The sequence below is a fragment of the Paenibacillus sp. J22TS3 genome, from assembly GCF_018403205.1.
Classification (GTDB): Bacteria; Bacillota; Bacilli; order Paenibacillales; family Paenibacillaceae; genus Fontibacillus; species Fontibacillus tuaregi.
Window position 1 is genome coordinate 806,242 of the sequence record NZ_BOSF01000001.1, and the last position, 230,686, is coordinate 1,036,927.

164 protein-coding genes, 1 other RNA gene, 2 pseudogenes and 1 other annotated feature (2 of these 168 running past the window's edge) are annotated in these 230,686 nt (G+C 47.9%); of the genes and pseudogenes, 19 read left to right on the plus strand and 148 right to left on the minus strand.

The genetic code is table 11. The features are described 5' to 3' along the window. The 5 genes from KJS63_RS03875 to KJS63_RS03895 all read right to left on the minus strand — a co-directional run. Positions 1 to 127, minus strand: the 5' end (the start) of a protein-coding gene (locus KJS63_RS03875) for a YlaH-like family protein (protein ID WP_213617997.1). 170 nt of this gene lie to the left of the window's left edge; 127 of the gene's 297 nt are visible here — the first part of the coding sequence; its start codon is at positions 125 to 127; its stop codon lies off the left edge, out of view. A gap of 36 nt (positions 128 to 163) precedes the next feature. After that, the gene (gene typA, locus KJS63_RS03880; protein ID WP_068616299.1) at positions 164 to 2,005 is read right to left on the minus strand and encodes a translational GTPase TypA; all 1,842 of its coding nucleotides are present in this window, start codon (positions 2,003 to 2,005) and stop codon (positions 164 to 166) included. Positions 2,006 to 2,164: 159 nt separating this feature from the next. Then, complete coding sequence (locus tag KJS63_RS03885; RefSeq protein ID WP_213617998.1) at positions 2,165 to 2,659, minus strand: hypothetical protein; 495 nt, start codon at positions 2,657 to 2,659, stop codon at positions 2,165 to 2,167. 185 nt (positions 2,660 to 2,844) lie between these two features. Next, positions 2,845 to 3,504 carry a TerC family protein gene (locus KJS63_RS03890; RefSeq protein ID WP_068616295.1) on the minus strand — a complete coding sequence of 220 codons (660 nt, stop codon included), beginning with the start codon at positions 3,502 to 3,504 and terminating at the stop codon, positions 2,845 to 2,847. Between the two features lie 175 nt (positions 3,505 to 3,679). Next, positions 3,680 to 8,851: a glycosyl hydrolase family 8 gene (locus KJS63_RS03895; RefSeq protein ID WP_244862478.1), complete on the minus strand. Its 5,172-nt coding sequence runs from the start codon at positions 8,849 to 8,851 to the stop codon at positions 3,680 to 3,682. 499 nt (positions 8,852 to 9,350) lie between these two features. On the opposite strand from KJS63_RS03895, the gene KJS63_RS03900 reads away from it, so the two are divergent. Beyond that, entirely contained in the window at positions 9,351 to 10,058 is a 708-nt protein-coding gene (locus tag KJS63_RS03900) for a TerC family protein (protein WP_068616291.1), read from the plus strand. 101 nt (positions 10,059 to 10,159) lie between these two features. On the opposite strand, the gene thiI is transcribed toward KJS63_RS03900, so the two are convergent. From thiI to KJS63_RS03930, 6 genes and pseudogenes are all read right to left on the minus strand, one after another. Beyond that, positions 10,160 to 11,386, minus strand: a complete 1,227-nt coding sequence (thiI, locus tag KJS63_RS03905; protein ID WP_213618327.1) for a tRNA uracil 4-sulfurtransferase ThiI — start codon at positions 11,384 to 11,386, stop codon at positions 10,160 to 10,162. Between the two features lie 9 nt (positions 11,387 to 11,395). Next, on the minus strand, positions 11,396 to 12,547 hold the full coding sequence (locus tag KJS63_RS03910) for a cysteine desulfurase family protein (protein ID WP_213617999.1): 1,152 nt from the start codon (positions 12,545 to 12,547) through the stop codon (positions 11,396 to 11,398). A gap of 104 nt (positions 12,548 to 12,651) precedes the next feature. Further along, positions 12,652 to 13,431, minus strand: coding sequence for a lytic transglycosylase domain-containing protein (locus tag KJS63_RS03915; RefSeq protein WP_213618000.1), 780 nt, complete (start codon positions 13,429 to 13,431; stop codon positions 12,652 to 12,654). Between the two features lie 156 nt (positions 13,432 to 13,587). Then, positions 13,588 to 13,794: pseudogene (locus tag KJS63_RS26555) on the minus strand (hypothetical protein); the annotation flags it as partial. A 375-nt stretch (positions 13,795 to 14,169) separates the two neighbouring features. Further along, a complete protein-coding gene (locus KJS63_RS03925; protein WP_082927092.1) occupies positions 14,170 to 14,403 on the minus strand; it encodes a DUF1540 domain-containing protein in 234 nt (77 codons plus the stop codon). A 129-nt stretch (positions 14,404 to 14,532) separates the two neighbouring features. Beyond that, complete coding sequence (locus KJS63_RS03930) at positions 14,533 to 15,033, minus strand: DUF3907 family protein (RefSeq protein ID WP_068616284.1); 501 nt, start codon at positions 15,031 to 15,033, stop codon at positions 14,533 to 14,535. A gap of 253 nt (positions 15,034 to 15,286) precedes the next feature. On the opposite strand from KJS63_RS03930, the gene KJS63_RS03935 reads away from it, so the two are divergent. Continuing rightward, positions 15,287 to 17,173: a S8 family peptidase gene (locus tag KJS63_RS03935; RefSeq protein ID WP_213618001.1), complete on the plus strand. Its 1,887-nt coding sequence runs from the start codon at positions 15,287 to 15,289 to the stop codon at positions 17,171 to 17,173. 84 nt (positions 17,174 to 17,257) lie between these two features. Here KJS63_RS03935 and rnpB read toward each other — a convergent pair. From rnpB to era, 12 genes are all read right to left on the minus strand, one after another. Next, positions 17,258 to 17,672: RNase P RNA component class A (gene rnpB, locus KJS63_RS03940), an RNA gene on the minus strand. Positions 17,673 to 17,771: 99 nt separating this feature from the next. Then, positions 17,772 to 18,887, minus strand: coding sequence for a Nif3-like dinuclear metal center hexameric protein (locus tag KJS63_RS03945; protein WP_213618002.1), 1,116 nt, complete (start codon positions 18,885 to 18,887; stop codon positions 17,772 to 17,774). Then, positions 18,863 to 19,624, minus strand: a complete 762-nt coding sequence (locus KJS63_RS03950) for a tRNA (adenine(22)-N(1))-methyltransferase (protein WP_213618003.1) — start codon at positions 19,622 to 19,624, stop codon at positions 18,863 to 18,865. The genes KJS63_RS03945 and KJS63_RS03950 overlap by 25 nt, the downstream gene beginning before the upstream one ends. Then, on the minus strand, positions 19,621 to 20,445 hold the full coding sequence (locus tag KJS63_RS03955) for a hypothetical protein (RefSeq protein ID WP_213618004.1): 825 nt from the start codon (positions 20,443 to 20,445) through the stop codon (positions 19,621 to 19,623). The genes KJS63_RS03950 and KJS63_RS03955 overlap by 4 nt, the downstream gene beginning before the upstream one ends. 114 nt (positions 20,446 to 20,559) lie before the next feature. Further along, positions 20,560 to 21,696, minus strand: a complete 1,137-nt coding sequence (gene rpoD, locus KJS63_RS03960; protein WP_068616271.1) for an RNA polymerase sigma factor RpoD — start codon at positions 21,694 to 21,696, stop codon at positions 20,560 to 20,562. Between the two features lie 34 nt (positions 21,697 to 21,730). Beyond that, the gene (gene dnaG / locus KJS63_RS03965; RefSeq protein ID WP_213618005.1) at positions 21,731 to 23,569 is read right to left on the minus strand and encodes a DNA primase; all 1,839 of its coding nucleotides are present in this window, start codon (positions 23,567 to 23,569) and stop codon (positions 21,731 to 21,733) included. 51 nt (positions 23,570 to 23,620) lie between these two features. Further along, on the minus strand, positions 23,621 to 24,076 hold the full coding sequence (locus KJS63_RS03970; RefSeq protein ID WP_213618006.1) for a YaiI/YqxD family protein: 456 nt from the start codon (positions 24,074 to 24,076) through the stop codon (positions 23,621 to 23,623). Positions 24,077 to 24,220: 144 nt separating this feature from the next. Continuing rightward, a complete protein-coding gene (glyS, locus tag KJS63_RS03975; protein ID WP_213618007.1) occupies positions 24,221 to 26,299 on the minus strand; it encodes a glycine--tRNA ligase subunit beta in 2,079 nt (692 codons plus the stop codon). Further along, positions 26,292 to 27,179, minus strand: a complete 888-nt coding sequence (gene glyQ, locus KJS63_RS03980; RefSeq protein ID WP_213618008.1) for a glycine--tRNA ligase subunit alpha — start codon at positions 27,177 to 27,179, stop codon at positions 26,292 to 26,294. Before glyQ ends, glyS begins: the two co-directional genes overlap by 8 nt. A 419-nt stretch (positions 27,180 to 27,598) precedes the next feature. Continuing rightward, positions 27,599 to 28,348, minus strand: coding sequence for a DNA repair protein RecO (gene recO, locus KJS63_RS03985; RefSeq protein WP_213618009.1), 750 nt, complete (start codon positions 28,346 to 28,348; stop codon positions 27,599 to 27,601). A 41-nt stretch (positions 28,349 to 28,389) separates the two neighbouring features. Beyond that, positions 28,390 to 28,527, minus strand: a complete 138-nt coding sequence (locus KJS63_RS03990; protein ID WP_213618010.1) for a YqzL family protein — start codon at positions 28,525 to 28,527, stop codon at positions 28,390 to 28,392. Between the two features lie 116 nt (positions 28,528 to 28,643). After that, positions 28,644 to 29,540 carry a GTPase Era gene (era, locus tag KJS63_RS03995; RefSeq protein ID WP_213618011.1) on the minus strand — a complete coding sequence of 299 codons (897 nt, stop codon included), beginning with the start codon at positions 29,538 to 29,540 and terminating at the stop codon, positions 28,644 to 28,646. Positions 29,541 to 29,906: 366 nt separating this feature from the next. On the opposite strand from era, the gene KJS63_RS04000 reads away from it, so the two are divergent. Further along, positions 29,907 to 30,242 carry a hypothetical protein gene (locus tag KJS63_RS04000; protein ID WP_213618012.1) on the plus strand — a complete coding sequence of 112 codons (336 nt, stop codon included), beginning with the start codon at positions 29,907 to 29,909 and terminating at the stop codon, positions 30,240 to 30,242. Between the two features lie 176 nt (positions 30,243 to 30,418). Here the strand turns inward: KJS63_RS04000 and KJS63_RS04005 are convergent, their stop codons facing one another. The 17 genes from KJS63_RS04005 to KJS63_RS04085 form a co-directional block, all read right to left on the minus strand. Further along, entirely contained in the window at positions 30,419 to 30,790 is a 372-nt protein-coding gene (locus KJS63_RS04005; RefSeq protein ID WP_213618013.1) for a diacylglycerol kinase family protein, read from the minus strand. Beyond that, on the minus strand, positions 30,790 to 31,287 hold the full coding sequence (gene ybeY, locus KJS63_RS04010) for an rRNA maturation RNase YbeY (RefSeq protein WP_213618014.1): 498 nt from the start codon (positions 31,285 to 31,287) through the stop codon (positions 30,790 to 30,792). The genes KJS63_RS04005 and ybeY overlap by 1 nt, the downstream gene beginning before the upstream one ends. Then, the gene (locus KJS63_RS04015) at positions 31,262 to 33,550 is read right to left on the minus strand and encodes an HD family phosphohydrolase (protein WP_213618015.1); all 2,289 of its coding nucleotides are present in this window, start codon (positions 33,548 to 33,550) and stop codon (positions 31,262 to 31,264) included. The genes ybeY and KJS63_RS04015 overlap by 26 nt, the downstream gene beginning before the upstream one ends. An 84-nt stretch (positions 33,551 to 33,634) precedes the next feature. After that, positions 33,635 to 34,606 carry a PhoH family protein gene (locus KJS63_RS04020; RefSeq protein WP_068616252.1) on the minus strand — a complete coding sequence of 324 codons (972 nt, stop codon included), beginning with the start codon at positions 34,604 to 34,606 and terminating at the stop codon, positions 33,635 to 33,637. Between the two features lie 6 nt (positions 34,607 to 34,612). Beyond that, on the minus strand, positions 34,613 to 35,794 hold the full coding sequence (yqfD, locus tag KJS63_RS04025) for a sporulation protein YqfD (protein WP_213618016.1): 1,182 nt from the start codon (positions 35,792 to 35,794) through the stop codon (positions 34,613 to 34,615). Then, positions 35,791 to 36,084, minus strand: coding sequence for a sporulation protein YqfC (yqfC, locus tag KJS63_RS04030; RefSeq protein WP_068616247.1), 294 nt, complete (start codon positions 36,082 to 36,084; stop codon positions 35,791 to 35,793). Before yqfC ends, yqfD begins: the two co-directional genes overlap by 4 nt. 109 nt (positions 36,085 to 36,193) lie before the next feature. Continuing rightward, positions 36,194 to 36,787 carry a hypothetical protein gene (locus KJS63_RS04035; protein WP_213618017.1) on the minus strand — a complete coding sequence of 198 codons (594 nt, stop codon included), beginning with the start codon at positions 36,785 to 36,787 and terminating at the stop codon, positions 36,194 to 36,196. Positions 36,788 to 36,800: 13 nt separating this feature from the next. Next, entirely contained in the window at positions 36,801 to 37,793 is a 993-nt protein-coding gene (floA, locus tag KJS63_RS04040; RefSeq protein ID WP_068616242.1) for a flotillin-like protein FloA, read from the minus strand. 321 nt (positions 37,794 to 38,114) lie between these two features. Beyond that, positions 38,115 to 39,431, minus strand: a complete 1,317-nt coding sequence (locus KJS63_RS04045; protein ID WP_213618328.1) for an NfeD family protein — start codon at positions 39,429 to 39,431, stop codon at positions 38,115 to 38,117. Between the two features lie 161 nt (positions 39,432 to 39,592). Next, positions 39,593 to 40,036, minus strand: coding sequence for a GatB/YqeY domain-containing protein (locus tag KJS63_RS04050; protein ID WP_068616237.1), 444 nt, complete (start codon positions 40,034 to 40,036; stop codon positions 39,593 to 39,595). A 16-nt stretch (positions 40,037 to 40,052) separates the two neighbouring features. Then, a complete protein-coding gene (gene rpsU / locus KJS63_RS04055) occupies positions 40,053 to 40,226 on the minus strand; it encodes a 30S ribosomal protein S21 (RefSeq protein WP_005547957.1) in 174 nt (57 codons plus the stop codon). A gap of 136 nt (positions 40,227 to 40,362) precedes the next feature. After that, positions 40,363 to 40,722: a histidine triad nucleotide-binding protein gene (locus KJS63_RS04060; protein WP_068616234.1), complete on the minus strand. Its 360-nt coding sequence runs from the start codon at positions 40,720 to 40,722 to the stop codon at positions 40,363 to 40,365. A 367-nt stretch (positions 40,723 to 41,089) separates the two neighbouring features. Then, on the minus strand, positions 41,090 to 44,548 hold the full coding sequence (locus KJS63_RS04065) for an AAA family ATPase (RefSeq protein ID WP_213618018.1): 3,459 nt from the start codon (positions 44,546 to 44,548) through the stop codon (positions 41,090 to 41,092). Continuing rightward, positions 44,545 to 45,729 carry an exonuclease SbcCD subunit D gene (locus tag KJS63_RS04070; protein ID WP_213618019.1) on the minus strand — a complete coding sequence of 395 codons (1,185 nt, stop codon included), beginning with the start codon at positions 45,727 to 45,729 and terminating at the stop codon, positions 44,545 to 44,547. Before KJS63_RS04070 ends, KJS63_RS04065 begins: the two co-directional genes overlap by 4 nt. Positions 45,730 to 46,153: 424 nt before the next feature. After that, complete coding sequence (gene addA, locus KJS63_RS04075) at positions 46,154 to 50,047, minus strand: helicase-exonuclease AddAB subunit AddA (protein ID WP_213618020.1); 3,894 nt, start codon at positions 50,045 to 50,047, stop codon at positions 46,154 to 46,156. Continuing rightward, on the minus strand, positions 50,044 to 53,607 hold the full coding sequence (addB, locus tag KJS63_RS04080) for a helicase-exonuclease AddAB subunit AddB (RefSeq protein ID WP_213618021.1): 3,564 nt from the start codon (positions 53,605 to 53,607) through the stop codon (positions 50,044 to 50,046). Before addB ends, addA begins: the two co-directional genes overlap by 4 nt. 308 nt (positions 53,608 to 53,915) lie before the next feature. After that, entirely contained in the window at positions 53,916 to 55,292 is a 1,377-nt protein-coding gene (locus tag KJS63_RS04085; RefSeq protein WP_213618022.1) for a class I SAM-dependent rRNA methyltransferase, read from the minus strand. Positions 55,293 to 55,407: 115 nt separating this feature from the next. Here KJS63_RS04085 and KJS63_RS04090 point away from each other — a divergent pair, with 115 nt between their 5' ends. After that, on the plus strand, positions 55,408 to 56,400 hold the full coding sequence (locus KJS63_RS04090; protein ID WP_213618329.1) for a Na/Pi cotransporter family protein: 993 nt from the start codon (positions 55,408 to 55,410) through the stop codon (positions 56,398 to 56,400). A 47-nt stretch (positions 56,401 to 56,447) separates the two neighbouring features. On the opposite strand, the gene KJS63_RS04095 is transcribed toward KJS63_RS04090, so the two are convergent. From KJS63_RS04095 to KJS63_RS04125, 7 genes are all read right to left on the minus strand, one after another. Beyond that, entirely contained in the window at positions 56,448 to 56,879 is a 432-nt protein-coding gene (locus KJS63_RS04095) for an NUDIX hydrolase (protein WP_068616219.1), read from the minus strand. Positions 56,880 to 57,047: 168 nt separating this feature from the next. Further along, positions 57,048 to 58,388: a tRNA (N(6)-L-threonylcarbamoyladenosine(37)-C(2))-methylthiotransferase MtaB gene (gene mtaB, locus KJS63_RS04100; RefSeq protein WP_068616217.1), complete on the minus strand. Its 1,341-nt coding sequence runs from the start codon at positions 58,386 to 58,388 to the stop codon at positions 57,048 to 57,050. A gap of 1 nt (position 58,389) precedes the next feature. Next, positions 58,390 to 59,154: an RsmE family RNA methyltransferase gene (locus tag KJS63_RS04105; protein ID WP_213618023.1), complete on the minus strand. Its 765-nt coding sequence runs from the start codon at positions 59,152 to 59,154 to the stop codon at positions 58,390 to 58,392. Between the two features lie 99 nt (positions 59,155 to 59,253). Beyond that, entirely contained in the window at positions 59,254 to 59,937 is a 684-nt protein-coding gene (locus KJS63_RS04110) for a site-2 protease family protein (RefSeq protein WP_068616213.1), read from the minus strand. Positions 59,938 to 59,940: 3 nt separating this feature from the next. Beyond that, positions 59,941 to 60,906 (minus strand): 50S ribosomal protein L11 methyltransferase, encoded by a 966-nt coding sequence (prmA, locus tag KJS63_RS04115; protein WP_213618024.1) that lies wholly within the window; start codon positions 60,904 to 60,906, stop codon positions 59,941 to 59,943. Positions 60,907 to 61,147: 241 nt separating this feature from the next. Then, positions 61,148 to 61,351, minus strand: a complete 204-nt coding sequence (locus KJS63_RS04120) for a YfhD family protein (RefSeq protein WP_068616208.1) — start codon at positions 61,349 to 61,351, stop codon at positions 61,148 to 61,150. Continuing rightward, positions 61,351 to 61,719, minus strand: a complete 369-nt coding sequence (locus tag KJS63_RS04125) for a hypothetical protein (protein ID WP_213618025.1) — start codon at positions 61,717 to 61,719, stop codon at positions 61,351 to 61,353. The genes KJS63_RS04120 and KJS63_RS04125 overlap by 1 nt, the downstream gene beginning before the upstream one ends. A gap of 225 nt (positions 61,720 to 61,944) precedes the next feature. Here KJS63_RS04125 and KJS63_RS04130 point away from each other — a divergent pair, with 225 nt between their 5' ends. Both KJS63_RS04130 and KJS63_RS04135 read left to right on the plus strand, forming a co-directional pair. Next, on the plus strand, positions 61,945 to 62,355 hold the full coding sequence (locus KJS63_RS04130; RefSeq protein WP_483874612.1) for a hypothetical protein: 411 nt from the start codon (positions 61,945 to 61,947) through the stop codon (positions 62,353 to 62,355). 3 nt (positions 62,356 to 62,358) lie between these two features. Continuing rightward, complete coding sequence (locus tag KJS63_RS04135) at positions 62,359 to 62,637, plus strand: YxcD family protein (RefSeq protein ID WP_068616201.1); 279 nt, start codon at positions 62,359 to 62,361, stop codon at positions 62,635 to 62,637. Positions 62,638 to 62,791: 154 nt separating this feature from the next. Here the strand turns inward: KJS63_RS04135 and dnaJ are convergent, their stop codons facing one another. The 11 genes from dnaJ to gpr form a co-directional block, all read right to left on the minus strand. Continuing rightward, positions 62,792 to 63,916 carry a molecular chaperone DnaJ gene (dnaJ, locus tag KJS63_RS04140; protein ID WP_068616199.1) on the minus strand — a complete coding sequence of 375 codons (1,125 nt, stop codon included), beginning with the start codon at positions 63,914 to 63,916 and terminating at the stop codon, positions 62,792 to 62,794. Between the two features lie 138 nt (positions 63,917 to 64,054). Then, complete coding sequence (gene dnaK / locus KJS63_RS04145) at positions 64,055 to 65,896, minus strand: molecular chaperone DnaK (protein WP_213618027.1); 1,842 nt, start codon at positions 65,894 to 65,896, stop codon at positions 64,055 to 64,057. A 173-nt stretch (positions 65,897 to 66,069) separates the two neighbouring features. Then, positions 66,070 to 66,690 carry a nucleotide exchange factor GrpE gene (gene grpE, locus KJS63_RS04150; protein WP_213618028.1) on the minus strand — a complete coding sequence of 207 codons (621 nt, stop codon included), beginning with the start codon at positions 66,688 to 66,690 and terminating at the stop codon, positions 66,070 to 66,072. A 50-nt stretch (positions 66,691 to 66,740) separates the two neighbouring features. Further along, a complete protein-coding gene (gene hrcA / locus KJS63_RS04155) occupies positions 66,741 to 67,772 on the minus strand; it encodes a heat-inducible transcriptional repressor HrcA (protein ID WP_068616194.1) in 1,032 nt (343 codons plus the stop codon). A 355-nt stretch (positions 67,773 to 68,127) separates the two neighbouring features. Then, positions 68,128 to 69,720 carry a trypsin-like peptidase domain-containing protein gene (locus KJS63_RS04160; RefSeq protein WP_213618029.1) on the minus strand — a complete coding sequence of 531 codons (1,593 nt, stop codon included), beginning with the start codon at positions 69,718 to 69,720 and terminating at the stop codon, positions 68,128 to 68,130. 168 nt (positions 69,721 to 69,888) lie between these two features. Then, positions 69,889 to 70,350, minus strand: coding sequence for an N-acetyltransferase (locus KJS63_RS04165; protein ID WP_213618030.1), 462 nt, complete (start codon positions 70,348 to 70,350; stop codon positions 69,889 to 69,891). A 163-nt stretch (positions 70,351 to 70,513) separates the two neighbouring features. After that, complete coding sequence (hemW, locus tag KJS63_RS04170; protein ID WP_213618031.1) at positions 70,514 to 71,734, minus strand: radical SAM family heme chaperone HemW; 1,221 nt, start codon at positions 71,732 to 71,734, stop codon at positions 70,514 to 70,516. 395 nt (positions 71,735 to 72,129) lie between these two features. Beyond that, positions 72,130 to 73,947 carry a translation elongation factor 4 gene (gene lepA, locus KJS63_RS04175; protein ID WP_068616185.1) on the minus strand — a complete coding sequence of 606 codons (1,818 nt, stop codon included), beginning with the start codon at positions 73,945 to 73,947 and terminating at the stop codon, positions 72,130 to 72,132. Positions 73,948 to 74,069: 122 nt separating this feature from the next. After that, a complete protein-coding gene (locus KJS63_RS04180; protein WP_213618032.1) occupies positions 74,070 to 74,558 on the minus strand; it encodes a hypothetical protein in 489 nt (162 codons plus the stop codon). 36 nt (positions 74,559 to 74,594) lie between these two features. Continuing rightward, entirely contained in the window at positions 74,595 to 75,872 is a 1,278-nt protein-coding gene (locus tag KJS63_RS04185; RefSeq protein WP_213618033.1) for a stage II sporulation protein P, read from the minus strand. A 361-nt stretch (positions 75,873 to 76,233) separates the two neighbouring features. Next, a complete protein-coding gene (gene gpr / locus KJS63_RS04190) occupies positions 76,234 to 77,250 on the minus strand; it encodes a GPR endopeptidase (protein ID WP_213618034.1) in 1,017 nt (338 codons plus the stop codon). Between the two features lie 160 nt (positions 77,251 to 77,410). Between gpr and rpsT the strand changes: the two genes are divergently transcribed. After that, positions 77,411 to 77,683 (plus strand): 30S ribosomal protein S20, encoded by a 273-nt coding sequence (rpsT, locus tag KJS63_RS04195; RefSeq protein ID WP_068616180.1) that lies wholly within the window; start codon positions 77,411 to 77,413, stop codon positions 77,681 to 77,683. 259 nt (positions 77,684 to 77,942) lie between these two features. Here rpsT and holA read toward each other — a convergent pair whose 3' ends face one another. The 4 genes from holA to KJS63_RS04215 all read right to left on the minus strand — a co-directional run bounded on the left by holA (position 77,943) and on the right by KJS63_RS04215 (position 83,864). After that, on the minus strand, positions 77,943 to 78,962 hold the full coding sequence (holA, locus tag KJS63_RS04200) for a DNA polymerase III subunit delta (protein WP_213618035.1): 1,020 nt from the start codon (positions 78,960 to 78,962) through the stop codon (positions 77,943 to 77,945). A gap of 320 nt (positions 78,963 to 79,282) precedes the next feature. Beyond that, positions 79,283 to 80,500 carry an anti-sigma factor gene (locus KJS63_RS04205; protein ID WP_213618036.1) on the minus strand — a complete coding sequence of 406 codons (1,218 nt, stop codon included), beginning with the start codon at positions 80,498 to 80,500 and terminating at the stop codon, positions 79,283 to 79,285. Beyond that, positions 80,497 to 81,045 (minus strand): RNA polymerase sigma factor, encoded by a 549-nt coding sequence (locus KJS63_RS04210; RefSeq protein WP_068616173.1) that lies wholly within the window; start codon positions 81,043 to 81,045, stop codon positions 80,497 to 80,499. The genes KJS63_RS04205 and KJS63_RS04210 overlap by 4 nt, the downstream gene beginning before the upstream one ends. Positions 81,046 to 81,239: 194 nt before the next feature. After that, complete coding sequence (locus KJS63_RS04215) at positions 81,240 to 83,864, minus strand: ComEC/Rec2 family competence protein (RefSeq protein ID WP_213618037.1); 2,625 nt, start codon at positions 83,862 to 83,864, stop codon at positions 81,240 to 81,242. A gap of 102 nt (positions 83,865 to 83,966) precedes the next feature. Between KJS63_RS04215 and KJS63_RS04220 the strand changes: the two genes are divergently transcribed. After that, positions 83,967 to 84,149 (plus strand): hypothetical protein, encoded by a 183-nt coding sequence (locus tag KJS63_RS04220; protein WP_213618038.1) that lies wholly within the window; start codon positions 83,967 to 83,969, stop codon positions 84,147 to 84,149. Here the strand turns inward: KJS63_RS04220 and KJS63_RS04225 are convergent. After that, positions 84,146 to 84,664, minus strand: coding sequence for a deoxycytidylate deaminase (locus KJS63_RS04225; protein WP_213618039.1), 519 nt, complete (start codon positions 84,662 to 84,664; stop codon positions 84,146 to 84,148). The two genes, KJS63_RS04220 and KJS63_RS04225, sit on opposite strands and share 4 nt — an antisense overlap. Positions 84,665 to 84,682: 18 nt before the next feature. Further along, positions 84,683 to 85,216 (minus strand): ComEA family DNA-binding protein, encoded by a 534-nt coding sequence (locus KJS63_RS04230; protein WP_213618040.1) that lies wholly within the window; start codon positions 85,214 to 85,216, stop codon positions 84,683 to 84,685. Positions 85,217 to 85,327: 111 nt separating this feature from the next. Between KJS63_RS04230 and comER the strand changes: the two genes are divergently transcribed. Next, positions 85,328 to 86,167: a late competence protein ComER gene (gene comER / locus KJS63_RS04235; protein WP_213618330.1), complete on the plus strand. Its 840-nt coding sequence runs from the start codon at positions 85,328 to 85,330 to the stop codon at positions 86,165 to 86,167. Here the strand turns inward: comER and leuS are convergent. After that, the gene (leuS, locus tag KJS63_RS04240) at positions 86,164 to 88,605 is read right to left on the minus strand and encodes a leucine--tRNA ligase (RefSeq protein ID WP_213618041.1); all 2,442 of its coding nucleotides are present in this window, start codon (positions 88,603 to 88,605) and stop codon (positions 86,164 to 86,166) included. The two genes, comER and leuS, sit on opposite strands and share 4 nt — an antisense overlap. An 85-nt stretch (positions 88,606 to 88,690) precedes the next feature. Beyond that, positions 88,691 to 88,953 (minus strand) — a binding site (T-box leader). A gap of 101 nt (positions 88,954 to 89,054) precedes the next feature. Then, positions 89,055 to 90,335, minus strand: coding sequence for a methyl-accepting chemotaxis protein (locus tag KJS63_RS04245; protein WP_306432878.1), 1,281 nt, complete (start codon positions 90,333 to 90,335; stop codon positions 89,055 to 89,057). A gap of 253 nt (positions 90,336 to 90,588) precedes the next feature. Between KJS63_RS04245 and KJS63_RS04250 the strand changes: the two genes are divergently transcribed. Beyond that, complete coding sequence (locus KJS63_RS04250) at positions 90,589 to 90,897, plus strand: ArsR/SmtB family transcription factor (RefSeq protein ID WP_213618043.1); 309 nt, start codon at positions 90,589 to 90,591, stop codon at positions 90,895 to 90,897. A gap of 138 nt (positions 90,898 to 91,035) precedes the next feature. Here the strand turns inward: KJS63_RS04250 and KJS63_RS04255 are convergent, their stop codons facing one another. The 14 genes from KJS63_RS04255 to spoVAC form a co-directional block, all read right to left on the minus strand. Next, on the minus strand, positions 91,036 to 91,809 hold the full coding sequence (locus KJS63_RS04255; RefSeq protein ID WP_213618044.1) for a class I SAM-dependent DNA methyltransferase: 774 nt from the start codon (positions 91,807 to 91,809) through the stop codon (positions 91,036 to 91,038). A 29-nt stretch (positions 91,810 to 91,838) separates the two neighbouring features. After that, on the minus strand, positions 91,839 to 92,768 hold the full coding sequence (locus tag KJS63_RS04260) for a CvfB family protein (RefSeq protein ID WP_213618045.1): 930 nt from the start codon (positions 92,766 to 92,768) through the stop codon (positions 91,839 to 91,841). Next, positions 92,765 to 93,112, minus strand: a complete 348-nt coding sequence (gene rsfS, locus KJS63_RS04265) for a ribosome silencing factor (RefSeq protein WP_068616154.1) — start codon at positions 93,110 to 93,112, stop codon at positions 92,765 to 92,767. The genes KJS63_RS04260 and rsfS overlap by 4 nt, the downstream gene beginning before the upstream one ends. Before the next feature lie 48 nt (positions 93,113 to 93,160). Next, positions 93,161 to 93,730 carry a bis(5'-nucleosyl)-tetraphosphatase (symmetrical) YqeK gene (gene yqeK / locus KJS63_RS04270; RefSeq protein WP_213618046.1) on the minus strand — a complete coding sequence of 190 codons (570 nt, stop codon included), beginning with the start codon at positions 93,728 to 93,730 and terminating at the stop codon, positions 93,161 to 93,163. Further along, positions 93,702 to 94,307 carry a nicotinate-nucleotide adenylyltransferase gene (locus KJS63_RS04275; RefSeq protein ID WP_213618047.1) on the minus strand — a complete coding sequence of 202 codons (606 nt, stop codon included), beginning with the start codon at positions 94,305 to 94,307 and terminating at the stop codon, positions 93,702 to 93,704. Before KJS63_RS04275 ends, yqeK begins: the two co-directional genes overlap by 29 nt. Before the next feature lie 20 nt (positions 94,308 to 94,327). Continuing rightward, positions 94,328 to 94,624 carry a ribosome assembly RNA-binding protein YhbY gene (gene yhbY, locus KJS63_RS04280; RefSeq protein WP_068616147.1) on the minus strand — a complete coding sequence of 99 codons (297 nt, stop codon included), beginning with the start codon at positions 94,622 to 94,624 and terminating at the stop codon, positions 94,328 to 94,330. 286 nt (positions 94,625 to 94,910) lie between these two features. Beyond that, complete coding sequence (aroE, locus tag KJS63_RS04285; protein WP_213618048.1) at positions 94,911 to 95,771, minus strand: shikimate dehydrogenase; 861 nt, start codon at positions 95,769 to 95,771, stop codon at positions 94,911 to 94,913. 49 nt (positions 95,772 to 95,820) lie between these two features. Then, a complete protein-coding gene (gene yqeH, locus KJS63_RS04290; protein ID WP_213618049.1) occupies positions 95,821 to 96,948 on the minus strand; it encodes a ribosome biogenesis GTPase YqeH in 1,128 nt (375 codons plus the stop codon). Further along, positions 96,945 to 97,472, minus strand: a complete 528-nt coding sequence (locus KJS63_RS04295; RefSeq protein WP_213618050.1) for a YqeG family HAD IIIA-type phosphatase — start codon at positions 97,470 to 97,472, stop codon at positions 96,945 to 96,947. Before KJS63_RS04295 ends, yqeH begins: the two co-directional genes overlap by 4 nt. A 115-nt stretch (positions 97,473 to 97,587) precedes the next feature. Then, positions 97,588 to 99,804, minus strand: coding sequence for a DUF4129 domain-containing transglutaminase family protein (locus KJS63_RS04300; protein WP_213618051.1), 2,217 nt, complete (start codon positions 99,802 to 99,804; stop codon positions 97,588 to 97,590). Further along, complete coding sequence (locus tag KJS63_RS04305) at positions 99,797 to 100,999, minus strand: DUF58 domain-containing protein (RefSeq protein ID WP_244862480.1); 1,203 nt, start codon at positions 100,997 to 100,999, stop codon at positions 99,797 to 99,799. Before KJS63_RS04305 ends, KJS63_RS04300 begins: the two co-directional genes overlap by 8 nt. A gap of 43 nt (positions 101,000 to 101,042) precedes the next feature. Beyond that, on the minus strand, positions 101,043 to 101,993 hold the full coding sequence (locus KJS63_RS04310) for an AAA family ATPase (protein ID WP_244862481.1): 951 nt from the start codon (positions 101,991 to 101,993) through the stop codon (positions 101,043 to 101,045). 241 nt (positions 101,994 to 102,234) lie between these two features. Next, positions 102,235 to 102,585, minus strand: a complete 351-nt coding sequence (gene spoVAE / locus KJS63_RS04315; RefSeq protein ID WP_068616135.1) for a stage V sporulation protein AE — start codon at positions 102,583 to 102,585, stop codon at positions 102,235 to 102,237. A 23-nt stretch (positions 102,586 to 102,608) separates the two neighbouring features. Further along, positions 102,609 to 103,112: a stage V sporulation protein AC gene (gene spoVAC, locus KJS63_RS04320; protein WP_213618054.1), complete on the minus strand. Its 504-nt coding sequence runs from the start codon at positions 103,110 to 103,112 to the stop codon at positions 102,609 to 102,611. 413 nt (positions 103,113 to 103,525) lie between these two features. Between spoVAC and KJS63_RS04325 the strand changes: the two genes are divergently transcribed. Next, the gene (locus KJS63_RS04325) at positions 103,526 to 104,599 is read left to right on the plus strand and encodes a M42 family metallopeptidase (protein ID WP_213618055.1); all 1,074 of its coding nucleotides are present in this window, start codon (positions 103,526 to 103,528) and stop codon (positions 104,597 to 104,599) included. A gap of 84 nt (positions 104,600 to 104,683) precedes the next feature. Here the strand turns inward: KJS63_RS04325 and KJS63_RS04330 are convergent, their stop codons facing one another. Continuing rightward, the gene (locus KJS63_RS04330) at positions 104,684 to 105,148 is read right to left on the minus strand and encodes a CBS domain-containing protein (RefSeq protein WP_213618056.1); all 465 of its coding nucleotides are present in this window, start codon (positions 105,146 to 105,148) and stop codon (positions 104,684 to 104,686) included. 394 nt (positions 105,149 to 105,542) lie between these two features. Between KJS63_RS04330 and KJS63_RS04335 the strand changes: the two genes are divergently transcribed. Both KJS63_RS04335 and KJS63_RS04340 read left to right on the plus strand, forming a co-directional pair. Continuing rightward, on the plus strand, positions 105,543 to 106,514 hold the full coding sequence (locus KJS63_RS04335; RefSeq protein WP_213618057.1) for a helix-turn-helix transcriptional regulator: 972 nt from the start codon (positions 105,543 to 105,545) through the stop codon (positions 106,512 to 106,514). Between the two features lie 84 nt (positions 106,515 to 106,598). Further along, positions 106,599 to 107,054, plus strand: a complete 456-nt coding sequence (locus KJS63_RS04340; protein ID WP_213618058.1) for an SRPBCC domain-containing protein — start codon at positions 106,599 to 106,601, stop codon at positions 107,052 to 107,054. Positions 107,055 to 107,205: 151 nt separating this feature from the next. Here KJS63_RS04340 and KJS63_RS04345 read toward each other — a convergent pair whose 3' ends face one another. Then, entirely contained in the window at positions 107,206 to 109,077 is a 1,872-nt protein-coding gene (locus KJS63_RS04345; protein ID WP_213618059.1) for an S-layer homology domain-containing protein, read from the minus strand. Between the two features lie 287 nt (positions 109,078 to 109,364). Between KJS63_RS04345 and KJS63_RS26400 the strand changes: the two genes are divergently transcribed. Then, positions 109,365 to 111,989, plus strand: a complete 2,625-nt coding sequence (locus KJS63_RS26400) for an S-layer homology domain-containing protein (protein WP_213618060.1) — start codon at positions 109,365 to 109,367, stop codon at positions 111,987 to 111,989. Positions 111,990 to 112,093: 104 nt separating this feature from the next. On the opposite strand, the gene KJS63_RS04355 is transcribed toward KJS63_RS26400, so the two are convergent. From KJS63_RS04355 to KJS63_RS04365, 3 genes are read right to left on the minus strand one after another with little or no spacing between them, the layout of a single operon-like run. Beyond that, a complete protein-coding gene (locus KJS63_RS04355) occupies positions 112,094 to 113,173 on the minus strand; it encodes a Gfo/Idh/MocA family protein (protein ID WP_213618061.1) in 1,080 nt (359 codons plus the stop codon). Between the two features lie 14 nt (positions 113,174 to 113,187). Continuing rightward, positions 113,188 to 114,174, minus strand: coding sequence for an AraC family transcriptional regulator (locus KJS63_RS04360; RefSeq protein WP_213618062.1), 987 nt, complete (start codon positions 114,172 to 114,174; stop codon positions 113,188 to 113,190). A 37-nt stretch (positions 114,175 to 114,211) separates the two neighbouring features. Then, a complete protein-coding gene (locus KJS63_RS04365; RefSeq protein WP_213618063.1) occupies positions 114,212 to 115,198 on the minus strand; it encodes a Gfo/Idh/MocA family protein in 987 nt (328 codons plus the stop codon). Positions 115,199 to 115,456: 258 nt separating this feature from the next. On the opposite strand from KJS63_RS04365, the gene KJS63_RS04370 reads away from it, so the two are divergent. Beyond that, positions 115,457 to 116,545, plus strand: a complete 1,089-nt coding sequence (locus tag KJS63_RS04370; protein WP_213618064.1) for a Gfo/Idh/MocA family protein — start codon at positions 115,457 to 115,459, stop codon at positions 116,543 to 116,545. Between the two features lie 149 nt (positions 116,546 to 116,694). Here the strand turns inward: KJS63_RS04370 and xylB are convergent, their stop codons facing one another. Continuing rightward, complete coding sequence (xylB, locus tag KJS63_RS04375) at positions 116,695 to 118,191, minus strand: xylulokinase (protein ID WP_213618065.1); 1,497 nt, start codon at positions 118,189 to 118,191, stop codon at positions 116,695 to 116,697. Between the two features lie 59 nt (positions 118,192 to 118,250). After that, the gene (gene xylA / locus KJS63_RS04380; RefSeq protein ID WP_213618066.1) at positions 118,251 to 119,567 is read right to left on the minus strand and encodes a xylose isomerase; all 1,317 of its coding nucleotides are present in this window, start codon (positions 119,565 to 119,567) and stop codon (positions 118,251 to 118,253) included. Positions 119,568 to 119,720: 153 nt separating this feature from the next. Between xylA and KJS63_RS04385 the strand changes: the two genes are divergently transcribed. Both KJS63_RS04385 and KJS63_RS04390 read left to right on the plus strand, forming a co-directional pair. Beyond that, a complete protein-coding gene (locus tag KJS63_RS04385; RefSeq protein WP_213618067.1) occupies positions 119,721 to 120,953 on the plus strand; it encodes an ROK family transcriptional regulator in 1,233 nt (410 codons plus the stop codon). 117 nt (positions 120,954 to 121,070) lie between these two features. Then, positions 121,071 to 121,427, plus strand: a complete 357-nt coding sequence (locus KJS63_RS04390; RefSeq protein WP_213618068.1) for a group I truncated hemoglobin — start codon at positions 121,071 to 121,073, stop codon at positions 121,425 to 121,427. Positions 121,428 to 121,679: 252 nt separating this feature from the next. Here KJS63_RS04390 and KJS63_RS04395 read toward each other — a convergent pair whose 3' ends face one another. The 8 genes from KJS63_RS04395 to KJS63_RS04430 all read right to left on the minus strand — a co-directional run bounded on the left by KJS63_RS04395 (position 121,680) and on the right by KJS63_RS04430 (position 136,324). Beyond that, positions 121,680 to 124,781, minus strand: a complete 3,102-nt coding sequence (locus KJS63_RS04395) for an alpha-mannosidase (RefSeq protein ID WP_213618069.1) — start codon at positions 124,779 to 124,781, stop codon at positions 121,680 to 121,682. Positions 124,782 to 124,786: 5 nt separating this feature from the next. Next, a complete protein-coding gene (locus KJS63_RS04400; RefSeq protein ID WP_244862482.1) occupies positions 124,787 to 127,087 on the minus strand; it encodes a glycoside hydrolase family 3 N-terminal domain-containing protein in 2,301 nt (766 codons plus the stop codon). A 43-nt stretch (positions 127,088 to 127,130) separates the two neighbouring features. After that, on the minus strand, positions 127,131 to 128,048 hold the full coding sequence (locus KJS63_RS04405; RefSeq protein ID WP_068616104.1) for a carbohydrate ABC transporter permease: 918 nt from the start codon (positions 128,046 to 128,048) through the stop codon (positions 127,131 to 127,133). 26 nt (positions 128,049 to 128,074) lie between these two features. Beyond that, the gene (locus tag KJS63_RS04410) at positions 128,075 to 129,004 is read right to left on the minus strand and encodes an ABC transporter permease (RefSeq protein WP_213618070.1); all 930 of its coding nucleotides are present in this window, start codon (positions 129,002 to 129,004) and stop codon (positions 128,075 to 128,077) included. Positions 129,005 to 129,086: 82 nt separating this feature from the next. Continuing rightward, the gene (locus KJS63_RS04415; protein WP_213618071.1) at positions 129,087 to 130,568 is read right to left on the minus strand and encodes an ABC transporter substrate-binding protein; all 1,482 of its coding nucleotides are present in this window, start codon (positions 130,566 to 130,568) and stop codon (positions 129,087 to 129,089) included. Between the two features lie 311 nt (positions 130,569 to 130,879). Then, complete coding sequence (locus KJS63_RS04420) at positions 130,880 to 132,400, minus strand: response regulator transcription factor (protein ID WP_213618072.1); 1,521 nt, start codon at positions 132,398 to 132,400, stop codon at positions 130,880 to 130,882. Next, entirely contained in the window at positions 132,393 to 134,246 is a 1,854-nt protein-coding gene (locus KJS63_RS04425) for a sensor histidine kinase (RefSeq protein ID WP_213618073.1), read from the minus strand. The genes KJS63_RS04420 and KJS63_RS04425 overlap by 8 nt, the downstream gene beginning before the upstream one ends. 305 nt (positions 134,247 to 134,551) lie before the next feature. Next, a complete protein-coding gene (locus tag KJS63_RS04430; RefSeq protein WP_213618074.1) occupies positions 134,552 to 136,324 on the minus strand; it encodes a sensor histidine kinase in 1,773 nt (590 codons plus the stop codon). Positions 136,325 to 136,868: 544 nt separating this feature from the next. Here KJS63_RS04430 and KJS63_RS04435 point away from each other — a divergent pair. Then, positions 136,869 to 137,243, plus strand: a complete 375-nt coding sequence (locus KJS63_RS04435; RefSeq protein WP_244862501.1) for a PadR family transcriptional regulator — start codon at positions 136,869 to 136,871, stop codon at positions 137,241 to 137,243. After that, positions 137,203 to 137,910, plus strand: coding sequence for a hypothetical protein (locus tag KJS63_RS04440; RefSeq protein ID WP_213618076.1), 708 nt, complete (start codon positions 137,203 to 137,205; stop codon positions 137,908 to 137,910). The genes KJS63_RS04435 and KJS63_RS04440 overlap by 41 nt, the downstream gene beginning before the upstream one ends. A gap of 456 nt (positions 137,911 to 138,366) precedes the next feature. Here KJS63_RS04440 and KJS63_RS04445 read toward each other — a convergent pair whose 3' ends face one another. The 53 genes and pseudogenes from KJS63_RS04445 to brxC form a co-directional block, all read right to left on the minus strand. Then, positions 138,367 to 139,080, minus strand: a complete 714-nt coding sequence (locus KJS63_RS04445) for a hypothetical protein (protein ID WP_213618077.1) — start codon at positions 139,078 to 139,080, stop codon at positions 138,367 to 138,369. A gap of 35 nt (positions 139,081 to 139,115) precedes the next feature. Continuing rightward, the gene (locus KJS63_RS04450) at positions 139,116 to 139,505 is read right to left on the minus strand and encodes a DUF5071 domain-containing protein (protein ID WP_213618078.1); all 390 of its coding nucleotides are present in this window, start codon (positions 139,503 to 139,505) and stop codon (positions 139,116 to 139,118) included. 234 nt (positions 139,506 to 139,739) lie between these two features. Next, complete coding sequence (locus KJS63_RS04455; protein ID WP_213618079.1) at positions 139,740 to 140,354, minus strand: hypothetical protein; 615 nt, start codon at positions 140,352 to 140,354, stop codon at positions 139,740 to 139,742. A 316-nt stretch (positions 140,355 to 140,670) separates the two neighbouring features. Next, on the minus strand, positions 140,671 to 142,509 hold the full coding sequence (locus KJS63_RS04460) for a fibronectin type III domain-containing protein (RefSeq protein ID WP_213618080.1): 1,839 nt from the start codon (positions 142,507 to 142,509) through the stop codon (positions 140,671 to 140,673). Positions 142,510 to 142,965: 456 nt separating this feature from the next. Then, positions 142,966 to 147,015 carry an S-layer homology domain-containing protein gene (locus tag KJS63_RS04465; RefSeq protein ID WP_213618081.1) on the minus strand — a complete coding sequence of 1,350 codons (4,050 nt, stop codon included), beginning with the start codon at positions 147,013 to 147,015 and terminating at the stop codon, positions 142,966 to 142,968. 23 nt (positions 147,016 to 147,038) lie between these two features. Continuing rightward, positions 147,039 to 149,921 carry an S-layer homology domain-containing protein gene (locus KJS63_RS04470; RefSeq protein ID WP_213618082.1) on the minus strand — a complete coding sequence of 961 codons (2,883 nt, stop codon included), beginning with the start codon at positions 149,919 to 149,921 and terminating at the stop codon, positions 147,039 to 147,041. A gap of 503 nt (positions 149,922 to 150,424) precedes the next feature. Further along, entirely contained in the window at positions 150,425 to 151,030 is a 606-nt protein-coding gene (locus tag KJS63_RS04475; protein ID WP_213618083.1) for a hypothetical protein, read from the minus strand. A gap of 43 nt (positions 151,031 to 151,073) precedes the next feature. Then, positions 151,074 to 151,883: a fibronectin type III domain-containing protein gene (locus KJS63_RS04480; RefSeq protein ID WP_213618084.1), complete on the minus strand. Its 810-nt coding sequence runs from the start codon at positions 151,881 to 151,883 to the stop codon at positions 151,074 to 151,076. Between the two features lie 44 nt (positions 151,884 to 151,927). Next, positions 151,928 to 154,126, minus strand: a complete 2,199-nt coding sequence (locus tag KJS63_RS04485) for a cellulase family glycosylhydrolase (protein ID WP_213618085.1) — start codon at positions 154,124 to 154,126, stop codon at positions 151,928 to 151,930. Between the two features lie 589 nt (positions 154,127 to 154,715). Then, positions 154,716 to 155,912, minus strand: coding sequence for an Ig-like domain-containing protein (locus KJS63_RS04490; protein ID WP_213618086.1), 1,197 nt, complete (start codon positions 155,910 to 155,912; stop codon positions 154,716 to 154,718). A 98-nt stretch (positions 155,913 to 156,010) separates the two neighbouring features. After that, positions 156,011 to 160,492, minus strand: coding sequence for a beta-L-arabinofuranosidase domain-containing protein (locus KJS63_RS04495; RefSeq protein WP_213618087.1), 4,482 nt, complete (start codon positions 160,490 to 160,492; stop codon positions 156,011 to 156,013). A gap of 420 nt (positions 160,493 to 160,912) precedes the next feature. Continuing rightward, on the minus strand, positions 160,913 to 164,392 hold the full coding sequence (locus KJS63_RS26405) for a carbohydrate-binding protein (protein ID WP_374706254.1): 3,480 nt from the start codon (positions 164,390 to 164,392) through the stop codon (positions 160,913 to 160,915). Positions 164,393 to 164,521: 129 nt separating this feature from the next. Next, complete coding sequence (locus tag KJS63_RS04505) at positions 164,522 to 165,517, minus strand: S-layer homology domain-containing protein (RefSeq protein ID WP_213618089.1); 996 nt, start codon at positions 165,515 to 165,517, stop codon at positions 164,522 to 164,524. A 179-nt stretch (positions 165,518 to 165,696) separates the two neighbouring features. Beyond that, positions 165,697 to 168,945, minus strand: a complete 3,249-nt coding sequence (locus tag KJS63_RS26510) for a family 43 glycosylhydrolase (RefSeq protein ID WP_213618090.1) — start codon at positions 168,943 to 168,945, stop codon at positions 165,697 to 165,699. A 595-nt stretch (positions 168,946 to 169,540) separates the two neighbouring features. After that, a complete protein-coding gene (locus KJS63_RS04515; RefSeq protein WP_213618091.1) occupies positions 169,541 to 170,569 on the minus strand; it encodes an ABC transporter substrate-binding protein in 1,029 nt (342 codons plus the stop codon). Positions 170,570 to 170,608: 39 nt separating this feature from the next. Then, on the minus strand, positions 170,609 to 171,439 hold the full coding sequence (locus KJS63_RS04520) for a substrate-binding domain-containing protein (RefSeq protein WP_213618092.1): 831 nt from the start codon (positions 171,437 to 171,439) through the stop codon (positions 170,609 to 170,611). A 175-nt stretch (positions 171,440 to 171,614) separates the two neighbouring features. Then, positions 171,615 to 173,186, minus strand: coding sequence for a response regulator (locus KJS63_RS04525; RefSeq protein ID WP_213618093.1), 1,572 nt, complete (start codon positions 173,184 to 173,186; stop codon positions 171,615 to 171,617). Then, on the minus strand, positions 173,158 to 174,978 hold the full coding sequence (locus tag KJS63_RS04530) for a cache domain-containing sensor histidine kinase (protein ID WP_213618094.1): 1,821 nt from the start codon (positions 174,976 to 174,978) through the stop codon (positions 173,158 to 173,160). Before KJS63_RS04530 ends, KJS63_RS04525 begins: the two co-directional genes overlap by 29 nt. A 270-nt stretch (positions 174,979 to 175,248) precedes the next feature. Beyond that, positions 175,249 to 175,488: an HPr family phosphocarrier protein gene (locus tag KJS63_RS04535; protein ID WP_213618095.1), complete on the minus strand. Its 240-nt coding sequence runs from the start codon at positions 175,486 to 175,488 to the stop codon at positions 175,249 to 175,251. Positions 175,489 to 175,545: 57 nt separating this feature from the next. Continuing rightward, complete coding sequence (gene yjfF, locus KJS63_RS04540; protein ID WP_213618096.1) at positions 175,546 to 176,529, minus strand: galactofuranose ABC transporter, permease protein YjfF; 984 nt, start codon at positions 176,527 to 176,529, stop codon at positions 175,546 to 175,548. Then, positions 176,526 to 177,542: an ABC transporter permease gene (locus KJS63_RS04545; protein ID WP_213618097.1), complete on the minus strand. Its 1,017-nt coding sequence runs from the start codon at positions 177,540 to 177,542 to the stop codon at positions 176,526 to 176,528. Before KJS63_RS04545 ends, yjfF begins: the two co-directional genes overlap by 4 nt. After that, entirely contained in the window at positions 177,532 to 179,058 is a 1,527-nt protein-coding gene (locus tag KJS63_RS04550) for a sugar ABC transporter ATP-binding protein (protein WP_213618098.1), read from the minus strand. The genes KJS63_RS04545 and KJS63_RS04550 overlap by 11 nt, the downstream gene beginning before the upstream one ends. Positions 179,059 to 179,196: 138 nt before the next feature. Further along, on the minus strand, positions 179,197 to 180,228 hold the full coding sequence (locus KJS63_RS04555; protein ID WP_068616059.1) for an ABC transporter substrate-binding protein: 1,032 nt from the start codon (positions 180,226 to 180,228) through the stop codon (positions 179,197 to 179,199). 336 nt (positions 180,229 to 180,564) lie between these two features. Continuing rightward, on the minus strand, positions 180,565 to 181,254 hold the full coding sequence (locus tag KJS63_RS04560; RefSeq protein WP_213618099.1) for a hypothetical protein: 690 nt from the start codon (positions 181,252 to 181,254) through the stop codon (positions 180,565 to 180,567). 418 nt (positions 181,255 to 181,672) lie between these two features. Then, positions 181,673 to 182,323, minus strand: coding sequence for a HEAT repeat domain-containing protein (locus KJS63_RS04565; RefSeq protein WP_213618100.1), 651 nt, complete (start codon positions 182,321 to 182,323; stop codon positions 181,673 to 181,675). A gap of 18 nt (positions 182,324 to 182,341) precedes the next feature. Beyond that, a complete protein-coding gene (locus KJS63_RS04570) occupies positions 182,342 to 187,594 on the minus strand; it encodes a polymorphic toxin-type HINT domain-containing protein (protein ID WP_213618101.1) in 5,253 nt (1,750 codons plus the stop codon). A 15-nt stretch (positions 187,595 to 187,609) separates the two neighbouring features. Continuing rightward, positions 187,610 to 190,840, minus strand: a complete 3,231-nt coding sequence (locus tag KJS63_RS04575) for an RHS repeat protein (RefSeq protein WP_213618102.1) — start codon at positions 190,838 to 190,840, stop codon at positions 187,610 to 187,612. 302 nt (positions 190,841 to 191,142) lie between these two features. Then, positions 191,143 to 191,517 (minus strand): annotated as a pseudogene (locus KJS63_RS04580) (sigma-70 family RNA polymerase sigma factor); the annotation flags it as partial. A 52-nt stretch (positions 191,518 to 191,569) separates the two neighbouring features. After that, entirely contained in the window at positions 191,570 to 191,827 is a 258-nt protein-coding gene (locus tag KJS63_RS26515) for a hypothetical protein (protein WP_306432879.1), read from the minus strand. A gap of 11 nt (positions 191,828 to 191,838) precedes the next feature. Continuing rightward, the gene (locus KJS63_RS26520) at positions 191,839 to 192,108 is read right to left on the minus strand and encodes a hypothetical protein (protein ID WP_306432880.1); all 270 of its coding nucleotides are present in this window, start codon (positions 192,106 to 192,108) and stop codon (positions 191,839 to 191,841) included. Between the two features lie 486 nt (positions 192,109 to 192,594). Then, positions 192,595 to 192,972 carry a hypothetical protein gene (locus KJS63_RS04590; RefSeq protein WP_047914211.1) on the minus strand — a complete coding sequence of 126 codons (378 nt, stop codon included), beginning with the start codon at positions 192,970 to 192,972 and terminating at the stop codon, positions 192,595 to 192,597. Continuing rightward, complete coding sequence (locus KJS63_RS04595; protein ID WP_213618103.1) at positions 192,972 to 193,580, minus strand: HNH endonuclease; 609 nt, start codon at positions 193,578 to 193,580, stop codon at positions 192,972 to 192,974. Before KJS63_RS04595 ends, KJS63_RS04590 begins: the two co-directional genes overlap by 1 nt. Next, positions 193,577 to 196,900, minus strand: a complete 3,324-nt coding sequence (locus KJS63_RS04600; RefSeq protein WP_213618104.1) for an ATP-binding protein — start codon at positions 196,898 to 196,900, stop codon at positions 193,577 to 193,579. Before KJS63_RS04600 ends, KJS63_RS04595 begins: the two co-directional genes overlap by 4 nt. A 4-nt stretch (positions 196,901 to 196,904) precedes the next feature. After that, positions 196,905 to 197,540: a hypothetical protein gene (locus KJS63_RS04605; protein ID WP_047914210.1), complete on the minus strand. Its 636-nt coding sequence runs from the start codon at positions 197,538 to 197,540 to the stop codon at positions 196,905 to 196,907. A gap of 13 nt (positions 197,541 to 197,553) precedes the next feature. Then, positions 197,554 to 199,875 carry a dynamin family protein gene (locus tag KJS63_RS04610; RefSeq protein WP_213618105.1) on the minus strand — a complete coding sequence of 774 codons (2,322 nt, stop codon included), beginning with the start codon at positions 199,873 to 199,875 and terminating at the stop codon, positions 197,554 to 197,556. Next, positions 199,841 to 201,202 (minus strand): dynamin family protein, encoded by a 1,362-nt coding sequence (locus KJS63_RS04615; protein WP_084136608.1) that lies wholly within the window; start codon positions 201,200 to 201,202, stop codon positions 199,841 to 199,843. The genes KJS63_RS04610 and KJS63_RS04615 overlap by 35 nt, the downstream gene beginning before the upstream one ends. 6 nt (positions 201,203 to 201,208) lie before the next feature. Next, the gene (locus KJS63_RS04620) at positions 201,209 to 202,126 is read right to left on the minus strand and encodes a helix-turn-helix transcriptional regulator (RefSeq protein WP_213618106.1); all 918 of its coding nucleotides are present in this window, start codon (positions 202,124 to 202,126) and stop codon (positions 201,209 to 201,211) included. 695 nt (positions 202,127 to 202,821) lie between these two features. Then, entirely contained in the window at positions 202,822 to 204,327 is a 1,506-nt protein-coding gene (locus tag KJS63_RS04625) for a recombinase family protein (protein ID WP_213618107.1), read from the minus strand. A 220-nt stretch (positions 204,328 to 204,547) separates the two neighbouring features. Then, entirely contained in the window at positions 204,548 to 206,239 is a 1,692-nt protein-coding gene (locus tag KJS63_RS04630; RefSeq protein WP_213618108.1) for an AAA family ATPase, read from the minus strand. Positions 206,240 to 206,284: 45 nt separating this feature from the next. Further along, positions 206,285 to 207,436, minus strand: a complete 1,152-nt coding sequence (locus tag KJS63_RS04635; protein WP_244862503.1) for a DUF4297 domain-containing protein — start codon at positions 207,434 to 207,436, stop codon at positions 206,285 to 206,287. Positions 207,437 to 207,862: 426 nt separating this feature from the next. Next, positions 207,863 to 208,666, minus strand: coding sequence for a hypothetical protein (locus KJS63_RS04640; protein ID WP_213618110.1), 804 nt, complete (start codon positions 208,664 to 208,666; stop codon positions 207,863 to 207,865). A 186-nt stretch (positions 208,667 to 208,852) separates the two neighbouring features. Then, positions 208,853 to 209,143: an HD domain-containing protein gene (locus KJS63_RS04645; protein WP_213618111.1), complete on the minus strand. Its 291-nt coding sequence runs from the start codon at positions 209,141 to 209,143 to the stop codon at positions 208,853 to 208,855. 29 nt (positions 209,144 to 209,172) lie between these two features. Continuing rightward, on the minus strand, positions 209,173 to 209,763 hold the full coding sequence (locus KJS63_RS04650; protein ID WP_213618112.1) for a hypothetical protein: 591 nt from the start codon (positions 209,761 to 209,763) through the stop codon (positions 209,173 to 209,175). After that, a complete protein-coding gene (locus KJS63_RS04655; protein ID WP_213618113.1) occupies positions 209,747 to 210,535 on the minus strand; it encodes a hypothetical protein in 789 nt (262 codons plus the stop codon). Before KJS63_RS04655 ends, KJS63_RS04650 begins: the two co-directional genes overlap by 17 nt. After that, the gene (locus KJS63_RS04660; RefSeq protein WP_213618114.1) at positions 210,532 to 212,025 is read right to left on the minus strand and encodes a DUF2357 domain-containing protein; all 1,494 of its coding nucleotides are present in this window, start codon (positions 212,023 to 212,025) and stop codon (positions 210,532 to 210,534) included. Before KJS63_RS04660 ends, KJS63_RS04655 begins: the two co-directional genes overlap by 4 nt. Further along, positions 212,006 to 214,249: an McrB family protein gene (locus KJS63_RS04665; RefSeq protein WP_213618115.1), complete on the minus strand. Its 2,244-nt coding sequence runs from the start codon at positions 214,247 to 214,249 to the stop codon at positions 212,006 to 212,008. Before KJS63_RS04665 ends, KJS63_RS04660 begins: the two co-directional genes overlap by 20 nt. A gap of 1 nt (position 214,250) precedes the next feature. After that, positions 214,251 to 216,797, minus strand: a complete 2,547-nt coding sequence (locus KJS63_RS04670) for a DEAD/DEAH box helicase (protein ID WP_244862504.1) — start codon at positions 216,795 to 216,797, stop codon at positions 214,251 to 214,253. Positions 216,798 to 217,021: 224 nt separating this feature from the next. Beyond that, a complete protein-coding gene (locus KJS63_RS04675; protein ID WP_213618117.1) occupies positions 217,022 to 219,706 on the minus strand; it encodes a DEAD/DEAH box helicase in 2,685 nt (894 codons plus the stop codon). Between the two features lie 178 nt (positions 219,707 to 219,884). Then, positions 219,885 to 221,207 (minus strand): reverse transcriptase/maturase family protein, encoded by a 1,323-nt coding sequence (locus KJS63_RS04680; protein ID WP_213618118.1) that lies wholly within the window; start codon positions 221,205 to 221,207, stop codon positions 219,885 to 219,887. A gap of 334 nt (positions 221,208 to 221,541) precedes the next feature. Beyond that, a complete protein-coding gene (gene brxL / locus KJS63_RS04685; protein ID WP_213618332.1) occupies positions 221,542 to 223,563 on the minus strand; it encodes a protease Lon-related BREX system protein BrxL in 2,022 nt (673 codons plus the stop codon). Positions 223,564 to 223,616: 53 nt separating this feature from the next. Next, entirely contained in the window at positions 223,617 to 226,139 is a 2,523-nt protein-coding gene (pglZ, locus tag KJS63_RS04690; protein ID WP_213618119.1) for a BREX-1 system phosphatase PglZ type A, read from the minus strand. A gap of 24 nt (positions 226,140 to 226,163) precedes the next feature. Then, complete coding sequence (gene pglX / locus KJS63_RS04695) at positions 226,164 to 229,733, minus strand: BREX-1 system adenine-specific DNA-methyltransferase PglX (protein ID WP_213618120.1); 3,570 nt, start codon at positions 229,731 to 229,733, stop codon at positions 226,164 to 226,166. Between the two features lie 14 nt (positions 229,734 to 229,747). After that, positions 229,748 to 230,686 carry the 3' portion of a BREX system P-loop protein BrxC gene (gene brxC / locus KJS63_RS04700; protein ID WP_213618121.1) on the minus strand. 2,673 nt of this gene lie beyond the right edge of the window, so the window shows 939 of its 3,612 coding nt (coding positions 2,674–3,612); its start codon lies beyond the right edge, outside the window; its stop codon occupies positions 229,748 to 229,750.

The following is a 230,686-nucleotide window of genomic DNA, read 5'->3' on the forward strand; positions in this document are numbered from 1 at the left end:
AGAGTATCGCCTCTTTCCAGAGAGGCAGCTTATGCTGCGCACGGAACACTTTATTGTACACGTAGGCCACAAGTACAAAGATAATCAAATATGAAATGTACCAATGGTGTGAAAACCAGTCCTGCATGAGAACCCTCCTCGCGTGGTTGATCCGGTATCGAAATTACAGGTTAGCTTCAGCGTTCTTGCGGTGTTTCTCCGCACGTTCACGCTCACTCTTGTTCAGAATTTTCTTACGAAGACGAACCGACTTCGGTGTGATCTCACAATATTCATCGTCATTTAGGTACTCCAACGCTTGCTCCAATGACATCAAGCGTGGTGTCTTCATTTTAACTGTCTCTTCTTTGTTAGCGGAACGAATGTTATTAACCGCTTTTTCTTTACAGATGTTCACGACAATGTCGTTATCACGGGTATGTTCACCAACAATCATACCTTCGTAAATTTCCGCACCTGGCTCAACGAACAGAATTCCGCGATCCTCGATCGACAAAATACCATAAAGACTGGAGACCCCGTTCTCACTCGATACAAGTACACCTTCATGACGTCCGCCCACTTGTCCGCCATGAAGCGGTCCGTAGCTGTCAAAGGCATGGTTCATAACCCCGTAGCCACGGGTCAGTGTCAAGAAGTGTGTACGGTAACCAATCAGGCCGCGAGCCGGAATCAGGAATTCCAAGCGGATTTGTCCACTGCCTGTATTGATCATGTTCACCATTTCAGCTTTGCGTGAACCCAAACTCTCCATAACAGCTCCCATGCTCTCTTCAGGCACATCAATCAGCAGACGTTCGATCGGTTCCATTTTGACACCGTCAATTTCTCTGACGATAACCTCAGGCTTGGACACTTGAAGCTCATAACCTTCACGGCGCATATTCTCGATCAGAATACCCAGGTGAAGCTCGCCACGTCCGGATACGATAAATGCATCAGGGCTGTCTGTTTCATCTACACGCAAGCTCACATCGGTCTCCAGCTCTTTGAGCAGGCGTTCACGCAGCTTACGGGAAGTGACCCATTTCCCTTCACGTCCGGCAAATGGACTGTTGTTTACGAGGAACGTCATTTGAAGGGTAGGCTCGTCAATCTTGAGAACCGGCAGAGCTTCCGGATTGTTCGGATCGGCAATTGTCTCTCCGATATTGATATCCTTAATACCAGCAATCGCCACAATATCCCCAGCGCCCGCTTCTTCGATTTCCACACGGCGAAGGCCCTGGAAGCCGAACAGCTTCTCAATCCGCGCGGACTTCTTGCTGCCATCCCGGGTCATGACTGCTACAGGCTGGCCTTGGCGGATAATCCCGCGGTTTACACGGCCGATCGCAATACGGCCAAGATACTCGTTATAATCCATCAGTGTAACTAGGAACTGAAGCGGCTGCTCCACGTTCTCAGTCGGAGACGGAATGTGTTCAATAATCGTTTCATACAGGGCCAGCATGTTGTCGTCCTGTTTCTCCGGATCCAAGCTGGATGTTCCGTTCAGGGCGGAAGCATATACAACCGGGAATTCAAGCTGGTCATCATTGGCTCCAAGCTCAATGAACAAGTCCAGCACTTCATCAATCACTTCAGCAGGACGTGCGGCAGGACGGTCAATCTTGTTCACTACCACAATTGGAGTCAGATTGGACTCGAGTGCTTTGCGGAGAACGAACTTCGTTTGCGGCATGCAGCCTTCATAGGCGTCAACAACCAACAGCACGCCGTCAACCATTTTCATAATACGTTCAACTTCACCACCGAAATCGGCGTGACCCGGAGTATCCACAATGTTAATCAGATAGTCCTTGTACGTAATTGCAGTGTTTTTCGCCAAAATGGTAATTCCGCGTTCTCTCTCTATATCGTTGGAATCCATGGCACGCTCCTGTACAGATTCATGCTCCCGGAATATACCGGACTGCTGCAGCAGCTTATCGACTAGTGTTGTTTTGCCGTGGTCGACGTGGGCAATAATTGCGATATTACGGATCTGATCTCTAGATTGCATGGTTGTTCTCCATATCCCTTCTGGTTCTATTTAATGTTCTTTCCCCTGTGGAGAAAGTTAATCATCATCAAAATAAGCGCCGGATCTATGAAGGCCGACGCTTGACATATCCCTTATATTATACGCGATATCACGGAGAATTCAAGAACTTCCACTCAGTCACCAGCCCCGGCGGCTTCTTCCACGTCCGGCAATCAGCCAGATTCCTCCAATAATCAGAACAAGGGCAAGCAGATAAATCACAGACAGCGACATCAGCGTGATCCCATAAATCACAACCGTAATGGCCGTAAGAATAACGGCAATGAGAAAGACTCCCGCAGGTCTTGGAGATGACAGCAGATCATATTCAAACAGCCCGACAGCAATCCCGAGAATAAACAAAGGCCATACATATGCCACTGTGCTGCCTCCCGAGAAGTTGAGAATGAAGAACAGAATACCGTACACAGTCAATATGCCCCCAGGAACAAGCAGAACGGCGGAGCCTCTTCTTGCGAAGTACAGCAGGTGCAGCAGGATACCCGGGACAAGAATGATTAACGGCCAGAGCGTAAAACCAAGAAAGCTGAAGACTCCCCATTTCCCCAGAAGAATGACGATACCGGCAGCAAGAATGAAAATTCCGGTAACCAGCTTGTTGTTCTCTGACATCCCACCACACACCTTTCCAAAAAAGTCCGAAGTAAGGACAAGCCGCAGCAAAAAGCGACAATGTCTCTACTCTTAGTGTAATAGAATATTGTAAAAAATTCCACTCTCCCCCTCCATGCGGAACATTTCTGCGAACACAGCAAAAAAAGACCGATGTCCACCGGTCCTTCATTGTAATCGTCGGGTCAAGCCCGCTGATGCTTTTGCTTCTTCAGCCATCCGATTCCTATGACCAATAAGGCCATGGCCATCGGCAGCATAGGCATAACGGCTGGCAGTAATGATCCCAGCACTGGTCCCAGCTTGGGATCATGAAGCACCATTTTTCCAGCTGTGTAGGCCAGGATGCCCGCTCCGGCGTACACCAGCAGCGGAAAGCGGTGAAGCCATCCGGCAATAAGGTTGCTGCCCCATACCACAATCGGGATGCTGAGTGCGATACCGATAACGAGGATCGCCAGATCGCCTTCCGCAAGCGCGGCGATCGCCAGCACATTGTCCAGACTCATAATGAAGTCAGCGGCTAGAATCGTCTGAATAGACTTCCACAGTGTCGACGCTCCAGCAACTCTGGATTCATCTTCCTGCTCCAGAAGGAGCTTAAAGGCGATATACAGCAGCAGCAAGCCCCCTGTCGCTTGAAGCAGCGGAATTTGCAGCAGAACAACAGCCACCCAGGTTAAAATAATCCTCAGCACAACGGCTCCCAGTGCGCCGAGCCATACCGCCTGCTTCCTCTGCCGGAGCGGCAGGTTCTTGCTCGCCAATGCAATGACTACGGCATTATCGCCGCTTAATACCAGGTTCACCATCAGAATTTCTCCTAGCAGCACAAGCGGTTCCACACGAACATCCCTCCCTTATTTATGTATGAGGGATAAGCCCAAGCTATTCCTTGATGTTGTCCCTTGTGTGTGGGCCAGTTTTCTTGTTTCCGCTAAAAAAGAAACACATAAAGAAAACAGCACTCCATAAAGAAAACAGCAGGGGACCGGACAAATCCGGCCTCCTGCTGCTATTTTAATCCAATTTATTAATCTGCTTGTAAATCCGGTAGACGATTACTGCTGCTTCAGCCCGCGTAGATGGAGCTGCTGGACGAAGGGTCTTGCCGTCTCCCTGTACAAAGCCTTCCTTAACCAGAGCCGCAATACTGTCCACGGCATAAGCCGCTACGCTTGGAGCATCCTTAAAGCTCTTCAGGTTGGATGCACCGCCAGCTGGAACCTTTAACTCATTCGTGATTTTCAATGCTCTGGCTACTAAAACCATCATATCCTGCCTGGATATCGGCACATTCGGAAGGAACTTCTGATTTCCTGTTCCAGTAGTAATACCAAGCGTCTTGGCTGTTCCCAAAGCTTCATAATAATAAGCACCTTTGCTCACGTCCGTAAAGTTTGATTCAGCCTGCGCCTTTATGCCCAGCATACGGACGAGCAGCAGGACGAAATCAGCCCGGGTAATCCGGCTGTCAGGCTCGAAGGTGGTAGCTGAAGTGCCCTGGATAATCCCTTTGGATGTCAGCTCCTTGATCGCTTCTCTTGCCCATCCATGTCTGCTCCCAACATCGTTAAACTTATTCTGGTTCTGTTCTGACGGCTGTGTAACAACCGGATCTGGAACAGATGGCGTTGGGGTATCCGGCTTCTGTCCCGATGTGCCTCCACTTCCGCTGCTGCCGCTACCGCCTGAACCGCTATCCGTGCCTGAATGCCATGGTGTGTACACAATCTTGACGTTGCTGATTCTGGACGAATTGCCGGCGGCATCATAAGCAATCACGTAATACTTGTAAGTTGCTCCCGCCTGGAGGCCACTATCCCGGAAGTTCGTCTTTGATGTATCGGTAATCACGGTGTCGTTGCGGTATACTTTGTATCCCTTGATTCCAAAGTTATCGGTGGATGGGAGCCATTTCAGCTCAATCTCTGTCTGGGAAATCGCTTCAGCACGTTCCAAAGTAGGAGCGGTAGGAGCCTCCGTGTCCTTGATAGACGGTGTCCACCAGTTTCCTGAGGCCACAATCATGCTCAGCAGACGAAGGTTATTGCCAAAGTAAACATTCTCCTCTGTTGATGCCGCAGCATTGAAATCCCACAGCTTATTCAGCCATGCCTGGTTCGAGGTCGAGGAGTCGGTCATCGCGCTGACCAACAGCGGCGCACTGAAAGTAAGATCAGTCGAGTCATCGACTGGGGTACCATTCAGCTTATACCCCGCCATAATCTTAGCCGGATCATTGTTGGCCTGCCCGCGTATCCAGCTGTTCATCTTGCCAAGCTGGTCCTTGGCCCGTTTGTCTCCTGAAATCAAGTAATCCGTGCCGATACGCCAAGGAGTCCGGGAAGCATTATAACTGTAATCCCCGTCATGCTCCGATTCAAGGAAATACCCGCTTTCGGTATCCCATTTCTTCTCGCTAACCGGCTTGTATTTGCCGTCCACCGTGTCTTTGAAAGCGAAATCCGGCAAAAGTCCAGTTGAAGGACTATATCCCTGATGGAGACTGTTAATCACACTGTAGGTCTTGTCGATGACCTTATCCCAGCGTTCGTCCCCCGTCACGATGCGGAAATCCTTCATATGCTGAAGCATGAAGTCAGACGGGCGTGTGGCATTGCCATAGATCGGATCGTTGTCGTCCACCCAATCGGCCAGCTTCAGTGTCCATTCGGTATGATTTACATCACTTTCCATAATTGCGTTAATTACCTTCTTGGCCTCTTCCAGGTAATTGATCTCTCCCTTACTGCCCCACTGCTCATGGGCAAGCAGCAGCGAATAAGCGATGTCCATGTCCCCATCGGTGGCTGAATCGACCCCTTCGATATCGACAATCTTCTTAGCTGCCTTGTCATCTCCCTGCTTCCAGGCCATCAGGTCCTTGTTAATGCTGCTTGGGTGAGCCCGGAAGTAGCGGTACATTCCGTCAAAATACTTCTTCGCCTCCGGATCATGCCCCGCCATAATGGCAGTTATCAGCATGCCATAACCGTGAGCCTCCGAGACGGTAATGGAGATATCGTCCTCTTCGAACCAATCCCCGTCACTGTACCAAACATAATACTGGCTTGGATCATAAGGATTGGCTTTGACATATTTTTTCTTCCATTCGTCATACAGCCTGGAGACCGTCGCATCCAGCTGTTGCTGAGACTGGTGATTCGGCTTGATTGCACCGCCAGCATAATCCGTATGCTGCGGGAACGCCTTGTTCGGTCCTTGACCAGAAGGAAGCTGTTTGGTTGTAACCTTAACACTGTTGCTTGCCAGCGATTCAATGCCTTCCGCGCTGTAAGCTTTGACCGTATAGGCATATTCCGTATTTGGGCTGAGTCCATAATCATTGAAGGAAGTTGTTTGGGACGAACCCACCTTCTCGCCGTTCCGGTATATATGATAGCCAACTGGCGCATTCACTCCCGCGGATGCCGTCCACTTCAGATCAATCTGGTACGGGGATACCGCAGTGCCGTTCAGATTGGTTGGAGCTGAAGGAGGCTCCTGTTCCACAGGCCCTTCCTTAGTGCTAACCTCAGTAGCATCCGAGTTCATTCTCGTGCCTACCGCTTTGATGATGAAATCATACTTCTTATCCGGGTTAATATCCTTCACCGTCAAAGTATACTCACTCTGCCCGGCAGCAGCAGGAATATATTCGCCCCAGTGCGTCTTGACTTTATCAGACTTCTCATACACCCTAAAGCCTCGTACGGGTTCCTTGCTGTCCGCAGGCATCTTCCAGGTCAGCACGGCCTCATTGCCTTTTACTTGAACCTTGGTTTCCGCTACCCGATCCGGCTTCACATCTGTTCTCTTGACACCATACTTGTCGTAAGCAGACAAGCCGTTACCCACAGTATCCGCCTTGCCTTCGTCCTCTACCGCTGCGGTATAAGCGGTAAATTTGAGCACTTCCGGGGAAATGGACACATCCGTGAACATTTTCTTCTCCGGCTGCTCGTCAATAGCGGCAAAATAGTCGTTATAAGGAATCGGCTTGCCGTCTGGACCCTTAATTTCTTCCGGTTCACCGTCTTCCCCTGGCTTATACTGATTATTCTTATAGTAGAATTTGTTACCGAACGCATTCGACATCAGATAAATGGTTCCCTTAGGGTTAACCGCGTTGCCCTCGTTGTCGAACTCCAACTGGTCTTTAGGAATAACCTGGTCGTTATACATTTGGAACGATCTCATATACATGTGGTCATGGGCTTCAAACACCATATCAATGCCCATCTCATCAAAAGCAGGAATCAGATATTTCTTGTAGAACTGAATCCGGTCGTCTTCCCACTGGGCCGAGTTGTCTCCAGCCGCATAAGGACTCTTATGAAATGCGACAAACTTCCATTTCTTATCACTGCGGGCCACCGTATTCTTCATCCACGCTACCTGGTCCCAGAATTCATTATCGGACCACTTGATGCTTTTGCCGTCCTCATTCAACTGTCCAGCGTATTGGGAATTAAAGACCATATAAAGCGCATCCCCGTATTCAAATGAGTATACGGACCCTTTATGGGTTCCCTTAACAACTTGTTTAGGAACATTGAAGTGATGGTAAAAGTTATCATTTGGCGTCGTCTCATCCCCGTCATAATCCTGGATTTCGTGTCCGCCGAGCACCGGGACAAATGGCACGTTGAGCAGCTCTTTCTGGGCGGCGCCCAGCATCCACTGCCACTGCTCCTCAAGATCCCCGTTGTCCACCAAATCTCCGGCATTAATCAGGAATTTAGGATCGCCGATGAACTCCCTGGCTTTCTTGAACGTATCGCCCCACGGCTGGAAATCCTCTTCACTGGAGGCTTGGGAGTCTGACCCAGCAATGAACCGGTAAGACTGGTTCTCCTGGGTATCTGTCTTGAAGGAGCCAACTTCACTCCATTCTTTCCCGTCGCCAACTCTGAACCGGTAAGAGGTACCCGGTTTCAACTTGTCGGCAACGGCCTTGTGACTGATAAATTTAACTTTCTTATCCTCTTCCCTGTCCTTCTTGGACATGAAGGTTTCAATTTCTTCGGCCGTGCCAGTATAAGATGAAGCCTTCTCAGGGAAGCTTTCCCCCTTCATTTGATCTGCTTCAACGACTTGAACGGTCGTACCTGTCATCTTGTCGGTATACCAGGCAAACGCCATGCTGGTCTTCGGATCGCCGTTCAGAGTCATATTCACCGACTTCGGCATAAGCGGAGAATCCTGAACCTTGAACGTCCAAGTGATATCCTTTTCCAAAGCCACACCATCTGTTCCTTTAACAGCATCTTTAGAAATTTGCACAGTATAGGACCGGCCATAAGCCAATTTCGGCCCGGCACTTTCCAAAGTATGCTGATTGATTACCGACGGCTTGAGTTCTTGGACTGTTTTATCCTGCTCGTCTGTAATTTTAACCTTGGCGTCTTCGCTGACCGCAATAGGTTTATTGAACTTGACCTGAATCGGACCTTGTATACTCGCATGGGTGCTCCCAGCCTTCGGAAGCTGCCACAGATTCAGGGTAGGATGAAAGAGCTCAACATCCGGGATACGTTCACCGCTAATGCGGATATCCTTGATCCGGCTGGAACCTGACCCTCCAATCCCGTCTTCTTCCTCACTGGTGCTTGCATCTGATGCAACAACCCAGCGGATATAGACCAGATTCTGGTCTTCAATACCCGGAAGAGGAAGATTGTTAAGCTTGCATGTGTCATCAGGACAATTAAAACTGGACTTAACCATCTTCAGTGTGCTGTTAGGAACGTCCTGCCAACTCTTCTGATCAGTACTCGTCTGTACCTTGAAGTCCCTTGGACCGGAGCCCGAAGAATTCTGAACGGAGGACAAGGTTAGATTGCGGAAACCTTTGGTTGACAGCACGGCTAACCAATACTTCGTGTCCTTGGAATCCCGCCAGCTCTGGTAACTGAGTGACTTCTCATTCTTATCAAGATACTCGAAGGTACCCCCTACATTGGTGAAGTAAGCTGAAGGTCCATACTCCCCGGAAGTTGCGGGGAACACGCCATGCTCTCCCTCATCCTTGAACTGCCATGCCGCTACAGTTGACTGCTCTCCCGGAGTTGCGGCAACTGCTGTACTCCTGTCTTCTTCAGCGCGTACTACGCCTGCCATGCTCGACATAACCAGCACAAGCGCCATAAGCGCACAGAGCATCCTGTTTCGTTTCCATTTGTTCATAGACCTCATAGCCATCCATTTCCCTCTCTTCTTATACAGATTGTCCCCCATAATGAATGCTGGAATCTTCGTCTTCTTACACCTGCACAGAGACTGAGTCATGTTAGAAATCAAAAGGTGCAAGGCGGTGATCTGGCAGATTAAATAGCTGCTGCCAAGACGCTCAAATTAACAAAAGTTAAAGCGCTTTTACATTTTGTCCACATCACCCCTATAAATTTTACAGTAACTTGACACTGAGTTAACAAAATTAAAGCGCTTACACATTTATACCTTACTTCAGCCTATATCTTTTTGTCAATTTAGAAAATTAAATTTCTTCATTCTTTATCTGCTTCCATTTTGATCAGGTAAACGATAAAATAATTGAGTTAACGGCAAAATAAGCGGGATTCACTTTCCCCCGCCTAGTCATACCAAGATTATTTCGTGTAATCCCCACGTTTTGAATCTTTTTGGTTAAGTATAGCGTATATAACATCGAAGGAAGTGACTTAAGTTGGAATTGTTCAGTGCGGCATTTTTCATCTCATTAATCAATATTATTTTTATCGATTTGATTCTCGCAGGGGATAACGCGATTGTCATTGGAATGGCTGCAAGGAAGCTGCCCCATTCCGTTCAGAAGAAGGCCATCCTGTACGGGACGGCAGGGGCTGTAATTCTGCGGATTGCTGCTACTTTAGTGGTGGTATGGCTGCTTAACATCCCTTGGCTTCTTGCAGTTGGGGGATTGCTGCTAATATATATCTCCTACAAAGTGCTGACGGACGAAGGCGATCACGATTCTGTCAAGGCCCAGACTTCCCTGTGGCCAGCGGTTCGAACCATTGTTATAGCAGATGCGGCCATGGGGCTGGACAATGTTATTGCCGTAGCCGGCGCTTCCGGTCAGCATATGGTTCTTGTGGTTATCGGGCTGCTTATTAGCGTGCCTATCGTGGTTTGGGGCAGCACTCTATTCATTAAGCTGCTCAACTTATTTCCATGGATCGCTTATTTGGGTGCAGCAGTCCTGGCTTATACCGCGGCTCATATGATCACCACCGAGCCTAAGCTGGCCGCAGTATTTGTGGACAAGCCCGTGATCAGCTTCGCATTTATTATCCTCATCGTAGCCGCCGTCCTGGTTATCGGGCATTGGAGGAAGAAACAACAGCGCTCCAGCGGCAAAAAACCGCATTCTGATCCAGCGACCCATTCATAACAGCAGGCCATCAGAAAAGAGGCTGTCCCGGGATCATCTTAGGATGATTTTGGGACAGCCTCTTGTTATTTGCACAGTGCTTAAATAAGACTAATTCTCTGCTAGAACCAATCTTCCTGAATTCCTGTGCCCCCAGTCTGTACCGGCTGTTCCCCCGGATGAAGCACAAGGGTCTTCGTGCCTGAGATTGCGGCTTTGATTTCCCTGTCTAGATCAGGCGAGGATGACTCAATCTTCTCTACGATCCGCAGATTCGGATTGGTGGAGGGAGATTTCGGCACGAACAGGGTGCAGCAGTCCTCGTAAGGCAGAATCGACAAATCGTAGGTGCCAATCTCACGCGACAATTCGATAATCTCTGATTTATCCATCATGATCAGCGGTCTTAACAGAGGGAGCTCTGTAGCCCGGCCGATCACATTCATGCTTGGCAGAGTCTGGCTGGCCACTTGTCCCAGGCTGTCCCCGGTTACAAGCGCCAATGCCCCATTCTGCTCCGCCAGTCCAGTGGCAATCCGCAGCATAGCCCGGCGCATCAAAGTAATCATAAGCCCTTCCTGCTTCGACTTGGCTAGGAGCGTCTGCACCTCTGTGAACGGAACCAGGTGCAGCTTAATCTGGCCCGAGTAAGTCGACAAGACATGTGCCAGCTGGATCACTTTCTCCTCGGCCTGCTTGCTTGTAAAGGGATAGCTGTGGAAATGGACACACTCTATCTCCAGACCCCGGCGCATGGCTGACCATCCCGCTACCGGACTGTCAATGCCTCCTGACAGCAGCAGCATCGCTTTGCCATTTGTACCAAGGGGATATCCTCCAGCCCCAGGAATAATTTCGCTGAAGAGGTACGTCTGATCCTCCCGGACTTCGACCCTAAGCTCAACCTCCGGTTCATGGACATCCACCTTTAAGGTCCCTATCTCCCGCAGAAGCGGCCCGCTGACCAGCTTGTTAATTTCATTGGAGGGATGAGGAAACCCTTTCCACACCCTCCTGGCATTGACCTTAAACGTTGTACCCTCTGGCAGGTTCAAACGGGTGACAAAGTCCTTTGCGGTTTCTATAATTTTATCCAGTTCTGACCCGGTCACCACCACAGGACTGATCGATGCGATCCCAAATACCTTCTTAAGTTCCTTAATCAGGCTTTCCGCCGACTCTCCTCCAAGGGAAATATAGAACCTTCCGAACTCCTGACGCAGTGAAGCGCCCGGATACAATTCAAGCAGTGCCTCAATATGGTTCATGGCCGCTTTCTCAAACCGTCTCCGGTTCTTCCCTTTAATCGCCATCTCACCGAAACGCAGCAGCAATAAATCATAAGTCATCATTAAAAATCAAAATCCACCTTTCACAGCTTTAAGCCGGCTTACGGCTGAGGTTAGTGCATCAATCAGAAGCTGGATGTGATGCGCGGTGTGTTCTTCTCCGAAGCTGATCCGAATTCCACTGGTAGCGGCTGCTTCTCCGGCGCCCATAGCCAGCAATACACGGCTTGGCTCTGCTGACTTGGAAGAGCAGGCTGATTTGGTGGAAACCATGAACCCGGCTTCCTCCAGCATATGCAGCAGGGCCTCGGCCTTCATTCCCGGATAGGAGAAGCTGACAATATGCGGTGCTCCACCTTGAACCGGAGAATTAAGCACCAGCTCCGGGATTTGCTGAATCCCGCTGACCAGCTGCTCCCGCAGATGCCGAAGCTGTTTTGCCCTAGCCTCGATATGTTCCCCGGCCATCCGCACGGCCTTGGCCATGCCCACAATCAGGGGAACATTTTCAGTCCCTGCCCGCAGGCCTCTTTCCTGACCTCCCCCGGACAGAAGCGGGAATAAGGACACGCCGTCTTTTATATATAAGAGCCCTACGCCTTTAGGCCCTCTAATCTTATGAGCAGATAGGCTGTACAGATCAATCCCGCATGATTGCAGGGACAACGGGACCTTGCCGTATCCTTGGACGCCATCGACATGGAACAGCACCTTCGGCCGGGTACTCTGGAGAGCTCTGCCGATCTCCTGAATCGGCTGGATACTTCCGGTTTCATTGTTCACATGCATGACGGATACCAGGATTGTGTCGGGCCGGACAGCCTCCAAAACTTGCTTAGCCGTTACTGTCCCATCATGGCTGACCGGCAGAAAAGTAACGTCAAACCCCAGGGTTTCGAGCTGCTTCGCACTCTCATATACGGACGGATGTTCAATCTCAGTCGTTATGATATGTTTCCCCCGGCTTCTATATTGCAGTGCAGCTCCCTTTAGAGCCAGATTGTTGCTTTCTGTAGCCCCTGAAGTAAAGATGACTTCTCTCGGCTGTACACCAAGAGAGGCCGCGCACACTTCCCTTGCTCTTCTCAGCAGCTTCCCGCCCTCAAGTCCTGGCTGATGCAGGGAGGACGGATTACCGTAATGCGCCTTCATGACTTCGTAAACTGTACGGATTACCTCTTCACTGGGCGGGGTTGCTGCGGCATGATCGAAATAATACATCTGATATCCCCCCTCATCCCTCTATTGTAACAGATTTCGATTCCTGCTGGAAAAGCACAAAAAAGAGCGCTCCGGTCTTGGAACGCCCTGCTTGCTATAAGTCATCATGCCTCATATTTGGCACGAGCCCGTTCTATCTTGGTAATATATTTCTGAGTCTCCGTCGGCAGCAGATGAAGCTTCTCCATAAGCTCCTGATCGTTAGAGATGCCCAGCTTTCTCAGTGTTCCCGGACCCGCATTATAAGCGGCCATCGCTGTGTTGATATTCCCGTTATACCGTTTGAGCTGGTAGGAAATATATTTGGTTCCCCCATCGATATTCTGAGCCGGGTCAAAAGAATTGCTCACCCCAAGCCCCTGGGCAGTTCCATCCATAAGCTGCATCAACCCTTTAGCCCCCGCGGAAGACAACGAGTTCGGATCAAAAGAAGACTCCGTATCAATCACCGCTTTAATTAATGACTCCGGTACACCATAGTCCCGGCTGGCCTTGCTGATCAGCTCATTATAAGCCGTGGGCTTAGAGGTGTGATCCACATTCGGGTTGGATGCGCTTGGACTTACCGGAGATGATCCGGAAGCGGAAGCAGTACCGCTACTGCTTCCCGACTCTTCAGTGGAGAGTCCCTCTGTATTCGTCTTAAGAAGCTGCCACAATTGGCCGTTAACCGAGATGACCGCGCCGGTATCCAGAGCCGAATTGTACTGATCCACAGAAGAACTGATGGAGTCTGTCTGCATTAATTGCTGTAACACTAAATTAAAGGCGGAATCGGTTCCACCTGTGGTAGATGTACTCTGTAACGCGGTTCCTTGCAGATCGATTCCGCTCATCAATTGCAGATCAATCAGCTGTTTGGCGGTACGCGGATCTATTTGCATTGCTTTTTGCTCCTCATCTTGTCCATTAGATATTTATTCCAACTTAATTTTACACGTACTATGGAAACATAACCAGTATTTTGGTAAAAAAAACAGGCTCTGTCCTTTATATCGGACAGGGCCTGCGAATATTTGAGATCAGTTCGGAGATTTCTTTTAACGTGTAAATGGAATCAAGACAAAGTAACTTAGTGTCGCAATGATACCAAGTCCAGCAGCCCAGGCGCCCGCGGTTCTTCTTCCTTGACTGTAAGCATAGAAGCCAAGGATCGCGGCGATCGGCCCCAAAATAATGGACCAAATAAACATGGATGCGATCCCGAGAGCTACTCCAATATAGCCTGCTGTACGTCCAGCCGTATTATCAGCCTGTGCGGATGTTCCTTGGCTGCGGGAAGTGGTGTCCCGCTTGCCATTGGTGCGCGAAGCCGGAATATACGTGGTTCCTGGTGCAATGTCCGCACCATACTCCTCGCGGTGAGCCCGGCGCGGATAATCGGAAGTAGGTCCAGGGGTGTTATATAACTCTGCAAACGTCCCCTTGCTGCGGGGGGTGGTATCTTGCTTGTCCTTGGCGCGCGACGTGGTTCCCGAAGAAATATCCGAACTATACTCCTCCTGGTGTGTCTGGCGCGGATAATCTACGCGGTTCGTACTTGACGTGCTCTTTGACTGCTCATCGTCTTTGATTTGTTTTGGATAATCACTCATGCTATGCACCTCCGTAAGTTTCCTGATTTAGGATGACTTCGATTTCGGTTTAAACGTATGACAGCAGGTGGACGCGGAAGTTCGTGCCGCATCCCGGTGCTCAGAGTCAAACGTCTCGCCTGCATACTCCTCACGGTAATTTGCAGCCGCATGCTGATCAATGTCAATCATAATCAAATCGGCTTTACAAACGTTTTTTTCACCCCAATAATGGCAGTTTGAGACACTGCATTTCACTATGGGCTTTTCGCCATTTGGCATATTGATCACCTCAGACTACATTTTCTCCTGAGCCTGAATGCCCTATACGGCAGGCGTATTGTCAATTCAAAGCAAAAAAAAGATACCTGTGCAGGTATCTTCGGCGGTTCATCTTAAGATTATTTGTCCCTAGGCATTATTGCGCTGCATGCGGCGCTGTGTTAAATAATCACTTTCATAAAACGTGAGGTCATCACGGAGGTCTTCATATACTTTGGTTACATCCAATACGACATCACGTGCTGCGCGGACCGGCTTCTTGCGGAAACGAATAGCGTCTTGTCCGGTGTAGGCATAACGTCCATCTTCAGAGTAACTTTCATTTTTAGGATAGAAGAAGCTGTTCACGCAATCATGATATGCGCTGTATAGCACTTTCTCTGCGGCTTCTTTGTCAAAAGTAGCCCGGCGAAGTACAGTCCCCAATTTCTCATAAACAACTTCCGAGTTAACCAGAAGATGGCGCAAGTCTGTTAAAAATCCTTTGGCAAAACGGATGGATTCTTCATCCTGTTCGGGTGCAAGCTGCGCAAGTGAGTGTTCGTTCAAAAACTGTTCCAGCGTAGGAATGGCAATTTTGAGTTTCTCTTTCGCGGTTTCACAAAGTTGTTGGACATTGGTTTCAGGCATACAAACTGTTCTCCTTCCGTTCTGTCAAGCAAGAGCTTGGGTACAACACAGTAATGGTAATTGTGTCTAAATCATAGTATCACAAAACCAATCAAAACGATATCCTTTCTTGTCCCGAATCTCTTAATTATTCATGGATTCCCAGGCAATTCCTCCTCCCACGATAAGCCCGGAAGAATAAAACATGGTGAGGTTCCTAACGCTATAGGAAGACCCACTTTTTGCCCGAAGAAGAAGGAGGCTTTGTGCCCTTATGTCAAAACGCAAATGGATTGCTGCTGGAGTTACTGGTGCCGCGGCTATTCTCGCTATCTCAATGTTTCCGTCCAGAACAACAGACAAAGCTCCGATTAAACAAGCGGAGATCGCGTCTCCGCATCAGGAGCACCGCCTTAAGCAGCATCTGCTTCAGAGAGATATGACGGCTACAGACCGCATTGTAAGGCATGATGCAAGGCAGCATACCAAGGAGATGAGCAGAAAGTTCGGAAATGCAACCCCTCAGGAAGCCAGGACTTATATCCGCAAGCTTCAGAATGATCACAAGCACTTGCTGTCCGTCGTTTGGATCGGAAAGAATCGGGAGCAGGAGCTTGGGCATTCAGAATTCCCCCGGGGCAGCAAAGAAGAACAACAATTGAAGTCCTACGTCCAGCTGGCCAAATATTCGCTGGATAAAGGCCGCTCTTATGAATCCCCTGCGTTCCCTGCGGATAATCCCAGGTATTTTGTTACCGCGGAGCCTGCACGCGAATCGAAGCAAGGAGTAATTGCGCTATTTAGTCTGGATATCCTAGATAAAGTAAAAAACCATCAGCGAAAGAACATGAGGTTAATCCCGTATCCTAAAGAAGGACGTTATAAGATGGAATCCTTCAATACCGATACGCTGAAAGATACCACGGTTAGAACCGGTCAAGACAACGAAAAAGCCAGCCATTACTACGAGAATGAGGTCGTCGTGACGTTCAGACAGCCTCCAACCCGCGAGGAATTAAGGCAAATCCGTAAGGACCTAAGGAGCATAATTCCTTATCAGAAAATAAACAACACATACATTTTCCATGCAGATGGAAAGAACATGAGTGAGCTCAAGTCGTATTTCATCTCAAAATGGAATCCGCTGTATGTGGAGCCCCACTATCTGTATTTGACAAATACATCACCTGCTGCTCAGGCTGAATCCTTGGAGGATACCCCTGAGGTGCCCAATGATCTATTATACTCGGAGTACCAATGGAACTTGCCTATTATCGAAACAACCCGCGGCTGGAAGCTGACCAAAGGGAAAAGTGACGTGGTGGTCGCCGTAGTGGATACCGGTGTGGACCTCAAGCATCCGGACCTGAAGGGCAGATTACTTCCGGGCTACAATGTGATCTCCCCAAGCAATAAACCTATGGACGACGTCGGTCATGGCACCCATGTGGCAGGCATTATCTCCGCACAGGTGAATAATAACGAGGGAATTGCCGGAATGACCTGGGGGAATAAGGTTCTCCCTGTTAAAGCGCTCGATTCCTCCGGTTCAGGCACCACCTATTCTGTAGCTCAAGGCATCGTCTGGGCAGCGGATCACGGTGCCAAAGTCATCAATCTCAGTCTTGGCAACTATGCGGATGCCCAGTTCCTGCATGAAGCAATCAAATATGCTTTCAACAAAGACGTAGTCGTGATTGCAGCAACCGGAAATGATAATACAGAAAGACCCGGGTATCCCGCAGCATATCCCGAAGTGCTGTCCGTTTCAGCGACGGATGCCAGCATGAACAGGGCATCGTTCTCCAACTATGGGGATTACATTGATGTCATGGCGCCGGGTGAGAGCATTGCAAGCACCTATCCAAACAACCAGTATGCCGCTTTATCCGGAACTTCAATGGCCACGCCGCACGTATCGGCACTGGCTGCGTTAATCCGCTCGATTAATCCGGACCTCCGCAATACGGAAGTCATGGACATCATCCGCAAAAATGTCATTGATCTGGGGAACCCCGGACGTGATAAATACTTTGGCTTTGGGCAAATCGATGTTCTATCGGCGCTTCAGGCGGCGGGCGTTAATTCCTCCCCGCTGCAGCTGTGGCCCCAGTTCATGGAGAACAGGCTGAACACCATCACCGGCCAAAGAGTTCATTAACAAACAAAAGAAGCCTCCGATCCAAAAGCAAATGGGTATCTGCTCATGGATCGGGGCTTCTTATTTGGTGTTACTGTAGTAGTTATGGAAAGTCTTCCGTAAGCCGGGTTCTGTGCTCTTTAGTGGTACAGACGGGAACTACCCTCCCACTACAAGCGACAATCATCTATCTAGGCCGTACATTGCTGCACAGCTCAAGCGACCAACCCAGACGCGCCTCGGGCAAAGGCTGCCTCTTCGCAAGCGAGGAAGCTGCGTCCCATTAGGTCTTGCTCCAGATGGGGTTTACCAGGAACGAAGTCACCAACGCTCCTCGGGGTCTCTTACACCTCGGTTCCATCCTTGCCTGATCCGTTCGTGTAGAACGGCCATCGGCGGTCCATTTCTGTGGCACTATCCTTCGGCTCGCGCCGACTGGACGTTATCCAGCATCCTGCCCTATGGAGCCCGGACTTTCCTCCCGCAAGACAAGCTTGCCGGCGATTGTCTGTCAAACTTTCCAAAGCAACACTTGATAGTATACAAGGATTTCAGGGGCGGCACAACCCCCAAATCGGTCCCTCTTTTAACGGGAAATGGAATTTCAGAGCTTTTATGCCTACATAAATTGAAATGGCTCCGTATTTACGCCAGACACGTGCACCTCAGTCTGATATTTGGCTTCACCCAGCCTATCCTTAAGCCACGCAGCCACCTTATCCTTCATAATTTTCTCGGCATGATGTCCCGGATCAATAAGTGCAATTCCTGCCGCAAGCGCATCCTGGGCAGTATGGAAATCCACGTCTCCTGTCACAAGCACATCCGCCCCGCGGAACTGCGCCTGCTTCCAATATCTCCCCCCAGAACCTCCAAGAACAGCGGCTTTGCGGACAGGACGGTCTAAGTCTCCAACCACGCGGACGTGGTCTACCTTCAAGGCCGCTTTCACCCGATCCACAAACTCTCTAAGCTGAACAGGTTCTGATAACTTGCCGGTTCTCCCAAGACCAAGGGTTCTGCCTTTCAGATCCATCGGGTACAAGTCATAAGCCACTTCCTCATAGGGATGATTCTTAAGCATAGCCTGAATCACTTTGCTGCGGATACTGTTAGGAACCACCGTCTCGATCCGGATTTCTTCAGTACGTTCCATCTTCCCCTGCTCACCTATAAAAGGATCGGTGCCTTCCTGTGGCACAAACGTACCGTATCCCTCAATATTGAAGCTGCAGTGGCTGTAGTTGCCAATCGCACCTGCACCCGCGTTCAAGACCGCGTCCAGAACCTGCTTGTGGTGTGACTTTGGCACAAACACAACCAGTTTATACAGCTTGTCGGTATGTACATTCTCCAGAGAATCGGAAGCTTCGATCCCCAGCGCTTCAGCCATCCAATCGTTCATGCCACCTTCGGTCACATCCAGATTCGTATGGCTGATATATACGGCGATATCGTTCTTGATCAGCTTCTCATACAGCCTGCCTGCCGGTGTATCCGTCTGAAGCTGCGCCAGCGGACGAAAAATAATGGCATGATGCGCAATGATCAAATCCACCTTGAGGGCAATCGCCTCGTCAACTACCGCTTCCGTCACATCCAGAGTGACAAGCACCTTCTTGATCTCTTTCTGAAGTGTCCCGAGCTGCAGGCCGATTTTGTCATCCGGTACCGCAACGTGCTTGGGAGCTAACTGCTCCATCATCTGAACTACAGTTTGTCCTTTTGCATACATGCCAAGATCTCCTTCCACTGTTCAATTTGAAGCCCAAGCTCCTCTGCCTTGATGCGGGAAGCTTCAAGTTCAGACTTAGATATCTGGCGCCGTACTTTTTCAAGCTTCTCGATCTCCGAAGACCATTTGTCGAAAAATACCGCATCAGGCCGCTCGCTAAGCCATGGACCCATAAGCAGCAGCCTTTCTTTCGTAAGCTGCTGACCGCACCCCGGAAGCGGCCTGTCCGTATAAAGCTGCCGGTTCAAGTCCCCCGCCTGCCCGGTTCTGTCAGCTGTAAGCACCTCGTAGATCTTGCCGTCTTCTTCAAGAATAGATTCAGATGACAAATACCAATCCTGTTCCAGCAGCCATCTGCGCACAAGATCCTCGCCGACGTTCGGCTGCAGAATAAGCCGCTCAACCCCATCCAGCTTGGACATTCCCTCGGAGAGAATGGAGACAATAAGAGCCCCGCCCATTCCGGCAATGGTTATGACGTCAACTTCTCCTGGAGTGATAACCTCCAGCCCGTTGCCCTTACGTACCGATATCCGCTCCTGCAACCCAGAAGAATGAACCTGACGCTTTGCAGCCTCAAGAGGTCCATCATTCACTTCACCGGCAACCGCAAACACAGCCTTTCCATTCTTCAGAGCGGCTACAGGAAGCAGCGCATGGTCTGAGCCGATATCTGCGAACCGGCACCCTTCGGGAAGCTGATCGCAAATCTGTTGTAATCTTGCTGATAATTTCATTTAAACACCCACACAATCCATTTTTTTCGCAAAACAAACAGCAATATAAAGGCAACCACAATTTTAAGCAGACATAATAATACCATACCATGCACAGAGCTGTGTCTCATTAGAAGCATATCCGCTTCGGGCATGAACCAAACTGTAATCCCCACCGCAAAGAACACAGGAGCCATCCGCTTGATCCGGTGATGAGCCAACCAGCACAGCCACACCATGACGACACTCAGTGGAAGCCAGAACAACTGCATCATCGGCCACGAGGCATCTGGATGAATTTTTCCAAACATGACACCATACAGAAGAATGAAGCACACAAAACCGCAGTAATTAAGAATGCCTAAATTCAGGAAATATCCGGCAAGCCACCAGATCAAACCGCATACACCGACTAGACCTGCAATGCCGCCAGGGGACAGCCAATCCTGAAGCCACAACGTCCAAGCCCCAAGCACTAACAAGATAACGCTGCCGCCAGACGCTGTTAGAAGGGCAGCCGCTTTCCTACGTGGTCTAAATACGGCCGAGAAACTATAACAAATCGAAGTTACCAGCAAGGCGATCGCCATTTGCAATGGCCAGGGAAAAAGGCTAAAATAAAACCCAATAAAGAAAATCAAGGAAATAATTCCAAATCCAAGCAACCAGGTCTTCAGGCTTCCTTGTTGAATCGAGTTAATGGAGAAGGTCCTGCGCGCGGCCTGAGCGGCCTGCTCTTGGTACAGATTTTCAAGGAAATCACAGTACTGCTCTGGCAGCAGTCGGCTTGTCCGCCAGTACTCGATTTCATTTAATATGATCTCGCGTCTTTCCGAATTCAAAAGTCCCTAACCTCCACATGCACAGCGAATAAGATACTGCCCTAATTATAGTTGACCCTGACCAAGAAAAAAAGACCTGTCTGCTGTTGCAGAAAGGTCTCAGTCTTAAGCCGCTTATTCCAGGAAATCCTTCAGCCGCTTACTCCGGCTTGGATGGCGCAGCTTCCGGAGCGCCTTCGCCTCAATCTGGCGGATTCTCTCCCGGGTTACACCGAACACCTTCCCGACTTCCTCCAGTGTCCGGGTTCGTCCGTCATCAAGCCCAAAGCGGAGACGAAGCACGTTCTCTTCCCGCTCTGTGAGCGTATCCAGCACGTCCTCCAGCTGCTCCTTCAGCAGTTCATACGCAGCTGCGTCAGCAGGAGCCAAGGCTTCCTGATCTTCAATGAAATCCCCCAGATGAGAATCATCCTCTTCCCCGATCGGCGTCTCCAAGGACACAGGTTCTTGGGCAATCTTCATAATCTCCCGAACCTTCTCCACACTAAGCTCCATCTCAGCTGCGATCTCTTCAGGCGAAGGCTCACGTCCAAGCTCCTGCAGCAGCTGCCTGGAGACCCGAATCAGTTTGTTGATGGTCTCAACCATGTGTACCGGGATCCGGATCGTTCTTGCCTGGTCCGCTATTGCCCGGGTAATGGCTTGTCTGATCCACCATGTCGCATACGTGCTGAATTTAAAGCCTTTCTTGAAATCGAACTTCTCGACGGCTTTGATGAGTCCCATGTTTCCCTCCTGGATCAAATCCAGGAAGAGCATTCCGCGCCCCACATAACGTTTGGCTATACTTACCACCAGACGAAGATTGGCCTCGGCCAGCCGGCGTTTAGCCTCCTCATCCCCTTCTTCAATACGCTTGGCAAGCTCAATCTCATCGTCCCCTGACAGAAGAGGAACCCGTCCGATTTCTTTCAGATACATACGGACCGGGTCGTTAATCTTAATGCCTGGAGGCAGGGACAAATCATCATCAAAGTTAAAATCGTCCTTATCTTCACGTTCACGATCATGATCATCACCAGGCCGGGAGATCAATTCCTCATCACTCTCGTTCGTTACATCAATGCCGAGATCTCCTAGCTGTTCGAAGAACTCATCCATTTGCTCAGGGTCTTGATCAAACGGAGATAATTTCTCGACAATCTCCTTATAGGACAAAGATGACCTCTTTTTGCCTTTCTCAATTAGCTGATCCTTTGCCTGATCCAGCGTAAGTTCTGTTTCTAGTTCAGCATGCTGATCCTTTGCCATACCCTTGACTCCCTCCTCCCTAGAAACATGCCTGCTACTTCTCATTCATCTGTCTCTCTAGGGCTATAATCTCACTTGCGATTTGAGCGGCACCCATAAAGTCACCTGCACGTTCAGCAGAGACCATCTGTTCTTTCTTGCGCTCAATGTCCTGCCTAATAGGGTATTTACGAATCTCCCGGATACAGTCATCAAGTTCCTGAACCGTCCACTCCTGCGGTGTCTCCATCATGGCAATGGAGCTGACCGTCTTCTCCAGCCGGTCATCATGCAAAGAAGCGATGAAACGGCTCGCGTCCGGGGTCTTTCCCTGTGCATAATAGGCGTATAGATAAGCAGCAACCGCTGCATGATCATCAATATTAAAGCTGTCACCAAGGTGCTGGTTAACATAAGCGGCAACTTCATCATTCTGAAGCATAAATGACAACAGCCTGCGCTCAGCGGCATGATAAGCCGGAAGCAGTACAGGAGCCTGTACCTGCCCTTTTTTATGCCTACCATTATTCCACGTTTTGGGGTTATTATCCCCGTCCTGCTGCTTTTTTTGCATATCCGTGCGGAGCTGGTTGCATTCCTGCTTCAAGCTATCGAATGAAACCTTGAGTTCAGCAGATAATTCCTTTAAATAAATTTCCCTCTCTGTGGGAGAAGCGATGGGTGCGATCACCTCAAGAGCCTCTTTAATATATGGAACCTTGGCTTCCTCGTCCGCTCCGGGCGTTATATAGTTTTTTTTCAAGTTTATAAGCTTAAATTTAATGGATGAAACACTACCTTCGATAATCTGCCGCATAAATCGTTCAGGCCCATACTTCTGGATGAACTCATCGGGATCCAGCCCCTCGCTGAGCAGCGAGATTCTGACGTGGAAGCCTGCATTCTCCAGAATCGGAATACTCTTGAGCGCTGCTGCTTGTCCGGCGTTATCCCCGTCATAACAGACCACAACTTCATCCGCCAGATTCCGGAGTATGGCCGCATGGCTCTCGGTCAAAGCCGTCCCCATCGTTGCCACACCGTTATGAACCCCCGCTTCGGAAGCACTGATCACATCCCCATAACCTTCAAACAATACAATTTGACCTGTTTTGCGTATGGCTGTCTTGGCTTGATGCAGGTTATATAACGTCCTGCTCTTGCTGAACAGCTTGCTCTCAGGTGAGTTCAGGTATTTCGGCTGGCCTTCCCCAAGGATCCGGCCCGCAAACGCAATAACCTTACCAGTACGGTTATGAATCGGGAATATGACCCTGTCCCGGAATCGGTCGACATAACCTGTCCCGTCTTGTTTTGCGGCCAGCAAACCGCCTTTCTCCATCAGGCTGAGATCAAATGATCTTTTATCCAAAAACTGGACGAGTGTGTCCCAGCGTGCAGGAGCATAACCGATTTGAAATTGGTCAATAACCTTGTCAGTGAAGCCTCTTGCTTTCAAATATTCCATTGCGGGCTTGCCATGCTCCGTATTCTTCAGCAAAAAATGATACAGCTTGGCGCTCCACTCATGAGCCTGGAGCAGCGCTTCAAGCTCAGGATTCCGGGGAGTCGGATCCGTACCCGCCGCATCCTTAAACGGAATATTGGCATCTTCCGCCATAATTCTGACGGCCTCAGGAAACGTCAAACCCTCGATTTCCATTCTGAACTTAATCGCATTTCCGCCTATACCACAGCCATAGCAATGAAAAATCTGCCGTTCGGGTGTTACTGTAAAAGACGGCGTCTTCTCCGAGTGGAAAGGACAGAGTCCCTTCAAGTACTTCCCCTGCTTGGTGAGATGAACATGCTTGCTGACGGTATCAACAATATCATGCTGCTTCAGCACGGATTCAATGATTTCTTCCGGAATGGTTCCCCGTCCGGTACTCATCTTAACCACCTTCATCTCTATATGTGGAGTGAACGCGTAACATATAATTCGCTAAAATAAACCATTCTCCTGCATCCTGGACAAAACTTTTGTCAATTCCTGTAGGAATGACTCCCGGTCCAGATCGGTGAATGGCTTAGGCCCCTTGCTATGCTTGCCGCCCCGTCTGGCCTTGGCGTTAAAGTGGCGGCGTTCAAGAAGATAATCAATATTGCCGCTGTGATAGCTCTCTCCACGGGGAGAAAGCACAGCGCAGGACTTGGCCAGCGCCAATGCGGCGAGGCCATAGTCCTGCGTGATCACAACATCTCCAGAAACAATGATATTAGCGATAAATAAATCCGCACTTTGGGAGCTTCGGTCCACCTGCACCACCGTTACCCCTTCCCCGGGCTGAAGCACATGGTCGTAGGAAGAGACCATGATGACCGGGACTTGAAACTTTCTTCCGGCAAATACAATTTCACTTTTGACAGGACAGGAATCACCGTCAACTACAATTCTCATTGTTCACTGCCCCCGTCCATTCAAGTTCATCCCCATTATTATATGGTTACCGCCTTAGTATTATATACGAGGGGCCTAGGCTTTTTTCCTGCTGCCCCTCCTAATAATCCAATCACGGGTTCCCGGAGAACTCAAACGGTCAAATTATGCCCATACCAGCTTACTGAAATCAGCGAACTGCTTCAGATCGCTATCGATGGAGGCAAGCAGTGCAAGGCGGTTAGCCCGGATCTGCTCATCCTCGGCCATAACCATGACCGAATCGAAGAAGAATGTAACCGGAGCCTTCAAGCTGCCAAGCATATCAAGCGCCTTGGCCGCCTTATTCTCTCCGAGCAGCCCGCGATACTCGCCTGATACGCTCTGCCACGCCGTGTACAAGCTCTTCTCTGCATCCTCTTGCAGCAAATCCGATCTGACCTTCTCGGCTGAAGCTTTCGACGCGAGATTGCTGACCCGGTTGAACGATTCGACTGTTGTTTTGAAATCCGGCTGCTGGTTCAACGTATCCATCAGAGCATTCCCACGGGAAACCACGGAAACCACGTCATCGTAGCCAGCTGCAATGACAGCATCAACCACGTCATAACGCAAGCTGTCAGACAGCGTCTTCTTCACCCGGAGACCGAAGAACTCATACAAGTCCTTGCGGATTTCTTGAGCAGAGCGCTTGAGTGTACCCATGGATTCATGCACCTCAAGGGCAATTCCGAAAATATCCGACAGCAGAAGCGGCAGCTGATGATCAAGAACGATCTGTACAATGCCGGCAGCTTGACGGCGCAGGGCATAAGGGTCCTGCGAACCTGTAGGGATAATTCCGATGGAGAAACAGCCCGCAATCGTATCGATCTTATCGGCAATGCTGACAATCGAGCCAACCATGGAGGCTGGTGCCGAGTCTCCGGCAAATCTAGGCTGGTAATGCTCAAAGATTCCCCGCGCTACCGCCTCAGGCTCCCCAGCCTTACGGGCATAATCCTCACCCATTACCCCTTGAAGCTCAGGGAACTCGTATACCATTTGGGTAACGAGGTCGAACTTACAGATCTCCGCTGTACGGCTGATTTCTTCAGCAGTTGAAGTTCCAAGCTCAAGCTTCTCAGCTAAGCTGTCCGCAATCCGGCGAATGCGTCTTACTTTGTCGCCGACCGTGCCAAGCTCCTCATGGAATACAATCGTCTCCAACTTCGACAAAGCATCCTTGATCTGAAGCTTTTGGTCTTCTTCATAGAAGAATTTAGCATCAGACAAACGTGCTCTAAGCACTTTTTCATTTCCTTTTGCAATCGTATCTAAGGCCACTGATCCCCCGTTGCGAACGGTCACGAAGTATGGAAGCAGTGAGCCTTGGGCATCAAGCACCGGGAAATACCGCTGATGCTCACGCATCGAAGTAATCAAAACTTCCTGCGGGATGTTAAGAAAAGACTCGTCGAAAGTCCCGAACAGAACGGTTGGGACCTCGACAAGAAACAATACCTCTTCCAGCAGATCATCTTTGACCGCGATATTCCAATCCTTCGATTTGGCAAGCTCAGCGATTTGAGTTGAAATCAGCTCTTGACGCTCATTAACGTCCACAATCACATGCTCCGCTCTCAAAGCTTCAACATAAGCCGATGCTTCTGGTATTACGGCATCCTTGCCTAGGAAACGGTGCCCCCTTGAAACATTACCCGATTTAACCCCGGTAATTTCAATATTTACAACCTCACTGCCGAACAAAGCAACAAGCCAGCGGATCGGACGGACGAACTTGAAATCATAGCTCCCCCACCGCATGTTCTTCGGAAAATTCATCGCATGGAGGATTCCTGTGAGCCCTTCAGCCAAGATGGAAGCCGTCTCACCCCCCGTTGTGCTCTTGCTGACATAAATATATTCCGTACCTCCAACCTCTTTGAAGGTGAACTGTGAAGGGTCCGCACCCTGGCTTCTTGCAAAGCCAAGCGCCGCCTTGCTCCATTCGCCGTTCTCACCCAGCGCGATTTTGCGCGAAGGCCCCTTCACTTCCTCATGAACGTCCTCCTGCTTCTCGGCAACGTCCTTAACCAGCACAGCAAGCCGTCTTGGGGTAGCGAAAGCCTGTACCTCACCATGTGCGATAACTGAATCGCTGAGCCACTTCTCAGTTCGTTCCTTAAGCTGGTCCATAGCGGCGCGAAGGAACCTTGCCGGCACTTCCTCCAGACCAATCTCAAACAATAAATCCTTAGCCATGGACTACGCCTCCTTTCTTAAGCAGCGGGAAGCCCAGCTTCTCGCGTTCCTCCAAATACGTCGCAGCCACCTGACGCGCCAGGTTGCGGACACGGGTAATATATCCGGTTCTCTCAGTCACACTGATCGCCCCTCTTGCATCAAGCAGGTTGAATGTGTGCGAGCATTTCAATACATAGTCATAAGCCGGAAACACAAGATGCTGCTCCATGGCTTTATTCGCTTCCTGCTCATACATGTTGAACAGGGTGAACAGCATTTTGGTGTCAGATACTTCAAAAGTATATTTGGAATGCTCATACTCCGGATGGTGGAATACATCCCCGTAAGTGATACCCTCTACCCATTCCAGGTCAAACACATTCTCTTTCTCTTGAATATATGAGGCTAGGCGCTCCATACCGTAAGTGATCTCCACTGCAACCGGATGGGTCTCGATGCCGCCAACCTGCTGGAAATAAGTGAACTGCGTGATTTCCATCCCATCCAGCCATACTTCCCAACCTAGACCAGCGCAGCCCAGGGAAGGGTTCTCCCAGTTATCCTCAACAAAGCGGATGTCATGCTGAAGCGCATCTACACCCAGCGCCTTCAAGCTCTCCAGATAAATCTCCTGAATGTTGTCCGGTGAAGGCTTAATAATCACCTGGAACTGGTGATGCTGATACAGACGGTTCGGGTTCTCCCCATACCGCCCATCAGATGGTCTGCGGGAAGGCTCCACATAAGCCACCTTCCAAGGCTCCGGTCCAAGGGAGCGCAGGAACGTCATCGGATTCATTGTGCCCGCACCTTTTTCCGTGTCATAGGGCTGCACGATGATACAGTTATGTTTAGCCCAGAACTGCTGCAGCGTCAGAATCATTTGCTGGAAATTCATTTGCACACTTCTCCTTTGGTTCATAATGTGGCGCAGTGCCTGGGATCGACTGGCCGGCATGCTTACCGGATACAGCAAAAAACTCCCGCCTCTACGCCTGTTATACAGACGTAGGGACGAGAGTTATTCCCGCGGTTCCACCCTACTTGATCACAGCTCTGCCCCATCTTGAGGTTCTTCGCCGGATCCACTTTTCCGTTCAATCATGCTCCCGGGCGCCTTGTTCATGAACGCGTTCTTCCAGGCTTTCACCATCCCCGGATCGCTTGCCGTACTAGAACAGCCATTCACTACTTTCCCGTTCAACACATGTCTGTTGTTTAACAGAGAATTATTCAATAATAATAAATGATTTGCATGGGATAGTCAAACTCTCAGCAAAAGTGGTCACCTGACGCATGCCTATTAAAGGGGAGTCCTCACAGTTCATATTTGTCCAACTGGTCCAGAAATTTCTGTGATTTCAGATTTAATCCCAATTGAGCGTCCATAAAAGCTCTCATGACCGTTTTCATTTCCTTTTTCGTTGTATCCCTCACATCGATGTTCCCAAGCCGTCTAAGATCTAGCTTGGAGAACAACCTAAGAAGCTTCAGCGTCCCCGGTGTCACGGTCATGGCTGCCGGATCATGATGCTTGCATCTGCGGCAGAGCACACCTCCAAGACGGGGGCTGATCACAGCGGGCTCCTCCTGACTCCCGCAGGAGATACATTCATCCAGCACCGGCCCATACCCGGCTGCCTGGAGGATTTTCATCTCAAACAGATGCACGGTAACCTGTGGATCCTTGCCTGAAGACAGCGCCTGAAGGCAGGCCTTTAATTGGTTAAACCAGAATGCCCCGACTTCCTCATCCTGCAGCGTCCGGTCGAGCAGCTCACAGGCATAAGAAGCATAGGCAGCGAGCGTGAGATCCTCACGCAAAAGATGGTGAGATTCCATAATCTCACCTTGATTCAAAGTTCCAAGACCGCTTCCTTGGCGGTAGAACACATATTCACCATTTGTAAAAGGCTGGGTCAATGCAGCATGCCGGCTTTTCGCTTTTTTCGCCCCCCGCACCAGCACTCCAATTTTGCCATGGCTTGCTGTGCAGATGGTGATGATTTTATTCCCCTCGCCGTAGTCCATGCTGCGGATGACAATCCCCTCCACCCTGTATAGCATGTCTCCTCCCCCAAGCTGGCCTTAAAGGCAGGAAGGCCGCCCTAGGTGGCCTCCTCCTCCAGGTCCGATTCATCTATTGCCTCCGGCTCCTCGTTCGTGTTCATAGTAGCCGCCTTATACAGCAAATAGGCATCGACATCTCCACTGTTCGTAAAATAATTCCATGAGAAATCACGCATACGTTCTCATCCTCTCTTCGAAAATGACGCTGCATCACGAGATTAGGATGTGCTGAAGGGCGCGAACTATGAGTTGCAATAACTGTCAGTATAATTCTAAGGAATTACTTTTAAGATCACTCTTTATGGAATCCCAGATCCCTGAGAACCCGATCCTGGTTGCGCCAGTCCTTCTTAACCTTGACCCACAGTTCCAGGAAAATTTTAGAGCCAAGCAAATTCTCGATATCCTGTCTGGCGAGCCGGCCTACTTCCTTAAGCATAGCCCCTTGTTTCCCGATAATGATCCCCTTCTGGGAATCCCGTTCCACAAAAATCACAGCCGAAATGTGTACAACTCCGTTACTCTCTACCCGCATATCTTCGATTGTGACCGCGATTGAGTGTGGGACCTCCTCACGGGTGTTATGAAGAATCTTCTCGCGAATCAACTCCGCGCACACAAACTGCTCAGGATGGTCTGTCACCTGGTCTTCCGGATAATACTGTGGTCCTTCCGGCAGGTATTTGGAAATCTGCTCAAGCATTGTGGTGACATTGTTCCCCAGCTTGGCTGAGATTGGAATAATCTCGGCAAAATCGTTCAGCTTGCGGTACTCCTCAATCAGCGGAAGCAGCTGCTCGGGCTCAATTTTGTCAATCTTGTTCAAGATCAGAATGACGGGAGTTTTAATGCCCTTCAACCGCTCGATAATAAAGCGGTCTCCGCCGCCGAAGCCTTCGGATGCGTCTGCCAGGAAAAGAACGGCTTCTACCTCGCCAAGCGTATTTAGGGCCGTCTGGTTCATGAAATCCCCCAGCTTGGATTGGCGTTTGTGGATTCCCGGCGTATCCAGGAAAACAATCTGCATGTCCGGCGTGGTATACACCCCATGAATTTTATTACGGGTAGTCTGCGGCTTGTCTGACATGATGGCGATTTTCTGGCCAATCACTTGGTTCATCAGCGTTGATTTTCCTACGTTAGGCCGACCCACGATGGCCACAAAGCCGGATTTGAATTTCGGTTTCATTGGTTTTGCTCCTTTGTTTTTCATACCCACCCAAACCCTCCCTGCTTAGGGAGGGCCCCAAGGGCTTTGCCCTCTGGACACCCGAAATTGGAATAACGAGCGGGGGACTGAGTACGGATCTATGGAATGCGGCGGGGGATCGCTTGCCGTCCCTCCGGGACCCGCTTGATGTTAGTGTTGCTAGATACCTGGTTTTGGTGAAGCTTGGTGTAGAGAGTGGCCTTGGTGCGTTTTCCTGCTGCAGCCTGCTGCGAGGCGCTCTCCCTGCGGGATTCGCTTGGCTTGGGTGCGAGGCGAGGCGACGCTTTCGGCGCGTTTCTCTGCCACTTCCTGCTTGGAGCGCTCTCCCTGCGGGATTCGCTTGGCTTGGGTGCGAGGCGAGGCGACGCTTTCGGCGCGCTTCCCTGCCACTTCCTGCTTGAAGCGCTCTCCCTGGGGGATTCGCTTGGCTTGAGTGCGGTGTGGGCGCGGCTTTGGCGCGCTTCACTGCCACTTCCTGCTTGGAGCGCTCTCCCTGCGGGATTCGCTTGGCTTGGGTGCGGTGTGGGCGCGGCTTTGGCGCGCTTCCCTGCCACTTCCTGCTTGAAGCGCTCTCCCTGCGGGATTCGCTTAGCTTGGGTGCGAGGCGAGGCGACGCTTTCGGCGCGCTTCCCTGCCACTTCCTGCTTGGAGCGCTCTCCCTGCGGGATTCGCTTGGCTTGAGTGCGGTGTGGGCGCGGCTTTGGCGCGCTTCACTCCCACTTCCTGCTTGGAGCGCTCTCCCTGCGGGATTCGCTTGGCTTGAGTGCGGTGTGGGCGCGGCTTTGGGCGCGTTTCCCTGCCGCTTCCTGCTTGGAGCGCTCTCCCTGCGGGATTCGCTTGGCTGGGTGCGGAGCGAGCTACTTGGACAACCAAGCGGTGACGGGATCGTAGAAGAGCACGATCCCGATGATTACCGCGAAGATGGCGCAGACGAGGACGGCGCCGGCGGCGGTGTCCTTCGCTGCTTTGGCCAGCGGGTGCTGTTCCGGGCTGGTCAGATCGACAACGGATTCGACCGCGGTGTTGATCAGCTCGGCGGCGATGACAACCGCAATGGTGAGCAGCAGGATCGCCCATTTGACCGCGGATAAATGGAAAAAGGCGGCCGCACCGGCCGCCAGCACCGCGCAAACCACATGAACGCGAAGGTTGCGCTGTGTTTTGAGCCCGTACGTTATGCCTTGGAACGCATAACGGAAGCTGGAACTCCATCTATAACGCGATCTCATTATCGAACAAGCCCGACCTGAGAGAGAACGGCCTCCTGCTTGCCCATCATTTCAGCTTCACTCGCTTCATCCTGATGATCATAACCCAGCAGGTGAAGGAAGCCGTGAACGAACAGAAACCCGATTTCCCGCTCCAGCGAATGACCGTACTCCTCGCTCTGCTCCTTGGCACGCTCTACTGAAATAATAATATCCCCAAGCACGTCCGGAATATCATTCAGGGACTGCCCTTCCTCAAGCTCATACAGGATCTCCGGTTCTTCGTCTACCGACTCGTTCATTGCGAAGGAAAGAACATCTGTAGGACGGTCGATGCCCCGGTATTCCTTGTTAAGTTCATGAATCGTCTCGTTATTCACAAAAGTCAAGGCAACCTCGCCTTCATGAATGCCCTCCGCTTCCCCAGCCTTCTGGAGAGCGGCTTCAAGCAGTGCGATAAGCGATTCATCAATGTTGAATTCGTCTTGCTCGTTATTCCACGCCAGCTGCAGGCTCACCCGCATCACGCCCCTTGTCATTCTGATCATTTGCTTTAGGTTTCTTTATCTCTTCCGGATACTCTATCCGGGAATGGAAAATGCCCATTACGGTTTCTTTTAACGTCTTGGCGATGATATCCAGCTCACGCATCGTCAGATCACACTCATTGAACTGGTGATCGTCCAGACGGCTTTTGATAATTTTCTCAATCATGGATTCCACCTGCTCTACCGTTGGCTTACGCAGCGATCTCACCGCGGCCTCCACACTATCGGCAATGCCGACAACAGCGGCTTCCTTAGACTGTGCTTTCGGTCCGGGATAACGGAAATCCTGCTCGGTGAAATCCGGCTCCACGCCCTGCTCCTCCGCAAGTTTAAGTGCTTTATGGTAGAAAAAGTGCAGAAAGGTCGTTCCATGATGCTGCTCTGCGATATCACGTATCGGCTTGGGCAGTTTGTAATCCTTCAGCATCTCCACCCCATCCCGGGCATGGGCCACAATGATGGACTTGCTGAGCTTTGGATCTATGAAATCATGCGGATTCTCCATATTGTTCTGATTCTCAATAAAATAGCTTGGCCGCTTCGTCTTGCCTATATCGTGATAGTAGGAGCCTACCCTGCATAACAGGCCGTTCGCCCCAATCGCCTCCGCGGCTGCCTCTGACAAATTGCCAACCATTACACTATGGTGGTAAGTTCCCGGTGTCTCGGTAAGCAGCTTTCTGAGCAGCGGATGATTAGGATTGGACAACTCGACCAGCTTCAGCGCGGACAATATGCCAAACGACACTTCAAAAAACGGCATAAGCCCCACAACCAGAATCGTTGTCAGCAAACCTCCGGCAAACGCAAATGCAATAGCATACAAGGTATTGGACTGCGTAAACGCCTTGTCGTTCAAAAGCACGAGGGTAAGCACGGTGATAGAACCGAACAGGCAAACCATAATTCCAGCTTTGAGTATCGTGGATCTCTGGCTTGCCCGATGAATCGAGAAAATCGACACAAAAGAGACAATGACCGCAAAGAATCCAAAATAAAAATCAAAAATCTGCCCCTGATGACTATTTAATATAATGCTGGCCATGATGCTTAGAATCATTGAGCTGATATAGGCCAGCGGAATGTCGATCAGCAACGTGATCAGCATTGCCCCTGTGGCAATCGGAGCAAGATACCCCATGTATGGATGCTGCGGGGTCTGCAAAATATTAACCACATGGACAGACAGAATCGCAATCAGGAAGATCAGCAGGAGCATGGTCAACTGCACATTGTTGTACTTGAACCTGGCCGCTCCTTCTGACTGGCGCATATACATGATCAGTCCAAAACCAAGAAGCAGGGACATCATCAACAGGCCCAACTGTGGCCAATAATTCACTTCGTCCTTAAGCAGACCGTTCTGGTCCAGCAGGTTGTACATTTCCTCTGTAATTCTCTCGCCCTTGGCGACCAGCACGTCACCCTGCTTGATATAAACAGGTTCAGTACTTTCCCTCGCTTCTACCTTGGCTTCCTTGGTAGCTTCATCATCCTTGAAGTTATTCGGAGTAATACACAGACGCACAAGCTCCTGAACCACTTCACGAGAAATCCGCTTGCTGAGCATACTGGAGTTGACCTGCTCCGCTACTTTGACCCGGACGGCCGGAGCATCAACTACCTGATCACTCATCAGCCGGGCTACAATATCCTTGGCAACCGGCTTCATCTCGTTGATATCCTCCGTGGTCAGACGGGGAATCTTGATGAAAGTCTCCTCCGAGATGTGGTAAGCCTGCTCAGCAATCCTCTTCTTCATCTCACTGAGAAGGGAGTCAGAATAAGTGCTGGATAACTTATTATTGGAAATATAGTTCTGGGTATATTCCTGTACCCGCTTGGGGAGCTCCTCACGATAGATTGAAATTTTATCCTCCCGGGACACCTGATCATCCTGATTGAGATGAAGAATCCGGTCTAAGATCTGGCTGATAAGGACCTCATTTCGGATGGATACAATCTTATAGATATCCTTTTGTCTCTCCGCAGCCTGCTCCTGTGCCTTGAGCGTCGCTTTGTTGTTGGCAATCTGAACCGGTGCGAGAATCTCTTTCTCGCTTGGCTCACCAATAACAATGTTATAACGCTCAGGAAGAAGCTTAGGGGCTAGACTGAGGTAAAATAAAACAACAAACAGCAAAAACAGAACATAGCGTACAGGTACGCTATGTTTCCATCCTGCCGTTTTCGATTGAAACGCTTCTCTTTTCGACACTTCTTTCGAGGTCATAGAACAGCCCTCACTATCTTCTGAAAGTACCTGATTATTAGGGGAAATCTCTCTTTAGATCGACGGTTGCTCTTCTGCGGATTGCTAACCCTGATTCTCAGCAGCCCGGTCGTAAGCAATAATAATTTTCTGTACCAATGAATGACGTACGACATCCGATTCGTCAAAATAGACAAATCCGATCTCATCGATATTCCGGAGAATAGACTTAGCTTCCACCAAGCCCGACTTCTTGCCCTTGGGCAGGTCAATCTGAGTGACATCCCCGGTGATTACCATCTTGGAGCCAAAGCCAAGACGGGTCAAGAACATCTTCATCTGCTCTGGTGTTGTATTCTGGGCCTCGTCCAAAATAATAAAGGAGTCATCCAGCGTTCTGCCGCGCATGTAGGCCAGAGGGGCAATTTCGATCAGCCCTCTCTCCAGTGCTTTAGCCACCTGTTCTGGCCCCATCACATCATAGAGAGCATCATACAGAGGACGAAGGTATGGGTCAACCTTCTCCTGAAGATCTCCCGGCAGGAAGCCCAGGCTTTCACCAGCCTCTACAGCCGGGCGAGTCAAAATAATCCGTTTGACTGAGCCTTCCTTCAAAGCCGAGATGGCTAGAACGACAGCGAGATAGGTTTTCCCCGTTCCCGCAGGCCCCACCCCAAATACAACATCCCTCTTCTTAATCGTTGTAACATAATGCTTCTGCCCGATCGTCTTTACGCGGATCGGCTTGCCTCTGTAGGTGACCGCAACCTCGCCTTTATATAAATCAAGCAGTTGGTCGGCGCGCAAATCAAGCGCAAGATCAATCGCATAGAGCACATCGCGCTCAGTGAGAATGTATCCATTACGAATCAATTGGAGCAGCACTTCAAACAGCTGCTGAACCACATCCACACTTCTTCTATCCCCGCGAATGGTAATCTCGGATTCACGCGAAACCACCTGTACTTCAACTTTCTCTTCAACCAGTTTCAAAAAGGTATCCTGTGGGCCAAATAACGACAGCCCTTCTGCCGCACTTTGCAGTGGTATTTTGGTGCTTACGTTTTGCTCTGACAAATAGCCTCATTCTCCTTGATTGTGAACTATCGGAAACTCTTCCGCTATATTCTGTTCCACTTCAAAAAGCACTTTCATATAAACTTTACCATTGTCTGTGTTCTCATGCAAAATTTTTTGCTGTACAATCCGGGCATCCGCCCCATTCTTCGCCAAAATATCCAGCTTGGCTCGTTCAAGCCCACGCTGGATTGTCATCTCCGGCGACTGCTTCGTCTCAAGCTCCGTCACCTCCATGACATCTTCAGACATCCAGCCAAGTGGAAGCTTCCATTCTCTCCAGGTTAACGGATCAAGTCGGGTAAGTGTTTGGGACTGCTCGTATTTGACTTTGCCGTACCCCCATATCTGAACTGCAGTATCGCCAAAATAAAGATATCCCCGCTCCTTCTTTTCCCCGGTAAAAACCTTCTGTCTGAGCACAAGCGGAGCCTCAATCGTATACTCATGCCAGACCAAGCCTCTGACCTCCCCCTTGGCAGCAACCTGGAAATCTCCTTGAACGCCGGTAATTAGAACGCTCCCCTTCTTTACCCGTTGATTCTTAGACACTTCTGGCTGTCCTCGTTCAGCAAAAATATGGGTAACCACCGCATCCGTCTTGCTGATCAGATGCCTTGGACTCAACAGCTCCGTGTTCTTAGGCTTAGCCGCCTCTACAACTTCAATCGTAACCTTTGTTCCTGACTTTGAAACCCCCACCCAAGAGGTCCCTTTGAGTTTTCTTGTCAGATCCTTGGAAAGCTTGTCCTGTTCAGGCAGGCGGAAGATCCACTGAAAAGGGTAGATCCCCTCTTCTCTCGCGGCAAGTAATATATCCTCCGTAGCAATTTTCTTGTTTCCTTTCACTTCAACATCCCATACCATAGAGGAGAGCGCAAAGATTATCAGGAAGAATAAGGTGAAGCCGGCAAGGAACCATTTTCTTCTAAAGATACGGATCCAGAAAAAGGGCAGTCCCGCCCTCTTGTCAACGTGAACCCGGCAGCTTGTCTTTTTCAAGAGCGGACGAAGCCGGAAATAATCTGAAATGACAATCTCCATCTCCATCCTGTCAGGAGCCAGGGGCCTGAGATTCCAGACCTCAATTCGTTCCTTGGCCAATTCATTAATGAAAATCTCGATCCGTTCTCCCCGAACCGTGACCTTGACCGATCCGCGAAGTTTCGTTAAGCCCGGTGTCTTCATCCTTTCTCCCCCGTTCCAAAATACTGGATTGCTGAGATATAACCCTCAATTAACACTTCTTCGGGCATGATTGCTTTTATTACAAGACCTCTCCCATCCACATCCAGGGAACCGTCCGTAAGAGCCAATTTGAGTTTGTCAGGTGAGAAATGCAGCACTCCGCGATGATTCTCGATCAACAGCTGTTTGTTGCCAACCATCGTGAGCCTGGGCAGATCAAATACAAGATCCTGTGGAAGGTCAAGAAAATCGACCGACCACTTACGTAATTTGCGGCTGAAACGGCCCATCGGCAGTCCTCCTTCCCATACTGTACAAAATATGCGGGGAGACGCCGGTTTATGAAAACATACGCAAAATGAAAGAGGGCTGCTCCTAAATTGGAACAGCCCTCCCGGGTCACTTTTTATACATATACGGTTTCTTTGCACGTGGAGGTCCAAGAATTTCGGACCAAATGATCCCTTCAGCGAGCGGACTTTTCCCATCTTCGAGCTTGCTGCTTGCATGCGCCGCATGTCTCGGGTGGGCAGCATCCTTACGCTTCAGCTCCTGGATGAGCGAGCGGTTCTTCCTCTCCAGCTGCTCAAGCCTGCGCTGCAGGCTGATAATTTCTGCAGCCTCATAACCTTCCTTGTCCTCGTCAGCTCTCTGTCTGAGAGAGTTCTCCTCATGCTCCAGCCAGGAGGAATCGGAGTAAGCCGGGACACTTGAGCCCCTTCCTCCTTCCTGTACCGTCGGGTCCGCAGATGTCTCGTGTGCGGCCTCGGCATCAGGCTGAGAGGTTATCTCCTTGGCAGGCTGATCCTTTCTCTGCCATTCTAAGGGATTCGGCTTCCAATCCGATTGACCGGGGTCCCCGCCAAAGGTCGGCATCCGGTTTCTGCCGGTGCCGGAGGTTTTGCTTTTTTTGCCAAACATGGACAGCAGGGCGAACCCTATGACAATGACCACATACAAATGGCTGAGCACCCAATCCAGCACTTCACTCATTTACAAGCACCGCCTATTCTTCTTTGCTCGAAGAGGAGTCTCCAGGCTTGCCGATGGAGCTTCGCATGTTCGTGTCCGCCTCAATGTTCTTCAGGTTCATATAATCAAGCACACCGATTTGTCCCGCGCGAAGGGCTTCCGCCATAGCAAGCGGAACCTCGGACTCGGATTCCACAACTCTTGCACGCATCTCTACGACGCGAGCCTTCATCTCCTGCTCCTGTGCGACAGCCATCGCGCGGCGTTCTTCCGCTTTGGCCTGGGCGATGCGCTTGTCAGCCTCTGCCTGTTCAGTCTGCAGGAAAGCCCCAATATTTTTGCCTACATCCACATCCGCGATATCGATGGACAGAATTTCAAAAGCCGTACCTGCATCCAGTCCCTTATTCAAAACTGTACGTGAAATCATGTCCGGGTTCTCCAGTACGTCCTTGTGGGAGTTGCTGGAACCTACCGTGGTTACAATCCCTTCCCCAACACGGGCAATGATCGTCTCTTCCCCCGCACCGCCGACAAGGCGGTCAATATTGGCACGGACAGTTACACGGGCTTTGACCTTAACCTCAATCCCGTCTTTGGCAACCGCGGCCACAACCGGGGTCTCAATCACACGAGGGTTAACACTCATCTGTACTGCCTGCAGAACGTCCCGTCCGGCGAGGTCAATCGCTGCCGCACGTTCAAATTCAAGTGGAATATTCGCACGCTGGGCCGCAATCAGTGCGTTGACCACACGGTCGACGTTACCACCGGCAAGATAGTGACTCTCCAGTTGATTGATCGAAAGTCCAAGACCGGCCTTATGGGCCTTGATGAGCGGGTTCACAATCCGGGCAGGAGTTACACGTCTGAGGCGCATCGCCACCAGAGTAAGAATGCTGATCTTAACTCCTGAAGCCAGCGCCGAGATCCAGAGCATAACCGGAAAGAAGCTCAGGAAGATGCTCAGCACTATAATGGCAATGACCACAATGAGCAGTACTCCAATAAATGGGGATTCCAACATACAGCTAATCAGCTCCTAAATAAAATTATTAGACTATATAAAATGAACTTATGAAGGTTACCCTTTAGAGACGCTGCGATGCCGAGTGTTCTTTAAGGCCGCTGTTGTCTCCGAAATGCTTGAACTAAATATCCAAGTAGAGGCATTTCGAAGACAAAGGCGGACGCTCCGCTTCTTCAGAATCACTCGGCCTCTCCGCTGAGATCCGTTAATTCTAAAGTTCATTAGATATATAAGTCGAATTATTGATTTACAAGTAAGGCAGAGCAAAAGGAAACATAGAGTCATGCAGACTACAGATTGCCGAGCGGGCTCCGCAAATCAAGCCTCGGCAACCACAACTCTGGCCCCTTCCACCTTAATCACCTTGACTGGAGAATTGGCAGCAATAAATCCACCCTCGGTTACCACATCGATACGTTCTGTACCGATAACTGCAGTGCCCGCCGGCCGGAGTGCGGTGATGCTTACCCCCTCTAGTCCAAGCAGTTCGGTGCGTTCCTTGACCGAGCTGTAGCCTTTATCCGCAGTCAGCTCGTCTCTCAGGATGAACCGGTTCCATATTCCGCGTTCTTTGAATATCCATACGACGATTGCAATCACCACTACAGCCGCCGCAAAAGCGATCCCAAGCGATCTAAGCGCATCCCCGGTGTCATAGGCGGCGCGGATAACTCCCGCGATCAGGCAGGCCGACCCCAGGATGCCCAGAATCCCAAAGCTTGGAACAAACAGCTCCAAGGCAAGCAGGATTAGACCTATTATAAACAAAATCCCTGTCTCAAGTCCTGCAAATCCTGCAATATAATTTCCGAAGAAATACAGGCCGAACGAGACGATTCCCAGTATTCCAGGGATCCCAAACCCCGGAACAAGCAGCTCAATTACCACTCCTGCGATACCAAGAAACAGCAGTACCGTCATGACGGTCGGATCGGTAAGAAACATGGCCAGATTCTCGGCCCATGTCCGTTCCACTCTTACCGTATCCTGTCCACTGTATCCCATCCAGTGAATGACCTCTTCCGTGCTGCTGGCCACGGTATCCGCATACCCTACCTTAACAGCTTCATTGCTGCTCAGCGAAATAATTTGACCCTTCTCCTTCGTTCTTCCAAGCTCAGGCATCTCCACGGTTATGGAAGGATCAACCATGCCTTCCGCAATCTTCGGATTCCGCATCTGAAGATCAGCTGCAGCGCTCATCTTGCTCTTCCAATAAGCGATTTCCTTAGGGCTGCTAACCGCCTCTCCAGAGGAATCCACAAGGGCGGCAGCGCCTATAGCACTTCCTTGCCTCATAGCAATCTTATCCGCATGCAGTGCAATATAGCTTCCTGCAGATGCAGCGTTTCCCTGGATATAGGCCACAGTGGGAATGCTGCTCCCGGCAATGATGTCGCCGATATGCTCAGCGCTGTCCACCCGCCCACCGGGGGTGTTGACTTCAAGCACAATCAACGCGGCCTTACGATCCTCCGCTTCCTTGAACCCCCGTTTCAGAAACGCCTCAAGCCCTGACTCGATCTTGTGCTCAACCGGAATCACATATACGGTGCCTGATTTCAAATCAGCCGCCTGGGCCTCAGACATTCCCACGGACAGTGTACCGCCAAGCAGTGTCACAAGAAGCAGCATGAGGACTGCATGCAGACTGACCTTCAGCCTCCTCCTCTTCAACAGGTGAAACCTCCTTATGTAAATATTGACTCAGAGTCTATGATGTACTACGGACCAGTATGCCTTTCGTTTCATATAAGAAAAAACACTCTCTATTGCTAGAGAGTGTTTCATACTAGTTATTGCAGCAGCTGTTGTACTGCCTGATTGACAAGCTTGCCATCTGCCCGGCCTTTGACCTTAGGCATCAGCGCACTCATCACTTTCCCGATATCCGCTTTCGAAGAAGCACCGGTTTCCTGGATGGTCTGCTGTACAATGACTTTAATTTCTTCTTCGGAAAGTTGCTCGGGAAGATATACGGCAATAATCTTGATCTCGTCGGCCAAAGGCGCAACCAGATCGTCACGGCCTGCTTTTTGAAATTCTTGGAGGGCATCTTTGCGCTGTTTGATCTCACGACTTAGGATATCAAGCACTTCGTTGTCGTCCAGAGTTCTTTTCAAATCTATTTCAAGATTCTTAATCGTTGCACGAACCATTCGAATGGTGGAGAGCTTGAACTTGTCTTTACTCCTCATCGCTTGCTTCATATCTTCGTTCAATCGCTCGCTAAGATTCATGGTAGTTCAAATCCTCCTAAAACTTTCTCTTACGAGCAGCCTCGGACTTTTTCTTGCGCTTCACGCTTGGCTTCTCATAATGCTTGCGTTTCTTCACCTCAGCCAAGACACCATCTTTTGCAATGGAACGCTTGAAGCGACGAAGTGCAGCATCAATAGTCTCGTTTTTGCGAACTTTAGTTTCAGACACCAGTTTTCCCTCCCTCCGACCAGACCGTCCAAGAGCACAACACGGTTCATCAACTTTCATTATAGGTGAAAAGGAAATAGGGTGTCAACCGTGAGCCGCTTTCTTTTTTATATCCATTGATTAAACAGAGTCAGAACTAGGCATGGGAATCCGATATTCCGGTTAATGCGCCCAGCTTGGCTCCCCCAAGCAGATGGTAGTGAATATGATACACAGCTTGTCCGCTGTCGGGACCACAGTTGTTGATCAGACGGTATCCGCTTTCCGCTACACCAAGCTTCTTAGCTGCTTCCTGAGCTACCTTATGCAGCTCCCCAATCAGAGGAAAATCCTCTTCGGCAGCATCATTCATAGTGGAAATATGCTTTTTCGGAATAATCAGCACATGTGTAGGGGCAGCAGGCTGAATATCATGGAACACTAGAAACTTCTCATCCTCATAGACCTTGTTGGACGGGATTGAACCCTCCGCAATTTTACAGAACAAGCACTCCATAGCTAGAATTCCTCCTTGAACTTAATTCCTATTTGTCCGGCAAAGCGCCGATACCGGTATTGCAACTCGTCTTCTTCCAGTATCATACCGGAAATTTCTTGAAAACAGAAGCTCAAGAAGCTATATAAAATGAACTTACGAAGGCTACCCTTTTCGGGCGCTTTGATGCCGAGTGTTCATACGACCCCTGTTGTCTCCGATATGCTTGAACTAGATATCAGCGGGGCATTTCGGTGACAAAGGCGGACGCTTCGCTTCTTCAGAATCCCTCGTCCTCCTCCGCTGAAATCCGCAAATTTCAAAGTTCATTGTATATAAAGGCAACCAAGATCAACACCGGGAGAAGAAGTGCCCGCGCAGGAAACAGCTATAAGTTCTCGATCATGATCCTTGACCCGCTCCCTGCGTTCTCGGCCGGAATCACCACGAGCTTGCGCGGGAGCCGGGCTCTCAGCTCGGCAACGTGGCTGATCACGCCAACCGACAGATGATCGTGATGAAGCTGCTCAAGCGAGGTGATTACCGTATCCAGCAGCTCGGGATCCAGTGTTCCAAAGCCTTCGTCAAGGAAAAAGAATTGCAGCGGGTATTGGCCCCTCAGCTGAATCTGGGCGGACAAGGCCAGCGCCAGCGCAAGTGAAGTCAGGAAGGTCTCTCCCCCTGACAGAGTGGATACCGGTCGCTTGATGCCTCCATTGGCATCATCACAGATGATAAAGCCCCCACCGGAGTCTGTCTCAAGCGAGTAGCGCTGCTTCGTCAAATCCCGCAGCCGCTGTGAGGCGGCCTGGCTGACATTCATCAGCTGCTCCTCGGCCACATACTCCACAAATGCATTCCCCCGGAGACTGGACTGAAGCTTGCTGAGCAAACCTGACGTATGCTCCAGTCCGGCGCGGTCTTGCTCCAGCTCTTTCCAGCGGATATGGCGGACCTGAATGTCCTCCAAATCCCGCTGGGCCCGGGCCTTGGCTTGAACAGCCAATTCATCGGCCTGTTTGGCAGAGGCAAATCTGTCCCTACAGGTCACCCATTCCTCTTCTGTGACCTGTCTGCCTCCCAGCTTCGCCTGCAGGTCAGTTTGCTGCATAACAAGCTCCTTCTCCCGCTCCCGGTGTTCCAGGATACGCTGCTCCATCTCGCTTCGAACCTCGGAGCTCAGCAGTGCTTCTGCCGTTTCCTCCTCCCGGGTGAACGGGCTGCCCGAAAGCTGCTGCATAAAGCGGCTGCCGAGCTGCTCCTCCTGCTCATGCGCGGCAATGGCTGCCTGCCGGGCGGCTGCACCCGCCTTGGCAGCCTCCTGCTTCGCCTGATCGGCCTCCATGTATCGCTGCTTCCGCACCTCCGCTTCACGGCGGAGAACCTTAAGCCGTTCTCCCGCGCTGCGAAGCAGGTTCTCCACATCTTCTTCGCCTGCAATCGTACGAAGGCGCCCTTCCTTCTCAGTCAGCAGCTCGGATCGGCCAGCCAGCTGTGCCGCAAGCTGAACCTGCTGCTTATCCAGTTCAGCCGCTTCCTGGCCCAAGGTTTGGATCAGGGCGCTTTTCTCTTCGATAAAAGGGCCGCTGACCTCAAGCCGCTTTTTCACATCTTCCGCCGCAGTATCCTTGGCGTGTACGGTTTCAACCAGCTTATCAACATCCTCTGCGGTATATCCTGGCAGCTCGCGGCCTAATTCGTCTGTAAGCCGCAGAAACTCTCCGGACAGCTCTTCAAGCAGCACAGCGGCTTGTTCTACCTGCTGCCTTGCTGCACCGTGTTCTGCCTGCAACCCTGCAAGCTTAGGCTGCAATAAAGCAAGCTGGTCACGTTCCAGCTTCACCTGACGCTTAAGGCCTTCCAGCTCCGTCCGGGCTGCCCCGATTCGCTCCTTAAGCCGCTGAACAGTCTCTGCCATCTGGTCATAAGGCAAGGCTTCCAGTTTCTCCTGCATTTCCAGGGAAGCCGCAGCTTGATGCAAGCCTTCCTCTTCGGGAACACGCCCTGCATTTGTTAAGCCTTCCAGAGGCTGGTCAGGTCCCGTCTCATCAGCATCCCTGAACGTCTGGAGCAGGCTTCGGCAGTTATCCATGTCCCGCGTAATACTGTATTTCAGCTCTCTGAGTACAGGAAGATCAGACAAAATCCGCTCTAGCTCTGTCTCAGACTGGCGTGCTTCCTCCGGCAGATGAACAGCCGGATGAGGATGCTGCTGCGCCCCGCAGACTGGGCAAGGTTCGCCATCAACGAGCTGATGGGCCAGCCTGGCCGACCATAGGCTCATTTCCTGTTCCTTAACTGCCTGCCGAAGAACCTCCTCGCGCTGTTCCAAGCCGCAAAGAGCCTGCTCCGCAGTCTGCGCCAGGCCCATCAGCACTTCAAGAAGATTTGCGGTCCGCTGTGCGGTCTGCTGACTCTGTTCCTGAAGAGCGGCGGCCTGCCGGGAATTCTCCGCCAGGTCTGTCTCCGCCTTGAACAGCCACCCCTTCAATTCAGACAAGGACTTCTCACCCTTCAGGCGGCGCTCCTCCAGCTGTTTCTGTCTGTCCCGAAGTGAGACGGCAATCTGAAGGCTGCGCCGTTCAGATGCAGTTACCTCAACCTCCTTGAGCTGAAGGGCCAGCTGTTCCCGGCGCTGCTTCGCCTTGGCCAGAAGCAGCTCTTCCTTCGCCAGCTGCTCACGGTGTGCGGCGAGCGACTTCACCGCTTCATCAAGCTTGCCCTGAAGCGCTGCCTGCTCAGCCCGGAGCGCATCCCGCTCAGCCTGAAGCGCCTTCGCCTGCTCAAGCTGATCGAGCCGGACCAGCAGCCCCGGCTCTTCCAGCGCAAGCGCCTGCTGCGCGGCTTCAGCTGCAACGGCGGCCTGCCGGGCTGCCGCTTCCGCTTCGGCTGCGGCAGCCTCAGCCTGCTGCGCAAGCCCGCTGCGCTCGGCCGCAAGCCGCTTGGCGTCATGCCAGGCGCTCAGCGCAGAGCGCAGCTGCTCGGCGGCGGCAGCTCTCACAAGGCGGGCCTCCACTGCGGCGATCTCAGCGCTGCTCTGCCGCAGGAGCCTCAGCGCCTCTTCACGCCCCTGCAGCTCCAGGCCGAGCTCGCGCAGCTTCGCGAGCTCCCCGTGGAGGCGCTCGGCTTCCTGCAGCTCGCGCCGCCGAAGCTCCGCTTCAGCCGATGCCGCCTTGAGGCGCTCGTCCGCCTCCTGGAGCGCCTCCGCCGAGGCGAGTCCAAGCCCCTGCTGCTCGGCAGCCAGCTCCTTAAGGCGGCTGTCCGTCTCTTTAACCTTGCGGCTGAGCTTCATGCCAAGTAGATCACCGTACTTCTCCAGATGGAACAGCCGCTGGAGCATCTGACGCCGTTCGCTTCCTTTGAGAGACAGGAATTCGGCGAATTTTCCCTGCGGAAGAACTACAGCTCTTGTGAAATCATCCATTTTCAGGCCGATCTTCTCTTCCACACACCGGGTGACCTCAGCCAGCTTGTCGGCATGGACCTGCTCGCCCTCCGGTGTAATCTCGATGAACCGGCTGATCGTATTGCTGACTGAAACTTCTCCGGTTCGTTTGAATCTACGCTCAACCCGGAACCGTTCGGCTCCGGCCGGTGACATTAACTCAAACGTAAATGCGACTAACAGGCTGTCTTCCGAATGGTTCATGATCCCCTGGGTACCGCCTGAAGCGCGCTCCACCTTCCCATACAGGGCGAGAGTAATCGCATCAAGCAGGGTTGACTTCCCGCTGCCCGTAGGACCGAATATTCCAAAGAGCCCTGTCTCACACAAATGGGTGAAATCCACTTCCTGAGGCTCCCGGTAGCTCTGCAGCCCGGAGAGCTTTAGCGTGATGGGCTTCATGCCTCCACCCCTTCCGTCTGGGATTCCGATTCATCTTCAGCTACGAGATGCATGAACAAATCAACCAGCTCTGCCTCTGGTTCAGCACCACCGCTCTGCCTCTGATAAAATTTGCGGAACAGCTCCTGAACCGGCATCTGGGAGCGGCCGGCTGCCGACTGCTCCAACTCCCGGCCCGGGTATACCGGCCGGATATGAACAATGCCTTCATGGGCTTTGCGGAGAGTCTGGATGTCCCCTAGGGACATAGCCTCCGTGAGGCGAATTTCCAAATCAATAAAAGCCTCAGCGTCCCGCCCCTCATCCAGCCAGCGATGTACCTCCTCAAGCCCGCCGGTGCAGGACCAGCGGACAAGCGGTCTTCCGCTGCTCAAATAAATTTCTTGGGCTGCAGGCTCCCCGCCAGGTGAGACCTCAACCAGCATGACCGATTTCGCTTGTCCCGCCTCCGAGAAACTGTATGCCAACGGGGAGCCGCTGTAACGGATCATTCCCTTGCCCTTGACTGCTTGGGCCCGGTGCAGATGACCGAGCGCCGTGTACTGCGCTCCTATGTCCAGCGCAGACGGGTCCACGGTATAGGCTCCACCGATCTGGATCGGACGCTCTGAGTCGCATTCCACTCCGCCAAGCACATAGATATGGCTCATCGCCAGATTGACCGTGTCTTTGCCAAATGACTTCCCAAGCTGCCTCATCAGCCGTCCTACCCGTTCGCTGTAGGCCAGCCTTAGCTCCCCCTCGTCCACCTGACCGGCAAGCAGTTCACCAAGCCTTGCTTCGGAAGGATAAGGGAGAGCTGCAATCACCGCAGTCTCTCCAGTACGGGCTGCTTCAACCCGAACAGGGATCGCCGTCGGAAGACCGACAAGCCGGATGCCGCTTTGGGTAACCAGCGGTGTGACCGACGCGACCCGCTCGGGCTGATCATGATTGCCTGCAATGGCCACCAGCTTTCGGCCATCTTCGGTTAATCTGGCAGCAGCTTCATAGAACATCATTTCCGCGGCTGCCGGCGGATTCACGCTGTCATACACATCCCCGGCCATCATAATCAAGTCAGCCTGGGTATCTCTCGCCAGCCTGACCAGCTCATCCAGGAATTTCTCCTGCTCATTCAACCGGCTCCGCCCTTCCAATGTTCTGCCTAAATGCCAGTCTCCGGTATGCAAAATCCGCATGTTGGACCGCCTCCTCTCCTCTGGTAGGTGTTTATCTGTGTTTACCTTTCTCACTATAAAAAATGAACTTTTGGAGGTTACCCTACCCGGGACGCTGCGATGCCGAGTGATCTTACGACCGCTGTTGTCTCCGAAATCCTTGAAATAGATAACCAAGTAGGGATATTTCGGAGACAAAGGCGGACGCTCCGCTTCTTCAGAATCCCTCGGCCTCTCCGCTGAGATCGGTTAATTCTAAAGTTCATTTTATATAATCACTCATAAATCGGGTTGATCCTGCACACAAACCCGCTTAAATTCTCCCGTTATCATGTGATCGTATGTTCATATACTCTGACTCTGTACTCCTGTGCTCTGTACTCATGCGCTCTGTACTCATGCGCTTCTGTACTCCTGTGCTCTGTATTCCTGTAATTTTCCTATACTAAACCTGCACTGCCTCGCCGTTATCGAAGAAGTAAAGCCACTTCTCATCGACGGGAACCCCGCTTATATCTTCAAGCGCCTTAGCATAGAGCTCCAGCTGAAACCGGTATTTCTCCTTAAGAGCTTCCATTCCTCCCTGATGCTCCAGCACCCGGTCACTTTTATAATCCAAAAGAACCCACTTTCCATTATGACAGAACAAGCAGTCAATGATACCCTGCACCAGTACGGTCTCCTGGTCAAGCTCTTTTAAGGCTTCAAGCTGAAAACGCCCCTGTTCCTCCAGAGAATCGTTGATCCCTGTAAGGTCAGGATAAGCCTCGGAAGCCCTAACTCCATAGCTGAATGCGAGCTCACGCTGTACCCACTCGGCCTCGCGGAGCCGTTCTCCAAGACTGCTCCGCAGGAAATCAGTGATACGGCCTGCATCCAATTCGGCAGCCTGCTCGGCAAGCATAATTTTGCGGTCAACAAGCCTTTGCAGCGTCTCTTCCACCACGCCCTCCACTTGATCTGTGTCAACCGGAATGTGCTGCATCACCGTATGATAAGCCGTTCCCCGTTCAGTTGGAGTCATTCTCCGCTGCTCCATGAACTTGGGCCGCTCAAGATGAAGTTTGGCCGCAGCCGAACCTTGACGACGATCAGCCTCCTGTCTCAGCTCCCGGCCCTCCAGTACATTAACCGGAGGATCATCCTGAGCCGCAAGCAGTGTCTTCATCTCAGTTACCGTTGTTTTGGCCGGAATCCGGCTGGCCGCCGCATAAGGATAAGACCACGCCAGCCTTGAATTCACAGCGTCCGCAAGCCCTGGATCTGCTTTAGTTACCAGCACAGGCTGGCCGGACAAAAGGGCCTGCAGGGCAGCCCTTTCTCCCATCGCCTCGGAATCCTCGCTGATCTCGGCAGATGCCGCCGCCTGCTTAAGCAGCATTTGGGATGACAGCACCCCAATCCTCCATCCTGCCGCTGGGACTGGCAGCAGTGGGGCCGAGCCTTCAGGCACATCTGCAAGCGCACGCAGCGAGGCCGCAGCCGGATGCCGGATCAAGGCCGGCCCAATCCAGTCCAAATAGCTCCGGCCTCTGGCAATCATATAATCCGGCAGCATTTCGCCCGGGGATTGGAGCGCCTGGCCCCAGGTTAACACCGCCTTAGTCAGATCCTTTACGGATGAGACAAGAACAAGCTTATCCTTCGGCCGGGTAAGCGCCACATATAGAACACGCAGCTCCTCAGCCAGCAGTTCCATGTTCGCCCTACGGCGGATCGCCAGATTCGGCAGGGTTGGATAGCTCACACGGGTGGATGAATCCACGAATTTCGGCCCGAACCCAAGCTCCTTATGCATCAGGAATGAAGCGTTCATATCCTGCCGGTTGAACATTTTGGACAGGCCGGCGACAAAGACAACCGGAAATTCAAGGCCTTTACTTTTATGAATGGTCATTATCCGGATTCCATCGCTCTGCTCATTTCCCGCTCCAGGTGCTCCGAAATCCCCGCCGTTCTCCCTAAGACGGGAGATAAAGCGGAGGAACCTGAACAATCCTCTTGAAGAGGTGGATTGCTCATACTGACGGGCTCTGTCATAGAGGGCCTTCAGATTCGCTTGACGCTGCGCTCCTCCAGGAAGCCCTCCGACCCAGTCCAAATAACCGGTCTCACGATAGATATTCCAGATCAGTGCCCCCAGTTCCCCGTGTCTCGCTTCAGTCCGCCAGTTCTCCAAATTCGACAGGAAGGTGCCCAGCTTGTCTGCAAGCGGACCCTCGCTGCTGCTTGCCGCGGCGGCAACAGCCTCGTAAAAGCCTGTTCCCGGATTCGCAAGCCGGACCTGGGCCAGCTCTTCCTCGGTTAGTCCGTATAAGGGGGACCTGAGAACAGAAGCAAGGGGGATATCCTGCTGCGGATTGTCTATCACCTGAAGCACCGAAAGCATGATCTCCACTTCAGAAGCCTGGAAATATCCCTGGCTGAGCTCCCCATATGCCGGGATCCCCTCAAGCCTGAGCTCCTGAATCATGGCGGGTGCCCAAGAGAGCGTGGACCTGAGCAGAATGACCATATCCCGGTACTGAACAGGACGAAGCTCTTTAGCTGTTTTGTCATAAATTTGGAGCGGCCTACCGCCCTCCCCAAGCATTTCCCGGATTCGGGCTGCAATCATGCGTGCTTCCAATCTCACCGCTTCCAGTTCTTCCGCTTCCTCTTGCCCGGACTCTTCTTCTAGTACGGCTTCAACGGCCTCTTCGCGGCGGGCCTGTTCCGGCCGGCTCCGGTCAATCAAAAGCAGCTCCGGCACATAGCTGGGTTCATCCCCTTGATCGGGATACCCCTCTCCATAGACCAGTTCGGCTCTCTCGTCATAGGAAATCTCTGCGACACTTTCGTTCATCAGCTGCCGGAACAGCAGATTCACGGCATCCACCACGTGCTTGCGGCTGCGGAAGTTGCGGGCGAGGTCGATCCTGAGCCCCTCACCGGTGAAGTCAGAACCATAAGTTTTATACTTGTCCAGGAACAATCCGGGCTCTGCCAGACGGAACCGGTAGATGCTCTGCTTCACATCCCCTACCATAAACCTGTTGCCGGGTGCTGATCTGGAGATCAGCCTGACAATGTCCTCCTGCACCGTATTGGTGTCCTGATACTCGTCGAGCAGGACCTCCTCGTACTGCGCCTGATACTCCAGCGCTGCCGGGGACGGAATGGTATGCTCCGGTGTGGAATCAGGATTGCGTAAAATTTGCAGGCAGTAATGCTCAAGGTCCGAGAAATCCAGCCACCCTCTGGACTTCTTCTCCTTCTGATATCTCTGTCCGAACAGAATGATTAGCTCCGCAAGCTCCTTCATCAGAGGGGCCGCTTGGTGAAGCTCATGCACAAACGCTTCGGCAGAACGGCCGAACAGCTGTCCACGGAGTTCGGCAATGGTCTTCTTGGCTTCCTCACGTAGGCTCTTAACCCGTTCCTGAAGTACCGGATCGGTCTGATCCTTCTTGCAGGGCTTCAGCTTGCCGAAGCCGGAGTACTGGAATACGTTGTACAAATGATCCCAAGGCTGATAAAGCACGGCCTCAATGAGCCCCTCCACCACTTCCAGATCCTCATCCAGCGAAACCGCGTACGGGGCGGGCCCGCCAGGTGACAGGGCCATCTCCTTGGCCTGCTTAAGCAAATCCGCTACTCCGCTCAGCGTCAGCCGGGTATCCGCTAGGATGGACTTCACCCACGGGCTCTGTGACATTCCGGCCATATCGGCTGTTTCGAACAAGGCTGCCGTTGAACGCAGCCAATGGTCCGGCCAGGAATGACTCCGCGAGAAGTCATATAACCGCTGCACGAGAAGGAACATGGCATCATCGCTACGTTCCCCGCTGAACCAGTCCACCAGGGAGAGGAAGGCTCCTCCTTCTGTCTCCGTGCCGTATTTTTCCTCGAACAATTCTTCCAGCACTTCCTGACGAAGCAGCTTCACGTCACTCTCCGTTGCAATGCGGAAGCCAGGATCCAGTGGAATCAAAGTGTAATACCTTTGAATTACCTCAAGGCAAAAGGAATGCAGCGTTGTAATCGAAGCTCGGCCAAGCATAGCAAGCTGACGGCTTACATGTTCATTCTCAGGTTCTGTCTCAAGCAGCTGTTCGAGAGCTGTCCGAATCCGCTCGCGCATTTCTGAAGCGGCCGCTTTGGTAAAGGTCGCCACCAGCAGCCGGTCCACGCTCAGCGGAGCTGTTCCATCCGAGATTTTACGGATAATCCGCTCGACAAGCACGGCGGTCTTGCCTGAACCGGCAGCCGCTGCAACCAGCATGTTGCCGCCTGCAAGGGAAATGGCGTTCCATTGATCGTCGCTCCATTTGCTGCCAACCGGTTTGGGGATGATCATTCCATTTCCTCCTCTCCATGATCTGCCCTTCTTGCAAATGAACCTGCCGGGTTATCTTCCTGGCTGCGTTCACTGAGCAGGTTCCATGTCTGCTCTTTGTCAGGCTTGGTCAATAGGTTAAATTTATTGTCTTCCATGGTCTCATCGAACTGGCACACGGATCTGAAGGAACAATGCGTACAAGCCGTTTCCTGACCAATCCGGTAGGGCTCAATCTTGACATCCCCTTCTGTAATCCTTGTGCCAATGCCCTTGATTGTGTTTCTGACCGATCCGAGCAGGGTCTGCCATTGATCGGAGGTGGCCACGGAGGCACTGCTGTAGAACGTTCCGTCGGCCTTCAAGGCGACAGGGAGAATGTCGGAGTAGCCCTTCTCAAGCAGCCCATCCATGTGTGCGATCACTTCCCGGTCAGCCATAAGCAGCCCTTTCATCTTAAACCTCTTGAGCATTTCCAGATCCGCCTGCTGTGGATCAAGGCCATTGGCCGACTGCAGCAGGGGATTGTGGACATGGAAATACAGCGCCCCCGCGGGCTGAGCGGATTGCCCAAGCCACTGCTCTGCAGAGCTGACGATGACATCCAGATACGTAAGCATTTGAAGTGAAAGCCCATAATAAACCTCATGAAGCTTGAGGTCCGTTTGGCTTGATTTATAATCGATAACTCTGAGCAGAAGTCCCTGCTCCCCCTCAGCCATGTCTACACGGTCAATGCGGCCAACAATCTCCATCACTACCCCATTGGGGAGTTCGAAAGTTAGTGGTGGAAGCTCCCGGCCCGGCCCGAAATCCAGCTCCAGCCCGATGGGCTCGAAGCTGCCCCGGCGGGACTGCTCGCCGAGAATAACGGAGGCTCGTCCGACAATATGTTTAAGCTTGCGCGAAATATAGCCATACCGCTTCGTGCTCAGCAGGATCTCCCCCTGAAGCCTTGGGGCAAGCTTGTCTACCGCCGCCGAAGCCTCCTGTACACATTCTTCGGCTGACAGACTACCCCAGCTCCGGTTCTGCTCCTTGAAGGAAATCGCCATGGAGCTAAGCGCCGCATGGAACAGCTGGCCGATGTCCGGAGCTTTCAGCTTGTACAGCTGTCTCTCTCTCAGCTTAAGCCCGTGGGAAGCGAAGTGGGAGAATGGGCAGGATGCGAATCGCTCCATACGGGAGACGCTTGTCCGCAGGCGTTTGCCATACAGCTTGCGGCTGGTTGCCGGCATAAGCGAATGTGTCTGATTCTTGTAGTCCAGTGACCGCAGAAGCTGTTCCAGCCTCTTCCTCCACAGCGGATCAGCCTGGTGACGGTACCAGTCAAGCACCTCCCACCATACTGGCGCAATCTCGCCGCCTGACTTGAAGATTCTCAGCTGACGAATCAATTCCGTAAGCGTGGGAGCTGGATGGGCGACTCTGTCCAGCTCTCTTAGAGGGTTCTCTATCGTAGAGTTCTCCCCTTCCTGCCGTAATGCCGGAAAGATTGAATACATATGCCGGATAACCTCAGAGGGCAGAAGCGCTTTTCCATCCTCATCGGCGGCAGGATAACTCAGCCACAAGGAACAGCTGGCTGCTGACAGTGCATGGTAGATCAAGAACCGCTCATCCAGCAGCTGCCGGTTAATCCCTGGCGCCAGCTGCATGCCTGCCTCAGCCAGAATGGATCGCTCCTGGTCCGTCAGAATTCCTTCTTCCTGAACCACGGCTGGCATAACCCCCTCATTAATCCCAAGCAGAAAAGCATGTTTGACATGGCTGGACCGGGTACGATCCGTTGTGCCGATCAGCACTTGGTCCAAGGATGGGGGAACAAGAGCGAGCTTCAGGCTCTCAAGTCCGGTTTCCAGAATGCCGATGAACATGTCCGTTCCGAGGGTATCCTCACCCATCATTTCAACCATTTGATCCAGCAGATCGATAACCGCTCCCCAGAGCTGTCTATGCTCCATTGCCTCCTGGGGATGCCCCGCTGCCAGAGCCTCCTTGGCCAAAATATCCAGACGCTGCGGAGCTTCCGCATCTTCAAGCAGTCGATAAACCGCTTCGCATTTCTCACGGACCGACTTCGCCTTCTTCAGTCTTTTCTCCAAAGCCGCAAGCGGACCTGCGACCGCCTGCCTGCACTTCTCGATCATTTCCATGCCATTCTGAGCCGATGTTTCTTCAGTTCCCGGTACAGCCTCAAGCGATAAATTGGGTCTGCCCTTCCAAGGGCGCCCATCACTCCACCTGGAGCCGTGAATACCGCTGGCCAGCACGTAATTCTCAAGCGCATCCATGTCGTTTCGGGTTAACGTTCCGTCCAAAGGCAGAACAAAATCCGTCTTCACACATCGGAAGACATCCTCGTATTTCCAATACTTCAACACTACATCCAGGGAAGCCCGGATATATTCAACAAAGGGATGATGAAGCACCGCTCTTTTCTGATCCAGGAAAAAAGGAATTTCATAATCCGCCAGCACAGGAGGCAGAACATGCTCATAGTCGCTCAGATTACGGACAAATACGGCCATATCCCTCCAGCGCGCACCTTTCTCCATCACAAGACTGCGCATGGCCCGGGCCACTGCCTCTGCTTCGGCTCTCCGGTCCGACATCTCTCCTAGCTGGATGCTGCCTGCAAAGTCAGGCGGCAGCTCCCCTCTCCACCTGATTCTCCGTTCATAAGCCGACTCCAGGTGGGCCAGTGTGCGGTTTGGTCCAAACCGCGGATAAGGCTTTTGATCAAGCACCCGAACCGGTTCAATCTCAATTCCCAGCGACTCCGCCAGGCCTTTGAGTTTCAAATAAGCCGTAGCGGTAGGATGAAACAAGTCGAGATCATGGGGAGTGAGCCCGTCATCATAAGTTTTGTTCAGGGTGAGCGCAACCATGACCTTAGTGGCCGTGAGCATCAGTTGGCCGAGAGCTTCATATTCCTTGGGCGTGAAGGTATGGAAGCCGTCAACCCAAATTTCCGCACCCTTCAGATAAGAGGACTCCGGTGCCCCTTCTGCCAGCTTAATAACATGATCCTCCGCATCAATATAGTGCTTGGACAGCTCTTCCCCGAACTCTTTGAATACCAAGGAGAGATCATGAAGCTTATCCTTAAGCAGCGGGGAGTTGGTTTCAGCCAGATCAAGCTGCTTGTAATGCTGTTCCAGCGCTTCGGGGTCCCCGGCATATTTCTTAAGCTCGGTATATAACGTGTTCAGCCGGTCAATCAGCCCAAGCTGATCCCCGGCGTTTTTATATAATCTAAGATCATTCTTGCGGCGGCGCATAATCTTGTAGAGCAGCATTTTCTTGCCCTCTTCCGTAATCGGAATCAGGGCGGAGCCGCCGGTCTCCTGCATAATCCGCAGGGCCAGCCGCCGGAAGCCAAGTACCTGGGCTCTTACCGTTCCCTTGAGATCGGGTGTCTGAACAAGCGCACGCTCAATTTGAAAGGTCCCCTGCTCAGGAACGAGAATAATCAGCGGCTTCCCGGTTGGCTCCGACCGGAGCCTGGTGCGGACTTCATCCAGAACCAGACTGCTCTTGCCGCTGCCCGAGCGGCCAATAATGAACTGAAGTGACATATGAATAAGCCTCCCGTTTGCATTTTTTAGGAGATGGAAATAAGAGAAATTAAGTATGGTTCACCTTGTATAAAAACGCCTTCATCTGCGTGAAAATTTATAAACTCTATTATATCATAACGAAGGCCTGGTTCAGAGAACGTATGTTTGTAAATTTTGTCTATCCCATGTACCCGACCTGCCTCAAATTCAGCAAAAAAGCACCCTAACCAGGGTGCTTTCCTACTTGCTGCTGTTTAATTGAACTAACCATTGTCCGCAATCATTCTATTTCTAGGTGTGTTATACCTCTGCCAGAAAATATCCGGCTACAGACTTGCCTTGCTGCGGACTTCAAATACAGCAAATTTCAAATAATGACCCTCTTCCACGCCCAGGATTTGCGGATGATCCTTCCCGGCCGCGCGCCATTCCACCAGCCTGAGCACTTTGCCGGCATCGGCAGCCGCATCGAGAATGGTCTCCAGGAACAGCTCGGGACGCATATGGTAAGAGCAGCTTGCCGTTACAAGATAACCACCCTCGTTCACCAGCTTCATCCCGTGCAAATTAATATCTTTGTAACCCCGTACAGCTCCTTTGACCGCTCCTTTGGTCTTAGCAAAAGCTGGCGGGTCCAGGATGACAACATCCCAGGTGCGTCCGCCCCCGGCTGTCATCGGAACCGAAGTATCCGCTTTGCGTTCAGAGGCCTGGGCACGGACATGGCGTTCGTCCACACCTTTTACCTGCTCGCGCAAATAATCAAACGCATCGGCCACCACAAATTCCACCCGATCCTCAAATCCGTTCAGCCGGACGTTGGCCTGGGCACTCTCAATAGCATGTGCTGAAATATCCAGACAAGTTACCTTCTTGGCCCCATACTTACAGGCATGCAGCGTGAAACTCCCGGTATGGGAGAAGCACTCCAGTACAGTTGCCCCATCCCAGTAAGGGAACATGACTTCTTTGCCGTTCCGGTTCACGGGAACCCGCTTGGTCTCTCCATTCTCGGCTTGCACTTCCTGAAGAGCTATGCCACTCTTAGCCCCCCAGCCGGTCATTAGCGGTTTGATGGAAGCACGATTCTCTCTCTGGTCGAAGAAATACCCGGTCTTCTGGCCTTCCTCAATATCCACAGATATGAGCAGTCCGTTCTCCGTGACCTGAACGTGTCTTGGGCATGTTCCATAGAGCGGCCCTTTAACCTGCTCAAGTCCTTCCATTTCCCGGACGCCGACATCACTGCGCTCATAGATCCCCTGCGGCTTCACAACCTGAATCAAGGCATTAATGATCGCATCGCGCCGCTGATCCATCCCGAGTGTCAGAAGCTGGACAACCAGAACATCCCCGAACCGGTCTACCACCAATCCCGGCAGGAAGTCAGCTTCCCCATAGACCAGTCTGTAGGCGTTCTCTTCAACGAACCTCTCTCTCATCCGGAGGCAGTCCTCAAAGCGCTTCTCAAAAAAAGCCTGATCCATTTCTTCCAGCGGGTTGTAGGATACAACCCGAACTGTGATTTGAGATTTGGGATTATAGTAGCCAGTAGCCAGATATTTGCGCTGGTGGTTCAAAATCTGCACAAGCTGCCCCGGTTGCGCGTTCCCTTCCATCGTCTCGATCTCATTGCTGTAAATCCAAGGATGACCCTGTTCAAGCCTTTTTCTGCGGCTGCGTGTCAAAATTACGGATGCCACCTTGCTTCACTCTCCTTCATCATCTATTCCTGCTGGATGGCTTGTCATGGCCGCTTCATTACCCGCATAACCTAGTTTTAAAAACATTACAAACCACAAGGAGGGATTCTTCCTGCTGCTCCGCGAACTCATCATCCCGCTCACACTTGGACTCTCCCTCTTCATGTTCGGAATGAAAATTATGGAGTCCGCCCTTCATGCATGGGCTGGCCCTATGCTGACCAAGCTGCTGAACGCATCCACTACCACTCCTCTAAAAGGGATGCTGCTCAGCACCTTGGTCACCGCTGTTCTGCAGAGCAGTACAGCCGTTACAGTCATGACCATTGGACTTGTCAACGCCGGCCTGCTGACGTACGCCCGTACGCTTGGCATTATACTCGGCGGCAATATCGGCACCTGCCTGACCACCGAGCTGATTGCCTTTAACTTCGCTGAAATCGCTTTGCCCTTGCTGATCATCTCTGCACTGCTTTGGACTGCAAGCATTCTTGCGTTAGAGTACACCCCTTCACCATCGTCTGGCCTTCAAATGAGACTGCGTGCTCTTCAGTACGGTTCCCTTGCAGCGGCTGGCTTCAGCCTGATTCTGCTGGCGATCCGGTGGATGCAGTCCGTCAGCCCCGCCCTGCAGGAGGCGGGCATTCTGGACTGGCTCATCAACCGTGCTTCAGACAGCCTGCTGTGGGGTGCCGCAGCCGGAGCAGCCCTGACGGCGCTGGTGCACAGCAGCGCGGCGGTCATAGGCATGACCATGACCCTGGTCGGCAGCGGAGCCATGCCTGTAGAGCTTGGCATCGCCATGGTCATCGGGTCCAATGTGGGGACCTGCGTAACCGCCCTAATCGCGTCCCTTGGGGGAACCCGAGCTGGCAGCTTTGTCGCCTGGTCCCATATCCTGCTTAATGTCGGCGGAGCAGCACTGTTCCTGCCTTTCGTCTCCGTCCTTCATACGGTGTCCAGCTGGTTCACAGGAGACTTGTCCGCCCAGATTGCCCACAGTCAGACCATCTTCAATGTGATCTGTTCCGTACTGGCTTTACCGCTGTGCTATCTTCCGGTCTGGCAGGGACGGGGAAGCCCGCCTCCATTAAAACATGCATCCTAATATCGTCAAGGTTTGTCCACCGAAGGCTGGCCAGGCCAGTTCATTTTTTACAGCTCGACCTTAAGCAGCTTCAAGCCCTTCTCCAAAATAAAATCATTGTTATCATACCCGGAGTTCATCTGTTTCTCCCAGGCTTCCTTAGGATCATACCAGGCTACACCCCGGATTTCTTCTACCTGTGGTTTAAGATCACCGCTAACACACTCTACTAGATAATAGTGCACTTCCTTATCCACACTGCCGTGGTCCGGATGCTGGTACGTATAGGCAATAATATCAATCGGCTGCACAATTCGCCCAGTAACGCCAGTCTCCTCCAGAATCTCCCGGAGCGCGGTCTCTTCAATGGTCTCGCCGTCTTCTCTCTTCCCCTTAGCAAAAGAAATCTTGCCGTAGCGGTCCGTAATAAGCTGAACCTGCAGCTTGCCTTCATTATGGCGGTATACGATTCCGCCCGCAGATATTTCCTTGAATGACATGATGTAAGACCTCCCTTGGGTATCGCTTAACATTGTATTTGAACAACAAGGATTTCAAGCCCGGGCATCCGGGCTTAAAATCCTTGTTGTTATTCCATCGCTTTATTGTATACGATGATCCTGGTTGTTCATGTGTCCGGAATCACGCTGGTCAGACCAGCCTAAGAACTAGGCAATAGCTTCTGGGGCTCCGCCCATAACACGAACGAGCTGTCCCTCACAAGTATTTACACCAGCTTTAGTCACTTTAACCCGGCACACTTCACCACGAAGCTCTTCAGGACCATCAAACATAATTTGCAAATAATTGTCGCTGTAACCCATCAGCTTGCCTTCGCCGCACAATCCCTTCTCATCCCGCTCAGGAATAACATCCAGGACCTGACCCACAAATTTCTCAGCATAAGCGAGCTGCATTTGCTCGGACAAATCAATCAACTCATGAACCCGTGCATGCTTAACTTCCTCATCCACTTGGTCTTCCATTCTCGCTGCAGGTGTTCCGGTACGCTTGGAGTACGGGAATACATGCATTTCCGAGAAGCCAATCCGCTTGATCGCTTCAAAGCCTTCCCGGAACAGCTCATCCGTCTCACCGGGGAATCCCACGATGATATCCGTAGTAATCGCTACGTCCGGCATGAAGTCACGGATCTTGCGAATCTTGTCTTCAAATTCAGCAATCGTATATTTCCGGCGCATCCGTTTAAGCACCTCATCACTGCCCGCTTGAAGTGGGATGTGGAAGTGGCGGGACATTTTGCTGGAATTCTTAAGCACGTCCAGCATCTTGTCGTCAATCTGGCTTGCTTCGATCGAACTGATGCGGATACGCTCCAAACCTTCAACCTTGTCCAGTTCCCACAGCAAATCGGATAGGCGGTAGTTCTCCAGATCATCCCCATATCCGCCGGTATGAATACCAGTTAGTACAATTTCCTTAAATCCGGCAGCTACCAGGGAATGAGCCTGCTTAACCACACTCTGCGGATCACGGCTGCGGGACAGCCCACGCGACCAAGGAATGATGCAGAACGTACAGAAATTGTTGCAGCCTTCCTGAATCTTCAAGAACGCTCTTGTGCGGTCCGAGAAATCCGGCACATCCAGTTCTTCAAATTCGCGGGTCTTCATAATGTTGCGAACCGCATTGACCGGTACGCGCTCGGATTGGATCTGCTGAATGTAAGGCATGATCTTGTCTCTATCTTGTGTACCGATAACCAGATCCACACCTGGAATATCCAGAATTTCCGCAGGCGAAGTCTGCGCGTAACAGCCAGTTACCGCAATAATTGCGTCCGGGTTGCGGCGGACAGCCCGGCGGATAATCTGCCGGCTCTTCTTGTCTCCTGTATTGGTTACTGTACAGGTGTTGATCAGATACACGTCCGCGGTCTGTTCAAAATCAACCTGTTCATAACCTTCATTTTTGAACAGCTGCCAAATGGCTTCTGTATCATAGAAATTCACTTTACATCCCAACGTATAAAATGCTACGGATGGCATGTCATGCTCCCCCCATTTCTCCGGTTTCATAAAGTATACAAGTCAGGGCGGCCATACCCGCCGTTTCTGTCCTGAGAATCCGCCGGCCTAAGCCGACCGATACGGCTCCAGCCGCCTCGGCTTCTTCAATCTCACTTTCGGCAAATCCGCCTTCGGGACCAACCACCAGCATAACGCGGTATCCTCTTTCTCTGGTTAGCGAGGCTGACCAAGGCGCAACCACGTCTCGAAGCTGTTTGCCATCTTCCTTCTCGTAACATACACACACGAGGTCGTACTCAGAGAACTGATCTTTGAGCTGTTTCCAAGACAGTGCCGTCTGTACATCCGGAATCTTGCTGCGGTGCGCCTGCTCTGCGGCTTCTTTCGCAATTTTGGTCCAGCGGGTGATCCGCTTCTCTTCCTTCTTGGCGTCATACTGCACGATCGTCCGTTCGGACAGGAACGGCACAAATGAAACAGCACCGATCTCGGTGCATTTCTGAATTACGGTCTCCATTTTATCGCCTTTAGGCAGGCTTTGAGCCACCGTCACCTGAAGCCAAGGCTCCCGCGACAGGGATAAATGTTCAATGATCTCCGCATGAACCTCCTGCGGGTTAATGGTCTTAAGCTGGACGACCGCTTCGCGTGAAATCCCGTCGCTGACAATCACCTTGTCATTCGGCTTGCCACGCATAACTTTTCCAATATGTCTGGCATCTTCGCCCGTTATAATGACCGAAGTTTCTCCGAACTGCTCCGGTGTAATGAAATAAAGCTGCATCTCTCAACCATCCTTGTTCAAAAATCACCAAAGTACATCATACAACTTTTGACCAGGACTGACCAGTACCTGGGCCCGGTAAAATACCAACAGGCGGGCTTAGCCCGCCATAAGATCAAAGAATGTGGAATAAATGTGTTTTGCCGCCGTGTATAGCGGTGTAATTGTATACTCATTAAGCTTCGGAAGCAGTACGATCAGCAGGAAGATGAAGATGGCGTAACGTTCAAACTGCTGCAGCTTCCCCAGCATGCTCCGCGGCGCCAGATCCTCAACAATCCGGTACCCATCGAGGGGAGGAAGGGGAATTAAGTTAAACAAGAACAAGAAGAAGTTCATCATGTTAAAGTAATAAAAAAAGGAGGATAGCGCAACAACCAGCTTGCTTGGCTCACTGGCTCCCCACAAAGGGTCCATGACCCCAAAATGGAAAAGCAGCGCATAAATCCCTGTCCCCAAAATACCCAGCAATAAGTTGCTGATTGGGCCTGCCGCCGAGACAATAATGCCCATTAGCCGCGGCTTGCTGAAATTGTCCCGGTTGACCGGCACGGGTCTTGCCCAGCCAAAACCCGCAATCAGAAGCAGAAGAATACCGATAAAATCAAAATGAACAACCGGATTTAAAGTCACCCGGCCGAGCAGCTTGGCCGTAGGGTCCCCGAACTTATTGGCAAAATAAGCATGGGAAAATTCATGTACTGTAAAAGCGATAACCAGTGCCGTAAGGAAAAAGGGCAATTGGTCCAAAGGAATCCGGAATAATCTTTCAAAAAAATCCATGCTCTACCTCTTCCTGGCCACGAAAGCGATCCAATCCTCTTCCCGGGCCTTCTCCGTTATTTCAAACCCTGCTTTGATCAAAGCTTCCTCAACAATTTGTTCCTTATTCTTGTATATTCCGGAAGCAATATAATACCCCCCTGGCTCAAGCGCCTGATAAACGTCGTCAATAAACAATAGGATAATCTCAGCCAGGATGTTAGCCACGACTACACGGACCGGAAGCTGTACGCCCAGTCCCGTTGTTCCTTCCTTCAAGACAGAGAGAAGATCGCTCTCATGAACCGTGATCTCATCGCTAAGACCGTTAAGCTGCGTATTCTCTCTGGCGCTTGTCACAGCCACCGGGTCCAAATCAATCGCAAGAACATGTCTGGCACCTAGTTTAACTGCACCGATAGCAAGAATCCCGGAACCTGTTCCGACATCGATAACCTCATCGCCCTCTTCGATTACCCCTTCAAGGGTTCTAAGGCAAAGCGCTGTGGTGGGATGCGTACCTGTGCCAAAGGCCATTCCAGGGTCAAGCTCGATGATCCGCTCCTCCGGAGTCTGAGGCTCATAATCCTCCCATGTTGGTTTGATCGTCAATCGGTCCGAGACACGCAAAGGCTTGAAATACTGTTTCCAGTTATTCGCCCAGTCATCCTCGTGAACATCCCGGATCTCAAACTTAATAACACCCGGGTCAATCCCAAAATCTCTCAGTTCTTCGATACGCGGGCCGACCTCTTCCACCACGGTATCCACATCGCTGGTTTCAGGGAAATAGCCCTTTACCTTAGCCTCACCCTCGGGGATTCCATTAGGCTCTAATTCGTACCATTGTCCGTATGATAGATCCTGCAGCTTGCTGTTGTTGATGGATTCCTCAATAGAAACTCCGCCAGCCCCGGCTTCGTGCAGAAAGTTGGTGATCATCTCCACCGCTTCTTCTGTCGTATGTATAGTCAACTCTCTCCAATTCATGAGTGAAAAGCCTCCCCTATCCTAATTGCATAACATTCATTGTACTATACAATCCAGACAAGAACAAAATTCCTTGCAAGGTTGGAATTTATTAAGTAACTCTCTTTCGTTCCAAGGACCGATCTTCCGGATGGGAAAGAGCTATGACGCAGGTCAATTGACATACGCTGCATGGCAAATAAAAAACGCCGTGCGTATACACGGCGGAAATTTAGGGAAGATGAATAAGTGTGTTCATTTGTTAAACCAGTCGATTCCCGTGCTGACGCGCATCAGCCCGCTCACTGCGCTGTAGGGCCTCCCAATCTTCCTGATCGGCACGCTCTTCTGAGAACTCCACATCCAGGTAGCTGCCTTTCAAATTTTGGGGAACCTTGCCTGTGAAGCGTTTGTTGTAACCCGGCTTCTTGTCCATTCTGTCGTCATTCTCCTTTACGTTAGTCATCAGAGCATTCCTCCAGCTTCTTCGATAAGACGCAGCGCCTGGTGATGGGAATTTTCGTCCACAACCACAGTTAATAAAATATCCCGGCCCGTTGGTCCGCCTTGTCCTCCGTCACTTAATCCACTTGCAGCCGGGTCCGTGGCCGCAAGTATCCCGACAGACTTATTCGTGATCTCGGCATCCTGGGTCAGTGAGGCCAATGAGTTCCAGTCTCCTGAGTACATATTGGCCGGATCGACCCCCTCGCCTGGGTAACGGCTGAAGCGTGTAATGGACATATCGATTACCCTTAGCGCATTCAGCTTTCGCGATACGCCTTCCGCTTCCTCCGGGCTTTTGAAATAGGCCAGTATATTCTTCTCTGCCATATTGGAATTCCGCCTTTCCTATAAAAACTTTCTATGCTCAGCTGTTTACGGCTCTATGGGAAGTTAGGATGCGGCATCGATGCCTAATTTATGCGGTAAATATTATTCTCTTGGACAGGGAAAACTATTTCTGTCCAAAATGAAACCGTTGCTTGTCCGTCACGTATTACATATCTATAAGGACCAAATACAATATATCTTTTAGGAGGCTTTCAGACTCAAATGATGAAAAAGTTAATGCTTGTCGTGATGGCGTTCACGTTATTCTTCGCTTTCACCGCACCGCACGCGGTAGACGCTAAGCGCTCAGGCGGGTTCAAGTCCGGCACACGCTCTTACACGAACACCCCTAAGAAATCAAATGATTACAACAGTACTAAGAGTTCAAATACAACAACCGGCCAGAACGCTAAACGCGGGTTCTTTAGTGGCGGAGGATTTATGAAAGGCCTTATGATCGGCGGCCTTGCTGGAATGCTCTTTGGCGGAATGTTCTCCAATATGGGCTTTCTTGGAAATATCTTTGGTCTGCTGATTAACCTTCTGGCTATTTACGTGGTAGTTATGATAGGTATCGCGTTGTACCGCAAGTTCAGGAAACCACGTTATAATGATCACCGCGGAGGAAGATACTAAGCTATGGTTCTAAGCATGGACGAAATCATTAACGCCATCTGTCTTCATATGGCCCAACGCAAGTCGGTTCGTCCAACCGAGGTTCAGGTTGAACTCGCATGGGACGAGGATACCGGTTATACCGCTGAAGTATGGGTGGGCGGCAGAAGCATGTATCTGGTTGAAGCCAACATCATCGAGGCTATCCTGCTGTATGCCCACACCGAATATGGAATCCGGGCGTTTCGTGAGGATGTTACTCTGGATTTGGACGAAGAGATTACGGCGCGGATCGCCAATTAAAAGGTTAAAGGGCTGTCCCAAGGTTTCGCACCTTGGACAGCCCTTTTGCTATTCCACTCTGTTGCTCCTGTCTAACTTTGATATACATAAAGAAGCAGCTCCACAGTCACTTGTCTGTGGAGCTGCTTCTTTATTGTGCTGATCCTAATCGTTATTAATCCCCACGGAAAGCCCGTTTCATCCGGTCAAAGAAGGACTGCTCATTCTCATGGGTGTGCTCGCCATCCAGAGCTGCGAATTGACGCAGCAGATCCTTCTGTTCCTCATTCAGCTTACTTGGCGTGACGACAACCACCTTGACATGCTGATCGCCCTGACCCATGCCACGAAGCCGTGGAACGCCTTTGCCCTTCAGACGGAAGTAAGTTCCCGTCTGCGTTCCGGCAGGAATTTTGAGTTTAACCTTCTCTGTCAGGGTCGGAATCTCAACTTCGTCTCCAAGCGCGGCTTGGGCGAACGTGAGCGGAATTTCGCAATAGATGTCATCGCCCTCACGGTCGAAGAAATCGTGCGGTTTCACCCGAATCACAATATAAAGATCTCCTGCCGGGCCACCGCGAAGTCCGCCTTCCCCTTCACCGGACATACGCAGTTGTGCCCCATCGTCCACACCAGCTGGAATACGCACATGAATTTTTCGCTGCTTCTTCACTTGGCCGTTGCCATGACAGGTTGGGCACTTCTCCTTAATAATCTTGCCGGCACCGCCGCAATTGCTGCACGGACGACGGTTAACCATACGGCCAAACGGCGTATTCTGTACCACTTCCTGCTGCCCGGAACCATGACAGACCGAGCAGGTCTCCGGCTTCGTTCCAGGCTTGGCACCTGAACCAAAACACGTATCACAGGACTCTGTACGCGGAATAGTGATATCCGTCTCTTTTCCGAACACGGCTTCCTTAAATTCCACCGTCATCGTATACTGCAAGTCATTCCCGCGCTGCGGCGCATTCGGGTCACGCCTACCGCCGCCTCCACCGAAGAACATATCAAAGATGTCACCCAGGCCGCCGCCGAAGTCAGCCCCCGAGAAGCCGCCGCCCATGCCCTGATTCGGATCAATATGACCGTACTGGTCATACCTGGCACGCTGCTGTGAATCACTAAGAACGTCGTAAGCTTCCTTGACTTCTTTAAACTTGGCCTCTGCGTCTGGCTCTTTGTTCACGTCTGGGTGATACTGACGCGCCAGCTTTCGGTAAGCCTTCTTAATCTCGTCTTCGGAAGCCCCTTTACCGAGGCCCAGGACCTCATAGTAATCTCGTTTCTCAGCCAATTGTTCCACCCCCCATATCCATCATTCACAGTCAAAAACTGCCCGGCTAGGCAAAAGGAAAGCCAAAGCGCGGGATGCCTAAGCGCTTTGACCTTCCCTGTTAACCTTTACCGGTTATAGTACTATATTTGTGGTCTATTAGTTCTTCTTGTCCTCGTCAACCACTTCATAGTCAGCATCAACGACATTGTCTTTTGCCGCTCCGCCTGCAGCTGCGCCTTGCGCTCCTTCAGCCTGCTGAGCTTGTGCAGCCTGCTCATACAGTTTAACAGAAAGCTGTTGAACAATCTCCGTCAATTTCTCGGTAGCTGCTTTAATTTCTTCAAGGTTCTCGCCTTCAAGCGCTTTTTTCAGCTCATCTTTGGCAGCATTCGCCTTCTCAACTTCGCCTGCTTCGGCTTTCTCACCAAGATCCTTGATAGTCTTCTCCACAGTATATACGAGTTGGTCGCCCGCGTTCTTCGCTTCCACAAGCTCTTTACGCTTCTTGTCTTCTTCCGCATGAAGTTCGGCGTCCTTCATCATTTGTTCAACTTCAGCATCGCTCAGACCGCTGGAGGAAGTAATCGTAATCTTCTGGCTCTTGCCAGTTCCTTTGTCGGTTGCGGATACGTTCACGATCCCGTTCGCATCGATATCAAAGGTAACTTCGATTTGCGGCACGCCGCGTGGTGCTGGAGGAATATCCCCAAGCATAAAGCGTCCAAGCGTTTTGTTGCCTGCAGCCATTTCCCGTTCACCTTGAAGCACGTGGATTTCAACACTCGGCTGATTGTCAGCGTAGGTCGAGAATACTTGGGATTTGCTTGTTGGAATGGTGGTGTTGCGCTCGATCATTTTAGTAAATACGCCGCCTGCAGTTTCAATACCCAGGGACAGCGGAGTTACGTCAAGCAGGACCACGTCTTTAACGTCACCGGTCAATACCCCGGCTTGAACCGCAGCACCAAGTGCAACGACCTCATCCGGGTTAACGCCTTTGTGAGGCTCTTTGCCTGTCAATTTCTTGATCGCTTCCTGTACCGCAGGAATACGGGTGGAACCGCCGACAAGTACGATCTTGTCGATGTCTGCTGGAGTCATTCCCGCATCACTAAGCGCACGGCGGGTTGGTCCAAGTGTTCTTTCTACCAAATCCGCAGACAATTCTTCAAACTTCGCACGGGTGAGGTTCACTTCCAAGTGCTGAGGCACTCCGTCAGCCACGGTGATGAATGGAAGGGAAATTGTAGTTGTCAGTACGCCGGAAAGTTCTTTCTTGGCTTTCTCGGCTGCATCTTTCAGACGCTGTACAGCCGCTTTATCCTTGCTCAGATCAATACCTTGGTCTTTCTTGAATTCGGCTACCAGGTAATCAATAATCACTTGGTCGAAATCATCACCACCGAGGTGATTGTCACCGCTTGTTGCTTTTACTTCAAAGAAACCGTCGCCCAGTTCAAGGATCGATACGTCAAATGTACCGCCCCCAAGGTCATATACCAGGATGGTCTGGTCTTCAGCCTTCTCAAGACCGTAAGCCAGAGCGGCAGCCGTAGGCTCGTTGACGATACGCAGGACTTCAAGACCAGCGATTTTACCGGCATCCTTGGTAGCTTGACGCTGGCTATCGTTGAAGTAAGCAGGAACTGTGATAACCGCTTGGGTTACCGGTTGTCCAAGGTAAGCTTCAGCATCGGATTTCAATTTTTGCAAAATAATTGCTGAAATCTCTTGAGGCGTGTAATCCTTGCCGTCAATTGATTCTTTATGGTTCGTACCCATATGTCTCTTGATGGAGATAATCGTACGGTCAGGGTTAGTGATCGCTTGACGTTTTGCCGTCTCCCCTACAACACGCTCTCCGTCTTTCTTAAAGCCCACAACCGAAGGGGTTGTACGCGCGCCTTCCGGGTTAGGAATAACAACGGCTTCGCCGCCTTCCATAACCGCTACGCAAGAGTTGGTGGTTCCAAGGTCAATACCAATAACTTTACTCATAAGTTTAATTTCCTCCTTAGTATGCTATATAAGTTGAACAAATGATTGTGCGGATAGAAATCCGTTCACAAAGGCGAACGCTGCGCTTCTACAGAATCATTTCACCCTTGCTTACTCCCTGATCTTTCTTTAGTCCAACTTTTATATGTTCGGGTTGTCGTAATCTCTATGTGTTAGCCGCTTACCTTAACCATTGCCGGACGCAGCACTTTATCTTTAAGCAGATAGCCCTTTTGTACTTCTTCTACTACTATGCCTTCCTCGTATTCATCCGACTCCACTTGCATGATAGCCTGATGATATTCAGGGTTAAAAGGCTGGCCAACCGCATTCATCGGTGTAAGGCCTTCGGCCGATAGAACACCCTCAAGCTGACGGAAAATCATATCCACGCCTTTGGTGAAGGATTCCGCTTCCGCGCTTTCCTGGGCTGCCGTAAGGGCCCGGTCCATGTTATCCACGACTGGAAGAAGCTCGGTGATTAATTTGGCGGACGCATATTTAGCCAGCTCTTCCTTCTCCTTCAGTGTGCGTCTTCTGAAGTTGTCAAAATCAGCCTGGGAACGCAGAAAACGCTGCTGGTGCTCCTGCACCTCGGCACGAAGACGTTCAAGCTCCTCAGAGTCAGCAGATACCACTTCTTCCACAGCTTCGGCGGAGTCCCCGGACCTGATTTCCTCTGCTCCTTGCACTTCCTCTGTTTGCTCGTTCTGATTCACATCATTAGAAGGATTCATAGTATCTTCCTTTTTCTCTGTATTCGTTTCCTCTTGAATAGGTTGTTGTTCCTTCAAGATGTATTCACCTCCTTAAAATGCGGTTAATCGATTAATTCATTCATACATTAGTTTGGTTTGGATAAAAATTTGGTCATGTCTCTGGATAAAATATTCAGTAATGCAATAACTCTGGCATATTCCATCCGGGTCGGGCCTAAGATCCCGATAGTTCCCAGCGCCTCCCCCTCAACAGCATAAGTCGCTGTAATCAGACTGCAGTTCGCGAAGGCGGCATGATCGTTCTCTGTCCCAATGCGGACCTGGATTCCTGTTCCGGATGATGCGGGAACAAGCAGCTTGAGCAGCGTAGGAGTCTCTTCGAGCAGATCCAGAATCCCTTTTACTTTGTCCACATCCCGGAATTCCGGCTGGGTAAGCATATTGGTCGTACCGCTTAAGAAGACCCTTTGACCATCCTTTCCACTGTCTAGAGCCTGATCAAGCACAGTCATAATCTCCTCAAAGTGGGAGACATGCCGCTGCAGCTCCTGGCCCAGCTCTGTGTACAGAGCGGACTTCAGCTTATAGATAGGCACCCCGGTCAGCTTGCGGTTAAGCAGATTCACGACCTTCTCCATCTCGGACACGGACACACCCGCCGGAATGGATACCGTCTTATTCTCCACCTGGCCGGTATTCGTTACCACAATGGCCACAGCCGTATCTTCATTCAAGGATAACAGCTGAAAATGGCGCAGCGAAGTATGAAAAACCTCCGGTCCCAGGAGGATGGAAGTGTAATTCGTCATATGAGACAGAATGGTGCCGGCATGCTGGATAACCTGTTCAACCACGTTCAGCTTCTCAGCGTAGAAGTTCTTAAGCTGCATCAGTTCCTCTGAAGCAATTGCTTCTGGTGGTACCAGGTGATCAACATAGTATCTGTAGCCTTTATGTGAAGGTATTCGCCCCGCAGAGGTGTGGGGCTGTTCCAGGAAACCGAGTTCTTCCAAATCGGACATCTCATTACGAATGGTAGCCGGACTATAGCCAACATCGCCACGCTTGGAAATACTCCGAGAGCCAACAGGCTCAGCCGAACGGATATAGTCATCTACAATAGCCGTCAAAATCATTCTTTGCCGTTCCGTTAACATGATATCCCTCCTAGCGGACTTCATCGTACATGTAATCCAACCACGGTTCGTTAGCACTCACTTCTATCGAGTGCTAATCGTTAATACAAAAATACCAAAACCATATGGCTATTGTCAAGTCAGCACGGCATGATTCAAGGCCTATAAAAGTTGAACTATTGATTTACTCGTAAGGCTCTCATACGAAATGTTATTTAACACAATTGTCTATGAGAAAATCAAATCATCATTAATGCTCCCAAAATACTCCAACCAACTTATACCATAAACATAAAACACAGCTCCATCTACACCTAAGTGCAGATAGAGCTGTGTTATGATTAATAGTTAAATTAGCAGGATGTTCTATTCCCTGTTAATCTATTTCCACTGATTGAATGCTATCCTCATCCGTAGGGTCCAAGTTATAGAATAAGTAGCCTGATTTGTAGTCCACCGAACCATAGATGAAATTATAATCCAAGCGATATCCGCTTCCTTCTCTGGAGATCGACTCGGCTGGAAAACTGCTAGGGTACTTACTCAAATGAACATTTAGATACAATGAAAAGAAAGTATCCGTCAAATGGAGTTTGTCTTTTAGTTCATCAGACATGTATAAAATCAAACTTGGGAAAGCCATCCCGTTCTCCTCTTGCTTGTCGGCCCAATCCGCCCATTGCATGCCATCCGACATCGTGCCTCCAATGAGAAATCTCTTCCCGTCAGATGAGGTCATCACATCCCAATCGAAATCCAAATCTACTCCCTTGAAGGAAAGCGATCCATAATTCTTGTTTAAGTAATCCTCCAGGGCTTTAGAGTCCATCGCCTTCCCGGTTGAACCGGTCGAAGGCTTCTGCTGAACAGAGGGGCTCAGTTTTTGCTCAACTTGAGGTTTAGCCAAAAAGGCCTTAACATCGCTTGATGGAATCGCCAGATTAATGCTGGCTGAGCTTTCAATCAATGCCGATGTAATTCCCACCAGTTCCCCCTTCATATTAAACAGGGCGCCGCCACTGCTTCCATGGTCAATTGGAGTAGAGATCTGTATGTAATTCTGACCTTGTACATTTCTTGAAGTCTGGCTGATTACTCCGCTGGTCAGTGAATTCTTGAACCCTAGAGGAGAACCAATGGCTACAACCTCCTCTCCCAATTGGAGCGTCGTAGAGTCACCCATAGTTACTGCCGCAAGATTAGTTGCAGGAATTTTTAATAATGCCAAGTCGCGGCTCTCATCCTTGCTTAAAATAATTGAGGTTGTAAAAGAGCGTTGGTCATTGAATTCAACTTTGACGGATGCGGCTTCGTCAATAACGTGATAATTCGTGATAATCTTGCCGTCCGAACTGATTACAACCCCGCTCCCCGAGGCCAACACCTTATTTGAAGCATCGTACGTTTCAATGTACACTACCCGGTTGGACAGCTTCCCTATCTCCTGGACCGATGTAGTTGAAGTTGACGGAACCGTTGATGGATTCGGTGCTTGGGCCGGTGGAGTTGTCGTCTGTGCTGAATTGTCCTTTGCACCATATTCAAAAGATGGGGGAACAGGCGAAACTATATTAATCTCCTTCCCATGAACCTCAATAGTGCTGCCAAATGATTCACCAATAAAGCGAAGAGGAACATAAGTTACCCCCAAGATGGTACGGGGTTTTGTAGTTAACTGTATTTTATTCCCATCCTTGATTGCAAACTTCTGCCCCATAGTAATCGCGATATTAACCCCATTCTTGGAAGCCTTCACCGTCTGGGTCTTGGCATCCCATTTCACACTTGCGCCTAATCCCTCAAAAATAGTCCTTAGAGGAACCAGAGTTGTTCCGTTCTCCTGTATCGGCTTGCTGGAGAATTGCAGCTTAACCCCGTCAATCGAAACAGAAATCTCTTGGCTTGCTCCAAATACAGCAGCCGGTAAAACCATCGACAGCAATAACACTAACAATATGACTTTCTTCATCTCTTTTCCCCATTCTGCCTTATTATGCATGCTCGCATTTCACCATTATAGGATAAATGTACCATTAGAGGAATATATTTTTTTATAGAATATAGGAGCATCCGCTCACAACAAAAAACACTGCCATCAGCAAATGCCGATTGAGCAGTGTTCTGTATCTATTCAAAGTCAGCTTAACATCTTAAGCACAGCTATTTCATCACAGGCGTTCTGCTTGGGGCAGCTTACGCAATCTGTCCAGACCTTTTCGGGAAAAATCTCTTTATCCACTACAGTAAACCCGTTTTTCTTGAAAAATGAAACTTCGTAAGTCAAGGCCATGATTTTGGGGATTTGGCGTTCTCTTGCTTGCTTGATCAGTTCCTCAATAATTTTGGAGCCGATGCCCATCCCCTTATAACCTTCGGAAATCCCCAAGGAGCGCACCTCAACCAAATCTTGGCCAAGAAGACATAAAGAGCCGCACCCAACCACAACTCCATCAACTTCTGCTACAACAAAATCCCCGATTTGACGCTCCAGCACCTTACGGGAACGCGGCAGCATAATTCCCTGGCGTGCATATTCCTCAATCATTTCAAAAAGCGGATCCACATCCGATAGTACCGCCTGTCTGCATACCACTGTCATTGTACTGCCCCCTGAGCTGATTCATAATATGAATAAATATACAGCAAGGCGTATAAGATTTCAATACATAATTATCTATATTTATGCAGGATATGCAGAACTCAGGCATATGGAACTCTTCAAATTCAATCCTCTATTAAATGAAATCAAGTATCTTAACCACCTATTCTTGGCTTGTCAGGCTGCCGATAAATTCCGCAAATACCTCATTGCCAAACAAAACACCCTTCTCACTTAACTTGTAACCTTCAAATTCTTCCGTCTTCTCCAACAGTCCGGCCTTTAGCATCTTATTCAGAGGCGCACGGAATTTCTCTTCTATAGATATACCGAACTGTTCCAAAAACCGGCGGCTCTGGATTCCATCCAGGACCCGGAGTCCAACCATAACAAAGTCTTCCATTGCTTCCGCAAGGGTTACCTCAAACTGCTCCATGCGCGGAAGGCCGTCGGCTGCAGCTTCGTTGTAAGGATTGACACCCTTAATATTGATATGACGCTGTCCTCCCACATATCCGTGGGCTCCAGCCCCAAGTCCATAATAATCTTCATTGCGCCAGTAGGTCATATTGTGCCTGCTCTCGAACCCAGGCTTGGCAAAATTACTGATCTCATACTGCTTATACCCCGCTTCTTTCATACGGGACATCAGCAGTAGGTACATTTGAAGCTCATCCTCTTCATCAGGAAGCGGAAGCTGATTCTTCTGATACATTGTATGGAAAAGCGTATTCTCCTCCACCTTAAGACTGTATATGGAGTAATGTGGAAGACCAAGCGCCAGAGCTTTCGTGATGCTCTGATCCAGCATTTCTACGGTCTGGTTCGGAAGCCCAAACATCAGATCAATTGACATATTCGTGATTCCGGCTTTTTGCGCATTCTCCAAGCTCCGGTACACATCATCCGTATTATGAATCCGGCCAATGCCGCCAAGCAGCTCATTCTGAAACGCCTGGACTCCGAAGCTGACCCGGTTTACCCCACCGTCTTTCATCACGGCAAGCTTCTCCAAATCCGTTGTGCCCGGATTGGCTTCCATCGTAAATTCCATATTATCCGCCCATTTCGGGAAATGCTTGCGGACTGAGCTTAAGAAATACTGCATTTCATCAGGCTTCAGAACTGTGGGTGTTCCACCTCCCACAAAGATCGTATCAATCACATCCGGTGGAGTCGCCTGAACAGTAAGTTCCATCTCACGATCCAAAGCCCTCAAATAATCCATGACCGGCTGATCCTTGAGTACATAAGAGTTGAAATCACAGTAGAAACATTTATTTGTACAAAACGGAATGTGTATATAAACGGCTTTCGGTGCAGTGTCCTTCAAAATGCGGGGTTCATCTGCCCGATCTGCCTTGAATTGATTTGTATTTAGCATATTGCTGCCCTCCTGCCTTCAAAGCTTCAGAATTAAAACTTAGCTGCTATCTACCATTTCTGGATAAGGGCTATACTCGCAACCCTTATTACCTAATATCTTGTCTTGACCCTCAATACTCTCTTAATCTACGGAAAAAGGAAAGCCTCGCGGCTTTCCTTCAGTGCTCTGACAAGTCGTTTGCGATTTAATAAGTTACAGTAGGGATTGGATATGTCTTTCCAGCCGCTTCTTGTCCGCCCTTTGCTTTGATTAGACTAAGCAGTAGCAAAGGGCTCCCAAAGGCGGACGTAAACTCTTGAAAGACATATTCCTATCTCCTTCTTATTTATTAAATGAACTGGGCCTTGTCTCCATCAATGCTACGCCAGCTTTCCTTTTCCCCGTAATCCCGCCTACTCCTCGTCGATCTTAAGAACGGCCATGAACGCTTCCTGCGGCACCTCTACACTGCCGACCTGCTTCATGCGCTTCTTCCCTTCCTTCTGCTTCTCCAGGAGCTTCCGTTTACGTGAGATGTCACCGCCATAACACTTGGCAAGCACGTTCTTACGCATTGCCTTAACGGTCTCACGTGCGATAACCTTGGTTCCAATGGAAGCCTGAATCGGCACCTCGAACATTTGGCGCGGGATGAGCTTCTGAAGCTTTTGACAGATCAGGCGTCCACGATGGAATGCCCGGTCCCGGTGAACAATGAAGGATAAAGCATCCACCTGTTCCCCATTGAGGAGAATCTCCATCTTCACCAGGTTGGAAGTGCGGTAGCCAGACAATTCATAGTCGAATGAGGCGTAACCTTTGGTGCTGGATTTCAACTGATCGAAGAAATCATAGACGATCTCCGACAGCGGAATGATGTACGTAATGGTTACACGGGTCGTATCCAAATACTCCATGTTTACAAATTCCCCGCGCTTGCTCTGGCAGAGCTCCATGATCGTGCCTACATAGTCATTAGGAACAATAATCGCAGCTTTAACATATGGCTCCTCGACGTGATCGATCTTACCCACCTCAGGATAGTTGGATGGGTTATCGATATCTACGACTTCGCCGTTTGTCAGGGTAACTTTGTAAATAACGCTCGGCGCGGTTGTAATCAGCGGGATGTTGAACTCACGCTCAATCCGCTCCTGAATAACATCCATATGAAGCAATCCGAGGAAGCCGCAGCGGAACCCGAAGCCGAGTGCACTTGAAGTCTCTGGTTCAAAGCTGAGCGAAGCATCGTTAAGCTGAAGCTTCTCCAGCGCCTCACGCAGGTCATTATAATCAGACGTTTCGATCGGATACAGACCGCAGTAAACCATCGGGTTGATTTTGCGGTAACCTGGCAGCGGTTCCAGCGTAGGATTCTTCGCATCAGTCACGGTATCCCCGACACGGGTATCGCCAACCGTCTTGATGCCCGCAACGATAAATCCGACATCACCAACGTTGAGCTCGTCCACAATCGTCATGCGCGGCATAAACGCGCCAACCTCAATGACCTCAAAGGTCTTGTCGGTCGCCATCATCTTAATCTTGGAACCGGCCTTGATCTTGCCGTCAATGACACGGACGTACACAATAACCCCTTTGTACGGATCATAATGGGAGTCAAAGATCAGCGCCTTAAGTGGCTGGTCCGGATCTCCCGACGGGGCAGGCACCTTGCTGACTACCTGCTCTAAAATTTCCTTAATTCCGATCCCGGCCTTGGCGGAAGCGTGGACCGCCTCGCTTGCATCGAGGCCGATAACGTCTTCAATCTCCTGCTTCACCCGGTCCGGGTCTGCACTTGGCAGGTCGATCTTGTTGATTACCGGCAGGATTTCCAGATTGTTGTCAAGTGCCAAATAAACGTTGGCCAGCGTTTGGGCTTCAATCCCCTGCGCCGCATCAACGACCAGAAGCGCCCCTTCACAGGCGGCCAGGCTTCGGGACACCTCATACGTAAAATCGACGTGTCCTGGTGTATCAATCAAATTAAGCAGGTATTCTTCCCCATCATCCGCACGGTACGTAAGCCGTACAGCCTGCAGCTTGATGGTAATCCCGCGCTCGCGTTCCAGCTCCATCTGGTCCAGAACCTGATCCTGCATCTCACGGGAAGTCAAAGCGCCCGTATATTCCAGAATACGGTCGGCCAATGTGGATTTACCGTGGTCTATATGTGCAATAATGCTGAAATTTCGAATCTTCTCCTGTCTTGCCCTAATATCTGTCATTCCTTACCCCCACCAAAGAACCTAAGTATAATCAATTTATTATATCATACGGAAAGAACTAAAGAAACGCACGTTTCGTGAGGCACAAATGCGGGTTCTCTCCGTACTCGGCGGGAATATGGCTAATTCGTTAATGAACCGAACAAAGACACGACCCACTTAATCCCGCTCTGGGAAGCCTGCTGAAGCAGCTGGCCTGTCCGGTCAGCAAACCGGTCAATAGGTGTCTGCTGGGCTTCCGGAAGCAGCATGGTGCCTGGTGTCTGCAGCGCACCCGTTGCCGCCTGGCTCTGCACCGCCTGCTGGGTTGACTGCTGAGAGACGGCCTGCTGCGTAGCCTGCTGAAGCGGAGCTTGTCCATCCTGTGCCGCAGGTACCAGGGCCAGGCCTTGCCCACCTGCAACGGGCTGAAGCAGCCACCCTCCCGTCTGGGCGGGCAGCTGCCCGCCTGAGGTCTGTCCTGAGGCTGTAGCTCCGGTTCCAGCAATCGTATTCGGCCTTACTGGACTCGCTTGGTTTCCCAAGGAAGTGCCCGACAGCTGCATGCCAAGCGTAGCCCCTGCAGCCAGAATGAGGCCATACAGAACCATTTTTCTAACCGTTCGTTTCATTATACTTCCTCCTTAGACGCCAACAGGGGCTGATGTTTATGCGTGCGGAGGAACCGGATCCCCCGCTTGTGCTGTATTTTTGGATTTGCCTTCTTTAGGTTCTGTCTTTTTCGGCGTATCCACTTTCTTGGCTTTCTGCTCGCTCCAATATACCTCAGCAATCATATCTGCCAGAATCTTGGACGTGCGTTCCAGCTCTTCCTTAGTATTGTCAATTCCCCCAACCTCAATCAGCACACTGTTAGAAGAGAAGGATTGATTATATTCGCCATTCCCCTGAGCCGATGTCTTGCCCCATATTCCCCGGGAGACGCCAGGATAGCTTTTCTCCAGCCGACTGTGAATCTGGCTTGCAAAAGCCTCATTCTTGCGCCAATTCGGATTGGCGTGGCCTATAATAAAGTACACCTGCGCGTAGGTCGTGCCCTTAATGGTTGCTGTGGTCTTTTTATATGGCTGGGAATCTCTGTGGATATCAATGAAATATGTCAGATCCTTGTTCTGGGAGATTGCTTCCTTTACAGTCGCCCTGGAGTATTTATAGGAATAATTGTAGTTGTAGTTCTTCACGGTGGAGGCATAATCCGCTAGTGAGTGAAGGGTGGCAAGTCCTTTGCGCTCCAGTTCTTTGGACACCATACTGCCAACTAACCCGACATTCTTAGAAAAGTTGGCCGAGCTGGGGTTGTCGTCGGAAGCTCCCAGCAGCGGATTGTACGACTCTTGTGGATGTGAATGATAGATCATAACCACTTTTTTGCTCCCTGGTTTAGAGCCTTGACTTTTATCGGTAGAGTTCCCTTTCTTCCCGTTATCCTGGCCAGCCGGCTCCTTGTCCGGTGTGGCGTCAGCCCGCTGCGGCTTGTGGGAGTTCGGATTATAATCCTCAGGAGCATCCACCCCTTTATTTCCCGAGCCATTTCTTAACAGTACGGGGTTATTCGCGCCAAGACCCGGCACCTCACGGGCCAGCAGACTTTTAGGATCGGATGGATTCACATTAGTCAGCAGCTGAAATGCAAAATTCGTCATATTCTTGGCAGACAGGGCCGAGGGTCCCTGACCACTGCCGAGATGGGGAACCTCCATACCCACTATTTCCTCAAAAAAGCGGCTGGACAGCGAGGCCGCAAATCCCTTCATGGAAGACACCGGGGAACTATTCAAGCTCCGCTCCGTCAACCCGCCAATTGCCAGTAAAATAAAAAACACTATCGACAACACCATGAGCAGCATAAAGGTGCGGCCCATCGCGAGCACCTGCATCAACCTCTGTCTCCATCTGCCAATGTTCCAGGTTCTAAAAGATTTCATGGTTCCTTTCATCCTCCCTCTTAGCTGGTTGAGTAATTGACTCTTATACTCCAAATCTATGAACTGAGGCAAAAAGGTAGAACCTGGATTCTCACAAAAAAATAGAAGTCCGCTAGAATGCGAACTTCATAGATTGTATAAGTTGAACTTACATAAATGAACTTATGAAGGTTACCTTTTTGGGCGCTGCGATGCCGAGTGTTCCTACGACCACTGTTGTCTCCGAAATCCTTGAAATAGATATCCAAGTAGAGACATTTCGGAGACAAAGGCGGACGCTCCGCTTCTTCAGAATCACTCGTCTTCTTCGCTGAGATTGGTAAATTCTATAGTTCATTTTTTTATTCAACTTGATCTTAAGTTAGTGGGTATATGCTCCGACATTTTCCGCATTCACGGCTTGATGCAGTGATGCATTCAGCCCACTAGCGATGATATTGGCGATATCTTCAATGAACTCGTCAATTTCTTTGGGCGTCACAATAACATCGTGACCAAGCGGTTCAAGCACTTCTTTTACCAAGCCGAGCCTTTCCTGTTCACTGAGATCGGTAATCAGACCCATAATTTGCTTGGTCTGGCTGCTTCCCGTGCCGCCATGCTCCTGATCAAAGTGTTTGACCAACAAGTCAAATGTATTGTTGACAATCGTTGATGCGTAACAAACCGTCGGCACCCCAATCGCAATACAAGGGACGCCGAGAATCTCTTGGGTCAACCCCCGTCTTTTATTGCCGATTCCCGATCCCGGATGTATGCCTATGTCCGCAATCTGGATTGTTGTATTCAGACGGTCCAGCGATTTGGAAGCTAAGGCATCGATCGCAATAATGAGATCCGGCCTTGTCCGCTCCACAATACTTTGCACAATCTCACTGGATTCAATACCGGTAATCCCCAGCACTCCTGGTGCTATGGCGCTGACTTCCCGGTAACCGGGAGCGACCTGATCGGGGGCAAGCTGGAAGTAATGGCGGGTTACCAGCGCGTTCTCCACGACGAGTGGCCCCAGAGCATCTGGAGTCACATTCCAGTTACCCAGCCCGACAATAAGCACCTTATTCTCTGCCGTGATTCCAATCTTGTTCAGGAAACCCGTGAACTCCTGGACAAAGGTGGCTGTCACACGCTCCTGCAGACCGGTATCCTGATTCCTCAGCGCCGGCACCTCAATCGTGACATAATGCCCTTGAACTCTTCCAATCTGTCTGGAGGCTGATTCATTCAGCACGTCGAGACGGGTAACCTTAATACCATCATCCTCGGTAATTTGCTCATTCAATCCGGGGATAGGAGCACCGTGTACCCGTTCGGCAATCTCCTTCGCTTCCACTGCCAAATCCGTTCGTGTCACATACTGGCTTAAATCCAACGTCATTTCGTACAACCTCCTTGTCCACGTTTCCTATATTGTGCGGGAGAAACCTTGAGATTATACGAGAGATGTTTTATGATGAATTTATTGCTTTTTACTGGGCCCCATGCTAAAATATTTTAAGTTGTGAATTTTCGTAGATGCTTTACAGGAGGTGAATGCAATGCCTAACATTAAATCCGCCATCAAACGTGTGAAAACTAACGACAAACGCCGCGCGCTGAACGCTTCCCAAAAGTCCGCTCTTCGTACGGTTGTTAAAGCCGCTGATTCCGCACTGGCTAACAACGAAGTGGATACAGCTAAAGCCGCTTTCGCCGCAGCTTCCAAGAAATTGGATAAAGCTGTAACGAAAGGTTTGATCCATAAAAATGCAGCTGCTCGTAAGAAATCCCGCTTGGCAAAAAAATTGAACGCTCTTACAAAGCAAGCGTAAGGCGCTATTATATGTCAAATGCAAAAAACGGATGCTTCCTAACCTCGGAAGCATCCGTTTTTTGATGTCTGTTGACCTCATTTTCTCTCTTAAATGCAATTCTTGAATTATGTTCAGGGAATGAAGTTCAAAACCAAAGTCTAGAGGTTGGGTGGCCTTCGCTTGCCGATCACTTCTGAAAAAGCAGGCGGCAGACCAAATTAGTAAAGCGCCAGCCGAGGGATAACTCCTTAGACTGACGCTTTGCTTGCTTTTTAGACTAGGCACCCAAACCGAGAAGGAACATCTCAAGTCCAAGCACCTTATCAATCCGGCCGCTTTTCATCTTGTAATCCAGCTCAGCCAAATCGGACAAGGAACGACGCAGCCGCGCCGCTTCAAATTTGCGCGCCTGTTCACCAGCCACCTTCACTGCGTAGGGATGCAGTCCAAGCTGGGAAGCGATTTGCTGTTGGGAATAACTCTGCCCGCCAAGCTCTTTGACCTGAAGCATAATCCTGAACTGCCGCGCAATGAGTGCCGCGATCTTGATCGGCTCTTCCCGCTGCTTAAGCAGCTCATAAAAGGTGGAGAGGGCTTTCTCCAACCGGAGGTTTGCGATATCTTCAACCATAGCGAAGACATTCTGCTCGGTGGAACGGGCCACAAGCTGGTGAACATCCCCAGCTGTAATCACCCCCCCCTTTCCCGCATAGAGACAAAGCTTGTTGACTTCGGCGGACAATGCTGCCATCTGAACCCCGGCACTATCCAGCAATGCTTGGGCCGCAGACTCATCCATGATGCAGTCTCTCGTTTTAGCCTGCCGGATGACCCATCCAATCAGCTCATTCCCGCTTAGCGGCATGAAGGAGAGCACCTGCCCTTTAACCTTCATCGACTTTACAGTTTTCTTACGCTCATCGAGCTTGTCCCCATTCACAGTAAATACAACTACACTGTGCTCTGCCGGGTTATCCAGATAAGCTAGAAGACGGTCCACTTTGTGTTCAATCTTGCCGCCATCCTTCGCAGCTGAGAAGAGCGAGCTGTCCCGCACAAGAATGAGCTTGCGTTCAACCAGAAACGGCAGAGTCTCCGCCTCCTCAATCACAACCTCGATTGGAGTTTCCGACAGATCATAATGAACCACGGCAAAATCACGGTTCTCGGCATCTACAATTTGCTCCTGTACCAGATGAATGAACTCCTGAATTTGGTATTTCTCCGAACCGTAACATAAATATAATGGGGACACAGCCCCTTTTTTAATTTCTTTAACAGCTGTCTTTACATCCATACGTAACCCGAATCCCTCCTGCCTTTACCCCCTATATTGTATGTAAATCCTTAGGCAAAGTCTATCCTTCATCCGGCCGAAGGCTGCAGCGACCTTAGCTTATTAATCCACATAGGAAATAAGTCAGCACTTCCATGGCTATAAACAACAAAGAGACCCGCGCCAGGATGGCACTGAGGTCTCTTTGTCCCGGAGCATCTATATAAACGTCAGGTACGAAGGCTCTAGAAACCTTCTGCCTGGCGGTCATAGACGATCAGGAAGCCTATTGTTTCTTGTTACTTATTATATAACCTATTCATCAGGCTCTGAAAAGGTTCCTATTGTGACAAATTGGTGGAATTTGTCTTATCCTCATTATTCTCAACGGTATAAGTATAATCCTTCACCGTATCATCTAATGAAGTCTGGTAGCTGAAGGTTTTGCTGTCTTCAGACCATTCCCCTTTAACCCAATTTCCGTTCAGGGTAATATCGCTTAACAAGGTCCGGTCGTCTGTATTGTTAAGGTATACCTTCAGATGATCCTGTTCCACTTCGGCAACATACTTACCGTCCGGGGACAGCTTTATAGGCGAGGAGCTCATGATTCCCATAAAACCGTTATTATCTGGCGCCAATGGAATTTTTTCTTGAGTTTTCTCTGGAGACTTATCCTTGTTGACCACGGATTTGTCCTGGCCGCTCTGTTTGGTCTGAGTGCCGTCCACTTTCTTCTGATCCATTGACCGGTTCCCGGAAGAACCTGAGGCAGCTGATTTGTCCTGCTCCGTCACCTGTGAAGTGAACTCCTTATCCCCATCCGTAGTTGTCTTCTCCGGGCTGCCGCTTTTCTTTGTATCACTCTTGTGCGAAACCGGAGGAGCTGCTCCCTCTTTCTCTGTCCGCGTGGCGGCATGATCTGCTCCGCCCTGCTTGGCATCGCCCTGAACCTCCGCATTCTTCTTCACACCATCGGTCGATGGTTCCGAAGACTGCTTAGAAGAATCCTTTGGTGTTGGGTCAGAGTCAGCCGCTCCCGGGTCCACTTGGGTCGACACTTCTGCTCCCGCTGAACTTGAATTCTGTGTATCCTTCTTCAGCTGAGTCTGCTGTGAAGTTGGAGCAATCTCGGCATTAGGTATCGTCTCAGGCTGATACTGGTATATAAAGATCCCAAGAATAACAGCCGCAGCTGTTCCCAAGGCTGCCGGTACAGCAGTACGAGTACGCCAAAACGGGGTACGTTCCTTCTTGCTCCGGCTCGGAATGCTCTTCATCAGAGGAACTTCCGTTTCAGACACCTCAAGCGTGCTTCCTTCTTCATCACGGGCTCTGTCAATCTCGTCGAGTCTTGGGAGGATGGAGTCCACAATACTGAATTTAGGGGTGACTTCCGGAAGCTGATAGAGATTGTCAGACAATTGCTTCAATACATCATAGGTTCTGGCACAATCGTCACAGCTGCGAAGATGCTCTTTAAGCCGGGTAACTTCTTCTTCACTTAGATCCCCATCTAAGTAACGATGAATCCATTCCACCGCTTCCGGGCATTTCATCCTGATACACCACCTTTCTGATAATCTTGTAGTAGGTTTTGCAGCTGTTGTCTTGCTCTGAATAAATAAGATTTGACCGTATTCAGCGGAAGATCCAGGCAATCCGCAATTTCATTGTAAGATAAGTCCTGTACATATCTCAGTACCACAACCGAGCGGTGATGATCCGGAAGCTGATTGATCGCTTCCTGGATATCCTGTGCCAGATACGTTGACATCACCTGCCGCTCCACATTCTCTTTGCCTTGAAAAACCATCTCATGCTCTTCAATGGATACGGTAGGCTTACTCCTGCGGAATTTGTCAATACAGATATTGGTCACGATCCGCTGAACCCAGGTTTTGAACTGTGCTTTTTCTTCATAGGAGTTAATTTTCGTATAAACGCGGATCAGCGCTTCCTGGGCGGCATCATGGGCATCCTGCTCATTATTTAATATATAATAGGCTGTGCGATATACCTGTTGTTCTATTTCTCGCAATAGGGTAATTAAAGCGTCGCGATCGCCTGATTGAGCGGCTCTGATGAGTCCCTGCTCGACCACAAAGGATCCCCCTTCCTTGCAACTATACAGACGTTACATTTTAGTAATATGTTGCAATCCATCATTTCTTTTTTTCTCAAATATCTAGTTAAATTATATGGGTTCTTATGCCATAAGTCTCATCCTAGAATCATAACAGAAATCAGACATAGAGTCATCCGATCTGTTGTAACCAGAAAAGCGGGCTGCTTCGGTCATTTCCCCTCCAACCCGGCAAGTTTATGCCGCGTCACTAAGGCTCCTCCGCGCACCTGCATCTGTATCTCACCCATCCGGTCCGTCCGGTGGACAGCACTTCCTATGTCAGCCAGCCTGCCTAGAATTTCAGGATGGGGATGCCCATAGCTGTTCGATTCTCCTGCCGAGATTACTGAAGCCTGCGGCTTCCAATATTCAAGCCACTGAACAGAGGTTGATGTGCGGCTGCCGTGATGCGCCACTTTAAGCACATCCAGCTTGCCTGTAATGCGGGGTCCCCACAGTTCGGTTACTTCCCGTTCGGCAGCCTCATCCATATCCCCTGTGAACAGAAACCGCACCCCATCCATCTCCATGAGAAAGGCTATAGAAATGTGGTTCTGCTCTTTAATATAAGGCACTTGTCCATCTACCGCGTCAACCGGTTTAACAGGTGCAAGAAATGTAAGGATCGTACGGCGGTCCGGTTTGATCCGCTGCCCCGAAGCCGTCTTATAGATGGGAATCCGCTTCAATAAGGCGGTCTGTGCCAAGTCATGCATCGTTTTCGATTCAGCCAGGCTTCCATTCATCAATAGGGCATCGACGGGAATGGAGTCCAGCACCGCCTGCAGCCCCCCGATGTGGTCTTGATCGGCATGCGTTAATACAACAGCATCCAGCTTATGTATTCCTCTTTTCTTAAGGAGCGGAACCACTACCTTTGCCCCGACCTCATAAGGCTCCCTCTTCAGCTTCCAAGCCTCCTTCGGCTTGCCAAAGCTTACAGTCCCGCCTCCATCCACGAGAATATTGCGCCCCTCCGGGGTAATAATCAACGTACAATCTCCCTGCCCAACATCGATAAACTGAACGCTTCCTACTCCCTTTGGGGCTTCTGGCTGGTAGCCGTAAATGAGCAACCCAATTAAGGCAGCCCAGCATACGGTCTGCTGCGCAGGAAGCACGAGGCGGCTGCGCCACGAAACCGGGGGCAGCACTTTAGGTTGCCGGTTTCCGTACATTTCTGGAGTTAACGGTTCCGTCTCATCGGGCGAAGTGGAATTCCGCGCAAATGGGCCAGTCTCAGAGCTTCTTAAGCTTAGATGCAGCACTAGGATGACCAGTATGTAGTAGACAACAATCCACCATAGGGAGGGTGATTTCCATATTGTCATAAAACCGCTGCGCTCATTCATCCAGCCTGCTGCTGCAAAAGTCAGCCTGTTCAACAGCTCTACAGGATAAGCGATCAAGCGTCCCAAGGGAAGCCACACAAGTCCAAGCAGCAGAGCCGCCGTTCCGGCTGCCAGCGATAAGACACCCACTACAGGCACAATGATAAAGTTGGCTGCGAGCGACAACAGGGAGAACTGATTGAAATAATAAATGGTAAGCGGAAAAGAAACCACCTGTGCAACAAGAGTCATTGATGCAGCCATCCTAATTTTACCGGGTAAAAAGCTTAAGAGCGGGCTCACATAAGGCACAAGCACAATCAAGCCTCCTGTTACGATAAAAGACAGTTGGAAGCTGACATTAAACAAATAATAAGGTTCTAGGATCAGCATAAGCAGTGCGGCTGCAGCCAAAATATTCAGGGAATCCTTGAACATTCCCTTCCTTAGCAGGAATAAGCCCAACATCGACATCACCCCTGAGCGGATAACCGATGGGGTGAAACCGGTAATCAGAACATAGAAGGGGATGAACAGCATACATGTAAGCAGCGCTTTTTCCCTGCTGACTCTAAGGAGCCGGAGCAGCCAGAACAAGATAGCGATATTCAGTGCCACGTGACTCCCGGAAATGGCCAAAATATGTGTCAAACCTAATTCGGAGAAGTCACCGTAGGTTTCAGGGTCCAGTTCATCCGTCACCCCGATCAGCAGCCCCTTCATAAATCCTGCGTTCTTGTCGCTGAACAGCTGGCTGATGGTTGTACCCAGGTGACTTCTAAACTGGTCGTTCCAGCCAAGAATTGTGGTTGCTCCTAAGGACCCTGGTTGGGCAGTCCGCACATGCGCAGCTCCCTTGATCTTAAACAGCCAATGAATATGCTCCCTGTGCAAGTATTCCTGATAATCAAAGCCTCCGAAATTTCTGGAGGCAGAAGGTTGAACCAACGTCCCGCCGCTAAGATGCACTTTATGCCCGCGCTTCCAACCTGTCGACTTGTCCCGTTCTTCCTCATCTAAGAGACGTACTTGGGCAAGGATTGTTTCGGCCTTGGCATGGATCGTCACAGGCTCCCGTCCCGCAGGGGTTACAACCAGGCTTTCTAGTCTGATTCTGAAATCCACCCGGTCCCCATCTCGCTCCGGCTGGGAGACAATCTCTCCTGCGGCCTGGCTAACCACTGCCTCTTGAGGTTGGGAAACATCCCGAAATTCGGATATCTTAGCCGAGATTTGACTTATATTCTTCATTTCATTGTAGTTCCAGTACAATGCAGCACAAGTAAAAGTTACCCACAAAATCAAGCTTTTCTTCCAAGGGAGCGATGCCAACATTCCCACGAGAGGAACACACATCGTAATTCCTGCCCAAAACAGCCAAAACGATAAACCTGTAAAACTACTTGCCGCTGTGCTTCCTAGAATCCAGCAGCAGCATACTGCGAATAAAGGCCTGCGGTTCACCGGTCATCACTCTCCAAATCTATGATCTGACAAACAAGGTTTTTAATCATCGCTTCCGTCATAGTGTACTCTCAGACACCGGAACAGGAACCGGAACAACCAGTGAAACAATTAGTGGAACAGCAAGATGAGCAGCAAGATGAGCAGCAACCAGAGCAGCAACCAGAGCAGCAAAAAGAACCTCCTCCCGCTCAAAGCAGGATGAGGTTCTTCCTCTTGCATCATTATGAGTTGTTCAAACCTTTCCGGTTCCAAGTTGTAAAATTTGCACAGAGATTTGACTAGTCCCTAACCCCTTGCACCGTCTCCGGCGGAGGGTTATACGCCTCCAGCTGTCTGAACAGAATTCCCTTCTGTCCCATCATCGCCTTGACCTTCTCTGAATCTTTGGGATACGGACGGTGAAACACAATTTCAACAATACCGCTGTTGGCCAGCATATTGGCACAGGTCCAGCATGGCTGATCCGTGACATAGACACTGGAGCCTTCACGATCAATCCGGTCTGTGAACAGTAGTAGGTTCTGTTCCGCATGAATGGTCCGGATGCACCGCTGCTTCTTCACCATCTGTTCCTGGCCATCCACCTGGCGCATTTCATATTCCTCCACAATCATGCAGCCGGCCTCGGAACAATCAGGCACTCCAGAAGGAGCCCCGTTATAAGCAGTGCCGAGCAGCTTTTTGCCCTGAACCAGCACAGAGCCAACATGGCGTCTGCTGCACCGCGAGCGGGTAGAAACCATATAAGCAATATCCATGAAATAGGTATCCCAGTCTTTTCGCATATCTGGATTCATCTTCTCCATTCTCCTATCCTATAGTTCGATATAAGGCTTCATTTTTTCTAACATCTTGGGGCCAATGCCTTTGACCTGAGTGAGATCGGACACCTTCTTGAAATCCCCATGCTTGTCCCTGTATTCTACTATAGCCGCGGCCTTTTTCGCACCGATCCCCGGAATATTCTGAAGACCCGCAAGATCAGCCTTGTTAATACTAATCAGCTTACCGGACGGGGCCTCCTCCACTGATTTGCCCGTATTCCTTTCCTCAGCCTTCTTTTCGGAAGAAGACTCACCTGGCCTACTGATGGGCCCAGCTCCACCAGCCGCTTCCTCGCCCTTAGAAGATTTGCCCGATCTGATATTTTCAGAACTCGTCTTAGGCCGCTCCTCAGCAATACGATTACGTTCAGAGCTCTCCTTGGAGTCCAACGCCTCAGCAACCTGTGGGTTGACCGGCACCCAGCCATCCAGTCCTGACGGCCCCCTTCCTCCTACAGCAAACAGCATTAGACCAGCCCCTGCTATAGCAGATACAACTGCTGTAACCAGTGTCTTTCGAACCATCCTTCCATCTCCAATCCTGAATCTATAAATTCGTAGTCATGAATATCTGTCTGAGCCGCATACATTGTAAACGACGAGCCGCGCCTTCGCGCAGAAGGAGAGATATCTGTGATGAAAATAGGATTCATCGGAACAGGAAGCATGGGAAGTCTTCTCATTGAGTCATTTCTCCGTTCCGGAGCCTTACAACCTCGGCAGATTACAGCAAGCAGCCGGTCTGGTGTCCGGAGTGAACGCCTTGCAGCGAGATATCCGGGGCTTAAAGCAACGGACAGCAACGTCCAAACCGTTCTGAATAGCGATATTATATTCCTGTGCATTAAACCACTGGAATTCCATGGTGTCTTAACTGAAATTCAAAGTTCACTAAATCCCAAGCAAATTGTTGTTTCTATTACAAGTCCCGTTCTAATCAACCATCTGGAAAAGATATTGCCCTCCAAGGTGGCCAAGATTATCCCGAGCATTACCCACTCCGTGTTAAGCGGCGCCTCCCTGTGCATGTATGGTCAGCGAATTCAGCCCGAAGACCGGCTCCTGCTGGAACAGCTTATCTCCTCCGTAGGCATCCCTGTGCTCACCCCGGAAGAGCATGTCCGGGCAGCCTCGGATATTTCCAGCTGTGGTCCGGCGTTTCTAGCCTATATTCTTCAGCTCTGGGCTGATTCTGCTGCCGACCTGACCGGGATATCCCGCCAGGCCGCCATTCAATTAGGAGCACAAATGCTGCTTGGTACGGGCCGTCTCCTTACCGAAGGGGGGTTCTCTCCCGAACAACTTAGGCAGAGAGTTGCTGTCCCCGGCGGTGTAACTGCGGAAGGCCTTTCCGTACTCAAGCAGCATTTATCATCAGTATTTCCAGAGCTGATCCAGGCCACAGCCAGTAAACATAAACATGATCTGGCGAAGCTGGATACCCTCTTCAGCGGGACCGAAGAGACGCTGGATTAACCGGCTACAATATTTACAAGTTTACCCGGAACGGCAATCACCTTGCGGATCGTCTTGCCTTCAATCGCCCGCTTCACGTTTGGAAGCTCCATCGTGAACTCCTGCATCGCTGCCTGGTCCAGATCTTTGGCAATTTTGGCCCGGTCTACAATCTTACCGTTCACCTGTACAACAATTTCTACTTCAGCATCCACGGTCCAGGCTTCATCGTAAGCCGGCCATGGAACATAGGTTACACTTTCATTGTGGCCCAGACGCTGCCACAATTCTTCAGCGATATGCGGCGCGAGCGGTGAGAGAAGCTGTACGAAGTTCGCAGCCGCTGCCTTAGGAACAACATCTGTCTTGTATGCTTCATTAATAAAGATCATCAGCTGGCTGATCGCGGTATTGAAACGGAGTCCTTCCAAGTCCTCTGTAACTTTCTTGATGGTCTTGTGCCAGGTGCGCTTGAAGTCATCGCTGCCCTCTCCATCTACGATCTTCGGACTGATTGCTCCGTCCTCCCCGATAAACAGACGCCATACCCGGGACAAGAAACGGTAAGTGCCTTCCACACCATTCGAATTCCAAGGTTTGGTTGCCTCAAGCGGCCCCATGAACATTTCATAGATGCGCAGCGTATCCGCACCGAACTCACTCACAATTTCATCCGGATTGATGACGTTCCCGCGGGATTTACTCATCTTCTCATTGTTGGTGCCAAGAATCATTCCCTGGTTAACCAGCTTGTGGAACGGTTCCTTGGTGGAAACTACGCCAAGATCGTACAGCACCTTGTGCCAGAACCGGGCATACAGCAAGTGAAGCACCGCATGTTCGGCACCACCGATGTACAGATCAACCGGAAGCCATTCCTTCTGCTTCTCTGGCGAACAAAGCTCCTTATCATTATGAGGGTCAATGAACCGGAGATAGTACCAGCAGCTGCCTGCCCATTGCGGCATAGTATTGGTCTCACGGCGTGCCGGAAGGCCAGTTTCCGGATCGGTCGTGTTCACCCATTCCGTCACATTCGCCAGAGGTGACTCTCCAGTACCCGATGGTTTGATCTGATCCACTTCTGGAAGCACTAATGGGAGCTGGTCCACAGGAACCGGCTTCATCGTGCCGTCTTCCAAATGAAGAATCGGAATCGGCTCTCCCCAATACCGCTGGCGGCTGAACAGCCAATCACGCAGACGGTAAGTTACCTTGCCTTTCCCTTTCCCCTGCTCTTCAAGCCAGGCGATGGCTTTCTTGATCGCTTCCTCATTATTCAGCCCATTCAGGAAGTCCGAATTGATATGCTCCCCGTCACCGGCATAAGCCTCCTTGCTGAGGTCACCACCGGATACTACCTCGATAATAGGGAGATCAAACTGCTTGGCGAATTCATAATCCCGCTCGTCATGACCCGGTACGGCCATAATCGCACCCGTTCCATAACCCGCCAGAACGTAATCCGCGATCCAGATCGGCAGCTTCGCGCCATTTACCGGATTTATCGCGTAAGCGCCGGTGAAGACACCACTCTTCTCCTTGGCAAGGTCTGTACGCTCCAGATCGCTCTTGCGTGCGGCCTGTTCCTGATAGGCCTTTACAGCTTCCCGGCGGTCTTCGGTCGTAATCGTGTCCACCAGAGCGTGCTCAGGAGCAAGCACCGCATAGCTCGCGCCGAACAAAGTATCCGGCCGTGTCGTGAATACAGTTAGCGAAGCCTCATGCCCTTCAATCGCAAAATCAACCTCAGCTCCCTTAGACTTGCCAATCCAGTTCCGCTGCATATCCTTAATGCTCTCGGACCAATCCAGATCCTCCAGGTCTTCAAGGAGCCGCTCCGCATATTCCGTAATCTTGAGCACCCATTGGCGCATCGGCTTGCGGATAACCGGGTGTCCGCCGCGCTCGCTCAGACCGTCGATAACCTCTTCGTTAGCAAGCACGGTACCCAGTGCCGGACACCAGTTAACCGGTACCTCCGCGACATAAGCCAAACCTTTGTTGTACAGCTGGATGAAGATCCACTGTGTCCATTTATAATATTCAGGGTCTGTCGTACTGATCTCTCTATCCCAGTCATACGAGAATCCGAGGGACTTAATCTGGCGGCGGAAGTTGTCAATATTCTTCACGGTAATATGGCGGGGATGTTCTCCTGTATCCAGTGCGTGCTGCTCCGCAGGAAGACCGAATGCGTCCCAGCCCATTGGATGAAGAACATTGTAGCCGCGCATCCGCTTATAACGGGATACGATATCTGTGGCTGTATATCCCTCCGGGTGCCCTACGTGCAGACCCGCTCCTGAGGGATACGGGAACATATCCAGTGCGTAAAATTTCGGCTTGCCGGCATCCTCCCGGGTCTTGAAGGTCTGGTGCTCATCCCAATAAGCCTGCCATTTCGGCTCAATCGCTTGCGGATGATAACCGTGATTCGTTACGTTTTTGTCTGTCATAGAAAATCCTCCTTAGAAATACACAGCTCTGTACCTTGTACATGTCTGTTCACAAAAAAACCTCTCAATCCATAGCGTTATTACCGCTAGGGACGAGAGGAATATTCCCGTGGTACCACCCTAGTTAGCGCGAAAAGCATGCTTTGCCTGCGCTCACTTTAGCACCCTTAACGCGGGTGTAACGATGAATGTTCACTTGGACTTGCCATGGGGGCATCCCCCGGCACAATCCGAAGCTTGCATCATAACTCCGAGGCGAGTTCATTACAGACTCATCAACCGGTTCGCACCCCCACCGGCTCTCTGGGTGAATTGTTCTGAATTACTGTTCCTCATCATAGTTCAAATATCCATTTAATTACCCATAATTATATGCATAACTTCCCTTGACGTCAATGCCGCAGCTCTCTAAGGGGCCACTTGTTTGGGACAAAAAGAGGGAACCAATATTAGACTTGGAAAGCCTTAGTCTTCTCAAACAGTTTATTCGTAAGCACCATTAATTCCTCGGATGAGGATGTAATTTCTTCCATAATCGCCGTTTCCTCATGAGCTGTGTTTGAGATCATCTTAGCTCCTTCAGAGAAGGTGTTTGTCATGATTAGAATTTCGTTCGCGCTCTGATGAGTCCGTTCCACCCTTTGAGTCTGTGCGGACACCGTGGACTCGATTAAGTTAACCGCTTCCACAAAGCGCTCTGCAATACCGAACAGTTGATCCAGCGTTGCTGCTGCCGATTGGGTGTGAACCGATTCCTTTTGAACCAATGCGGTCTGTTGATTAATCAGCTCTACCGTCTCGCTTACTTTAGACTGGACCCGGCTGATCAGTTCTGTAATTTGCAGTACGGATTCAGAGCTCTGACTTGCAAGCTTGCGGATTTCCTGGGCCACCACCGCGAACCCATAACCGTGTTCACCAGCCCTAGAAGCTTCAATGGAAGCATTGAGGGCAAGCAGGTGTGTCTGCTCGGCAATTTCTTTTACTGTGCTTGTAATCGCCTCAATATCGCTCGCTTCCTGTTCTAACCGGGCAACGGTCTCCTTGGACACCGTATAGGAAGAGGTCAGTTTGGACATCCCCTCAGTTAAATGAGAGAGCGTGCTCTTGGTGCTGGCAACCGAATCAGACATCGTACTTGAAAGCTGAAGCATCTGTACGGATTTGGCCTGCATCGCCTTAAACTCATTCAGCATCTCATCAGCAATCTGCAAGGATTGCTCTGATGACAGTCTTTGCTTCTCCACCCCGTGATAAATATCATCCACGACTACAGACATCGATTCGATCTGTCCCGTTGCCATTGTAATGGCCTCACCTAGAGTTTCGGCATTCTTGGACGTAATCTGAGAGCTGGATGAAATATCATGGATGATCTCTTTAATATTACAGATCATTACCCCGAAGGCGTCATAGAGCACTTTGATCTCGTCTTCGGATTTACGCTCAGGCAGCTTCACAAGCAGATTCCCCATGGAGGCTTCTTTTGCCGTATCCGCCAAGCGGACAATCGGCTTGGTCAGCCATTTCGAAATCACATAACCTAATATCCCGCTCCACAGCACGCCAAGCAGTAGAATAATGGTGATGTAAAGCCAATCCTGTAGGGAGGAAGCCAGAAAGGACTTCAAGAAGAAGATAAAGAAAGCGCTTGTACCATACGTTACGGCGGAAATAAAAATAAAACCGGCTACCATTTTAGAGCTTAACGACAATTTCAAAACATTCACCTCGTAAGATTAGTAAAGAGTGCACAGGACGGAGGACAACCGGCTGTTCCTCCGGCAGCGTTTCACGGGTAACACCCCTTCGTTGAACAAGCAGGTTTATTTTGTTACTATTTTCCTAATTATAAATCTATTTGCCTATTAAATATAGATGCAATTTCCAATAATATGTTGAATTATTGAAAAAAGGGGACTTTTCTATGTTCCATATTCATAAGGCCTTTGACATCTTTGGAAGAACAAATATAATAAATCCATGGATTATTTGACGATATTCAAAGCCTTGGCTAACGAAACCCGCCTGCAGATCCTGCAATGGCTTAAAGAGCCTGGGCAGAATTTCCCGAGCGGATCTCTATCAGACGAACACGATTTCAAAGACGGCATCTGTGTTGGCAAGATTCAAGAGAAGGCGGGGATGTCCCAATCCACCACCTCTCAATATTTATCCCTGCTTCAACGCTCCGGACTGCTTGAAGCTAGACGCATAGGTCAATGGACGTACTACCGCAGAAATGAGGAAGCCATCCGTCGATTGGCCGAGTATATTGGAAAGGAGCTATAGCATCCTCTTTACTACAGGCTTGCAGCCGCTCTCATTATGTATCGGCGCGCAGCTGCCTATATGTTACACGCTTAAGTCATGGAAAAAAAATCAGCCGGCCATCCTTGAGATGACCGGCTTGACTTCTAATTCAACTATTTATTTTACCGCCACGAAAAAGAGTCTGGCTGCATCCTCTTCCGCTTCTACCCATTCAAAGTCAGCGTAGCAGTTTACTTTGGAGAATCCGCATTTCAGCAGCTCCAGCTTTAGCCAGTCCGCCTCATAGGCCCGCTGCACATGAGTTTCCTCGAATCTCCGGTACATGTCCTGGCCGCTTTCCTGCTCACGGGCAAAGATCGTCAGATGGTGCTCGATCTCATTGCGGAATGCATCTCTCTCACAGGTCCAGATATAGGAGACTGATTTCTCGTCCCAAATAAATGGCTGTTCCTCCTCATACCTCTTAAGGGTATTCGGGTGATGAACATCAAAGATAAACGTTCCCCCAGCTTTAAGTCCGTCAAAGGTCCGCTTGAACGTCCGGATCACGTCTTCCTTTTCCAACAAATAATTAAGACAATCGCAAAAAGAGATGACGGAATCCACCGGCTCCGGCATTTCCCAATCCCGCATGTCCTGTTGAACCCAGCGGACCGAGCCTTCCCGGAACAGTCTGCTGCCTTTGGGGGACTGCTCCAGCTTACGCCTGGCCACAGCCAGCATATCTGGGGACAAGTCCATTCCCGTGACTTCAAACCCTGAGTTGACCAGAGGAATCGTGATGCTGCCCGTACCGCAGCCAAGCTCAACCACGGTCCTCGGCATGCCGTGTCTTTGCCACGCTTCTCTTGCAAATCTGATCCAGTCGGGGTAGGGCATGTCCTCCATTAATTCATCATATACATAAGCAAACTTTCGATAGGATGCCATGATATCCAACCCCGCTTTCCATACAAAGCTTAAGCCTGAACGTCCCCGTCACCAGGGCCAGGGTTATTATTGTCCCCTGTCTTGTCCGTGATAAGATACGTCCAGTTCTCCTCTTGACGAATCTTCCCGTCTTTCATCAGCTTGCCCATGGCGCGTTTGAACGCCGATTTGCTGATCCCGAACCGCTGCTTGATCACATCCGGCGGAGTCGCATCCGAATAAGGCATTCCTCCGCCCGGCCGGTTCTCCAAGAACGCCAGAATCTTCTCAGCGTCTTCATTGCGGCCGATCTCCTTGCGGGGTGCCATAGAGAGATTGACACGTCCATCCTCCCGGATATGCGCCACCCGGACTTGAACGCGCTCCCCGAGTCGGAGCAGACGGCTGCGCTCTGAAGAATGGATCATGCCGATCGCGCCGAAGCCAAGAACCCCTCCTTGGACGACAACGAATGTTCCCATTTGAAGCGGCTTATAGACAATGGCCTCCAGCCACTGGTTATTCCATGTGGTGGGAGCATGGAAAGCAAGCGGAGCCAATTCCTGTTCTCCGGCCGCCTTGGCTTTGAGCCGTCCCTGCTTGTCATGCTCCATGATGACATAGACCTTGTCGCCCACCTGCGGATGCAGTTCTTTCAATTCCGGCAGCTCCCGGATGGGAAGCAGCAGCTGTCTTCCCAGCCCCATCTCCAGAAAACATCCCAGTCTTGGGTGGACATCCGCCACTTCCAGCAATCCCAGCTCACCAAGCGTAAGATAAGGCTTCTTCATGGTCGCCGCGAGACGGTCCTCGGTATCATAGAATAGAAACACTTCCACAGTCTCCCCCGGCTCCACCTTCCGGGTAAGCTCCGTGTAATGCAGGAGAACGTCCTCCGAGCCATTGGTCAGGAAGAAACCGTAAGGTGAGATCTCCCTGTCAATCGGAAGGGAGACTACAGTGCCCGCAATTAGACTCATACAGTCTCAACCACTTTAGCGTCCGACCACAGACGCTCAATATTATAATATTCGCGCTCGTCCCTATGGAAGATGTGGACCACTACATCACCCAGATCCATCAGCACCCAGCGGGCCGAGTCCATGCCTTCAATCCCTCGGATGTTCGCACCAGCATCGTGGGCACGCTTGCGGATTTCCGTAGCGATCGCCTGCACCTGTGTATCGGAGTTCCCGTGGCAGATGACGAAGTAATCCGCAATCAGCGAAATTCCCTTCAAATCCAGGGCCACGATGTTTGCCGCCTTTTTATCGTCTGCCGCTTCAATCGCGATGTTAAGCAGTTCATTTGAGCTTATTGTCATTCATTTACCTCCTAGAATAGTAAAAGCGATGTTCACATTAGAACAAAATCACTTCAATTGCCGGACCAAATCATTGCGCGCAAGCACGGTCAGCGGATAGATGACCTTCCTCTTCTCCAACAAAAAACTGATCGTGGAGTCAAGTCCCGCTACCAGCCCCTCTTCAAGGCTATGATTAGCCAGTTCCCTTATATTATTCACACCCGGGAAGTCTCTTCCCGGTTCAATGTAATCCGCAAGACAAATGACTTTATCCAGCAGGGTCATTCCCACCCGGCCTGAAGTATGATAGCGAATAGCATCCAGAATCTCTTCGTCCTCAATCCCATACTCATGTCTAGCCACATGATAGCCGACTTCCGCGTGCCACAACTGTTTGTCATTGGCGAGAAGATCCTGATCCAGATCATTCTCATGGATAACCCGCTCCTGCTTATCAATAGGCCAGAACTTAGCCACATCATGCATCAGGGCCGCAAGATCTGCCTTCACGGGATCTGCCCCATACTGCTTAGCCAGAACCACAGCGGAGTGCATCACACCCTCCGTATGTTTCCAGCGCTTCTCCGGCATTTGGCCAGAGACCGCTTTAATCAGTTCCTCCCTGCTGTACCGCATAAATCCCGCTCCTTATCATGTATTCATATACACTTTCAGGCACCATGTAGCGGACTGACTGTCCACGGGCGATTCGCTTGCGGATCAGGCTTGAGGAAATGTCCACCAGCGGCATCTCCGCCAGACAAACCGCTTCTTCAATGTACTCTGGAAGCGAATCCAGCTCCAGCATGCTTCCCGGACGCTGCAGGCCTATGAACGTCACCATCCGCACCAGCTCTTCAATCCCTTCCCACTTGGGAAGGTAGTTGATCATGTCCGCGCCGATAATGAAGTGGAACCGGATATCCGGATGCAGGCGCTGCAGCTCTTTCATTGTATCAATGGTATAGGAAATACCACCGCGCTTGAGCTCAATATCAAGCGGTTTGAATGCTGGATTACCCGCAATGGCTGCGGTCACCATCTCAAGGCGCATTTGCCCGCTAACGCCCGCTTTCCGCTTATGCGGAGGAAGGTGGGAGGGCATGAACCAGACCTCCTCCAGTGCGAACTGGTCCCTGGCAGCCTCCGCCACCAGCAGGTGTCCCACGTGAATCGGATCAAAAGCCCCACCCATGATGCCTATTCTCCTCATAACCTACAGTCCCTTCGGCATTAGTTCTTGGGAAGCTCGATCTGCTTGTTCTCCCGCGATTCCTTATAAAGCACAATCGTTCTTCCAATCACCTGCACAAGTTCAGAGCCTGAGCCTTCAGCAAGTTCTTGACCAATCTGCTTCGGGTCTTCTATGCAATTGTTCAGCACCGATAACTTGATGAGCTCCCGTGTTTCGATAGCTTCATCAATATGACGAAGAATCTGCTCATTCGTCCCCCCCTTGCCTACCTGAAAGATCGGCTGCAGATGATGGGCGAGACTGCGTAGATAACGTTTTTGTTTGCCTGTAAGCATATATGTTCATAACTCCTTAAACAGCCGGACCTTCGTAGAAGCAATCTTCTTCGTCCGGGCTGATGTATTCTTAATATTTGTTAAATATATAAAATGAACTTATTAAGGTTACCCTTATGGGGCGCTGCGATGCCGAGTGTTCTTTAAGGCCGCTGCTGCCTCCGAAATGCTTGAACTAAATGTCAAAGTAGGGGCATTTCGGAGACAAAGGCGGACGCTCTGTTTCTTCAGAATCACTCGGCCTCTCCGCTGAGATCGGTTAATTTATTAAGTTCGCTTTATATAGCTAATTCTGTAAGCTGTGAAGCACCGCTTCGCGCATAACCTCAGCAGGTGCGGACATTCCTGTCCAATATTCAAACGCATATGCTCCTTGATTAATAAACATGCCAAGCCCACCGTGTATCTGGCAGCCTCGTTCCTTCGCCTGCCGGAGGAACACCGTCTCAAGCGGATTGTATATCAAATCACTGACGACAATTCCCTCGGGAATCCATGAAGACTCCAGCGGCGTGCTGTGAATATCCGGATGCATCCCGACGGATGTCGTATTAATCAGCACATCTGCCCTGCTTACGGCCTGCCTCACATCCGCCACCGCACAGCCGGACAAATTGCCAAGCCCCGACCACTCTCTGGCTAAATTCACAGCTTTATCCGCAGTCCGGTTGGCAATCACAATCTGCCCCGGCGCCTCTTGAAGAAGCGCATAAATAATCCCCCGTGCGGCTCCCCCTGCTCCGAGGACAATCACCGTCTTTCCCTTAAGGTCGAAGACGACTTCCTCCTTCAGGGAACGGACATATCCGATCCCGTCCGTATTGTAACCAGTCAAGTGCCCATCCTGATTCACAATGGTGTTCACCGCACCGATCCGGCGAGCACCGTCGTCAATATCATCGAGCAGGCTCATAACCTCCACTTTATGGGGAACTGTGACATTTACCCCCCGAAACCCCATCGCCCGGATTCCCTCTACGGCCTGAGCGAGCCGTTCGCGCTTTACATGAAGCGGTACGTAGCTTCCCTGCAGGGAGAGCGCCCGAAGTGCGGCCTCATGCATTACCGGAGACTTGGAATGGGCAATCGGGTCCCCCATAACACCCAGGAGGAGTGGAGCTGATCTCAACTTCTTCTCTGTAACCATATGGTCTCTCCCCTTTCGCAGCAATGGAAATAGCGATCGCCCAGCCCGACTAAATTAAGGACGGACGAAGCAGCACCTTTATCCCTTTTGGAGCATGCACAGCAACTACTGCGCCGGATTCCCCGTTAATCTTGATCCATCCCAAACCAGAAATAAAGATATCCTGCCTGCTGCCCCGTGCAATCCGGAATTCATGCCTTGTCCAAGCCGGAAGCTTCTCAATCTCATCCCGGTTTGGCGGGGACAGCATTTCGCCCGCATGCTTCTCGAACAGTTCATCCGCCCGCTCCAGCTTGGTGCGGTGAATCGGAACCTTGCCGCTGACGAAGCAGGTGAACGATTGGTGATCTCCCTGAACGAAATCAAATCTTCCGAACCCGCCGAAATACAAGGTCTGGCCTTCATTCAGCTGATACACAATCGGCTTAAGCGGCTTGTCTGCCATAATGACAGACAAATCGCTTGGCGCAACCAGCTCGCTGTAGCGGGATGGATACATAATGCCCGGGGTATCAATAATATACTGTCCGTCATCCAGTGGAATATTTACCATATCCAAGGTTGTCCCTGGGTAACGCGAAGTGGTCAGTTCCTGGTCCAAGTCGCTGAAGTCGCGGATCAGCCGGTTAATCAAGGTGGATTTCCCTACATTTGTCGCGCCCACCACATAGACGTCACGGGTGCCGCGGTACTTCTCCACCGCCTCAAGAAGACGGTCAGAGCCTTTATTCTGCTTGGCGCTGCAGAATATAATATCCTGAGTTCGCAGCCCAAGCTCCTTGGCTTGCTTCTGCACCCAGTTCAGCACCTTGTTCCAGTTGGTCACCTTAGGCAGCAGATCGATCTTATTAACGGCCAGCAGTACTGGATTGTTGCCCACAAACCGCTGGAGCCCACCGATGACACTGCCTTCAAAATCAAAGATGTCCACGATGTGAATGACCAGCGCATCCTTCTCCCCAATCTGGCTGAGCAGCCTTAGGAACTCATCCTGCTCCACCGTGACTGAAGAAGATTCATTGTAATTCTTAATTCTGAAACAGCGCTGGCAAATGACCGGCTCACGCTCCAGCGCCTGAGCTGGAATGTAACCCGGCTTGTTCACTTCCCCGTTCTGCAGCTTCACGCCGCACCCGCTGCACTTCGTCCCTTCCGGGATAAGCGGTCCTTCTGTCATTGGTTCTTGTCCTCCTCATTCCATACTCCAACTTTACGCAAACGTCTTTGAACAATTCGCTCCACCCGGCGGTTGAACCGGGTACCGAAACCTTCGTCTTCAAGAGAAATGGGCTGCACAAGCACGGTGTACAGTCCCATCCGGTTCCCTCCATACACATCGGTCAGCAGCTGATCTCCAACTACGATCGTTTCGCTCGGTTTGAAACCAAGCAGCCCGAGTGCTTTATGAAAAGGAAGATTGGATGGCTTCCTGGCTTTGTGAATGAACTCAATATTTAAAGGGGTGGCGAATGTGGACACCCTTCCCAAATTATTGTTTGACACGATCACAAGTTTAAAACCATGCTGCTTTACTTTTTCAAACCACTCTATAAGGATCGGGGTGGCTGATGGTTCTTTGGCACCCACAAGCGTGTTGTCCAGGTCTGTGATAATGGCCCGGTAGCCTGAAGCGTAAAGCCCTTCCAAATCAATATCGAATACTGTGTTCACCCGCAGTTTGGGCATCAACTTCTCAAACAATGACGTCACCTCAGTTTCTACGACAAACTATACCATAATCTTTCTTTATAGTAAAAAAGGAAAAACCCCCGGAACTAAGCTTCCGGGGAAGATCAGAATCCGTTGAACGGATTCACTACGAATAGATCTTTTTGATTGTGCGGGTGATGTCTTGAAGCATGGATTGGATCTTTCTCCAGTCCTGGTCATTCACCTGCTCCGGGCTGTATTTTGCTTTCTCAAATTGAGCCAGCAGCTCATTAAAGGAGGCCTCCAGCATCGGCGCATCCTGCTTCCAGCGTGTAATCACTTCCCGAAGCGTCTCATGAGCTTCCCTTCCGAAGCCCCACTTTCTGATATGTCCCAGCCAGCGGTTGGTTTCGGTTATGATTTTCTCGCCTGAGGTTAGTTCGCGTCCTTTGCGAAGGCGAAGAAGAGTATAGTACAGGGCATTGCGGTATTTCCAAGCCAAGTATCCTGCAGCGATCACAATCGCTGTTCCCAGTGCAGCTGCAAGCCAGCCAATGTAAGAGGAGCTGTCCTCTTGCTTCGATGCGGGTTCCGGGGTTTTCTTAACCGGGGGGCTTACCTCAGGTTTAACCGGAGCCACGGCTGGCTTATCCTCGCTGACATTTAGCGGGAGATCAAAGCCTGGAGTCGCCTCAAATGTCACCCATCCATAATCTTCACCGAAATAAACCTCTGCCCAGGAATGGGCGTCGGCATTGGTAACTGTGTACGGCCCTTCGGGCTCCCTGTTCATATGCTCAGGTCCTTCAATATTCTGATGTCCCGAGGAGAACCCCTTGACCCATCGTGCCGGAATTCCAATGGATCTGGCCATAACGACCATGGATGTGGAGAAATAATCACAGTACCCCTCTTTGATATCAAACAAAAAACCTTCTACCAGATCATCATGCTTCTTTAATGACAAATCCGGTGTATTGGTATAATTAAAATTCACCTTGAGGTAGTCTTGAAGCAGCACCATCTTCTCATAGGGAGTCTTGCCTTCGGCGGTCACTTTTTTCGCCAGCTGTTTAACCCTGTCCGGAAACTCCGGATTAAGTTGAGTATACTTGGCTAGATTAGCCCCTTGATATAACGAGTCGTAGCTGGCTTTACTCAGCTTTTCAAGTGGGATGATGGGCATTTGAGAGACCACTTTGTAGGTCGTCGGATAGCCGTCGTGCTTCTGGGTTAGGCCGAATCCATTCCATGCCATAAATTCATCGCGCCAATTCCATACAGCGTCTGGTCCCTTCTGACGTTCCTCTTCCTTTAACAGATTGATCTTGGAAATGGAATAGGCTCCAAAGAGCACCGGATACGTCCGTTTCCCCGCCATCACAAAGGTCTGCTCCACCCGCTCGGTCTTGACCTTCCTGCCCAGCTCGCTGCCCGGCCCGTTCACGCCTACGTTCTGGCCGAACTGATATCTCTGATCATCCGGATTACTTGGGCTGAGCCACCCGGTACCGGTATAGAAGCTGCGGGTTTCGCCACGCCAGTAAGTCCTCTTGGGGGACGTTACCGTCATTACCGTACTGAAGTCAAAATTGAAGCCTCCGCCCAGCTTCGAATCATCCCTGCTGTAACCCGAAGCAGAATCCTGAGGCTTGGATTCTGGCTCATCCTGCTTCTCATATTTGTTCCCCTGGATATTTTGCCAGGCTGAATAAGGATCGGTCAGAAGAGGCGAAACTTCCGGCATACTGATCCCAAGCAGCAGGATACAGCAAAAAATAATCACAATATTCGTAACCACCCGGAACGGATACAGGCGCAAATGCCTCCAACCTTGAGGGTATTTCATCTGGTACTTCCGGAAATGAAAGCAGACCAGCCAGCTCAAGCCAGCGAACACCGTCCAGGCCACCTGCGGCCACAGATAGTAAGAAGTAAATGAATCCAAAATGGCAAAAGCAAGAATATTCATCCCGGTAAAGAGCAGAATAAACCCGCGATAATCCGATAGCCGGATAGCCAGCTCAAATAAACCCCAGGCGGGAAGCGAGAACCAAATATACGGCTCCACTTGACTTATGAACCGGATTATACCAACCGGCAGAAGCGGGCCATCTGAGGCAAGAACATTAAAGTTCTGCAGCACCCAATAGTGGATAAGAACCACCGCTGCTATTTTCACCCCCCACTTCAGCCATCTGCGGAAAGGAAGGACCACCTCAGCGGCCGCAGCAGCAATCAGGATATCCAGGACAAGGACAGAGGTCTCCTCATACCAAATCGGCTTCACAAAAGAAATCCATTGGGCAGACATAATAAGCACCCATACAATACAGCTGATGAAGTACCAGGAATATTGTATTTTACCGAACCGGCTATTCATTGCGTCCTCCTCTCATGGACACCGGGAGTTCCTGTAGGGAAGGAACTGCAATTCCCCTAAAGCCGTTGGAGCTCAACGCAACCTGCCAGCCTCCATCCTTCGGCCTTTCACCAATAAGAATATGGTATGGAGTCATTCTTCTGCTCTTCGCCCACATCAGGGCTTCCAGCGCGTCCTTCCCCCGTCTCGGACTAATCAGGACGAAGAAGCTTCCAGGCGAGAAGAGAGCCTGTTGACCGCTAAGTCTGCTGGCAAGCTCTCCGTATCCGTCGGCTTTGATATCCACCAAATGCTGAAGCATCCGCTTGCGGTCCCCTATGTGACTAGCGGGCATAAAATTCTCCACCGCAGCGCCAAGTGTGCAGAGACCGATGCTCATCCGCTCTCTTGTACTGTAATCCAACAGGGAGGCGGCTGTAGAGACAGCCAGCTCAAAAGCCGATGAGTCTGGATACCCGCCCTGTCCGGCATCCAGGACCAAGATGGTCTTGGGAAGGGACTCATGCTCAAATTCCTTCGACTTCCAGCTCCCTGTCTTGGCGGTCGCATTCCAGTGAATCCGGGATAGACGATCGCCATATACATAGTCCCTTACCCCGTTAATCTGGGTGGTTTCCCGGCGGGACAAGGCCGGAGCATTCTCCGGCCCGGCAAACCTGGAATTCCGGTCAGCCAAATGCCAATAAGGAATGAACACCGTTCTTGGAAGGACGTAAAACTCCCCTTTGAAATCGAACAACCTTGTGTGCTTGATGAGACCGAAGATATCCTGGGCACTGCACTCCGTTTCCGCGAACGAGTAGCGTCCCCGTTCTAGAGGAGGAGTCTGGAATGAAATTTCCGCCCCGGATCTAAACCGGGGAATCATGCTTTCCTCAAAGGCCCAAGAGCCTCCGTTCTGTCTCTTCAGAATTTCCCGCACAATGATAAATGGATGGGGAACCCAACCCCGCTGCTCCAGCCTGAGCCTAACATGAACCTGGTCCCCAGCCTGCAACTGTCCCCCTTGCCCTCCTTCAATGGAGAGAGAGCGTGTTCCATGCATTTTTCTAAGGCCAATCAAGCTGCATAACAGCCAGTACACCATTAATGCCGATACCATCATTAACAGCATGATCGAAGTCTTGCCACCCTGGTAAACCACGTACATCAGGCATACGATCCACAGCAGCGCCGGTCTCCAAAGCCTCTTCACGACTTTTCCCCCTCTTAAAGCCGACAAGCTATCCATCATAACCCTACCGCTCAACGGACACCGGAACATAGACCTGCCTAAGGATCGTCTGCAGCACGCCCTCCGCATGCAGGCTGTCCAATCTCGCTTCAGGACGAAGCAGTATCCGATGACCGAGCACATAAGGGGCCAGCTGCTTAATATCGTCCGGGAGCACATAATTCCGATCATTAATATATGCATACGCTTTCACTGCTTGTAGAAAAGCAAGTGAGGCCCTTGGACTCGCTCCCAAAAGCACCCCTTCGTGCTCTCTTGTCCGGCGGACAATCTCCAGCAAATAATTCATCACCGCATCGCTAACATGAACCAGGCGGACTTCCTGCTGAATCCGCACAATCTCCTCCATACTGGTCACAGGCTTAAGACTGTCCACCGGCTGGCCCTTCTGATGGGCGTGAAGCATCGTTCTCTCCGTCATCTCGTCAGGATAGCCGATCCGGATTTTCATCATGAACCGGTCAAGCTGTGCTTCGGGCAGCATATAAGTGCCTTCGAAATCAATCGGGTTCTGGGTTGCACACAGCATAAACGGATGCGGCAGGGCATAAGTCACCCCGTCTACCGTCACGTTTCTTTCCTCCATGACTTCCAGCAGCGCGGATTGAGTCTTGGTCGTTGCCCGGTTAATTTCATCCGCAAGCAAAATGTGGGTCATAACAGGACCCGGACGGAAGACAAACCGCTCCTCATGCGGATGAAACACCGACACTCCTGTAATGTCACTTGGAAGAATATCGGGGTTACACTGAATTCTGCGGTACTCCCCGTTCATGGACCGGGCCAGTGCCTTGATCAGTTGGGTCTTCCCGGTGCCCGGAACGTCTTCAATCAGCACGTGGCCTCCAGCCAGCAAAGTGGTCATTAAGAGCTTTATCTCAAAGGTTTTCCCCAGGATACATGATTCCAGATTAGTTCTGATTGTTGTGATCACTTGATCTGAATGTATTGTCACAAATGATTGCCTCCCCACAAAAAATAGTGCACTCATACAATATACAATAAGAATGCATATATCTTCCTATTGTACATGATGGATCGGTCTGTCGTATACCTGTCTCACCTGCCGAAAGTATTTGTATGAACCTCCAAGATTGCCCGGAAACATAATAAGGGGCCGCCTTCGATCATCCTTAGATGACCATAGGCAGCCCTTGAAGTTGGAGTGTACCATGTAGTTATGGGTAAGTTGAGCATCAACCTTTTGGACGGACCAGCAAAGCGGCGAAGAATGAGAATATAATCGCAGAGGAAATTCCCGCACTCGTCACTTCAAATATCCCTGTAACGACGCCGATCCAGCCGTCCTTCTGAAGCTCGGTCAGCGCACCATGAACCAGCGAGTTGCCAAAACTTGTAATCGGAACAGAGGCTCCTGCACCCGCAAACTTAACAAGCGGCTCATACCAGCCAAAAGCGTCCATGATCGCGCCGATAACAACAAGTGTGCTCATGGTATGAGCCGGTGTAAGCTTGAGCACATCAAACATCAATTGGCCTACAACACAGAACAACCCCCCAATTATAAACGCCCATAGAAAAATCATATCGTTCACCTCCGGTTAAAATATCAATGCCTGCCGTTTAAACCGAATATGACATGCACCAATCCGACCAAAAAAGCCGCCACAACCCCGAATACGACAACTGAACCGGCGAGCTTGAACATCTTGGCACCTATCCCAAGCACCAGCCCTTCGGCCCGGTGTTCAATCGCGGCGGAACACATAGAATTGGCAAATCCGGTAACAGGAACAGCTGATCCGGCTCCCGCCCACTGGGCGATTTTATCATAAACCCCAAGGCTGGTCAGAATCACGGAAATCAGAATCAGCACGGCAACCGTAGGGTTACTGGCCTCCTGGGTATTCATATCAAACACCGAAATAAAAAACTGTTGAATAGCCTGTCCAATCAAGCAGATCAGGCCTCCAATCAAAAAAGCCTTTAAGCAGTTGCTCCAAATCCTTCTCGGGGGCTCGTGCTGCTTGGCAAGCTGCTTGTATTCCTCGCTGCTCATGGTGCCGGAAGATGAAGCAGCATGATCTCCTTGCCGGGGCTTCGCAGACAACATGAATTCCTCCTTCTCAAACATAAATCACATCTCATTCCCTTTCATTATTTGTAAGTGGATGGGTTGTTATGATTGGTAAATCATCCATATGCGGAGCTGCAGACAGAAAAAAAGCAGCTTCTGGTGATGAAGCTGCTTACAATCGTCTAAGAATCTGATATTCTTTTTCAAAAAAATAAAGCACAATCACAAGCAAAATAAAGAGCAGGAGCACAAGCAGCACCTTTTTCAACTGATCAACCGGCATCCAGGTTCCTCCCCCGATCCATTCTCCCCTTGCCCTTCTCATCGTATGCTAGCCGGTTGGCAAAGTGCGTGTTCCAAGGGAATTAATCATAAATGGGCACCTCGTTGGACAAGTAATAGCTTTGTAGTTCATACTAATAAATATGAAGAAAGGGGAGATACATAACATGAATCAAGCAACACTCGATTTGTTCCGTACATTAACCGAATTCCCTTCCGCTCCCGGTTTCGAGAGAGATTTGCGCGGCTTCGTGAAAGAGCGTTTGTCAGCGTACACGAGTGAATTTGTGCAGGACCGTCTTGGCAGCCTGTTTGGAGTCCTAAGAGGGGACGAACAAGGGCCGAAGGTCATGGTAGCTGGACATATGGATGAAGTAGGCTTTATGGTTACGGGGATCAGCCCGAATGGCATGGTCTCCTTCCAGCCCTTGGGCGGCTGGTGGAGCCAGGCAGTTCTGGCTCAGCGCCTTCAGATTATTACTCCGAAGGGACGGATCGTTGGAGTAGTAGGCTCGATTCCCACCCACCTGCTGGATGAAGCCACCCGCAGCAAACCGGTGGATTTAAAGACGATGTACCTGGACATCGGGGCAGACAGCAAAGAAGAAGCTGAAAGCTTTGGCGTTCGACCGGGGCTGCAGATTGTGCCAATCTGTGAATTTACCCCAATGGCCAATCCTAAGAAAATCATGGCTAAAGCTTGGGATAACCGTTATGGCGTAGGCCTGGCTATTGAGCTTATGGAGGCACTCCACAAGGAGAAGCTGCCTAACATCCTGTACTCCGGCGCGACCGTGCAGGAAGAGCTGGGGCTTCGCGGCGCACGCACTTCGGCGAACCTGATCCAACCGGACATCTTCTTCGGTCTCGATGCAAGTGCGGCGAACGATATGACCGGGGATAAGAAGCAGTTCGGTCAGCTCGGCCAGGGTGCTCTGCTCCGCATACTTGACCCGACCATGCTGACCCATCGCGGGCTGGTCGAATATGTACAGGATACGGCCGATACGCACAAAATCAAATACCAGTATTTTGTATCCCCAGGTGGAACTGACGCCGGTCAGGTTCACTTAAGCGGCATCGGTGTTCCATCAACGGTGATCGGGGTCTGCTCCCGTTATATCCATACTTCTTCGTCCATCCTTCATACCGATGACTACGATGCGGCCAAAGAACTGCTAATCAAGCTTGTACGCGGTCTGGATCGCTCAACGCTGAACACGATCCTTGAACGCAGCTAGTCAGCTTGCTGTCTGAACAAGTGAAAGACCCGGCCATCTTCTAAGATAGCCGGGTCTTCTTATTCCCCTAGGGTTCCTTGTATTCTAAGGTTTCAAAACAAAAGAATTCACCAGCTGACGGATCACATCACCTCTGCTGATCACACCAACAATCTTCCGGTTGTCATCCACTACAGGAATCTTCTTGAAATGATGCTTGCCAAGAATTTCAATGGCTCTCTCCAATGGATCTTCCGGTGACACGGTGTACAAATTCTTATGCACCATTACGTGGTTAACTGTGGTTTGAAGTTTACTAATGACTGCAGTGTCCAGAGATTCTGTCTCGGTCTGGATCACATAAGTGAAGAAATCATACACTCGTCCAGTGCTTGGTTTGATGTATCGAATTACATCCCCGTCACTGATCATGCCGAGCAGTTTGCCCGACTCATCAACCACAGGGGCTCCGCCTATCCTCTTCTCTACCAGCTTCTGCAGGAGTTCCCTCAATGTCGTATCACTGGTAACCGTAACTGGGCTTGTAATCATAAAGTCTTTGACCTTCATACATGACCCTCCTATCAGTGTTGATACATGTTTATTATATTATATACCCTCTGTGTAAGCCTGTGCATTGGATCATAATCCCGGTAAGTATAAGTATGTCCCGGCTTTCTTATTCAACGGCAAGGAAATCCCTGTTACTGGACGAAATTATACATGAGACTATATAAAACGAACTTTAAAATTAACCTCTCTCAGCTTCGGTCCCGAGTGATTCTGAAGAAGCGGATCGTCCGCCTTTGTCTCCGAAATGCCTCTACATTGGATATCCAGTTCAAGCATTTCGGAGACAACAGCGGCCTTAAAGAACACTCGGCATCGCAGCGACCCATAAGGGTGACCTTCATAAGTTCATTTTATATAGCAGGCAATCTTATCGAAAAAGGAGGTTACCCGCGTGGCCAAAGCCGATTACATGATGTCCATCCTCTGGATACTTCAGAATCGTACCCTCATCACAGCTAAGGAACTGTCCGAGGAGCTCGAGATCAGCATTCGCTCCGTCTATCGGTATGTGGACGCATTATGTGCAAGCGGGGTACCGATCATTGCGGAGTCTGGACATAAGGGCGGCTACCGCCTGATGGAACGTTTTAAGGCAGCACCGTTAGTATTTGATCCTGATGAGCAGAGGACCTTGGCTCAAGCCGCACAGTTCGCACAGGAGGCCGGGTATCCTTATCCGGACCACCTAAGCCGCGCGGTGTCCAAGCTCAAGACCTACATTGGACCAGAGCAGCTCGAGACGGTTCTCCTCCATGAAAAGCGCATGGGTGTTATCTTTCCTGAAGATCATACCGCGCAGGAGCAACTGCGCCAGCTCGACCACTCTGCTGCTGCAGGCATCACCATTCTGATGGAGTATTTGTCGGGTAAAGAAGCCAAGCCCAAAAAGCGCCGGCTGAATCCGTATGGCATTGTCCAGTGGAAGAACAATTGGTATGTGGTCGGCTACTGCCATGAACGTCAAGCGATCCGGAGCTTCCGCGTCGACCGGATTAAATCGCTCAGACTGACAGATGACACATTCGAGCAGCCCCCTTCTTTCTCCGCCGGAGCATTCTTCATGGACTCCCTTCTCCCAAGTTCTGCAGGGAACGTGCCCTCAGTGACTGTGCGGATTTCCGGACAGGAACAAGCCTTAAATGAGCTGTGCAGACACTGGATGTTCAGCCGTATGCTTGTCCACCGCTCAGATGGTGAGGCCGTCTTCAGCCTACCGGAAGATTCGGTCCGAACTTATGTGCCCTACTTCCTGCTGCCTTATGGCAAAGCAGTCTCTGTCCTGGAACCGCCCGAGCTGAAGCACAAAATGGTGGAAGTGCTCACCGGCTTGCTGGAGCATTACCGCCAATCTCTGGTTGACTGACAATCACTGTCAGTCAATGGACGCTATAGTGAGGGAGTACAGAATCCGTACATGATCTTCAATGACTCAAAGGAGGCAGCTGCCATGGATGAATTAAAGTATGAAATTTATATCGCAGGCTCTTTGGAGGAAGTATGGGATGCCCTTGTAGCCCCGCATCAAGTAGCAAAAATTTATTACGGGAGTGTCATCCACTCCACATTTAAAGAAGGTGATCCGCTCGAATACATTGGACCTGGCAAGGACGGAGACCAGACCCTTCATGTCTATGGCACACTCTTGGAGTTCTCTCCGAACAGGGCATTCCGCTATACGCATAAGGTCGGTCCTTCCTATCTGGAGAATCCCGGTGAAGACAGCCCTGAATCACGCATTTCCTGGCTTCTGGAGACCGTAGGCGGTTCAACCAAGCTCACTCTAATCCACGATGAGTGGAAACCGGGTGACCCCTCCTATAATGGAAGCAAGAGTGCATGGCCTATGATTATAAGCAACATCAAAACTCTGGTGGAGACGGGACACACCTTAGAGTTCGGCTGACAGGCCCAGTCGCGTGTGGTTCACACGCAATAAAGCCAGCCGCAGGGAAAACCTCTTTCCACAATAATTACCGTACATCCTGAGGTCAGATGCTCACAAAACAAAGACCCGCAGGGCATAAACGCCTTGCGGGTCTTTGTTTATCTAAATCCTAGGTTGCCGGAGTATAGGTTACATTGTAAGTCAGTTCCGTCTTTTTCCCAAATTTGTTCGTGGCCACGATTTTAAATGTGTTCAGACCTGGCTTGAGTGCGAGACGGGTACTATTGCTGTAAGAAATTTTCTCGTCATTAACATATACAGCGGGACTATAGTCATTCTCATCCTTAACGGACCAAGTCAGCGTGAATGAAGCAGAAGTTGTCGTCTCAGGTGCATACTCAAGCTTGAGATCAGGTGCCGGAGGGTCGAAGGTAATATTCTGAACAACCTGTGTCTCCTGACCAAGCTTGTTGACAGCCTTGACGGTAATCGTATTGGCTCCTTCTTTGAGCTGAACTTCAGTACTGCTGCTGTACGAGATTTTATTATTGTTAACGTAAACAACAGGGAAGCTGTCATTCTCATCAGTCACGGTCCACGACACCGTAACCCTGCTTTTCGAAGTGGTTTCAGGAATGCTTCCCAGCTTCAAAACCGGGCCACTGCTTACAAACTTAATCGTCTTGGTTACCACCGTGGATTTGCCAAGCTTGTTCACAGCTTTAATCACAATGGTGTTGGTTCCTTCTTTCAAGCTTACGGTGCTGCTGTTGCTGTACGAGATCTTTTCGTCATTAACATAGACCTGAGGGAATGAATCATTCTGGTCGGATACCGTCCAGCTTACCGTTACAGAATTCTTGTTGGTGGTTTCCGGCAGGTCGCTTACCTTCAGTACCGGACCATTGGTCTGAAAAACAACATGCTTGGTAACCACAGCGGACTTTCCGAATCTATTCTCCGCTCTGACTGTAATGGTGTTGTCACCTTCTTTTAAGTTTACTGTGGAGCTGCTGCCGTACGAGATCTTTTGGTCATTTACATAAATGACCGGATTCGGGTCATTCTCATCCTTCACCGTCCAGCCCACCGTCACACTCGACTTATCCGTGGACTCGGGAATACCTGTAACAACCAGGCTTGGAGCGCCTTTCTCAAATTTGACCTGCTTGATTACTGTCTGAGTCTTTCCACCAGGAAGTCTTGCGGATACGGTATACGTATAGGTCCCTTCCTCTTTCAGTTGAATTGCAACCCTGAATTTGCCTTGAACAACTTCAACTTCCTTGTTATTAATAGACACACTTGCCCCTTTGGTAACATCGCCGGTGATGTAGAAGGTTGGGGTTGAAGTCGTCTCAGGAGCTTCCACATTCAGGCTCATCGTAGTCTGGCTTTCACTGGATGCGCTCTTAAGCACACGGTAGAGCAGCGAAGCAGCTTCCGCGCGGGTTACCGCCTTGTCCGGCTTGATCGTAAAATCCTCGTAGCCGGTCATCAGCTTTTTCTCAACGGCGAGTGCCAGATAAGTCCGCAAATTCGGTGAGACCTCATCCGAGTCTGAGTACCGTTCAAGGATATCCGCGTCTTTGAGGTCATCCGGCTGATAACCCAGTGTTTTTACCAGAGCTACAGCCACATCTTCCCGGGTGGCTTTGCCGGTCGGGTCGAAGAACGCTTTGCCATTGGGCGGATAATAACCGGTCAAGAAATCTTTGGAAGCTTCCACTGCGGCGAACGACCAGCGTGTCTTGGATACATCTCTGTAGGTCTGTGTATCATCCGAAGGAATATCCAGATAAAAGGCCAGGGTAATCAACTGAGCGAACTGCTCCCGGGTCACCGGGGATTCCGGTTTGAACGTCCGGTCCTCAAAGCCTTTCACCACACCAAGACTAACCAGACTATCAATCGCATCTTTGGCCCAATAGGTTCCTTTTACATCGGTAAAAGACACGGTTTGTTCTGCAGCCGCAAAACCGGGGACTGACAGAAATACCGTGAGCAGAAGGGCCGAACACTTAACGATCCACTTTTTCATATGACTCTCCCTTGTTATGCAAATTTGACTAGAGAAGGTTGAATCTAGTACTCGATGAGCGATTTACCAAGCCAATCAGCCTATTCTCTTATCTGGGTATATTTTACTATGCATTTCGTAATTTGGCGATATGTGGAAGTGGGGAATCTTTGAAGATTTCTATGAAACTATATTCAGAGTATTCATCCTAAATTTTAAGGTCCTATATGTCGATATTTAACTAGCCGGGAAATAACAGCACTTAATTAGACTGGCATCAGTACACACATCAGGAGGGAATTTCAGACATGTCAATCAAAAAAGGAATGTCCGCACTGCTGGCATTCACAATCCTGGCATCCGTTCAGCCTTGGACGCCTGCTCCGTCAGCACACGCCGAAGGGGCCAGCGATCTTGCACCTTTCATTACCGGTAAGCAGGACCAAGCTTTTTCAGGAAAAAAGATTCTGTTTGACAATGCGCATGCCAACACATCAGGTAATGCAGATCCTGTCATTGACGGAGCGTTCTCGGATTTTGCCAACTCGCTTGTGAATCTCGGGTTTTATGTCAAGGAGCTGAGAAAGTCGACTCCGATTACGAAGGAGGATCTCGCCGGTTATGACGTACTTATCACTGCCAGCGCCAACAATCCTTTTACGAGTGATGAGCAGCAGGTAATCACGGATTATGTTGCCCAAGATGGCGGGGCGGTCTTCTTTATCTCTGATAACTACAATTCCGACCAGAACCAGAACCGCTGGGATCCTTCTGAAGTTTATAACGGCTACCGCCGGGGTGCATGGACTGATCCCACGCTCGGAATGGGTGCGGAAGAGAAGAATGCTGTTGCTAATGTGGGCTCCAACGATTGGCTCAGTAGTAATTTCGGGGTGCGTTTCCGTTATAACGCCATTGACCATGCGGCGGATGAAGCCACACCTTTGACCGCAAATAACATTGTGGCACCGGATCAATCCCTTGGCGTTACAGCGGGAGTCAGCAAGGTTGCCATTCATGGAGGAAGCACCCTTGCAATCACCGATCCAACCAAAGCGAAGGGAATTGTTTATCTGCCCCCACTGACCGACGCCAACAAGTGGCCGGGGGCAGTAGATCAAGGTGTATATAACGATGGGGGCTTCTTTGAAGGTGCCTATGCCGCTATTGCGAAGATAGGAAAAGGCAAGGCCGCTTTTCTCGGGGATATGTCTGTTGCTGAAGACAGCACACCAAAGTATCTGCGGGAGGATACCGGTGAATCTAAATCCGTCACTGACGGATTTCATGAATATGACGATCAGACTCTGCTCAGCAATCTGGTAAAATGGCTGGCTGTACAGGAACCGGCCACATCCTTAGACGGTTATATCGGAGTGGGGCTGGACCCTCAAACTCAGCTGCTGAGCGGCGAGGAACCTTCCTCGTCTACCGAACCGCAAGCAGAACCGACTACTGTTCCCGCACCCGGCTATAAATGGTACGATACGTCTACGTATAAGCCTGGCGCGTTTGGCGGAGCTGCCGTGCAGCAGCCGGCATCCAGCGAGAAGGCCTTCTCAGCCTTCACCTGGGACGGCAATACCGGTACGATTGATGAAGCGAATAAGACAATTGAGGTCGTATTTCCGTATGGTACGGACATGACTCAGAACAAGCTGGTCACCTTCCAGGTCAGCCCGGGAGCTTCTGTTCTGTATGACGGGAGAACTGCCATGACCAGCGGCAGCTCCTTCCTGCCTCCGTCCGTGGCCCCGGCCAGTCTGGTAGTAAAAGCTGAGGATGGTTCTACGGAGTCTTATACGCTGAAGGTGAACATCTCTGCTCCAGCAGAGCTGATTATGTCACCAGCCTCTGTAACGCTGACTGCGGGCGCTGTCCAGCAAATCAAGCTGCAGATGAAGTCTGGCAGCAGCACCGAGGATACCACCAGCCAGGCTGTTTGGGCTTCAGAGAATAACTCTATAGCCACTGTAGACCACGGGAAAGTAACCGGCGTATCCGCCGGTACCACAAAGGTATCCGCCACCTACCAGGGCATCACCCAGAAGATCGATGTTACGGTTAACAACCCGGTTGTCACTACAGATCCGGGAACAGGCAGCGGGTCTGGCGGCACATCAGGTGGAGGTGGAGAAACTTCCAGCGGAGGCGGCTCATCTAGTGTTCCTGCCCCTCCTGCACAAACCATACCTACCACACCCTCCGTGCCTTCCACGCCTAGCCAGCCGGGTCCGGTTGTAACCACCCCGGATTCTTCTGGGGCAGGAGACATTTTCAACCCAGTCCTGGTTAAGGCGGACAGCAATGTAGTCGACAGCATTAAGACTAAGGTGAAAGAAGCAAAGGCTTCAGCCGTGAAGGCCACTCTCTCTGATATAAGCGGGCATTGGGCCGAGAAGACCATTGATACCTTTGCAAAATTAAAAACGGTCAACGGATATGCGGATGGGGCCTTCCACCCGGACATGCAAATGACCCGCGCCGAATTTGCGGTAATTCTGTCCAGAGTCTTCAACATCACGGGCACGGGCGACGGAAAGAAATTAAACCTGACCGATGTTGAAAACCACTGGGCCAAGAATGCAATCGATCAACTCACAAAAGCCGGGGTCCTAAACGGATACGGTGATGGTACCTATAAACCAAATAAAGCGATCAGCCGCGAAGAGATGGTTGTTATTTTGTCTCGCTTGGTCAATATGGAAAAGCTGCCTAAGGATCAGTCCAAAGGATCGTTTACGGATATCTCCTCTTCCTATGCCAAGGACAAGATCCAATCTGCTGCCCAGACTGGCGTGATAAGCGGTGTCAGCAAGACCAAATTCGATCCAAAATCAACGGCCACACGCGCAGAGGCTTTGACGGCTATCCTGAATTCGTTGAATCTGAATCCACAGATCAAAACACTGCTGGAGAGCTTGGAGAAATAAAATAATTCCCCTTAGAACACCAAAACAGCCGGTCATTAATTGACCGGCTGTTTGTGTTGCCGCTGCCCGCAGCAATCCAACCTCGATGTTAAGCAAGCAGCCTATTACCTGGGAAGCTCAATCGAAACTTCACGCCTCAAATCCGCCGACCGCAGCACCCCATCAATGATCGCCTGCTGAATCAGAATTTCTTCCCCTGGAATCGGGGCAGGTCTGCCATCTTTTACCGCTTCCGCAAAATCACGAATCTTCTCAAAGAACGGATCGATCTGGTGTTCAATCAAAGGCACTTCTGTAGAGGTATGGCCGCCGAAGTCGTCATGATAAAGGGTCATTGAGCCCACTTTACCGTCCCACACACCGGACCAAGGGCCGCTTCCAAAAGGCTGCACCTTCAGTCCAGCATCCGTTCCAAGGAACATCGTGGCACCGAGCGTATCCATGTGCATAGCCCAGGATATTTTGAACTGGAGGATAAGATCGTTCTCAAACCGGATCATTGCAGCCCCGAAATCCTCAACTTCAAACCTGCTAGCCTCATGGTGATAGAGCGGATTGCGCCCAAAATGATTGGATGTGCTGGCATAGACAGAAACGGGCCGGGGATATCCCAGTGTATTAAGCGCCATATCCAGCGAATAGCAGCCGATATCTGCCATCGCCCCAGCTCCCGCCAGCTTCTTGCTGATAAATGTGCCGCCCGGCATCCCTCTGCGGCGGCCGCCGCCTGTCTCTACATAGTAAACATCGCCTAATCTTCCACTCTGCACAATTTCCTTCAGCTTCTTCATATTCGGATCGTATCTCGGCTGGAAGCCTATGGACAGCCACTTTCCTGTCTCTTTAGAGACCTTGACCATATCCACCGCTTCATCAAGCATGACCGACATCGGCTTCTCCAGCAGCACGTATTTGCCTGCACGCAGGGCATCCACGGTTGTCTGATGATGGGAAGCGTTCGGCGTACAGATGCTGACCGCATCCAAGTCCATCTTAAGCAGTTCCGCATGCCCGTCAAAAGCAGCCGTTCCTACTAATTCATGCTGTTCCACAAATTGCTGGGCACGCCCAGGAAGTATGTCAGCCACGCCGACAAGGTCGACAAAGGGAAGCTTGCGGTAAGCTGCGGCATGGACGCCCGCAATGCCTCCACTTCCGATAATACCTATTCTAACCCGATCCATATCAAATCTCCTTTTTAAGTTGTGGGCCCGAAGCTGGTGGCAAGGGACTGCTGGCGCCTTCTATATGCCGCGGGAGTTAGACCGTACTTCTTCTTGAATACCGGATATAAATAGTTCACATTGGCATAACCATGTGCCAGGGCAATCGCTTCAATCGGCTTGTCATTGGTCGCCAGATCCGAGCAGATCCGGGTCATCCGAACCTCTTCCAGCTCCTCCCGGAATGTCGCCTCTCCCTCTTTGACAAAGATGCGCTGAAGCTGGCGGGGACTGACCCCCGCAGACATGGCCACCTCTTCCAGCGTAATCGGCCGTGAGGCGTTATCCTCCATATACTGCCTGGCCTGGCGGTAACGGTGGGCCGACATGTCCCGCTCAGGGATGGACACGGTCTGTTCCTCAGGTGCGAAGGCACGTACCGCTCTTAGCAGCATCTGGATAATAGCCTGCTTAAGCGAGGTATAGAACCCTACCCTCTGTTCATCATAGATCCGGTAAGCATCCAGGAAGCAGGCCATCGCATTATAACGGTCTGCGACAGGCACAGCTGAGGAGGAGTCCAGAATGCGGATGCACTCCTCGGCTTCAGACATTTCTATGCCGTCCCCCCACTCCGTAGACTTGCCCAGTTCCTCCGGCAGGGGGGTAATATCGCAATGAAGACAGAACTCATACATCGGGTCTGACTCATCTGACCACTGTTCATGAGCAACACCGGGACCTGTAATATAGAACATACCTGGCTTAAGATCATACTCCCGGTGCTCGAAAGCCACCTTCCCCCGGCCTTGTGGAATGAAATGAAGCTCGTATTCCGAATGCTGATGAAATGGGACTACCTGCCCCGGAAGAAAGGCTGTCAGATGACAGCGCAGCACCCGGATTCCATAACCGCCCCACCGAACCTGCAGGTCCAGACGGTCCAGCACATCCCACCGTTGATTCGTACGAAGCCGTGTGAATAGATCAGGCTGTCTAACCTGCTCCCGATCTTTATGCATAAACCGTCTCTCCCTTCCATTGTTTTTTAGCTGTAAATTATCCCTTCAATTCATCAATGCGGACAGCCCGGTGTTCTTGGGCTGAGAGATTAGCAGCTTCCATAAGCGAAGTTAAATCTCTGGCGATTTCAAGATTAAAGTTAAGTTCCTTGCCCTCTTGGATGTGTGTAATCCACTGGTCAAATCCGATAGGAAGCCGATCTCCTGCCTCCACCTCATCCCACCCGCTGCCTTCGCTGCTGCTAACCAGTATCTTCTCCTGCGGCAGGCCGAACAGCAGGGAACCCTCTGTCCCGTGAATTTCCACCGAGAATGGAGAACGGGCGTTCACGAATCCAGCCTCCACGATTCCTACAGCACCGCTGCCATAGCCGAGTATAACCACGGCGTTGTCTTCAACTTCCTTGCCCGTCACGTATCCAAACACCGCACTTACCTGCTCCGGCATACCCAGGAATAAACGAACCAGGTACATCGGGTGACAACCGAGATCGATCATGGCCCCTCCGCCGCACTGTTCCTTCGAATAAAAGTGAGCAGGCAGCCACCCCGCGATTGCCCCATTATGGGACAGACGGACACGGGCTTCTGTGAGTTTTCCGAGCCGTCCGCTGTCCAGCACCTCCTGAATAGCCAGCGTATAGGCCTCATACAGACGCGGCAGGGATACCGCCATTCTGACACCGGCTTTCGCAACTTCGTTCATAATTTCGTTCACTTCCTGGAGCGTTGGGGCAATGACCTTTTCCGTGAAAATATGCTTGCCTGCCCGGGCCGCCTTCACCATCACCTCGTGATGCAGATTCGTCGGCGCATCCACTACGACGGCATCAATATCTTCCCGCTGCAGCAGTTCATCCAAATCCGCAATAAACGGCACACCATATTGGGCGGCCTTCTGCTCACCGCGTACCGGGTCCTCATCCCAGATAGCCGCGAGTTCCGAATGCGGGTTATCAAGCACCTGCTGGGTATATTCTTCAGCATGCACATGCCAGTAGCTGATTTTTCCAATGCGAATCATAGGTTCACTCTCCTATACAATTTTACGACACGGGTTTAAGTTATCACAGTAAAACATATAAATATATGCACTGTAACGCCAAAAAAACTATAAATTTACGACATCCAGATTGACCCGTCTGATCGCTAGCACTCCTAAATGTCGCCTAATTGTAGTCCCTCATGCCGCATCTTTGAAATAGGCAGCGCCTTTCGCCCGTGGTACATTGACAGGGAACGCCGAACCTGGCGAAAACCACACAATGGAGGTCCACATCCTATGACACATAAATACCGGATTGGCATTATTGGCTGCGGTGGTATTGCCAATGGAAAGCATCTCCCCAGCCTGGCCAAGCTGCCAAACGTGGAGATTGCCGCATTTTGCGACTTAATCCCTGAACGTGCGGAGCAGGCACAGAGCAAGTATGGCAGTGATGACGCCAAGACGTACACTGACTATCGCGAGCTTTTGAGCGATTCATCCATAGAGATTGTACATGTGTGTACACCCAATGATTCGCATGCAGACATCTCCATTGCCGCACTTGAAGCGGGCAAGCATGTGATGTGTGAGAAACCGATGGCCAAGACCGCTGCGGATGCCAAGCGGATGCTTGATGCCGCAGAACGCACAGGCAAGAAACTGACCATTGGATATAACAACAGGTTCCGCCCCGACAGCCTTCATCTGAAGCAGATTTGCGAAGCTGGAGAACTTGGGGACATTTACTATGCCAAGGCTCACGCGATCCGCAGAAGAGCGGTACCAACCTGGGGCGTATTCCTCGACGAAGAGAAGCAGGGGGGAGGCCCGCTGATTGATATCGGAACCCACGCCCTTGATCTGACCCTCTGGATGCTGGATAACTACTCGCCGAAGATGGTGCTCGGCACGGCATACCACAAGCTCTCCCAGCGCGAGAATGCTGCCAACGCCTGGGGACCATGGGACCCGGCCGCCTTCACAGTGGAAGACTCCGCATTCGGAATGATTGTGATGGAGAACGGAGCTACCATTATGCTGGAGTCCAGCTGGGCGCTGAACAGCCTTGAAGTGGATGAAGCCAAATGTACATTAAGCGGGACCGAGGGCGGCGCGGATATGAAGGATGGGCTCCGCATCAACGGCGAGAGCCATGGGCGCTTGTATGTTAGCGAGGTTGACCTCAAATCAGGCGGTGTTGCCTTCTATTCCGGCGCATCGGAGGAGGCTCCTGATGTTGAGATGAGAATGTGGCTGGAAGCGATCGAGCAGGACAAGGAGCCGGTAGTTACCCCTAAACAGGCTTATGTCGTATCGCAAATTCTTGAAGCCATTTATGAGTCTGCCAAAACGGGGCAGGCCGTCTATCTGTCCGGCCGCTGATTCCTGCAATAGGCGCCAGAACCCCGGATTAACCGGATCTGCCCATATATAAGAAAGACCGTTCGCCCAGGCAAATGCCTAGGTGAACGGTCTTTCTTATATGTGTACCCTCTGATTGCTCCGCAGACCGGGGTACCCGCTTTAATGGTCTATCCTCTATACTTCTCCAGCTTTTTGCTCAGCGCCTGTGTATTAGCATATACCTGACGGTACAAATCAAACAGCTCCTCGTAAACTTGAACACGCTCCTTATTCGGGGATGTGACACCCGCCCGCCGGACAAAAGCATCTGCACAGTCCTCCAGCGAGGCATACCATCCCAGTCCACAGGCGGCCAGCATAGCCGCGCCCAGAGCGGGACCCTGCTCACTCTCCAGCCGGATCACCTCAGCATTGAAGATGTCCGCCTGAATCTGGAGCCACGCTTCATTTCTTGCGCCGCCGCCTATCGAAATGACACTCTCCACCTGCTGCCCGGGTTCTCTGAGAATGCGAATGGACTCGGCCAGGGAAAAGGTAATTCCCTCAACCACAGCCTTAACCAGATGATCACGGGTATGTCTGGAATCGAGCCCAATGAAGCTGCCGCGAATGGACGCGTCCCCATGAGGTGTACGCTCTCCGGGCAAGTAAGGCGTGAACAGAAGCCCTCCAGCTCCAGGCGGAATCTCATCCAGAGCCTCAAGCAGTTCATCAAAAGAACTCTGCGGCGCAAAGGTATCTCTAAACCAAGTCAGGCTGTTCCCCGCCGCCAGGGTAACCCCCATGGCATAGAAAGCATCCGCCCTGCCGTGGTTGAAGAAATGCAGCCTGCCGCCGTAATCCGCCCCCGGGTTATCCTCATAAGAGAGGATAACTCCGGAGGTACCGATGCTGCACAGCGTATCCCCCGGCCTAAGAACGCCTGCCCCAATCGCTCCGCATGCGTTGTCCGCGCCTCCGGCGAATACTTTAACCCGGCTGGTTAGCCCGGCAGCCGCAGCGATTTCCGGCAGCAATGTGCCCGTGCCAGCGTCAGATGAGACAAGCGGCGGGCAGAGCTCCGTCGGAATGCCAAAGGCCGACAAGATTTCCGGGCTCCAAGCCTTGGCCGGAACATTCAGCATCAAGGTTCCTGCCGCGTCCGAATAATCCATGGCGATTTGACCGGTAAGGCGGAACCTCAAATAATCCTTAGGCAGCAGGAACACCGCAGCTTGCCGGAACAGCTCCGGCTCATGCTCGCGTACCCAGAGCAGCTTCGGCAGGGTGAACCCCTCCAGAGCCGGATTTCTGGCATATTTGAGAAGATCGTCGCCCAGTTTGGCTTCAATTTCACGGCATTGCGCCGTTGTGCGGGTATCGTTCCAGAGTATCGCATGGCGGAGAACCCGGTGCTGCTTATCCAGCAGGACGAGGCCGTGCATTTGCCCGGAGAAGCTCATCCCGGTCACAGCTTCCGGGTCTACGCCGGAAGCCTCGATCAATCTGCCCAGGGCTTTGATTGTCATGTTGATCCAAAGTTCCGGGTCCTGTTCGCTGTACCCGGATCTCAGTTGAATTAATGGGTACGATTCTGCGGCCTCACCGCATATTCTCCCCTTCTGGTCTACCAACAAGGCCTTAACCGAGCTGGTCCCGAGGTCAATCCCTATTACATACTCCATCCGATAACCTCCTTACTGTTACAGAAGACAAATTCCAAGGCCTTCCCCTTATCCGGGAATTAGAGATCACCGAGGATATATTGATTGAATACCGAACGGATCAGCTCCAGACGGCCGGATTTGTTACGGACAGGATTATTTTGCAAAGCATGGGCCTCAAGAGATTTCAGAGTCGCCCGACCGGATACGATCTCCTGTCCAATTCCCTCCTTAAAGCTTGCATATCTTTCATCCAAAATGTTCTCAAACACACGGTCCTCTATCATCTTATAGGCAACTTTAAGCCCTTTCGCATAAGCGTCCATTCCAGCAATATGAGCATAGAACAGGTCTTCCGGCTCAAAGGACCCCCGGCGCACCTTTGCATCAAAATTCACTCCGCCCCGGCCCAGGCCGCCGTTCTTAAGCACCTCAACCATTGTGAGTGTAGTCGTGTACAGATCTTGCGGGAATTCATCAGTGTCCCATCCAAGCAGCATATCCCCCTGGTTCGCGTCCAGTGACCCAAGAACCCCGTTGATCCGGGCAACCCTGAGCTCGTGCTCGAACGTATGGCCTGCAAGTGTGGCGTGATTCGCTTCAAGGTTGAGCTTGAAGTGATCCTTCAGACCGTACTTGTGCAGAAAAGCCAGCGTGGTCGCGGCATCGAAATCGTACTGGTGCTTGGTCGGCTCCTTCGGCTTCGGCTCAATCAGGAACTGGGCGTCAAAGCCGATTTCCTTCGCATAGTCTATCGCCATATGGTAGAGGCGGGCCAGATTGTCCAGCTCAAACTCCATATCCGTATTCAGCAGTGTCTCATATCCTTCACGTCCACCCCAGAAGACATAGTTCTCCGCCCCAAGCTCCTTGCCCACTTCAAGCCCCTTCTTAACCTGGGCCGCGGCATAAGCGTACACCTCAGCATTGCTTGTAGTGCCGGCGCCATGTGTGAACCGCGGATGGGTGAACATGTTGGCAGTATTCCACAACAGCTTCGTGTCACTGGTCTTCATGTATTCCTTAATCATATCTACAATAACATCCAGATTGCGGTTCGTCTCCTGCAGCGTGTCCCCTTCGGGAGCAATATCCCGGTCATGGAAGCAGAAGAACGGTACCTTCAGCTTGCTGTAAAATTCAAACGAAGCCTCTACACGCGCCTTGGCCAGATCCAGGCCGGAGTATGTATCCCATCCGCGGATAGCTGTACCCGAACCGAAAGGATCAGTTCCATTTGCCGTAAAGGTATGCCAGTATGCGACTGCAAACCGAAGATGCTCCTCCATCGTCTTGCCGCCAAGCTGCTCCTTGGCATTATAATACTTAAAAGCAAATGGATTCGTTGATGATTGCCCTTCGTAAGCGATTTCATGAACATTTGAAAAATAACTCATTGTTCAGCCTCCCTAAACCCAGAATGTTGTTCCTGCCACTATAATACTCCTGTCTACTTAGTTTGTCTATTGGATAAACTAAGTTATTGCTTATTTTTATTGTCCGTTCTACACTGGGTACAATGAACGTATTTCAGCAATTGAGGTGTATCCATGCAGCAGCTTACTGGCGACCAGTCCCTGGTCAAACAAATCAACAGCTCCATTGTGCTTGATCTTGTCCGTACCCACTCTCCGATCTCACGTGCAGAGGTGTCGGTAAAATCAGGCCTGAATAAAGGAACCGTCTCCAACCTTGTGAACCAGCTCATTGAGAGTGGTCTGGTTCGGGAACTTGGACAAGGAGAATCAAGCGGCGGAAGAAAGCCCGTGCTCCTAGAATTCAATCAGCAGGCCGGATACGCTATAGGCGTGGATGTCCGCGTGGACATGGTGTCTCTGGTCCTCTGCGATCTTCACGGCAATGTGGTCGACCAGGCCGAACATACCTTTGATTCGAGAGCTCCTGAACATGTATATCAGGTGCTTGCGGATGCGGTGAGATGCTTCATCCATACCGCCCCGAAGAGTCATTATGGCGTAGTAGGGATTGGGGCGGGAGTTCCCGGAATTGTGGACGGTGAAGGGAACGTCTTGTTCGCGCCTAACCTGGAGTGGCGGGATGTGCCGCTCGGCCGCTGGCTGCGGGAGGAGTTCTTGCTTCCTGTTGCCATTGACAACGAAGCGAACGCCGGAGCTTTAGGAGAACGGCAGTACGGTGCCGGGCAGGACAGCAATCATTTGGTCTACTTAAGCGTCAGCCATGGCATCGGTACAGGGATTGTCATAGGCGAGGGAATTTATAAAGGGGCCTATGGCTATTCCGGGGAGGCTGGACACACCACCATTGAGGTAGACGGCAAGCTGTGCAGCTGTGGAAATTATGGCTGCTGGGAGCTGTATGCTTCCGAGCGGGCGCTCATGGAGGAGGCAAGCCGGTCTGGCAGCTTGATGCAGGCGTTCCCTCCCGGCAAAAGTGCTGCCGAAGGAAGCAGGAGTGCGATGCGGCTTGAGCACCTTATTCAGCTTGCCGAAGACGGTAATCCCGAGGCCGAGACGCTGCTGAAGAACAACGGGCGTTATCTGGGCATCGGAATTGCCAATCTAATCAATATATTTAATCCGGAACTGATCATCATCGGGAACCGGATCGCCCTTGCCGAAGCTTGGATTGCTGATGAAATCAAAAACACTGTCCAAGCCCGGTCTCTCCCCTTCCACAAGGACAAGGTCCGCATTGAATTTTCCCATCTGAGCATGGGAGCCGTGATGCTTGGGGCAGCCTCCATGGCACTCAACCAGTTCTTCGATAAAATGAGGGTGTCTGTCGAGAAGGCACACCGGTAGCAGCAGACAGAGTCAAATCCAATCTCATTAGCGAATCAAACTCCATTAACATTAGCGAATCAAACTCCATTAATTGGTTATGTTAATAGTAAGTGTCAATAAAAGGGGCTGATATGGATGAGTACGTTATATGAGAAGTTTGGCGGTGAGGAGAGCATTGCGAAGGTCGTTGACTATTTCTACGATCTGGTAATGGCAGATGAGACGGTAAACAAGTTTTTTGAACATACAGATATGAAAAAACAGCGTACGCATCAAACCAAGTTTATCAGTTACGCTTTAGGCGGCCCGAACCAATATACCGGCGGTGCCATGTCCAAAGTTCATACAGGCATGAATTTGCAGCCTGTCCATTTCGATGCCATTGTTAAACATCTCCGCGAAGCCCTGCTGCATTTTGGGATCAGTGAAGCGGATGCCGGACAGGCGCTTGAGAAGGTCGAGGCTCTGCGTGGGGACATTATTTATAAGTGATGGTGGCTCAACCCGTTCAGGAATTTAAAATCAGCACGAATCGTTAAAAGAATCAGGGGCCGTCTCAAAAGACGGCCCCTGATTCTTTATAGGAATTCGGTTTGTGCTCAAAAGGCTTCGAGCACAAACGTCGCTCCCGTCGCTGTTGGTTGTGGATTTCTTGGTATTATCCTAAGGGGATGACATCCAAAACCAAAGGCGTCCGCTAGCGTTTGCCCACAGTCTCTTGACAAAGCAAACACATATATCCTTCTATAGGTCCAAGCCTGCTTCAATAAACACAGTTTTAATTTCGTAAGGCAAGAACTTTAAAGTGATTCGATCTTCTGTCACTGGAATTTCTTCACCGGCTTCTTCCAGAGCATTGGAGTCATATACCCGGTTGATGGAATACGGCCAGCGAAGTGAAATCTCTTCCCGGCCACCTGCGGATTCATAGAACCGGAGGATGAAGCCCCTTCCATCTTCTGCCGGCTTCACGGTGTCCAGCACAACATGCTGGCTGCTTAGCTCCAGAAGTGATCCAATGGCTGGAAGTTTCCCTGTGCCTGGAACTGTCCTGCGAACGGGAGTCTCAAGGTTCAGCTCGGCAGCCGCCCGCAGCGTATGGGACGCGCGCCAATCCCCTTCATGCGGAAGCAGCGAATACGTAAATTCGTGCTCTCCCTGGTCTGCCGTCACGTCCGGCCATTTAGGGGCACGGAGCAGCGACAACCGGATTGTGCTGCCCTGAACATCATAACCATATTTGCAGTCATTCAGCAGACTGACGCCATACCCGTGTTCAGACACATCCGCGAACCGGTGCCCGCAGACCTCATACTGAGCCTGCTCCCAGCTCGTATTCCGGTGAGTTGGCCGCTCTAACGAGCCAAATGGAATCTCAAATGTGGCCTTGTCCGCTACCACATGGACTGGAAAGCCCACTTTGAGAAGCTTATGGCTTTCCTTCCAGCTAACCCGGGTCTTAAAATCAATCCGACGGTCCTGATGATAGAAAATTAAATCCTGTTCAATTTCGGACTCATGTATCCGCCAGCGGAATCTAAGAACGTCCCGGACAGCTCCCTGAGCGAGAACCTTCTTCTCAAGCAGCTCCGGTGTTCCTGCTGGCTGCTCCTCATATCGGTCGTCAATATCCCAAGCATCCCAGAGCGTCGGACGGTCATGGAAGAAGCCAAACCGGTTCGCACATTCGCCCGGCTTCACGACCTCTCGCCCAGCAGTCTTGTCATACAGGCTGGTGATTTCCCCGCGCTCATTAAAGCGAACCTTATACAATCCCGTCTCCCAGATATCCTCAAGGGTGGATGCCGCCAGCTCAGCAGGTGCTGCCGTTCCTTTCGGAACAAGCCAGAAGGCTGCATATCCGAATGCCGGGATATCCGGTACCCGAATAGCTATTCCACCTTCTTCAGGCTCGGATTGAAGCTCTGTTCCATTCCAGCCGTACGGAACAAAATGTTGACCCGCATCTGTATCCAGATGAATGACTGCACTGCGGCTCCAGCCTAGACTGTTGAAGACCACATAAGGTGTGCCTTCCCGGGCTGGGTCTATGTCAATCTGCCCCGCCAGCAGCCCCAGCCCCGTATCCAAGGCAGAGTTCCCCTTGGCGAAGATCGTCTTATACTCTTTCTCTGACGTCTCATACGCTTCCGTGATAGCTGAACCCGGAATAATATCATGGAACTGGTTCAGCAGAATCAGCTTCCATCCATCATGCAGATCGCCTCTAAGCTGCGCCTCCTCCGGCTTCTCCATCCATGGCAGGGCCAGCGAATTCCAGACCTCAGCCTCTCGGTAGAGAACCTCGGCCCGGCGGTTATGACGCTTATTGCGCGCATGTGTGGTATAAGTTCCGCGGTGAAGCTCCAGATACAGATCACCATGCCAGCTCGGAAGCTTCGGCCGGGACTGGTCAATTCTGTTGAAGAATTCGGCAGCCGTGCTGTGGACAGAAGCGGGCTGTCCGACCATCAGGTCTGACCGGTCGATATACTCTAGCATTTCACGGGTCACGCCGCCTCCGCCATCCCCATGCCCGTACAGGAGCATTTGCTCGGGATGCCGGTCTTTCTCCCGGTAAGACTGCCAATGATCATGTATATCCTTCGGCAGGGTATTTTCGTTAACGCCGTGATTGAGATAGGACAGGATGGGGGTACCGTCGATCCCTACCCAGTAAAACAGGTCATAAGGGAACCGGTTCGTATCGTTCCACCCCAGCTTGGTCGTCATAAAATAGTTCACGCCGCCATGCTTTAGGATTTGGGGCAGAGAGGCGCAGTAGCCGAACGTGTCTGGCAGCCACTCAATTGCCGAGGTTCTCCCGAACTCTTCCTGATAGAACCGCTGCCCGTACAGCATTTGACGGATCAGGGACTCCCCGCTGGGGATGTTCAAATCGGGCTCTACCCACATGCCTCCAACCAGCTCCCAGCGCCCTTCCTTAATCCTGGCCTTAACACGCTCATACAGATCAGGGTCGTTTTCTTTCAGAAAAGCGAACAGCTGCGGCTGGCTCTGAGCATACAGGTAACCTGGATACTCCTCCATCAGCCGGTCCACCGTTGAGAAGGTCCGACTGGTCTTGCGGACGGTCTCCCGAACCGGCCACAGCCAGGCAACATCAATATGAGACTGTCCGACCATATGCTCCAAGCCTTCCGCATTGCCCCCTATGTCTTTGACTTCCCGGCGGAGTCCAGCTTCAATTTCCGTAATTGCGGGACCTTCCCGGATTGCATCGGAATCCAGACCTATAAAGCGGTCCATCGAGCGGTAAAGAGCCTGGATCAAACGGGTGCGGCGGAAATCCCCCTCGCCCAGCAGCTGCGCCGTGTCTCTAACGACAATCACGGTGTACATGAGGCTTCTTACGGGCTCATTAGGAAGCACAAGAAGACTCGTTACGGCGCTAATCGGAGGCTGAATGACTGCCTGACGATTCAGCGGGTCAACCGGCTCAGGTACCGGATCGAACAGTTCAATCTCAAGCTCGGGAGCCCTTCCGGTTTGGGCAGGGTCCAGCGTCACATACGCATGATTGCGGTCCAGGCCTTGATACGATTCACGATTCACCCGCAGCAGCCCTTCTCCGCCGGACTCGAACACCAGCCCAAACGGGCCGTCTCCCCAATCCGCGGGAAGCGTAGGCTGGGCCCTGAAGAAATATGTGGTCCCCTGTGTACTGGGGAAAGGATTCAAATCTTCCCCTTCAGGGTACGGAAGCTTGTTCTCATACACTCCAGGCAGCTTGTAATAGGCCCGCGTGATCTCCCAGCGAAGCTCGCGTTGATAGAGCCACTGGCATTCCGACAATTCCCGGATAAAACGCCTGATTCGTTCCATTCCCATCAATTCTCCTTCCGGACTCTGAATTCCGCATATAGGGTATCCATTACATTACGGCCAATATGGACCTGGAACATTCCCGGTTCCACTACAGGCTTCATATCCAAACCGATAAATTGGAGATGTTCGCTTCCAATCGTGAAGACTACAGTCCGGGTCTCACCCGGCTTCAATTCAATCTTCTCGAATCCTTTAAGTTCCTTCAGCGGGCGTGTTACCGAGCTGACCACATCCGAGATATACAGCTGAACCACCTCAGCCCCTTCCCGGCTGCCTGTATTCGTGACATCAACTTCAGCCCTTACGGTATCCCCTTCGGAAATCTCGGAAGCGGACAATCTCAGATTGCTGTAGCTGAATGAAGTATAACTAAGTCCGTAGCCGAACGGATATCTTGGGCTTGAGTCCGTCTCCAGATAGCGTTTCCCTCTGGACCGCTTGCCGTTGTAATACACCGGAAGCTGGCCTACATGCTTCGGTATAGAGACGGTCAGCCGTCCAGACGGGTTCACATCCCCGAATAGAATGTCGGCGATTGCATACCCGCCTTCCTGCCCAGGATACCAGGCTTCGAGTACCGCATCCGCATGTTCATCCACCCAAGGCTCGGCGATCGGGCGGCCATTGATATATACCACAACAACGGGCTTGCCCAGCTTGTGGATTTCCTGCATAAGCTCCAGCTGGACCCCGGACAGCGTAAGCGTCATCCGATCGATTCCTTCGCCGCAGTCCATATCGCTCCAGGACTCATCCGAAACGGTGGAAGCCCCTGTTCTCAGGTCAATCGTTCCTTCCCCGAAATCCCGGGCACTTGATCCGCCAACCGCCATCACAACGATGTCCGCCTGGCTTGCACAATGGAGTGCCTGCTCGAATCCTTCCTTGGAGCCGCCTCTGATTCGGCAGCCTGGCGCGTACAGCACTCGTTCCTCATCACCTGGGAGCTTGCCGAGAATTCCTTTCAGCAGGGTTGCCACCTTGGATTTCGGCTGAGGTGACGTATAATCTCCCAGTTGGTTGTAACCCTGGTCTGCGTTAGGACCGATGACTGCAACACGTCCCGCCGCCTTAGACAGCGGTAGAACCCCCTCATTCTTCAGCAGCACTGCTCCTTCCGCTGCAAGCTGCCGGGCCAGCCGAATATGTTCCGGATGGCCGATTACCTCTTCGGCACGTTTGGGATCTGCATAAGGCTGCTCGAACAGCCCAAGCCGGAATTTCAGCGCAAGCACCCGCCGCACAGCCTGATCAAGCACGTCCATCTCAAGCTGGCCGTCATTCACCGCATCGACCAAATACTTGCCGAACATTTCCCCCGACATTTCCATATCAATTCCCGCACGTATGGCTTGTATCGCCGCATCCGGTCCGTCTTCAGCGGTATCATGGCCATCTGCCAGCATGTTGATCGCTCCACAATCCGTGATAACCATACCATCAAATCCCCACATCTTCCGGAGGACCCCGTCCAGCAGCCCGGTATGCACAGTACATGGAATTCCGTCTATCTCGTTGTAGGCCGGCATAATTGATGCGGCTCCGGCTTCAACTGCCCGTTGGAACGGATACAGGTCCTTCTCCAGCAGCTCCCGCCAGCCCATTTGCGCGGGTCCGGCATTTCTGCCGCCTTCCGGGCTTCCGTAACCCGCGAAGTGTTTCAAGGTAGCCGCTACACTGTTCTGGCTGTCCAGCCCTTCCCCTTGCAGACCTTCAACGGCTGCCGCAGCGAATTCTCCGATGAGATACGGGTCTTCCCCGAAGCACTCCTCTGTTCTTCCCCACCGGGGGTCACGGACCACATCAAGCACCGGGGAATACGTCACGGCTCCTCCCTGTGCGCGTGTCTCCTTGGCTACAGCCCGGCACATTTCGCGGTACAACGGAACGTTCCAGGTGCTGCCCAGCAGCAGCGGCACCGGGAACACCGTTCCGTCGATCGCCATATGCCCATGCGAGCACTCTTCCCCGATCAGGATCGGAATGCCCAGCCGGGATTGTTCCACGGCATAACGCTGAATCAGGTTGACCGCCTCGGCACCTTCACGGGCAGACAGCCCGTTCTCTAAGGTTACTCCGGTCCAAGGATCGGCGCGAAGAACACCATACAAGGAACCTACACCGCCTTGAGCCACCTGTTCCTTAAAGGAATCGCTTAACGTAACCGTTCCTTCTCTATTCTCATAGGTTAGCCAGCCAAAAGGCTGCACAAGCTGGCCCACCTTTTCTTCCGTAGTCATAAGCTTGAGCAGATGCTCCACCCGCTCTTCAACTGATTTCGTCTTGTCTTTGTAAGTCAGCACCTGGTTTCGAACCTCCCCGCTATCCAATAGTTTAGTATTTTCTCTATTCTTTCACTGCTCCAACTGTAAGGCCTTGAACAAAGTAACGTTGGAAGAACGGATATGCAAATATAATCGGCAGCGTCGCCAGCACGACCATCGCCATCCGGGATGTATCCTGCGGAATCGATTGAAGAGCCGTCATACTCAGCGAGCTGTTCTGAGAGTTCTGTTGGATGAACTGAATGCTTGACTCGATACGCATCAGCATGGATTGCAGCGGCACCAGGTTCGGGTTCTCAATGTAGAGAAGCGCGTTAAACCAGTCATTCCAGTAGCCGAGTGTACTGAACAAGCCAATTGTGGCAAGTCCCGGAAGGGAGAGAGGAAGTACGATTTTCAGGAAAATATAAAAGTCTCCTGCCCCGTCAATCCGTCCCGACTCAATAATCGCATCCGGCACACTCGTACTGTAGAACGTGCGCAGAATCATAATATAGAAGGCGTTCACCGCGAGCGGCAGCACAAGCGCCCAAATCGTATCTTTAAGACCAAGAAGCTGGGAGACCACCATATAGGTTGGAATCATACCGCCGTTGAACAGCATGGTCAGAATCGCATATACCGAGAAAAAACGGCGGTAGCGGAAGCTCTTTCTTGAAATTGCATAGGCATACACCGAAATCAGCATCAGACTGATCAAGGTTCCCAGCAGCGTAACGAGGATCGTTACCCCGTAAGAACGAAGCAGCATATCTCCAGTCTGGAACACGAACCGGTAAGCCTCCAGACTCCATTTTGCCGGAAGCAGACGATACCCGTCCCGGGCAAGGGTCTTCTCATCGGTTAAGGAAATAATGACAACAAACAAGAACGGGAATACACAGAGAAAAGCAAACAGTCCTGCGATGATGTTCAGCACCACATTCCAGCCGCGCGACACGTTGTGGAAATCCCGCTTTCTTTTAATAACCTCGGCCATAATAGAGCACTCCTCTCATCAAAGTCCTAGAATAAGGCACTGTCTTTATCAATTTTGCGGACCACGAAGTTGGACACCATGACAAGAATGAAGCCTACAACAGACTGGTACAGACCGGCTGCGGTGCTCATTCCAATCTCACCGGTTGTTTTCAAGCCGCGGTATACATAGGTATCAATAACGTTGGTCACAGAGTACAGCGTTCCTGAATCCCTTGGCACCTGATAGAAGAGTCCAAAGTCTGCATAGAAAATACGCCCAACTGCCAACAGCGTCATAATGATAATGATTGGCGACAGCATCGGGATCGTGATGCTCCGGATCTGCTGCCATTTGCTTGCACCGTCAATCATAGCAGCTTCATAAAGCGACTTATCGATACCCATGATGGAGGCAAGATATACGACACTGCTGTATCCAACGGCTTTCCACAGATTCACGAGTATCAGAATGTAAGGCCAATACTTGGCTTCCGAATACCACTGAATCGGTTCGGCTCCGAACCAACCCAGAATCTGGTTGAGCATTCCCCGATCCAGGCTCAGGAAGCTGAACGCGAAATAGCCAACAATAACCCAAGATAGGAAGTACGGCAGGAACATCCCCGTCTGGTAGATTTTGGCCATCTTCTTACTCACCAGCTCAGACAGCAGGATGGCCATCGCAACGGAAAGGACAAGGCCTAAGAAGATAAATGCGATATTATAAAGCAGGGTGTTGCGCGTGATGATAAAGGCATCATCCGTAGTGAACAGGAACTTGAAGTTCTTCCAGCCAACCCACTCACTCTTGGCGATACTGGCCCAGAAGCCCTCCCGGCTGAACCGGTACTGCTTGAATGCCACGATGGTACCTACCAAGGGTAGATAGGAGAAGAAGAAGAACCAGATGGCTCCAGGCAGTACCATGAACAGCATGACTTTGTTCTTTACCAGATTCTTGAAAAACTGAACCATAAGTTTCCCTCCCGAAGTGATAATGAAAAGGACCGGGCGACCATTCACCCGCCCGATCCTTCATATGCTCTGTATTTAAGATTTACTTCCCGCCGTTCGCTTTCCAGGCATCAAGCTGGCTTTGGGCTTCAGAAATTACTTTATCAAGTCCGGCCTCTTTGAATTTCGCGATAGCTTTATCCAGATTTGTAGCAGGATCCAGCGTACCGGTCATCAATGCTGCCCAGAACTGCTCTTTCACGTTCTGTACTGCGGCAAGCTCAGAAGAAACCTTGCTGCTGTCAAAGTTAAAGCTGAGGATTGGAGAATTTTTACCTGCTGCATTAAACTTCTTGAACTCATCCCATTTGTTGTCTGGATCGTTCTGGTTCAAGTAGAGCAGCATGTTGTTACCAAGAGAGTAAGATGGCATGTCATAGCTCTTAGAAGCTGGCAGGTTCTCGATATGCTTGTCATTCACTTTCTTGTAATGCTCACCTTCGATACCGGAGTCCACCATGTTGCGAAGAACCGGATCTGTATTAAGCAGATTCAGGAATTCCATCGCCTTCTCCGGATGTTCGGAGTTCGCGGAGATCGCCATAATCGAACCTTGAACAGAAGTGTTCGTGATAATCGCATCACTTGCCGGTGTGGAAACTACAGGATATCCATAGCTTTGAGACCATGCGTTGTCCGCCAGCGGCTGGGTCTGTGCACGGTCAAGGAACCATTTGCCGGAAGTCGTCAAGTCATTAGTTGAGCCTGTAGTTGCTGCTTCTGCAGACACATAACCGGCTTTGTAGTACTTGTGCATCGTTGTCAAAGCTTCCTTCATTTCTGGAGTTTCCAGAATGTTGACAATTTTGTAGTCCTTGGTGTCAAGCTTCACTGCCATTGGAAGATTCTGAATGATGTAGTCATATGGGACATAAGGAACGTACTGCTTATCCATCGAGAATGGCGTTACACCGTTCTCTTTTTCTTTAATAGTTTTAAGCAGTGGCTCCAGGCTGTCCAGGGAGCGGACATTCGAGATATCCAGCTTGTATTTATCAAGCAAATTCTTGTTGAAGCGCCATACCTCTTGCTGAGGAAGCTCCTTGTTCGCTGGAATACCATAGTTGTGGCCGTCCACTTTGGAACCGCTCAGGAATGCCGGGTCAATCGTCTTCTTGAGATCCTGACCATACTTCTCGATCAAATCGTCCAGCTTATAGAACGCGCCTTTTCTCGCATTTTGCACGTAGTCGAAACCGCCTGCCGAGGTGAAGATAATATCCATCGGTTCACCAGATGCGACATTAACCTGCATTTTCTGAGCATAGTCGCCCCAGTCAATCATCTTCATCTTGATCGTTGCGTTAATTTTCTCTTTGGTATATTTGCTGACCTCCGCCATAACCTTGTCCACATCTTTCTGTGGAGTTCCGATGGTATACCAGATCAGCTCGACCGGCTTGCTATCCGCAGAGCCTGAGCCGCCCTCCGCGCTGTCCTTGCTTCCGCCGCAAGCACTGAGTACAAGCGACAGTGACATGAGAGTCGCCAGTACAAAAGAAAATCTTTTTTTCATCTTGCCCATGTGTGAATCCTCCTTTAAGTTATACATGACTCCCCGTACTTCATTGTAAAAACCCTGCTGCAGCAAGGCTGCCGCCTCTGTGGTGTTCCCGCAGCAGCTATCTTAACCTTATCGGATGAAAGCATTTTCAAAAAGAAGATAAAATTAATATAATCGGATATAAATTAAAGGAAAAATAAAAACGCTACCAATCATCTCCTAAAAAAGAGGGATACGCTTTCATTAATTTATCTGCCCGTAAGTAAGAAAGCATTCCCGGACTGCCTCCCTTGTCAGTCAAGCAGGGAGCCTGCCGGAAATGCTTTCCCAGGTCAGGATAGACCTTTATAATCCGTTGGGGATATCCCCACGTATTTACGAAACTGCTTGTAAAAATACCCTGTCTCCCAATATCCCACATTCCTAGCTATTTCATGTACCTTCATCGTGGTGTTTTTGAGCTGCTCCTTAGCCTTTCCGATCCGATACCGGTTGATATACTCCGCAAAGGTCTCCCCCGTCTCCTTATGAAACAGCTGGCCCAAATACACCGGATGAAGGTGGTAATGCGCACCTAGCGTCTTCAGGGACAGCTCGTCAGCATAATGCTCTTCAATATATCCCAGCACCTGGCTGACAATAGGATTCTTCATATCCTTAAGAAGCGAATTTACCGTTTGGCGGGCAACCTCCTTAAGGACTCCTATCAAATCTTCAAAGGTAACACAGCTTCTGACCCGCCCGAGCCCTTCCTGGAACAGCGCTGATTCATCGGTATGTTTAATACCCTCCAGCTCCATCTTAAAGCGGATGATCAGTTCCAACGCCGCATGATGCAGCTCGATTGGCTGAACGCCTTCTTGTTGCTGCAGCTGCTCGAAATCCACTTGAATCTGCTCGTCCAGAGCCTGAATGTCCCTGGCTACAATCAGTTTGGCATAATCTTTCCACTGAATTGGAAATTTCGAGTCCTCGCGGGCATCTCCAGAATCAAGCGTCTGATAATCAATTAGGCTCCGATCGGGGAATATCATAAAATACTCCATGCATTTCTTCGCTTCGGCATAACAGACCTGAGCTCCCTCAGGCAATCTCCCGACCCGGCTGACTCCCACCTGCGCAGGCTTTCCTTGAGCCGATAACTCCTGTGTATATTCATTCAGCAAGCTGATCCACGTCTGAATCTCTTCCTCCTGCTCAAAAGCAGTGACCAGCACAATATCCCCGTCTACATCATGAAGGACGAACGTCCCGGCTGGGGCTTTAAACTTACGGTTCGCTTCCTCAAACAAACCGGCCTGGTCTTCGATTCTGCGAAGCGCGGCAACCGCCATATAGGGCCTCTGCAGTGTGATACCGAGCAGTTCCGCCCTCTGGTCAAATTCAGGGTCTGCGATTTGGCCGGTTAGCCACCGGTAGAGAGTATTGTCTTTAAGAATCTGAACACTGTATTCATCATACAGCTGGTCAGATTTTGTGCTGTCCAGCTTGGCTACCGTGTTGCGAAGAGTGGATTCCAGCTCCTCCACATTGATCGGCTTGAGAAGGTAATTCTCGATGCCCAACTGCATGGCTTCTTTCAGGTATTCAAATTCATTAAATCCGCTTAGGATAATGACCTTTAAATCCGGGTGAAGCTTTCTGGCCTCACGGATTAGACTTAAACCGTTCATGACCGGCATGGAAATGTCTGTGATCAGCACATCCACTGGCCTGGCGGACAGAGCTTCCAGCGCCATCTGCCCATGATCGGCCTGTCCCACAATTTCCATCCCGAACAAAGACCAGTCCAGAATATCGTACAGCCCTTCCAGAATAAAGGGCTCGTCGTCAACAATAAATACTTTATACATGATTACCATCGGCTCCTTCCTGCCCGGGATAATTAACCTCAATCATCGTCCCATCCCCAGGCTGGCTGGTGATAACGATCCCGTACTCGGGTCCATATAGGAACTTGAGCCGGGTATGCACACTGCGAAGGCCGAACATCTGGCCTGTCTCCTCCGGCTGATTGAGCTCCGACATAATTTCACTCATCCGCTCAGGTGTAATCCCCTTGCCATTGTCGGTTACCTTTACCTTGAGCATATTTTCTTGCATCGTAACCTCCATTGTCAGCAGATTGTCCTTCCGGTCAGTCCTAAGTCCATGAACGATATAATTCTCAACAATCGGCTGAAGCGACAGCTTCATAACCGTAAGATGGCTGAGCTCCGCCGGAAGATGGATCTCGTAGTTGAACTTATCCTTATATCGGATCCGGAACAGCTCCAGATAGAGCCGGCATGCTTCTAGCTCATCCTTCAGTGTGTAAATCTTTTTCTGCTGGACCAGACTCTTGAACAGAACAGACAGGCTATAGATCATGTCGCCCACATCCTTAGCCCCCTGGGATACCGCCCGCATCCGGATCACCTCAAGCGTATTGTACAGAAAATGTGGATTAATTCGTGCCTGAAGAGCAACCAGTTCGGTCTCCTTCTGCTTGATTTCGGCCTTGTACACCCGCTCAATATATTGATTAAGCTCGTCCAGCATCGCATTGAAGCTTCGGGAGATCTGCCCTAGCTCATCGTCCCTCTGGTCGTGAATACGAGCCGCAAAGTCGCCGTTCCTTACTTTCCGGGTGAATTTCACAATCCGGTTTGTACGTTTGGCAAAGTTAACCACAAAAAGCGCCGGGAAGACGACCGCGATCAGGATACAGATTGCAGAGATGGTGATGATCGTATTACGGATTCCCAAGTAAGCCTCGGCTATTTCCTCGCGCGGCGCTGCCCCGATAATCATATAGCCCTCATCAGCGGACACCAGCTTGTTCACATACATGTTCTGGTTCGATCGGAACATTCCCGAGCCGGCGTTGCCTGGGCTGGTGTTGTCGAAGACGGCCTTCGTCTCACTCTCATAAGGGTATTTCTTACCGTAATAACGCCCTTTGGAATCAAACAGTACGTCCCCGTTGGCTGACAGAACCACAATCTCACCCTTCAGGCTGTTCTGGTAATTCGAGAGAGCGCTGGCTATGCTGGTGGAATCCAGATATACCAACAGCTGGCCGTCATTTTTATAGGACCGCTTGTTGTTAATAGGTACACGAATGGCATAGAGGGAGGGGTCCCACTGATCAATTGCCCGTCGAACCCACGCATTCGGGGAAGAGATATTCTTGCTCTCCAGGGCCATGACATCCGGGATATAAGAATGGGCCTGATTGGCCGACAGCTGCCGGAACTGCTTGTACTGGTTGAGATTGGACAGGTACTGGCGGTTCGCACTGTACAGCATCAAATTGCGGATATCCGGATTCTGGTCAATCCAGTTCTCGAAATACTTCAGCACATCTGTCGAGTAATCATTGCTGTCCCCATAGAACTGATCCATTCTGTACTGGACATACTCGAAATAGGCGTGATTAATGAAGAAGGACACATTCGCAGATAAAGCCTCATTGGTGTACATGTTCCTAACAAGATCTTGAACCGATTGGTACCGCCCATGGATATAGCGGTCAACGCTTTCCATGGCCGTCTTCTGAACATCCAATTCCCGCTGAATGGTCGATTGGGAGATAGACTGAAAAATAAAGTAAGACAAAGCTATAATCGTAAGAACGACAATAATTGAAAAGAACAAGAACATCCTCATAAACATGTTGTTCTTGAAATAGGACCTGTACATCATGCCGAATCTCATGCTGGGCCTCCATGTATAATATCGGGTAGACAACAGTCAGCACCCGTGAGCGGCGGGCTTCCCGGCGAAAGCGGATTCAAACCGCACATCCATTGTACTCCTTAAGCCCTCGCTGGATAACCACCCGGAATATTTTTCTATAATCTGTACCTGATATCTTTAATTTGAACATATCTCAAGCGCCCTTTCTCCCCTTAAAGTAAAAGAAATAAAAAAGCAGGCCTGGACGGTTCTGCCATACTTGCCGGATAAGGTAAAAAGCCCGGGATCAACTCCCGGGCTTCTAACTAATCTATTGTATATGTCTAACCTGTACCTTGTATAAGCTCCTTCGGATTAAGCGGAATCTCCACCTTGAAGCAGGTTGTCTCGCTGCAGCTCTCTACTTGAATCCGTCCGTTGTAGCCTTCAACCAATTTCTTGACGATAGCAAGGCCCAGTCCGCTGTTGCTGGATTTCGGTTTCGTGGAGAACCCGCGTTCGAAAATCCTCGCCTTCAGCTCATCAGGAATCGGTTCACCGTTGTTGAGTACCTGTATAGTCAGGGTCCTCTGTTCTACCTGGGCCAGAATCGCGACTTTACGGTTGTCCTCAGCCGTCTCCTGCAGCGCATCAAAGGCGTTGTCGATCAGATTGCCCGTAATGCGGACCAGATCGGTAATTTTCAGAATATCCAGGTTCAGCTGATCAAAGCCTTCAAAGTGATATTCCAGGTTGATCGAACGCTCCAGAGCCTGCGCCGATTTCGCCTGGATCAGACCGTTAAAGGCTGGAATCCGGATATCCACAATGTCGTTCAGCGATTTATTAATATGGGTCAGACTGCGCAGATAAGCTTCCAACTCATCATACTTCTTGATCTTGGCCAATCCGCTCAGCGCAAAGATATGATTGATAAAGTCATGACGGTACTCCTTAACCGTCTTGAACAGGCTGTCAATGTTGCGGAGGTACATGCTCTGAACATCGTCAACGACCTTGGTGTGATTCTTGAGGTACCTGCCTACCGCCATAATCATCAGTCCACCTATAATCAGGATGATCAATGCAACGATGGATATCCTCAGTTCCTTCCGGGTCAGGTCCGCGGTCAGCTTATCCATATCGGAGGACACAATGATGAGCATCCGGTCAAACCCTTTATTCACATTGTCCTGGAGGCTGATGGGCGAATACGTTTTTAACACAGAACGGCCGTTGACCTCCATTACCTGATGCACCTTCTCCATCCTGGAGAAGGCCACCTTGGCCATAGCCAAATCATCCTTGGTGCTGTAGTTGTATTTACCGTACAGAAGCTTGCGCTCTGAATGCCACTCCGGATTAGCCTTGTTCGGCGCTTTCCACTCGCCCTGGAGGACTTTGTCATTCAGAATGCCGATTTCCAGAATCAGGGGATTGCTCCGCTCCTGCTCCTCAATGTTGGACTCTACGCCTGCTTTGTCGCGGAACCGGTTAATAATATTTTCCGAAATGTAGGGGTCAATCAAATAATCTGTGGTCCCGTCGTTATAGTACCCCCACTTGCTGATTCTCTTCGGATCAGAAGTCGAGGTGTCAAATGGCCCTGCCCAGAAGTTGGGTAAATTCTCCCCAAAGTTCTTGATCGGGGTCGCATTATGCTTCTCCATCAATTCCTTAAATACCTGGTTCCATTTCCCTTTGCCCCATTTCTCCGTGGTCATCCCCACTTCCTTCGGATCACTGGACTTGGCGGCAATAAAATTGTTCTCTTCCTTTAAATGCTTGAACAAGGTCAAATTCTCTATCCCTACCTTGTCTCTAACCTTCTGCAGCTGCTCTGTTGTCACGTCTTCAAGCCTAGGAGGCAGCATGTTCTGTGCAGCGATGGCTGCAACCCGCAGCCGCTCAGCCAAGGCCTCTTCGAACAGCATTTCTCCCCGTTGGGTAATTTCGAGCGAAGATTTAATGTGGGACGTCATATTCTCTATGCTTTGCTTCTGCCCATCCAGCAGGGCATCCTTCATTGTATAGTAGTAGATGCCGTTCAAAAAAATGAGCAGGAACCCCATTACCAGTATGTATACAATCATTAACCTCTTGAATCCTATCTTCATTTAAACAGTCCCTCTCTAATCTCAACCGGATCATACTACTATATTAATCGACAAATTTCATCTAAATATGACACAAAAGTTACAAACCTAAAAACTTCATTAAACCGCCTTTTTTAGAGACGTTTACTGTATATACATCCATCGTATTATGTCTTTCCAGGGAAAGAAAGGTATAAAATTCTATAATCGACCAGTCCATACAAGAGAGACCGACAGGGCCATACTTCAGCTGTATTGATTGCTTACCCTATGCTCTGAACCCCTCTCTACAGCGGGTCTATCGAGTTACTTCCAGATATATATGTAACAAAAAAACCCGGACCAAGAATATGGAGTCTTAGGCCGGGTCTTGCGCAGACTAACTATGAAGTTACGGCTTATTTCCCTATGAAAAATATACCATAGATGGGGGTGAGTTGATAGAAAAAGAAAGGACGCGGGCTGAACCAGCTTACAATATTTTATTTGGTACTGTTTGACAAACCTAACTACCTTGCAATACAATATAGCTACACTATTATGCATTGCAAAGTAGGTGACAGGACTGAACGACAAATCACAATTGTTAAAGGGAACACTTGAAGGATGTATCCTTAAAGTGATTAGCATCCGCGAAACGTATGGTTACGAAATATCAGAGAAGCTTACCGAGCATGGGTTCCCCAATATTTCGGAAGGAACGATCTATCCGCTCCTGATGCGTCTTGAGAAGAATGGGTTCATTACTGCCAATTACAAGCAGTCTTCTCAAGGTCCTAGGCGAAAATATTTTAATTTGACCGAAGCTGGTTTGCGTGAGCTGGAAGCCTTTTGGGAGAGATGGATACTACTTGAGCATGCAATTCATCAATTATTCAATCCAAAGGAGGGACTGTCTCATGATAGCTCCAAGTATCACCAAGCTGAGAAAAAGCAATAATGAGCTGGACCATAAATTGACCAGTACGAACAAAAAGATATTAACTGATATGATCGTTTACCTGCGTGTAAGCCGCATTCCCGATCGGCAGGTTGAACACATCCGGCAGGATTTGCTGCACATGATCTTGGATGCCCAGGAACGCGGTGAGGACATATCATCTGTAATCGGAATGGATTACAAAGTGTTCTGTGACGAGATTATTGCCAACGCCGCCTCTAAAACCCTTATGGACAAAGTAAGGGAATCGATTGCTATTATTTTTAGCTGCATCGCGGTTCTTTTGTTTATCCAGCTTATTTTTTCCGGATTTCTAGTTTCGTGGGTACGCAGCGGGTTTTCTCTTACAGAGGTTGATTTTAATATTCCGATCAGCCTGGGATTCGTATTGTCCGTCATCGTTTTCTTATCTGCAGCCTGGATCATTGTCATACTCATTGGGAAGCATGCATTCCGGCTGACGGAGATGGAGAATAACAACAAGTCCCAATCGAAAGCCGCATATTATAGAAAAAGAATTCTCATAGGCACCACCATTGGTCTTGCCTTGGCCATCTTCTTCTTCGTTCAGTTCAAGCTGAATGAAATTACTTTATTCTCAGTCCATGCATTTGTCTTGCTTGGAGTTGCTGCGGTTATGCATTTGGCGGGCAAATGGTTGGGATGAGTAGATGTCTTAAGGCAATATTTGAATCACTTATAGATGTCTATATCGAATAACTCAATTAAGTCCCGAACCTAAATTCGGGACTTCTTTTATATATACTGCTGAATCCAAACGAACTATACTGCTCTAGCCGCTGTCTTTCCCTCTCACCATCTATAAAATCAGCACAGCTGAGATTGCCCGATAGCACAAGTGAAATTAGCACTGCTTGGAACAAGTCTATCCAAGTTTCTCAAAAAATAGAAATAAACAAATTCATTATTGAAACCTACTTAACAAAAGACCCGGTCCAAGAATATTGAGTCTTGGCCGGGTCTTCCGCAGACTGACTATGAGGTTAACAGCTTATTTCCCTTTGAGAAATATATCATAAGAAAGGTTGTAAGCAACATTCTAATAGAAACACTATTCAAATCCTAAAAATTAAACCGTTGTACTTTAGATAGGTTTACCTCACTATTTCAATCTACTAACTGTATCTTGAAGTGCTTTAAAGTGATTATACACCGAATTAAACTTTGGATATTCCAGGTAGCTCTCAACAATATCAAATGGTTCTTTATAAAAGTCCTCTTTGCCTCCTATACATTTTATAATTGGCAGTCCATTCTCATCCTTCCCCCATTCCCCATTTAAATGATGAATTAATACCTCACCAAAAAAATAAGCAGATTTAAGAAGACTTTCCTGACTAGAATCTTCCAAAAGCAGCTTTTCCAGCTTAACCAATGATTCTGGAACGGCCACATTCAACTCGTTCTTCTCAATAAACTCCTTAGATTGCTTTATCATCTCTTCACTCAGCAGTTCGCTAAGCTTAGAACCTCTCCGGTCTTCAGGTCTGTTCATCTCGAACCAAGGAAGAGCCTGATTAATAGTGATGTCCAAAATTAGATTCAGAGTATCTCTTAGCGTTTTCTCGTCCTCGTAGAAGTGCCATTCCTTTAAACGGTCTCCAATCAACCAAAAATCGCTGATGCTATCGCTACCATTATAGTAAGAAGTTCTAATAGCATTCTTGTTCCAATTGCTTTTATCAATAGCTATATACTCTTTGTAATATTCACAATTTCGAATATAAAGCCACTCATCCGGTTCTTTGTGATACTCAAATCCTCTCTTTTGAAGCGGTTCAGAAAGTACTTGTTGAATTACTTTACCTAGTTTCATTATTAAAGGGTCTCCTTTACAAACTACACTCTCGCTTAATCTCTTATTTTATTTAGTAAATTAGCTGCTGTGTTTCCCAGTTCTTCAAGTTCTTCATCTTTTGTTGGATCATTTATTATCCGAATTAAATCTTCTCTAAGTTGGATCAAAATACTATTAGGTAACCTATTTACTAATCCTTCTAGTAAAAAATACTTCCATTGCCCATCATTTGTTTGAAGCACTTTGTGAATATGAGGTATTAGCTCCTCATCAAATCTGAGTAAAATATTTTCAATTGAATGAGAGATTGGCCAATTTCCATCTTGTAGCCATTCAAAAAGCTCAGGCAATATTTCTTTTAATTCATCTTTATCGAGCGTTTTGAGTACATTTACTGATTCAAAATCATGTTTGTTTTCGGGAAGGTATTTCCTGATATTCATAAACCTTCGTCCTTCCTTGATATATTTAAGTTCCTTAGCTCTAGGTTTTGTTTAGCGGGCAACTAAATATCTCTAAAAATTAACAGCGGCCGAAATTCCTTAAGGGCACAATCAATTCCAATCAAAAAAACCACCTAGAGTTGTAACACTCCATGTGGTTCCATAGAGAATTTATCGTTTATGAGGGTTGCAATCAACATATGTATCCATGAACTTTTCTTGCTTTCTATAACTTTATGGAACGAAATTATTCTTAATTGGCGGGCTTGCGTCCCATTTTATCAGTTTTATGCTGTATTCCTCAAACAGCTTCTCTTCGGTTACTAGTCCACTAGTAGTGATTTTACCCTCTATTGTTTTATATATTGCATCAGGAAAACTGCTATCATTCCTTCCATTACTAGAATCAGAATTACTAGGATCAGAATCACCCATGTAATATTCCGCACTTCCAGGGAAAAAGGATACCTCCGTTGAGTCACTCGGTTGTATTAGTGTTATCTCTTCTTTCCCGCTTGCTAATTTCTCTTTCCATTTGCGAAATTTCCCACGACCTTCATCAGAACCAACACCATCATATTCACATATTAAAGTATCTTGAATAACCTTTCGCTGCCCATTAATTTCGTATTCCAAACGAAATGGAAATTCCCCATATTTGATCGCAGGTTGAGGCGGATTAGGTAAAGAATTAATTCCGACAAATAAGAGTAACCAGGGCAATACCAAAAAAAATAATAATATAACCACCGAAAAAACTATGAGACCAACCACACTGACGACTATTTTTTTCAATGATACTCCGCCCCCGAGAGCATCCTTAAAATGATTTTGAGAAAGTTTATTCATAACTTTACATCTCCCTTTTATAGACCCACAAACTGATTTATATTGCGTCGATAAATATCCGGTTCTTCTTGCTGACAGCGCTTCTAAGAACTGAATTTAGTAGTAGTATTTAAAAGAGCAGCTTTATTATTATCGTTCAACCCAATCATTTTGAAAATGGGTGTTTTTTGTCGAAATTCTAAGAAATCCTCACCCCACTTCAGCCAAAACAAAAACCACCCCCGACGAACCTGACGATTCGGCGTGAGGTGATTATTAGAATGAAAGAGATTATTGCTTGTTCAGTACACAGGTATCTATACTTAGAAAATCCAAATTACTTCAGCTGCCACAGCGCTGGCACATTGGCCGGTTCCCAGCCAACCAGGGAAGTATGCGACTGGCGGCAAACGTATGTTTTGCCGTTGTACGTTACTTCATCCCCGGTCTTGTAGCTAACGTTTGGTGCCCAGGCCCCGGCACCGCTCTGGGCATCCGTGGTCACACTGATACCGGAACCTGCGGATACATTCCCCGCAGCATCCTTGGCGGTCACGGTGAACTGGTAGCTGGTAGCTGGTGTAAGCCCGCTAATTACTGCGGTTGTGCTGACCACATTCAGCGATTGATTACCATAGCTGACGGTGTACCCGGTAACTCCGACATTATCCGTGGAAGCAGTCCAACTTAAGGTAACGCTGGTTGTGGATTTCGCCGTTACCTGTACATTGCCCGGAGCGGACGGCGCAGTCTGATCGCCGCCAGGGTTGGCCGCATCTGTCTTTACGGTAAGCGGCGTGCTAGCCGCGGATTGGTTGCCCTTCGCATCCTTCGCCTTTACGGTGAAGACATAGGAAGTATCCGGGGTAAGCCCAGTTATGGAGACGCTTGTGCCCGTAACGTTCACCGACTGATTACCGTAGCTGACGGTGTAGCCGGTAACGCCCACATTATCTGTGGAAGCAGTCCAACTCAAGTTGACACTCGTTGAGGTTTTGGAGACAGCCGCTACGTTAGTTGGAGCGGTTGGCGGCTCCGTGTCCTGCACCGGGGGGGTCATATTATCCAAATATGCACGGTGCGCGTTGGAGAATTCGAAGTTGTTGAACTTGTCCCAGTTAATGGACCAGGTCATTACACCACGGAAGCCCGGGTAGCCGGTCGTGCTGCCGCGGGTCTTATAGCTTGGAAGCTGGATGCCTTTCGTCAGGGCGTCCAGTGCTTTTTGCACCTCATCAACAGAAGTGAAACCTCCGCCCGCATTCGCATTTGCCGGTAGTCCAAGCAGCACCTGATCCGGGCGCAGGGCCGGGAAAACACGGTTCGGATTCTTGGCAACTGGGAAGCCGGTCAGCAGCATATCCGCCATTGCCACGTGAAAGTCAGCTGTTCCCATGTTGTGATACTGGTCATCAAGTCCGGTAATTGGACCGGAGTTATAATTCTGCACCTGCAGCCAATCGAGGATATCGCGGGTCGCATAGATGACCGGAAGATAAGAGCCCGCACGGCTATCACAGCTCAGGCAGCTGCCGCCGTAGAAGGAATAACCCAGCTGCACGAAGAAGGTCTCCGGCGCCATGGTCAGGTAGAATTTGTCCGAACCAAAATGGTTATTGATCGTACGCAGAGCCGAGATCAGATTCACAATAACCGGAGTTGTCGGGTTCTTAAAATCACTGTCTCCCGAGTCCAGGAACAGGGAGTGTCCTTCAAAGTCCACGTCGAGTCCGTCGAAGCCGTATTTTTCAATAATTGCGGTTACGGAATTCACGAAATTATCCCGGGCTGCTGTGTTAGGAAGCTGAACCTGTCCCTCGGCTCCCCCGATTGAGATAATGACCTTTTTCCCCTGACTCTGCAGATATGCCACGTCCGCCTTGAAGTCGGCATCCGTATAATTGTACGGTGTGAATCCAATCGTTCCGTTCGTAACACCAGAAGTTGGCTCGGCAAAAGACACATTGATCACATCGAACTTAGGCGACACATCCCGCAGCTTGATAAAGCCTGCGCCATTCAAAAAATTGTGCCAGTAACCCACCATGGTCTTGCCGGCCACAGCGGCCTCCGCTTTCGGAGCACCCACACCCGCAAATTGAACCAGCGACAGGATCAGCACACCCATCATGACCGTCATCCATGACTTGCGCGTAGTTATGCGGTTGACATGCATTCTCGTAATTCTCCTCCTTTTATATAGAAGCTATATGAACCAGTAACAAGTTATATCTGCACTAGACAGATATCCGGCACCACCTCCCTTTGAAATTGTATTTAATGCAGGCGTAGGAATAAATGAATTAACGGCTGCCCTTACCACTATGAAACCGCTTTCTTATCTATCATTATCAAGAATGTGGGAACTAGATATAAGGGGGAATATATCACAATCGGGGATAAATTCCTCTACAATTGGCGCGGCACCCTATTCCTCTCTTCGTCTGCCTCCAAGTCCGAAATTTAAAATTAGATTTTATTGCATGCGGTATAAAAAAAGATGCCTTACTTCCCACTTTGCCGGGAGGTAAAGCATCTTCTAAAAGGCGTTTGAAACCCTTACAGCTGTCTCATCTGGATTCTTCACCCGCTTGCTGACTTCTTCTTTGGCAATCTCTTCGCCTTCTCTGAATTATGGCGTATGGCGGCCAAAATACTGGATCGTGCCTTTAGGGAAAGAATTCCACTCTCCCGCAAGGCTGTAAGACGAAGATCCGGTTCTTATGCCTGATTTACGAATAATAGTTCCGTCATTGGGCATAAACTGGGTTTTGCCATCCGGATCTCCCAGCACATCAATAGTTACGCCATTCTTCTTAAGGACATAACCTGTAGTTACATTGGTGCTCGTCTGGGCCAAGCCCCGCGGATCTGTCCCAAGCTCTACGTTGTAATAGGCTACGTTAACGAGATCAAAAAAGCCATAGAAAACAGGATCAATAAATATAAAAGGCATCCCCTTATAAAACTTGTCAATAGGCTGGGACCAAACTTTAGGTGTACCTGTAGATATATTATACTGATGAACCTCAAGAGAGTATCCCGCATTTTCTATAGGCTTAGAAGTGTCTCCTACCGGATTGTAGAAAAGCTCTATAGCCGTACGGGTTTTATCCAAGGACATATACTGTGAGAAATACAGCTCTTCTGGTCCTTGAGGGCTTGCGGTCACTTGGAATACAGCGGCAGTACCGTTCGCCCCGATTACCCAATAGTATTGAAGAGAATCGCCGTTCCAGGTCCACACCGTGCCGTTAAGCGGAATAGGTCCCACAAATGTAGAGTCTGCCGTACCCGAATAGACTTTAAATGAGGTTTCCCCCGGAAACACCGTTGACAAGTCATAAGTAATTGGATCGTTGACCCCCTGCTTCGTTCGGATTTGAACAATTCCATTAGTCGCAAGAGGAGCATTCGTTACTCGAAAATCATAAGCGGCTGTTCCACCATTTCCGTCATCCGCTGTAATCGTTACCTTGGTGCTTCCCGCTTGGGTACCTGGGGTAAGGTCCAGCATTCCGCCATGAACCGCTGCGTTCACCACACTGCCTGATTCTGCAGCAGCAGTAAAGGTCATGGCATCCCCGTCAGCGTCGCTGAACAATTGAGTTAAATCATATGTTCTTGGGTTAGTAACCCCAACAGTCAGCACTTGTTCATAAATTGACGCCTGAACCTCTGGCGGATGATTGGAGGAAGGAGTGGATGGACCTGCCGATTGAACGTTTATTTTGAAGGAAGTTGAAGCTTCCCCTCCGTGACCATCCACAGCCTTAACACCAATGGTTGCTGTTCCGGCCTTCAGAGCCTGAATCTTTAATTGAACTCCATCCACTTCTGCTGCGGCAACCAAAGAATCCGAAGAGGATGCCTCATAAGTTAGTGGGTCTCCGTCAGGGTCCGTAAACACGGAGCCAAGATCAAGAGAATAAACCGGATCGCTTACTGTAAGCGTCTTGTCGGCCGGCTGATTCTCTACTGGATTCTGATTCTGCTCAGCTTGATTCGTAACAACGGCCTGGAAGCTTACTACAGTTTCCCCTCCCCGGCCATCTGCAGCTTTGACAGATACCGAAGTACTGCCGATCATGAACGGTGTAAGAGTAAGGACGTCGCCATTAACAGTTGCCTTCATAACATTCGGGTCAGAAATTTCCTGCACACTATAAGTTAAGGTATCGCTGTCGGGATCTGAGAAATATTGATTTAAGGATAATTGGATATCGCCTGTGTTTATTTCTTTGGTCTGATTAGGGATAACTACAGAGGCCGGAGGTTCGTTGACCGTTATATCAAAATCAGTCAAAGCCTCGTTTCCTCCACCATCCGATCCTTTCAAAATGATTTTAGCTGTTCCTGATGAAAGAGCATGAACCACAGCTTGGTTCCCGTTAACCGATACAGTCGCAACAGAAGCGTTCGAGGATTCCGCTGTAATATTGACGGGATCGCCATCCGGATCAAGGAATACCTGTGACAGGTCAAGGGTGTAGTCGGCATCGCCTACAGTAATGAGCTGGTTAACCGGCTTCTGATTAACTACCGGGTCTCTGTTAGCGGCAGACGTTACCTCCAATTGAAACGGCTGATTCGTAATGCCTCCCCGTCCATCAGATGCCTTGACTGTAACTTGGGCTTGTCCTGTCTTAACCGGAGTGATGACCAATTGATCACCAACCAGGGTAAATGTGGCAATGGATGGATCATTAATAGCAGCTTCATAAGTCAATGGATCATTCTCAGAATCCGTGAAAAATGCTCCTAAAGATAAAGTGAGGTCGCCGCTCCCTAACTGTTTCGTCTGAGCAGGAATGCCTGACGACACTGGGGGCTCATTGACGCGGACCTTGAAGCTTGTTCCCGCCTTTTTCCCAGCCTGATCATCCGCTGCTATCGTAATCGTAGCCGTTCCTTTGCCGGCCGCTTTTATATATAGGTCTGTCCCTTCTAATCTCACAGAACAAATGCTTGAACTTGAAGATACCGCCGTATATTTAAGTACGGATTGCTCTGCATCTACGAAATGTCCCAGCAGATCGACCAGCAGTTCTGGCTCGCCTGTTGTCATCGCTTGATCACCGTACTTCGTTTTTAGAACAGGTGCCGTGTTCGTCACAACTGGTGTTGACGAGCCTTGGGATGCACCCGATGCACCCGATGTTGTACCAGATGCACTTGGACTGCCCGTCACAGTTGCCGAGGAAACACCTTGTGCTAATGAAGTATTCACAATCTGACTAGATGAGCTTACGCTGATATTTGCAGAAGGATTGTTTACTTGCAGGTTAGAAACGGTACCGGACACTCCCAAGGTGATAGGAGCAGCATTATTTACAACCATAGTATTAATAGAGGCTTGTCCTGTAAGAGTCAAGGGCTGATCACTGTTGACTGATAATTGCTGAATATTCCCCTGTAATTTGACTTGCTGAGCACCGCTAAGGATGCTCACCTGCTTCAGCGCAGAGGATGAATCATTTTCTATCGTAGCGTTTGAAGTCAATGTCATGTTAGCAACGTTCGAACTGCCTTGAGTAACCACATGCACATCCTGTTTAGAAACCTCTACATTGCTCAGCTCAGATCCGTCAAACAGTACGGTGTTTTGGTCGCCGCCCTGAATAGATGTCTTCCCCAGGACCGTCAGCTTGGTGGCATAGAAATCATGCCCCAGATTTTTCGTAATTGTCAGATCCCTCTTAACGTTCAGGTTACGAACAGAAATATAATCGCCGTCAATAATCAGGTCTCCATTCACCACCGCATCATGTCCCTCTAACACCAGATTACCGCTGAATTCAGAGGCTTGTCCTGACGGGGCTCGTCCGCTCGCATGAATCACAAGTTTGGAGATTGATTGAACTGTGCCCTTCGATGCCTCGAATTGGATTTCGGCTCCCTTCAGTACATCCTGGTTAGAGACTTGCAAAATTCCTTTTACTGAATCCGCAAGTCTGTATTCAATTCCGTTAATCAAGACCTTGCCGTCCTCCACTTTCTGGAGCTGGGCCAAATGGTTCTCCGGAAAAAAGGTAGCCATCAAAAAACGGGCGATATCTTGGCGCTTAACGGGAGATCCGGGCTTGAATACGTTCTGCTCCGCAGCCATAGAACCTGATTGTAAGGCTAGATTTACGTAAGGCCGGGCCCATGAACTGACACGGTTCCAGTCGGTGAGCTTAGCAGATTCGGTGGCTTCCGCTGTAACAGTTAGCCCCGCGGCCCGCATGAGCAGTACCGCTGCCTCCTCTCTGGTCACTGCAGCTTTAGGTCTGAATTTAAGGCTGCCGTCTCCATTCATGAGTCCCGCGCGATGAACCGCTTCAATATATGGACTGGACCAACTCTTTGCATTCACATCCGAAAAGCTGCTTTTAGCCGCTTTGGAATTGGGAAGATGAAGGGCCTGGGTCAACAGGACGGCCATCTCCTGGCGGGTTAGCAAATCCGTCGGGCGATACGATCCTGCAGGGTCGCCATGCAGAAGCCCGGCTTCAACGGCCTGCAGGATGCTTGTTCTCTGCTCTGCAGCCAGACTGCTGATGTCATTAAATGGCAAGTTCGCCCCGGCCGCTCTGCTAGATGAACCACTGGCTGCCTGTGCAATCGGCTGCAAAGCCGTCGGGGCTACAAGAGCGGCTATAGCTAATGCAGCCAGCCATTTGTTTGTTTTTGAATTCATGGCGTTCCCTCTATTCTATTTATTCATTCGACCCCATTATAGGAATTTAGACCGTCCGTATAATCCGTTCCTTCATCAGTCCACTCCGTTGCCTCATATTGGCCGGCGTTCCCGTGGGTAAGATTAGAGATTCTAGTCTTGCTCGTATGAGGCGTGTATACTGCAGTATCTACCAATTGACCGTCATAGTAGAGTGAAAGTGTAACGGGGTTCGAATCATCGTTATAGAAGCCCATATCTGTGTAGTAATCAACATGGACGTCTACGTCGCCAAAGTACATGGTTTCCCCAATCGTGAAGGTTGCTCCCCCCGGAACATAAGCTCCAGACTGAGGACTAATAACAATCGGTTCACCGCCGTCGCTGCGCTCAATTCTAATTTTGGAGGCATCTATGGTCTCGGAAGTGGGATTATAGATCTCTATGATTTGTAAATTCGCCTCACTTTGCCCCCAGACTAGCTCGGAGAAGAAGATCCCTTTTTTCTCCTGCACCGTGACCTTGAAGTTGGTTTGAACGCTTCCCCCATGGCCATCACTCGCTGTAACCGTGACTGTAGTGCTTCCCGCTACAAGCGGTGTAATGCTCAACTGGTCAGCTGTAACAGAAACTGTAGCTACGCCTGTGTCTGATGAAATTGCAGAATAGGTAAGTACATCCTGATCCTCATCGCTAAAAGTGGAGGAAAGTCCGATGGTCGTATCTTGGGCGCCTGCCTCAGTACCAACATCACTGATCGTATTGCTAACAATAGGCTGGTGGTTAACAAGAGGAGCCGGAGTCAGGGTAAGTGTAAAACTTGAGCTTACCTTACCGCCCTTCCCGTCATCTGCTGTAACTTTAATAGTTGCTGTACCCGCATTCACTGGTGTGAGAGTCAGCTCGCTGCCATTTACCGTTACCGTGGCCACGCCAGTTGCCGACGATTCTGCGGTGTAGGTCAGTGCATCTCCATCTTCGTCCTGGAATACATCCGCCAAGCTGATCTTCTTCACTCCGTCCGTGACCTCAGCAGTGACCGCGGCCAGGTCATTCTTCACTACGGGATCGTGATTGAGTGGTGCCGAGGTATACGTCACTTTGAACGAGGTGCTCTGTGTTCCGCCCTTTCCGTCATCTGCTGTAACTTTAATAGTTGCCGTACCCGCATTCACTGGTGTGAGAGTCAGCTCGCTGCCATTTACCGTTACCGTGGCCACGCTGGTTGCCGACGATTCTGCGGTGTAGGTCAGTGCATCTCCATCTTCGTCCTGGAATACATCCGCCAAGCTGATCTTCTTCACTCCGTCCGTGACCTCAGCAGTGACCGCGGCCAGGTCGTTCTTCACCACGGGATCGTGGTTAGAGGAGGACGGAGGTGCAGATTGAACCGTAACAGAAAACGTAACTGCCTTAGCGTGACCATGTCCATCATTTGCCGTTACTGTAACTACAGCCGTTCCCGAGTTAACGGAGAATAAGTTCAACTCGTCCCCGTTGAGCTTTTTCGTAGTAGTAACACGAACAATACCGCTATCCGAAGAAACTGCTGTAAAAGATAAAGTATCTCCATCAGAATCAGTAAAAATATTTGACAAATTTATTGTTTTGCTTTGATCCGCTGATGTAAACAAAACATCGTCTATCTTTGAGATAACACTAGGGTCATGATTAATCTTCGGGGCTTCTGGCGTTGGGCCTACTTCAGTTGTATTGGGGATAGACGCTGCAGGAGGCTTTTCTGTTACCCCGTTCCCATTCACATCCTGTACCTGCCCGATCTGTTGACGTACTTCATTGTAATTTTGAATAACTTGTGCGGCCGTTGTGTCCTTAGGCAGCTGAACTACATCGATCTTCAAAGCAGGATTTAATATTAATTTGGCGTTTGAGCTGCCAACTTTAAGCTCTTTAATTGAACCATTTCCTTTGATGGAAATTCCCTTGCTAGAGTTCACCGTAAGATGATTTACGTTACCTGATAACTGAATATTTGAAGCGCCTTCCTCAAGATCAAGCTGTCCCTTAATATCCCCTTTAATTTGGACATTGTCGCCAGAAATCTTAAGTACACTGGCTTCAGTTAGGCCATTCGTATCCAGAACAACATCTTCCCGAACAATCTCGAGTTCCTTCAAGCCATCCACACGGCGGTTGCGCGAGTTAAACTTCAGTTTGGCTCCGACTAGTGCCTCTTTATTGGAATTGCCAATGAAAGCCTTCAGCTGCCCGTCAATAAGATATGGAACCTGATTTATGGTCACGATATCTCTATCGACGTTATCAATTACTGCGGTCTGCTCTTGGGTATTAAAAATATCCAGAAGATAAGCCGCAATATCTTCCCTTTTGACTAATCCTTGCGGGTTGACCTTACTATCTTTATTATCAATCAACCCTAAACGAAGAGCAGCTTTAACAGATTCCGCCGCCCAATTACTTACTAAGGACTGATCCTTGGGATTGATAATAGATTCACTCTTCGCATCCGTGCCTCCAACCGCACGAACAAACACAGCGGCCAGTTCTTCCCTGGTAACCGGCTCATTCGGACGGAAGTTTCCAGCTCCATCCCCAGACAGAAGGCCCGCTTTTTGTGCGGCTTCGATATACGGTGCAGCAAATTGATTATCTTTCACATCTTTAAACATCGAATGATCCGAGCTGGGCTCCAGCTTTAAGGCTCTTACCAGTAACACGGCGAGTTCTTGTCGAGTTAACGATGCTGCAGGACGAAAAGTCCCCTGGGGGTCTCCCGATAACAGCCCCCGGCTCACAGCTTCTTGTATTGCAGCTTTTTTATCACTTGTTACCTTTGAGATATCTGAAAAAGTGGTGTTAGCAGACGCATCAGCATAGGCAGTAGCCCCTAGCATCGTCTGAAGTGAAACAAGGACAACTGCCCATTTCAGTGAGTATATTTTCAACTGTCGTACCTCCTGATGTGTAATTGATGATTAAAAACCATGCTCAAATTTACAAAAACACCCATCTTTTAAAAAAAGATATAATCTTACAACATATATCGACATTTTTTTATGTTTTTTCAATGTATTCAAAGTAAAAGTCGTATTATGTCGATTTTATCTCTATTCTATCTCCATCCTCTGAACCGATTCTAAACCAGTTATTTCAACCGGTTAATTTTAGCAAACGCAGGTAAGAACTCTAGCAGCTTAATTGCTAATATCCCAAGCAGCTGCTCTCTTTGCTTTTTGGACGTTGAGTGTCCTAGTTCACTAGTAATCAAAAAAAGAACCAGCCTCATCCGGGGGATGAGGTTAAAGAATTATAAATAAACTAACAATTGATCTATTCCCGTATAGATTGTCGTTGCCCGCTAACCCATAGATGTGAAAAACAAAGAAAGGGGGCCGTCTAATGGGACAGCCCCGGGGTAAACAGATGCAAATTTAGTTAGCTTAATTTTCTAAAAATTCAACTGAAAATTCGTTATATTCAGCTTACCCGCAGATACAGCTTGACCCTCACCGGCGTATACCTTGAACAGGATGCCTCTGATGTTAGTCAGATCAGATATAACCGCTTTATTCACCCAATCTGTCTTTGCGGATTTCCATATTGGGGAATTCAGAGGATACACAACATCAACCGACTCCCCAGGGCTGATTACTCTTTCAACCGAAGGATCAACCCCGGTCTGTCCCCCTGTTTCCTCCCAAAGCCAGCCGACGCCTACTCTTAATACCAGCGATACACGGACGGGTGAACTGCCGGTATTCGTTAGGGTAGACGAGACGCTGGCATACTTCGACCAGTCATCTCCAATCCCAAGGCCTGGCTTGGTTTCTGTACCTACACCGGCAGATACCGTGCTGCTAAGAGTAGATGCATAATTAACATAAATTGTATCCCCGTTCAGGCCTTTTGAGATATTTCCAGCAAACGACGACTCTTCAAAGTCCCATGGGAAATAGCTGGCTGATTTGGGACGGTTCATCTCCGCAATAGTAGAAGCATAAGCATCGCCCGCTAAATCAAAACTGAGAGTATGCAGCTGAATACTACCCGCCATGCCGTTCCCGCTTTGAACCCTCAGAATAATCCGGTTTACATTCTTATTCTGCAAGCCCGATAAAGGAACTGTCGCCATCATGGTTGTTTTGTGGTATTTTAATGTATTGGCCCAGTTCAACCCATTTCCAATCCCTATCTTTAACAATCGGCTGCAGCTGAACTTCAGTGGTATTTGGATTCGTTACAATGAGGTTCATGTTTGTATACGCACTCCAATTCTCAGCCTGATCCGGGTCTACCTGGAAAGCTGGATAATTCTCCGCTTTAAGGTCAAAGGTCATATTTAACCCACCATTGCTAAGCGGGGAAAGGGAAGCTATGGTTGGATTTGCAGGCTTGTCGGCACCATTGAGGCCAACATACCAGGTAGAATAATTATCTATGATACCCGGGTCAATCTCCTGAGGATGACCTGGATCGCCTGTGGTAACCGTAACCTCGTTGCTCGCATCCGATACATTCCCCGCATCGTCAAAAGCTTTTACCATGAATGTATAAGATGTCCTGCCCTTCAAGCCTGCAGCTGTGTAGCTTGTCGTTGTGCTTGAACCGATTTTTTCGCCATTGTTATATACATAATAGCCCGCCACACCTACATTATCTGTCGAGACAGACCATGCAAGTTGAGCAGTTGTGATGGCTGCCACCGCAGTCAGACCCATTGGCGCCGTTGGAGGCGTAACGTCATTGCTGTCCTTTGTTGTAATGCTTACCGCATTGCTGGGAGAGGAGACATTTCCTGCAGCATCAATAGCTTTTACAGTAAACGCATAACTAGTACTGGCCTTCAAGCCGGTTACTGTATAACTTGCTGTCTGGCTGATATCGATTAATGCCCCGTCCTTGTACACGTTATAGCCAACCACTCCCACGTTGTCTGTCGATTTGGCCCATGTCAGCTGACCGTAGAGTAGGTCGGTGATGTGCCCGTAAGGTTTGTTGGGGCTGTTGGGGCCTGACTATCGGAAGTTCCGTTAAACACGGTGCTGATCTTAGACGTCGCTTTGATTCCGTTTGGACCGTTAATAATCGCGTTCCCTTGCTCCGTATAGCTGGTTCCGGCCCAGTCGTTGGACATATCCAGGTATTCCAGGCCGGGGCCGTTTCCTTTCCAGGACCACCCGAGATAACCTACTCCCTTTTGCTGGCTGTAGCTCATGATGGTAGCCTCATCAACATCCCCACTTGTATGTTTAATGCCAAATTCACCGATCACAAGGGCCAAGTTTTTGTTCAGAACATTGTCGATGTTGCTTTTCACAGTTGCAGCATTTCCGCCAGCATATTCATACATGTGGATAGAGAACATCGTATTTTTCAGAGGATCGGCATTAAACACCTGGGTCCCATAGTCAAAAATGGATTGAGGATACTGCCCCCATCCTGCACCGTCAACCATGATTGTGTTCTTAATACCGGCATTCCGCAGCTTGGGAATAACCGATATGTAACCGTTGGCCCAATCGGCTCCGCTCCAGGTTCCGTACCATTCATTCGCGATGTTGAGGATCACGGTTTTCTCTTTCCCGATTAATGCATTTTTCATTTCAATCCAGTAATCCGCGATTTTATTTAACACAGCAGCACTGTCAGAGCCTGTTCCGTCATGCACCTCAAGAACGGCTACCAGTTTATTTTGTTCACACAGGGTGATCAGGCTCTGAATTGCGGACAAACTGTCCTTGGTCCACTGCTGGCCATCTGAGAGAACAATTCTAACTGTATTCGCGCCTGTCTTGGCAATGGCAGGTATCGCAACGGACTCCTGGCCTTTATACCAAGTGTAAGCGTGGTTGATCCCTCTCATCACAAAAGGATTTCCATTGGCATCATAGAGCGTGGTTCCATTAATATAGAATCCCGCATGAGTTGAAGCTGGAGCAGTCGTTACACTTAAGGCGCTGCTTGCTGCGGACACGTTGCCTGCTGCATCCTTCGCTTTTACAGTGAAGCTGTAGGCGGTGCCTGGAGACAGGCCTGTTACCGTATAACTTGTTGTTGTGCTTGATCCTGCAACTGTAGTTCCTCTGTAGATGTCATAACCTGTTACGCCGACATTGTCCGTGGATGCTGTCCATGCCAGGGTTACGGTTGTGTCCGTCTTAGATGGGCTTGTTAGGTTAGCTGGTGCTGAAGGTGCAATGGTATCAGGGGGTGTCGCTGTAACTTTGGTGAACTTCCATTTCTGCTGACTGTTCCCGTTATCGGTCCATTGCTGCACACTCGCTCCATCCGCTGTGGAGCCTCCGGCCACATCGAGTGCTTTGCCGCTGGACTGGGAGATCAGCTTATAATATCCGCCGCCTACATCCGTGATTTTCCACTTTTGATTCGGTTGTCCGTTATCTGTCCACTGTTGGACTTTGGCTCCATCATGCGTGTATGCTCCCTCTACATCGAGCGCTTTGCCGCTGGATTGAGCGAGCAGCTTGTAATATCCGCCGCCAACGTCAACCACCTTCCATTGCTGCTGGGCTCGCCCGTTATCGGACCATTGCTGCACTTGGGCTCCGTCTGCAGTTGAACCGCCAGCAACCTCAAGGTTCTTGCCGCTGTGGGAGGCAGTCAGCTTGTAAATTCCGCCGGATACAATATCCGTCTGCCCCGGATTGGTTGGATTTCCATCAGCAGCGTACACTTCAAAATCCCAAAGGGAAAAACCGTAATTCGTCGCTCTTTGTATGCCATACATTCTTACATATCTTGCACTGTTAGTTGCAAAAGAGATTTCGTCAATTCCCCCCTGACCTGTTGTTGTGGAATACACAGTAGTCCAATTGCTGTTATCGCTTGAAGTCTGAATCTCATAGGATTTCGCATAAGCCACCTCCCAGTTCAGCTTCACGCCACTTATCTTTGTTATTGTACCTAGATCAACGCTAATCCACTGCTGATCGGAATAACTCGAGGACCACCGGGTTGAAGAGTTCCCGTCAAAAGCCATCGCAGGTGTTTTGGATGAATCTTCAGTTGAGCTTGCCGCAGCAGCTTTGTTAAGGGCAATATTCACATTCGACGCTGCCTCAGCACTTGTAAGCGGTATCAAACTAATAAATAGAGCAAGTATGATTAAGCACGATAACATTCTTTTCATTAACATTAACCTCCGTAATTTAGTCATGGAAACAGATCCAGTTACGTCTTAGGTTTGGTTGTGTTAGAATGCTTGATTTAATCATGTCTTAACATGTTAGTCAGCAAGAATGGGATCAAGAGAAGACTGTAAAAAAAATGAGGATTGGGCCTGCCGCATGGCGCAGTAAAAGCGTGGGGTGCGTTGTGTTGATTATTGAAAGAGATAAAACTTCCTGCTTCTGTTCATGAACTCCCTCCCTTTATGACGATGTATTAGCTTATCGTTAAGCTTACAAATCACTATAAATTGTAAGCGATTTCGTGTCAACATATTTTTCCAGATGATGATCTATAAATTCAGGGCCTTGCTAGGGTGATTATGGTAAAAGTCTGCATTGGATCAATAAAAAATGCGTGTATGTCAGCTAATATTATATTAATCGATAACTTATTATTTATTGGAAAATCACAGGATGTTACCTATACATTTCAACAGATGAACAAATAAATGCAAAAGCCCTATCCCTCTTATCGGGACAGGGCTAAACTAATGTTCACTTTTAACCAACTAAAGCAGCACGTATATTCAAAACGGACTAGCAGCTCACTTATTCAAGAATCTTAGATGCAATATACGCAAGATCCGTAATATCAATCTTTTTATCGCTGTTCATATCTGCAATCTTTGCTGCTGCCCAGTCTGTGCCAGTAGAATTCTTGCCATAGTGGTACGCCACAATCGCAAGGTCGCCTACATTGATGCTGCCATCCTTGTTCAGGTCTGCAGACATCTCCTTAATTACTGCGGCCTTGAAGGTATTTACCGCACTGCCTAATCCTGCTATGGCACTGTCCACTTCGGACTGCGTCGCGCTTTGGTTGTCTTTTACAGCTGCTGCTGCTTGGATGGCGGCTCCGAGTGCATCCTTGGCTTCCTTCGGATATTGACCTGGCAATGTGCCAACCACTGCTGCATCATACAAGCTCTGTGCGTTCGTAATCGCGGCTGTCAACGCTGTCTTGTCTACGCCCGGCTGCTCCTGATCGCCTACCGCTATGCTCTTGCTGTCAAGTGCAGCCTGAATGACGGTTCCCTCAGGAGCCACACCGAGCTTGGCCTCGGTAACCGCAATCGTTCCGGTCGTATTTTGTACATCCGCCTTTACCTTGAAGGTTAGATCCAGTACTTGAGCGCTGGCTCCGGTTATCCCTCCAATATTAGCGGTAATGAGTCTAACTTTTCCCGCAGTCGCCTTGTCCTCTGTCACGAGCTGAATGTTGTTGTTCGCACCAGCCGCACTCACATATTCAAATAGGTTCGAATCATAGGTCAGAGTAATGTCCTGGGCATACACACTTTGTGACAGCTTGTTCAGACCAACTCCCACCTTAAAGCTGCTTCCAGGCTTCACACGGCTGTCTGCGGAAAGTACAATTGCTGGCGCCTTGGACACAACCGTCACATTGGTTACCGCTGTCTTGCCACCATCTGCTGATGTCGCGGTAATAACTGCACTTCCTGCCGCTATCGCATTCACGGTCACACTTGTTGTACCGGATACAGAATCATAAGTTGCGCCAGTGACCGTGGCCACACTTGTATTGCTTGATGAGAAGGTTACTTCCTTGTTAGCTGCATGTGCGGGGGTGATTGCTGCGGTCAGTATTGCGGTTGAACCTTCCTCAAGGCTGAGCGAAAGGGTTACCCCTGTCACCTCTATTGGATCATCGTCTGCGAAGGATACAGATGAAAATATCGCCGATAAAGTAAAGATCAAAATTAAGAAACTTAAGACCTTTTTCATTAACCAATCCCCTCCCCGTAAAAATTTATCAATACATTTTGTAGGGGCTGTGGACGGAGGATGAAGAATCCCCGTCCACAGCTTCACATTTGATAGGTTTAATCCGTAATTTGAGATGCAATATACGCAAGATCCGTGATATCAATCTTGTTATCGCCGTTCATATCCGCAATCTTCGCAGCTGCCCAGTCTGCGCTGGCGGAATTCTTGCCGAAATAGTAAGCTACAATCGCAAGGTCGCCAACATTGATGCGTCCATCCTTGTTCAGATCCGCAGACCCGGCCTTAATCACCGCTGACTTGAAGGTATCTACCGCATTGCCCAATGCTGCTGCGGCACTATCCACCTCAGACTGCGCCGCGCTTTGATTGTCTTTAACAGCTTTCGCCGCTTTGATGGCATCACCAAGGGCATCCTTGGCTTGCTGCGGATACTGACCTGGCAATGTGCCCACCACTGCTGCATCATACAGGCTCTGTGCATTCGTAATCGCAGCCGTCAGCGCTGTCTTGTCTACAACTGGCTGCTCATCACCATCGCCTACCGTTATGCTCTTACTGCCAACTGCCGCCTGAATGAGGGTTCCCTCCGGAGCCACGCCCAGCTTCGCCTCGGTAACCGCAATCGTTCCGGTCGTATTCCGTACATCGGCCTTAGCCTTGAAGGTTAGATTTAGAATCGGCGTACTGGCTCCGGATGCCCCTCCGATATTGGCGCCGATCAGTCTAACTTTTCCGGCAGCCGCTTTGTCCTCGGTCACAACCTGAATGTTCTTGTTCGCACCTGCCGCACTCACATATTCAAATAATTTTGAATCATAAGACAAGGTAAGATCCTGAGCATACACACGTTGTTCCAGATTGTTCAGGCTAACTGCCACGTTAAAGCTGCTTCCTGGCTTCACACGGCTGTCTGCTGACAGCGCAGCTGCGGCTCCTTGTGCTTGCTTGTTGATACTTACGGTATATGCTTTCCCAGTTACTCCATCTTCGGCTACCACTCTAACGTTCAAAGTAGTCGTGTCAGATTGTAAAGCTACTTTTCTTTCTACTGAATCATCAATTAAGATGTTATCAACATATACGAGAGCATTCGCGTTCTCAGGAGTGAATTTAACTAAAGCTTCCGTAGAATCTTGAGGAAGAGAAATTGAATACTTATTATCCTTTAGTGTTGCGGACGCCCCGCCTACAGTAACACTCTTAAGATTCGGGTCATTATTATAGTCTTTCAAAATGGAAACCGTTCCGAAAAGTCTGCCAACGTAACCCGCGCCCCTATTGGCGAATTTTACAGTTACTTTTGATTTTCCCTCTATCAATTTTGCCGGAATTTCATACCTTACATCATAAAATTGATCAGGGGTTTTAGCTGCTATCGTTTCTTCCTTAATTAGGTTACCGTCAACATATACGTTAAAAGCTCTTCCTTTATCACCGCTATAGTATCTAGTGGAAATAAAGTTAGTAACGGAAGGATTAACTGCCATGTCATAACTTAGCCAAGCGCCTCCCGCTGACCCACTCCAAGCTTGACGATACTGTTCCCCGCCATAGGAGCCTCCTCCCGTATTTCCTTGGAGGTTATGAGCCAATTCGTGCTGGTCATTCGTGATTTGCACTTCGTCGATCTTGGCAATCGCCTTTTTAGCCGCAGTCTTTCTACCTAGAATATTTTTCTGGAAATTCGGAGAATCCAATGCAGATAAATAGAAGTAAATCCCGTATCTTTCCTTGTACAAGGAGTAATATGGCGTAAACTTCAAATGATGATCTTCATCCGTTTTCCGCAGCGTGAATTCGAGCTTTCCTTCCGTCTTAACCAAATTGTTTTTGACATTATTGATCCAGTCCTTCACATTACCATCTTTTATAAGGATATAATCCTTATAGGTAATGCCCGAAGGCAAGTTTGCTTTCTGTGAAGCAAGATGCGGAATCGCGACCATTTGCTCTGTTCCAAGGCCTGCGCTTAGAACAAGCGGACCATAACTAAATGCTGCCGCTTCGGGATTATCCTTAAGGGTTGATACCTGTACTTCCAAAGGGATCGTCAATTCAACAACATCGCCAGTCTTCCATACTCGATTTATGTCTATATATCCGTTAGCTTCTCTTACATTCAATGCTTCCCCGTTTATCGTCACAGCTACTTTCTGCCCTTGTGCAACCCACTCCGGTGATCTGAATTTAATATTAACGGCCTCGGAAGGTGCCGCGTTAAGGGTAAACTTGGCTTTATCCCTTTCAGGGATATCTGTTTGCTGTGTTAATCGAAGGCCCTTTTCGGTCCAGTTCACGGTTGAGCTCAAGTACATGTTGACAAAGAGGTCTTGATCGGTGTGGAAATAGATACTGTCATCGAGCTTACTAAAGCTCTCCATACCACTTCCAGTATCACACCAGAAACTATCGAAGAATGTGGAGAATACTTTGAAATACCCTGTACCCATCGGCTTAAAATACGTACTCATACCGGTTTCCGGATTAATAGAGGCCAAGATCTCATTTTGCAAAGCTTTCTCATAATAATTGGCGTATTTAATATCTCCGGTAAGTCTGAACAGCTCTCTGGTGAGCTTTAACATGTTGTAGGAATTACACGTTTCATCGTTTATGTTGTTCCTGTAATTATCCAACTGCCCTGGCTCTCTAAATTGCTCATTCTCGCTGTTCCCACCTGTAATATAGGTATGGTCGTTGACCACCATCTCCCAAAAATTCTCCGCTGCTTTTAAATAGAACGACTCCGCTTCACCTAACGTCCGGTACCGGTTCAATGCGCCAATTAACTTAGGAATTTGTGTGTTTGCATGCTTATTTGCCAGTATGTCTTGACCCTTAACAATGGGAGTAAACAGGGAATCTTCATCAAACATATGGGCTGCCGTTAAATGATTCGCATTGTTGGTGTATTTATACAGTTCATACAAGGCGTCATTTATACCGCCATATTCTACATTCAATACTCTTGTATGCGTGGCATCATCCCATGTTTGAGTTCTGTTGTATGTCCAATCTCCGAGCTTACTCGCAATCTGCAAGGCGTCTCCATTTCCTTCGTATTTATAAATATCCAATAGCCCTGCCACAATTTTGTGCATCGTGTACCAAGGTACCCAGCTTTGACCTTCAATCTTCCCTTCAATTACATCAAAATGAGTTTCCGGTGTTGCAAAGATATAATCATTTCTGCTTGCATTCTGGCATGCTTTCAATTCACTGATGATGTAATCTATTTTGCTTTTGATCTGCGAGTTCAGCGCTTGATTGTCTTTAGTTTGTTTATATGCCTGTGACAGCGCTGTCATGTAATGCCCCAATGTATGTCCTCTAAGGTAGCTCCAACTGCCTTCCCAACCGTTGTAAAGCTCAGCTTTCTTAGGGAGACCAGCTACCGTTCTGAACCCGGACAAAAGACGATCCGGATCAAGTTTTAATAAATAATCAACATCTTTATTGAGAGCATTAACATAATAAGGGTCTGTAACCTCTACCTGCTCCAAGTCAAAATTTTTGATTTTTGAAAAATCACCTGAATATTTATTCGTTTTTACAACCACAGAAAATTCTTTGGTTAAAGTTACTGAGCCGTAAGTGATAGAGGCTCGTACTGTTACCGGAGTATCGGCCCCTGGATCTGTAACCACTCCTGTGTTTGAAATCACATTTGGATTTGAAGTACTCCACGAGATTGTGCTTCCATTTATACCTTGCGTCGGGAAAGTCAGATTTCCTCTTGTTGTCTCTGGCAGTACAATCGCATCTTTGTCTTGCTGTGCAATGACCTTCTCGTCAATTACGCCACCTTCCGATTTATAGACATCCCGGACAGCTTCATCTGTCGCAGCAATACTGTAAATCTTGAATTCATCCAGGTTCAGCTTAGAATAGGCTCCGCCATATAAGGGTGAGTTAAAGCCTAAATACTTATGATCCGTACTATTTCCCGCAATGCTTCCACCTTGTTTATTATAGGAAACCTTTTGAGCGAAACCGTTACGGTAAATGACCACATTTTTTGTTGCATTGTCATAGGTGACTGCGATATGAGTCCATTCCCCTACTGGGAAGAATTTGCTCCGATCCCCAGTAACATACGATTCCTGTACGCCAGATCCTGTGGAAAGCTTCAATGGAACGGTATCACTCAGGATGCTTAAATACCATCCTTCTCCCATCCAGTTACCATTTGGCTTGTTCCACATAATCATATGCTCGCCTTGTAACGTAGCATCGGGCTTCACCCAGAAAGACACAGTCAGATTCTGCGGCTGTAATGCCGAAGACGTCCCTAAATCAATATAATTATCCGTTCCGTTAAGTTGTAGAGCTTTACCAACCTTCCCGTCCACATATTTTGCGATGCCATTTAATCTCCCTTGAATCCCGTTATTGGAGGAATCCGTAATATTATTTTCAAACTTTAAATCCAGTTGCTTTGAAACATCCAACGCTGCTGCATATGCCGGAATTGCGAAAACGGAAAAACCGGACACAGCCGTGGAAACCAATGTTAAGGATATGATATGAGGTGCTGTCCTCCTCATTGCTCTGGTTATACCTTTTAACAGTTTCATTTACATTTCTCCCTCTTTATAAAATATCAAGCAAAATCCGAATAAGCTTGTGTCACAAAGCAATTAAGGATTGCATCTATTTTAGGAAAGCTAGAGATCTGAAATATTCAACTTAATATGCCCTATCCCAATGATGGACTGCTGTATCTCGGGATAGGGCATAATTAGAGTTCAGTTGTTCATGCTGCTATATAAGTTGAACTAATAACTTACATGCTAGTCAGCCGTATGAAATGTTCCTACGATCGCTGTTGTTCTCAAACTTCTTAATTGAATTTTTATAGGTAGAAGTCTAATCACAAAGCTTATGCTTCCGATGCAGCTTTCTTTCAGAAAGCTTGTAGGCGAACGCTCCGCTTCTCCGGAATCATTTCACACTCTTGCCCATAAGTAATTCTTAAATTCAACTTATTTAATTACTTATTCAAGTATTTTGGAGGCAACATACGCGAGATCCGTGATATCAATCTTGTTATCACCGTTCATATCCGCGATCTTTGCGGTTGCCCAGTCTGCGCCAGTGGAATCTTTGCCATAGTGGTAAGCTACGATCGCAAGATCCCCAACATTGACTTTTCCATCCTTGTTCAGGTCTGCGGACACTTCCTTAATTACCGCTGCCTTGAAGGCATCTACCGCAGTGCCCAGCGCTGCCGTCGCACTGTCCACTTCAGACTGCGTCGCGCTTCCTTTGCCTTGGACCGCTTTGGCTGCACTTATGGCATCACCGAAGGCATCTTTGGCTTTCTGCGGATACTGACCTGGCAAGGTGCCCACCACTGCTGCATCATACAGGCTCTGTGCATTCGTAATCGCGGCTGTCAGCGCTGCCTTGTCTACACCCGGCTGCCCCTGATCGCCTACCGCTATGCTCTTGCTGTCTACCGCCGCCTGAATGACGGTTCCCTCCGGAGCTACACCCAGCTTCGCCCCGGTGACCGCAATCGTTCCGGTCGTATTACTCACACCAGCCTTAACCTTGAAGGTCAGCTTCAATACCGGCGTGCTGGCTCCCGACACCCCTCCAATATTCGCCGTGAACAGCCTTACCTTCCCGGCCGCTTCTTTGTCCTCCTTGACGATCTGGATATTGCTGTCCGAACCTGCCGCGCTCACATAGTCAAATACGTTGGAATCATAAGACAAGGTCAGATCCTGGGCGTACACACTTTCTTCCAGGTTGTTCAAGCTGACATCCACCGTAAAGCTGCTTCCAGGCTGCACAAGGCTGTCTGCGGAAAGCACCGCTGCGGGTCCTTTAGGCTCAGTGGATGGCCAGACAGGATCTGTCGTGGAGCTGCTGGTGGTTAGATAGATCCGGTCTATGATAAGTCCGGATTCTCTTCCCCAGATGTTCAATTCATGCTCGCCAGCCGTCATGTTGAGCGGCGCGCCTCCAGGCACAGCCGGACCGCCATTGCTGAGGTTGACCCATCTGAACTGGCCGCCGCTGACGCCCTCAATCCCGTTGGACGTGAATTGATACTGTTTATCCAATCCCAGGTGCAAGGAGTCCGTTTGGAAGCTATGGCTCTTGGCCAGGACCCAAACGTTATAAGCTCCTGGAGTTTTAACGTTGATTTTGTAATTCAGACTGGAACCGGCGGCAAGGCTGGCCGGATCGGTATTTGGGGTAACGGCAATCCCGTCGTCCGGCAGGAATTGCATCGCTTTCGTAGTCTCGCCGTCAACCAGCGACCATACATGACCGTTCGCGTTTCCAGATACATAGGCACCGTCTGAGTTCTCTGCCGCGGTCTCCGCCTCAATGGCCACAAAGACAGGGGCATTAACAATTACACTGATTTGCGTAGTTACCGCGTCACCAGAGCCTCCCTTATAACTTACCGTTACATTGGTTGTTCCACTGGCTTTTGCGGTGATTGTGCCGTTCAATACTTCTGCAACATTCGGATTCGAATTGCTGTAGGTTGCTGTTTTGGTTACATCTTCGGTATGTCCGTCAACAAACTCCGCTGTAACTTTAAATGCTGCCGTTTTTCCAGTATCCAGGGCAACTGAAGGCGAGTCTACGGTGAGCTTCTTCACCGTCAGTTCACTATTCAAGTCTTTTACCTGAAGATGAACTGTATCTGTTTTTCCGCCATAGCTGATCTCGATACTTGTAGTGCCATATCCGACACCGGTTACTACTCCGTTCTTCACACTTACGATACCGCTTTGTGCAGGTGTTGCAACGGCTTGATCCGTAACATCCTTGCTTGTTCCATCGGCATAAATAGCCGTAACCTTGATGTTGGCGGTGTTTGTTCCACCCACGATATCAATCTTTTGTTTATCGATGGATGCATTGATTGCTGTGAGTTCTTGAGCGGCACTCTTAGGTTCGAACTGCCAATAATCCACCTTAAAGAGATTACCAGTTGATGCTCCTCTGTACACCATGTATAGATCATGGACTCCCGCAGCACCGGAGATAATTGTAGTTTTTGTCTTCCAGCTATTGTCTCCGCCCGTGCCTGAAATCGGAAGTGTCCCAATCAATGTGCCGTCAGCACGGTCAAGACGCAGTTCTATGGTTCCGCCGCTTGAACCGCTTGCCACATTAGCTTTAAACGTTCCAGCGCCTTTATCGCCAAAATCAACTTTGGATACGGCTGTCCAGTCTCCATTATTGATGCTGCTGACATTCAGATTTATGCTGCTTACCATAGCTCCCGGCTCAGTACTGCTTTCCGTGCTGATTCCTCCGCTCCAGCCTATGGTTTCAGCCTCAACCCTTGTATAAGGATTAAAATTCTTCAATTGCGGAATACCTGCGTAATCACCAGTAATATCCTGAATAACTCCTTTTGCATCAAAGCTTACCTTGTTGATGTGTGCGTTACGGTATCCATGCGGCTGCCCTTTCAATTGTGGAACAGCCCCACTCTCTGCCATTGCTTTTGCCAAGGTCTGGGCGTGGTATGTCATGTACCATTCCCCGTTGAACTCGAACATGGCATGGTGGTTGTTACCTCCTACGCCGAAGAAAGCAGCAGGGTTGGGCAGGATGGTCTTGACATAGGTGAAGGGACCCATGGGATTGTCGCTTACCATGTAGGCAATCGTTCCAGTAGGTATGTCAGCCGGATGCTGACCGGAGAAGTTCGTACAATAGGAGTAATAGTATTTCCCGTTATATTTGTTGATCCCTGAGTCCTCGAACAGGAATGGTGGATTGATAGGTTTAGCCTTTCCGCCACTAGCGGCCAGATCCAGACTAGTCATATCTGCCCCAAGCTTTGCCACACGCGCTGTACCCGGATCAGCGTCCTTCCCTGCCGGAACACCGCCGCCAAAATATAAATAGCCGCTTCCGTCATCATCAATCAGCACAGCAGGATCAAACAGCCACGTAACATCGGCTACCCCTGGAGTATTTCTGCTAACGAGAGCTTTTCCAATCGGATCTGTGAACGGTCCGATCGGGCTGTCCGCCGTAAGCACGCCAATGCCGCTTGCGCTATCCGCAAAATAAAGGAAGAACTTCTCCTTGCCATTTACAGTTTTATGTGCAGCTGCCGGCGCCCAGGAATTGTTTGCCCATTTCGCTGCGCCATTTGGTCCGGCTACAGGTATTTCTCCGTGGTCTGTCCAGTTCACCATATCATCGGACGAAACCACCGTAATTTTATTGATCTTACTATATCCGTTGTCTTTAATTGACCCGTCGGCATTGTACTCAAATATATCATTTGTCATGTACACATAAACTCTGCCATTATAGACCATTGCATAGGGGTCGGCGCCAAACTTCTGCGTAAACAGCGGATTGCCTTTCCCAGGCGTTTTAGCTAGTGCTGGAGTGAGCTCAGCTGCTGCAGCCTCTGCCCTATTTGTAATCGGACCCGGTGTGAATGCACAAGCTAGAGTTAAAGCCATCGTCATTGAAATCATTAATAGTTTTTTCCACTTCTTCACTGAACAATCGCCACCTTTCATGAATAATTAATAGTAGAACTTGATTCCAATTGAGAAAGACCGCCACCCTTCACTACTCATCCGGCAAAGACCTCACTTATGACTCTACTTGTTCAAAAGCCTATAGATAATAACTGCGGCTTGAGCTCTTACCGCGGTATCTTTAGGATTGATCTTTCCGTTGTAGCCAAGAATGATCTCTTTCTTGATCAGCTGAGCCAATGGGTTCACTGCATAAGCTGCTACTTCACTAGCATCACTGAAGCGGCTTAAATCGGAGTCTGACTCATCCAGCGCTTTTCCAGCGATCTTCATGGCTCGCGCCGCGACCACCATCATATCCTGTCTGGATATGCTTTTCTTAGGCTCGAACTGGTTATTACCTTTGCCCTGGGCGATGCCCAGCTTTTTGGCTATTCCTACCTCCTTGTAATAGTAGTCAGAAGGCCCCACATCATTGAAATTGCCGTCTACTTCTGCATCAAGCTTTAATGCCCTGACCAACAAGCTAGTAAAATCCGCCCTGCTGACGTTAGCTCCCGGACTAAAGGTAGTCTCTGACGCACCCTTGATGATTCCCGATGAAGCAAGGGCTTCTATCTCCATTTGGGCCCATTCATAGCCTGGAAGATCGTCGAAAGTAGGTTTATAATTGTAGACAGTTGACGTCAACTTCGGATCCAGCGCCTTCACGGATACCAGCTTAATATTAGCGTTGCCCTGAGCTACTCCCTTGAAGGAAATGGTGCTTAGAGCGGTATTTCCAGACTCCCCTTTCTCTTTTCCTATTTTTGTAAATGCTATAGTCATCTTTCCCTTCTCCACCTTTGGGGGTATAAAAAAACCCTTCAATTTCGTTTCCGCCTTATCCAGCTCAACAATATCTGGATCGAATGTAATCACAGCTTCATAGGCAAACAGGTCCTTCAAGTTGTTGCCATTCACTGTAACTTCCAGGTTCTGACCTGGGGAAGCGCTTCCTTTATTCTCAGTCAGCGTGAAGCCCGTCTTCTCTTCCGCATAGCCGGAACCAGGAGTCCAGGCAGTCAGGATCAGCGCAATTAGACAGGTTACAACCAACATTTTTCCTTTTCTCATCATAATCCTTCTCCTTATAAGCCGGGTTAGCTGATCTAATCATTCCTTCGTTTGCAGACCACGATATATAATTTCTTAGCAAGCCCTATCCGTTAGCGGGATAGGGCTCTTCCCTGAACTCAGCTTGTTACGCAGCTCATGGACGAACTAGTAGCATCTTCGCAAGCGAACGAATTGTTCACTTATTCAAGGATCTTGGAGGCAACATACGCAAGATCCGTAATATCAATCTTTTTATCGCTGTTCATATCTGCAATCTTTGCTGCTGCCCAGTCTGCGCCAGTAGAATTCTTGCCATAGTGGTACGCCACAATCGCAAGGTCGCCTACATTGATGCTGCCATCCTTGTTCAGGTCTGCAGACATCTCCTTAATTACTGCGGCCTTGAAGGTATTTACCGCACTGCCTAATCCTGCTGTGGCACTGTCCACTTCAGACTGCGTCGCGCTTCCTTTGCCTTGGACCGCTTTGGCTGCACTTATGGCATCACCCAAGGCATCCTTGGCTTTCTGCGGATACTGACCTGGCAAGGTGCCCACCACTGCTGCATCATACAGGCTCTGTGCATTCGTAATTGCGGCTGTCAGCGCTGCCTTGTCTACACCCGGCTGCCCCTGATCGCCTACCGCTATGCTTTTGCTGTCTACCGCCGCCTGGATGACGGTTCCCTCCGGAGCTACACCCAGCTTCGCCCCGGTGACTGCAATCGTTCCGGTCGTATTACTCACCCCAGCTTTGACCTTGAAGGTCAGCTTCAATACCGGCGTGCTGGCTCCCGACACCCCTCCAATATTCGCCGTGAACAGCCTTACCTTCCCGGCCGCTTCTTTGTCCTCCTTGACGATCTGGATATTGCTGTCCGAACCTGCCGCGCTCACATAGTCAAATACGTTGGAATCATAAGACAAGGTCAGATCCTGGGCATACACACTTTGTTCCAAATTGTTCAAGCTGACATCCACCGTAAAGCTGCTTCCAGGCTGCACAAGGCTGTCTGCGGAGAGCACCGCTGCAGGTCCTTTAGGCTCAGCGGATGGCCAGACGGGATCTGCCGTGGAGCTGCTGGTGGTTAGATAGATCCGGTCTATGATAAGTCCGGATTCTCTTCCCCAGAAGTTTAGTTCATGCTCGCCAGCCGTCATGTTCAGCGGCGCGCCCCCAGGCACAGCCGGACCGCCATTGCTGAGGTTGACCCATCTGAACTGGCCGCCGCTGACGCCCTCAATCCCGTTGGACGTGAATTGATACTGATTATCCAATCCCAGGTGCAAGGAGTCCGTTTGGTAACTATGGCTCTTGGCCAGGACCCAAACGTTATAAGCTCCTGGGGTCTTAACGTTGATTTTGTAATTCAGACTGGAGCCGGCGGCAAGGCTGGCCGGATCGGTATTTGGGGTAACGGCAATCCCGTCGTCCGGCAGGAACTGCATCGCTTTCGTAGTCTCGCCGTCAACCAGCGACCATACATGGCCGTTCGCGGTTCCACGTACATAGGCACGATCTGAGTTCTCTGCCGCGGTCTCCGCCTCAATGGCCACTGCGGCAGATGTAACAAAATTAATCGTATAAATGACCGTTTGTAAGCCGTCTCTGCTTACAGTTACTGTAGCTTTTCCTGGTACTGACGCCGCTTGGGTTATCGAAATATCCGCCCCAGGATCATTTGGAACCGCTGTCACTTTCGGTGGAGCCGATCCGGCAGGAACATCAAGGGAATAGGTATACGTATTTGGACTGAACCCGTTCACTTGTTTACCGTCTACCTGAAGGCTCTTTAAATTCGTATCAAAATTAGATCCGGTCAACTTGTCATCCAGCTTGAAGTAATCGAAGTCAACATAACCTCCGGTTGTCTTCGTTGCAAAATTGAATAAGGCAAAACGGTACCCCATGAAATGCGGCAATGTGTAGGACAACTGAAGGGTGTTTCCTATAGATGCCCAGTGTTCTCCGTCAAGGCTGTAATAGAACTTAGCCTTATCCGTCCTATTCTTGTAATCCAGCTCAGTTTTTAGGTAGATGATGTTCTGATTCACAGGGACGCTTGCTGCTTCCACTGCCGAGCCTGAGCTGCCATTCACCATAACAACAGATTTCGCTGTGCCAGACATTTTAACCCCGACAAATCCGTAGTTCTTCTGGAATGCGGCAATTCCGGCATAATCCCCGTCCTTCATATGACTGATATCTATTGCGGTTATTCCCGAGCTTTCCGGGCCGAAGGTCCGCTGTGTCAGCGTATTTCTGGCATCAAGAATACTGGTGCTCGTTCTTCCGGTAGTGAGTCTTAAATACCCTGGTCGATCGGTCAGGGACCAGAATCTATTGTCTGGATTATGGTTCCACTGCCATACCAATCCGAGATTGGAGCCATTGTAGACCGCTTCCCCGCTTGCATTCTCTGCATGATACGCCCTGGATCTCTCAGCCCGTTGATCGAAATTGTCTGATGAGACCCACGATTTGGAAAGCTCAGCGGCGATCCCTGTATCATTGACGTCTCCGAATACAGGCCAACCATCCTGACTCCAGGTCACTGGTATAATGTAGGGAATGCGTCCCACGGCCCCGTAATCCTGGAACAGCATACCGTACCATTGACCGCCCGAAGCCTGAACGATCCCCCCTTGCGCTACCCCGGCGCTGTTTGAATTGCTGCCTGACTTTAAAGCAATCTTCCCTTCATAAGGGCCATCAATCGCATCAGCCCGGTGTACCAATTCTGTTCGAATGCCTCCCGCGGGCCAGGAGATATTGAAGATATAATACTTGCCATTTATTTTATGGATGTGTGAGCCCTCAGCTCCGAGGCCGCCGGAGCCGCCGGGAGCGCTTGCATTTTGAATGATCGTTTTGTTCATTCCGCCTGCTTTGATGGCCGTCGCATCTGAAGTTAGCTCAATAACCTTGATAGCTCCGCCGCCGTAAACCAGGTATACACGTCCGTCATCGTCGAACAGCAATGACATATCATGATAAACGCCGCCCGCAAGCTCATACTTTTCCCATGGGCCCTTTTCTATGTCGGTAGTTTGAAAGATATACGTTTTGCCAATATCATTGGAGGCAAACACCACATAATACTTGCCGTTATGGTATCTAATACTGCTGGCCCAGGAGCCTTGCCCATATATGTTTTGCCCATTTGAAAGCGTCTGCTTGTCGGTCTCCGCAAGTCTGTCATATACATAATTGACGATCTCCCAATTCACAAGATCCTTAGACTTCATAATAGGAACACCAGGGTTCATATGCATGGTTGTGCTGGTCATGTAATAGGTATCCTTCACCCTGATCACATCCACATCTGGTACATCCGCCCATATAAAGGGGTTCTTGGCGGTGTTGACGTCAGCATACGCGGATGTGATTGGCAGAATACTAATTACTAATGCAAACACCAATACAATTGAACATAGTCTTTTATGCATGGATTTGAACTCCTCCCATTCCTGCCCGATCGCGATAATTTAGACTTTGTTGCCCTTCAAGGCGTTTAGACCGTAGGCGGCCGCTTCAATAAGAATCCCAGACCTGGATCCTACCGAAATGAAATCTATAATTTCTCCCGCTTAAGCTATTGTTGAATAGAGAGAAGATGACTAACCTGTAAAATAAACGTTTGTTGGAACTATCAACAGAAGAGTTGGCTCAAGAACAAGAAAGCCAGTGTATAGTTGAAAAGTAGTAAACCGGGGCGAAATATACCGTCAAGACACACAAGAGCATTACAAAACTAATGGCCGCTAGTTAAGCGGCAGGGGGTGCTGCTATACCTCCTCTCAAAATTCAAGTACTATGATCACTAACACAATCATCCTTAAAGATCCTTTTCTTTACGGATATTGTAGCACTCAGCTAACTGAGTAACGATGTAATTTCTTCTTGGAAAAGTTGCGTTTTTTTACGATGGTACCCGCTAACTCATATGGTTCTGCCGGCAAAATTAAACGGCCTTTAATCCCGGGGAACTCAGGACCAAGGCCGTTTAAGACTCTCTTTATGATGCTGTCAGCTTGAAGGGTTCTAATACTTTCGGTTTTCAATTTCCCGTGCGGCTGTCCCCTTCGTAAATACACTCTCGCGGGTCACAATCCGTTTGGGCAGAGTATGACCTGCCATTACCTCCTTCGCGGCCTGAATAAGCTGTGGCCCTAACAGCGGATTACATTCCACCGTACAGTTGAGTTTCCCTAAAAGCATAGTTTGAAAAGCTTCCCTTCCACCATCGACAGATACGATCACGATATCTTCGCCAGGTTTTAGGCCAGCCTCCTCGATTGCCTCAATGGCCCCAAATGCCATATCATCATTGTGAGAATACAGCACCTGTATGTCTTTGCCGTATTTCTGCAAGTATCGGGTCATAATGGCCTTTCCAGACTCGCGTGTGAAATCTCCCGTATCGGAAGCGACAATGTTCATCTCCGGATTTCTTAGAATCATCTCTTCGAAGCCTTTCTTCCGGTCAATGGCAGGTGCGGAATTGAGCGTCCCCTGGATCTCAGCAATGTGAATCGGGCCACGAACCAACCGCATCTTATCGAGTACGTATTTACCGGCTTTACGGCCTTCCTCTGTAAAATTAGAGCCAATAAGGGTCAAGTATAGCGAGGAATCCGTAACATCTACGGAGCGGTCCGTAATAATGACGGGGATACCGGCCTCCTTCGCTTCCTTTAGAATCTCATCCCAGCCACTCTCTACAACGGGTGAGAACCCAATCACATCCACCTTACGAGAGATAAAAGAACGAATCGCTTGAATCTGATTCTCCTGCTTCTGCTGGGCATCTTCAAACAGCAATTCCACGCTAGCATGCTTAGCCGCTTCCTTGATTGACTTCGTATTGGCCGCGCGCCATGCGCTCTCCGAACCAACCTGGGAGAAGCCGATAACTAGCGGCCGTCCTTGATCCTGTGGAAGCTCCACGGATTCCTGCCCATTTAGCGCAGGCAGAATACTTGCCTCTTCTGTCGCCACCTCCACACTCTGCTCTGACCGGCAACCGCTGATGAACACTAAGACGATAAACAGAAAGCTGATCCGCCTCATCTTCAAAGCTACCTCCCCAAGTACGATCTAAACACTTTCTTACTTGCCTCCAGGTGCATTCAAGTTGTCCCTTGTCAGGATCTTTACATCTAATCGGTTAGTGACAGGAAGAGTCTGACCTGAACATGCCGCGGTCAATTGCTGAAGAATAAGATTGCCCCAGGTATCTTCCGATTGGTCGATCGTCGCTGTGATTTGATCATTGCGGATGCCGCTAACTATAGCGGGCGTATTGTTGAACGTGACGGCAAATTGACGTAATCCCTTGGCCTTCCATACAAGAATGGCCGAGGAACTTGCCTGTGAATCGAAGCCAACAAACGCATCAAAATGGGGATGAGCTTCAATCATGTCTTCAATATTTGCAATAGACTGATCCGCATGATCCCCATCTGTGCGCAGCTCCAGCAATTGAACCCCAGAAGACTTGGCTAGGTAATCTTTAAATCCGGCAACCCGCTGACGTATATTGTTGAAACCCATCATCCCGGTTTCCGCAATGACCATACCCTCGCCGCCAAGCAGGTTATTCACGTATTCAGCTATACTCCTTCCGGCTTCATAGTTATCAATGCCGAAATAGGTAAGCCTCTTACTATGTGGTGCATCATTATCGAAGCAGATGACTTTAATTCCCGCCTCAACCGCTTTGTCGATGTAAGGTGTCATGGCATCGGAGTCCACTGGGCTGATCGCGATACCGTCAACCTTCTGTCTAATCAAATTCTCGATGATTCTAATTTGCTGTTCCAGATTCGCCTCATTGGGCGCTTTCACAATCAGTTGTATACCCGCCTTACTTGCGGCCGCTTTAGCACTTTTGGTTACCTGTTTGTATACTGGGTCCGCTGTTGCAAAAATAATAGCCATTGTTAGCCCCGGAACCCTGGGACTGCTGCTTTGCAATTTGATTGTTTGCTTGATTGGTTGCGTATTTGGGACATTCGGGGAGCTGCAGCTGCTTAAACCCAGGGAATACAGAACAGTGAATACCAGTAGATAGCATATTCGGCTATAAGCTGGGCGCATGCGCACAACATCCTTCCTACAAGCAGATTCGAGCCTCTTGATTCCTGTATACCTTGGTTGTCACACCTGTAATTTTTTTGAATACGGAGTTGAAATAATGCGGATCGTTATACCCCACCATAGTCGCGATCTCATAGGATTTGGCACTTGTGGTCTTAAGCAGCTTCATGGCTCTCTTAATCCGTGTCCGAATTAAATAATCAATAAAAGTCTGACCGACCGCATTCGAGAAGATGCTGCTGAAGTGATTTGGACTTACATTAACATACGCGGCAACGGACTGAAGTGAAATATCCGGATTATCAAAATGATTATCAATGTAATCCTTCGCTTTACTGATGATATCACTGTATTTATTCTTGATCCGGTCCCGATATTGAAACACGAGCCTCAGAATGAAAGAGGCCGTTCTCCGCATTTCTTCAAGACTGAAGAGCTCCTGCAGACTTTCCTCCACAGACTCCAATTCCGATATAAAGGCATTCACATCACCGCCTGACTCATGAATAAACTGGGTAGCAGATATGATCATATCCATGATCATATAATGAGAATACAACGTATTATGACTATGCCCCTCATCCTGCATATAGCTTAATACGAACTCTTCGATCTTAGAGGAGTCACCACCTTCAAGAAAATCATTCAACTTGCTGCGCTTATAGGAGATTATTCCCTGCAATTCCTTACTATTAATGGGCCGTTTCCGTAAGAAATGTTGGTAACTTTTCTTCTGATCAGCCTCCGAGAAAGAAATGGAAATCTCCTGAACACGGCTCTTCACTGAGCCAATTCCAGTATAGATCGTGCAGCTCAGCTTCTCCTCCAGCTGCTTTATGTCGCGGATCAGCTTCTCTGCCAGCGATTCAAGCTGTGCCGGGTTGTCTCCTTTAAGAATCCATGCGTGCTGCTTCTTATTCCGCTTTACATGAAGATGATCGGAATACTCTAAGCTGATACTCTGGAATAACGGATCGTGCTCTATGTTAAATATCGAGGAGCTGTCCTCCTCATGTTTGGCTTCGAACTCGAGTAGTGTCACCAGGTAGAAACCGGATATCAGAGGTATTCCAAATTCCTCCGCCATCTGAATCGCATCCGCCGTCGGGATAGAACCTGTACACAGATCAATTAGCATTTGTTCCCGCATAAAATCTATGTTGACGCTAGCTCTAAGCTGAAGCTCTTCGAGCTTACGCTTGTCTCTGCGCTCACTATCGATCTTATACGATACCCTGTGCAGACTTGTGAGCAGTTCCGCTGAACTTAGGGGCTTCAGGCAGTATTCCTCCACTCCAATTCGCAATGCTTCCCGAGCGTAAGTGAATTCATCATGCCCGCTAAGAATAATAATTTTAACCGCAGGCATCCGCTCCTTCAAGATCTTACTCAGCTGTATACCATCCATGAAGGGCATTTTAATGTCTGTTACTACAATATCTGGAGCAATTCTTTCGATCAACGGCAGCGCCATTTCTCCGTCCGGAGCATCCCCACTAAATACAAAACCTTCGCTTTCCCAGTCAATACGGTCCCTTATTCCTTCTCTTACAAGGATCTCATCGTCCACCAGGAAGACCTTCTTCATCAAATTCCCTCCTTATGGGTATATTCACAATGACCGTGGTACCAACACCCAGCTCACTTTCCAGCTGAAGTCCATAAAGTTCACCGTGATAAAGACGCAGCCTTTGGTGTACGTTGTTAAATCCAAATCCTCCGTCTTGCTTGAGTTCATCCTCGACTTTCTGGTCCAGGTTAGCCTTCAGCTCCTTTAATCGCTCCTGCGACATTCCCGCTCCGTTATCATGAATGAAGATCCGAATTGCGTCACTTGATATGAAAGAACCGCTGATCCTGATCATGCCTTTGCCTCGTTTGTTCTTGATGCCGTGATACAATGCGTTCTCCACGAGAGGTTGAAGTGTCATCTTCAGGATCAGGCAGTTCAAAATGTCTTCGTCGATCTGAATCTCATAATCGAGAATATCCCTGTAGCGCATTTTTTGAATCGTTAAATAGTTGCCAATATGTTCGATCTCATCCTTGATTGTAATCAAGTCGCGTCCTCTACTGAGGCTGATTCGGAAAAAGGTCGTCAGTGCGCGCACAATCTCTATCACTTCTTCACTCTTTCTATTCTCAGCCAACCAAATGATCGAATCCAGCGTATTATATAAAAAGTGTGGATTAATCTGTGCCTGCAGAGTGCGAAGCTCGGCGATTTTAATCAACTCCTGTTCCTTTATACTGTTCTCTATCAAAATTTTGATTTTATCAAGCATCGTATTAAAGCTTAAGCCGAGGTCAGCGATTTCATCCCTTCCCATTTGGCGGACCTTCGCATCAAGAAAGCCCGAAGCAGCCTGACGCATCTTCTTCTTAAGGAAACGAATGGGATGGATTAATTTAGATGAGATGAAGAAATATAAGGTGATTGTAAATACAATGGTGAAGATGACAATGACCCCAATTAATCTTTCAATCCGATAGGCATCCTTCAACACTTCTGAAAGCGGCACTTCCCCGATAATCTTCCAACCCGTCTGTTCAGATGAGGTATACACAACGAAATGATCCACACCATCCACAACACGGGTGAAATTGCCCACGTCACCTGTCATTAGCTTTGTTTCGTCATCATCAAAGATCGTGAACTTCCCAGAACGTTCCGGGATGATTATGGGCTGCCCCTTCTCATTCGCTATATAAAAATATCCGTTCTGACCAATTTGCATATTATTACAAAAATTAGAAATCACCGAAGCATCAAGAGTGATCACCATATACCCAATCACCTCATCGGTGATCTCCTGCTTGACTGTTGATACGATAGAGACAGTAAATTGGCCATCATCACTGGAATGATCGAAATAGTCCGGTCTTTGGGACGAGAGAGGAGGGATGATTAATACCTTGTCCGGGTGTTTCATAAGCTCGACAAATACGGGATACGTCGAAAGATCCTGATCGAGCTCGAAGATCCCTCTTCTCTCGCTAATTCCCTTGCCATATAAATTAAACAGCATCATATTGCTGATTCGGTCAGATAACCTGTACGTATCCCGGTATAAACTAAACGTGTTGAGAATATCCTTGGCTTCCTGATACGTTTCATTTTGTATGAGAAGAAAACGCAAAACATTCGGATTCTTACTTATATCCAGAAACTTGCGATTGTCTGAGAATAACGTATCAATATCGTTCTTCAAATGCTCTGCGGTAAGCTGTATCGTTGCAACACTATGTTTCGACACGGTCTCGTAAGACATATAATAGGTAATCATCCCAACGAGAATCAACGGAAATGCTGTCAGCAGGACGAACATCGTTAACATTTTCGCGCGTAGACTTGAAGTGATCCAACCGTACAGTTTCATACCAATAAGAGCCTCGCTTCTGCTTGAGTTCACGTCATGGATCCATGAATCTGATACTTTAAATCATTAAATCATTCTCAGACAAGATTATAAAGCGCTTTCATTAGAACAACAAGAAATTTTTCTCAATTGTAATATACTCTTGTGATTGCGGGGTGATAAATTACGGAGGTTTGTAACCCTGCCAATATCCAGTCCGGTGACATGATCCCTATGTCACCGGACGGACATATTCAACTGCATCTATTTTTTAAAATTCTATGACAACGGTTATTTTATAGTATAAGAAAGATCATAGCGGGCGAACAAATCAGACATGGCCCTCTTGGCTTCGTCTTCATCGGGTCCCATCACATAAAGCTCGTAGTTATGGTGCTCCGCTAACGAGACGAAAACACCCAGTATACTCTTGGCATCAATGATGATTTTCCCGAATTTCAGTACACAAGAAGATTTAAATTGGTTAGCAGTTTTAGAGATTTCCCAGCCGATTTCGGTTGTATTATTCATCTGTTACCCCGCCTCCTTAAATGCTGTGGTCAACAGCCGGATCATATAACCCTTCGATTATGCGGCTACACTGCTCTTTTTCTTGCGTGAGATAAACACCTTCTGGAGCAAGATGAACATGAGCAGGAGCAAGCCAATCGCAATCTTGGTCCACCAGGAGCTAAGTGTACCCTGGAACATAATTAAAGTCTGGATGATCCCTTGAATAAGAACACCAAAGATCGTTCCGGCTACATAACCAGTTCCGCCTGTCAGCAGCGTTCCACCGATGACAACCGCGGCGATCGTATCAAGCTCCATACCCACTGCATGAAGCCCGTATCCGGACAGCATGTAAAAGGTAAAGACAACTCCGGCAAGCGAAGAGCAGAAGCCGCTGAGTGTATACACAAGGATTTTGGTTCTGGCAACTGGAAGGCCCATCAGCAAGGACGATTGTTCACTGCCGCCGAGCGCGTACACATTGCGGCCGAATCTGGTGTAATGTGCGATATAAATAGCTGCCGCCACTACAACCAGCGCAATAATGACGCTAATGGAGATATAATTTTTACCGAATAAATAGACTTTGGTCTGTGACATGAATTTATACCATTCGTTGTCGATGGTGATGCTTTCGATGCTAATTAGGTAACATAGACCTCTGGCTAAGAACATGCCGGCAAGTGTAACTATAAATGGCTGAAGCTTAAAATACTGAATCAAGCTCCCCATAACCCATCCGAAGAAGCTGCCGACAAACAATACGAACGGAATGACCAGCATTGGCGACCAATGATGATTCTGAACAAGGGTTGCCGACAGCATCGTCGTGAAGGCGATCATGGAACCCACTGATAAATCAATTCCTCCTGTAAGAATAACGAAGGTCATGCCTACCGCCGTGATTAGCAAGAAGGAGTTATCAATAAGAAGATTCAGAAATACCTGCAGTGAGAAAAAACCGTTATATTCTATTGAACCTGCCGCAAACATAACAATAAATAACGCAACAGTTACGAGGATGGGAAAGTAACGTCTATCAACTTTTAGGATATTCATGCCGATACCCCCTGTTTGGCGGTTTCATTTCTTTTTCTGCGTCTTGCGGCGAATACGGCCCCGAAGGCTTCCGATTGAATTAAGCAGACAATTAACACGACTACGGATTTAACAACAAGCGTAACTTCCGGAGGTACGCCCATCGAATAAATCGAAGTGGTCAAGGTTTGAATGATTAGTGCTCCTATAATTGTACCTGACAGATAAAAGCGTCCGCCGTTCAGGGAATTACCTCCGATGACTACAGCCAGTATAGCGTCGAGCTCATACCACAACCCAGCGTTGTTGCCATCGGCACTCGATACGTTAGAGCTAAGAATAAGACCCGCGATACCACTCAGGAACGAACACAGCAAATAAACGATAAAGATAATTAGCCCGGAGCGGATACCCGCAAGGCGGCTTGCCGTTGGGTTCGTGCCTACCGACTCAATAAACAACCCAACCGCTGTCTTCCGGGTCAACACGGCTGCAATGACGAAGAAGAAGGCAATAATGTAGATGGAGAACGGCAGCCCGAACAAATAACCTGCTCCGATAAAGGAGTACGGCTTCGAGGAAATCGTCAGGATTTGACCATCCGTAATCAACTGCGCTACCCCGCGTCCCGCTACCATCAGAATCAACGTTGCAACGATCGGCTGTATGCCCAGCACACTGACGAGCAGACCGTTCCAGGCACCGGCAACGAGAGCCAGCACCAGAGAAATACCCAGAGCGGAGAACAGCACGCTCATGCTCGACCCGTCACCCTGGCTAATGATTAGACAAGTCATTGCCCCGGTAATGGATACCACCGAGCCTACGGATAGATCAATCCCTTTGGTAGCGATGACAAAAGTCATTCCGATCGAGATCAGCACTAGAGGCGCGGCACGGTTCAGAATATCAATCAAGCTGCCGAACAGGTGACCATCTTGTACAGTTATCGTAAAAAAGTCATGATTGTGAATTAAATTGGCCAAGAGTAAGACGGCCAAGGTAACTAGCGGCCAAAACAGCTTATTTTTCATTGGGTATCCCTCCTGCGATCGCTTTCATAATGTCCTGTTGACTGACATTATGGTTATCCATCTCGGCAATTTTGTGGCGGTCACGCAGGATGGCGATTCTGTGGCTAGTGCGCACAACCTCTTCAAGCTCGGAGGAAATGAACAGAATCGACATTCCCTTCTGGCACAATCGGCCCATCTGCTTCATAATCTCCGCTTTAGCACCTACATCAATTCCCCGTGTCGGTTCATCGAGAATCAGCAGGTCCGGATTCGTAAGCAGCCATCTGCCTAGAATAACCTTTTGCTGGTTACCACCACTCAAGTTTTTGATCAGTGTCTCCGGTCCAGGGGCCTTGATATTTAGCAGCTTAATATACACGTCTGCAAATTCTGTCTGTTTCTTCTTCGATAAATACTTGAATATACCCAGCGAGGCCTGCATGGCCAAGATTATATTTTCACGAATCGTAAGATCCTCAATAATCGCTTCCGACTTCCGATTCTCCGGGCAGAAAGCAATACCGTGATCAATGGCTGTACGGGGTGATTTCAAGTTCACCGATTTGCCTTTGATCGTAAGCTCCCCTTGATCGGCGCGATCTGCTCCGAACAGAATCCGGGCAATCTCAGTCCGGCCTGAGCCTAGCAGCCCGGCAAGGCTTAGAATCTCTCCGGGGTACAGCTTGAGATCAAACCGTTCAATCGAGCCTTTCCGTGCAAGCCGCTTAGTCTCCAGGAAAGGTGTAACATTGCTATTGCTTGTATGTGAATCCGCCAGCTCCTGAACCTCTTCCATCTGATCCATAGCTTTACCGATCATTTTCGAGACCAGTTCCATGCGGGACAATTCTTCAGCTTTATATTCCCCGACAAACTCTCCATTGCGTAAAATGGTGATTCTATCGGACATTTCGTACACCTGATCCAGGAAATGAGTCACGAACAAAATTGCCAAGCCTTCCGATTTCAATTTGCGCATAACTTTAAAGAGCTCACTCACCTCGTTCGCATCAAGGCTCGAGGTAGGTTCATCGAGGATCAGAACTTTTGCCGATATATTTAATGCTCTTGCTATAGCTACCATCTGTTGAATCGCTACGGAGTAATCTCCGAGCTGTTTCGTCGGATCAATGTCAACATTCAGCCGTTTAAGAAGTTCCTTGGAGTGAGCGTTCATTTCCTTCCAATTGATTCGGCCTCTCTTCATCGGCTCCCGCCCAATGAAAATATTCTCCGAAACCGTTAAGTTAGTACATAGATTAACCTCTTGATACACGGTGCTGATTCCGAGTTCTTGCGCTTCGAGCGGGCTTTGCGCCCGAATTTCCTTGTCATCCAGCCAGATTTCGCCAGCATCAATCGAGTACACACCCGTTAACACCTTAATGAGTGTAGATTTGCCTGCACCATTCTGACCCATCAATGCATGTATCTCTCCAGGGAACATGCGTAAGCTTACGTTAGTAAGTGCTTTAACACCGGGGAAATGTTTGTTTATCCGGTTCATGAGTAAGCGAGGTTTCTTCTCTTCCATTAATGGTACCCTCCTATCATGTTTGTAGAAATAAAGAGAAGCCCATCCGAGACAATGCTTAAGGCAGTACTGCTGGCCCAGCCTCAACCAATGGACGGCTTCTCATTCTAGTAAATTCGGATTACAGATTTCGCAGGATTAGTACTGACGGTTCGGCAGCTCTTTCTCAGCTGTATCTTGCGGGAACACGCCTTCGTTGGTCAGAATGCGTTTTTCTACCTCTTTACCGGCTACAATGTCCTTCGCAATTTGCATCAATTGAGGACCCATCAGCGGGTTGCACTCGATAATTACGTTAATCTTGCCGTCCTTCATGGCTTGGAATGCGTCCTTGATGCCGTCCATGGAAATGATTTTGATATCTACACCTGGCTTGATGCCTGCTTCCTCTAGAGCTTGAATAGCTCCAAGCGCCATATCGTCATTATGGGCAAATAGAACATCCATCTTGGTATTTTCAGCCTTTGCGGATTTGATAAACGCTTCCATAACTTCTTTGCCTTTGGCCCGTGTGAAATCACCGGTCTGGGACTTCACAATCTTCAGATTCGGGTTCTCCTTAATGATTTCCTCAAAGCCTTCCTTACGATCAATTGCCGGTGCGGAACCGGTAGTACCCTGCAATTCCACAATATTCACCGGACCTTGATGGTCCTTCATTTCTTCCAGAAGCCATTTGCCGGCACGTCGTCCTTCTTCTACGAAGTCTGAGCCAAGGAATGATTGATAGAGCGATGTATCCTTGGAATCAACAGCCCGGTCAGTAAGGATGACTGGAATACCGGCATCCTTCGCTTCCTTAAGTACGGTGTCCCAACCGGATTCTACAACCGGCGAGAAGGCGATGACATCTACCTTTTGGGCGATAAAGCTCCGAATCGCTTTAATTTGGTTTTCTTGTTTTTGCTGGGCGTCCGAGAACTTGAGATCGATACCAGCTTCCTTCGCTGAATCCTGGATGGATTTGGTATTGGCTGTCCTCCATCCGCTCTCTGCGCCTACTTGAGCAAAGCCGAGTGTAATCGTCTTGTCCGTCTTCCCTGAATCCCCAGTTCCTGTCGTTGTAGCGGAGCTTGCCTTGTTCCCGGTATCCGTGTTCCCACAAGCTGAGATAAGAAGCATCGTTACGGTCATCAGAAGTATGGCACTAGACTTAAACATATTTTTCATTTGACTACCCCTCCTTATTTTCACCACATGCTCAGGTGCTATCTTGATTTTATAGGCAATATACCTGGGTCTAAATGGAATTCAATACGTATTTGTTGAGGTTATTTTTGAGAAAATAATGATCCTGCGCTTTGAAGTTATGATTTATTCCGGAGTTATTTTGATTTCTTATGATTTCTTGGCATCATAAAAAAACAATCCTTTCGGGTGAGTACCCGAAAGGATTGCTGTTGTGTGGACTAGTCCTCTTCATGGCTAAGGCGAAACTATTGTCTCATGCGGTGCGATATCTTATCACAACCGATATCATGAACCCAAATCGATAACAATCACTGATTATTCCCAATCCAATTGCGCAATTAAATCCGGCCAAGTGACAAGATTTACGCAAGGTACATCCTGCATTACACCCTCACTGTATTTTTTCTGAAAAAGAAATACCGGCTCTCCCTTCTTATCATCAATTAATCTAAAGTCACACCAGTCGTAATCATATACATTGTTTAGCACAGCAAAGCGCTTGGTGTTAAGATCATAAAAAACAACCTCTGTAACATCTGGAATTCGATCTTCTGAAACAAAAACAACATAGTTATCATTAGCTGTCAAAAAGCGATGGAAATTATACGGTCTAATATTAAAACAAAGCGTATGATCTAGTGTTTGCCAATGCACTCTCCATAGTTCCCCACCTTGATAATCTTCTTCAAGAAGAAGTCCGTCATGATCGGCATCAGTGATTTTAACGAAATACAAATAATTCGCCGTAATGTAAACATCATTGATGTCAAAATCTCCGTAAGGAGTAATTTTACGAATCTGCCCATCAGTTATGTTCACCGACCAAATTGATGTAACCCGAAATTTATTTTCTATGTCCTCTATTTTATTTCCTTTAAAATCCTCGGTTTTAAATCTTGTCTTAGTGAAAAAGCACATGCCTTCGTGCTCATCAAGAATATGTATTTCTTCGTTCAGCGAAGCAGTTATGATTGTTTGAAAATTGTTCAAGCCTGATATGTTCACTTGAATACCTCCTTATGGGGCTAGTATATAATATAGATTACTAACTAAATGCGAGTGAAAGAAAAGAAGACCCTTAGGTTGCCGCCATCAAGTTCTCAAACTTATTGAATAACTACATAAAACAAGAACGCTTTTTTGCTATCAGTATTGAAGAGAGTAGGTAGTATACGAATGAATTTTTTTTATCTTCCCTCCACATAGAATGTCGATTTGTACTCTATAAATTGTACTAATGAGGCGAACATGGTTTTTGCCGCATTTAAGTTAAACCTTTTAGTTTAATCACAATATTGAGAGAACCTTATCTCCGACTTCAATGTCTTCGATAGGTTTCTCCCCTTCGTTAGTTATAAACTTGATTCAGAGAAAAAAAGAAAGTGGCAACTATTTTAGCTACCACCTTTCAGAGCATATTAGATCAATTCTCTCTCAAATTACTAACGATCTTACTCACTTCTTCTCGCACTAAACTGTACGGATCATTTTCAAGTAACCAAATTGCGTCTTCAAGTAATCCTGATGAAGTTTCATTTAAAATTCTTAAACTCACTAATCTGATCATGTCATCTTCATCTCTTATTTTTTGGAATGCTATCTTTGAGGCCAAATCTGAATCAAGATGTACCAGCGAAAGTAAAGCTCTTCTTTGTACGTATTTATTGGAATCATTTGTTAACAACAGAACATACTTCAACCAACCTTTTTCCCTTTTCCTCCCAATAAGTTCTGCCATTTGCCATCTCGCTCCGGTAAGAGGAAACGAGATACTTGCTTTAATTAAACATTCTGTTTCAGTTGGCCCCAATTCCTCTTCACAAAAATCTAACAATGATTCATTTTCATGATCTAAAGCTAAAACTTCTAAAATAGGCTTCACTAGCATTTCCTTTTTTTGTGAGTTACTTTTTAATATCATGACTGCTTCTTGAGTAAGAGAGATTAAATTATCCCATTCAATGTATAAAGTCTCATCGATAGTTGTACATTGATTGTCATATATATCAGCTTTTATCCCTGACCAGTCCCAAAAATCAGCTAACTTATTTTGTAAGGATGTAATGATTCGCAATAGTTAAGGTCATCTCCTTTAAGGTAAATAGATTGACGGATCAACAGGGTAACCGTGGATGTTGCCTTTACTATCTATGTGTACTCTAATACCCGTTTCCCCGTTTGGACCTATCGGCTTTCCTGTGTCCCAGACTCTAACATTTCCGGTCTTGCTAGTACGAGTTCCTTTTAACCAAGCCTTTTGTGTGAGCTCAACTCCATTTTGTCCCTTTGGCCATGCCGTTTTATTGGAATCAAAATTATTATGCCCCTGTATATGTTTTCCTTGCTTTCCTGCATCTACCGATGGTGCTCTATTTACCACGGATACCTTACCTTGGTTAGGAATAACATCGCAAGGTCCAATATTATGAACCCAAATGCCTAAGTCACTTACAAAATAGGTATGGAACTCCGCAACAGTAAAGTTGTATACCTTGACCTTTTCTTCATGCCTAACAATCTTGATGTTATCAATCTTCAAGGTATTCCCGTTACTCTGCTGTAACTTATCCCCCACCTGCAAGTCAGCCGCTAACACCCAACCTTTACCTTCAACCCAAAACGGATGATTGTCGGTTGTCTCAATGACTTGGTCACCTACCGTAAGTTCATAGATGATTTCCTTATCATTTCGATACAGATGCGTGACTTCCTTGTAAGCCTGTTTACCAGTCTCTTCATCCTTTGAGAGAACCTTATCTCCGACCTCAATGTCTTCGATATTCTTCTCCCCTTCGTCTGTTTTAATCTTAGTGCCGGCAACAAAGCAATTACAACTATTAGTTTTAGTTTTAGATTTAGTTTTAGAGACTACGTTTGCAACAAACTTTTTAAATATTGCAGTTACATTAACACTTACAGCCGTCCAGGTTGTACTTGAAAGCGGCTTTGACATTACATAGTCATAATAATAAACATCTTTAGGAAACATATTCCAAAAATTATATTGGCGATTTCCTTGAGGGTCAGAAGTAAACTTAAGTCCATTATCATATCTATATTCCCCTAAATAACGACCATTAACCAAGTAAGGCATACCTTTAGGGATTTGATAGTCATCCATATAATATTTCTCAGGATCATTACTACTACACTGTCCAGGATGCGCATTTCTCCCATCAGCAGATGTACACCAATGTCCTGTGGGATCGACTGAAATTAATGGATTATTCTCCACATACGTATACAAATTCAAACTCAGGGGATTTGTAACATCACCCTCATACGTATCCTCAGCTATAAACCTTCCCATTCCTGGATCGTACCACCGCGCCCTCAGATACTGAAGTCCGGTAGTCTCATCCCAGTATTCTCCAGAATATCTGAAGATATTGGGAACCGTTTCTTTGGTGTTTTCCGGGTGCCCCCAGACGTCATAGGCATAACTGTTGAGTTCGGTTCCTTTGCTGTCGGTTAGTCCGATTACATCTCCATGGCCGTTGAATTGATAGTACTGCATGGCGCCTGTATTCTTGTCTTTACGGGCCCATAATTGCCCTCCCAAATCATATACATAAACGTATAAGAGTTTAGGTGATCCGTCTGGTTTGACTTCTGCCTCGGCAATTAATTTGGCTTCTTCATCATAATAGTAACGAATGAGCTTATCTTTTTCCTTACGTTCATATAATAGATCATCTCCATTATACCGATAAGAAACTTCTTTCCCTTCTCCTTTTACCCCCGTTAGACGATCCAGGCTGTCGAATGTAAACTCTGCATTCTGCATACCCGCAATTTTCGAGCCTTCTACATTAATTCGATTCCCTTTGTTATCGTAGCTGTAAGTTCTAGTGCTCTCTGTGGTGCTTTCCTTCTGGATACGATTCAACGGATCATAAGCGAAAGAGTCTGTTATTTGGTTCTGAGTACGACTAATAATATTCTTATTATTATCGTATTGATAATTGAACTGCTGCTTTTGATTACCGCCTTGTTCTACAGATACACCAGACAAATCATATCCTTTATAGCTATAAACAATCCCTGTACCACTGACAGTTGTTTGTCTCTTTAGTAATTTGTTTGATCCGTATTCAAACGATATCTTGTCTCCTGGCGTGGCCGCCAATGCGGCAGCTGCTCCACTCTTGCTGGACACTTCAAGATCCTTGACCCTATTTAGCTCGTCCAAATTACCTTGGATCTGTGTTGCAGACCCATTAGGAGACACCAAGGTGTAACCTGTCCGTACTTGCGTGTTATAGCTATATTCAATTTTTGTTCCATCCGGATAGGTTAATGTTGTTAAAGAACCATCCGTTGGATCGTAGGTATATCTTGTTGTGCCTTGGGCATCCTGCATTGTGGTCCGGCGTCCAGAGAAATCATAAGTATAATTTATTGTAGTTTCTGGTGCCTTAATTTGAGTCAAATGATTATCGCTATCGTACTGATATTCTTTGGTTTTTCCAGAGAAATCCACAAACTTGGTAATATTTCCTCGAGTATCATAATAATACTTTCTGGATTGATTGCCTTGATTAATGTGCAGTATTTCCCGGCCTAATTCATCGTACTGCTTATTAATCTCAGACCGGTCTGGAAGCTGAATTTTGGTTAGGTTGCCAGAAAGGCTGTAAGTATACTTCGTAGTCTGCTGCTTGGGATCGGTTACTGATATTGTTCTTCCCAATCCGTCATACCCATAAATAGTTTGCTGGTTCTTCCCGTCCGTAACCGAGATAACATCACCAACCAGATTATATCCCCGTTTCTCTAGAACGGTGTTCGTCTCATTATTAAATTCCTCTATAGACACAGTCTGGCCGAGAAGATCATAGGTCTCCTTCATCTTGTAACCCGATGCATCTGTATTGGTTGTAGTCCGATTAATCAGATCATAGTCAACCAGATCCTTCGAACCATCTGCATAATTAGTTTGAACCAAGCGATCCAAGGAATCGTATTTATAACTGGTCTTGTTACCTTCAGCATCGATATACTCCTCGGTATTGCCTTCGGTATCATAAAAGTACTGAAATACAGCATCATCCTGCACTTCTTGGGCAAGAAACCCTACAGGATTATATTTTTTAATCGTAACCAAACCGCTAGGATCGGTGCTTGTCACTGTGTTCAAATTATCATCATAAACGACTTTTTCGGAAGAACCATCACTGTAGCCGGTTAGAACTATACGTCCTGTTTTATCGTATTGATATGACGTCTTATTCCCTGCTTCGTCAACATCCAAAGAAAGAGCCCCTGTCGGGAAGTACTCGTATTGCCTCGATACCGTTGATGAAGAGTTGTCAATTCCCGTTACCTGAGTAGACTCCTTTGTAACGAGATGATGTCCGTAAGGTGATTCATAGAATTGTCTTGTGGATATCGTCCTGGAATCATCCTTCACCTCAACAACAACCGGGTTTCCATAGCTATCATATTGATAATTAGTCTGGGATAGAAGCTTGTTAACTGAGCCCGTTTCAGAGATTGACGATTGCTTTAATCCTCCAAGCGAATCATAAGCATTCGTTTCGACCCTGAATTGATTGTCGGCAATCTTGGTTTTTACTGTACTAGGCTGATTCCAGAAGTATGGCTCTGCTGATTTTTGGTAGTCATAAGTAGTCTCTTGACCGGTACTTTGCTTCAACGATAGTATAAGCCCGTTCTCATCATATTTGTATTTTCCGGTTACTGGCTCAGAGCTCTTTCCGTTTTGAATATAATAGTCTTCCACTTTTATTGGAATGTTTCTTTTGGATGAATCATAAGTCAGCTTCTCAACTGATGCAGCCTGATCTCCTTCGGTTCGGTATTCATCAAGAAAGTGGATATCTGGCTGTGTTGCACCGTCAAATAATTTTCGAAGCTGGAACGTTTGCTTGGCATGCGGTCCTTCAATGGTTGTAACCCATTTTGCATCCTTCCCGAAACTTGTTAAGTCCTCGTTGGTGTAGTTAAATGATCTCTTATGAACTATAACATCCCCGTTCAAAGCCGCATATGCATCTTGGCGTTTAGTCGTTTTAAATACAAACCGTGTTGCATAGCTGCCGATCGTCTTCAGAGATGGGGCATAATCAAAATCCGTTATTGAAGATGTGGGAGATACAATACGTGTCAGAAGCGCCGAATTGTCCCAGGATTGCTGATCCAATTGACCGACCAAACTGGCTAAAAAGTTAAAGCGCGCTTCAGGTAATCTGTAAAAATATTTGGTATCTTTCCCAAGGGCATCCGTTACTTTCGTCAGAACCGGACGGTCTTCATCCATAACATGCGTATATACCTTAACAAGCTCTGTACCCGTCTGTTTTACGGTTACTTGCGTATCTGTATAAGTGAAAGCAAGCTCGTTCCCATCACTATTTTTCACCTTTGTGAGGACATTTCCAATTCCCTGCTTGGTATAACTGAATTCCACCCGGTTATTATAATCATCCTGAATCAGAATCAAATATCCAGCATCATCAAAATAATAGTTAGGCCCATTTAGAACTGCGAGTTTGTACTTACTTGTTCTTCCATTAACGACTGCGCTTGTGTCATCAGCGAGTTTAAGATTCTTATACTTGTAACCCTGCAAGGTTAGATCAGATAGTATACGATATGTGCCGATTCCCGGAAAATACAGGAATCTGCGGCTGTCACGTGTCATAATGTAAGGCTGATCCCATCTCCATCCTCTGCCTAGCTGCGAATCAGCCTCCTCTCTTCGTGTCCCAGCTTCATTCTTGTAAATATTGCCACTGAGCTTTACAGAAATATCATTATTGGCTTTGGAGCTGTCATATACCCGGTTCAAGGAGAATGGTATTGAACCAGGCAAGGTAAAATCGGTATAACCGACAGTTAGATCTCCTGTGGCTACGGATACCGAATCGCTCCCATAACTCTCCACATATGGAGATAAGGGCTGATCTACAGGCAAGTGGTCAACTGCAGCTTGGTCGTAATCTGCCTGTGCAGCCAGAGAACTAGGGCGGTTTAAGAGCAATGCGGAGCTAGTCTCCAACTTATTTACTTGCACTTGAGGATCATTGGTTTTTGTTCCATTTTTACTAATAATAGTTTTATAGGCACTTAAATCTCCGCCTGATTGATCTAATGCTGTATAAATTTGGTATAACGAATAGCCTTCGGCAAGCTGTTGGTCTAACCATGACTCCTCTTTATGGAACTTCTCCAAAATTCTTGATAGAGTTACAATCTCCTCTTTCCTGTTCCCATTCGAACTTAAAGCTTGCTGTCCATCTGTTGCTGCATTTGCTATTGTCCCTAAACCAGTAAAAGTAATGGATAGGCACAGAATGGTTACTAATATACGTTTTAGCATTTGATCACCTCTGGACTAAAAAGGATATACTTGCTTCGTTTTTTTCTTTAAATTGCCGTTCGCATCGTATTCAAACAGAATAACGTCCCCAGTCGGGAATATCACCTTAGTTAATCTTCCCGCAGGGCTGTAATCATAAGTAGCATTTGGAGTTACTTTCAAGATCGCTGCCGCTAGAAATAACTGTAATGCCTTACCACTCTTCTCTTGGACTTTTACATAATATTTAGTACCAGCTAGTAAATCAGCTTCAATAAAGACAATATCATTGCCATAAACTTTCTCATCACTGTTGCTCACGGTCAGAGCGTTTTGCAGTTTAGGATCACTAAAAATAGTAATTACGGGTTTCTGGTCTGAGTTGTTATTTTCTTTAGCCGCAATACGATATTTTCCCGTTTGAGCTGGCGTAAACAAATAATAGCCGTTTTTGCCAGCATCCTTTGAGACGTTTAGGGGCTGGTTCTCGTATAACTTCTCAAATACAAACTCCGAAGCATCCTCCAATTTAAACACCCGATAAGGACCAGCAAATAAAACTGGGTTGGTCGAGCTTACTTTAACCGTAATTTTACCGCCGGCAGGAACCACATACTCCCCAGTCGAATGAACACCTTCCTTAAATAGGGAGCCATCAGCTTTTATAATCGTGTAATCATAGTATTGATTGTTATTAGTACTGGCATCTGTCTTAAGCTGAGCATCGTAGCTGCTGACATTCGAGAATGTAATAGATTCGCCTGTTTTCAACAGCTTCTTTAGGAATGCAGGTTCTGTGATGGATTCAGCTTCTACGGGTTTGACATATTGTAGGGTTACAGGTTCCGATGATACCGCTGTGACTACGGCCGAACTTCCAGCTGGGATGGAGATGTTACTATCCATATTGAGCCCCATTTTTGTAACTTCTCCTTTTGACGAGTATATTACGTAATCAAATAAGGAAGAGTTGGTGCCACTTTTCTTGGCTAACACTTGATTTTTGGCATCTGGATTCGTAAAGATATAACTCTCGTTTGTTTTTATTGTTTTCTCTAAATAGGAGCTATCCGGTGCCGATGAAGCTAGAAAAGAAGTAAAGACCGCTCCGAACGTGGTTGGATGCAAATAGTTGGCTGTTACCTTAATCGTATATCCGGCAGGGATAATAACGATGTTGAACTTGACTGGGTCCTGAGAGTGGACAGTACCATCTGGCTTTGTGATTACATATGAAAAGTCGTTTATATTCTGAATCGCGTCAGAGTACAAATAATCAACCTTGTCGCTTATATTCTTATAATAATAGGATTGCCCTTGTTTCAAAGTCACTCTGGTCATCGCTGGGTGGTTGGCCTGTTCCACAGTAATTGTTTCTGTGTAGTCAAAAGTAACCGGGTTGTCCGACTGTCCCGTCACAATCAAGAAACCCTGTGCAGGAATTGAGATTGTTCTTACTTTCTCGTTAAACCCTCTATTTTCTACCATTCCTTCGGATGTATACGAAACATAATCATATGCCCCCTCTGTAGCTTGAGCATCATTAACTATGGATATAGTTTTGCTTCCCGTATTTCTGAACACATACGATTCTCCAGATCGGATTAATTGATGGGAAATTGCTTCACCAGGCTTATCACGCCAAGAGAATAGTCTATATGCAACTCCAAAGGTAACTGGGACATCGGTTACGGTTGTAACAACTATTCTGTTTCCCTTAGAAACAAGTGGATTATTGTAAGTATTAGCCTGCTTCCCCTGTTGAGTGCCATCGGGATAATACTCGACCCAATCGAACCGGCTATCCTTCGATGCAGTACTATCGAGTGTCCGTTGATAATCACTTATATTTGTAAATTCATAACTTTCTCCTTTGGAAAGCGTTATTCTGAAAAAAGCCGGTTCGTTGCTTGGTTCAGCTGAGAAGTCATCCGTATAATCAAAAGTAACAGGTGAGCCTGATACAACACTTATTATGGAATATCCGCCAGCAGGCAGATTTGGAGTTATTTTGCTATCAAATCCTTTGGAGTAGTAACTGCCATCCGCCTTATAAACCACATAATCATATAAACTTCCTACCAATCTTGCATTATTATTAACTGGGTTTGTTAGCGACCCGTTGTTACGAAACAAATAGGATTGCCCAGGCGATAGTGTTACCCTGCTTATGGCATCGCCGTTAACAGGACTCCCGGCAAACGAACGGTAAGGTCCCCCAAAGGTGACGGGATTGTCCGTACGCAGAGTAATAACAATACGGTTGCCTGGGGCAAAAGATGGCTTTACAGCAGTATTCGTGCCCCGTGAAAGTTCAGTTCCGTCTGGTTTATAAATTACGTAATCAAACTTATCATTTGGCGTCCCATCGTTTTCAATTGCATCAGGTAATTTACCTATATTTGTAAATTGGTAACTTTCTCCTTTATGCAGTTGCACACTCTCAAAAGCAGGTTCTGCTATTTCTTGCCCAACAGCATTTTTATAATAGGTTCCTATAACAACAGGCAGGTCTGATTTTCCGGTAACTACTATATTTTCTCCTGAGCTAGGAGAGCTTGATAGATTCGAATTCGTTTCAAGTTTTGATGATTTAACACTTCCATCCTTTTTATAAATTGCATAACTAAGCCGCTTTCCGTTACTTGAAGTTGCGTCCGTCATGATACGTAGATCACCTACTCCCGCATTAGAAATCTGGTAGCTCTCACCACGCCCTAATGTTTTCCTTAACAATGCAGGCTCGGCTGAGTAACTATAAGTTACATCAGCAGGAACTTTAAGATTGACTTGAGAATTAAGCGCTGTAATTATTAAAGTGCCACCATTCGCTGGTATAACAGGTGTGAGAGTTGCTGAATCCATATCAATGTATGTGGCTTTTCCATTAGCTGAATATCCTGCATAATCAAACAGAATTCCGTTCTTAACACTTCCATTTGTATATACTGATCTACCCGCTGGAGTTGGATTCACAAATTCAAGACTTTCCCCTGGAGAAATGACCATCTCGATCTTATCAACAGCCTGAGCTTCAATCTGGCTCTGCAAATTGTCAGTTTCCTCTAAAGATGTTGAAGAATCAACAGATGTACCAGGTAAATCGGGATCTGGACTGTTATTCTCCTCGGTAACTGCAGGAATCTGATCATTTTCCACATTTGGGGAAGTATCCATTAGTTCAGCTTGCACTGTGACCCCAGGAAATGACGATAAGACCAAACATAAAATGAGCAAAAAAACACTAAGACACCTTTTAAAATTCATCTTTTCCCCTCCAATGTTATGTAAAGGTATAATTCCCAATATACACCATAAAGGGTAAATCAAAGACTATAAATATGTATATAGCCCTATTTATTCCATAATTCGACTTTTTGTTTTGTTATCAGTACTTTTCAGCATTGTTTTAGCTGCAATAGCTGCTGCTGTCTTACTTGCCACAATGCAAAAAGGGGCTAAAGAACTCGTTGACATTTCACTTTTTTTATTCTATTAGCCTTAAGTTTTAAAATTTACAATCTAATTTTAAATAAAGAAAAACCCGGGATCACCATCCCGGGTAATTCTCAACGCTTCGTTTTATAAAACTCATGATACAGCTTCATCAGCGCCCGCTTCTCAATCCGCGACACATAACTCCGGCTGATGCCAAGCTCCTTGGCAATCTCACGCTGGGTCCGCTCCTCACCGCCTTGATCGAGGCCGAACCTTCCACGAATCACTTCCTGCTCCCGCTCATCTAGAATATCGAGGTTCTGGTAGATCTTGCTCTTCTCCATCTTGAGCTGCACCCGCTCTACCACGTCATCATTCTCCGAACCGAGGATATCGATCAGGGTGATTTCGTTGCCTTCTTTATCCGTTCCAATCGGGTCGTGCAAAGAGACATCTTTCCTTGTCTTCTTCAAGGAACGAAGGTGCATAAGAATCTCGGTTCTAATGTCAGTAGTGATCATGAGTTTTTAGCATTTATCTCATCTATACGTCCTCGAATTAGATCTGATCTAGGTGCTTCTCAATTTTCCTTACCCACTCAGGCAGTACAGCAACTCGATAAATAATACGTTTTTGGTCAGCTTCCATTACGATCTTACCATCGGATTCACTATTATCGATCAGAACTAAATAATCAATGAGATCAAGATGAGCAAGTAAATTTTCTATGGAGGTATGGTGCCGCCTTATGATATCTTCGGATGGAATGTGGTGACCACCGTTTTTCACCCGGGCGGCAACCCTTTGGATATTCAATCGATAATCACCTAATCCAACATAGAACATGACAACCTCAAAGTCGTCTCAATTGAAAAATCCCGTTTGTTACGAATACAATCTCTTACTATCTTAATGGCTTCTTTTCCGGCACTTACTTTGTAACGCTCGGGTTGTTCCGCATCAATCGCGCGAGCCAGTGCGTCTGCATCAATATTTATACTAACGCCAATACGGTCCACAATCAGATTACGAATTGTACTTTTGCCACTGCCATTATTACCAGCGAAAATAAACATTGTTGCAAGTGGGCTATTCATTGTTGAGCTCCGAATCCTCTATACGTTCTATTTCCCCATTGCTATACTCCCTTACCATATGTCCATCGCTGGTCTTATACACAATGTATGTGCCATTCGCTTTTGCATCCAATTTCGCTCGATCACCTGTTAGTTTAATGAACTTATTTAAGTCCTGCATCCGGTTCACACGAATCACCGCCTGAGTATCATTGTATTATTCGGGAAATAGCCCACTAAATATCTATGCCTAAAATTATAACATAAGGACCTTTACACAAACAGCTAAGCTCATGATCGAGCACTTTATGATGCTGAATCGCGGCAGCAATCGCTTCAGTACCATTGATACTGTGTAACCCCACTTGTTAAGAAAAAACGACCATAGACATTTATCTGTCTAAGGTCGCATCATTAACCTTCCTGTCTATCAGCTTCTTGGTATTATGTCATTAAGAACGTAGTCGATGAAATCCATCAATTTTACGAAACTCGGCTAAAGATAAATTAAAGATACTCATCCTGAGATACAATCTTCGCTTCTGGTAGAAGACAAACTGCTATGCCTTCATCTTCATCTTCTTTATCATCGAGAAGCAAGGCATAATTGCCATTACGTTGGAACAATAAGGTACGTGGAATAAATTGCTGAGAGGCATCTCCTTCAGAAAAATCAGTTAGCAGCTTTTCGACCATTTTTAAACGTTCATTCTTATGGTCATCGAAATCAACAATCGCCGCTTCCTGTTCTGCGGTGATACCGTCTTTTTCAAAGTATGCTGCCGCTTTGATGATTACATTATAGTTTTTATTAAAAAGCGAAATCTCCGTTTCAGCTTTCCAACCGACGTTGAAAATAAGCTTACCAAACACCGGATTATTCATTAGGAATCACCTTTACCTTTCTTAGCTTCAGCAATTCCGCCGCTATGCGAAAAATTTGCATGAATTTCATTGGGGACTTTCTGCATCGTTCTCATGTCCTTACATTCGTGCCACGTGTAATTATTGTCTTTGCGCCATTGTGCAACTTCTTCAGGTGTACAACCTTTTTGTTGGGCCAGCGCTAGATCGGCCTTGTCGAAATTATCCGTACGTTCGGTAGAGAACGGTTCAATCTCAACGGTACCTTTGCTAACCTCGCTAAAATCGGGCTCGCCGTCCTTATAAACTATTCCGCCATCAATACCGTATTTGTCGAGCAGCTGCCCCATTGTTAAGCCATCGGGGTTGGAACGGGTTTTTCCTTTCACTTCAGGCGGGACATAATCTTGGTCGGGAATCCATTTGGAATCGCCGCGTTCGCCATCCCAATGACCATTATTACCCTCAATAGGACAGTTCCTAAAATTATCAAACACAGCGCCTAATGGCTTATCATACTCGCTCATCGGTTTTTCGAATGTTTTATTCTCCGTCATCTTGCCGAGCGGACTGTCGGAGAACCGCTTTTGCGATATCTCCGTTATTTCTTTAAACGAAGCAATGCTCATATATTCACCCCGCCGTTTTTCCTAAAACTTTCTTTTATCTCATCGATCCATTGCATATATATCCGTTCACGAACCTCCGATTCCTCTTGCTGTACACTTATATCCTTCATCAAGCACTGGCTTATGGCAAGAGTCACTTCTTCGGAGGCATGGGATACGAATTGATTCACGAGCCCTGCAAGCTTCCTGGTCAGCCCGGAATTGTTAACGGAAGTAGCCACATAGCTTTCGACTTGCGCACGAACACCAAGCAAACCCGTAATGCGGCGGGAAAGCTTAATAAATTCCGAAGGACTCCACAAGGACAATTTACCCTCTAATTGATACTCAATGATTTGCTCCTCGACAAATTCCCTGTTGTGAGAGGATAATTGAAGCATAGTCACCCCACGTTCAATTTCGCTTAAATCAAAGTTCAGGTGTTCACGCACTCTCCCCTGGATGAGTAACGACAGGAGCTGTGTCCAAACCTTCCGGACATCTGTTGCCGAATTATGCGCTTTGGTGTCGTAGCGCTTTTCATCAATATCACATTTATTCACCTTAACTAATACAGGTTCTACCCAATCATTCTGATAAATAGCCGCTACACCACGCTCCAGCTTTGACAGCTCGCCAATCTGCTCTTCATCCAGATTCGCGGCATACCCTACAAGCTCACGGTCGCTTCGTTCCGGCAATCTCAGAATAATTTTGGTGTTCGTGTTGCGAATGACCGACATATCCAATAGCCCAGGCGATTGATCGGCGATAATAAAGCCTTCTCCATACGTTCTCATCTCTGCAATAGAATTGGCAAGCATCTCTACCGATTTACCGAGAAGATTGGAGCTCTCAGCGGACTGCTCTGTTGATGTGCGCTTTAATAAGACATGTGCTTCCTCAAGCACAGTGATATGTTTAAGCGAGCTGTTCGTTTGACCATAGGTCATCCGGTATTCATTGAGCTTCATAACGAGCAGTCCCATGATAAGCGACTTGGTTTCCGTCGATCCGACACGGCTCAAATCTACAATTATGCTCCTATCGAACAACTCGGTATCCGTTAAATCATCGCTTGTGAAAATCAGACCATTTAACCCATTCGTCAGCGATCGGACACGGGTACACAAGGCACCGGAGTAGTCACTCTTACTATCAGACGAGTATTTGGACTCATTAATTACGGTTTCAATCTGCTCTAATAAATCTGCAAAGTTTGGATATATATCACCTTTCGGATTTTCAGAGGCGCTTAAATTCCAGCCCACCGCAGTATAGGATCGTTCCATCGCTTCCTTTAAGATGGCGGGCATTGCGGCATACATCGGCCAGCATACATTAAATAATTCTACAAGTCGATCCAAATGCTCCAAAACATGAATGTCGGCTGGAAACCGGAACGGATTGATCCGGAGCAAATCGCTTTTCTTGGGATTTGTCCCATATACAGATACGTCGGCAAATTGCCCAAAAACGTTTTTGTACTCGCCCTTAGCAGGCTCAATGACTAGGAACGGAATATCGTAGACGTTCCGTAATTGATTGAGTAGTTCGTACACGGTGTTACTTTTGCCGGAACCGGTAGAGCCTGTCACAAACGTATGCATCGTCATGGAATCACGGTCAAGACGCACTTCCGTATTCGTTTCTCTTCCCATCGTGAATACGTTGCCCAGAATAAAGCTGCTCTCGCGATTACTACGCTGATTGTACTTGACCACTTCCAGGCCGAAATCAGCGTGTTCAATGACGGGAAAGCCACATACCGAGTTGCGGGGAAGCCCCATCTGAATCGCAAGCTCGTTACCGCTTACGAGCGATGAGGCTGTCACTGGCAACCTCGTCGAATGTGATTGATAAGCAAAGACGGGATGAATAAAGTTCGTAATGTACTCCCGAAGCATAGGAATCTGCTTTGTATGCTGGCGCCCCCAGAAGTTGATCGCCGATGTTTCAACACCGGACTTCTCGCCTTTCATCAATGCTCGATAGGTGCCTGCCGCCATCTCCGCCGTTTCTTGACTGTCTGACAAGAAATAAGCAGCGCATTCCCACATGCCGAGACTTTCGCATTCATCAATACGTTTTAACTGCAAATCAATCCGCTCAAGCGTGTTAATAAGCGTTTTATTTTGCGTTGTAAGCTGCATGTTATCCGACGTCCCGGATACTAAACCCATGGTTTTGGTGCTATTTTCGCTCGTGCTTTCATTCGTCGTATCCGACTCCCCAAACGACTCCGATGAACTATCGGAGTAGCTTTCGTTCGTGGATGTACCTTTCGTTGTTGACTTGGGATTGATCGCGCTAAGGCCAACATGGCCTGCCATAATCGCTCCTGCTGCAACGAGGCTGGCGCCCCCGGTTAGCGGAGCGGTAACAATGCCTGCTGCGCCAAGCAATGCTGCACCCACCCCTTTCATAACCATAGTGGCGGTATCAGTCTTCGTTTCGGATTCATTTATCGTCGAGCTCGTTGAACGACTGGTGCCGGTTTGGGTCGAGCGGTTTGTCGAATGCGACGTGCCTGTTGTCGTTCCTTGCGAAAAAGCATTTGATACATTTATAGCCGTATTTGTGCCGTAGCTTAGCTGCATATTGGCAAACGGTGAAAGCTGTGTGTACATATTTTCGTAGGCGCGGCGGGTTTCTGCTAACTGAGCGGACGGCGTGCTTTTGGCTAACACAACGGCAGTATAACGCTGACCCTGCATGGCAAGTACAAGCTTGTCGAGTCCTTGAATAAACCGCTCGTTGTCAGTGAATTCCGCATCTTTATTGTTGGCAACACACGAGACCGACGCGATATTTCCCGACGGAATGTTCTCAAGAAAGCTTTCCGCAGCAGAGTCGAGAAGATCGACCGTCTTTACACCGGGGAACTGACCGCGCAACGCATTTCTTAACGTATCTTTGAGCGATTTTGTTGTTCGTTTATCGTCAAGTGCGCGCACGCCCATATAAAAGTCGGTTTTCTCGCCGTTGCTGTCGGCAATAATAAACACACCGCAGTTCAGGTTTTGCACCGCATTGAAAACTGAAGCAAATTTATAGGTTGAATATTCATGATTCTGGTAAACCATTTCCGTTATTTTAAACAGGCGAATATCGCTAATTTGCTTCAGACTATCAGGTAGCGGAATAATGTCAAAGTCAGTCAGCTTAGTTAAATAGTTTTTGAGCACGATGTCATCAACAAGCAAGCTTGCTTCGGTAAGCTGACCTTCAAGCACGTTATAGCTCGGAACATTGCTTTTAGGCGATGGCGGAAGCGTTGGCTCCGACGGTTCGCTCACCGACATAGTCTTCCCGCCGGTCAAATCTACAAAATCACTCATACGACTACCTCCTGTGCGTTGCAATGAATACTGCTGCCCCAACGACGACCGCTCCGACAGCAGCACCTGCGATAAAGCTGCCTCCGCCAATGGCTGTGGCCGTACCGACAACGACTCCGCCTGCGAGGGCTCCTGTTGTGACTCTGGTAGTACGCAATCGCTTATTTTGCTTACCAATCCACTGCTGTTGCCGGGAACTGGGAGGCGATGATCTCCATGAATTGCTGGAGGGTTGGCGAAAGGGATAGTTACCATTATTAGCAACATCCATTCTGCTACTGCTATTACCGGGAACACTACTGATCCCGTTGCCGTTTGAATGTCTTGCTGGTGTATTTGAAGCAACCGGGCGTAGATGTCTAACGATCTCCTTGAGACGACTGATCCGGTCGTGCGAGAAGTTGCCGACAACCTGAACCATTAGTTTATTCATGTAGTCGTCGTTCCAGGAAGTTTTATCCTCTTTAAGCTCCCGACCGTCATGTTCATCATAAAGCCCGTTTATATTTCGAGCATACTGTTCCATTTGGTTGAATTCAGCAAATGTCGGGTCAACAAGAAGACTATCTTTCATCATAATACGGATACTTCGGACATTTCCTGCTTCAACTGCGTTTATAAAAGCATTCGTAATAGCCACGATGGTGCCCCCCTTAGATTTCCACTATTAGTTCCACTTTGGCCTTGATCTGCTCCAGCCAGCTCAGCTTGCGTTCCGATTCCTTAATACGTTCCTCGGCTTTTTCTTTATCGGTAGCATAACTCTCCAGTTCGGCAAGCTTTTCCTTGAGTATACCATCAAGCCGCACAAACTCTTTGTTAAAGCGTGCTGCGATTCGTTCCGACTGCTGAATTGCATATTCTTTAGCAGCATCGCCGTTATCGTATAAGCTTTCCTGTACAGGGGTTAAATACCATTGCGCCAGTTCATCTCCTTTAATGTAGCGAATGGTTTTACGAATATCCCTGTACTTGGTGACATATTCATCCTTAGGCCAAAAAGCAATGCCTTTAAACCAGCCTCTTGTACGTTCTTTTACTTCATAACTTTCCTGACCCACAACCCGCTCTTCTTCATGTTCAAGATGCTTTACGGAATAATCGAGTGCCTGGACACTTCCATTCATTATCTTAAAAGGATCAATGGTTATACCATTGAGATCCTTGGTATCCACCTCTTCAAGCAAAGAGCGAAGCTTTTTCTGATATTCGGCTAACAAGGCGTTTCCAGTCTCTTCTAAGTCATTTCGGATGAGATCATCAAGATCTTCTTCGAAATCCGGTTCTAATTTCTTTGCGAACTTATTCAACCGATCAACTTCGTCCTTGACCTCATCATGTAAAATCTCCTGACCTCGCGAATCGTCGATACGCTTGGTGATCTTGCTTTGGAACTTCTCTATTACTTCTTCAACGACTACTTCGGAAGACTTTTTCACCTTGGTAATAGCATCATCAACGTTTTCCCTAAATTTCTTCGCATCACGTGCATCGTCCATCTTCTTGCGGATCGAATCGATCAAGCTCACGATCCGTTTGCTTTCCTCGCGATTTTGAGCAAGCTCACGCTTTGTTTCCTCAAAGGCGCCCACCTCGTCTAACTTGTGCAAAAACGTATCCACTATATTTTTAACTTTTGCCGTTTTGGCGTATTTCTGCACATACTGACGAATAGCTGCTTCGATAGAAACGACGCCGGTATGAATTAATGCTTCATCCGGATTTTCATTAGCTCTGCCGTTCCATGCTGCTCTTGTAGCCGCAAGCTGTTCGTTGATCTCGCCGCGAATGCTTGGGGGGAGCGCGGCATACGATTCAAAATGCAAGGATTCGTTGCGGTTCAACTTCTTGATCTTCATCTCCGTCTCATCGATCGTGTCCACATCCACGTCCGCTCCGCTTGCAATGAGCCTGATGTTCAGCGCAGGCAAGGCGGAAGCAGGGAACAAATTCGGATTCGCTATACCATGGTTTTTCAGGTAAGCACGTACACGCTCTAACGTTTGGCTCGTATCGCCATCCTCTTTCTTGCGGTCATCCAGTTTATTGACAACGAAGATAAATCTGTCCTTCGACTGCTTGCCCCCGACACTCATGCTCTCAGCGACCCGACTCAACAGTGCATTGTCATCGTCCGTACCGAATTCGCCTGTCATAATGTAAAGGACTAGCGCTTTGGATGACTTGCCAAGAAGCTCGCTCTGGACCTTCTTATGTCTGGGGTCGCGTGAATTGTTTGGCCCCGGCGTATCGATTAGTACAAGAGAAACATCCTCCGACGAAACGAATGGAATATTACCTGAGACATGGATAGCGGAAACATTCTCGCTGGCATTCAATCGTTCCATGATCGGATATGTTAATTTGGCGTGCGTCTCAGCCAGCTCGTCCTCTTTATTATAAACTTCCGCTTTGAATGGCACTGCGTCTTGGGTGATATCCTTAATCCGTGTAATAATAGCAGTACAGGCTTCTTGCTTGGAGGGCATCAGCTTTACGCCGAGCACCGAGTTGATCAGCGTGGATTTGCCGGCGCTCATCGTTGCGACCACACAAACCTCAAAATCGCTGCTCTTGGCATGCTCGAATGCGCTCACGATCTCCACATCCTTCAACTCATCGAACGGACCTTGCTGGACTTGTTTGAACACATCATCGATGAGAGCCTCCTTATCCGATGTTTCTTTGGCAGCCTTACGCTTAATCGTTGCTCTTAAATCAATCTTCTCATATGCTTTAGTGAATACATCGACCAAGTCCTCGTAGTCGAGCAGCGTGCCGTGGAACGTAACTTCAAACTCCGTGTCATTGTACTCGTCGATAAGGATGCGCGGGAGTTCCTCTACCCAATCCTGCAATCGGGAGCCGTCGGCAGCTTTCTCGCCAAGCTTGCTGTTTTGTGCCAAACGTTTCCCTTCAACAGTGATTTCCGTTTCAAGCTTATATGGATTGTATTTCACGAATACTTTTTTCATCGGTCTTTCCTCCGTATAGTATGTTTTCCAGACCGTAAAGCCCGCTACTCACTGCTAGTGCCGATTGCTTGTCTTCTGCAGCCTGCACTTGAGCGCTGGATTTAGGAAGGTAGACAGACAGGTCATACTCAGCCCTGCTGAATTTTTTTACATAGTAGTCATACGCATCCTGCTCATCCTCAGTCATGGCCTCGCCATACATCTTCATTTTCAACAATAGTGCGAAGTATGCAGACAACGGGCATATTACAGGCTCTTCAAATCCAAGATGAAGCAAATCATTTCGGACACCCTCAATGCTTGAGGCGATGGAATCGTCTGCACTTTTGAAATTATCAAGCTTATTTAACACGAAAATGACCTTGTCCTTTGGTACATATTCGGAAACGTATTTTAAGTAACGTATCTCCTCGTCTGTCCCGAGCTGGTTAGCATTTAGTACATAGATGAGCTTGTCGTAATGCTCTTCACGCAGCGCACTACGAGTACGTTCGCCATGCTCCCGATTGATCGCGGAATTTACACCGGGAGTATCGATCAGACAAATTCGACTTGGCGAATCCGAATGTACGAAAGAACGGAAAAAAGAGGCGATCTCACTGCTGCCTGCTCGCCCCGCATTCATCAGATCGTCGTATGCTGCATACAGATTGAGCCGCGGACCGAGCAAATGAATCGATCCATCTTCAACCGGCTTGTTGAATAAGTAACATAGGTTCGCTGTGCAAGCTTCTTGTGACGTTCGGGCAACCTGCTTGCCGATCAGGGCATTGATAAGCGTAGACTTGCCAGCGCTCATGTTGGCTGTAATCAAAATTCGTATTTCTTGTTGAGCAACAAATCTTCGGTTTAACCGAAACTGGTGAATCAACCCCTCTGCAAACAATAGCTTTTGCGGGATAGTCTCATCAGTAAATAAGGCAGACACCAGGTTACCTATTGCTGCAGACTGCCGTTTGTTCAAGTATCCCATTAAGATCTTTAGAGCTTTCTCAATTGCGTTTTTATCCGCTGCGATAAGCGCAATGTCACACATAAGCCAGAAGCGATATTTCCACATCCATGGTCTTAACCAGTCATTGACCATTGAACGAATCATGCGTTCACGATTCCCATCAGTTAAGACAAGTGCACTCTCATCTCCGATAAGCATTGCATGGTATTGTGATAACCGAGCTTTCGAGTATTCGGCAAAACCTGCACATCGGTTCACAAGATATTCGAGTATGACATAGTATTGAATCCTAGTTTTTTTCTTCGCCCTCTTTAGCGGATGCGATATCAAGCTATGTGAGGTTATAAAATTGTTTCGCAGATTAATTTCCATTCGTTGCTATAGCACCTCAACCTTCTCTCCCTGACTTCGCATCCACATATCGACACCATTTCCGTATACTTCGATAGAAATCACATAAATCCCTTGATTTTCCGATAATATCTCTGCCGTCGGAAGCCTGTCCAGCACAGCATCAATAGAATCACCGCTAAACTTAAACTTCACCCTTCGCAATTCTCCTGAGTACATGAACTGTACCCGTTTGCGAAACTCTCCGTCGTTGAACTTGTCCTTATATGGCACTTTAAATTTGGCTCCAGAACTTTGAAACCTTTCGATCCTATCCACACGAAACACCGTAGGGAAATCATGGCGATCATCGGCCATAAAAGCAACCAGATAGAAATAGTATTCTGAAAACATAATGGCGACCGGCTTCAATTCATGCTCCCGCTCCACACCATCTTTGCGGACATAAGTAATCCGGATTACTTCGTTTTGAGTTATATACTGCGAAAGTTCCCATATTGTCCCGAGAAGCTTCTTGCCATGCCTCAATGGAACATAATAAAACTGTTCACTACGGATCATGTTCTCGACCTGCCTGCGGTCATTTAACGTTACCTGCGCTAATAATTTTGCGACAAGCGCATCCAACTCTTCCTTGCAAAACGCCCGGCTCTCTAGAAGGATTTTACATACAGCTAAAACCTCTTCGTTAGTAATCCACTCGCGCTCCATACGGACAAGGTAGTATCCTGAACGAAATCTATCATAAATAATGGATACCTCCCCTTCCGCAAAACGGGTGTCTGCCAAATACACTCTTAATTCGTCAATGTCACGTTGAATCGTTTTTTCTGTTACTCCGTATCGCTTGGCAAGCTCTGCCTTCTTGATGAGTTCGCCTCTATTGAGCAGTTCGTGCATATTCAATAGACGAAATCCTTTATTACCGTTAAAATCAAGGTTCAAGCAATATCCCCTTCTTAAACAGTTTTTTCAACTATATCACAACCAGATGGACATATATTGGGGTTAGTAAGATTTCACTTAACTAATTTTGGATTCATCCTAGTTTCAATTATCCATGACATATGATCTAATATTACACTTTTCGATATGTCGAATACTGTAGAATTTTGTAGAGAGTATTTTAAGGTTCAAAATATGTACTAGTTGAGAAGTCGCCCGGCGCTGTTTGTTCGATGAGCAACGGTGGTTCCTTGCCCTGTTACAACGTGTTACTGTTACGTAAAAATTAGTGTCGTTCTTAACGGTTCAGATTAACCTTTTGGACTGAAAAAACTCAATTATTCTAGTAGTGTGAAATAAATAAAAAGAATGCGCGGCCAATAATTCACCGCGCATTAGTACATATCCTGCATAGTTATGTTTCGTGTGCTGATGATCGTTCTGTTGAAAACGGTCATCAAACAAGGACACAGCTTCCTTCTTGCCCCAGGACTTCCCTTCAAAGGCATAGAGATATTCATGCTCGGGGAGTTGATACTAGCAATGCTTTGTTTTAGTTACTATCCCCGAGTTCATTGCAAGTAACCAGCAGGTTTCATCTTTTTAGAATGGGATAAACGCCAAGCCGCTGCTCCAAATTTCAATCCATACATCCTACCAGGCCACACTTGGTTCGTTCCTGAATCAATCCGGTATTAAAACGTAAAAATCTCAACCGAATCCTCATACACCCGTATTTCCCTTACAACCTGCCGGATTAAATCCCGCTTCTCTTCAAACGATAGTTCGTCTTGCCCTTTTGACAGATAATACTGAACGGCTTCCATTAGGACGGTAATGTTATACTCATTGTTCTGTGTAGAATTCAACATATCCGATAACTCGGCTAGTTGGTTATTCAGAGCTTCCTCTTTCTGAGTTAACTCCTTCAATTCCTGCCGGATTTCCTCTTCCCCAATACCGTCTTCACTGGCTGCAAATAACTTGATTAGTTTTTTTCGGGCGTTTTTGGTTTTTTCGATTTCCTTTTCGATCCTGGCTATTTCTCCAGTTTCAAAAGGCTCTTTTGTTTTCTCCTGCTGCAACGCCGCGGCAATTTCGTCAGGATTATTTAACCAACCGGCGACTTGTTCCCATACTTGATCTTCGATCATCTGGGCTTTGATTCTTCGACCGCAGCCTTTACGTTTTGCACCTGCTGTATTTTTAATATCTGTATACTCAGGAACCTTTTTGCCCCAATTATTTGATAATCGTCCGGTCATTGTATTGCCACAGTCTCCGCATCTAAGCAAACCACTTAATAAATATGGATGCTTACTCTTCTGTGCCCATCTGCGACGTGATTCGGAAAGCAGTCTCTGGGCGTGTTCAAACTGTGCCTCGTCTATAATGGGGGGGCAAGGTATTAAAATCCAATCGCTCTTCGGTCTTTCTCTCATTGGAATTTTTTCTTCTGACTTTCTATGCTTGTTACCAAGCATTCCTTCGGTATTCCAACGATTCTGATAAAACTCACCAATATAGGCTCGATTCATTATGATTTGTCTAACGACTTGACGATGCCATACTGGGGCTCCACGTTTTGTAGGTACACCTTTGCTAGTCAAATATAGTGCGATACCATTTAACCCTTGAACCATTGTATTGGGCTGAGTAAATAAATCAAAAATCAATCTTACGATTGCGGCTTCGTCTTCATTGACAAGGAATTGCTCCGACTCTTTGTCATAACTATATCCGTAGACTTGAAAATCTCTCAACACTTTTCCTTGTCGTGCTTTTTCTTTTCTGCCGCGGCTCATTCGTTCGTTAATTTTGGATTTTTCAAATTCGGCTATCGCCCCACGCATAGAATAGAACAGGTTTCCTTCCGGAGTTTTGGAATACTCTCCATTTACGAATACCAGTTCTATTCCTCTTCTATCGAATTCATCTGTTATGATTAATTGGTTCATTAATTTTCGCGATAAACGATCGGGATCCAGACATATGATCTTGCTTATGATTCCTTCTCTGACATCTTCCCGTAATTTAGTTAGGGCTGGTCTATCTAGAAACTCTCCAGATATCCCATCGTCCACATATTCTTTAACTTTATTCGTCTCCGCTTTCATCCGACACTGACGAATCTGATCGTTCAGGCTGAATCCATGTTTTGCTTGTTCTTCTGTGCTCACCCTGGCGTAAATAGCGATCATGTTTCTCCCTCCTGAACTTCTCTAGGAGATAATCATAACAGGCCGTGCGGATTTTGTCATTAGAGTCGCCCGCAATCAGTTTTACATGCACCCGGCATCGCCTCCTAATGGAGGATATGCTGATACGGCTTGGGCACTTGACAATAAATAACGACCATAGACATTTATTTGTCCATGGTCGCTACACTATAGCCTTAAAGCTTTAATCTCATTTTTATTATTATTTTTCTAAACCTTTGTCGTACAAGTTCCTAACATAAGCAGACATTTGCTCATAGTTATCTTTATTTAGTAAACTATACCTTTCTGTTAACTCAATAATATCCCCTTCAAATTGAACATCTCCCAACTCAACAAGTCCTAAAATTATTTGGGAATTGGCTGGTGGTTCCTGAAGAATAATCTTTATCATTTTGCTTAAATTTTCAGGGTCTTGGTCTTGTTGGTTTGGTGAATCAATAATGATTGGACAGAATGTAGAGGTCGAATACATACTCATCACATTCAAAATGCTAAAACAATAAGCAAGCAAAGCTCTTGGTAAACCACTTCCAGTTTCTTTTATTTTTGAAGTGATTGATTTATAACTTTTTTCTTGCATCGTATGAACTTCTAGTTTGTTTAGGTAATAATGCATATTTTGAAGGTATCTTTCTTTTATCGTTTTCTGTCTCTTCTTATCCTCATACGTTTTTAAGTCCTCTTTCAAGGATTTGATTTCTGTATCCAAACTGTTTATTTGACCTGTAATTTCATCAATCTCACCTTGAAGAATTGTTTTAAGTTCTTTCTTACCCTCGTTTTGTATCAAATCCTTGAGCTTCACTTCACCTTGTTTTCTATCCAACAAGTCTTTAATTCGTGTTGCCTCTGCTGAATTTTCATTGTAAATAGCATATTCTTTATTAACTTTCTCATCTATTTCGCGAAGATCTTCCTGCATTTTAATAAGAAGCTCTTGACATCGGTCTTCGTCTTTGGCAATAGCAAAGCGTTCTGCAAACGAATTCTCATATGTATGTCCACAAGTCGGACAATCAACTGTATCCAATTGTTCCATTGCGAAATCATAATCAAGTCGTAATTCTTTTAGGGCTTTATTAACAATATCAATTTGAGTTTGGATATGTATCTTATGATTATTTAGATCTACAATGTTTTTTCTAAGAATATCCCCTTTATCCTTTAAAGACTTGTACTGTTGAAGCATTTCGTTAATTTCTTCCTTGAATGCTTCAAGATCAATATCAATGATAAGTTCATTGAATTGTTCAATTAACTTACTTAATACATTTTTTGAAACTTTTCGTTTATCATCGAGTACATCTATATCCTTAGAGATATTCTCAATCTTTGCGTTAATTAAGTAATATTCATTAGGTTTAATTCCTGTATGATAATTAACAATGTTGTTTCTCCAATTACTCAATTGGCTCAAATTTGTGAATGCTGCCCAATTTTCTTTCCAACTCACATCTTGGTCTATATAAAAAGGCAGAAAAAAATAAGCAGGTGGTGGTGTAACTAAGGTATTCTGTCGATTGTTCAACTTGATTCGATAATTTAATAAATCTCCCAAGTATGGAGCTAATCCATCAGTAATTTTTGTGAAATTGCCGAGTAAGTTCTCATTCTTATCAAATACAGCAAAAAAGTCCTTCTTCCTTAGAATCGAATACTCTTCTTCATTAATTGTAAAATTAACAACACTAATAACATCTGCACCTTGCCATTTTGGATGCGTATGTGCCGCTTCTGCGCCGAAAGTCCAATAAATGCTCTTTAGCAATGAAGACTTCCCAGTGTGATTATCACCTTGAATTATTGTTATCTTGGGGTGAAACTGAATTTGCCTTGCCTTTTTTTCTAGAAGTGATAGCAAGGTTATCTTTTTTAAAATTAACTTTTTCATAGTTTTTTTCCCTCAAGTTTCTAATTAATATCCTAAAGTTATTATTCATATGCCGTAGTACTCCATTAGAATTATTACTTTAATATAGAATTCATCATACAAATCCATTGTTTGCACCCTAGCTTCAATAAACTCTTTATAAGCAGGTTCGATTATACCCTGATACAAAGAAGTAATGGTCAAATTAAGTTTATAGGGTACTACGATATTAGCCGCGGCTTCTCGTAAAGCTTTCAAATAAAGATTTGTACCGTCCATTCGGTCAATTTCGTATTTCCTCCAAGCGTCCCGTAGTTTAGGGAGAATGCTTAAAGGAACCGCTTCATTAGATAATTTATTCTGAGTATATGTCCACATTTCTTCACAAGAGTTATCCACGTTAAAATTTTTCAATATAGTTTGGAAATATTTCTTACTAATCGACTTGTGCTTCAAGAGTTCTTCAAAATCATTTATTGAATATTCATAGTTGTTTTTTCGCTTTATTTCATCAAATATTGTGGTATAAACCAAACTGATTTTGAACTTTCCGTTAGGATTCAATTCTTCTAAGAAATCACTTAACTTACCTTTTACATAAGTTTCTCGATTATTCAAAATCAAGTCAGATACATGTAGGAAAGTAATATCTGTGAATTCGGGGTCTTCGGTCAAGTAATGCTCATCTCTGATTTTTTTAATGACATCAGCTATTACCTTAGAACTCAATTCTGCAAAGCAAATAGTTCTTTTATCCACGCTTTTATCGTCTTTGTTTTTCAGTTCAACACTGAAAGTTGCATTTGAGACAAAGTTAATCGATAAGGTGTTAGAGCCAAAGGTTAATTTACAGCCGAACAATTTGCCAAGCATAGAGGGGAGAAGCCCTTCCTTCCCCTTTTTTCTTCTTAACAAATCGGTCATTGTCCAGTTGCCTTTATCCTTTGTTTTTAACTGATAAAATGAAACTTGTTTAGGTTGGTTTTCCGAGTCCAAAACTACAACATCATCGTGATAATCCAAAACCAATAAGTAATCATTTCCTGTTTTATGCAGTTCAAGCAATTTACAAATCGCCCAATCCTGTTGATAATCAAATCTATTCGATGAACTAGTCCCACTATTTTCTCTAGGCTTTTCTTTAATAAAACGCTCTCTAAGTTCCATAGAATCAACCCTTTGGTTTCCGACTACAACCTCTAAACACAAGTTCGACATCAACCACAAATACTCCTGCGAACATTGAAAGAGAATCACCAGTTTTGTAGAAAATTTCAAGCACTTAAGAAACTTAATAAATAGATATTTCGTATGAAAAAATAGACTTTCTTGGAGGGAGATTTTATGTACAGATAAAAGCGTCAAAAGAAATCGGAGAACAAGTCCAAATTGAGGAACAAAGGTTATTGACTATTGCATCAGGCCAAAACGGGACGATATTGCAGATGATGAGCCGACTTATTGGAAAGGTTCAAATACAAACGTGATGCCCGAAAGTTGGACTCCAAAGGAGGGATTCGATTAATCACTGTCGAATACACAGAATCTCTTACAGAGGAACACACTTCAACGAAAATATTGAACGGATATCAAGAAAAAGCAACGGCGACCCATTTAAGGGAACCGCCGTTAACTTTTCATTTATTAAATCTTCCACGCTTGTAAGTCTGAAATGGATATTTGATTATCTGAGTTTAAGGCTTCGCCTGGAAGAACAAAGCTTCCTCCATCAATAAAATAATCCACTCCATACCATTCATAACCCGTATCATAAGGATTTTTAATTGTTAGATAATTTTCATCCACTTCATATGATGGGTTATCAACTTGATACCGAACACTCCATTTTAAGCGAATGCCATTCGAAAGTTCAGGCAATCCTTCGCCAGCCGCATCTTTAAACGAGAATACAGCACCTTTAATGTCATCGTAATATTGCCTTAGAATTCCTATGAAATATTCTTCGTTTTTATCCAATGGGTTTAACAACATAAAAATAACGGAATAAATCAATTCAAGTCCAAGTTTGCTTATGACCAATTTTTTGATGCCCGAGTTGCAAGTAATCGTATTGTTTTCGATTGAAACTGCATCCCTCTTATGTACAGCCACATTTCGAAATAATTTTAGGATTCTGAAAAGTTGCTTCAGTATTAGTTCCTGGTCATTACTTTCAGGCAAACGGCTGAATTTTGCTTCAAACTTATCGTTTTCTAACTCAGGGTAAAGTGAGTCAATTTTCGCATCTAATATGCCAAAGAAAATCATTAATTGTAAGATTAGATTGTCGGACAGATTAGAACGACCATATAGTACATCACTAACTTCAATAAAGACGGTATGCTTCTTTTCGTCCTCAAATACAACCTTGCGAAAATCGGGCTGGTGAATTCGAATATCCGATTTCTCCAGCATCGATATTGTTTGTTTAATAAAGGCTTCAATCATAGTAAACTACTCCCTTCCTGTATCTGCAACTCATTAAATCCCGTTTGTCTGTTTTAATAATATAAAATAATAACAGCAGGGCATAATTACATTTGATACGATTTGGATATATAAAATTGAATGTTGCCCGAATAACCAAGAAAAAGGTCAGAAAACCAGTTCTCTGTTTACCCTTTCATCTTAATCTTAAGAGGAGGTTATTTCCCAAGACAAGTGCTTATCCGGTTCAGAAGCCCCCTGCACAAGCCTCAGTACCTCAGATCCGAATCGGCTATGAATATCGTCCTCCGTAGTCTCTGTATCCTCCAATGTATCGTGAAGCAGACCCGCGATAATAACTTCCTCATTGCATTTGGCCTCAAGCAAAATCATACCTACCCCAAAAGGATGGCTGATATAGGGAATTTCCGTTCCCTTTCTTAGCTGGTTTTGATGCGCATATGCTGCAAATTCAATAGCAAAATCGATCCGATTCAAGCTTTGCACGCCCTTTCCCCATATCGTTCTTACGATTCAGGCAACTTTAACAATGCCTCAAATATATGTGATTTTATTGCCTCGGAATCACATACGGTAAATAGGGGAAATGACTTTCCAATTGCTTGTTTAAGCCCCCAGTACCTATTGATTGACTTTGTTTTCGTCCTGCATCTCCATACTTGATCTGTTTCATTAATAGTGAAATGGTTCTCTAAGCGATAAGGATCATGAAAAAGCCAGTGATCTGATATGGAAGGCAGTCGCTCCCATTTTGTCAAATCGTATTGAAATCGAGATAAGGTAATCTCCGGATAGTCCTCTTCCCCCTCTAAATCAATTTCCACCACAAATACATCCCCGTCCTTCAAGTCTGGGACATTTTCGTTTCCCGCAGAATCACCTTCCATTTGATAGACTTTAATAAAATTGCTAAGCAACCAGCCATCCTCATAGCTATCTGACTTCCAACGAAGAAATTTAGGATTTAGCGAAATGAAGCCGTGTTCTTTACCGATGATATCCATTTCGTTAAAGAGTAGATTTATATTTTTGTACGTTTCCCGAAGCACCTTAACTGATAAGCTAATATTTCCGCCAAAGTCATTTGTTGAAGACATAGCTATCCTCCTGTACTAAGACATTTATGGGCCAATTTAAAGCTCGTTGATTGTGTGATTTTCCTTTGAATAAATATGCGTTATCATGAACAGTCACATTTTGAGTACCGGAAAGGAATCCCTTGAACCTCTCGAATCCTTTTCTTACGAGAAGATCCGATAAGTCTTGAATAATCATCCGTTGACCGGCATCCAATTGAATTAGTTCTATGGATTTCAGCTGCTCCAATACGTTCTGCCAAGCTAAGAACCCTAAAGAGATATCAGGAGATATAATTGACCGCCCCATTATACCCGCTTCTACAGGAGTCAGGATATCATTCGGTGCCAAGAATATAAGATAGGCCGGGCGTCCTTGCCGAATATCTTCAAGCAGCCTGGAGTATCGTGCCAACTGATGACAGCTTTCTTCTGGAGTTACGATTTCCTCTATCTCTTCATCGTCTGATGAAAGGCCGCCGCAATACTTCACTTCAATTCCGATTACAACATCGGAATGTTCTATGATCAGATCAATTTCTCCCTCTGCATGTCGAAACCAGAACTGGATTTGATATTCGTGATCATGAATGGAATCAAGTAGCTTCCACCAGTGTGACTCTGAATCTTGATCAGCCTTTTGGTACCGAACGGCATCCAATACGTGTCTCAAGCCAATATGAAAAGGTAAATAGCGGATGGCGCCAAAGAAATCACCGGTTAATTGGTCTTCCAACCGATCTGACAGATTGCTACCGGATCGTGATATTTTATTGTGGATTTCAGCAATCACGGCGTTTCTCCTCCCTCTTGAACCAATTGATTATTGATCCAATCACTCAATAGGCTCGTGTCTCCCCCCGGCGTAAGCGCGATTGCTCCCATCCTATATCTGCTGTGAAAATCAGCTCTGAAATAATCAAGTTCAGCATCTTGAACAGGTGTTACAATAAAAACGCTATGTACCGCCCGACTGTCATTACAACAACGCAAAATCCCGTCTCTGTACTTATGCATTTCACCTAAAGCTGTACCTAGATTGGCAGCAATGCGGTACTTCGGATCCAGCACATATAAGGTATCTCCTGCTTCGATGACAATGTCAGGAATCATTCTCTGCGTATAGGTATAAAAGCTGGGGGAATTACTTTGAAATACACGTTGATATGAGAGCCGCATACCATTTTTCAACTTCACCATACTCTCGTTATGCTCTGCAAAATGAAGGAAGAGACCTTCCCTTGTCGTTCGGAATAACCCGCTGCTATCTTCTAACAAGCCCTTTTCCCGAAATAGCTTCACAAACTGCATATAGCACCATATCTCATATAAGGCAAAGGTTTCCCGCAGCGGATAATGATAGCTCATACCGATACGCTCATCCCCATGCTTGTACAAGCGATCAAACCAATGATAGCACTGTCGATATGAAGGATGTTTTCGGAAAACCTGCGTAATTCGAATGACCCCTTTGTAGGGTGAAACCTGCTTAAAAAAAGGATCCTGCAGCCAATAACCAACCTTGTCCGCATAGGATTCTGCTCTAACCGCTTGTTCTTCCGGAACGCTCTTACCGTACATCTTCAGTAGATGCCTTAGCTCCACCAGCCAACGCTTTAATAGCTTGTTTTCATAAGTATTATAGCTGTCCGCTCGAGTTGTAGATTTCACCGTTTCCGGTATATCACTGCCAGTGCCTCGACCCCTGTTTTGTTCCAGCCACGCCAAAGTTTTGAGTTCCACACTTTTGACACGATCTCGTCTCATCTGCCTCTCGCTAGCTTGAAGCATACGGATCGGTTGTCGAATGATACTCCAGATCATAGCAGTCAACAACGCAAACGACGATTCAATATAGCACCATTGTGCCAATGAAAGCTCACGAGAAAGCTGATCTGTATCAATTCCCACCTCAATATGCGAGTACTCAAAACAAAGGGATGCTTCCTTAAGAATATCGCTTAGCATAAGGTGATATTGCTCTTCCGTCATTTTCCGGCTATCGGGATAAATATAGGTTTCAAGCTGCACCCCGTTGATTTGAAAGTGGACTTTTCCGCTTTGAAAGGGGGTAGTCAGATGACCATATGCCTCACCTTGCTGCACCCGGTGCGGAAATAACGCCAAACCGCAAAAATAGATCGAGGGCAGCTGCTCCAAGTCGTCCATGATGTACTTCCATTCGTAGGATGTCGCTTCGGTCAGGTAAGCCTCCTCCAAGGCAACCCATACTTTATCGTTACTTCGGAGCAGTAGTTTACCGTCAGAACTGTGTTGCTCCATATCGTAATAGCTCCTTCTCCATGCGAATGATATGACTGCAGCTAATCGATTCTTGACCCAAATGCTCAGCAAACAAGTCTTTCAAATCCTTGAGCAACTCAGCAATACGATCATCACCCTTTAGCTTCGGAAGCACCTTTTCCGAAATTACCTGATCCAGCATCGCTGTTCTTGAGGTCTGATACTCAGCGTCCAATACCAGATGGCTGCTCAGCTTTTTCATCATCTCGCTCATCGTTCGGTATCCAAAATGAAGGTGATAAGGTGACAATAGCCCATGCAGCCGCTTCAAATATGTAAATTCACTCTGAAGTCCGGTTCTGATCCCTTCGTCCATACGACTCCAGAATGTTTCCAAATCCACGTCGCTTAGAGTCATTACGAATGCACGATCCAATACTTTATCCGAAATGCTATGAGTCGTTTCATCGACATTGATCGTACCGATAAGATAAACATTGGGCGGAATATTGATTTTGGATGGAATTCCATCCAGATCATTCCGGTTGTGTAGAGGAACTTCCTTATGCGACTCAACGCCGCTTAGGTAATCGCTTAAATAATACTCGACTCGCGCAAGATTCATTTCATCCAATACAATAAAATGCGGCTTTTCGCGCTCCTCATGCGCATGCAGAATGATTCGCAGGAACTCCGTCATTATATACCTGTTCTCAAATGAGCTGTAATAACCGAACAGTGCCGTCCCATCGGTCCAGTCCGGCCGGACAGGTATGATGGACAAATACGGATTATCAGCCTCATAAGGTAAACCATACACCGCATTCGCATAGAGCTTAGCCAATTGCGTTTTGCCGGTTCCCGAGATCCCGCTAAGAATCACGAAATGCTTGTCGTCTAAGGCCGTCAAGTTCAGATGCAGATCTCTTATCAGATCTTTAACAAATGTCAAGGAACTGTTCTGAGTGGCCTCATAAATAACAGGGAAATTAAAGGTACAGTTGTATTCTATAATCTCCTTCGAATAATCATCTATATGATCGCCATTTACGATGGACGCGTCGTTTGTCGCATCTGTTTCAAAGAATTTGAATTTGCCACGACCGGCTACGTGAGCAAACAACAACGCAGCGCACACCAATTTCCCTTTGATTTCACGGACATCCTCTTCGAATCGCCGCGCAGAGTTATTATACGTTCCGATCCGATAGCCATTATGTTCCACTTCAAAATCATGCTGAATCAGCAATTCCATGGCTTCCTGCTTTAATTCTTCGTTATCCTGATTTGTTGTTCGAAATGATTTGAAAAGCCTCCATTCCTTTAACCCTTCGCCAAGCAGTGCCTCAACGTTGGTATAGGTATGATTGTGGCCTTCCACGTCAACGGCCAGCATGGGTCTGGATGAACCGGTTCTCACCTCGTACTCTCTGTATAACAAACAACCTTGTACGATCGTCTGCCCATCCCTCTTTAAGGAAAACTCCTGTTCTCTTTCACCAGACTTCTCATTCCCTGTAACCCCATATTGGATCTGATAGGATCTCCCGAACAGGGTTGCCGTGAAGGGCTCTTCAACAGAAGCTAGCAGGTCCATGATATGAGCCGCTTTAGCACTCTGTTCACTGTACTCCAAAGAATATTGGCGAAATGCAGCCGTCTGTTCCCAGGTTTGCTTCAAATAATCAATTATTGAACTTACTTCAAACTCCCCTTCAAGGGGAAGCATCATCCCGATGTAAATCCATGGTCGAATTCTCGGTTTGATCATTTCAATGAGTGCCTGGCCGAGTACCGTGCGCTCAATTTCGTTCCGTGTAAATGATCCTGTTCTGGTGAATGTTCCGATCTTAGGACCCAATTCGTCAAGCATAGCATTTAAACGGTCGCTTTTTATCAATTCATGAACTTGATAGAAGCTTAGGTCTATTGTGACATATAGTCTTTTTTCAATGCCGTTAAACTCAAGCGTGAGCAGATTCACTTCTTTATTTCCAACCTTACGAACAATCTGGGCAAAGTACTTTCTACCAATACTCGAATCCTTCTTTTGCTCCGCATACTTAGGATTTAATGCATCATGATAGGTCGTAACAAGAGTCTGGCCGTACGTTGCAATCCTATAATCTTGGCCGAGTAATTGAGCGGCTAATTGATCTAATTTCGATTTCCACAGCTGCTCCATGGAATCGTTCACCTTCTTACACCGCTCCGCCGTATTATCTATATCGAATATTTGCTGGTATTGAGACAAGTTGATCATTTCAAGACTCCTTTGACTTTACGTTGAATTTAACCTTCAAATAATCCAATAGAACTAATCCCCCAGCTTTATGAAGCGGCTCATTCTGTTTTTCACAATGAAATAACTGAATGCAGGATGGGCAGCCGTCCGAACAACCACAGCTGCTAATGATCTGTTGGGCTTTCTCCAAGAGAACCTCGAATTTTTCCGCAACGACCTCGACTATACCTGAACCGCCTCCTGCTTGGCTGTCGTAGAAGAACATTCCGGGCATTCCAAACAATGCTGAGCCAGAATAAAAAGAGGTGTGCTGAAAATCAGCCATACTGCACCTTACAACGGCCGGTATCGCCGAAGCTATGGCATGTTCAACCGCATGAAGGCTTCCCTCAGCCATGGTCTCCAAGTCAATGGTATCGCGATCCAGTACATCATTGAGCAGACCTTTAAGTTCATCCCTTCCTTGGTGATCCCACATCAGCCAAAACGCCTCGGTTTGGAAACTGACAGGATATGTGTTTGTCAATTGCACGGTTTCGGGAGGCGTTGCGCCGTGATTGTAGATTTTTTTGTAGCCAAATGTGCTTCGTTTTACGATGATGTTTCCAAGATTGGATTTGATCGCCGCGTCACTTCTCAGTGGATTGGTTATGTCATGGATTTCAATGCTATCGCGAATAATTCCGCGGGTATGATAATCCGTTCTTACCGGCTCCACAACCACTTTGCGTTGCTTACCGTTGACCCACTTGACCTTATAGAAGGTACGATTGTCAGGTCCCAGAAATACGGCATCCACGTGATAATCTCTTATTAAGGAACGCTCATCTACACTTTGAAACAAGATGTCCTCATTCCACCCGTTCTTGGTTACAACCGTATAAGTAGCCCCCATTGTAAACAAAGTTTGATATCTTGGCGTTTCACCATGATAGAGGAGTTTTCCTTCGATCTGCTGCCACTGGTCGCTTGCTTCCGCAACCACTTTGCGAAGCGCCGAAGAGCGAACATAATTCATAGCATTGGTCAACGTTCCTCCCAGTTCGTGAGCTGCGTATGCGAGATGCTCCTTTAATAGCTTGGGATTCGTTGTATTAATCGCTGCTGATTCAGGCGGGAGCTTAAAGAATTCTTCAGGATTGCGGGCAAAGTATTGCTGCAATGGCTCTTCCTGAAGCATCATAATCACCACACCGTCTCTGCTGCGTCCCACTCGTCCAGCCTGCTGCCAAAAGGAAGCCTGGGAGCCAGGGTATCCGAGTAAGATACATACATCCAGACACTTCACATCAATTCCGACCTCTAGGGCGCTAGTGGTGACCACTCCAAGGATCTCGCCTTGCTCAAGTTTTTGTATGGTTCGTTCTTTAACTTCTTGCGTGAGGTATGCATGATACGGCAGAAAAAACTCATGTGGTTCGTCTGCCGAAAGCCCGGCATGATCATGAAGATGGCTGCGCAAGATCATGTTTAATTCACGACTTAACAGCTGGGCTTGCTGGCGGTTGCTTGTGAAAATGATACTTCTTGGCCATCTTCCATCCTTGTAGATCGTGCGCAGAATTTCATAGAGATCGGAAACAACAGCCCTTTTCTTCTGCTCATCGTCTGATAAGCCAGGATTCCACATCAAAATCGCTTTCTTCTTTACTGGCGCTTGTACACCCGATATTTCATGAAATCCTTTCAGTCCACGCATTCCTGTTAATTCTTCAGCTAGATACTTTGGATTAGCAATGGTAGCCGAGCAGGCAATAAACTGGACGTTTTTATTCCCCAATCTGTCACATAACATTCTTAATCTGCGAAGGACCAAAGAAACCTTTGAACCTAACAAGCCTGAGTATTGATGAAGCTCATCAATAACAACAAACCGAAGATTTTGCAGAAAGCGCAACAACTCAGGGCCTTTCCCCTTAGGTGAACTTGCACCTTGAAGAATTAAGTGCAGATAGTGAACGTTGGTCAGCCAATAGCGCCCCTCAGAAAACACGAAGCTAGACGCCTGATCTTTTCTCATATGCTCCGGAACGTTCCGTTGCCCATGAAGAAGTCCAACAGACATTTGTTGTCCATTCACAGTGAATCGCGAAAATCCATTAAGCGAAATTTTATTTCCCTGCTCTTCTATATCATCGGCCCATTCTTTCAAATGGGTAAACTGATCTTCGACCAATGCTTTGAACGGAGCCAAATAAAGCGCACACGCATCCGGATCAGATACCAATTTTTCCATGATGGGAACATTGTAAGCCAATGATTTTCCCGATGCGGTTTTCGTACAGAGAACGACATTGCGTCCTTCCCGGATGTTCTGTATGGCTTCTCCTTGATGCTCATACAGCTTATTGATCCCCAGAGAATGAAGCTTCCGCTGCAGCCAACTGGGCATAAGGATTTGGTCAGCATAAGCGCCTTGGTTGGCGTCAATTTGATGCACGTGGACGTCACTTCGAATACGAGTTCCGAGTTCGAGCAAATTCTGGACGAGTTTTTCACTATCGAATACATGTTGAACAGGAAGTCTTCGGTCTGTGAGCAATTCCATTTCTTCCGGTGTCAGCATGTCGTCCAAGATTGAATGTCTATCATGTGAACAATAAACGCCGGATGGTTTGTTTATATAGGACTCCGTATCGGGTTCAAGGGAGCGCCATTCTGAAACTCGAATCCCGTTTGCCCGTTGAAGGATCTTACGGTAATAGCCCTTTGGATCCGCCTTATAGCTGATTTGAATGAAGTCCCCGTAAGGTCTTTGGCCTCCGCAAGCGGAACAGATTACAGGCATTCTTAATCGATCCCTTCTATCAAAATCTTCAGCAGCATTTTGGCTCCAGGTTTGAACAATTCAATATTCCCTTTACCTGGGAGCTGCACGCAGCTAGGACATCCTTCGGCACAAGGGCAGCTCTCAATAAGTTCAAGAGCCTTTCGAAGCACTTGCGGAAGTTTCTCATAGATCGCTTCGATGGTCCCGAGACCGGACCCGTTCTCGCCATAGAAGCCGATAACAGGTCTATTGGCAAATGCCGTCATCCCGCTCGCCGAAAACCCTGTAAAATCATTAGCGTCGCAGATAATGAGGTCAGGAATAACCGAAGTCATAGCGTGACCTGCAGCGTGAAGAGAACCTTCGGCCAACAGATCAAGGGATCTGCCTTCACCTACCCACTCCTGAATGTTATTCCTCAAATGACCCCATTGGGAATCCGTTAATGTAACCCACATTCCTTCGGGAGTAAATCGGGTGACGGACGGATGATCCAATTGAACCTGCTCCGATTCATGCTTCTGTCCGAAGTAAACTTTTTTATAACCGAAGACGCTCCGCTTGATCTCCAGTTCACCATAGGCCATATCGATTCCTTCAATATTTTGCTTCTGGTAAGTCTGCACAATATCGATGGCATCACGATAAGTAGATTGGGTGTAATAAGTTAGTTCTTGAATGGGCAATAGAATGATTTCGCCTTTTCTGCGATTGATAGAGTCCACTCGATAGCCTTTTTCTCCAGGAGTCCAATAGATCGCGCCTTCATGAAAGTCACGAAGCGCGCTCCATTCATCCAGACCGTCAACTATCGTTTGATCCTGTCGCCGAATAGTGACGCTGTAGTTTTGCCCGGAGATGGATCGAAGGCTAAACTTTTTATCAACGACTTCCTCTTGATTCGCTGATACGGCAACTTGGAGAACAGCCTCGATATAGTCTTCAACTAACCCGGGGAACATGTTCTGCAAGTCTTCCTTCGTAACTTCTCTCCCAAGCTCCTCTCTCAGTAGAGGAATATGCAAAGCCAACAACTTGTAATTTGTTGGATTAATTCGAACTACTTCCGGAGCCTTGTGAATAAACTCCAGTGGGTTACGCATGTAATACTGCTGAAGCGGTTCGTCCTGCAGGATCAAGACAGCGACTCCCTCGCCTTTGCGGCCTACGCGCCCAATCTGTTGGGAGAATGCCGCTTTCGATCCGGGATAACCAACAAGAACGGCGAGACTCAGATCACCGATATCAATCCCGACTTCAAGGGCATTGGTCGTAATAATGACATGAATATCGTGGGACTTGAGCCGCTCAATAATCCGTTTCCGGGTATCATTCGGTAGGATTCCAGTATAAAAAGCCGCGAGTTTCTCTCCGTCCACTTTCTCCTTAGGTAGTCTGAGAGGCTGGCGCAATACGTCTTTGATATAACGGGTAAAGACCATCGTCTGGCTGCGAGAAGGCTGAAAAATAATGCTCTTAATCACCTTCTGATCCACAGTCATAATTTGTTTCGCCATCGTAATCGCATCGGTAGAGGGCGCGCGGCGGACTTGTTCGTCGGCAGACATGCCAGGATTCCAGAGGACGATTCCCTTCTTCTGATGGGCGGAACCATCTGTATTAATGAGGGTAAAGCTACTTAGCCCCGTAAGATCCTCTGCTAATCTAGCAGGGTTCTCAATCGTTGCTGAGCTCGTGATAATCTGGATATTGTGTGCATTACCAAGCTCTCGGCAAACCTTAAGCAGGCGTCTGAGTACTAATGCGACATGACTTCCGAATGTGCCGCGGTACATATGCATCTCATCAAGCACAATAAATTTGAGATTCCGCAGATAATTCCGAATGTGGTGCGCGGTCGCATACTTCACCTTCTGAACTTGCCCGAGAATAGAGTAATGAATCATATCTGGATTCGTCATCCATACCTGTGCTTTTTCCATGATTCGCTGCCGCGGCCCATTCTCGGTATCCCCATCCAGCCGGCCGATATGAATCAGGCGATCTCCTAAGTGCAATTGAGTTTCAAACCACTCATCCAAGGAAGAATTATTCTCCGTTCGTTGCATGCCAAAACGTTTAATTTGATCCAACTGATCATTTGCTAACGCTTTTGTTGGAAATATGTATAATCCACGTTCTTCAGGATGGTTATATAAACGACTAAGAATCGGCAGGTTATAGGACAACGTCTTTCCGGATGATGTTGAAGTGACCAAAACAACATTCGACCCAGAATGGACTGCATCGGCTGTTTGTGCTTGGTGAGAATATAACTGCGTAATTCCCATTCGATGTAAGGCGTCCTTGATGGGCTCTGGCGTTGATTCAGGAATATCCGCAAAAGTAGCTTCTTTCGCAGGAAGTGTATGAACATAAATCTCGGCAACTTCTTCCTCGGCCAACTTCTTCAGCTTATCCAGTACATCATCGGATGAAAACTCATGACTTACTACGCCGGGAATTCGGTTATCTTCACATAGAATAAATTCTTCTTTCTCTAGAGGAACGATAGCAAAACAAGAAGGGCAGTAAATTCCCTCTTCGTATCCTCGGAGGTTTTCAATTACAGGAGTCCAGTCTGAGCATTTGATCCCGGTTGGCGAATATTCTAGGAGCCGTTGCTCCCCGACTTGACTGATCTTATTAGAAATTTGAATCGCCTTCAGCATACTCGTGCATGCGGAACATTTCAGAAATGCCATTCCTAATCCCTCCATCGCTAATGTCTGCTGATCATATTAGAACATACTGATTAGACAACATGTTGTCATAGAATATACGTTCTCATGGAATAAAACCCCCTTGCTGCTAATTCGACAATATAGGCAGTTAGTCCTTGTTTATGTAAATTAACACAAAAAAAGACGACCACTATGATCGTCAACTTTCATGGTTTTTCAATTTCTTTCTAATCTTCTGTATGTGTCTTGACTTTACTACGTTAACCCGTTCCAAAGGACCAAATATTCGTTCTGCCCTATCGACATAACTAAGGAAATTTCTATTTTTCAAATCCTTGCTAACCTCATGATATCCAAACTTCCGATAGAGACGCATGCTTTTTATTATTACTTTTGTTTTTGAATCATCTTTGCTTTTCAGAACCTTCTTTATATTTCGATTCAACTTATTATAATACTTCGAAATGGTCTTGTCCCTAATAGTTACAGCAATCCCATCGAAGGAAAAACCTAAGTAATCAATTTTCTTTTTTCCTGTCTTACATAATAAAGCATCGCGGATTTCAAATGAGTCAATTTTGCCTATACTGCATTCAAAAAGTTGGGTTTTGTCAGGCTCCAACACCAATGACGGTGTTGCATGTATGATTGACATCAAGAAGGCAAGTTCTTGTTCCAATGGTAACGCCTTATCTTTCGGAAGGATAACAATAAAATCATCGCTATACCTCATATACATTCCATCTTTGGAAGTAACATATGAATTTATCTTAGCATCGAACTCAAGCATGTATATATTTGACAACACAGCACTTATTGCCGATCCTTGAGGAATGCCGAACGATTTTTTATTTGCAGTAACCATGTCCTTCTTTAAGGCCTTAAATTTACTCCAAGGTATCGCCAAATCTTGTTTGTTTAGCCTCTTAATTCCAGAAAGATTCAACAAATGCCCATTTTCTTTCAAAAGGTCGGATAATTCCCATGTTGAATATTTAGTGATGTTTTTAAATACCGCATAATAATCGTTAGGAAGCTTATCTTTTTGAAGCAGCTGACACATTCGCATTTTCAAGTATTGATGGTCAAGGCTGTCGAAAAAGTTTTTAAAGTCCCCGATGACGACATAGCATTCTTTAAGTTCTTTTATTTTGTCAAAAGCCTGTTTAGCAAAATGAATATTATTCATGTGCAGATTGTTGCGATAAGCAATCGAGCATTGATCAAGACCGTCAATAGTTACTCTTTTATTATATTCTTCATTTAATAGATAAGCGTAGTACTGATAGATATACCGATCCATGTGTGCGGAATAACAAATTTCACGGTTTTTGGTACTCTTACCTTTGGATTTACTATACTTCGTAATTTTCAATGTATGGTGGATAAAAGGAAGAAAGCCATGAGTTTTAATTTTTAGTGGATCAGAGATATAATCCCATGCTTCATTTATGGTTATTTTTCTATCGAAATGGGCATAGCCTCGGAATTTCACCTTTTTCTTCCACTCATCCACAGTCATATATTCCCCCATAAAGTGCAATACCTGCCAACACGGGGGGTAGCATCCCTAAGTTGGCAGGTATGATGTAATTGTATTGCAGCCACCCGTACATTACGCATGAACAACTATGCTATGATAGTTGAGGAGGCGTGTTCAATGTGGAGTGCTAGTTGGTTGATGTGTGAGTTCGTGTCCACCAGTGAACTGTGTCAGTGTGTCTTGTGCGTGCTACTGCTCGCCAGACCCTTGACTTCAATCTCCAACCCTTACAGCAATCTGTAAGGCAAAATCATAGTATCATAGTTTCATAGATTTGGCAAACAAAAATTCGACAAAAATTTTGATATTTCGTTCATTCAACCCCTAATGCCTTAAACACAGCATCTTCCGCACTCTGGTAGAAGATAATATTGAAGCAGCCAATCAATTCAGACGGGACAGTTCCAAGATCAACTGCTGATGTAATTGGAATCAAGACCTTCTTGGCTCCGCTGTCCAAGCAAACCTGCAATGTATTCGCCAGTTCTTCGACTTTCATGATCGTGCCACCGATACTTAAGTCACCCAACACTACGGAGGAACCTAGAGCAGGTTTATTCAAGGCTACCGAACATATAGCTACTACAGCAGGTAAGGTCAGATACTTGGTCATGCCAATACCGTTCATGTCTTGGATGTGCATGAGGTAATCCTTTGTGGTCGTACTAATCGATCCACTAATATTTTTACCATTCGCTTTTAAGTACCGATACGCTGTATCAACAGCTTCCCTGGCTTCACGATCCGAACCAAGACCTGTTTTCTCAAATTTTCCGGTACCCGAGGTCATTTGCATCTCTAATTTGTAGACCCCAATCATACCAGACTTTCCATGCGATACCGTGTAAATATGACCGGGCTTGCCCATTCCCTCTGGGATTAGTTTGCCGCCTCCCTGCTCTGGAACTGGTACAAATTCCTCGTTGAAAGTTTCTTGATCGATATACGAAAAATTCACATCATAGAATTCCATGCCGCCGATCTTTTTCAACTGCTCTTTTACTCTTCTGCGCATTTCCAAAGCGAATCTCAGAATTTCCTCAACATTCTCTTTGGTGAATTGCCCGTTGGGGTAAATCAATTTGGTTAATCCTGACACCGTTCTTCTTACCGCGATTACATCTCGCTGGTTCAGATTATTACCCAACTTAAAAAATTTCTCAAATGCATCTCCGTAGGAGATTTTACGAAGCTCACGCATGATCTCCGCAAAGTAGTCCGTAATAAAACCGTAATCATTCGTAAAATATTCAGGTCGATATTTCGGTATTTCCCAACCAGGGATATAGCAATGCATGCGATCAAGGAATGCAGAATCGTTAGCCATTGCATCTGGGAACGGATCAAACAAGTGTGACGTCTTTAATACTACGTCGACACTTTGATTAATGTTGCCAACGAATGTCATGGAAGCATAGGCATTCTTCTCTTCCTTGCCTCTTGCGAAAGAACCAGAAGCCATATAATCTTTCATGATTTGAACGCCGTCTTGATCTTTAAACTTGATACCGGCCACTTCATCGAACGCTACACAATCCCACAAACCAACGAGCCCCACCGTTTTGCTGCCCATGTTGTAGAATAAATTGGCTACTGTAGTCTGCCCTCCGGAGACAAGTATACTATTGGGGCTAATTTCTTTATAAATATGGGATTTCCCCGTTCCTCTCGGCCCCAGTTCGCACAGGTTGTAGTTATTTTCTATAAGTGGAATCAATCTGGCCAAATGCAGCCATTTCACCCGTTTAGTAAATTGGGAGGGTTCCATCCCTGTGCTTCTTAAAACAAGATCAATCCATTCATCGTCGGTAAAATGGGCTCTTGCTTGCTTGACTTCCTCGATATCCAAATTCGGCATCTGTACGGGTGTCAGCTTGCGGATAATGAACGGGCAGCGATTTTTGTCGGCTTCATCATAAAAATATTCCAGTTGGACAATACACCAAATACCCCCGCAGAGAAGTCGCTCATAGTCGGAAACGTATGTCTCTGCAATAGGAACCCCTTTAATTCCAAGATTGGAAAATTCGGATTCGTAGATATCATTCTTATAATTTAATTTGACAGAAACCTTATCAATTACAGTATAGCTGCCACGTTCGCGCAGCTTGGAAATAATCTTCTGCGCTTCATCTGGACGTACATAGTTTTCGGCCAAGATTTGTTTTACATTAACGACCCCGGCTTCAATCTCCTCTTCATCCATTGATGAACAGTACATCCCGAGCAAATATTCCAATACATAGACCGGAACGTTAGCTCCTTCTTTGATTCTCTTGGTCAGGTCTTTCCTGACAATTTTCCCTGAGAACCAGGTTTTCAATTTTTCTATCATTTCCGATTGGCCATCCGACCCTTGCTGAACGTCGTCGATCACAAACTCACCACCTATACATTGAATCCAAAGTCATTTGCAAAAGCAATATCCATCACTACCTCATGGCGAAGGACTTCCAGGTCATTTGTTTCATCAAATGCAACAAGATAATGTCGTTTCGACTTATCGTATTGTTTATTTTTAAAATTAAAGCGGAGGCGGAACATTCTTTTTTGCGGATCAGAATCTTTCTTATCTGCAATATAAATGTTCTCGTTTGAAATCTTCTCGTTGTCTTCAGATATGAATAAAATCTTGAAACTTGTTCCCTTCAGGACATCACTAATCGGCTCGTTCTGAATGAAATCAAGGGTTGTAATCAGGTTCGTAATTTTCTGAACCATACTGATCAGCGCAATCTGGACGGTTCCCGTCTCTTTATGCCCTTTTTCCGTTTTAATATCCAGCACTGGAATAATCATTTCCTGCGGTGATGACCCGCCATGTACATAGTTCTGACCACCGCCAGCTACCTTGAACACGTTAGAACTGATCGGGAATGATACCACTTTGGTATCATTATTGCCAAGAATTCGGCTTAATGGCAAAGAAGCAATACCATCCCACAGAATTGATTGATCGGATACAATAAAACGCCGGTTAACAAACGAACCTTTCTCGGAGATATTCGCGATCTTATCGCTTTCCTGCAGCTTGTCGCGCTTATAGATAAACCCGTGGTCCGCAGTCACGATATAATGAGTAGCACTTACATGGTCTGTGAGCTGACGAATCAGATCGTGGATTTCATTTGTAGCTTCCTCACAAGCAGTAAAAACCTCGTTCTCAGTATTAGCTTTATCGCCGCGGGCATCAATTTGATTATGATAAATATAGATGACGTCCATCCCGACAAATAACTGGCGGATCGCATCCCTCTTCATCGATTTGAGGTCGTCATATTGAATGCAGCGGCTATTTGGATTATAGCGTTGCAACACAACTTCACGTTGTTTTAGATCATCACAAGATGCCCCATCCACCAGTACGCGGTAATCATTTGTCATTTCTATTGTTTTGTGCGGAAGGAGTGCCGCCATTCCAAGCCGCGTATACGATGGCAATACACCAAGCATGGATTCAAATTTCACAGTACATTTCTCATCATCCTGTAATCTCGAAAACAGTGAACGGCCCGTCTCATAACGCATAGCATCGGATATAATGATGACTACACGTTCTTTGCTGTTGCAAACATATCGAGAGTAGAAATCCCTCTGTAACGGCAATACCGTCATAGATTCATCACAATCAATAACCGCGTTCCACTTTGAAATGATTTCAGCCAAATATTCATTGGTATAGATGTTCTCAATCAGATCACGCAGTCGCTCAAATGCAACGTTGTCCTTGAGTTTGTCGAAATAGGTGTAGAAATATCGATAATGCGTATCCATAAGGTAGTCAGTTTTGCAGTATTGGCTGACAATCCCCTTGAAATCATCGGGGCAGTGATATTTCGCTTGTAAAATCAGAAAATAGGCGTGTTCCAATAGATGATACTGTTCTTTGTAGATATCACCAAAATGCTTTTTTCTCCGTTCTTGGCAGATCTGTGGGATGGTCATTCCTTTCAGTTGAGCACCAGTATCCTCAACCAAGAGCCGCCCCACAATCCAACGAATAATCATTTGATCAATAAACGAAAATGCATCGCATCGCAACAAATCTTCGACGTTTACGGATTCCAGGGTAGAAGCGGCATTCAATCCCGTGGCCACAATATCGGATAATTCGTTATATCTATCACGGTAGAGCAAACTATTCATCAGGTTGTCCAAGAAAGCTATAATATTGCCGGACTTATAAGAAACAAAGCTTTTCCAAGCCTTAGGAAGTTCGGTATCGATATACCGATCCGTGTAGGTAACGAACATGGTAACGACCAGCTTCTCCAGCGTCGGATTGGCATCCGTATAACCAAAATAGTCCTCACAAAGTCGCCAGTAAGCGGGAAGGAGATCATACTTTTCAAAATCTGCAAGAAATTTGTTGCTCTGCAAGCCGCTATCTGTTAAGACGACACGAACAACTTCCTCGAAGGAAGCTGTTCGTGTTTTGCAAAGTACGCTCATCAGAGCAATTTCAATGGTGTCTTTAGTGAAATTTTCAATTTCTAAATCATAAAACCTTTGAGTCCTGTCTTTTGCCCCAAAGAATTTAATGTATTTCTGGATGAGCGGCTTATACTTCTCATCAATTCCGAGGTCAACAGATAACAGAGAAGCACGATCGGCAAAAAATTCTTTGGAATACTTAATGGTATCAGCCAGATGATTATCCCGAACGTGCGGTTTGGGGAACGGTGCATAAATCAAATAATTGGTAGTTCGATCCAAACGTTCCAAAAAGTATTTGGTATAGAACTGGTTGTCGATCTCCAAACGATACAGTTTAGCATTATTTAATTCGAGAGTATGAACGTCTTCAGCAAATTCAGCTTTATCGTCATACCAGAATACCAGTTTGCGGGTTTCGCCAGTGAACTCGGCACTCAGCTTGTCGGCAATTTGTTTCAAATTTAGTTCAGCCATACGACCCGCTCCTTCCCATCATGATTAAATCTTCGCCAGCACATCCAGCTTCTTGCCGTCTGTTCCCGTCTGCACTTTATCGTAATTGACTTTCACACCATCGTCCAGATCAATCGGTATGCGTGTAAGCGCTAGATGTGCAATCTTTTCGTCATATTCTTTGGATTCTTTCAACTGTCGGATCAGCTTTTCCTTTCGTTTCGTTGCTGCGGCTACTTCCCGCGCATTATTGCTGTTGTCAATGGTGTCCTGCATCCGCGCGATCTCGTTCTCGTAGACACGCTGCATCCGGTGAAGATAGTCAATCCGCAAGTTGCCGATGGTATCCCCGTTATAACGATGCATGTAGATCAAAGCCTTGAAGCCATCCTCTTTTCCACTGTCAAAGAGCCAGTAGATTGGACGCTTTTGGTAAACTTTGCAATGGTCTTTAAAGAAGTCCTTTAGAAAATAATTCCGAATCACTTCTCTTGAAGTATTGCCTTTGTTTCCAAGAGCTTTGGCGATGAAGTCAAGATTTTCTTCGAGCGTATTTGAGCCAAATGATTTTTTCAAGAAAGCACAGAACAAGCCGACAATATCATCCTCGAAATATTCTTCGTCGGTTATTGGGATGATATTATCTTGGTCCGGAATGAAATTACTGTATTTGCTATCATCCCATTCGCCACCAGCATAGGCCAACCCTTCGACATCAAGACTGTAACGGCCAAACATACAGCCGACGGCATAGGAAATGAAGGAGCGAACATCACGACCTAAGTCGGCTTTTCGGATTGTGACATCTTTGTCCTCAATTTCTGGTGTCAACTCATTCTGCAATCCATAGATTTCGATGAAGATTCGATTGAGTTCTTCTTCTTTAGATTTTAACTTATAAAATTGAAATTTGGTAAATTTCTCCCATGTATTATAAACATCTACGAGGAGATTGCTGCTTGTACTATGAACCATAAAAGGATGCCGCAAAAAATCCCAACTTGTTTCAAAAGAGTCCCATTCTAACGTCGAAATTGCAATACATTCATGAGTGATTTGGGTAATTATCTCGTATTTATCGTTTACTATAAATGGTAGACTACCAACAATATTAACCTCGAAATTCATAGTTGAACTTAAAACTCTAAGTAAATATTCTGCGGTTTTAGAATTTAGGAATGCTAACAAAGGTAACCTATTTTTTTCATTGATATTACAAACACCCGAACCACCACTTCCAAATAATGCGAAATTCATATGTCTGCAGGAAAATTTACTACTGCTAATCGCCGTAAATGTTAGTCCTGGTTTGAAAATATATTCTAAATTATAATTATGTGACCTGACTCTCCCAGTCGCCTCGTCTTTAAAATTTCTAATATTATATCCGTCATTCTCCCAATCAACAATAAATTCCATGTTCCCGGACCATTTTCTAAATGGCCCCCCCTTACAATATGGGAACCATTTACTTCCACTTTCCTGTGCAGTATCTCTCGAATCTGCTCCCAAATTGATTGCAGTAAAAGGGACTTCATACCAAAGCCGCATGAACAAATCATTATTGGCTGTTGCCATTCCAATTCTTGTTTCGGATACTGTCTCAACCTTTTGCTTTGCTTCAAAGTCTTGAATGATAATTTCACTTGCCCAGTAGGCTATAGGCATACCAGGAATTTTTGAAAAGTTATTCGCATTTGCTTTAAAGTAATATCCGCAATTATGATTATTAAGAGCTTCTAACACTTTCTGACGTTGTATCTCCATACCACCTTTAAATTCAGAAAGTTTGATGTATACTCCTGGCTGATCTTCTCTTGCATTTTTCAGAACAAAAGTACAAATGGGTACAGTAGCTTCTTCAAAAGCTGAATACTCCATCTGAATTAGACTGGATATATGCTTTTCTTTGATAATGAATTTTCTCAACTTTTCATAGGTTTTAATATACATCCAAACATATGGAGACATAAATGCTGAATATCCATTTACTTTACAGTAATCGAAATTTCGGTAAATAAAAATAGAAAACAAGTCTCCCGAGTAATTCTTAAAGTTTGTATTTACATATTCCTTAAGTTTTTTATCCATCTTATTGAGATACGGTGGATTAGTTGCTACTACATCATACTTTTGTGCCATTAAAGCTGCAATCTCCACTAACTTGAGCAGCTGCTTCTGTGTAATGTCCAAACCAATACTATCAAGAGTCATCTGACCACTGAAATTTACATTATCAGCAAACTGATTTAGTAACTCCCAGTTTAGGTTATCGATCTGTAAAATCGAACCATATTCTTTGGCATTCCTAAAATTACTCAATAAATAATCGATTTGATTCAGGACAATATCCCGATCCGAATTACTCATATTCCAACCAAAATACTCTAAATGTTCGCGATTTACCCCAATACTTTCTTGAATTTCATAAACATGACATACTATCTCACCATTTAGGATTTTGCGGTTATACTGTCTTGCTTTCATTATTACAGCGAAATATGCTAGCTGATAGGCACGGTTATCTATATCCAGCCCGTACAAATTATTTTCAATTATCTTCTTTGCTGCTTCTCTTTGAGTGTATCCACACTCTTCATAGATTGCCATCAATACATCAAAAGCATAAACAAGAATATGGCCGCTTCCCATACAAGGGTCAAACACTTTCAAATCTTCGGGAGAGACCTTCTGGCTTACTGATATGATTATATCACTCACTAGGTATTTCAACTTATTTTTCAAAGTGCTTTCAGGATGCCTTTCAATCCAGTATTTACCTAGAGAGTTGTCTATCATATAACGAACAACCCAGTCTGTGGTAAATAACTGAGTGGCCGCTGGAATATCTTCTTTTTTAACTGTTCCTTTGTTTATATTAATGACCTGGTCTTTTCTCTCATCATTATAATATTGATACAGCCACCCAATGATTTCAACCTGTCCCTCTTTTTCCACATTGAAATCATCTTCCGGAATATCGTGTACCAATCGATACACAACGCCATCCTTATCCGTAAAGGACACATTCATCAACAATTCTGTATAGTCATTCGTTTTCTGAAACAGTTCAGGCAAAACTGCATTCAGTGTATTACACTGTTTAATAAATAGCATCCTGAACAGTTCGTCCAGCTTATTTTCATTCTTTAACTGAATAATTCTATCTTTTTCGTCAGGCGTATAATCCAAATCAGCATCAAAAGGGGATGTCACCAAGTCCGGTTCAATCTTGGAACTGCTCTCCGAAGATAAAACCCTGCTTCTTGAAGGCAAATAATCGTTCACTTCCATAAAACGCACGGCAATGAGACGGTTAAACCAGGTATAGGCAACCTCTTCAATGACGCTATGATAAGCCGTTTTATAGTTAGACTGCTTTTCTTTATTTTGTATAATATCAACCAGATGTTTGCGTTGCTCAATTTCAACACCAGTGATGGAATAAGGCTCCTTAGCACCGATGTCAAAGAATTGAACATCTTTCGTAGATTGCGGGAGGGGATTTTTAATCCCCTTCTCCGTAACCCCCATTAGTCCTGCCTTATATGTGATCTCTGCGATGAGCTTCTTCCTTGCCCATATGGCAAAGTTTTTAATTGCGGTCTTATTCATCTGTAATGTCTCCCTTAAAACTCGATATTAATGATCGTGTCTGCATCCAACTCTTTCAGGATTCGCTCCTTAAGGGCGGCAATATATTTTTCAACGTCTTGCGGGGTTTCAATCTGCCAAGAGGCGGCAAGGTTCACACTCTTAATGCTAATGTTCTTTCTCTTCTTAATCTTCGGCTGAGTCATAGGCTCTGGATTCACAGTGTTGTTTTGATTATATTTTTCACTTTCCTCTTTAACCTTGTCGCGCGCAATTTGCTCGTCTTTTCTGGATAATTCATTCAACAGCCGTACTTTCAACGCATCAGCTTCCACTTTAATATTCTGCATGGTCGCGACATTATTGCATGTCCTCGCCTTTTCCGTGATTTCAAGGAAAAGTTGATGGAAGCGACTAGAATATTGGTCCTTGTACCCCTTCGTATCTAATACATCAAATACTCGTTTTCGGGCATCCTCTATCGCCGCGATCACTGGAGCTTCCATATCCTGCAGTAATTGGGCGTAAAGCTCTGTAAATTGATCCAGAAATGCAGGCAATTTAGGAATCTCACCATAAGGAGATTCTTTTTTCAAGATCGCTTTTATTTCATTAACAACTTGTTCGACTTTTTCTTCTACGATAAAGGTCTTACTTTCCTCGTAAATTTTCATTAAGTTCAGAGCTTTTTCAAATACCTTCTTTTGCTCCCCATCAAAGAATAATTTGACCGGTTCGTAGTCTTCAGCAAAGTCAAGGTAATCGTCCCGATCTGCATGAAGCTTCTTGAAAAATTCCGTCGGAGACTGAATCTGAAGAATGGCACGAAGCAAGCTTTTTCCGGAAGCGACAACCTTCTGTCCAGGGAACGACTTTGCTTGATACATAATTTCATATTTATCCAGTTCATTCAAAATGTCCTTGCTGTATTTCTGGAAACTTTGCATCATCGCATCATCATCGTCATTGGCGCT

Excerpts from the sequence above, each read along its gene's own strand:
- typA (WP_068616299.1), bottom strand. The coding sequence starts at position 2,005 with ATGCAATCTAGAGATCAGATCCGTAATATCGCAATTATTGCCCACGTC.
- KJS63_RS03885 (WP_213617998.1), bottom strand. The coding sequence starts at position 2,659 with ATGTCAGAGAACAACAAGCTGGTTACCGGAATTTTCATTCTTGCTGCC.
- KJS63_RS03895 (WP_244862478.1), bottom strand. The coding sequence starts at position 8,851 with ATGAACAAATGGAAACGAAACAGGATGCTCTGTGCGCTTATGGCGCTT.
- thiI (WP_213618327.1), bottom strand. The coding sequence starts at position 11,386 with ATGACTTATGATTTATTGCTGCTGCGTTTCGGTGAGATGGCGATTAAA.
- KJS63_RS03910 (WP_213617999.1), bottom strand. The coding sequence starts at position 12,547 with ATGTATTATTTCGATCATGCCGCAGCAACCCCGCCCAGTGAAGAGGTA.
- KJS63_RS03915 (WP_213618000.1), bottom strand. The coding sequence starts at position 13,431 with ATGCAAATAGATCCGCGTACCGCCAAACAGCTGATTGATCTGCAATTG.
- KJS63_RS03925 (WP_082927092.1), bottom strand. The coding sequence starts at position 14,403 with ATGCCAAATGGCGAAAAGCCCATAGTGAAATGCAGTGTCTCAAACTGC.
- KJS63_RS03930 (WP_068616284.1), bottom strand. The coding sequence starts at position 15,033 with ATGCCTGAAACCAATGTCCAACAACTTTGTGAAACCGCGAAAGAGAAA.
- KJS63_RS03935 (WP_213618001.1), top strand. The coding sequence starts at position 15,287 with ATGTCAAAACGCAAATGGATTGCTGCTGGAGTTACTGGTGCCGCGGCT.
- KJS63_RS03945 (WP_213618002.1), bottom strand. The coding sequence starts at position 18,887 with ATGTATGCAAAAGGACAAACTGTAGTTCAGATGATGGAGCAGTTAGCT.
- KJS63_RS03950 (WP_213618003.1), bottom strand. The coding sequence starts at position 19,624 with ATGAAATTATCAGCAAGATTACAACAGATTTGCGATCAGCTTCCCGAA.
- rpoD (WP_068616271.1), bottom strand. The coding sequence starts at position 21,696 with ATGGCAAAGGATCAGCATGCTGAACTAGAAACAGAACTTACGCTGGAT.
- dnaG (WP_213618005.1), bottom strand. The coding sequence starts at position 23,569 with ATGAGTACCGGACGGGGAACCATTCCGGAAGAAATCATTGAATCCGTG.
- KJS63_RS03970 (WP_213618006.1), bottom strand. The coding sequence starts at position 24,076 with ATGAGAATTGTAGTTGACGGTGATTCCTGTCCTGTCAAAAGTGAAATT.
- glyS (WP_213618007.1), bottom strand. The coding sequence starts at position 26,299 with ATGGCTAAGGATTTATTGTTTGAGATTGGTCTGGAGGAAGTGCCGGCA.
- glyQ (WP_213618008.1), bottom strand. The coding sequence starts at position 27,179 with ATGAATTTCCAGCAAATGATTCTGACGCTGCAGCAGTTCTGGGCTAAA.
- recO (WP_213618009.1), bottom strand. The coding sequence starts at position 28,348 with ATGCTATACAGGGTGGAGGGGATTGTCATCCGCAGCATGGACTACGGC.
- KJS63_RS03990 (WP_213618010.1), bottom strand. The coding sequence starts at position 28,527 with ATGCGTGATTTCTCATGGAATTATTTTACGAACAGTGGAGATGTCGAT.
- era (WP_213618011.1), bottom strand. The coding sequence starts at position 29,540 with ATGAAACCGAAATTCAAATCCGGCTTTGTGGCCATCGTGGGTCGGCCT.
- KJS63_RS04005 (WP_213618013.1), bottom strand. The coding sequence starts at position 30,790 with ATGAGATCGCGTTATAGATGGAGTTCCAGCTTCCGTTATGCGTTCCAA.
- KJS63_RS04015 (WP_213618015.1), bottom strand. The coding sequence starts at position 33,550 with ATGACCTCGAAAGAAGTGTCGAAAAGAGAAGCGTTTCAATCGAAAACG.
- yqfD (WP_213618016.1), bottom strand. The coding sequence starts at position 35,794 with ATGAAGACACCGGGCTTAACGAAACTTCGCGGATCGGTCAAGGTCACG.
- yqfC (WP_068616247.1), bottom strand. The coding sequence starts at position 36,084 with ATGGGCCGTTTCAGCCGCAAATTACGTAAGTGGTCGGTCGATTTTCTT.
- KJS63_RS04035 (WP_213618017.1), bottom strand. The coding sequence starts at position 36,787 with ATGAGTGAAGTGCTGGATTGGGTGCTCAGCCATTTGTATGTGGTCATT.
- floA (WP_068616242.1), bottom strand. The coding sequence starts at position 37,793 with ATGTTGGAATCCCCATTTATTGGAGTACTGCTCATTGTGGTCATTGCC.
- KJS63_RS04045 (WP_213618328.1), bottom strand. The coding sequence starts at position 39,431 with ATGCTGCTTCTTGTGACACTGCTTGGCGGTACACTGTCCGTGGGAATG.
- KJS63_RS04050 (WP_068616237.1), bottom strand. The coding sequence starts at position 40,036 with ATGAATCTTAGCGAGCGATTGAACGAAGATATGAAGCAAGCGATGAGG.
- KJS63_RS04060 (WP_068616234.1), bottom strand. The coding sequence starts at position 40,722 with ATGGAGTGCTTGTTCTGTAAAATTGCGGAGGGTTCAATCCCGTCCAAC.
- KJS63_RS04065 (WP_213618018.1), bottom strand. The coding sequence starts at position 44,548 with ATGAAGCCCATCACGCTAAAGCTCTCCGGGCTGCAGAGCTACCGGGAG.
- KJS63_RS04070 (WP_213618019.1), bottom strand. The coding sequence starts at position 45,729 with ATGCGGATTTTGCATACCGGAGACTGGCATTTAGGCAGAACATTGGAA.
- addA (WP_213618020.1), bottom strand. The coding sequence starts at position 50,047 with ATGATCATCCCCAAACCGGTTGGCAGCAAATGGAGCGACGATCAATGG.
- addB (WP_213618021.1), bottom strand. The coding sequence starts at position 53,607 with ATGTCACTTCAGTTCATTATTGGCCGCTCGGGCAGCGGCAAGAGCAGT.
- KJS63_RS04095 (WP_068616219.1), bottom strand. The coding sequence starts at position 56,879 with ATGTCATTCAAGGAAATATCTGCGGGCGGAATCGTATACCGCCATAAT.
- mtaB (WP_068616217.1), bottom strand. The coding sequence starts at position 58,388 with ATGCCATCCGTAGCATTTTATACGTTGGGATGTAAAGTGAATTTCTAT.
- KJS63_RS04105 (WP_213618023.1), bottom strand. The coding sequence starts at position 59,154 with ATGCAGCTTTATTTCATTACACCGGAGCAGTTCGGAGAAACTTCGGTC.
- KJS63_RS04110 (WP_068616213.1), bottom strand. The coding sequence starts at position 59,937 with ATGGATTTTTTTGAAAGATTATTCCGGATTCCTTTGGACCAATTGCCC.
- prmA (WP_213618024.1), bottom strand. The coding sequence starts at position 60,906 with ATGAATTGGAGAGAGTTGACTATACATACGACAGAAGAAGCGGTGGAG.
- KJS63_RS04120 (WP_068616208.1), bottom strand. The coding sequence starts at position 61,351 with ATGACTAACGTAAAGGAGAATGACGACAGAATGGACAAGAAGCCGGGT.
- KJS63_RS04125 (WP_213618025.1), bottom strand. The coding sequence starts at position 61,719 with ATGGCAGAGAAGAATATACTGGCCTATTTCAAAAGCCCGGAGGAAGCG.
- KJS63_RS04130 (WP_483874612.1), top strand. The coding sequence starts at position 61,945 with ATGAAAAAGTTAATGCTTGTCGTGATGGCGTTCACGTTATTCTTCGCT.
- KJS63_RS04135 (WP_068616201.1), top strand. The coding sequence starts at position 62,359 with ATGGTTCTAAGCATGGACGAAATCATTAACGCCATCTGTCTTCATATG.
- dnaK (WP_213618027.1), bottom strand. The coding sequence starts at position 65,896 with ATGAGTAAAGTTATTGGTATTGACCTTGGAACCACCAACTCTTGCGTA.
- hrcA (WP_068616194.1), bottom strand. The coding sequence starts at position 67,772 with ATGTTAACGGAACGGCAAAGAATGATTTTGACGGCTATTGTAGATGAC.
- KJS63_RS04160 (WP_213618029.1), bottom strand. The coding sequence starts at position 69,720 with ATGAAGAAAGTCATATTGTTAGTGTTATTGCTGTCGATGGTTTTACCG.
- KJS63_RS04165 (WP_213618030.1), bottom strand. The coding sequence starts at position 70,350 with ATGACAGTGGTATGCAGACAGGCGGTACTATCGGATGTGGATCCGCTT.
- hemW (WP_213618031.1), bottom strand. The coding sequence starts at position 71,734 with ATGCTAAATACAAATCAATTCAAGGCAGATCGGGCAGATGAACCCCGC.
- lepA (WP_068616185.1), bottom strand. The coding sequence starts at position 73,947 with ATGACAGATATTAGGGCAAGACAGGAGAAGATTCGAAATTTCAGCATT.
- KJS63_RS04180 (WP_213618032.1), bottom strand. The coding sequence starts at position 74,558 with ATGAAACGAACGGTTAGAAAAATGGTTCTGTATGGCCTCATTCTGGCT.
- KJS63_RS04185 (WP_213618033.1), bottom strand. The coding sequence starts at position 75,872 with ATGAAATCTTTTAGAACCTGGAACATTGGCAGATGGAGACAGAGGTTG.
- gpr (WP_213618034.1), bottom strand. The coding sequence starts at position 77,250 with ATGACGTTGGATTTAAGCCAGTATGTGACACGAACGGATTTGGCAGTG.
- rpsT (WP_068616180.1), top strand. The coding sequence starts at position 77,411 with ATGCCTAACATTAAATCCGCCATCAAACGTGTGAAAACTAACGACAAA.
- holA (WP_213618035.1), bottom strand. The coding sequence starts at position 78,962 with ATGGATGTAAAGACAGCTGTTAAAGAAATTAAAAAAGGGGCTGTGTCC.
- KJS63_RS04205 (WP_213618036.1), bottom strand. The coding sequence starts at position 80,500 with ATGAAATGCCCGGAAGCGGTGGAATGGATTCATCGTTACTTAGATGGG.
- KJS63_RS04225 (WP_213618039.1), bottom strand. The coding sequence starts at position 84,664 with ATGAATCCAGATATGCGAAAAGACTGGGATACCTATTTCATGGATATT.
- KJS63_RS04230 (WP_213618040.1), bottom strand. The coding sequence starts at position 85,216 with ATGGTTCGAAAGACACTGGTTACAGCAGTTGTATCTGCTATAGCAGGG.
- comER (WP_213618330.1), top strand. The coding sequence starts at position 85,328 with ATGAAAATAGGATTCATCGGAACAGGAAGCATGGGAAGTCTTCTCATT.
- leuS (WP_213618041.1), bottom strand. The coding sequence starts at position 88,605 with ATGACAGACAAAAACGTAACGAATCACGGTTATCATCCGCAAGCGATT.
- KJS63_RS04250 (WP_213618043.1), top strand. The coding sequence starts at position 90,589 with ATGGATTATTTGACGATATTCAAAGCCTTGGCTAACGAAACCCGCCTG.
- KJS63_RS04255 (WP_213618044.1), bottom strand. The coding sequence starts at position 91,809 with ATGGCATCCTATCGAAAGTTTGCTTATGTATATGATGAATTAATGGAG.
- KJS63_RS04260 (WP_213618045.1), bottom strand. The coding sequence starts at position 92,768 with ATGAGTCTAATTGCGGGCACTGTAGTCTCCCTTCCGATTGACAGGGAG.
- rsfS (WP_068616154.1), bottom strand. The coding sequence starts at position 93,112 with ATGACAATAAGCTCAAATGAACTGCTTAACATCGCGATTGAAGCGGCA.
- yqeK (WP_213618046.1), bottom strand. The coding sequence starts at position 93,730 with ATGCGGTACAGCAGGGAGGAACTGATTAAAGCGGTCTCTGGCCAAATG.
- KJS63_RS04275 (WP_213618047.1), bottom strand. The coding sequence starts at position 94,307 with ATGAGGAGAATAGGCATCATGGGTGGGGCTTTTGATCCGATTCACGTG.
- yhbY (WP_068616147.1), bottom strand. The coding sequence starts at position 94,624 with ATGCTTACAGGCAAACAAAAACGTTATCTACGCAGTCTCGCCCATCAT.
- aroE (WP_213618048.1), bottom strand. The coding sequence starts at position 95,771 with ATGGTTACAGAGAAGAAGTTGAGATCAGCTCCACTCCTCCTGGGTGTT.
- yqeH (WP_213618049.1), bottom strand. The coding sequence starts at position 96,948 with ATGACAGAAGGACCGCTTATCCCGGAAGGGACGAAGTGCAGCGGGTGC.
- KJS63_RS04300 (WP_213618051.1), bottom strand. The coding sequence starts at position 99,804 with ATGAATAGCCGGTTCGGTAAAATACAATATTCCTGGTACTTCATCAGC.
- spoVAE (WP_068616135.1), bottom strand. The coding sequence starts at position 102,585 with ATGATTTTTCTATGGGCGTTTATAATTGGGGGGTTGTTCTGTGTTGTA.
- spoVAC (WP_213618054.1), bottom strand. The coding sequence starts at position 103,112 with ATGTTGTCTGCGAAGCCCCGGCAAGGAGATCATGCTGCTTCATCTTCC.
- KJS63_RS04325 (WP_213618055.1), top strand. The coding sequence starts at position 103,526 with ATGAATCAAGCAACACTCGATTTGTTCCGTACATTAACCGAATTCCCT.
- KJS63_RS04330 (WP_213618056.1), bottom strand. The coding sequence starts at position 105,148 with ATGAAGGTCAAAGACTTTATGATTACAAGCCCAGTTACGGTTACCAGT.
- KJS63_RS04340 (WP_213618058.1), top strand. The coding sequence starts at position 106,599 with ATGGATGAATTAAAGTATGAAATTTATATCGCAGGCTCTTTGGAGGAA.
- KJS63_RS04345 (WP_213618059.1), bottom strand. The coding sequence starts at position 109,077 with ATGAAAAAGTGGATCGTTAAGTGTTCGGCCCTTCTGCTCACGGTATTT.
- KJS63_RS26400 (WP_213618060.1), top strand. The coding sequence starts at position 109,365 with ATGTCAATCAAAAAAGGAATGTCCGCACTGCTGGCATTCACAATCCTG.
- KJS63_RS04355 (WP_213618061.1), bottom strand. The coding sequence starts at position 113,173 with ATGGATCGGGTTAGAATAGGTATTATCGGAAGTGGAGGCATTGCGGGC.
- KJS63_RS04360 (WP_213618062.1), bottom strand. The coding sequence starts at position 114,174 with ATGCATAAAGATCGGGAGCAGGTTAGACAGCCTGATCTATTCACACGG.
- KJS63_RS04365 (WP_213618063.1), bottom strand. The coding sequence starts at position 115,198 with ATGATTCGCATTGGAAAAATCAGCTACTGGCATGTGCATGCTGAAGAA.
- KJS63_RS04370 (WP_213618064.1), top strand. The coding sequence starts at position 115,457 with ATGACACATAAATACCGGATTGGCATTATTGGCTGCGGTGGTATTGCC.
- xylB (WP_213618065.1), bottom strand. The coding sequence starts at position 118,191 with ATGGAGTATGTAATAGGGATTGACCTCGGGACCAGCTCGGTTAAGGCC.
- xylA (WP_213618066.1), bottom strand. The coding sequence starts at position 119,567 with ATGAGTTATTTTTCAAATGTTCATGAAATCGCTTACGAAGGGCAATCA.
- KJS63_RS04385 (WP_213618067.1), top strand. The coding sequence starts at position 119,721 with ATGCAGCAGCTTACTGGCGACCAGTCCCTGGTCAAACAAATCAACAGC.
- KJS63_RS04390 (WP_213618068.1), top strand. The coding sequence starts at position 121,071 with ATGAGTACGTTATATGAGAAGTTTGGCGGTGAGGAGAGCATTGCGAAG.
- KJS63_RS04395 (WP_213618069.1), bottom strand. The coding sequence starts at position 124,781 with ATGGAACGAATCAGGCGTTTTATCCGGGAATTGTCGGAATGCCAGTGG.
- KJS63_RS04405 (WP_068616104.1), bottom strand. The coding sequence starts at position 128,048 with ATGGCCGAGGTTATTAAAAGAAAGCGGGATTTCCACAACGTGTCGCGC.
- KJS63_RS04410 (WP_213618070.1), bottom strand. The coding sequence starts at position 129,004 with ATGGTTCAGTTTTTCAAGAATCTGGTAAAGAACAAAGTCATGCTGTTC.
- KJS63_RS04415 (WP_213618071.1), bottom strand. The coding sequence starts at position 130,568 with ATGGGCAAGATGAAAAAAAGATTTTCTTTTGTACTGGCGACTCTCATG.
- KJS63_RS04420 (WP_213618072.1), bottom strand. The coding sequence starts at position 132,400 with ATGTATAAAGTATTTATTGTTGACGACGAGCCCTTTATTCTGGAAGGG.
- KJS63_RS04425 (WP_213618073.1), bottom strand. The coding sequence starts at position 134,246 with ATGAGATTCGGCATGATGTACAGGTCCTATTTCAAGAACAACATGTTT.
- KJS63_RS04430 (WP_213618074.1), bottom strand. The coding sequence starts at position 136,324 with ATGAAGATAGGATTCAAGAGGTTAATGATTGTATACATACTGGTAATG.
- KJS63_RS04440 (WP_213618076.1), top strand. The coding sequence starts at position 137,203 with ATGATAGCTCCAAGTATCACCAAGCTGAGAAAAAGCAATAATGAGCTG.
- KJS63_RS04445 (WP_213618077.1), bottom strand. The coding sequence starts at position 139,080 with ATGAAACTAGGTAAAGTAATTCAACAAGTACTTTCTGAACCGCTTCAA.
- KJS63_RS04450 (WP_213618078.1), bottom strand. The coding sequence starts at position 139,505 with ATGAATATCAGGAAATACCTTCCCGAAAACAAACATGATTTTGAATCA.
- KJS63_RS04455 (WP_213618079.1), bottom strand. The coding sequence starts at position 140,354 with ATGAATAAACTTTCTCAAAATCATTTTAAGGATGCTCTCGGGGGCGGA.
- KJS63_RS04460 (WP_213618080.1), bottom strand. The coding sequence starts at position 142,509 with ATGCATGTCAACCGCATAACTACGCGCAAGTCATGGATGACGGTCATG.
- KJS63_RS04465 (WP_213618081.1), bottom strand. The coding sequence starts at position 147,015 with ATGAATTCAAAAACAAACAAATGGCTGGCTGCATTAGCTATAGCCGCT.
- KJS63_RS04475 (WP_213618083.1), bottom strand. The coding sequence starts at position 151,030 with ATGGCGGGTAGTATTCAGCTGCATACTCTCAGTTTTGATTTAGCGGGC.
- KJS63_RS04485 (WP_213618085.1), bottom strand. The coding sequence starts at position 154,126 with ATGAAAAGAATGTTATCGTGCTTAATCATACTTGCTCTATTTATTAGT.
- KJS63_RS04490 (WP_213618086.1), bottom strand. The coding sequence starts at position 155,912 with ATGAAAAAGGTCTTAAGTTTCTTAATTTTGATCTTTACTTTATCGGCG.
- KJS63_RS04495 (WP_213618087.1), bottom strand. The coding sequence starts at position 160,492 with ATGAAACTGTTAAAAGGTATAACCAGAGCAATGAGGAGGACAGCACCT.
- KJS63_RS26405 (WP_374706254.1), bottom strand. The coding sequence starts at position 164,392 with ATGATTTCAATGACGATGGCTTTAACTCTAGCTTGTGCATTCACACCG.
- KJS63_RS04505 (WP_213618089.1), bottom strand. The coding sequence starts at position 165,517 with ATGATGAGAAAAGGAAAAATGTTGGTTGTAACCTGTCTAATTGCGCTG.
- KJS63_RS26510 (WP_213618090.1), bottom strand. The coding sequence starts at position 168,945 with ATGCATAAAAGACTATGTTCAATTGTATTGGTGTTTGCATTAGTAATT.
- KJS63_RS04515 (WP_213618091.1), bottom strand. The coding sequence starts at position 170,569 with ATGAGGCGGATCAGCTTTCTGTTTATCGTCTTAGTGTTCATCAGCGGT.
- KJS63_RS04520 (WP_213618092.1), bottom strand. The coding sequence starts at position 171,439 with ATGGCTATTATTTTTGCAACAGCGGACCCAGTATACAAACAGGTAACC.
- KJS63_RS04525 (WP_213618093.1), bottom strand. The coding sequence starts at position 173,186 with ATGAAGAAGGTCTTCCTGGTGGACGATGAGATCCTTGTAAGAGAAGGA.
- KJS63_RS04530 (WP_213618094.1), bottom strand. The coding sequence starts at position 174,978 with ATGAAACTGTACGGTTGGATCACTTCAAGTCTACGCGCGAAAATGTTA.
- KJS63_RS04535 (WP_213618095.1), bottom strand. The coding sequence starts at position 175,488 with ATGAATAATACAACCGAAATCGGCTGGGAAATCTCTAAAACTGCTAAC.
- yjfF (WP_213618096.1), bottom strand. The coding sequence starts at position 176,529 with ATGAATATCCTAAAAGTTGATAGACGTTACTTTCCCATCCTCGTAACT.
- KJS63_RS04545 (WP_213618097.1), bottom strand. The coding sequence starts at position 177,542 with ATGAAAAATAAGCTGTTTTGGCCGCTAGTTACCTTGGCCGTCTTACTC.
- KJS63_RS04550 (WP_213618098.1), bottom strand. The coding sequence starts at position 179,058 with ATGGAAGAGAAGAAACCTCGCTTACTCATGAACCGGATAAACAAACAT.
- KJS63_RS04555 (WP_068616059.1), bottom strand. The coding sequence starts at position 180,228 with ATGAAAAATATGTTTAAGTCTAGTGCCATACTTCTGATGACCGTAACG.
- KJS63_RS04570 (WP_213618101.1), bottom strand. The coding sequence starts at position 187,594 with ATGCTAAAACGTATATTAGTAACCATTCTGTGCCTATCCATTACTTTT.
- KJS63_RS04575 (WP_213618102.1), bottom strand. The coding sequence starts at position 190,840 with ATGAATTTTAAAAGGTGTCTTAGTGTTTTTTTGCTCATTTTATGTTTG.
- KJS63_RS26520 (WP_306432880.1), bottom strand. The coding sequence starts at position 192,108 with ATGAATAGCCCACTTGCAACAATGTTTATTTTCGCTGGTAATAATGGC.
- KJS63_RS04590 (WP_047914211.1), bottom strand. The coding sequence starts at position 192,972 with ATGAATAATCCGGTGTTTGGTAAGCTTATTTTCAACGTCGGTTGGAAA.
- KJS63_RS04595 (WP_213618103.1), bottom strand. The coding sequence starts at position 193,580 with ATGAGCATTGCTTCGTTTAAAGAAATAACGGAGATATCGCAAAAGCGG.
- KJS63_RS04600 (WP_213618104.1), bottom strand. The coding sequence starts at position 196,900 with ATGAGTGATTTTGTAGATTTGACCGGCGGGAAGACTATGTCGGTGAGC.
- KJS63_RS04610 (WP_213618105.1), bottom strand. The coding sequence starts at position 199,875 with ATGAAAAAAGTATTCGTGAAATACAATCCATATAAGCTTGAAACGGAA.
- KJS63_RS04615 (WP_084136608.1), bottom strand. The coding sequence starts at position 201,202 with ATGGAAATTAATCTGCGAAACAATTTTATAACCTCACATAGCTTGATA.
- KJS63_RS04625 (WP_213618107.1), bottom strand. The coding sequence starts at position 204,327 with ATGATCGCTATTTACGCCAGGGTGAGCACAGAAGAACAAGCAAAACAT.
- KJS63_RS04630 (WP_213618108.1), bottom strand. The coding sequence starts at position 206,239 with ATGAAAAAGTTAATTTTAAAAAAGATAACCTTGCTATCACTTCTAGAA.
- KJS63_RS04635 (WP_244862503.1), bottom strand. The coding sequence starts at position 207,436 with ATGTCGAACTTGTGTTTAGAGGTTGTAGTCGGAAACCAAAGGGTTGAT.
- KJS63_RS04640 (WP_213618110.1), bottom strand. The coding sequence starts at position 208,666 with ATGATTGAAGCCTTTATTAAACAAACAATATCGATGCTGGAGAAATCG.
- KJS63_RS04650 (WP_213618112.1), bottom strand. The coding sequence starts at position 209,763 with ATGTCTTCAACAAATGACTTTGGCGGAAATATTAGCTTATCAGTTAAG.
- KJS63_RS04660 (WP_213618114.1), bottom strand. The coding sequence starts at position 212,025 with ATGGAGCAACACAGTTCTGACGGTAAACTACTGCTCCGAAGTAACGAT.
- KJS63_RS04665 (WP_213618115.1), bottom strand. The coding sequence starts at position 214,249 with ATGATCAACTTGTCTCAATACCAGCAAATATTCGATATAGATAATACG.
- KJS63_RS04670 (WP_244862504.1), bottom strand. The coding sequence starts at position 216,797 with ATGCTGACACCGGAAGAAATGGAATTGCTCACAGACCGAAGACTTCCT.
- KJS63_RS04675 (WP_213618117.1), bottom strand. The coding sequence starts at position 219,706 with ATGGCATTTCTGAAATGTTCCGCATGCACGAGTATGCTGAAGGCGATT.
- KJS63_RS04680 (WP_213618118.1), bottom strand. The coding sequence starts at position 221,207 with ATGACTGTGGATGAGTGGAAGAAAAAGGTGAAATTCCGAGGCTATGCC.
- brxL (WP_213618332.1), bottom strand. The coding sequence starts at position 223,563 with ATGATAGAAAAATTGAAAACCTGGTTCTCAGGGAAAATTGTCAGGAAA.
- pglZ (WP_213618119.1), bottom strand. The coding sequence starts at position 226,139 with ATGGCTGAACTAAATTTGAAACAAATTGCCGACAAGCTGAGTGCCGAG.
- pglX (WP_213618120.1), bottom strand. The coding sequence starts at position 229,733 with ATGAATAAGACCGCAATTAAAAACTTTGCCATATGGGCAAGGAAGAAG.